Here is a 230,686-nt window from a genome sequence, read left to right on the forward strand (position 1 = left end):
GTTGCGCCCAAGCTCCGCCGGGTCGATATCGATGTGAATCAGCCTGGTCGGTGGCATGTTGAACGTGAACTCACCCTCCCACGAGCTGCAGTCGGCTTCGCAGAAGCGGGTGCCGAGTGCGAGCACATAGTCGGCGTTGCGACAGCTGTCGTTGATGTACTTCGTGCCCCAGAAGCCCGTCATGCCCAACGTCAGCGGATGATCGTCGGGCAGCGCGCCCTTACCCATCAATGAATGCGCGACCGGAATGCCCAGATGATCGGCGAGATCCCGCAGCTCTTTCGCCGCATCCGCCAGCAGAATGCCGCCACCGACATACATGACGGGTTGCCGGGCGCTCAGCAGCGTCTTCACGATAGTGCGAGCGGTAGCGTCATCGATCGATGGCTTTTGATACGCCGGCGCGTTCACACTCACCCGATCGAACAACGTCGAACGAGCTTCCGCGGAGAAGATGTCCATGGGCACGGAGATGAGCACCGGCCCCGGCCGCCCGCTCTCGGCGAGATGAAACGCCTTGTCGACAATCTCCGGCAGCAGATCCGGACGCTCCACACGCCACGCGCGTTTCACGAACGGACGATAGATCTCGAACTGCGACGCGTCGGCATGCATGTTCACCTCTTGATGAGGATGCTTGCCGTAGTAATGACTCGGCACGTCGCCCGCGATCACCACCATCGGAATCGAATCGAGCGCCGCGTTTGCCACACCGGTCGCCGCATTGGTGAGACCCGGGCCCAGATGACTCAGCACGACGCCGGTCTTCCGGCTCGCCCTCGCGTAACCATCGGCCGCATGAGCCGCGATCTGCTCATGGCGCGTATTCACGAAACAAATCGAGCTTTTCTCCAGTGCCGCGAGCACCGCGATGTTGGTGTGGCCGCACAGGCCAAAGATGTGCTCGACGCCGCGCGCTTCGAGATATTCGACCAGCAACTGGGCTACGGTGTGTGTCATACGGACCTCGACCTTCAATGGGCTCATCGATCCGGATCGAGCGAGCGTCGCTCCGGGCCGCTGTAGGTATATGGAATCTCTTTGGGCATGGGACCTTTGATGCGCTCGTTCCGCTGCGATTGTTCCCAGGCATGCGACAGGATTCCCACGGAGCGCGACAGGATGAACAAGCCGCGCCCCATGGGCGGGGGGAAACCCAATTCGGAAAAGATCACCGCGGTGATGCCATCGATGTTCATCGGGATGGCTCTACCGGTGCGTCGACGCAGCGCTGCTTCAACCTCGACACCGATGCGCGCATAGTTTCCCGAGACCGTGCCATCGCGCGCCGCCTCCTCCACCAACGCAAGCAACGGAGCGACGCGCGGGTCGACGGGATGAAAGCGATGACCGAAGCCGGGAATGATCTTGCCGTTCCGCGCGACAAAGCTGTCGAGCGCACGATCGGTCGACGCCGCGAGATCGTCACCGCTGGCAGCACGAACCTCTTCGTACAATTCCATGCACTGCTGGCCCGGGCCCCCATGGATGTCGCCGAGCACGTTCACGCCGGAGGCGACTGCGTTGTTGAGATCGACGCCGCAGGTGATCGCCATGCGCGCGATGGCAATCGACGGCGCGTGCGGGCCGTGATCGACCGACGCCACCAGTGCCGCCTCGAGCAACTTGCTCTGTCCCTTCGATGGCAGCTCACCGCGGGTCATGAGCCAGATCATGTCGGGGAACGAGATGCGCCCGATCAGCTCCTGAATGGGATAGCCACGCACCTCGATCGTGCCCGGATGGATGTCGATGATCCGTGTGTCCCACCAGGCATGTGCCTTATCGACCAAGGTCCGCGAGTCGTCGCTCATATCGCACCGCTGGAACGAAAGCCCTGGATCTCTTCTGAGCCATAGCCGAGTTCGCGGAGCATTTCCTCGGTGTGCTGGCCCAGTGTCGGCGGCCGGAGATCGGCCGGAGCATCAGCATCGGAATAGCGATAGCCGCCTTGCACGACGCTCACGTCCTTGCCGATACCGGCGACGTTCGGAACCTTTCGAATCAACTGCCGATGCGCAATCTGCGGCAGATCCAATGCTTGCGGGACGCTCAACACGCGCCCCGCGGGCACGCCCGCTTTGTTGAGCTGATCTTCCCAATACACGGCTGGCTGCTGACGCAATTCCGTCTCGATCAGCAACGTCAGCACTTCACGATTCCGCTTGCGCGATTCGCGAGTCAGAAAGCGGGGATCGCCCACCAGATCCGGCCGCTCGATGAGCCTGGCCAGCGATGCAAACTGATCGTCCGTGTTCGCCGCGATGTTCAACAGCCCGGCGCCTGTTTTGAACGTGCCCGACGGCGCGGCGGTGAAGTTGTCGTTGCCGATGGCTTCGGGCTCGACGCCGGCGAGCAGATAGTTCGACACCACCCAGCCCATGGTCGCGATGGTCGAGTCGAGCATCGAGACATCGATGAATCTTCCTTCGCCAGTGCGCTCCCGCCCGACCAGCGCGCTGGAGATAGCGAAGGCCGCGGTCAATCCGCCAATGCTGTCGCTCACCGGATAGCCGACGCGGTAAGGCGCGTTGTGACGATCGCCGGTGATACTCATCACGCCCGACAGGCCCTGCACGATCTGGTCATACGCCGGCGCCTCGCGCATCGGCCCTTCCTGACCGAAGCCGCTGATCGCACAGTAAATGAGTCGCGGATTGATGCCGGCGAGCGCGTGGTAGCCCAACCCCAGCCGATCCATCACGCCAGGGCGAAAGTTCTCCACCAGCACATCGGCACTGCGCACCAGTCGACGGAATATTTCCTTGCCGCCCTCGAGCTTCAGATTCAACGTCAGGGATTTCTTGCCGCCGTTCTGCGCGATGAACGACGCCCCCATGAGCTGCTGATTGAGCTCCGGGTTCGCGCCCAGCTGTCGCGCGAGGTCGCCGGTTTCGGGGACCTCGACCTTGATGACCTGCGCGCCGGAGAGCGTCAGCTGATAGGAACAGAACGGCCCTGCCAGCACATTGGTGATATCGATGACTCGAATGCCGGACAGCACTGCCGTCATGAGGACTTCCTCGCTGGTGCATTGGCGATCCAGACGCACTTGGTGTCCAGATACTCGCGAATCGCATCGAGCCCGGACTCACGGCCGATGCCTGAGCGCTTCATGCCGCCAAATGGAGCGGTGAAACTCGTTGCGCGATAATTGTTCACCCACACGGTGCCGGCTTTGAGCTTCGCGGTCATGGACATCGCTCGATGCAGATCCTTGGTCCACACCGCCGCGGCCAGGCCGAACGCCACATCGTTGCCGATCCGCACCGCATCTGCCTCGTCCTCGAACGGAATCACACACAGCACGGGACCGAACACTTCCTCGCGCGCGATCCGCATCCGCATGTCGACGTCGGTGAAGATGGTCGGTTCGATGAACTGCCCCGCGCCCAGGTCGGGACGCGCATTGCCGCCTGCCACACAGCGAGCCCCCTCCGCTTTGGCAATGTCGATGTACTTCAGGATCTTTTCGAATTGCGGGCGCGTGGCGATCGGACCGACCTGAGTCTCCGCCAGCGTCGGATCGCCCAGCTTCAAGCCCTTGGTGAATGCCACCAGACGTGCGACGAATTCATCGTGGATGGATCGCTGTAACAACAACCGCGAGCCGGCCTGACAACTCTGCCCGGACGCTGCGAAGATGCCGGCGAACACGCCGTTCAACGCCAGGTCGAAATCGGCATCGTCGAAGATGATGTTCGGCGATTTCCCGCCCAACTCCAGTGTGACTGTCTTCAAGCCCCGCGCCGCCAGCTCATAGACGCGGATGCCGGCCGCCTCGCCACCGGTAAAGCCGATGTGAGCAACGTCGGGATGCGACACCAGCGGCGCGCCAACTTCATCGCCGAAGCCCGTGACCACGTTCACGACACCATCCGGGAAGCCGGCGCGCCGGAACAGATCTGCGAATTCGACGATGGCGCAGGAGGTGAACTCGGAAGGCTTGATGACGGCCGTGCAGCCCGCCGCCAATGCCGGAGCCAACTTCCAACTCGTCAATGTCAGAGGCGAATTCCACGGGGTGATGATGCCAATCACACCCTTCGGTTCGTAGCGAATGTAGGTGAGCGCGCCGCCTTTGTCGTTCGGCACGACGTGGCCCTGCACTTTGTCGGCAAGGCCCGCGTAGTAATGAAAATATTCGCCGACGTAACGAACCTGCGAAGTGACCTCGGAGGCCAGTTTGCCGTTGTCGCGTTGCTCGATCTGCGCCAGGCGCGGCGCCTCTTCGATGATCAGATCGGCCACCTTGCGCAGTAACGCGGCCCGCTTCGACGCTGAGATTTCGGACCACGCTGGATTGGTGGATGCAGCTCTCGCCGCGCTTACCGCCGCAGCCACATCGTCGGCATTGCCCCGCGCGATCTCGGCCCAGGCTTCGCCGCTGTACGGATTTTCACTCGCGAGATAACTCCCGCCGCGCGGCGCCGTCTCCTTGCCGCCGATGTAGTGCCCATAGCGTTTCATTTATCTGGCCCGCAACCGTCCGCACTCATCGAGACGATGAGAATCCCCGCGGCGGCGCGGACGCTAGAGTAGCCCTTTGTGGACTAACTAGTCCATACGTGTGTACTATTTGGTTCATTGATGAGCCACGGGCCGCGCATGCATCCTGAATATTCCCTCGCCCACCTCACCGTGCTCGGCCTGGCGCCGCCCGGGATGATCGCCGCGGCAGCCAAGGCTGGTTATTCCTACGTGGGCTTGCGGCTCAACGCTGTCACGGCCGACGAGCCGCAGTACGCGTTACATCGGGATCGCGCGCTTCTGCTGGAAACGAAGAGACAGCTCGCGGCGACCGGTTTGCGAGTCCTGGATGTGGAGCTCATTCGCCTCACACCGGACTTCGATATCCACGAGCACGATGCCCTGCTGGATGTGAGCGCCGAGCTCGGTGCCCGGCATCTCATCGCTCAGGGCGCCGACTCGAACCTGGAACGCGTCATCGAGCATTTCGCTCAGCTCTGTGACGCCGCCGGGACGCGCAATCTCACCGCCGACATCGAGTTCGTGACATGGACCGAGACAGCGGACCTCGCCCGTGCCGCTGCAATCGTTCGAGGCGCCGCGCGAAACAATGCCGGGCTACTCATCGATACGTTGCATTTCTCGCGATCCCATGAAGATGTCGCCGAGCTGGCCAGGCTGCCACGCTCGTGGTTCCACTACGCCCAAGTCTGCGACGCACCGAGCGAACCGCCCCCGACCCTCGATGGTTTGATCTTCGCTGCCCGCAACGACCGAATGTTTCTCGGCACGGGCGGGCTGGACCTGCAAGGAATTCTGGGCGCGCTGCCAGCCGGCATTCCCTACTCGCTCGAGATTCCGACCGCCGCGCTGGCAAAGAGAGTTGGACTTGAGGAGTGCGCGCGGCTCGCATTGGAGAGCGCCAAGGATTTCTTTGCCGCCAGCTCGTCGCGCCCGCTCGATTCGACGCCGCCGTCCTCGCGTCGCCTGCACCCCTAGAAAACGCGGGCACCGAGGAGCATTCCCCCTCGGCGCCCGACTGAACATCAGAAGTTCAGCTGCAGACCCGCGTAGTAGTAGCGACCAAGAATGTCGTAAGTGCCCGGCTGCGTCTGACCGATCGTGCCACCGACGATCGGCGGCTCTTCGTCGGCAAGGTTGTTGACGCCGCCGCGAAGCAGAATGGCGTCGTTCAGCCGATACGCCAGCGTCAGATCAAACAAATCGTAGGCCGGCACGCCCGCCGCCGGGCTTGCCGGTCGCGTCACTGCCGTCACATCGTCCATCGAGGGCAGATGACGCCAACGCACGCCCGCCTCGAAGTTCGGCAGACGGTATGTCAGAGACATCAGCGTCTTCCAATCCGGCAGCGGAATGCCGCCGTTCTGGGTGCCATCGATGGTGCCTGCAAACTCCTGCCACCGCGAGCCTTGCAACAGCTGCACTTCGTACGAGTTGGTAAAGTTCGCCACCAGATTCACATCCAGGCTGCCCGGGCCGAGCGGAAACTGCCAATCGACCTGCGCATCGATACCACTGGTCCGCAGGCCGCCGAGGTTGAAGTACGGCGTGGCGATGATGTCCACACCACCTGTCGTAGCGTTGCGCTGAATGATCTGGCAGTAGACGTTGGCCGCGTCGTACGAAGGATTGCTGCCATCGAGGTTGTAGCACTTGCTCAGCGCCGTGCCACCACTCACCGGCCCGATCACATCGCTGATGTCGATGTCGTAGTAGTCGACTGAGATCGACACATCCGAGAACAGCGCAGAGTCGAACGATGGACGCCACACCGCGCCGAACGTGATCGTCTCCGCCTCTTCGGGCGTCAGATCCTTATTGCCGCTGTTGATGACGCCGATGGCCACCGTCGTGTACTGATAGGTGTCCGCGATCTGCGATGGCACGCCAGTGGCCACGCAAAGAGCTCGAACCGCCGCGCCACTCGCACCGGTGCGAGCCGATGAACGCACATCGCAAGGATCGCCCTGCCCCGGCGGTGAACCGATCTGTGCCTGTGCGCCGAGTCGGTTGTACAGCTCACCAATGTTCGGCGCCCGAATTGCATGTTCGAAGCCACCTCGGAACGAGAAGCCCTTGAACGGCTCCCACATGCCGTCGGCCTTGTAGGTTTCAACTCGCCCCGACACGTCGTAATCGGACACGCGGAAGCCCAGGTTCAGATCCAGCCGACGCGCGAACGCCTTGTCCTTGAGCAGCGGCACGAGCAACTCGAGGGCCGCCTCTTTCACATCGCTCGAGCCCTGCGCGGGATAGGTCTGCAAGGTACCGATGATGTCCAGGTTCTCCCGCGACGGGTCCGGGTCGAACTCGAACTTGTTCTCGCGCGTGTCCAGCGTGAACGCGAACTTCAAGTCGCCGGCGGGCATCGCAAACAGCGAGCCTTTGACGCTGGCTTCGAAGATGGTCTGCGTGAGCTGCGTGTAGTCGTGAGTCTCCGCTTCGAGATAGTCCCGGCACTGCTGCGAAACCGCCGTCGAATTTGCATAGCCGAACGGATTGAACCCGCCCGCACAGATCGACGCGCCACCGTCCGCCGCATACAGCAGCGTGCGCATACGGGAGTTCAGAATGGCCTTGTCCTGCGTCTCGACCAGATCGGTCGAGTCATACGAGCCGTAGATGTCCCACTGCCAGTCCTTGAACGGCAGATCGCCACGCACGCCGAAGATGTATTGGCCGACCGTGAAGTCGGACGGGAACGCGCGTGCTTCCAACCCCATGAAGCGCTGGTTGATTGTGAAGTCCGCGGTGGGATTCGGGCGCGACGCCAGAATCGTGCGCAGATCATTCGGAATGAATGGATTCGTCACGGGCACCGTGGGCACGACATACAGCGTCGGGGTCCAGCCCACCTGCCCTGTCGCCGTCGTGCGGTTGTAGAGGAACTGACCGTACACCTCGATGTTCTCGCTCACGTCATAGTCGAACTTGCCGAAGAACGACTTACGTTCCATCGGATTGACGATGTACTCCTGGTACGTGACCGGCTGGCGAACATTGTTGCCAGTGGTGCTGAAGTAACCCGTGGTCGGGCCCTGATAGTTGAACACGCCAATCTGACCGAACAGCGTGCCGTTGTCGTTCACGCCCAGACTGCGGGAATTCAGCACCGAGCCTGGCGCCACGCCGTATTGAGCAAACACCGTGTTGACCGCGGCCTGCGTCGGCAGATTCGTCGGCGACGGCACATAGGTGCCGTTGGCAACGAACGACGACAGGACGCCGAGCTGATAGAAGTCGCGATCCCTGCCGAACAGCACGTCGCGATCGGTGTAGCCCGCGGACAGCAGCACATTGCCGCGGCCCTCGCTGATTTCGAAACCCGCAGTGATGCCAACGTCCGTCGTATTCGCGTCGCCGCGATCGCTGATGCCCGAGCGAAGATCGATCTGCACGCCATCGACGCGTCGCTTGCTCTTGAAGTTGACGACGCCCGACATCGCGTCCGAACCGTACACCGCCGATGCGCCGCCGGTGATCGTCTCCACGCCTTCGAGAATGAACTGCGGAATCAAGTTGACGTCGACGATCGCATTGGCATTCGACAACGGCAGGCGCCGGCCGTCGAGCAATACCAGGTTGCGCTGTTCGCCGAGCCCTCGCAGATTCAACGATGCACGCCCCGCCAACGCGACCGCGCCGATCGTGCTCTGCGTCTGGCCCTGCACGAACTGCGGCAGCTGATTCAGCGCGTTCTCGATGTTGACCGTGCCGGTCTGGGTGATGGCGTCCTCGCCGAAAGTGACGATCGGACTGCTCGAGGAATAATCCGGCCGTGAGATACGCGAGCCGGTGACGACCAGCTCTTCGACTTCCTGCGTGCTGGCGGTGCTGGCCGGTGCGGCGGCCTGGCCGAACGCCACCCCATGGCTGAAGACGGCCAGGAAAGACGCGGCCTGTGCAATGGCCCCTGTTCTGGTACGCATCGATTGCCCCCTGTCTTGACGATGTTCTGTGGCGCTCGCGCGTTTCCATTGCCCTGAAACGAAACCGGTACGGGCAAGCCCATACCGGCCCAGGGGCGAGCGTATGATCTGAGTGTACGAACCAGTACGTTTGTGTCAAGCGCGTTGACATGTACCAAACGGTTAATTTACTTTCGCCGCGACCGATAGCTAACAAGCGACGATTTCAGGGGGCGTGCGAATGGAACATTTGCATGAAGCGCATGCGCGCGCCCGCGGGCCATGCGAACACGCGTCACGGAGACGACCATGAAGCTCAGACTCGCCTTGTCTCTCGCTGTCTTATCGCTCTCTCCTCTTGCCGCTGATGCCGGTGACGATCATCGTCACCGCCCGCGCGCGGCCGATCTCAAAGACTGTTGCACTGCTGGCGATGAAGATTTCCCGAAAGTCGGCGGCAATCTCGGCAATCAGAACTACAGCCGGCTGAAACAAATCGATCGGGCCAGGCTGCGCAAGCTCGGCGCGGTGTGGTTGAACAAGATCGAAGGCGGCCTGACCACCGGCAACAACCAGAGCACGCCGGTGGTCGTCGACGGTGTGATTTATCTGGAATCGGCGCTCGGCAACGTGATTGCCGTCGATGGGCGGACCGGCGTGACCCGGTGGAAGTATCTGCAGACCCGAGGAAATCTCACCCGTCGCGGTGTCGCTGTGGGCCAGGGATTGGTCTACACGCTATCCGGCGACAACTACGTGGTCGCGCTCGACAAAGACACCGGTGAAGTCGTATGGGAACGGCAGCACGAAGGCTGGGGCAATGTCGAGAAAGTCGCGGTCGTTTATTACGGCGGTCGTCTGTTCATCGGCACCAACGACGCCGACCGAAACGCCGCCTTGGCCCTGGATGCGACGAGCGGCGACAAGCTCTGGCATTTCTGGGGCGCACCCGGCCCCGGCGAGTTCGGCAACGACACCTGGGAAGGCGATACCTGGCAAGAAGCCGGCGCCGCGCCCTGGATTCATCCGGCCATCGATCCGGAATTGAAGACCGTCTACTTCACGTTCGGCAATATTCGCGCCGGGTCTTCGCAGAACGGCGCCACGCGCGGCGGCGACAACTTGTTCGGCAATTCCATCGTCGCGCTCGACCTGGATACCGGCGCCTACAAATGGCACTTCCAGTCCGTTCATCACGACATCTGGGACATGGACAACGTCATGGCCCCGGTGATCGTCGATGCCAGAATCCGCGGCCGCGAGCGCAAGCTCATCGTCTACGGCAGCAAATCCGGCATGTATTACGTTCTCGATCGCCGCGACGGCAGCGCGCCGCTCGGCATCGATGAGATTCCCGTGGCGCAGGAGCCGCGACAGAAAACATCGCCGACGCAACCGTTCCCGCGACAAGGCGCCTGGACTGAAACATGCGTCGTCGATCAACCGCTCGGTACTGCGATTCCAGGCAACCCCAATCGCGCGGTACCGAACTATGAGCGCGGCTGCATCTATCCGGCGCATTGGGATGTTCCGATCCTCTCAGTGCCGGGCCACGGCGGCGGCGCGGACTGGAATCATCACTCGTTCAGTCAAAGCACCGGCTTGATGTACACCGGCTTCGGCTACGTGGCCGCGGCCCACTCTCTCACCGAATCGAGCAATGGTTTGCGGCCGCCGGGCGAATATCAGACAGGTGGCATCGTCGCGGTCGACCCAAGCACCAATCGCATTCGCTGGAAGAAACGGATGCCGTACTCGCTGGCACACGGCAACGGCATTCTCACGACCGCATCGGATCTGCTTTTCATCGGCCAGCCCGACGGTAATCTGCTCGCGCTCGATGCGCGCAGTGGCGAAGAGTTGTGGCGCTTCCAGACTGGCGCTGCGATCAGCGCGAGCCCCATCAGCTATGAGATCAATGGCGAGCAGTACATCGCCATCTATGCCGGCGGCACCGGCATTCCCTACGGCAACTCGGCGCCGCGCGGTGACAATCTGTGGGCGTTCAGACTTGGCGGCAAACTCGCGCAAGCCGTCACGCCGCCCGCTCCTGTCGTTCGTCGGCCTGTGTCGGGTGGTCCGGTCGAAGGCAGCGTCGTCGCCAATACCGTCGTTCTCGCTCGCACTTACAACGCCGCGAGCAACACGGTTGGCGCGACGGAATCGACTGCGGTCAACGGCATGGCACCGACTCATCTTCGCGTCGCGCCGGGCTCGACAGTGACGTTCACCAATCCAGCCACGAACCTCAATACGCACTGCGCGACCCAGTTCTTCGAAGGCTTGTTCAACTTCCGCCTCGCGCCGGGCGAATCGGCGACGTACCGGTTCGATCAGCCCGGGGAATACTTCTTCAACGACTGTTTCAGCCCGCGACCGACCGGCAAGGTGGAAGTCATTCAGCCGACTCAATAACCAGCAGGGGGATAGAAAATGACGAACCAACCAGCTCTCGCGCGAGCCGCGTGGCTTGCCTGCGCGACACTAGGACTCTCATTGAGCGCGGCCGCCGGCGATCGCGGCTACGACGATGACGATCACTACGATCGCAACGATCGTGGTGACAAGAGCAGCAGCTACGATCCGGCGTACAACGTTTGCCGGGGCGTCGATCCTCGTTGCTATCACGACTGGGCGGCCGGCGAGCGCGAAGGCAATCGCGTGCTCATTTATTCGCGCACCGCCGGGCCGAGACACGCGAACCTCGGTCCTCGCCTCGCGGCCGGATTGAATCCTGCGCTGGGCTCGGGCAACGTGATGCAGAACGCGCTCAAGAGCTGGCTGGAGCAGGAGGGCATCGAGGTCGACTGGACTGAGGATGTGACGCGTCTCTCCAATCTGCATCGCTACAAGGCCGTGATTTTCGCCAGCACCACTCGCGATACGTTGCAGGCTCACGGGCGTGCTATCGATCCGACGCTGGCAATCAACACTTCGACCAGCGCGCATCTGGATGCGGCCAAGACCGCGCTTCGACAATACATTCGCGCTGGCGGCGGATTCGTCGGGATCCACAACGCGTTCGGAACGGAATACAACTGGCCCTGGTACGAAGGGCTGCTCGGCAATGCCAACTACTACGATCATGGCGCGAATCAGGACGGCATGGTGAAAATCGTCTCGCGCGGCGACTCCTCCACGACAGGGTTGCCGAAGAGCTGGCCGTTCCGGGATGAGTGGTACAACCTCGAGCCGTTTCCGACCCGGGTGAAATTTCTTGCCACCGTGGATGAGAACACGCTCGCCACCCGGCGCACGGTGCATCCAGGGCATGGCGACTTTCATCCGGTGACGTGGTGCCAGTATTACGACGGCGGTCGCTCGTGGGTCACGACGCTGGGTCACGACGGCGCGGCATTCACGGATGGCTCGGGATTCCCCGGCCAGCCGCAGTTCAAACAGATGGTGGTGAATGGCATCAAGTCGGCGATGGGACTGGTGCCGTTCTGCACGGGTGGGCGCTAGCGCACGTCCGATGCCCGGCAAGTGCCTGCCAGCTCGGGCGACCCTCCGGCGTCATCGATCCGACCGGTGGGGCATGCCGTCGCATGCCCTGCTGGCGATGATAATGATCGGTGGCGGATACAGCTCGCCAGGCGCGGCGGATCAGCCGTCCCGCGTTTCTTTCACGGCGCCAGCGGGATTGATAGCGCACGTAAGTAACGGGGGTTCGAATCCCCGTGGGGACGCCAACTCCGACGCCCGTCTGTTCTTCGGCGCCTCTCACCCAGACACCGGCTTCGAACTCTGGACCTCCGACGGCACGGACGCCGGCACTCGCCCCGTCAAAGATATCCGCCCTGGCTTCCGCGGTTCCTATCCCGCATCCATTACTTCATTTCACAATCGCGTCTTCTTCGCAGCAGACGATGGCACGCACGGCCTCGAACTCTGGTCCAGCGACGGAACCGCGGACGGCACGACACTTATAAAGGATATCCAGCGCGGCGCCGCCGCTTCGACGCCCAACGCGCCAACCGTCGCCGGCGAATATTTGTATTTCGTCGCTGACGACGGCGAACACGGCCACGAACTCTGGCGCACCGGCGGCACCCCTGATTCAACCTCGCTCGTCGCCGATATCTCACCGGGCCCACCCGGCTCCGTGCCGCGACATCTCACCGCAGCCGGCAATCTCGTCTTCTTCGTCGCCAACGATCCCACCGCCGGAGCGGAGATCTGGGTCACCGACGGCACTCGGTCCGGCACGCGCCGGGTGACAGACATCAATCCCGGCGCGTTGGATACGAACGTGCTGTCCCTGCGGGCCCTTGGTGACTTTGTCGTGGCGGTCGCGGCCGACGAGGAACACGGCATCGAGCCATGGCGAACAGATGCCCGGGCCAACACGCGGCTGATCAGAGACATTCGACCCGGTTCGGCCGCCTCGCAGCCCCGCTACCTGCAACGCCTCAACGACCACATCTACTTTCAAGCCAACGACGGCAAGCACGGCTTCGAACTGTGGCGGACCGACGGTACGGAGCGAGGCACACAGCTCGTGAAGGACATCCGCCCCGGCATCGAGAGCTCGCTCCCGAGTCATCTCGTTACGGTCAACGGCATGATCTTCTTCGCCGCCATGGATGGGAAACACGGAGTCGAACTCTGGCAGAGCGACGGCTCAGCGGCCGGCACGCGCATGACGGCCGATATCAATCCAGGCCAGGACAGCTCGTCACCCGGCCAACTCACCGCCATCGGCAACTCGCTCTACTTTGCCGCCGGCACGCCGGCACACGGCTGGGAACCCTGGCGCGTCAAAGGTGGAACTCAGTCGCCTGCGATGCTGAAGGACCTCCGCGCCGGCAAGGACAGCTCCTATCCAAATCAATTCGTTGCGTTCGGCAAACAGCTCGCCTTCGTCGGCGACGACGATCAGGGTCAGGCGCGACTATGGATAGTCGATTCCGGTGGGCAAGCGCTCAAGCCGAGTGCCCCAGAAATGTCGCCACTCCATCCAGGAACATCTGGACACTGATCATCACCAGCACCATGCCCATCAAGCGCTCCATCGCAATCAAGCCCCGCTCGCCGAGCGCCTTATAAAAGAACGGAGCGGCAATCAGAATGACCGCGGTGGCCGCCCAGGCGACGGTGGTCGCCAGCCACAGCTGAAACGTGCTCTCGGTCGTGCCCCGGAGCAGCAGCAGGGTCGCGAGCGTCGACGGGCCGGCGATCAAGGGAATCGCAAGGGGCACCACCAGCGGCTCGCCCTCGGAGTTATCGTCGAGCCCGCCGGCGGCGGGAAAGACCATGCGCAGGGCGATCAGAAACAGCACGATGCCGCCCGCGATACTGATGGTCCCCTGCTGAATTCTCAGCAGCGACAGCGCGCGATCGCCGAGGAGCATGAAAAAGATCAATACGACATACGCGATCAATACCTCGCGCACCAGCACTTTCCGCCGCCGCTCCGGCGGCACCCGCTTGAGCACCGCGAGGAACACGGGCACATTGCCCAGCGGATCCATGATCAACCACAGTGTGATGACGGCGGAGAGGATGTCCATCCGCACAGAATCGCACAACTGAATGCGACGCGTCACTCAGAACTGCTTTTCCAGCCGCATGAACCAGAAGCGCTGCCTGGGATCGCTCAACGACGGATCGAATCCGACATCCAGCCCCGACGCAGAATACTGTGGCGGAGTATCCAAAACGTTCAGAGCACCCACCGTCACTCTCACACCACGAGACAGCCCGGTGTCCGGCCACAGTGCCTCGACACTCATCGATGCCTGCAGATCGACAAAAGCCTGCGGATGCAGCTGCCGCCCTGTGCGCCGGTTCGCAACCATGTCGTCGTACGAGCCGATGAGCCGCGTTTGCAGGGCCGCGCTCGCAAGCTCGCTTTGCCATTTGAGCGACAACGCACCTCGCCACCGCGGAACGGTGCCACGAGGATTGGCGACGCCGAGGCGAGTCGTCGGCGCGGTCCCGGGAACATCGACCGTGGCGAACTGATCCATCCACGTGGCGGCCAACGTCGCGTCGATGTCCCAAAGGAAGCGATAGGAAACACTCGCATCGATGCCGCTTGCCTCGAGCCCACCGACATGAGTCATCGAGATATCGACTGATCGAATGACGCCAGGCCGCCCAGCCGCCAGGTCCGCGGCGGAAGGAGCTTCACGTTGGATCAGTCCCGCGAACTCCGCTTCATGCTCCAGCACCAGACTCAGCGGCGGCGTCATGATACGACTGTCGATTTGTTTCAACCAATAGTCGGCCTGCAACGTCAGCTTCGGCAGAGCGCTCGGCGACACAGTAAATCCGAACGACGTGGAATCGCCGCGCGCCAGCGGCAACTCGGGGTTGTTGCCGCCTCGGACGATGACCGGCACCACTTCGCCGCCTCTGCGTCGGTCCGGAACCGCGGTTACGACTTCATAGCCCGGGCCGAACATTTCGAACAGAGACGGCGCTCGAAACTGACTGGCCAACGATGCATGCAGCTCGAGCCCTGGCAGCGGCCGCCACCGCAGCGCGTAACTGGAGGTGGCGATATCGCCGATATCGCTGAAGCGATCCCAGCGCGTGCTCAGATGCGCTTCGAGAACCCATAAAGGAATATCCAGCCCCGCCTGCGCCGTCGCGACGGTTCGCGCCCCGACACTGCGTTCATCGCGCCATTGCGCATCGAACGACCCGATGGCATCGCCGCCGACCGATGCGAACAACGGTCCCCTCAAGGTCGCCGCGGCGGCTGTCCCGAACGAGCGAATGTTGAATGCGCTGGGCGGCAATTGCAGCGAGTCCATCAGCTCGGGACTGCCGGCGGCACCGGCCTGAAACATATTGAGGGCGGTCGCCGGATCGGTCGAGGCCAGCGCGGCGGCGACGCGACGATCATCGAGCGCATGGTTTGCCCAGCGCGTAGCGAATTCTTCACTGCGCGAACCCGTGACCGACCACTGCCACGCTCCCAGCTGCCCCCGCAGCCCGCTGGCGAGACGCCACCACCGCGACTCGGTCTCGACCTGTCGCGGCTCGATCTCCAGAAACAAGCGCGACACGTACACCGGCGCGCCGAAAGGATTGTAGGGATTGTCAGCCGGCACTAGAGCATCCAGCACGGTAGGTGGCGTGTACCGGTAATCGCAATCGCGCCACACGCCCATGAGCTCGGCGAAGGGCGCGATCGAGCGAGACTTGCCTTGCACGGTCGCCAGCACACTGCGCCGGTTCGTGGCGGGCAGGATCGACGAGAAGCGACGCAGGCTGTCGAGCCGATACTCGCCGGCGGTGTCCTGAAAATCGCCGATGCTGGCGACGCGGTCCGGCGTCCCATCGGGCACCGCCGCGAACGAAGCAGATAGTCCTGGCAAAGGCGCGCCCGTGGTCGAGCGAACGTTGCCGGGCCAGGTGGCGCGCGAGCGATAGTCCGGCCCGCCGTATTCACTGTAATTTTGATCGCGCGAGAAGTCGCGCGACTGCCCGGGCAGCTCTTTGCGGTCGAAATAATCCACCCACAGACCGGCGGACCACCGCGCCCGATCGGTCCCGACACTGGCAGCCACCTGACGTTGCATGCCGCCGCCGGCCGCGCCGCCGATGGCATACCACGCCAGCGGCGCGCCGGGTTTCTTGAGCTCGATATCGATCGTGCCGCCGAGCGCACGCAGCCCGAGCTCGGCGGCACGCATCTCGTCCACTGCTTCGACCCGTTCGACGAAACTCAGCGGGATCGCATTCAAGTCGAACGCGACTCCGGAAATGGCGGTGGGTGCGAGCCAACCCCGGTTGATTCTCACCGCCGTGAAGTTGATGCCCAGCCCTCGCAGGTCCGCGAACTGCGCGCCGTCGCCCCAAACGAATTCAGAAGACATCTGTCCGGCCGCATGTACGACAGCGTCTCCTACCGTCGCAAAGCCGACCTGATCGTAATCGTTGGCCGAGAAGATCACGTCGGCAGGACTGATGCGCGAGGCGCCGATTCGAGTGCCTTGCACAGTCAGCGTGCCCGCGTCGTTGGTTGCCTCAACCCCTGTGGGTACACGCACAGTTGTCGCCGGTCTCTGATTGACGGGAGCGCTGCGCAAGTCGTACGCGAGAGTGCCGGTCCGCAGGGCCGTCAGCCCAGTGCCCGCGAGCATCTGTTCCAACGCCGCGCCGATCTCCAGTTCAGCGCCGATGTGACAGACCTTCACTTGAGGCAATGAGTCGGAGTCGTAAGTGATGGTGGCGCCGGTGCGCTGCCCGAGTGCGAACAACGCCTCCGTGATCGGCTCGGTCGCGGTGCAGGTCCGATGACTCCGATCGCTCGCGAGCACGGGCGCGGTCAACGACAGGCAGATGAGCAACGTGCAGTGAATCGCGACATCGCCACCGGTCCGCGGCGCAAAAGCATACGTAGAACGGCAAGCCATTTTCGCTAGATCGTCTGGCGCGTTTCGGTTACCCCGCCTTTCAGCCGCCGTTGACGATATTTTTGATGCGAGCCCCGATTGGCTGTCAAAACTCATGGCCTCGTGCAACTTCGCTCTAACAAAGCGAGATTTCACGTGACCGACCGAGAAGCCCCACCCAATCCCCCGCCGCTCGACCGGCAGGATCCTTTCGACCGGCGCTGGTTCCAGATCGAGGGCGCCGTGCATCGGATTCTGCGCGTTCGACTGAAATATCCGGACGCCGCGCTCGAGATGTTGAACGAGATCTACGTGCGGATGCGCAACAGCCCCGACATCACGACCATCCTGGACATGAAGAGCTATGCGTTGGGCATGGCCAGAAATATCCAGAGAGAGCAGCTTCGCGACCAGTGGCTGCACCTGCGCCTGAACCGGCGCTTCGTGGATGACCAGGCGGTATCGCGAGGCGACGCCGACGAGCTCACGCCGGAACGCATCTGCGACGGGCAACAGCAATGGGCGCGAACCGATCGGGTGCTCGAGCAACTGCCCGCCGAAGACCGAAACATTTATGAAGCCCGCGCCAGCGGCGAAACGCCGAAGGCGATCGCCGAGAGCCTGGGCCTCGACCGCGACACGGTGTACCGCAAACTTCGTTCCACCCGCCAATGGCTCCGCGACAAGCTGGGCCTAGCCAAAGGCAACAACCCATGAACCACCCGGATTTCATCGACGAACCGAGCAGTCGGCAGCGTGCAGCGGAATTCTGGTATGGACGCCTCGACGCTCCCGACCTGCAGGACCAGGAATGGCAGTCGTTCATCGACTGGCAATCCAACCCCGAGAATCAGGAAGCTTTCGATGCCGCGGCGACCGAGCACGAGCGGATGTTCATGGTCCGTCAGCGCTCGGCCTCGCATCGTGAGGAGGCGCCCCGTGCTCTGCCATTGAAACTGGCGGCCGTCGCTCTGGCGATCTGCCTGCACCTCGGCGTCATCGTGACGACGATCCGCTACGAAAACCGCCCGGACACCATGGTTTTCGTGACCGCCGACAAAGCCGCCGGCTGGCCGCTCGAGGATGGCAGTTATCTGCGCGCAGAGCCCAACACCCGCGTGGAAGTCGAGTTCGATAGAAGGCAACGGTCGATGCGACTGCGCTACGGCAACGCCTTCTTTCAGGTCGCCCGGGCGCCGGGCCGGCCCTTCTTCGTGCACACGCAGCTCGCAGTCGTCGAAGCCCGAGGCACCGCGTTTGGCGTCGCCCTCGACGATCGGGATGCCAAGGTGACCGTGGAGGAAGGAACAGTCGCCGTCTCTCCCGCCGCCGGCTTCGCGCCCTTCTATCTGCACCCGAACGAACAGGCCCAGGTGTCCTCCAACAGCATCGAGCGCGTGCGCCTGGGCAAGGACACGCCGGCATTGCGATGGGCGACGACCATTCAGTTCGATCGCCGGCCCGCCATCGAAGCCGTGGCGGATTTCTCCGCGCGCAGCGGCATCAAGATTGCGCTCGATGGCTCATCGCCCGCGCTCGCCTCGCCCGTGTCGGGCGTTTTCCAATTCAAATCGCCGGTCGAGTTCGCGCAGCACGTCGCCAACAAGACCGGCAGTCCGGTGCTGGTGTATCGACCGGGCCTGGCGACGATCAGAGTTTGGCCGCCGCAGGCGCCCTCGACGCGATGACGAAACATGCGACGCGGCGACGACCCATTAGGGTCATCGTCGCGCGCTAACGTTCCTTCTTATAGATCCCGCGCGCTACAAACAACCATCCGGTTGCAACTAGCTGCTCCGTAACGCAAGCTGTTTTTCGATTCGTGCGCGAGTCGAAAAACGTGATCTCGCGCGCAAGCAACTAAATTCGGCATTTGCCCGCTCGCCATCTCGTCGTGATGTTGAGATATATCTAACATCAACAACGATCGAGATCGACTCCATCGAGGGCGAACTGTTGAAGACCGAGGCTCGCGGAGCCGATCGAAGCTCACTGGATCGTGCTGCCAGAACATTCGCTGCCACTCTGTGCACTCTGAGATGGCAGCACACGCGATCGCTGCAGGACATGGCGTCGTGCACCGGCACTCCTCGATGGCGCATCGATCAATTGGTCACGGGACAGGCGCTGCCATCTTGGGACGAAGCGCAAGCACTGGCGTGGCACTTCAAAGTGCCCCTGTCCCAGTTGATTCTGCCGCTGCAACGAGCAAGCGCCACTCCGCGTGCCCTCGGTACATACATTCACCCGCGGACCACGCCGTCCGCGAGCATCCATAGAACGCGTTCATTGCAAATCCTCGCGGCGGCGTATCCCCATCTCTTCGATGTGACGTTGGCGCAATGGCCCGCGTGGCTCGCGCCCGATCTGAACGAATGCTTGGCCGCGGAAGTGGCGAGCTTACGCATCACCGCGGAATTGCTCTCGGAACGCGACGCGTTGGACGCAACCGTTGGCGTCCAGAACCGGCTTCGCGCACTGACGATTCGACACCGACTGCGGCTCCGCGCTCCTCATGCCATCGACGTGCATCGGCTGGCGCTTGGACTCGATGCGGCGCTGGCGGCGCTGGATCATCCGGTCGGTCTGCTTGGAAACGTTCGATGGGACGATGCCATCGCCGCATTGAACGACACCGCGAGCGCGCTACGCGCCGAGTTCCTCGCACGATGATACGAGAACCCGTCGGGGAAACTCGTGAGGTCCGAGAGGAGCTCACGAAGCGCGCACTTGCCGACGCCGTGCGCAAACGCATGTCGGCTCGCCGACTGCGCCAGACCGATCTGGCGCGATGGAGTGGGGTCAGTCGATCGTTCGTCCAGTCGGTATTGCGAGCGGAGCGGGACGGCTCGCTCTTCATGTTCCTGGAGCTGAGCCGCGGCCTGGGCGTCGACGACGCCTGCGATCTGTTACGAGAAGTTCTCGATCGCCGTGACGCGCTCCGCGCCGCCCGGACCTTGCGCGCTAAATGAAGTTGGCGTTCCTAGGACGGGCGCCGTGGGCGCTTTCCGACAACCGGGCGATGAAAATTCAGCCGAAGCGGCGGAACAGTCGAGCGAGGGAGCCGGCCTTGGGCTGCGCCTTGGCGACCGGCTTGAACGCCTGCATGCGAATCGTCTGCTCACGCCACTCGAAGTACGACGGGCTGGACGACTTATCGTCTTCGTCGATCAAGGTCAGCCGACCGATTCGAGAGCGGGCACGAAGCTGATTCTGCATGGGCGCATCCGGGCACAAGTTGACTGAGCATCAACTTAGGCCAGCACGCGCCCCATCTGAATAGGGCGTCCGCTGAACGGAATCTGCGGCGCCCACGCCGGGAAGATTTTGCAACCCTTAGCGCGCCCGGCTTGACTTGCAGATGAATCTGAATCGCGGCGAGTTGCAAGGGCAACGTTTCCTGCGGGAAGAGACGGTCCGGGAGCCGGCATGCAGTCATTCATCGCTCCGACCGGGCGAGTAAAGATCTCGCCCGGCTGCTCAGCTGCCTCGAGCCGGAGAAGCTTCCGCGCGGCGGCCGGCGGCGCTAGCTCACTCGAAGCCGTGATATTCCGACTTCCGGGCCGACTGCGCCGGCGCGGCGGCCGCGTGTCCGGATTCCGCGGCAAACCAGCGGCGATACAGCTCCTCCATCCCCTTGAATTTCAGATCGTCGGCATTCGGCAGCGCGTTCATCGGCGCCTGCTCGGCATCGGCGAAGGAAAAGGACAGTGCGGTAACGATGGGCCTGATGCGTCGGTAACCCTCCGCCATGTCGCTGGCGGTAAAAGAAACAGTCTCATTTTCATAGCTCACGCCGGGCATGCCCTTCAGCCACCGCATATTTGCTGGCGCCACCGCGCGCACGGCGATCCGCAACGGCCCCTCCGGGCGCATGACCACCGCCGAACTCAATCGCTGTACCGCCAGCTTTGCCTGCTTGCGCATGGCTGCGTGCACCTGCTCCACGGGATAGAGCTCAGCGTCCGAAGCGCTCTTGGCCTTCTTGGTGGTCACATACTGCAGCCAGGGCATGGTTTTCAGATCGGCCGCGAGTCGATCGTCGCCGGACGCAAAAATCACTGGAATGCCCGCTCGCCCGTACAGCAATCCGACCAGCTCGGTTTCAGTGATCGAGTGACCGTTCACCAGCAATTCCATGCCGATCGTATAGGTGTGAGCCGCGAATCCACCGCTACCGCTCTTGCAATGCATGCCCACCACCGCGACGGCATCGAACTCGCTTTTTTGCGCGAGATCGAGATAGGCGTCGAAAGGCTCCGCGCGCGATATCAGCCGGGCGCGCTTATCCAGCTGGTCCACCAGAATGTCGGGCCCGGGATTGCCGCTGCCATGACCGTCGGCGACGACCACGGAAGCGGCACCGCCAGCAAACAAGCCTTCGATCACCGCATTGACGTCCGCGATCAACAGCGCCTGCCCTCGCGGATACGCCGGGTGGCCATATAAAAATGTATAGGGATCGTTTTGACCGGACAGCCCTTCCATGTCATGGATCAGCAGAACGCGTGGCCCTGGCCGGTCCGCAGCGTTGGCAAACTCAGTAGATAAAACACCGGTGAGCAGCACCAGCACCATGGCCAGCGCTCGCCCACGGAACGCTCCCCCCACGATTGAGAACACTTTCATTAATCACTCCTCGACTTGAATGTATTTATAGTCACTCTCGCGCAACAATCGACGCAGCGGCTCCATCTGCTCTTCATAGTTGCGCCAGCGACCGACCGAACGCTGATAGATGGGCTGCCGGACCTGCCAGCGACTCGGTGTGCGGACGGTGCGGCCGGTTTGTTGGAAATCGAGACAGGCGGGATCCCATTCGAGCCCGCAGTAGTCGACCAGTGCGCGAGCGTGTGTCTCAGGATCCTTCACCAGCGCTTCGTAGCGCAGTTCGAACATCGGCAACGGCAACGACGCGCGCCAATGCGCCATGAGGCGGTCGTACTGCAGGAAGTACTGGCCGAAATGTTCCAGACTGGTGGTGAAATCGCTGTCCATGTCGAACAGCTCGATCAGGCAGGACAATCCCACGTCCATGGGGTCGCGTCGGCAATGGACGATGCGGGCATGCGGGAACATCGTGGCAATCATGCCCAGGTGCATGAAGTTCACCGGCAGTTTATCGGTGACGCGCAATGCCTCCCCGGCATTCGCTTCGAGGCCGCGCAGATACTCCTGTGCCAGCGCGGCCAGCCTCGACGCGTCGAGCGTCGCAACGTTGGCCGGATAGCCCGGACGCAGTCCCTTGAGGATGCGCGGCATATCCTGCAATTCACCGGCACCGGACACTGAGCGATGACTGGCCAGGATCTGTTCGGTGAGCGTGGTGCCGGAGCGCGGCATGCCCACGATGAAGACCGGCCGCGCGGAATCGCCGCCATGCGCAGTCGCCCGATCGAAGAAGGATCGTGAGAACGCGGCAATCGTTCGATCGATCTGCTCGGCGACGCGCCGTATTTCGAAACCTGCTCCGCGCTCCTGGACGATGCGTTTGGCGGCAATGAAATGTTCGAACGCGCGTGGGTACTGTCGCTCGCGATCGTAGTACTTGCCGATGCCGCTATGTAACCTGATACGTGCCCGCTCATCGATGTCGTCATCGGTCAGCAGTTGCTCGGCATCCCGGACAATCTCGGCGCTCGGCTCATAGGAGCGGACCGCGATCAAATTTGCCAGCGCGCCGGGGTGCCGGGGTCTGATCTCGAGGACGCGCTGATAATGCTCGGCAGCCTCGGTGAAGCGACCTTTCTGCTCCAGCAGCAAGCCGAGATTGATATGAGCGCGCACGAACCGGGGATCGATCTCCAACGCACGTTCATGCATGGCGACGGCACCGTCCGAATCGCGCTCTTCGTTCAAGGCGTTCGCAAGGTTATAGGCCGCGAGCGCCGAGAGCGGGTTCAGCTCCAGAGCCCGCCGATACAATTCGATCGCCCGCACCGGATCGCGAACCCGGAGGGCGTTTGCAAGATTGTTGATGGAGTCCGCATGCGTGGGATCGACCTGCACGGCCCGCTCGAAACAGTCGAGCGCGGCTTCCTTGTCTTTCAGCCCCACCCACACCTGGCCGAGGTGGTTGTGAGCACGCGCATCGCCCGGCTCGATCTGGATTGCACGCTGTAGCAAGCGCAGAGCCTCCTGCGGATGGCCGGTCTGTTGCGCAATCAATCCCAGATAGTGAAGCGCGCGCGAATGATCCGGAAACTCCGCGAGCACTTCCTTGTAGACCGCGTAAGCAAAAGGAACATCGCCTTGCTTGTGTCTCAGGAAGGCCGCCTCGACTCTGCTGTCGGCGGCGGCGCGAGCGGCTGTGACGTTCATGCTAGAGTGCTCCCATGCTGATCGGCGAACCCACCAGCCCGCTGGGCGAATACGACTGCACCGAGCTCACCCGGCGCGTATTGAGCGTCGAGGAACCGCAGTGGCACCAGGATGCCCGCCGTCAGCAGTCGTACGATGTTCATGCACAAACCCAATCGCTCATCCTGTTGTTCTGTTCGGGCTGGCCGAAGATTTCCATCGCACGCGCCAACGGCTGGGATCTGCTCGCCGACGTGGCCGTGCCGGTGATGGACCGGATCATCGCCGACCACTATGCGCCCGGCGGTCAAGTACTGCGCGCCATGATGACGCGCTTGCCGCCCGGCGGCCGCATCGCCCGCCACCGCGACTCGCATCCATCGTTCGCCATCGCGCATCGAATCCACGTGCCACTGCAAACGAATCCGCAAGTGGAGTTCGTCGTCGGCAATGAAATTGTTCCGCCTCGCGCTCATTTCGCCTTCGAACTGAATAACCGGGTCGAGCATCAAGTCATCAATCGCGGCACCGAGCCGCGCATCCACTTCATCTTCGACTACGCGCCTCCTCAGACTCAGTCATGAACCACGTTCCGCGGTTGTTGGCATCGTCGGTGGTTCGTGGCAGTCGACTCGGCCAGAGTCACGGCGGACTGTTCCTGGTCGATATGGTCGAAGGCACGATCGAGCAAAAGCTCGACTGGAACCGGACCGACATCGATATCAGCGGACGCGGCGGCGATCGCGGCTTGCGCGGCATCGCCTTTCATCGGGACAACATCATCGTCGCGGCCAATGCCGAGATCCTGTTTCTCGATCGGGCGTTCAATTGGACCGACACGTACACCTGCCGCTTCCTGCGTCATTGCCACGAGATTGCCGTGCATGGCGAGCTGCTGTTCGTCACTTCCACCGGCTTCGACAGCATCCTGACGTTCGATCTGCGCTCGCGAACGTTCGTGCAGGGACTGCAGTTGCGCTATGAGGCGGGTACTGCCAAGGCGCTCGCTTACGATCCGCAAGCGGCGCAGGGCCCCGCCCCGAGTCAGGCACTGCACATCAACAGCGTCACCGCCACATCCACGGGAATCCATGTCAGCGGCTTGCGCATGCAACAGTTGCTGCGCCTTCGGGGCGAAGAGGTGGTCGCCGTGGCGAGCCTGCCCACGGGAACTCACAACGCTCAGTTGCTGGCCGGCGGACTGATCTACAACGATACCGCCGCCGACCGGGTCTGCTTCCATAGCGGGGGACGAATCGTGACGATGAGCGTGCCTGGCTACCCGCATGAGCAAATACTCAATTCAGAACGCGTCGATGCGGGCGTCGCGCGGCCAGGCTTCGCGCGCGGTCTGTGCGAAGTCGCTCCGGGCATGATCGCGGTCGGTTCATCTCCCTCGACGCTATCCATCCACGACCTGAGGAGCGGCACCCGAGTGCTGAGCAGAAATCTGTCCATGGACGTTCGCAATGCCATCCATGGCCTGGCAGTCTGGCCGTACGAAGAGTGATGCGATCAGTCATGGTTCGCCCCTCGAGAAAGGAGACTCGCTGGCATCGCCGAGCACCGGTAAGCGCAACATGGAGCGAGTCGCCTCGCCCAGATGAACCGCCAGTGCCGGCGCGGGATCGCGTTCCTGGCCGAGTGTGTTGCCTCGATCCGCGCCGGCAATCGTCAGTCGCAATCGGTCCCCCTGTCGAAACACGCGCCCCACTGCGAGCATCGTGAATTCCAGTGCTGCCGGCGTTGCCGACAGCGGCGGCGTCGCAGCGATGTCGACGGACTGCGAGCTGGGAAAGGGCAATCCGAAATTCCGATACGGCGGCTGCCCCAAGGTTCGATGCGAGGCACGGAGCAGACCGTCGGAGATCAACCTCGACGTCCCGTCCTCCGAAACGACAGTCAGATACGCATGCACGTCGGCATCGGCGGCGTTCTGCGACGACAGCCAGAGTTTCACCACGGGAATCCCGGCCACATACAGGTCGCGCGCCAGCGGTGGCGACGTGTAAGTGAGCGATCTCATGTCGTTGCTGGTGACGGCGACGTCATAAACATTGCCACCCCAGCGCGTTCCGAGACTCCCGACTGTCGCGTCATAGCTGACGGTCCACGACTGACTCGACGACGCCTCGTCCGGCGACACCCCCAACGAGCCGTCGTACTGAGATAGCACCGTGTTGGAAACCTTTCCGGAAAGATACAGATCCCGGTACTGCGCCTGGCGCGATGGCCAACCATCGGCGCTGAACCATTCCGTGTGCCGCGGATCTCGCTGCAGACCGAACTGAACGGCCGGGCGTCGCTCAGCGTCGTTGGGCACCTTGCGCAGCCAATGATCGAACCATCGCAAGGTCTCGCGTGTTACCAGCCGATCACGCTCGATATCGCGCGGATCGTTCGGCGCCGGACCGGACCTGCCATGCGGATACGGCCCGTAAATCAATTTCCTCGGCACGCTCAGATTGGCGTACCAGAGCAGCATGTCGTTGGCATAGATGTCATGCCAGCCGCCCGACAGCAGCGTCGGAATGCCACTGGCGTTGACTCGATCCAGCACGGTGTAGAGGTTGTTCTGCCCCTGCAGCTGATAGCGATCGATGAACGGCAGCGCGTCCCGGACCACGCCGACGGTCGCGAAGCTGTCCAGATGTTTGAAATATTCGTCGTCGACGCCGGCGCGATGCTCCTCGATCGCTCGCCGTAACAGCACCTGCTTGGGGTCCGCGTCGACCGCCGAGATGTTGGTGATCGGCGCGTTGGGATCCGTCGAACGATTGTCGAGCTTCGCAACGTTCTGTACCCAACCGCCCTGCCAGCCGCTACGAAAAATGCCGCCCATCGCGTAAGCGGAGTTCGGTCCGTCGAAGAAGGCATACACCATCGACAACGCCTTCAACGCGGGAGGATTCTCCGCCGCCACTCTCGGCTGCACTTCACCGAGATAGGACGAGCCCAGCATCCCGACTGTGCCATCGCTCCAACGCTGCCGGGCAATCCAGCCAATGAGATCGAAACCGTCCTTGCCCTCGATGTCGTCTCCCTCGGCGTGCGACGGTCCGAACGACGCACCCGAGCCGCGCACATCCGCGACGACCAGCGCATAGCCGTATGCCAGCAGCAACTCGGACCGCACGGCATTATCGGAGATCGTCATCAAGCCACGCGCATCGGTGGGCGAGTATTTGTCGTTCTTGGTGCCGCCCTCTGGCAACGGTCGCGATCGACCGTAGCGCGTGTACTCCAGCACCACAGGAAAGCGACCGCGGACCACTTTGCCGTCGCGTGCCGGCAAGTAGTAGTCGACTGCCAGCTGCACGCCGTCCCGCATCGTCACATAGACGGAGCGCCGGATCGCTTGTCGATAGATAAACGGCTCATCGCGTCGATACTCGCCGACACCGGCTGCCACGGTGGACAGCCCCGCCACGGATTGCACCGGCGCGGCGTGCGCAACGACCGATACAAACAGCGCCACGAAGATCGACAGCGATTGGATGACTCGACTCAAGTGAACACCTCACTGCATCTGAAGCCGCAGCACGAACTCTCTCGGCGGCGTGACGCCCATCAGGTTCTGCACGAAATAATCCCACCGTCGGCGCAGGAAGTAAGGATCGTAGCTGGCCGAGGGCGCCTTGGGATTGCCCAGATCGACCAGGCCGTGATTGCGGTTGGGCAGAATCAGCATGTCGAAGTCCTTGTTCGCGGCAATCAGCGCGTCAGCCAGCTGCAGCATGTTGCTGACGTGGACGTTGTCGTCCAGGTCGCCGTGGACCAACAGCAACCGTCCCCGCAGTTGCGAGGCGAGCGCCGCGTTGGCTTGATTCAGATAGTTGTCGCCGACCGGATAGCCCTGGAACCGTTCGCCCCATTCCGCCCAGTAGCTGCGCTGATCGTGATTGCCGGCGGACGACACCGCTACTTTATAGAACTCCGGATACTTCAACATGGCTCGAGCCGATGCATAGCCGCCGCCGGAGTGACCGTAAATGCCGACGCGCTCCAGATCGATGAACGAGTAGCGCCCGGCCAATGTCTCGATCGCGGCGACGTGATCCTCCAGCGCGCCGGCCGCGCCCATGTTGCCGTAGGCGTACTCACGAAAAGCTCGCGACCGCCAGGGTGTGCCTCTGCCATCGACCGTGATGACGATGAAGCCCAACTCCGCGAGTGCCAGGTCGTCTTCACGATGAGCGCTGCCTTCCAGACTGAAGGTTTTCGGGGTGCGAATGTGCTGCGGCCCGGGATAGATCGCATCCAGCACCGGATAGCGACGTTTCGGATCGAAGTTGGACGGACGCAGGATCATGCCGTACAGATCCGTTCGACCGTCGCTGGCCTTGACCGTGAAAGGCTCCGGAAAACGCCAGCCTGTGGCCAGCAACGGCGCAAGATCCGCTTTTTGAAGTGTCCGCACCGCCCGTCCATCCGCGGCACGCAACACCGTCACCGGCGCCAGATCGATTCGGGAATACGTGTCGACGAAGTATCGTCCGTTAGGCGAGAACACGATGCTGTGATCGGCCGGCTCGGGGGTCAGCAACTTCGGCCTGGCACCCTCCAATCCGACGCGATACAGAAATCTCAGGTAGGGATCCTGGCCCGTCTCCGCGCCGCCCGCGGTGAAATAAATCTGTCCCCGTTCTGCATCGATGTAGTGAATGTCGCGCACCGCCCAGTTGCCGCGAGTCAATTGCTTTTTGATGGCACCGGTCCGCCCATCGACCAGGTAAAGGTGGTTCCAGCCATCGCGCTCAGAGGTCCACAGCAGATCGTTGCCTATCATCCGCAGCTGCGAGTTGCGATTGATGTATGTATCGGTAAGCTCCTCCAGCGCAGTCCGCACTTGCGCAGTGCTCGCATCGGCGACGTGCAGCCTGGCGCTCTTGAATCCTCTCGTCTCCTCCAGAAAAAACACTTGCGTGCCGCGCTCGTTCCAGCCCATCTGCAATGGGAAGCTGGTCATGCGTACGAACGGAGCAAGATCGAGCGGCTGCACCTGCGCGCTGCGCAGATCCACGAGCACCATCTTCACCTTTGGCACCCCGGCATCCCCGGGCATCGGATACGGGAATCGGTGCATCCGTGGGCGCGCTTCAGGCACCGTTTGCAACATGCCGATCTCCGTCACCTCTCGCGCATCGATGCGGTATGTCAGCAGCCGCGTCGAATCCGGTGAGAAAACGACTTCGATCTCGGGTGGATTCTTGCGCAGAGCGTCGGTGACCGGCGTCAAGCTGATGCCGCTGTCGCTGGCGTAGTCGTTGCGTGGTTCGCCATCGTGGGTCAGCGCACGCTCCTGGTTGGTCTGTGTATCGCGCGACCAGAGATTGTGGTCGCGAATGAAAACCGCCCAGCGCCGGTCCGGAGACAACACTTCTCCGGGCTTCGCACCCACCGGTTGTTGCTGGACCGAGCAGCGATAAGCGCTGAGCTCACAACGCCAGCTCACATCGTCCAGCATGAAGGCAATGGACTCGTCGTTGTCACCAAACTCGATCGAGTCGAACGGCAGGTCCCGCGCGCTGTACACCTTGCTCGCAGTGGAGATGCCAGCGGCCAGCCGCGCGTGATCGAACGCAGGTTGCTGCGTACCGCGCGCCGGATCGACGCGCAGGAACGTTTTCACGCCGGCATGCTCATCGAGGTACCAGAACTGATCGCCCTGACCGATCCAATGCGGATCGAGACTGGTGCGAGAAACCAGCGTGTGCGCGCTCTGCATGCGAGCCGCCCGTTCGTAGTCCGATATCGTGCCCTGCGCGAACACCGCAGAGCTCAATCCGCACAAGCACAGAACTGACCAGGCACATTTCATTTCGAGCGCTCACTGGACGGCACCGGCTCCGGGCGCGGCACATGCGGAATGCTGACGATGCGGCCCTCTTGCAGGACCACGTGACCGTCGCGGATCGCCACGGACAGCTTCTTCAGATCTTCCAGGCGTTCATCCGGCCGGCCATCGAGCACGATCACATCGGCCAGCTTGCCCGGTTGCAACGTGCCGAGCTTGTCATCCATGCCCAGGATCTGTGCATTGGTGCGCGTGGCAGCGACCAACGCCTGTGACACTGTGTAGCCACCGGCCACGAACTGCTGCAGCTCGGTGATGTACGACTGCGGCAGGTAGCGAAACCAGTCGGTCACCAGATCCGTCCCCACACCCATGCGGATACCGGCCTGCTTCATCTGGCGGAACAGGGCCAGGTTCGCCGCCTTGGAGAAACTGAAGCGCCGCGACGTGGAATCGAAATAGCCGCCGTCCAGATCGAAGATATAAATGTAGGGAACCAGCGTCGGCACCGAATCGACCTTCCGGCTCGCCATCAAACGAATGGTCTCCGGCGTGCGCGGTAGCGGATGCTCCACCGAATCCACGCCAGCCTCCACGGCCCACTGGATGTATTGAGTCTCGGCGTCGACGGTCACTTTCAATCCAAGCGAATGAGCTTCGTCGATCGCGGCCCTCACTTCCTCACGTGAGTAGTGACTGGCGAGCTTGATCAGATCCGCGCCGCGTTTGAACTGCTCTCTCACCGCCTCGCGCCAATCGTCCGGCCCGGAAGCTTCGCGGGTTCTGCCGTTGGACGCTCCGTGACAGGAAGGTCGCAGTCCTTCGGCACCGTGACCACCCGTGCCCGTGATCAACTGACCGGCCGCGAAAATGCGTGGACCGGCAATTCGATTCTGCGCGACCCATCGCTTCAGAACGAACGGCACCGCGCCCTGACCGCCGACATCGCGCACCGTTGTAACACCGGACTCCAGGAAATAGCGCAGACGCTCAGCGCCGCGTAGCGCGGCGGCGGCATCGTCATCCGCTTCTTCAGACGGCGTCTCCGGCTCTGAATAGCTCAGATGGGTATGCAGATCGATCAGGCCCGGCATGACGGTCCGGCCCGACACATCGATCACTCGCGCCTGCGACGGCCATTGCGTCGAACTCGCGGGCAGCACCGCGCTGATGCGATTGCCTTCGATGACGACATTCGCATCGACAGCAGCGGCACCCGTGCCATCGAATACGCGCCCGCCTTTGAGGACCAGCCAGCCCTCGGGGCCGCGTGGCCCCGGTGCGGCAGGAACCTGGCGCGGATCGTCCGACACGACGGTCGTCGGATCCAGCCATTGCTTGCGATCGTACAATCGCTCCTGAGCGGCGCAGAGGCTGGCGCTCAACAGCGCCAGCGCCAGCAGACATCTCGAGCCCGTCACCATCGATACGACACGCTGCCGATCACCTGGCGAGGCGGATTGACCTGCAATCCGAACCACATCGCCTCGGAGTACGAGCGGTAGTACTTCGTATCGAGCAAATTGGTCGCTGCAATCTCATAGCGCCAGCGATCCCGATCGTAGAACAGGCGCAGGTCCACTTCGGTGAATCCGCCAAGATCGAAGGCGACCGGCCGCGCATAGTTGGCTGCGTCGAATGTTTCCATACCCGACTTGCGTACCACGCCGGCACCGACGCCGGCGCCACGCAACACGCCTTCCTGGAACTGATAGCTGGTGAACAGCGACAAGCCGAAATCCGGCGCATTCGCGGATTGGAACCCGGCGTACTGCCCCTCGATGAACTCAGCCTCCAGCCAGGCGACCGAGCCGAACACTTCCCAGCCGGGCAGCACGGTTCCCTGGAACTCCACTTCCACGCCACGACTGCGTTGCGTGCCGAGCGGCAACACGAAGCCCGGATGAGCCGGATCGCGTTGCTGAATATTGGTCCGGCGCATGTCGAATACGGCGGCGCTATAGAACATTCGACCATTGAGCGCATCGCCCTTCACCCCCACTTCGTACGCTTTGCCTTCCTCCGGCCCAGCCAGGCCGCCGCTGAACAGCAGCCCCCCGCGCGGCTCGAAGGTTTCGCCATAGCTGCCATAAATATTCAGTTGCGGCGTCAGTGCGTACGTCACACCGCCCTGCATCGTCACTTCCGACGCTTTCAGCTCACTCCATGCGCCATACGGTATCCCGGAATAATCTTGCAGGTCCGGGATATCCCCGCCGCGACGATGGTTGCGCGTCACGTCGCGCGAATAACGTGCGCCGACGGATAGGGTGAGATCATCTATCGGCCGCACCAGTACCTGCGCAGTGACGCCGGATATCTCACGGCGATTCTCCGAGTCATTGAAGAAGTCATAGTCCGCCGCCGAGCGATGCGCCGGGATGTTGGACCAGTCGGGATGCAGGATGCTGAAGCCCGCCGGACCAGACTGGCCGAAATCCAATGTATCGGTATTCAGCTCGGCATAGTCGGCGCCGAAGAACAACGTGTGCCGATGGCCGAAGGCTTCCACGTCGCCGAACAGATTGACTTCCGCCGCATACACTTCGTTCTCTTGTTCGCGACCGTAGAGGTAAGCGAACGTGTCGCCGGCTTGATCCGTGTTCCAGGTCTGGAAGGCGTCCGCCTCGCCGGTGACCTTCTGATACTGCACGTTGCCGCGCAGTTGCCAGCGGTTCTCGAAGCTGTGCTCCAGCACGGTCTGCGCGAAGGTCGCTTCCTTCTCCGTATGATTCCACGGCGCTCCGCCAGAACGGTCGCGCGGCGTGCGCGGCACGACGAAATTGCTCGGAATCAGCTGATCTGGATCGCTCTCGTCGGTGCCGATGAACTGCGCACCGAAACCGAATGATGGCGAGTAGACGTATTTCTGGTAGATCACGCGCGCCGTAACAGACGTAGCATCATCGATTTGATACTTCAGCGTCGGTGCGAGTGCCGTGACCCGTGAGCCGTCGACGTCGAGATAGCTATCGTCGTCCTGCGCGGCACCCACCAATCGATAGCTGAAGCGTCCCGCATCGTCGATCGGGCCGTGCACATCGGCTTGAACGCGACGGTGCTCATAGCTGCCGTACTCCAGATCGAGCTCGGCGCCAAAGCTGTCGGTGGGCGCCTTGGAAATGGCGTTGAGGGTTCCGGAAATGGAGTTCTGGCCATACAGCGTCGAGGTCGCGCCCTTCACCACCTCGAAGCGCTCGAACGGCGACAGATCCATGTCGATGTTGGCCGTCATCCGGAAGCCGTCGACCTTGATGGCATTGATGCCCTGCTGCAGGAAGCCGCGATAGTAGTTGCGGGGGAATCCGTCGCGCGCGTGCGAGACGCCGCCGGAGGCGTCGACTTTGTAGATGTCCTCGAAACTGGTGATGCTGGCGAAGTCGAGCAGATCCTGCGTGATCACCTTGACGCTCTGGGGCGTGTCCTTGAGCGACAACGGCATCTTGAGCGCACTCTGCGCGTCCGCAAATTTGAATTGCGTCGCGCGGACCACCACCTCCTCCAATTCGGTTTTTTCGCCGTCGGCGGCGGCGTTTGCCAGACCGGCACCGACGCATAACGACATGCCGACCGCACCGAGTGCGGAATGCTTCTTGATCATTGAGCTCCCCTTACATTTTTTGTCGGTTGACCGTCGAGGAGCGGCGCCTGCTCCCTCAGGTGTTGCATCAGGCTCAGCAGCGTGCGATCGCGCCGCTGCTGATGCCGCACGATGTCGTCGCTCTTCATGGTCGCTATCAGGTACTCGTGGATGCGCTCGATCAACGCGTGATCCCAGCGATAGTCGGCGCGAATGTCCGCCATCAGACGGCGGGCCCCCGCTTCGTCCGTCAACATGTATTCGTGGTAACCGCGCGTCGCATTCAGATGGCTGGTTTCGAACGGGCCGAGAAACGCCCAGCGCAATCCCAGCCCGTGCTTGATCGCGGCATCGATATCTTTCGGCTCGCAATAGCCCTCGCCGACCAGATGCAGCGCCTCGCCGATCAGCGCGTACTGCAGCCGGTTGATGACATAGCCGTTGATCTCGCGCTTCAGATCGATCGGCACCATGCCCAGCGACATCACCAGCGTGCGACATGCAGTGACGGCCCACTCCTGCGTCCACGGCGTCGGGCAAATCTCCACGGCACGCAGGATGTGCGGAGGATTCACCGGATGAACCAGCAAACAGCGGCTGGCTCCCGGCAGCCCTTCGGTGAATTTCGAGACCGGCAGTTCGCCGGAAGAACTCCCGATCGTGATCGATGGCGCGGTGAGCGCGTCGAGCTCGACGAAGACCCGGCGCTTCACCGCCGGATCGTCGGAGACGCTCTCTTGCACGTGCTGTACGCCATCGAGCGCGCTGGTGAGCGACGTGGCGCCATGAATGCGTTCCCGGAGAAGCTCCTTTCGTGCCAGCAGGCCAGCGGCCACGAAGTCATCCGCCGCCGCATCGATGAAAGTCCAGGCGCGCGACAGCGCCGCCTCGGAGATGTCGAAGAGCCGCACCTGCGCGCCTCCCATCGCGTAGGCGATGGCCCAGCTGCGTCCGATATTTCCAGCGCCGACGCAGGCGACCCGCGGTGATTTGAATTCTGTTGTCTCAGCCATGGCCCCGAAGCATCCCCGATGGCGACAGCGCGACTGTCGCCGGTGAGGTCATCTTGCGGTAATCCTGGCTCAGCAACAGGCCCAGCACGGGCGATGCTCACAGACCCAGAGCACGCGTGCGGCTACTCGCCCTGCAATACGCGCAGCTTCCGTTCCTCGACGTCCAGAGAATTCCGGTGGCTCGCCGCGAGGTGCCAGAACAGAGCACCGGCGAACGCCCACAACAGCATCAATATCCACTGCAGCAGGCCGCCGCCGGCCAGCGCGGTCACGATACCGGCAGCGATGAGCCCGATTGAAAGCGCCACGGCGAGCCAGGGCAGCAGCGTTCCCTCGCTCACCCGATAGGGTCGAGCGTCGTTCGGGCGCAAGCGTCGCAGCTTGATCAAGCCGGTGCACACCAAAGCGAACACCACGAGCAAGGGCACCGCCGCCATGTCGACGATCGGTCCCAAGGCGTTGCGGCCGAGCAACCCCATCGCCACCGCCAATGCGGAGATGAAGAGTGTCGCGCGCAACGGCACCGGGGGCTCACCGGCGCGAGGCGGGCGCTCGTGCGCGAAGAACGGCAGCGTCACTCCCGCCCGCGCCATTCCCTGCAGCACGCGAGCACCGGACATCAGATTCGCATTCCAGCCAGTCAGGATGCCACTGATGCCGGCGAGGATGGCGAGATAGGCCAGCCAGGGTTGGCCCAGTCCCTCTTTGAACGCCGAGAAAATCGGCAGCGTCGATGCCTGCAGTGCCGAGCGCTCCATCGAGACCGCGGCCGCGAGAATCGCGCCTCCATAAAAGACGAAAGCACCGGCAGTGGCGAGCCCGACGATGGCTCCCAGCGATTGCAGTCGTACACCTGGGCGCCGATCGCGAACTGCCTGGGGCAGCACATCGAAGCCGGCGAAAAAAAACGGCGTCATGACCGCCACCGACAACACGCCGATCCAGGCCGGCGCGGTTTCCTGAACGGCGAACAGAGGGTTGAGATATTCGCTCCGCCCCAACAGCAGCGCGCAGCCGAACAAGGTGATGCCGATGACGATCTTCATGACGACCAGCGCGTCCTGAAAAACCGCGCGCGGCCCGACGCCGCGCAGATTCACGATCGTTATCGCCACCACGCCGCCCAACCCAAGCAACACATCGCCCAACCGCACCTGGCCCGCGAACGCCTCGTAGACCACCGGCCCACCCAACGCGGGCAGCACGGTTTCCAGCAGCCACGCGATGGTCACGAAGTACCAGCCGCAAGTGGCGGCATACATCAGCACCAGAAACCATCCAGCCGCCGCCGCCGCGCGTTCGCCGAACGCTTCGAAGACGTAGGCCATCGAGCCATTGGCATCGGGAAACATCGCCATCATCTCGGCGAAGCACAGGCCGATCAGCCACATGATCAGCGCACCGACGCCGAACGCGAGCAACGCGCCGGCCGGGCCCGCTTCATTGATCCACAGGCCCGTGGCTACGATCCAGGCGACGCCTATGATCGTGCCGAACAGCACCGTGAACAGCTGAAACGGTCCCAGTCCGGGGCTGCGCTTCACTGCCAGGCCGCCTCGCATACGCGCAACCAGTTGCGCCCGAGAATGTCCTCGATCTCCTCGTTGGTGAAGCCGCCGGCCAACAGGCCAGCGACGATCTCGGGCAGTTGCTCGGGCAACACATAGGAGAAGCCGGGCCAATGCGGGTCGGCGGCCACCGGCCATTCATCCGGACGCGACCGAATCCAGGCCGAGATCGCCGCGCCGTCGAAGACGACGTCCAATCCCAGCCCCACGTGCTTCGGCCCGACCAGCTGACAAACGTGCTCGATATGACGCACCACTGCCGACGCGAGATCGTCGTGGCTGCCCAGATAGCCGCTGCAGCCGGAGATGCCGACGAGGCCGCCCGTTGCCGCGACGGCGCGGATCTGTTCGTCGCTGATGTTTCGAAAGCTAGGCGCCAACGCAGCGGCGTTCGAATGACTGAATACCATCGGCCGCCGCGCCCTCGCCAGCGCGTCGAGCGAGGTGCGCGGGCCGCAATGACTCAGATCGACCAGCACGCCCACGCGCTGCATCTCCTCGACGACGCGTGCGCCGAATCGCGTCAGCCCGCCATCGTTCGCATCCGCGCACCCGCCGCCAGCGCTGTTGGCGGAGTTGAATGCAAGCAGGTTGTGACGAATGCCCAGATCTCTGAACGCCTCGATCAGATCCAGATTGCGCTCCAGGCAGCGCGTGCCTTCGAAATGCAGAGCGACCGCAAGTTTGCCGGCGCGGCGCGCCGCCTCGATATCGCCGATCCGGTGCACGATCTGCACCTCCGGCAGCGCTGCGAGACGCCGTCGCGCGTCGGCCACGATGGCCAGGGCTTGCGCACTGTTGTGACGATCGCCGGCGAGCGTCACCGACAACAGATTCACGCCGGCGTGCTTGAAGCGGAGCAGCTTGCTGTAGTCATTGCCCACGGTGTCGGCGGGGTCGAAGTCCAACGGCCACACCATGTCGCAGATCAGCGCGTCGCGACAGAGCTGCTCGGCGCGCTCGGCAAAGACATCCGACTGCATCATCTTTCCCCCTCCCCCTCACTTTGGATTCTCTAGCCTAGAGGGCGATGGTGGCGCTCGGACAGACCCAAACATCGGTAACACCCCAGGCCCAGCCCAGGGCATTGCGACGCTATGACGTTCCGTTCGCCGCGGCCGGAGCGTTGACCAGGGCCGCCAGGGTCTCGACCGCGTCTCGAATGACCTCGAGCGGCAACGACGAGAAGCCGAACACCAGGCCGGCGCTGTCGCGGCCGTCGCGATAGAAATTCTTCAGCGGCACCAGGATGATCCCGGCCTTGGCCGCCTTCGCCACCAGAGCATCCAGCGACATCCGGTTCAACAGGCGCGGCGTCATGAAGCCCAGCAGATGCAGCCCGGTCACGTCGGGTTGGATCTCGATCAGACCCGTCAGATGCTCGCGCATCGACGCGAGGAGCGCCGACTGTCGCTCGCGATACACCTGACGCATGCGCCTCAAGTGCGTCGCGAAGTGCCCACGGCCGATGAAGCTCGCCATCACCGGCTGCTCCAGGATCGATGGATGGTTGTCGATGGCGTCGCGCGCGCTGCTGAAATCGTTCACCAGCCCCGGGTGCATCACCATGTAGCCCATCCGCAGCGACGGAAAGATCGATTTCGAAAACGTGCCGATGTAGATCACGCGGCCATCGCGATCGAGGCTCTTGAGCGTCGCCAGCGGCGTGCCGGTGTAACGAAACTCGCCGTCGTAATCGTCTTCCAGCACCCACGCGTTGGCAGCGGCGGCCCAATCGAGCAATTCCCGACGTCGTTGCAGACTCATCGTCATGCCGAGAGGATGCTGATGTGCGGGCGTCACGATTGCCATGCGAGCGTGCGGCGCGCGGCGGATGCCTTCGCTGACGATCATGCCCTGCTCATCGATCGGCACATCGACCGGCACCAGTCCATTCGCCTCCACCATGGCGTAGACCTCACGCGCAGTCGCCTCCTCGATCCAGATGGCATCGCCGGGCTGCATCGCCAGGCGCATGCATAGATCCATGGCATGAAAGCCACCGCCCGTGACGATCACATCCTCGGCATCGCACGTCAGGCCGCGCATCGTGCTGAGATACTGTGCGATCGCCGAGCGCAGTGGCAGATAACCCCGGGGGTCGGCACTGTCGATCACCACCCGCCGCGGCTTCGACCAGTGACTGCGATAAAGATCCACCCAGACGTCGAATGGAAACTCCTCGCTCTCCGGGTGACCAAGCTCGAATGGCCGGGCGGACTGCGCGCAGCGCGCTCGTCGATGCGTCGATATGCGAACGCCGCGGCTGGAGAGAATGCTCGATGCGGGAGTCGGCACTTCGGCCGGCAAGATCGGCCGCTCGGCGAAGAAATAACTGTCAGGCGCCCGCTCCGCGACCACCGTGTTCATGCGCGCGACGCCGACCAGATAGCCTTCGGCGATCAACTTCTCGAACGCCGCCTTGACGGTATTGCGCGAACAGTCCAGCTCATCCGCCAGGATGCGAGTCGATGGCATCGGCGTGCCCGCGGCTAGCCGGCCGCCGGCAATCGCCGAGGCAATCTGTTCACTCAGTTGATCGCTCAGCGGCTGCGCACTGGCCCGGTCGAGCGACAGCCCGAGCAGAATGAACAGCGACGCCCCTGCGTCGCTCTTCGCGCGACCGGTCATGTCAGCACTCCGCAACGGCTCAATGCCAGCGATACTGCAACCCGACGCCGAGAAAATCTATGGATTCGTTTTCGACCCTATAGCGGGTCCAGCCGCCCGTGAACGCCAGGCCGCTGTCGAACCCGTATTCGAGCCCGGCGCCGTACGTGAGATCGAAGCCACTGTCTTCACGCTTCAGGAAGTCGCCGCCGGAGTTGCGCAGGGTGTAGTCGGCATTCCACGCGAAGGCGCCGAGCTGCGCCACCATCTCGAACCTCTTGCCCAACGGATAGCGTCCTGCGACGTTGAAATCGAAGCCGCTGGCGAGGGTGACAGATGCTTTTCTATTCCCACTCGATCGTGGCCGGCGGCTTGCCCGAAATGTCATACGTCACGCGCGAAATCCCGTTGACCTCGTTACAAATCCGCCGGGCCACGAGATCCAGGAACTCATAAGGCAGACGCGACCAGCGAGCCGTCATGAAGTCGATGGTTTCCACGGCACGCAGCGCGATGACATAGTCATAACGACGGCCATCGCCCATCACGGCCACCGAACGTACTGGCAGAAACACAGCGAACGCCTGGCTGGTGCGATCGTAGAGATCGTGTTTGCGCAGCTCGTCGAGGAAGATCGCATCGGCCTTGCGGAGCAGATCGGCGTACTGCTTCGTCACTTCACCAAGGATGCGAACGCCGAGGCCCGGGCCCGGGAACGGATGGCGATACACCATCTCGCGCGGCAGGCCGAGTTCGACACCGAGCTTGCGCACTTCGTCTTTGAACAGCTCACGCAGTGGCTCGCACAGCTTGAGGTTCATCTTCTCCGGCAGACCGCCGACGTTGTGATGACTCTTGATCACATGCGCCTTGCCCGTGCGGGCACCGGCGGACTCGATGACGTCCGGATAGATCGTGCCCTGCGCGAGGTAGCGGATGCCCTGCAGCTTGCCGGCCTCTTCTTCGAACACTTCGACGAACAGACGACCGATGATCTTGCGCTTGCGCTCCGGGTCCGTCTCGCCCTTCAGCGCCGTGAGGAAACGTTCCTCGGCGTTGACCCGAATGACGCGCACGCCCATGTGCTTGCCAAACGTTTCCATGACCTGATCGCCTTCTCCTTCCCGGAGCAGGCCGTGATCGACGAACACGCAGGTGAGCTGATCGCCAACCGCGCGATGTAACAATGCGCCGACGACGGATGAATCGACGCCGCCCGACAGGCCGAGCAGCACGTTGTCACGGCCGACCTGCTCGCGAACGCGAGCGATGGAATCGCTGATGATATTGCCCGGGCTCCAACGCGCTTCGCAGCCGCAGATCTCACGCACGAAGCGTTCGAGGATCTTTTCGCCCTGGAGCGTGTGAGTCACTTCCGGATGGAACTGCACCGCGTAGTAGTGACGCGACTCATCGGCCATCGCCGCCAGCGGCACGCTGTTGGTGAAACCGACTGCGACGAAGCCCGGCGGCAGTTCATCGACTTTGTCACCGTGGCTCATCCACACATCGAGCAACGGCCTGCCCTGCTCGTCCTTGTGATCGAACAAACCCTCGAGGAGTTTGCACGGCACCGATGACGTCACCTGCGCGTAGCCGAATTCACGATGTTTGCCGGCAGTGACGCGACCGCCGAGCTGCGCGGCCATTGTCTGCATGCCGTAGCAAATGCCCAGCACCGGCACCCCACTTTGGAACACTGCTTGCGGCGCCGTCGGACCTTTGGTGTCCGTGACCGACTCCGGGCCGCCCGAGAGAATGATGCCTTTGGCACCAAACTCGCGAACCTCGGCGTCTGTGACATCCCAAGGCAGGATCTCGCAGTACACGCCGCTTTCGCGCACGCGCCGGGCAATCAGCTGAGTGTATTGCGCGCCGAAATCGAGGATCAGAATGCGGTGCGCGTGGATGTCGGAGCGAGGCAAGGTATCAGCTGACACGGTAGTTGGGTGCTTCTTTTGTGATCGTCACATCATGCACATGGCTTTCGCGCACACCGGCGTTCGTGATGCGCACGAACTGCGGCCGCGTCCGCATTTCTTCAATGGTGCGGCAACCGGTGTAACCCATCGCTGCCCGCAAGCCGCCGGCCAGCTGGTGCAGGATGGTGACAACAGAACCCTTGTACGGCACGCGGCCTTCGACGCCTTCCGGCACCAGCTTTTCCAGCTCCGCGGTCGCATCCTGGAAATAGCGGTCCTTGGAACCGTGGGTCTGAGCCATGGCACCGAGCGAGCCCATGCCGCGATACGACTTATAGGAGGCGCCTTGATACAGCTCCACTTCGCCCGGCGACTCTTCGGTGCCGGCGAACATGCCGCCGCACATCACCGAATTCGCACCGGCGACCAGCGCCTTGGCGATATCGCCGGAGAAGCGAATGCCGCCGTCCGCGATCAGCGGCACGCCGGAATCCTTCAACGCAGCGGCCACGTTGGCCACCGCCGTGATCTGCGGAACGCCGACGCCGGCGACGACGCGAGTGGTGCAGATCGAGCCGGGACCGATGCCGACCTTCACGCCGTCCGCGCCCGCCTCGACCAACGCCAGAGCCGCGTCGGCGGTAACAATATTGCCGCCGATGACTTGCTGATCGCGCCAGGTCTGCTTGATCTCGCGGACCATCTGAATCACGCCGCTCGAATGGCCGTGCGCGGTGTCGACGATGATCACGTCGACGCCGACTTCACGCAGGGCGGCGACCCGCTTCAGCGTGTCCGCCCCGGTACCGACAGCGGCACCGACGCGCAGCGCACCTCGATCGTCCTTGGCGGCACGCGGGAATTCGGTGGCTTTCTGGAAGTCCTTGACCGTGATCATGCCCTTCAAGTTGAAGTTGGCATCCACGACCAGCACCTTCTCGATGCGATGCTTGTGGAGCAATGCCAGCACTTCGTCCTTCGGCGCGTTCTCGCGCACTGTAACGAGGCGTTCTTGCGGGGTCATGACGGTGGAGACCGGGGCGTCGAGCTTGGTCTCGAACCGCAGGTCGCGGTGAGTCACGATGCCGACCGCCTTCGAGCCGACCACGACCGGCACGCCGGAAATGTTCTTGGAGCGGGTCAGCTCCAGCACTTCGCGAATGGTCTTGTCGGGGGAGATGGTGAATGGGTCGTGGATCACGCCGCTTTCGAACTTCTTCACCTTGCCCACTTCGCGGGCCTGAGCCTCGATACTCATGTTCTTGTGAATGATGCCGATGCCGCCTTCCTGCGCGATGGTGATCGCCAGGCGCGCCTCGGTCACGGTGTCCATGGCGGCGGACAGAATGGGTAGATTGAGACGGATCGAGCGCGTGAGTTGCGTGCTTAGGTCAGCGTCGCGCGGCAAGAAATTGGAATAAGCCGGGACTAGAAGCACGTCGTCGAAGGTGAGTGCTTCCTCGAGAATACGCATGGTGGAGGCCTGCGGGATATCGATGAAAGCACGCCATTGTACGCGGCGGAGCCCCTCCGGTAAATGCACGTACCCGATGTCGGGCATCGGACGCGCCGGGCAACGCCGGACGTGCGCACCCGAGACGTAGGCTGTAGCCTTCCGGCCCATGAATCGTGAGCTGGAATTCGACTTCTCGGCGCCGCCGGCCGCCCCCAAGGCGGCCGATGAGCCTGCGCCCGCCCCGCGCCCCGCCGAGCCGGTGACCAAAAAGGCCGCTCCGCCGGGGCGCAAGACTGCCCGGACGCCCGTTCGCGCGCCGATAGAAGATGTCGATGACGACCAGCCCGCCGCGCCGACCGAGCCTGAACGCGACGTCTACACCCCCGGCCGCCTGAACAAGGAGGCTCGCATGCTCCTGGAGCGCGGGCTGCCGTCGCTGTGGCTGGAAGGCGAGATTTCCAACCTGTCGCGGCCCTCGTCCGGGCATTGGTACTTCTCGCTCAAGGACGAGTCCGCCCAACTGCGTTGCGCCATGTTCCGTCAAAAGAACCTGGGCGCCCGCTTCACCCCGAAGGACGGCATGCATGTGCTGACCCGCGGGCGCGTGAGCCTGTACGAGCCTCGCGGCGACTACCAGTTCATCGCGGATCACATGGAAGAAGCCGGCGAAGGCGTGCTCCGTCGTCGGTTCGAGTTGCTCAAGACCAAGCTCGCCGCTGAAGGCCTGTTCGATGCGAGCCGGAAGAAAGCTCTGCCTCGCCTGCCCCGACGGATCGGCGTTGTGACTTCTCCCACCGGCGCGGCCGTGCGCGACGTGCTCAACATTCTGCGTCGCCGGTTCTGCACGATTCCGGTGTTGATCTATCCGGTTCAGGTGCAGGGTGAGAGCGCGGCCGGTCAGATCGCCCGGACCATTCGCATGGCCTCGGCTCGCGCTGAGTGCGATGTGCTCATCGTTGCCCGCGGTGGCGGCTCGCTCGAGGATCTGTGGGCGTTCAACGAGGAAGTGGTCGCGCGCGCCATTTTCGATTGCCAGATTCCGATCGTGTCCGGGGTCGGCCACGAGGTCGATTTCACGATCGCCGATTTCGTGGCCGACGTGCGTGCGCCGACGCCGTCCGGTGCGGCCGAGATCGTCGCGCCCGATTGCAACGAGTGGACCCGCAGCGTCGACCTGCTCGGTCGTCGTGCGCGAAACGCTATGGTTCGAAGCATGGCCGCCCGACAGCAACGACTCGTGTGGCTGGAACGGCGGCTCGCGCAGGTTCATCCCGGCGTGGAGCTGCGACAGAAGGCGCAGCGTCTCGATGATTTGGAACAGCGCCTGACTCGTTGCATGCGACACGGATTGTTTCAGCGCCGACATACGCTCGTGGAGCTTGCCGCGCATTTGCGGCAGCGCTCGCCTGCCCTGCGCGTTTCCGCTGCTCGCGGCAGATTGGAGATTGCTCGCAAGACGCTGGGCACTTCATTGCAACGGCGCGTGAGTGTGGCCGAGAGCCGGCTGCGTCACGCTGCCAGCAATCTGCGCCAACAGTCGCCCGCTCCTCGCATCGTGGCCTTGCGCCGCCGAGTTGAGATTGCCGATCGGAGCATGGAGACGTCGCTGCAACGTCAGCTGCGCAATCTGGAAGCACGCTTCAAACTCGCCGCCGGCAAGTTGAATACGGTGAGTCCGCTGGCCACATTGCAACGAGGCTATGCCATCGTCACGGACGCCCAGGGCACGGTCGTTACGGATGCAACGTCGGTGAGCAAAGGCGACATGATTCAGACCCGTTTGTCCCGCGGCACGGTACAAGCTCGCGTCGAGCAAATCACGCCGCATCGAGATGACGAGAACCAATGACTTCGACGACTCGGGCCTTGACGCTACGCCTCGCCACTTCCCTGCTGCTGCTCGCCGGCGTCGCCGCCGGCGCCACTGAGCTACCGACAGAAAGCCGCGTTCCCGGCGGCATCGCGTTCATCCCCGTGCCGGGCGCCGATCTGGCGCCGACGGTCCTGTTCAATACGCATCGGGTCGCTGTGGTTCGGCGTGACGAACAATGGCTCGCGGTGGTTGGCATTCCCCTGGCTGAGAAACCCGGCGAGTTGAAAATCAAAGTCAGCACGCCGAACGGCACGACCGAGGTGCCCTTCACCATCACCGACAAGAAATATAAGACCCAGTATCTGACCATCAAGGATCAGCGCAAGGTCGAGCCCAATCCGGACGATCTCAAGCGCATCGGCGCGGAAACGAAGCGCTCGGACGTCGCGCTGTCGAAATTCACCGCGCTACCGACGCCATCGCTGCAATTGCTCGCGCCCATCGAAGGCGTGCGCTCCGATTCCTACGGCTCACGCCGCGTCTTCAACGGCCAACCGCGCAGCCCTCACTCCGGCATGGATATCGCCGCCGCCAAAGGCACCCCGATCAAATCCCCCGCCGCTGGCACGATCGTCGAAGCCGGCGAGTTCTTCTTCAACGGCAACACGCTGTACATCGATCACGGCGACGGCCTGGTGACCATGTACTGCCACCTCGACACGATCAAAGTGAAACTCGGCGACCGCGTCACCCAAGGCGAAGTCATCGGCACGGTCGGCGCGACCGGGCGCGTGACCGGGCCTCATCTGCATTGGGGGGTGGCGTTGAATCGGGCGATGGTGGATCCGGCCTTGTTTATCGGCAGCAAGTAGCTACTCGACATTCAGCGAGTAGCTGGTACTCCGCCCACCGCCGGGATCTTTTTTCAGCGCCTCTCTGTCGACCAGGTCGAGGATGTCGCGATAAGCGGTGTCTTGGGAGCACTTGGCGAGCGCGGCCCACTTCGACGTTGTGAGTTTGCCCTCAAAGCCGTCGAGCAGGCGGTTCAATACCTTGATCTGCCGTTCATTCAACGGCTCCTTGGCAAATCGCTCCCAGAAACGCGCCTTGTTCAGCACGCCACCGAGCAGTTGCTGTGAGCCTTCCATCGCACGCAACAGACAGCTCAGAAACCATTCGTGCCACGCGGTTACGTCGAGTCCGCCTTTTTGAGTGCGCTCCAGCGTCAGATAGTAGTCGTCGCGCTCGCGACGTATCTGGGCCGACATGCTGTAGAAGCGCTGGTGCGACCCTTCCGAACGCGCCAGCGCCATATCGGCTATCGCACGCGCGATCCTGCCGTTGCCGTCGTCGAATGGATGGATGGTCACAAACCACAGGTGCGCAAGACTCGCGATCAGCAGCTCATCCATCTCGCCAGGCTTGTTGAACCAGGTCAGGAATTTCTTCACCTCGCCACGCAGCCGTTTCGCGGGCGGCGCCTGGTAATGAACTTTTTGTTTGCCGACCGGGCCGGAGACCACTTGCATCGGCCCGTCGTGATCGTCACGCCATTTGCCGACCAGGATGTCGCGCATCGCGCTGCGTGCCGTCGGAAACAACGAGGCATGCCATGCAAACAGCCGCCGGTCGGTCAGCGGCTGCACAAAATGGCCGGTGGCATCGAGCATCATTTCAACGACGCCGTCGACGCTGCGGTCCGAGCGGACCAGCCCGCCGATATCCAGGCCGAGCTGGCGCGCTATGGAGGATCGGACCTGATCGCCGTCGAGCTTCTCGCCTTCGATCTCGCTCGACTTGAGCACCTCCTGGGTCATAGCCCGCAAGTGCGCTTCGCCACGCAGATCGAAGCCCAACGCCTGCATCTTGCCCAGCAGTCGCCCCTGCTCCCTGGTGACGCGGGTGAGCAGCGGCGCGAGCCTGGGCCCGTCCCAGCTCAGCCTCGGCCAGTCCTGCATCTGCCAGATGTACACGCGCCATTCTCCGCGGAATGTGCGGAGATTATGCGGCCGGCGGGTCCCCCAGGCAAGCTAATCTCCGCATAAGATGCGGAGATTAGCCTCCCTATTCTCCGCACGACCCCGCTACGACCTAGGAATTCGCCAGCTTCAGATCCGCCAGGAAGTCGCTGATCACCGGCCGGAAGCGGTCCATGTCGACCAGGAAGGAATCGTGGCCCTGGATCGAGGCGAGGCGGGCGAATTGCACGGTGCGGGTGCCGTTGCTCAGGCCGTCGGCGAGCTCCTGTTGTTGTTCGATGGGGAACAGCAGGTCGGTCTCGACGCCGATGATCAACGCGCGTTCGACGGTGAACCGGCGCAGCGCTTCGGCGACCGAGCCGCCGTGGTCGGCGAGGTCGAACAGGTCCATGGCACGTGAGATGTAGAGATAGCAGTTCGGGTCGAACTGGCCGATGAATTTGACGGCGTGATTCTCCAGATACGACTCGACTTCGAAGTCGATGCCGAACGGGTCGCCCGGCTTGCGCTCGGCATTGGCGCGCTCACGGCCGAAACGCTGCAGCCATTCCTTCGCGGAACGATAAGTGATCATGCCGAGCTTGCGAGCGAGGCGCATGCCTTGCACGGGGATCGCATCGTTCGCGTAGTTGCCGTCCAGCCAGGCCGGATCTTTGCGAATCATCTCTCGCTGCAGAGAGCGCAGAGCAATGGCGAATGGCGTGGAGCGGGCGGCGGAGGAAATGGACACGAGCGCCCGGGCGCCTTCAGGAAACAATGCGCAGTAAGCCAGAACCGTCATGCCACCGAGCGAGGGGCCGACGACGGCGGCGAGTTTCTTGATCCCCAAGGACGCGACGACTTCATGGCCGGCGCGGGCGATGTCTTCGACGGTGAGCACGGGGAACGTCAGTCGATAGCACTGACCGGTGGACGGATTGATCGATGCGGGCGAGGTCGAGCCGAACGGGCTGCCGAGCGAGTTCACGCAGATCACGAAGAAGCGACGCGTGTCGATGGGACGGCCCGGGCCGATCATGTCTTCCCACCAGCCCGGCGCGGGATCCTCGGTGGAGGATGCTGCGTGGGCCGACGGGGACAGGCCGGTGAAGATCAGGATGGCGTTGTCGTTGCAGAAACTCAGGTCGCCCCAGGTCTCGTAGGCGATCTGCACGTCCGGCAAGGCGCCGCCGCGCCGCATGGGAAACGGCCGGTCGAGCTTGAGAATTTTGCGGGCTGAAGCCATGAGTCAGTCCAGAACCGGATTGTTACCGGCAGTGTAAACCCGTGCCCGACAACCGGACATCGCGGCCCGCTATATGCAGATGCCGCCCGGTCAGTGCTTCTTCGGAGCGCGCTTCGCCCTGCGTTGCTCGGTCCGGCGCTGGCGCGGTGTCAGCGGATTTCTCTTGCCCTTGAACGGATTGTCATCGGTACGGAATTGCACACGCACCGGCGTGCCTTCCAGGCGGAAGTTCTTGCGAAACACGTTCGCCAGATAGCGCTTGTATGCATCCGGGACGTGCTGGATCTGGTTGCCGTGGACGACGATGATCGGCGGGTTGCGTCCGCCCTGGTGGGCGTAGCGCAGTTTGATGCGACGGCCGCGAACGAGAGGCGGCTGGTGCTGTTCCATGGCCGTCTCGAGCACACGCGTCAACTCCGGCGTCGCCATCTCTCGCATCGACGCGTCGTACGCGTGCTTCACAGCTCGCATCAACTCGCCGACGCCGGTGCCGTGCAGGGCTGAAATGAAATGTACCGGGGCGAAATCCAGGAACGGCAGGCGCAGATCCAGGCCCGCGCGAATCTCGTCTCGCTTGTCCGAAGGAATGCCGTCCCACTTGTTGACGGCGATCAACAACGCGCGCCCGCGCTCCGCGACCATGCCGAACAAGCTCGCATCCTGTTCGGTCACCGCATCGTGAGCATCGATCACGCCGATCACGACGTTTGCCGAATCGACCGCCTGCAGCGCCTTGATGACACTGAACTTCTCGATCGCCTCTTCGACACGGGCGCGGCGACGCACGCCGGCGGTATCGATCAATGTATACGTTTGACCATCACGCTCGAACGGCACGAACACCGCGTCGCGCGTGGTGCCTGGTTGATCGAAGGAGATCAGCCGCTCTTCGCCCAGCAGACGATTGATGAGCGTCGACTTGCCGACGTTGGGCCGGCCGATGACCGCGACTCGAACGTCGTCCTGTCCACCGGCAGCGGCAGCGCCTTCCGGCAGCTCGATGCCTTCGAGCGCCTCATCCATCACCGTCCGCACATTGTCGCCGTGCTGGGCGGAGATCGCGCGAGGTTCGCCCAAACCAAGGCCATAAAAATCCGCGCCGGCGGTGGCGGAATCGACGCCTTCCGCTTTATTCGCAACCAGGAACACTTTCTTGTTCAGCTTGCGAAGCGTCTGCGCGATGTAATGATCGTCCGGCGTCACACCGCTGCGGGAGTCGACCAGAAACAAAACTCGATCGGCCTCCTCCACCGCGCGCAGCGCCTGCTTGACCATGTGTTGCTCGACGCCTTGCGCGTCGATGACCAGGCCGCCGGTATCGACGACCACATACGGGATCGAGCCGACTTTGCCGTAACCGTAATTGCGGTCGCGCGTCAGGCCGGGCATGTCCGCGACCAGAGCGTCGCGGGTGCGCGTGAGGAAGTTGAATAACGTCGACTTACCGACGTTGGGGCGACCGACTAGAGCAACGACAGGCAGCATGATGAGTAACTGGAAATAACGAATGAGTGCGTGCTGCCCGAGAGCAGCGGCCGATTATTGGCCGCTGTCTGCCGTTTTGACTTCGCGGGACTTGCTGCGAAATGCGAGCAGCTTGCCCGAGTCGGTCTGCACGAACACGCGTTCGGCGTCGGCGACCGCGGCATTGGTGATGCGCTCGCCGTCGGTCTTCTGCCGAGCGACCAGAGCACCCGTGGCCTTGTCGAGCCAGTGCATGTAACCCTCGAAGTCGCCGACCACCAGCGCGTCGCCATCGATGGCCGGCGCGGTCAGGCCGCGACGTCTCATCGCGTTCTGTTCCCACTGCACGGCGCCGTCACTGCGACGCATGGCGATCACCACGCTGTCCGAGTTGGTGAGATACAGATTCTGCTCGTCCATGGCGAAGCCGCGATAGCTCGAAGCATCGCGCGCCCACCAGATCTGGCCGGAATCGCGCGCCAGCATCGCGACCCGTCCCTGGAAGCCGACGACGAAAATGTCGTCGCCCGAAACACGTGCCGGCGAATCGATGTCGGCGAGACGCTCCAGCTCGGTACGGCCGCGCGGCGAGTTCACGATCGTGTCCCACATCACTTCGCCGTTACGCGGATCGATGGCGAGCACCTTGCCATTGTCGAAGCCGGCGATGATGCGATCGCCCGCCAGCACCGGCGGCGCCGTGCCACGCAGAGTGAGTCGGGGCACCTGCTCGTCGACCGCCCACTTGGTCGAGCCATCGGCAACCGACAGGCCTTCGACGTGACCATCGACGGTGCGGATCACGACGATGTCGTTCACGACCAGCGGTTGGGCGAGGATCTCGCTCGCGATCGCCCTCTTCCAGCGTTGCGCGCCGTTGCTTGCATCCAGCCCGATGATGTCGCCGTCGCTCGAGCCGAGCACGACCAGCCCGCCGCCGACTTCCGGCCCCGCCGACAGCGCCAGCTTGGTCTTCACGATCCAGTTGCGCTTGCCCGTAGCGGCGGCCACGGAGATCACCTCACCGTCGTGAGAGGCCGCGTACACATTGCCTTCGACGACGTTCGGCTTCAGCGCCAGGCGCAGCCGCTCGGAATCGCCGCCCAGGCCCGCCGACCACACGCGATGCACGTCGCGGGTTGCCTTGAGCTCGGTCAGCTCCGCCGGCGGATCGACCTCCTTGTCATTGTCGCAGCCGAGCATGACGAGCAAGGCTGTCGCGGCGGCGGCGATGCGCGCACCACGATACAAACGGTTCAAGGAAGTCTTCTTGTCGATCATGGCTGACCCTCGGCCTTCGCCTCCGGCTTGGTCTCGGGCGTGGCGGCTTTCTTGTCGCCCCCCACGTCCTGCAGTTTCATTTCGAGCAACGTGCGATCGATCGAACGATCGGCGCTCGGATCGATGTTAGCCGTCAGCGCCGCCGCATACTCGGCCCGCGCGCCTTCGGGGTTGCCTTTCGCAACCTGAGCATCGCCCCGGATCTCGCGAACCTGCGGCCCGAATGCCCCCGCCTTCTCCGGATTCAGCAAGCTCAGCACTTCGTCGTGCTTACCTTGCTGAAGCAGCACACGAGCGACCCGCAAGCGCGCCACCCAGGCGAGCTCGGTATCGGCGGACTCATCGGCCACGGCCCGCAGCAGCGGCAGAGCTTCGTCGTACTTGCCGTCCTCGACGTGCTGCTTGGCCAGCAACAGCCGGCTCTGCTGCGTGTAGGGTGACTTCTTGTGATCGGCCACGAGCGTGCCCAGCGTGCGATTCGCCGCGTCCAGGTCCTTCTTGTCGATCGCGCCATGGAACTCGTCGTAGAGCTTGGCCGCCTCGGCCGACTGATTCGCGGTGTGCACCTTCCAGTACTGCCAGCCGCCCAGCAGCGCCAGACCCAGCACGATGCCGCCCAGGATCCAGGACCAGTTCTCCCGCCACCAGTTGCGGAGCGCCTCTTCCTGATCGCGATCGGTCAGATAATCTTCGACCATGACTTCGTCTTGCTTTGTAGTAAGGAGTTGGAGACTTCGGGTCCGGATCAACGCTTCAGGCGCGCGCCCAATTCGTCGACCAGTCGCTCCCAGGCGACTTCCACCTGCGGCGCCTCCACCCGCAGAGACTTCAGACCAGCGACCCGCTTTTCAGTTTCCGAATCGCCAAGAATCAATGCCCAGGCCGCGCCGCTCTTGTCGGAGCGCTTGAGCTGCGAATTGAAACTGCCACCGCCGCAGTTCATCTCGATGCGCAGGCCGGGGATTTGGTCGCGCAGGGTTTCAGCGAGGCGCAGCCCTTCCGCCTCGGCCCGCTCGCCGGCGATCACGAAGTACACATCGGGGGCCTGAGCCGGCACCGCACCGTTCTGCACCTTGATCAGGTCGATGACTCGTTCCTGACCCAGTGCCCAGCCGATGGCCGGCGTGGGCTTGCCGCCCAACTGCTCGACCAGACCGTCGTAACGGCCGCCGGAGCACACCGCGCCCTGTGAACCCAGCTCGGTCGTCACCCACTCGAACACCGTGTGCGAGTAGTAATCGAGGCCGCGGACCAGCAGCGGATTCAAAACATATTTCACGCCCAGCGCATCGAGGTGGCGGCACAGCCCGTTGAAGTGCGTGCGCGATTCCTCATCGAGATGCTCGGTCAGCATCGGCGCGTTCTTGATGATGTCCTGCAGCTCCGGATTCTTGCTGTCGAGAATGCGCAGCGGGTTGCCGTCCAGACGCTTCAGGCTGTCGGCATCCAGCTTGGACTTGTGAGCGGTGAAATATTCCACCAGCTTTTCGCGATACACGCGGCGCGACGCCGGCGTGCCCAGCGAGTTCAGATTCAATTCCAGACGCTTCACGCCGGCCTGCGTGAGCAGTCGCGAGCTGACCAGAATCACTTCCGCGTCGATGTCCGGGCCGGGATAACCGAAGGCCTCGACGTCCAGCTGATGAAACTGACGGAAGCGGCCCCGCTGCGGCTTCTCGTGACGAAACATCGGGCCGGACATCCACACGCGCTGCTTCTGATTGTGCAGAAGGCCGTTGCTGATCATGGCGCGCACGACGCCGGCGGTGCCTTCCGGACGCAGGGTGAGCGAGTCGCCGCTCGGATCCTGGAAGGTGAACATCTCCTTCGACACGACATCGGTGAACTCACCGATCGAACGCTTGAACAGGCCGGTGTGCTCGACCAGCGGCAAGCGGATTTCCTGATACGCGTAGGACGCGAAGATCTCGCGCGCCAATGTTTCCAGGCGCTGCCAGGCCGCCGTTTCGGCCGGCAAGATATCGTTCATGCCGCGCGGCGGCTGGATCTGCTGCTGACTCACTCGACCGGAACCTCACCACTCGCCATCTGCACCGTGCCGCCCGGCACGACCACGAATTTGGCCGCGTCTTTACCCGCTCTGCGGGGCACGACGATTTGACGATCGTTCACTTGAACCGTCACCGCGGACGCCTTGCCGAGCGTGACTCGCAACGGCGGCGGCCCTGAAACGGTGCTCACCTTGCCGCTCTCACCCATACCGAACATCAGACGCTTGCCATTCGCGTCGTAGATCTCGGTCCACGAGGCGTCGTTGAACTCGAGCCGCATCCGAATGTCCGCTGTTTCCGCCACCGTTGCCGGTGCAGCCACAGGTGCCGCCGCAGCGGGCACGGCATTCGACACCGTCGGCGGCGACTGAGCGTCGGGCTCACCCGGCTCCGCCGGCAATGCCGATGGCAGAGCACCGGACTGTGTGACCGCTTCATCCGGCGTCGCCGACTGCATCGGGTCGTGCGTCGACACGGTCGACCAGATCCACCATCCCATCAACAGCGCGACCAAGCCGACGGCGGACCACAACGGCCCGGCCAGCGAGCGATGCTCGAAATCCACCGGCCCCGAGACGACCCCGGGCGCGGGAATATGAACCGGCACTTCCCGCTGACCGGTCACCGCCTCGTAGCGCTCGATGATGAACTGCGGAGACAGCCCCAACAGCGCTGCGTACTGGCGCAGGTGACCGCGCGCATACACCGACGGCCCCAACTCTTCGAATCGATTGTCCTCGATGGCCGCCACGATGCGCGCGTCCAGGTGCAGCTCTTCGGCGATATGCAGCGCAGTGATCGAGCGACGCTCGCGCTCCCGCCGCAGCAGTTCGCCAGGCGTCAACGACTCGGGGGCCGGCTCCGGTGAGTTGGCCCGCGCGGTCTCGACGGCCGTGCTGTCACTGCTGTCGCCAGCTGCATTCATCCAGGATTCCGCTCGGACTCGATCAACTCCTTGGTCTGAGCGGCCCTCGGGTATTCCAGTTTCAAACGCTCCGCGTAGTTTTTCGCGGCAGCTTCGTTACCCAGGCCTCGCTCGATACGCACACCCAGCCACAGCGAGGCGGCATTGGTGCGGCCCACTTCCTGGTAGCGTTCGAGGAAGCCGCGAGCGGACAGATAATCGGTTTGTTTGTATTGCAGGTCGGCCATCTGAATCAGCGCCTCGCCGAACTTCGGCCGCACCTTCAGTGCGCTGCGTAGATTCGCCTCGGCGGCCTTCATGTCGCCGCCGTTGCGGGCGCAGTTGGCCGCGTTCAGATACGCGACTTCAGGCGTGCGATACAACGGATTGCTCGCGGCATCGATCATCAGCTTGGCGCCGCGCTCGTACTTGCCCTTCTGGCACAGAAACGCGCCGTAGTTGTTCTGCAGCTCCGGATTCTTCGGATCGAGCGACAGGCCCTTGGCGAAGTACGCTTCAGCTTTGTTACTTTCGCCGAGCCGCTCGTACAGCATGCCGGCGGTGGTCTGCGCCTGCGCGTTGCGCGGATTCTGCTCGACCGCGCGGTCGATCTTTTCCTTGGCCTGGACCAGGTTGTTCTTGCGCAGATAGTCGGTGCCGATCTGCAGATTGATCTCGGCGGCGCGCTCGTTGTCGGGCTTGCCGAGCGTCTTCCTATTGCTGGTGCTCACGTTGTTGCTGCTGACGCAACCGGCGAGCGCAGCAGTCACCACCAGCAAAGCAACCGCCGCGCGTTTCATCACTGCACCGCCACTGAGATCAGCTTCGAACCCAGACGCACTGTCGTACGGTCGTGCACGCGTCCCACCAACTGTCCGCAGGCGGCATCGATATCGTCGCCGCGCGTCCGGCGCGTCGTTGCGATCACTCCGTTCGTATTCAGAATGTCACGGAAGCGTTCGATGGCGGCGGCGCTGGAACGTTTGTAACGCGTGCCCGGAAATGGATTGAACGGGATCAGATTCAGCTTGGCGGGCCGGCCCTTGAGCAGGCTGACCAGCTCGTACGCATGCTCGGGATGATCGTTCACGCCATCGAGCATGACGTATTCGAACGTGATGCTGCGGGCGTTCTGTTTGTTGACGTACACCCAGCACGCGTCCAGCAGCTCGGCAATCTTGTGCTTGCGATTGATGGGCACCAGCTCGTCACGCAACGTGTCGTTCGGCGCGTGCAGCGACACGGCAAGCGCGCAGTTGGTTTCTTCGGCGAGCTTCAACATCTGGGGCACCAGCCCCGAGGTGCTCACCGTGACCCGGCGACGCGAAATGTCGAAGCCCAGATCGTCCATCAGAATTTCGGTGGCGGGCACCACGTTGCGATAGTTCGCGAGCGGCTCGCCCATGCCCATGAACACGATGTTGGTGACGACCCGATCGCCACCGTGCTGGTAGCCCAGCTCCTTGTTCGCCAGCCACACCTGACCGACGATCTCGGCGGCATTCAGATTGCGATTGAAGCCCTGCTGCGCGGTGGAGCAGAAGGTGCAATCCATCGCGCACCCGACCTGGCTCGAAATGCACAGCGTGCCGCGGCCGGGCTCGGGAATGAACACCATCTCGATGCCCTGCTTCACACCCTCACTCGTGTTCATCGCCAGCAACCACTTGCGGGTGCCGTCGGCGGACACTTGAGTCAGGGTGATCTCGGGCACCGCGACTTCGGCGACTTCGACGAGCTTGGCGCGGAAGCTCTTCGCCAGGTCGGTCATCTGATCGAAATCGGCGACGTGGCGCTTGTACAGCCACTTCATCAATTGCCGGGCGCGAAACGGCTTCTCGCCCATGTTCGCGACGAACGCCTCCAGCTCGGTCCGAGTCAGACCCAGCAGGTTCGTCTTGACGGTCGTCGCGTTCATGAAATGCCTGCAGTCGCGATCAGCGCGTGCGCGGGCAGAGTTCGGTCGCCGCGAAGAAGTATGCGATCTCGATTTTCGCGTTGTCGAGGCTGTCCGAGCCGTGCACGGTGTTCTCGTCGATGCTGTTGGCCAGATCGGCGCGGATCGTGCCTTTGTCGGCCTTCTTCGGGTCGGTGGCGCCCATCAGCTCGCGGTTCTTGGCCACCGCGTTTTCGCCTTCCAGCACCTGGAGCATCACCGGGCCGGAGATCATGAACTTGACCAGGTCCTTGAAGAACGGACGCTCTTTGTGGACCGCATAGAAACCCTCGGCCTGGGCCTGGGTCAGCTGCACCATCTTGGCGGCCACGATCTTGAGGCCGGCCTGCTCGAAGCGGCGGTACACCTCACCGATCACGTTCTTCTGCACGCCGTCGGGTTTGACAATGGAAAAAGTGCGTTCGACCGCCATGAGGAATCGTCCCGTTAATCAATGAATTGGAAAGGGTTTGCCGAGCCGGACCGAGGCTGATGTCGGCGAGCGGCGGCAATTGCGCGCGCGCAGTCTACCCGGCATGGCCGGGAGCAGCAAGAAATTGAATAGGGACGCGGAGTTAGGCTGCTAGCTTAAGCACTTACACGCTAAAGCTCTCACCACAGCCGCACTCGCCCTTGGCCTGTGGATTGCGGAAGCGGAACGCCTCGTTCAGGCCCTGCTTCACGAAGTCCACCTCGGTACCGTTGATGTAGTCCAGATGGTCGCGGTCGACGATGACTTTCACGCCGCGGTCCTCGAACACCACGTCGTTGGAGCCGATGTCGTCCGCATAGTTCACGACGTACGCGAACCCTGAACAGCCCGTCTTCTTGACCGCGAGGCGTAGGCCCACGCCGTGGCCCCTGCGTGTGAGGAAAGACTGGACACGATCGGCAGCGGCGGAAGTCAGTGAGATGCTCATAGCGGGTACAAGCGTGATGGCGGTGGCCTGGCGAATCAAGTGCGAAGGTTATGCCAATTAGGCACTCACGGACCTGATTATGGAATGAACGGCGGCCAGGCTTCACCCAGCGAATGTACGGCATCTTCCAGAATGAGAAGCCGGCCACGCTTTTCCAGAGGAAATCCCAGCGCCTGGTCGGCATCGCGCCAGCGCCAGGCCCGCAGCTGATCCCGGTCGAGGCCCACCAGCCGCTCGCTCAACCAGGAGCCGGCGGCGATGCAATGAGGACAGCCATAGGCTTCGAAACGCACCGCTTCGATTCGATGGTCCGAAATGCGCGCACTGAGAACGAACATCGTGCCCTGCGCGACGCTGCCTGCGGTGCCCCGGACGACGCCCTCGCCCGCTTCGAAATGCCCGCCGTTGCGCGGATGCTCGAAGTGGTCGACGACGGTCGCGGAATATTCAGGTTCCATGCGACTGAGCGACGACCGGCGACAGCGCGCGCAGCCGTTCGACCTCGCGTCTGACGATGGCGATGGCGCGACCGATGTCATCCTCGGTCGTGAAACGGCCCAGGCTGAACCGGATCGAGCTTTGCGCCAGTTGGTCGGTGCGGCCGAGCGCTCGAAGGACGTATGACGCCTCGTCCGAGCCCGACGAGCAGGCCGAGCCCGACGACACCGCCAGCTCACGCAGCCCGAAGCGCAGGCTCTCGCCTTCGACGTTGTGGAAACAAACATTGAGCACGCCGGCGACGCGCTCGGTGGGATGACCGTTGAGCTCGACGCCGCCGATGGCGTTCAAGCCCTGCCAAAGCCGTTCCCGAAGCGCCGTCACGCGAGCGACATCCGCTTCGCGGTCGCGCTCACCGATCTCGAACGCCGCGCCCATGCCGACGATTTGATGCGTCGGCAACGTACCCGAGCGCAATCCGGTTTCCTGACCGCCGCCATACGACAGCGGCCGCAATCCCAGCGGCGGCCGGCGACGGATATACAGCGCGCCGATGCCCTTGGGCCCGTAGGTCTTGTGTGCGGTGATGGACATCAGGTCGATGTTCATCGCCTCGACGTTGATCGGCAATTTGCCCGCGCTCTGGGCCGCATCGACATGGAACGCGACCCCTCGCTCGCGACAGATCGCGCCAATCGCAGCCACGTCCTGAATCACGCCGGTTTCGTTGTTGACGTGCATGAGCGAGACCAGCTGCGTGTCCGGGCGCAGCGCTTCGCGAACCTGCTCGGGCCGCACGATGCCGTCGGCGCCCGGTTTCAGCCAGGTCACTTCAAAGCCTTCCTTCTCGAGCTGCTTGAACGCATCGATCACGGCTTTGTGCTCGGTGCGGGAGGTCACAACATGACGGCCGCGATCCGCGTGAAAGCGCGCTACGCCGAGAATCGCGAGGTTGTCCGACTCCGTCGCTCCCGACGTCCAGATGATGCATTCGGGACGCGCGCCGATCGCGGCAGCAACCTGCTGTCGCGCCTTCTCGACCATCGCGCGGGCGCGAGTACCGAATGAGTGGCCCGACGAAGGATTGCCGTGCGCGCCCTCGGGGCGCAGGCATTCGATCATCAGCTCGGCGACGCGAGGGTCGACCGGATTGGTGGCCGCGTAATCGAGATAAATCGTCTTTGCAGGAGTCATGAGGAAACGGTCTTCCCGGCGGTGCGCCGACGCGATTGCACGGCGGTGAGAATGCCACGAAGGATGTTCATTTCATTCTGGTCGAGCCGCGCGCGGTTGAACAAGCGACGAATCCGAGCCATCAGGTGACCTCCTCCGGTGCGGTCGCGAAAATCGATCTCTTCCAGAACGCGTTCGACGTGCTCATACAGCAATTCCATTTCACGAGCGGTCGCAAACGGCACATCGGGCGGCGGCTGCGTGGGCGCGTCGGCACGCGTCGCCAGCATGATTTCGTACGCGATCACCTGAACCGCCATGCCCAGATTCAGCGATGAGTAGTCGCCTGCGGTGGGAATGGTGACCAGGCGCTGGCAGCGAGACAGCTCGTCGTTGCTCAGCCCGAACTTTTCCGAGCCGAACACGATCGCGACATTGCCCACCTGCGCCGCTTCGGCGACCAGTTGCGCGCATTCGCGGGGCTCGACCAGATCGAAGCTCAGGTAGCGTTTGCGGGCACTGGTGCCGACCACGAAGCCGCAGTCGGCGATCGCGTCATCGAATTCCTCATGGACCCGGGCGCCCTCCAGCACGTCGTCCGCGCCCGAGGCGCGCGCCGTGGCCTCCTCATGAGGAAAAGCCTTGGGCCGCACCAGGTGCAGCTCGCTCAGCCCCATGTTTTTCATGGCGCGGGCCACCGCGCCGATATTGCCGGGGTGGTTGGGATCGACCAGGACGACACGAATACTCATCGTAATGCGCTATTCTAGCGCCCCTCACCGGTGGCTGGGTCCCGCCTGTATTGAATCTGGGGCCCGCTGCCACGCTCTTTACCATCCCCTGCCCCTGGCCCTGATCCGTGATTGGATCGGGGGCGCATCGTTCGAGGTCGTTTTCCATGCAGCCTTTGCTCAATATTGCCGTCCGCGCCGCCCGTCGTGCCGGTGAAGTCATCGTCCGTGGCATGAACCGCGTGCATCGCCTCGATATCCGCCAGAAGGGGCAGAACGATTTCGTCTCGGAGATCGATACCCAGGCCGAGATGGAAATCATCGAGATCGTGCGCAAGAGCTATCCGGACCACGCCTTCCTCGCCGAGGAAAGCGGCTCGCACGGCGGGTCGATCGACAGCGAGTTCGTGTGGATCATCGATCCGCTCGACGGCACCACCAACTACCTCCATGGCTTCCCGCAGTTCGCCGTTTCCATCGGCGTGCAGCGCCGTGGGCGCATGGAACACGCGGTCGTCTACGACCCGCTGCGGCAGGAGCTGTTCACGGCGTCGCGCGGTGAAGGAGCGCAGCTGGATGGGCGCCGGATTCGAGTCAGCCCGCATGTGGGGCTGGAGCGGGCACTGATCGGGACGGGCTTCCCTTATCGGACCAATCTGCATTGGATCGACCAGTACATGGCCATGTTCAAGGCCGTGACGATGGCCACTGCCGGCATTCGCCGGCCGGGCGCGGCGGCGCTGGATCTGGCTTACGTGGCGGCGGGCCGGCTCGATGCGTTCTGGGAGTTCGGCTTGTCGCCGTGGGATACGGCGGCGGGGACTTTGTTGATTACTGAAGCGGGCGGATTGGTGAGCTCGCTCCAGGGGACGGAGTACAAGCAGGGCGGGAATATTCTGGCGGGGACGCCGAAGGTGCATGCACCGCTGCTGGAGCTGCTGGCTCCGCACGTTCCTTCGGAACTGACCTGAGTCGCTTGCCGCGCCCTGCGGGGCGGCCGCGAAGAAGAGATAGATAAGTTTATTTTTGCCCCTGCGGGGCGGCCCGGAGGTCGCAGCCGCCCTTGCCGGCGCACAGAGCGACGGAAAGCGCGACTTGATCGCGCCCATCGAGCGCAATTGAAGCCCGACGAGGTCGTCGACTACGGGCGAATTGAAAGCCGCCGCTCTGGCTTCGATAAAGCCTGGCCCGATTCCCCCTCAGGGAGGAGCCGCCTCTTCTCGTCACGGTTCCTCCCCCGAAGGGGGAGGAACCAATCATCCTCAAATCCGGCGCTCTGCCGAAGGCAGAGTCGCCGGCCGCGAAGCGTCTTCAGTCCTGAGCCGGGGCCGGCTGCTTGACGCTGCCGTTGCCGTTCTGGCCCAGCGGGCTCTTGCCGTAGCCGTACACCGCGTACACCAGCAGGCCGATACCGGCCCACACGAAGAACGTCAGCTGCGTGCGCAGCGGCAGCGAGAACATCAGGAACGCGCAGCCCGCCATCGCCAGCGGCGCGACGACCCACACGCCGGGGGCGCGGAACGGACGGTGACGCTCCGGCTCGCGCTTGCGAAGAATCATCACACCGGCCGCCACGGTCAGGAACGCGAACAGCGTGCCGCTATTCGACAAGTCGGCCAGCACACCGACCGGGAAGAAGGCCGCGAACACCGTCACCGCCAGGCCGGTGACGATGGTCACCACGTGCGGCGTATGGAATTTCGGATGGATCTTGGTGAGCGACTCGTTGAACGGCAATAGTTTGTCGCGCGCCATCGCGAAGAAGATGCGGGTCTGGCCGAACAACATCATCAGGATCACCGACGGCAACGCCAGGAACGCCGCCAGGCCGATCAGCTTCGACATCGACTTCCAGCCGATCTGATCGAGCACGTGCGCCAGCGGCTCGCCGCTGCACACTAGCTTGTCGGCATTGTCGGGCTGGCGGCATGCGATGGCCATGTCGGCGCTGCCCGGCTCGTAAGCGAGGTTGGTGACGGGATCGATCACCGGCTGCGAACCGATCGTCCCGACCGCGCCAGCGGCAACCAGGATGTAGAAGATCGTGCAGATGACCAGCGAACCGATCAGGCCGATCGGCATGTTGCGTTGTGGGTTCTTGGTTTCTTCCGCCGCGGTCGAGACCGCGTCGAAACCGACGTAAGCGAAGAAGATGGACGCCGCCGCGCCGGCGATGCCCATGCCGGAAATCTCGCCGATGAAGCCGTTGGGAGAGAACGGCTCGAAGTTGTCCATGTTCATCACCGGCACCGCCAGGATGATGAACAGCGTCAGCGCGACGATCTTGATGCCGACCAGAATGGCGTTCACGGTCGCGCTCTCACGCGTGCCGAGCGTCAGCAGCCCCGTCACCAGCAACGCGATGACCGCGGCCGGAACGTTCATGATGCCGCCGACGTGCAGGCCGCTGGTGAATGCCGCGGGTATGTCTACGTCGAAGGATCGCTCCACCAGGCCGACGAAATAATTCGACCATCCCACCGAGACCGCGCTGGCGGCGACGGCGTATTCGAGAATCAGCGCCCAGCCCACCATCCAGGCGATCACTTCGCCGAGCACGGCGTAGGAATACGTGTAGGCGGAGCCCGAGACCGGCACCATGGCGGCCAGCTCGGCGTAGCACAGCGCCGTGACGGCGCAGACGAAGCCCGCGATCACGAACGACATCATCATGCCGGGCCCCGCCTTTTGCGCGGCTTCGGCGGTCAACACGAAAATACCGGTGCCGATCACGGCGCCGATGCCGAGCATGGTCAGCTGAAACGCGCCCAGGGTGCGCGTCAGCGATTTCTTCTCCGCGCTTTCGAGGATTTGCGCGAGAGGTTTGATACGCCAATTCATTATGTCGGTTTCCTCGGGAATTTAAGTTTGAGCTGCCGCTGGCCAGCGTCCCGACCCTGTTATCGGGCGCTCGGCGGAGCGGATCATAGGCACATCAGGCCCTGGAAATCACCCGTGCTCCATCGTAGGCGGGCAAGACATTCCCCGGCACCACAATGGGGACAATATCTGTAAAGTCGCGTCCCGAGTGCTTTCCTTTCGGGTTCAAGAGACTGCCGGCCGCCATGAACGAAGCCTTGCTCGTAATCTTCGGAATCAAAGTAACCGCGTGGAAGCTCATCGGCTACTCCGGTGTGTTCCTGTTCGCCGGCCGCTGGTTCGTACAGCTGGCCGCGTCCAAGGCCTCCGGCAAACCGGTCATGCCCACTCTGTTCTGGTACATGAGCGCCATCGGCAGCGTACTGCTGCTGGCCTATTTCATCTTCGGCAAGAACGACTCGGTCGGCGTCATGTCGAATCTGTTCCCGCTGTTCGTCGCACTCTACAACCTGTATCTGGATAGCAAGAATAAAAAAAGACTGGCGGCACTCGGTTAGTAAGACGAGCGAGCGGCACCGATCCGCCACGTGTCTTACTCTTCCTCCAGCCTCTTGCGCAGCTGAACCGGTTCTTCCTTGGGCCGGTTCATGCGCTTGCGCAGCTGCATGTTGAGCAGTTCCACCGCCACCGAAAACGCCATGGCGAAGTAGATATAGCCCTTCGGGATGTGGAAGCCGACACCCTCGCCGATCAGCGCCATGCCGATCAGGATCAGGAATGACAGCGCCAGCATCTTGATGGTCGGATGACGATCGACGAAGTCGCCGATCGGCCCGGCCAGGAACATCATCATCAGCACCGCGACGATCACCGCCGCGATCATCACTTCGACGTGGTCGGCCATACCCACTGCCGTAATAACCGAGTCGAGCGAGAACACAATGTCGATAATTGCGATCTGCACGATCGTCGACATGAACGTGGCGCTGCCCTTGGCCTCGTGCTGCTCGCTCTCGCCTTCCAGGCTGCCATGGATCTCGAGCGTGCTCTTCGCGAGCAGGAACAGACCGCCGCCAAACAGGATCAGGTCCCGCCCCGACACACCGCGACCGAAGAGCGAGAACAACTCCGCCGACAGGCCCATCACCCAGGTGATCGACAGCAGCAGCAGGATGCGCGTGATCATGGCCAGCGCCAGGCCGAAGGTCCGGCCCCGAGCGCGCTGCTCCGGCGGCAGGCGGCCCACCAAAATGGAAATGAAAATGATGTTGTCGATGCCGAGGACGATCTCCAGGGCCGTCAGCGTCAGGAACGCCAGCCATACTTGGGGATCGGTCAGGAATTCCACGTGCCAGCCCTCAATCGTTACGCAGATCGACGTCGCTCGACGCCTCGCGGCGTGACACCCACAGCGAGGCGAGGATGCCGATCGCCAGGAACCCGATGATCACGCCGAGCGAGATGGCGTGCGGAATCTCGACATGATGATGCAACATCATCTTCACGCCGACGAAGGCCAGGATGAACACCAGGCTGAATTTGATGTATTTGAACATCACCATCAGGCCGGCGATCGCGAAGTACAGGGAACGCAGACCGAGGATGGCGAACGCGTTCGAGGTGAACACGATGAACGACTCCTGGGTCACCGCGAAGATCGCCGGAATGGAGTCGACCGCGAACACCACGTCGGCGAAATCGACCAGCAACAAAGTGACGAACAGCGGCGTGGCGGCACGCGCGCCGTTGACGGTCGTGAAGAAACGTTCGCCGTCGAGCTGATCGGTGACCGGATAGATGCGACGCGCGACCCGCACCATCACGCTCTTGCCGGGATCGAACTGCTCCTCGTCGCTCTTCAGCATGCGCGCCGCGGAGAACAGCAGGATTCCGCCGAACACATAGAACATCCAGTCGAACGAGTGGATCAGCGCCGAGCCGGCCGCGATCATCGCGCCCCGTAGCAGGATGGCGGCGGCGATGCCCCAGAACAGCACGCGATACTGGTACTGCGCCGGAATCTTCATGTAGGTGAAGATCACGGCGATCACGAAGATGTTGTCGACCGACAGCGACCACTCGAGCAGATAGCCGGTGATGTACTGGATCATTGCCTCGCTGCCGCTCGGCGCGTCGGGCGAGACGCGCCAGCCGAACCAATGATGTTCGTAGACGCCGTACACCAGGCCCGAGAACGACAGTGCCACCAGGATCCAGACGACGGTCCAGCCGAGCGCCTGGCGGACGCTCATTTCCCTGGCCTCCCGATGCAGCACCACCAGATCCAGCGCCAGCACGCTCAGATACAGGGCGAAGAACACCACCCAGACCATCCAGCTCATGACGTTGCCGCTGTGCAGGTCTGGGAACGCACTTCGCTACGGCAAGGCGTCGATTTCGGAGGTGTCTTTCTTTTGTTCGATGAGATCCGCGGCGGACAGCTTCATGTCCAGCGCGAGCGCGCCGGCAACGTAGATGGACGAGTACGTGCCGACCAGGATGCCGATGGTCAACGCCCACGAGAAGCCGCGCAGGGTCTCGCCGCCTTCGATGAGCAACACCACCACGACCAGCAACGTGGCGCCGGAGGTGATGATGGTTCGTGACAGCGTCTGGTTGATCGACGCGTCCATGATTTCCTCGGGCGACGCCCGGCGCATCGATTGGAAATTTTCACGCACCCGATCGAACACCACGACCGTGTCGTTCAGCGAGTAGCCGATGACCGCCAGGATGGCCGCCAGCACCGCGAGGTCGAACGGAATGTCGCTGACCGCGAAGAAGCCGAGAATGAGCAACGGATCGTGCAGGGTCGCGATCACCGCGCTGACACCCATCTTCCATTGGAAGCGGAACCAGGTGTAGATGCCGATCAGCACGAACGTGAACAGAATCGCCAGGCCGCCCTGATTGGTCAGCTCCTCGCCGACCTGCGGACCGACCACTTCGGCACGCCGCAACTCGACCTCCGGATCGATCTTCTTCAACGCATCGGTCACCGACTTGCTGACCTGATTCACGTCCTGCCCTTCGGTCGGCAGCAGGCGCACGGCGACGGTGCGCTCGTCGCCGAAGTTCTGCACCTGAGCTTCGTGGAAGCCCGCTTCCGCCAGCGCATTACGCGTGCGCTCGATGTTCGCGGCCTTCGGATAGGCGAACTCCAGCACCACGCCGCCGGTGAAGTCGATGCCCAGATTCAAGCCGTGCACGAACAGCAGCACGATGGACGCGATGATGGCGACGCCCGACACCCCGTACCACACCTTGCGGGTGTGCATGAACGGGTATTTCGTAACCTTGTGAAAGAACTCCATGGCGGGGCTCTCTTAAATGGACAAGTGATCGAGCTTGCGGCGGGTACCCCAGATCGCATGGACCAGGGCGCGGCTGCCGACAACCGACGTGAACAGCGAAGTGATGATGCCGAGCGTCATCACGATGGCGAAGCTGCGGATCGTGCCGGTGCCGAAGGCGAACAGCACCACGCCGGCGATCAGCGTCGTGACGTTCGAGTCGGCAATGGTCGCGAAGGCTTTTTCGAAGCCGACGTTGATCGATTGCAGCGGTGAGTTGCCGTTACGCAGCTCCTCACGAATACGTTCGTAGATCAGGATGTTCGCGTCGACGGCAATACCCATGTGGAACACCACGGCGGCGATACCGGGCAACGACAACGACGCCTGCAGCATCGACAGCAGACCGACGGTGAGGATCAGGTTCGACGCCAGCACCAGGTTGGCGATCCAGCCGAACGCGCGGTAGTAGATCGCCATGAAGATGAACGTCAGCACCAGGCCGATGGCCATGGCGCGAATGCCGCGATCGATGTTGTCCTGACCCAGGCTCGGACCGACCGAACGCTGCTCGACGATGGTCTGCGGAGCGGCCAGCGCGCCGGAACGAAGCAACAGCGCGAGCTCGCGGGCTTCAGTCGCCTGCAAACCGGTGATACGGAAGCGCGACGACAGCACGCTTTGAATGGTCGCGTCGCTGATGACTTCCTCTTCAGTACACAACGCGCCGTTACGCGTGCCCTCGCAGCGCTCGCCTTCGGCCAGTTGTTTCTTTTCGATGTAGACGACGGCCATGCGCTTGCCGACGTTGTCGCGGGTAGCTTCCATCATCGACTGACCGCCACGCGAATCGAGCGTGACGTTCACTTGCGGGGAGCCTTCGGCAAAGCCCGACGACGCGTCGGACAGCTGCTCGCCGGTCGCGATGATTTCGCGCTTCACCAGGATCGGACGGCCGTCGCGGGACTTCAGCAGCTTCGAGCCGATCGGCACGCGCTTGGTCTGCTCGGCTTCGTAAGGATTGTTGCTCTCGTCGACGAGACGGAACTCGAGGGTCGCGGTGGCACCCAGCACGCGGATCGCTTCGTTCGGATCCTGCACGCCCGGCAGCTGCACGACGATGCGGTTCACCGCCTGGCGGGTCACGATGGGCTCGGAAATGCCCAGCTCGTCGACGCGATTGCGCAGCGTGGTGATGTTCTGCTGAACGGCGATGTCCTGACGGCGCTTCACTTCGGCCGGCGTCATGGTCATGACGATGACCGGACCTTCGGCGCTCGTCGAGGTGTTCAAGAGCACGCCGCCGTCCGGCGAGCGCAAGGCATCCTGCGCCTTGGTCAGATCGTCCTGACTGCGCAGCGTGACCCGAACTTCCTCGTTCACCCGCGTCACCGCGCCATAGGGAATTCGCTTGTCACGCAGGGTCGCGCGGGCATCGCGTTCCATGCGGTCGAAGGCCTGATCGATCGCGCCCTGCACGTCCACTTCATAAACGAAGTGCACGCCGCCGCGCAGATCGAGGCCGAGGCTCATCGGCTTCAGGCCGATGTTGCGCATCCAGTCCGGGGCGCGAGAGGCGGTCGACAGCGCGACCAGGAATTCGCCCTCGCCGCGCTTGGCGACGGTCTCGCGCGCCTTGGCCTGCGCGTCCGCGTCGGGGAAACGCAGCACCAGCCGGTCCTTTTCGGACCAGTGGGCTTCCACCGGTACGCTGTCGGCCTTGAGCAAACCCAGCACCTTATCCGTGCTGGCCTGATCCATGGCCACGCGGTCGTTACGCGACAGCTGCAGCGCTGGCCCTTCGCCGAACACGTTGGGTAACGCGAACAGCGTGCCGACCACCATCACGATGATGACCAGCCAGTATTTCCACTTGGCGAAATGATACATGGGTAGTTCTTATCGCGGCGGCGTCCGGGCTGGGAGCCGGGCGCCACCCATGCTGGTTAGGCGCTTTTCAGCGTGCCCTTCGGAAGCTCTTGGGACACGGCGGAACGCTGTATCTTGATGTTGACGCCCGGCGCGATCTCCAGGGTCACGAACTGTTCGCTCACCTCGACGATCTTGCCCAGGATGCCGCCGTTGGTGACCACCTCGGCGCCGACGCCGAGGGCGGCAACCATGGCGCGATGTTCCTTGGCGCGCTTGGTCTGCGGACGGATCAGCAGGAAGTAGAAAACCACGAAAATCAGCACCAGCGGCAAAAACTGCATGAGCGCGCTGGGCTGGCCCGGGGCGCCAGCCGCCTGAGCGGCAGCGGTAGAAATCAACCAGTCCATCTTGCAATGCCCCCGAAACTGAGGAAAACAACCGGAAAAGAATGAGAAAACCCTGTCTGCCGGCGCGATGGGCGCGCACCCCGAAACCGCCGGGGTCGGCAAAGAGCGGCGCATTATACACACCGCCCTTCCGGCCACTATCCGGCGCTTTCCAGCCCGCTCCCGACCCCTGCCGCCCGGGCGAGTGCCGTACACTGTCGGCCCTCGAGCTATGAGGCTGATTCGACTGCATGCTTTCCCGCGATGTCCTGATTCTGCTGTTGCTGACCCTGTTGAACGGATTCTTCGCGCTGTCGGAAATGGCGCTGGTCGCCGCCAAGAAGGTGCGGCTGCAGGCAGCGGTCGAACAGGGGCGGTCGGGGGCCAAGTGGGCATTGTCGCTGATGGAAGATCCGACCGCGTTGCTGTCGGCGATTCAGATCGGCATCACCATCATCGGCATCGTCAACGGCGTCTACAGCACCAATGTCTTCGCCGCGCCGCTGGCCGCGCAGCTCATTGAGCTGGGCCTGAATCCCCAATTCGCCGACGACGTCGCGACTGGCGTGGTGGTCTTGGTGGTCACCTTCGTGACGCTGGTTATCGGCGAGCTGATCCCCAAACGCGTCGCCCTGCTGCACGCGGAATCTCTGGCGATCTTCGTCGCGCCCCCCATGCGTTTGTTCGCCACGCTGATGGTGCCGTTCGTATGGTTGTTGCGCGTGACGGTGAACCGGCTGCTCCGACTGCTGCCCATCTCGTCCGCCCCGCAGGCGGCGGTGACTGAAGACGACGTGCGCGCCCTGGTCGCCGAAGGCACGACTGCCGGCGTCTTCCTGGCGTCGGAGCGGCGCCTGCTCGAAGGTGTGCTGGCGCTAGCCGACCGCAAAGTCGGCTCCATCATGGTTCCGCGTCAGGACGTGATCTGGCTGGATATCGAAGAGAAGATCGAAGTGCTGTGGCAACGGGCCAAGGAAAGCGGTCACGCGCGCTTCCTGGTGGCACGCGAGAAGTTCGACAACCTGCTCGGCATGATCACCCTCGCCGACCTGAGCGAAGCCCTGCACCGGGGCGAGCTGGATCCGGAGCGGGATCTGGATCCGCCGCTGCACATTCCCGATTCGATCTCGGTCCTGCAATTGCTGGATCAATTTCAGCGCTCCAGCACGCACCTGGCCGTGGTCACCGACGAATACGGCGAGATCGAAGGCATCACCACGCCCATCGATATTCTCAAGGCGATAGCCGGGGAGCTGCCGGACCTGGGCAGTCGCGAACGCGCCGAGTATGTTCAGCGCGAGGACGGCTCGTGGCTGGTCGACGGCCACATGCCCATCGAAGAGTTACAGCAGCGCCTGGGCCGCCGCGACATGGGTGGCCGCGACTATCACACCGTCGCGGGCTTCGTGCTGGCGCGCCTCGGCCGCATTCCCAAGGCCGGCGATACGCTGACCTGGCGCGATCTGAAGATCGAGATCATGGACATGGACGGCGTGCGCATCGACAAGATCCTGCTGCGCAAGCAGAACGCGGCGACTTGAGGCTCAAGGCGTCCCGGTCTTCTTGACCGAGATCTTGGTCGAGCCGTCGGCCGCGACGATCGCCAGGTCTTCCTTGGTCGAGTGCTCTTCCAGCCATTCGCGCCAGATCGCCAGCGACACCGCCAGCAGCACCGGACCGATGAACAGGCCGACCAGGCCGAACGCCAGCACACCGCCGAGCACACCGAACACCACCAGCAGGAACGGCATGCGGGTCGCGTTGGAAATCACCAGCGGCCGCACGATGTTGTCCACCCAGCTGACCAGGATCAGACCCCACAGAATCAGGCCGATACCGTCGACCATCTCCCCTCGCACCAGAGCCCAGGTCGCGAGGCTGCCCCACACCATGGGCGCGCCGAATGGAATCAACGCGATAATCACGGTGACCGCGCCCATCAGCACCGGCGCTTCGACACCGAAAATCCAGTAGCCGATACCCGCCGCCACACCCTGGGCGAGCGCGCCCAGCATCAGTGCGTACACGACGGCTTGGGTCGTGGCACCCGCCGCGTCGATGTAGTCATGCACGCGAGGACCCAATATTCCTTCCAGCACGGCGCGCGCTTCACGCATCAGCCGCGGACCGTCGCGTAACAGGAAGTACATGGAAAACACGGCGAAGAACAACTTGGCGATGTTACGTCCCGCGCCACCGATGAGCTTGGTCACCTCGACCGACGACTGTTCGAACATCAACATCAACTGACCGCGCAACGCCTTGGGCTCGGCGGCGATCTGATTCAGGATTTCCTGCGCCTGTGCGCCGACATAAGGCAGATCGCGAATGGCCTGCGGCAATTGCGGGTTGGTCGCCAGGAACTCCTGGATCCGCGTATAGGCCGCCACGCCTTCCACTCGCAGCATCAGGATCAGCCACACCAGCGGCACGACGATGATGAGCGTCACCAGAATCGTCGAAATCAACGAGGCCGCCGAGTTGCGACTGCCGCACATCTGCAGCACCCGCAAGTGCAACGGCCAGGCGACATACGCCAGGATGGCGCCCCAGATCAGCGGCACGATGAACGGCTGCAGCACCGTGAAGGTCAGCAGCAGAATGCCCAGGATCAGGCCTGAAACCAGCAGGCGACGGAACCAGGGCGCGGTAGGCAGATCGGCGAGCATGAATGGAGATCGGCTAACTCAAGCGTGTTTGTCGCATTAGTCGCTGGCGTCGCCCCGTGACCGACGCGCATAGAAGCCCGCGACGAAGGCCTCGAATCGATGCTCCTCGATGGCAGTGCGTATGGACTGCATCAGGGACAGATAGAAGTGCAGATTATGAATGCTGCCGAGGCGCGCGGCCAGAATTTCGCCGCAGCGGTCCAGGTGTCGCAAATACGCACGGCTGTAATTCATGCAGGTGTAACACGGGCATGCTTCATCCAGCGGCCCGGTATCCGTCTCGTACCTGGCGTTACGGATGCGCACCACGCCGGTACTAGTAAACAAGTGTCCATTGCGCGCATTCCGCGTCGGCATGACGCAATCGAACATGTCGACGCCCCGGCGCACCGCCTCGACCAGGTCTTCCGGCGTGCCGACGCCCATCAGATAGCGGGGTCGATCCTTCGGCAGATGCGGAACGATGCCGTCGAGCATCCGCTCGCGCTCTTCCTTCGGCTCGCCGACCGCGAGACCGCCGACGGCATAACCATCGAAACCGATCTGCTGCAATCCCGCCGCGGATTCCTGGCGCAACGCTGTATACATGCCGCCCTGGACGATGCCGAACAGCGCGTTGGGATTCTCCAGCCGATTGAACTCGGCGCGACTGCGCAACGCCCAACGCAACGACAGCTCCATCGACCGTCGCGCTTCCTGTTCCGTCGCCGGATACGGCGTGCATTCATCGAAAATCATCACCACATCGGCGTCGAGATCCTTCTGCACCTGCATGGATCGCTCGGGCGTCAGCATCACCGCGTCGCCGTTGATGGGCGAGCGGAAATTCACGCCCTCTTCGGTGATCTTGCGCATGGTCGCGAGACTGAACACCTGAAAACCGCCCGAGTCCGTGAGGATGGGCTTTTCCCAATGCATGAAACGATGCAGACCGTCGTGAGCGCGAATGACCGGCATGCCCGGCCGGAGCATCAGATGAAATGTATTGCCGAGCACGATCTGCGCGCCCATGCCGACGAGCTCTTCCGGCGTCATCGCCTTCACGGTGCCGTAAGTGCCCACGGGCATGAAGATGGGCGTCTCGACCACACCGCGAGGAAACGTCAATCGACCGCGACGGGCGAGGCCCTCGGTCGTGAGCAATTCGAACTGCATTCCCATTTCTTACCCAACCGCTAACCGCGAACCGCCAACCGCTGTTCTAGAAACATCGCGTCACCGTAACTGAAGAAACGATAGCGCTGCGCGACCGCGTGCCGATACGCCGACATCACTGCGTCGAAACCGCCGAAGGCACTGACCAGCATCAGTAAGGTCGATTCCGGCAAATGAAAGTTGGTGAGCAGCGCATCGATCACGTTGAACCGATAGCCCGGCGTAATAAACAATCGGGTTTCGCCCTCGTAGGGCTGCAACTTGCCCGATTGCGCCGCCGACTCGAGCGTACGCACGACGGTGGTTCCCACCGCGACCACTCGCCCGCCTCGCGCTTTCGTTGCTTCGATGGCGGCGCAAGCAGCGGCGCTCACACTGATTCGCTCGGCGTGCATGCGATGTTGCTGCAAATCCTCGACGCGGACGTTCTGAAACGTGCCGGCGCCGACATGCAATGTCACAAACGTCGACTCGACGCCTTTGGCTTTGCACCGGGCCAGAATTTCAGCATCGAAATGCAGCCCCGCCGTCGGCGCCGCCACCGCCCCCGGCTCGCGCGCGTATACCGTCTGATAGCGAGTTGCGTCGTCGAGCTCGGCGGTGCGCTCTATATAAGGAGGCAGCGGCATCGCGCCGTATTGCTGAAAGAACGCCAGCGGCTCGGCACTCAACTCCAATTCGAACAGATCGTCGTGTCGCTGGATGAAACGCGCCTGGACGCCGCCGGCCAGCGCGACGGGCGCTTCGGTACGGAGCGGCTTGCTCGCATTCACGTGCGCCAGAATCCGATTTCCGTCCAGCACGCGCTCGAGCAGGATTTCCACCTGCCCACCGGTCGGCTTCACGCCGTGTACGCGGGCCGGGATGACCCGCGTGTCGTTGAAAACCAGCAGGTCGCCGGCCCTCAGCAAGCCCGGAAAGTCGGTAAAACGCAGGTCCTGCAAGGGGCTAGCCACGTGCAGCAGCCGCCCTCCCGCCCGGTCTTGGGGAGGATGCTGGGCAATCAGGTCGACCGGCAGGTCATAGGCGAAGTCGGTGCGCCGCATGGGGCGCGCACGGTAACAGAAATTGCCGCCTGCGCCGAAAAGTGCGCCGGCGGCGACCAAGCCAGGGGGCGCAGCACCGCCCCCTTGGCTCAGGTGAAATCGTTTACGCGGGCTCGTCCCCGATGGTGATCAAGCCGCGCTCCGGCCCGCCCGGCCCAGGCGGCGGTAGCGGCACCGCGCCCGGTCCACCCGGCCCGGGGCCGATCATGATGTCCTCGCGCGGCCCGCCTTCCGGCCCTTCAAACTGCTGATGGAAGATGAAGGGCCCGGTGCGCGCGGCCGCCGGCTCGTCCGGGATGGTGATGTCGAACGACATCTTCTTTTTCTGGCGCAACACATTGAGTGTCAGCTTCTCGCCCGCCTGATAGGAGCCGAGGATCCGGAACGCATGCGCCGGATTCGAGGGTGTGCGTCCGTCGATATCGACGATGACATCGCCATCCTCCAACTTCAGGCGACTGTCCGCAGGCGCGCGCACCACGAGCAGGCCCTTGTCCGTGCCGAAGTACTGACCGAGCTTAGGCGTCAGCGGCACCAACTCCGCCGAACCGAACACGCCGACCGCGCGCATCGCGCCGAGCGGCCCCATCGGAAACGTCGGCCCCCCCACCGTCCCGAACTTCCCGCGGACCGCCACCGGCGGCATCGCGAACAAACGATCCGGCGTCTGCGCCGTCACGGTCGCTGTCGCGACTTTGTTCTCCCGGCGATAGCGGAGTTGCACCTTCTCGCCGGGCTTCACGTCGCTCAGTGCCTTGAGCAACACCTCGCGCGCGGACGAGTCATCCGTGCGCTTGAGCTGCGTGTCGCCGATCGCGACCAGCACGTCGCCCGCCTTCAGCCCCGCGCTCTCGGCAGCACCACCCGGGCTCACGCTCACAACGCGCACGCCTTCGGCCTGATCGTCACCGCGCGGTCCGAGATTGATCCCGAGCATGGCACGCGGCGGACCGAACCCGGTGAACGCCCGCATCGACGGCACCGAGTAGTCCGACATCGACATGCTCAGCTCAGCAACTTCGCGAGCCGCCGTGTCGAGCCGACGCCGCGCATCCTCGAGCTTCTTCTCGATCTGCGCCTGCGACTCCTCGGACTTCTTCTCAACTTCCGCCGCAGTAACCGACACCGTCGCAACGGCCGCGGCAATGGCCAGTAACGCGACGCGAACCTTCGTATTCATAGCCTTACTCCGTGCAACGTAGCCCATTGGTAGAGCAGCTGACTCTTAATCAGTCGGTTCCAGGCTCGTGCACTACTGCCTAGAACCAGAGCGCGCCGGCCTCGGCGTAGCGCACCTTCACCAGCGAATCCATCAATTCCACGCGCTCGCGCCACAGCTGGCGCGATTGCTCTTCGTTCAAATCCGCCTCGGGCGCATTCGAGAGCTGGAAATCCAGCCATTGAATACGCTGCTCGATCGTGTCGATGGTGGCCGCCGTGGACACGCGCTCGATGCGCGGACGGTCCGGCAGCTTCTGCAGCATCTGCTCGAGTTGCTGAGACTGCGCGACCAACTCGTCGACATGCGGGATGATCTGCGGCAGCGTTGCTTCCGCCGTCGCGCTCTCGCTGCGCCGATCGAAATGACCGGCGAGCAACGTAATCACAGTTAACGTAACTATCGCCGCGGCCGCCGCCGCGAGCCCGACCTTACGGAGACGCGGACCGAGGTTGCGTTCAGGAATCGTCTGGCGGATTCGATCCCACGCCATGTCCGGCGCCTGGAACTGCGGCAATGCCTGCATCTCCGCGCGAATCGCCGACAGCCGCTGCAACTCGCCGCTGCAGATCGGGCACACCCTGACGTGTTCGGCAACGTCGGCCGCGACCGGCTCGCCATCGCGAAGACTCAACAAGTGCTCGATACGTGCGTGCATGACGTTGCTCTCGCCGGTTGCTCCAACAGCTCCCGCAAGCGGGCATGTGCCCGCGACAGCTGCGACTTCGAAAAACTCGCCGTGCGTCCCAGCAGGCGTCCAATCTCCGCGTGTGTATAACCCTCAACGTCGTGCAGCCACACCACACTGCGCGTGAGCGCAGGCAACGTCGCCAGAGCACGCTCCACATCGGCACTCGCCGACGCCTGCGCATCCGGGTGCGAGGCCCCATCCAGCAGCACCACCGGCGCCGCGGACTCATCGTCGTTATCCAGGTACAGCAGGCTGCGATGCCACGGCGAACGCAGGTACATCAAGCACTTGCTCACCGCGATACTGCGCACCCACCCGCCAAACGCCCCCTCTCCGGAATACGCGCCGACGTTCCGCAGGACCTCGACAAAGGTCTCCTGGAACAGCTCGTCCGCGATCGCCGCGCGGACCACCAGGCGCCGAATCAGGGTATAGATGGGCCGCCGACACGCCCGATAAATGGTCTCGTGGGCCCGCGGATCGCCCCCCTGGGCTGCCCGGACCACTTCAGCGGCGACCTCGATACCCTGAAAGTGCGACATCGGCTGGTTTGATGCGGCCGCCGGCAAAAAGGTCGCAAAAAAGTGGTTGTAGCCGGGCAACGTCCTTCCGCTATAATCGCCGCCCTTCGCTTCCCGTAGCCGGCGTGGCGGAACTGGTAGACGCAGCGGACTCAAAATCCGCCGCCCTTAAAAGCGTGTGGGTTCGATTCCCTCCGCCGGCACCATCTTCTTCGTCCGAGAGAGCGGCCAGTCAGGTCCTCTCATGCCCGTTGCGGCCTAGTTTCTAGACGTTTTTGCTCCACCACGTTCTTCGGTTGTCCAAGGACCGCCTAGCACGTACGGGTAACTCTAGGACTCGCCGCCCAACTAGGGGTAACCGGACGATGCTGACCGAAGTCGAGATTCGCGCGGCGAAAGCCGTTGAAGTTGCTCGACGGCGGCGGGCTGTATTTGCTTGTTACCCCGGTGGTGGGCAGTGGTGGCGGCTCAAGTATCGGGCACGACGGGAAGGAGCGCGGGATTTCGCTTGGGGTGTAGCCGGATGTCTCGCTGAAGCGAGCAAGGATCTGCCGCGACGATGCTCGGCGCATGGAACGCCGACCAAGATGGGTTGGCTGCGGCGCGCGAACAGCACCTCAAGGCATTTCAGTGGCACGTCGAAAAGGAACTCGCCCAGCAAGGCGAGAGACTTTACGAGGTGAAAGGGAAAAAGATGTTGGTTCGTGGCCCTCTTCCGAATTAGGAACCGCGCGTAGACGCTCGCGATATATAGCCCAGGCCCATCGCCGTGCCCCAGATCCAGCGAGGTCGCTACTCGCGCCTCTCGCTCACTGAAGCCTTCATCGCGATAAGCCTGCATGCGTTCGGCTGCGGAGGCGTAGCGGGCACTGTGACGCTGAGTGTCGGCGCGATGGCAGACATTTCAATAAACACCAATCGCCAGTTCCAGATCCGGACTGACTGAGACATCGGCGCGCGTCAAGAGGCGTCGGTTGCAGACGCGGTGTCACTTGCCCGGCGTCGGTGAAATGTGTTGCGGTGACAACAGGTTGCGGCAGTGGGCCGTGTGCGTCACCTTCTCGGCTTCGCCCAAGACAGTGACGCACGCGTGGAGGAACACTGCGTTTGGCGCAGCTTTATATGTTTACGTCGTTAGAAGACTGGTTGCCGCAGGATGCGACCGCTGGACAGCGGATTGGAGAAGAATGGCGTCAGCGCCCGAGTGATGAGTCAGGACCACAGCCTGGTTGGCTGCGTAGCTCTGCTTGGTCTAAAGCTGCTTTTGGGGTTGCCTGCAAATGCAGGCGGGGTTACGACGATGCCCTCGTCGTCAGGGAATAATCGCCGAGGTCGAGAATGCGCCAGCGGCTAGCGATCTGCAAACTATCATCGTGAGTCCGCGCGCCCTACGTCTGCCGAGGTCCACCGAGAACTGCAAACCAAGCAGTGATCGACCAAGCTCGCCAGACTTTGCGCTGGCGCTGCGCTCGGCTGCCGACGCGTCGGACCACATCGCGACGCTCTATCCCTTGGAGAACCTTCTTGGACGATGCGGCGGAATCCAATGCTCAAATTGCGAGCCAACCGCGCATGCTGAACTGGGCACGTTTGTTTTTTGACACCTACTTAGCAGGTAGATAGCTTATCGGACATCGAGCTACCACCCGCCCCGTCTCATCTGTTACGTTCCGCGGCATCAAGCATGTCGCCAACCTTCCTTCGGAAATTTCCGAGCGATGCGAGGCCGCCTTACATAGATCCCGCGCCTCTCGCATCCGACCTGGAGGAGCAGCGATATGGACGGCGAGCGCTGGGAAGGACTCAACGAGTTGCCGAACGAGAGGAATTTGATCGCTGTCGGCGGTGACTAAGATGGCTCTATCCATCACTCCGAGATGCGCGTCGGTCAGGACGCGCACAGCAAATGCCACGTCCGTCTGCTTCTCTTCATAGAAGTCGCAGTATCGCGCGAACCCGTTACAGTATTTCTTGCTCTTGAGAAACCGAGATTCGACTACCGCGACTCGCTGCGCGACAAGGGCGGTGATGTACTCACGATGGCGCTGGTACTTGTCGGCGTTCCATACCATTGGCGCCGTGAAATACGTCACGCCAACCAATGTGTCCTGTTTCTCAAGAAACGATGCAGCGAGCACCCGGAGGTTGAGCCACTTGAGCTCCGGGCGCTGTAACTTGCTGATGGCATGGTACAAATTGAATCCGTCGACATAGAACGAAACTTTGGCCATGGTCTAGCAATTTCCTTTTCGATCCTTATAATCTTCGCATCTCCCCGCCGGGCTGCGGACGGCGGAAAAAGGGGCTAAACCTTCGGGTTGGCCCCTTTCTCTTTTCTGGGGTTCTGCTACTCCGATGCGAGCGGCCCCGACAGAACGTCGGAGCCGCTTGGTCATTGACCGCCTTCAATGCGGCCCTTTGCCCTCGATCTCCGCTTTTTCATCCTTGAGTAAGCTCGCGTCGATACGCGCGCTCGCCGCGGAGACAAACGCGTGGACGACCGCCACGGCATCAGCTAAGTCAGCGTCACATTCGTTGTCGTACTCAGCCGCGCATTGAATGCATGCGAGTACCGCTGATGCCTTCTGAAGCTCTCTGACTTCCGCGCGAATGCGCTCAGCGTCTACCGTGGCCGTCATGGAGCACCGCCTTGCGCGGAGAAGTACGCGGTGAGCGCTTCGAGCACCTCTTCCACGAGTGTCCGAGCCGACCTAATGACCGAGGCAATTGCACCTGGGTAACGCTCGATGTTTTCGGGTTACACCAGCAGGGTTCAACCCCGTATCGAGTTGGCTGCCGAGGCTTAGGCGGCGCCGGTTGCTCTAGGTCGCGGAAGTCATCATCGCGGGAGAGATACTCCAGCAGAGGCAACGGATCATCGCCGACCCGGCGAACGATCCACATGAACTCCCTAACCTCCACCAGCCGCGCACCGCTCTCAATCTTCGAAATATACGACCGGCACCGGTCCAGCCGATCCGCGAGCCGCGTTTGGCTCAGACCCGCCCACCTTCTGGCCCTGGCTATGATCACCCCGACACGCTTCGCCGGGTCGGCCCGTTTCTCAGCTTTGGCGCCGCCGTCCGCGCCATCGGCGAATGACCTCATACCTCACTGAAGCGTGCCCGTGAGCGGTTGAGTGAGGCGCGCCATCTGCTCGCCGATGGCATCAACCCGGCCGCGAAGAAGAAGGCCGAGCGCGAAGCCGACGGTATCGAAAGCCCAATGGCTGCTCGATGATTGGCTGAACAAGTCTGCGGGCAAGATCCCGCTCCGCCAGCTAAGGGCCGCCGACTCGTACCGCGACACCGTGCGTCCGCATCTAGGGCAGATGCGCTTCGAACCATTGCACCAGGCGCGCGGTGTAATCGATGGCCGCCGGCAGCTTGCGAATCCCATGCCCCTCCTCCGGATAAGTCACGAGGACGGAACTCACGCCATGCTCCAGCAGCGCATTGTGAAACTGCACGGCCTCCTGAGGCGGCGTACAGCGATCGAGAGCACCGCAGATGCTGAGCGTGGGAGTTGTAACTTTTTTCGCATGCATGACGGGGCTGCGGTCGAAGTACTTGCCCGTGGAGTTGTGATAGGTGTCGTCGAGAAACAGCGCGACGAAATGCGGGATGTTGGAGATGAGGTGTTGCGTGACATGGTTGGAGACGGGCGCGACGGGCACGGCGGCGGCGAAACGTTGATCCTGCGTGATCAACCAGTAGCTCATGAAGCCGCCGTAGCTCACGCCGGTGACGCCGAGGCGATCAGGATCCGCGACGCCCATGGCGACGAGGTGGTCCAAGCCTGAGAGATAGTCATAAGTATCAGCGCCGCCCATGTCACCCACCACGGCGCGCGCGAACTCCTGCCCGTACCCGGCGCTGCCTCGAGGATTCGGAAGAAACACGGCGTAGCCGCGCTGAATCAACACCAGGGCATACATCGTGCCGCGCGCGAGCCAGCGAGGGCGCCAGTGGCCGACGGGTCCACCGTGGATGGCCATGACCGTCGGGTGAGGCCCTTCACCCTTCGGTGTGAGTAACCATCCCTCGATGTCCAGGCCGTCCGGTGCTTTCCAGGTGAGTCGCTCGATGTCACGGATGGCTTGCGTAGCGTGACCGTAGCCAAGATCAAATGACTTCACTGTTCGATATCTGCCGCTCTCGATCACAGCGATCTGCGGCGCGCATTTGAACCCTTCGCCGACCAGCACGCAGTCGCCGGTCTCTCCAAATCCTGAAGCGGATGCAAACAACCCTGGCGTAGTCAGTTCGTCGCTCGCCCAGAGCTCCGTGAACGTTCCCACTCTCGCATCGCATACTCCGATCACAGTCTGGAAGCGGCGATGTCCGACGAGCACGAGCTGATGTTCGGAACGCCATTCGGTGTGAGTGACGTCGACGCGGTTCGTGTCGATGGCGCGGGCGGTGCCTGACACCACGTCGAGCAACTTCAAATCACCCGCGACGAACCAGCGATCGCTGCACACGGCCTCGACGATGGCGACGCAGGCGCCCGAGGGCGATGCCGACGGCCATCCCAATTGGTCTTTCGGGGTGAAGATCTCGCGACCGTTGCCGGTCTCGATATCGATGATCTTCAGCCGCGCGCTGTACCAAAGCCCTTCTCCGGGTCCTGCTGAAACGATGGCGGCCACGGATGAATTCCCGCACCAGGCCGATTCCCAGATGTTGCAAGCCGCGGGCCCGATGGGGCGAACGCTAACGTCGGCGAGCTCATGGATCCACGCGCGCCGCCACTGAAAGCTCTCATCGCCGGTATCGACGGCGGGAACCCATGCGGGCAACGGTTCAGCCGTGCGCTTGCTCGAAATTGCGCCCTGCCCTCCGGCGATATCGGCACCGTGTCCGGCGACACCGAGCAGGATGCGTTGGCCATCCGGCGACCAATGCAGATACTCGACCCAACCGTCGACGCGTGGCGTGCTTTGCACGGCACCCGTCTCGGGATTCAGCAGGTACAGCTGAAAATCACCGGATGCGTGGCGATCCGACAGAAATGCGATGCGCCGACCATCGGGAGAAAACCTGGGCAGACGATCCGTGTTCGGCCCGAACGTGAGCACCCGGGTGTCGCCCGTTGCAAGCGTCGTCAAACAGATGCGGGTGGCAGGCAGGCCCTCGAGCTTGTCCATGATCGCGCCTGCGAACACGGCTCTCGTGCCATCCGGCGAAGCATTCACCTCGGCCGCATCGCTGATCTGGCCGGTGCCCGGCTGCCTGAATGTGTTGAACAGCGTTGCGATTTCGCCGTACAACGCGGTGGTTCGCAGGTCTCTTTCCACACGCACTCCTGAACACTAAACGGCCTGGGCTTTTTCGATATCGCCGGTGACCGACACGCTGCCTCGCCAGACATGCAAAGCAGCCCACAGGTAGCCGGGACACAGGGCGAGCAGCGCATAACGAAGCGACTCTTCACCGGCCCAGCTGCGAAACTGATCGCTCAAGAATCCCGCGGCCAGGGGTCCCAGCCCCATGCCAATGAGATTGGCGAAGAGATAGACGATCGCGATGGACGTGGCGCGCATGTGCTGCGGCACCACGGTTTGAACGGTGGCAAACAAAGGGCCGGTGGCGGTGGCGCCGCCGAGCGTCGCGAGCGCAACCAGCGCAAACGCAATTCGATAATCGGAGGTCAGATAAACACCGGCCGAGATGACACCGAAGGCTGCGAAGCCCACAGCCATGAGCTTCAACTGCAGACCTTCATTTCGCGCCGCATAGCGTGAAGCAATTTCTCCGCCGGCAATGGCACCGACAACCCCGGCGAGTCCTGCCGTCAGCGCAAACCAGGTGCCGAGCTCTCCGGTCTGCAATCCAAAGCTGCGCACGAAATAGCTCGGCTGCCATTGCCAGATCCCGGTGCCAAAAAAAAACGTAATGGAGAAACAAATGTGCAGATGACGAAACGTTCGGTTGGACCAAAGGGTCGAGATCACCCGCTTCAGGTCCGGTGGCGGGCCCGCGTCGGCATGCCGGCGGGGCGGCTCTTTCAAGGTGAAATGAGCCAGTAAGGCCAGTAGCAGGCCGGGTGCGCCGAGGATCACGAACGTTGCCCGCCAGCCGTAGAGCTCGTTCAGCCACCCTGCCAGGAAGTAACCCACGACGATACTCAACGGACCACCGAGCATATAGATCGAAACCGCTCGCGGCCGCTGCGCTCGGGAGAACGTGTCGGCGATCAGCGAATGCGCTGGCGGCACACATCCGGCCTCACCCACGGCGACGCCGACCCGTATCAGCAGCAGCTGCGCAAAACTGCCAGCCATCCCGCACAGCGCGACCAAGCCACTCCAGAGCGCGGTCGTGATGGCAATGATCGAGACGCGATTACCGCGATCAGCCCAGCGTGCGATCGGAATGCCGGCGACGGAATAGAACAGCGCAAAGGCGATGCCGCTCAGGAACCCCAGCTGCGTGTCGCTCAAGGCAAGGTCGGCCTTGATGTCCTGCAGGGCAATCGCCAGGATCGAGCGATCCAGAAAGTTGAACGTCAAGATGACGAGCAGGATCGCGAGCAAATAGTGCGGGCGCGACGGGCTCATCATTCGCAGGGAGCGAACGGCAGTGCGCGCGTGCGGAGCGTCGTGTACTGAAGTCCGCTCGCATCCTCGCTGAAAACCAGGAACCCGCCCCAACTCATCGAAGTCGTCGAGCGAGCGCGCCAGATGTTCTCGGCGAGGCATTCGAGCGTGAAGTCTGCAGAGCCGAAGCGTCCCTCCGTGTGCATTCTTACTCCTTCCGCCGCTGCGAAGATCGTGAGCTCGGTCCGGGTGGCGTCGTGGCGATAGCGCCCGACAAAGTGTCCGGCACTTTTTCTCTCAGGCACGACGCGATGCAGTTCGTCACGATTGCCGAAGTCGTCGAAGAGAACTGTCACCGGCTCGAGCGAGTCTCCGACGGGCGTCACGCTCATCTTCATATATGACAGAAGCGCCGTGGGATGGAGCGTCCCGCGGTCCTCGCGCCCCTCATTGCGCTCCACGGGGATGTCGTATCCGTCCATCACCAGGATCGGATCGCCTTTATTGATCCAGGGATGATCCTGCTCGGACGCAGTCAGCTGGAGCACACGCCCAGTCGTCGGCGAGCGGAATACACCACGCGCAAAAGGTCCTTGGACGGCAGACGCGTGCGGGGCGAGCTCCGGAAGACACGTGTCCAGAATTTCCAAAGCCAGCATCACGGCCGACACATCGTGACGATTGGTCATGACGATGAGGTCGAGCCCGGCCGCGGGCACCTTCAGCATCTGCGAATTGGCGCCCTGTCCGCCGCCGGCGTGATGGAGAATCGAGAAGCCGCGATAGTCGCCACTCATCAAACCCATGCCGTAGCCGGTCGACGAACCGTTCGCCAGGTACTGCGGTTCTTTCAACAGCCGCCACGTTGCAGCGCTGCCGACGATCGGAGCATCCATGTGCGCCATCCAGCGCAGCATGTCATCGACCGTGGAGACCATGCCGGCTTCACCCGCCAGTGCCGTGCCAACGTAGCAACGGTCGAAACCGCCCTTGCCGTCGATCATGTGCATGGTGGCGCTGTTAGGAACGAAATCGTTATCCGTTCGCCGCAGCAGCGTGTCGTGCATGCCGATCGGCGCAAAGATGCGCTCGCGCAGTACGGCTTCGAGCGACTGCCCCGAGATTTTTTCGATGACGGCACTCAGCAGCAGAAACCCGCCATTCTGATAGGACCATGCCGTCCCGGGTGCCGAGTTCACATCGTCCAGGTCCCGGTAGTACGACAGCAGATCGTCGCTCGACATGGGGCGGCCCGTGCCGCTGAACTGCCAGGTGAGATCGTGCGGATCGCGTAAACCGCCGAGGTTACCCATGAGCTGCCGCATCGTCACACCGTGCGTGATCGAATGCAGCGCTGGCAGATATGAGCCGAGTGTGTCGTCGACACCTGCCAGCCCCTGTTCACAAAGCAACAGATACGCGAGGCAGGTGAACTGCTTGGAGGTCGAATAGATCCGCATGCGCATCGATGGCGACAGCATCACGGGCAGCTCCATGCTCGCGAGCCCGAACCCCTTGCGATAGACGACTCTGCCCTGCAAGCGGATGCCGACTGCTGCACCCGGCAGTTGGCACTGATCCAGGGCCGCGAAGATCGAATCGATGCGGCGCGAATCGAAGCTGACCTCGGTCATCTAGAAATTCCGTGTCAACGAAACACCGTAGGTCCTCGGCTGGATATAAGTAATGGTGTTGGGGCTCGCCGAGCCCACGCCGATCACGCCGCGCTTGTCGGCGAGGTTGTTGACGAACAGCGTGGCGCTCCAGGAGTCATCGCGCAGGCCGGCTCTCAAATCGGTCTTCGTATACGACGGCATCTGCTCACGCGGAACCGCCGCGCTCACGGCGAAGGCTTCCTCGCGGTCACCGACATAACTGAGCGATGCGCCCAGCGAACCGGTCCAGGCACCCAGTGGGAAATCCTGATCGAGCGACAAGCTGCCGGAGAAACGACTGCTGTAGGGCAAGCGATCACCCGCCAGTGCGAAGGCACCGGAGGCTGTCGACGGCAGATCTTCCTTCAGCTCCGCATCGCTGTAGGTCGCCCACGCGGACAACGTCAGGCCATCGGTCGGTCGCGATTCCAGCGACAGCTCGATTCCCTGACTCTTGGCGCGGCTGCCGTTGTCGTTATAGCCCACGGCTGAACTGGTCAGTGCAATCTGAATGTCCTTCCAATCGATGTAGTACACCGAGGCATCGAAGGCCAGCAGCCCGTCGAACGTCTTGCCCTTCACGCCAACTTCATAGTTCAGAGTCTTGTCGGGTCCGTACTCGGTCGGGATGCCGAGCCCGATGCTCGTGTTGGGGCCGCCCGGCCGATAGCCCGAAGCGAGCCGCGCATACATCATGAGATCGGATGAGAGTTTGAAACGCGGGGTCACCAGATACGTGAACGCGCTGTCCTCGGAATCGAACACATCGCCTCCGCCCTGAGCACCGCCATTGACCCACGCCAGGCTTGCAGTCTGCGCGTACGTCGCCTGGTCGCGAACGAACCGACCGCCGACCTGAACATCGAATCGATCGGTCACATCGAAGGTGAGATTGGTGAACGCCGCGTATTCCTCGAATGAGGCGATCGTCCTGAACCGCGCCAGCTCGCCGACAATCGCGGCGGTATCGAAATCGGCAGCGTAGGCCAGCTGGCTGCCGTCCGTGTCTTCATCCGCGTAATAGACTCCGACCAACCACTCGACCCGATCGCTCAAAGGCACCACGGCGCGGACCTCCTGCGTGAACCGCGTGGTCTTGCTGGGTTGAATGACTGATACGCCCGACACGCCGAAGCCGTTGAATCCCACCATCGGGATACCGTCGCGGGCAATCCCGCCCAACCCAGGGCTGAGATCGAACAGGAACGTCGTATCAACGTCGGCATAGGCACTGATCGACGTGAGCTCGACCCCACCGATCCTGGCGGAAAGATTGGCGCTGTAGATCCGGAGCTTCTTGTCATAGCCGCCCGAATCAGGAACGACGCTTTGCTCGAGATCGCCCCGATCCGCAGCCGCTGAGACGTAGTTGTTTCCGGAGGAATCGCCGTTCTGTACCAGCGCGCCGAGTTTCAACGTCACATTGTCCGAGATGCGCCAGAGCGCCGATGCGCGCCCGCCTTGCACGTCCTGTTCGTTGACGCCTGTCGCGCCATGATCCGGATCGTCGATATAACCGGCCTCGCGCCGTTTGAATCCGCTCACACGGATCGCCCAGCGGTCACTCAACGGAATGTTGACGTTACCGCGGACGCTGTAGCCGGCATCGTCTGCGTTTTCGACCCCGCTCAATCCCAGTTGCACCGAGCCTTCGAGCGCATCGGTGGACGGGTCGATGGTGACGTACTTCAGCAAGCCGCCAATGCTGCTCGCGCCGTACAGCGTACCCTGGGGTCCGCGCAGCACTTCGACGTGCGACAGATCGCTCGGGTCGACCTCGGCGACGACATTGCCGAAGCCGGAGGATGAAGGCGAGTTATAGGAAACATCGTCGATGACCGTGCCGACGGTGGGATTCGAATATAGACCAGAGACCAGGCCGCGAATGGCGATCGTCGCGCCACCGTAGGAGCCGGGCGGAGTGAGACTCAAGCCGGGTATCCGCGTGTAGTAGTCCTGCAGTTGATTCTGGCTGCTGTTGACGAGCATCCGGGCGCCGATCACGGAAACGGGCACGGGGACGTCTTGCAGGCGCTCTTGTTTCTTTTGTGCGGTGACAATGATCTCTTCAACGTTGAGTTCGCCGACGGCGGACGCCGAATTGCCGGAGACCGTGTCGTCCGGGCTCGATGTCGCTTGCGCCAGCCTCACTCGACCGGTCTGCTCCACCACCATCGCCGTGGGCTTGCCGATCAGGATGGCGCCATTCTTGGTCGTGCTGAAAGTGAGCCCGGTATCGCGCAGCAGCTGCGAGAGGGCGGCGAACGCATCGAGCTTCCCCTGAACCCCAGCGGTGGACTTTTCGCTGACCAGTTCGGGAGCGAACAACAATTGCTGCTGACTCTGGCGCGCAAACTCCGTCAGCGCGCTCGCCAGATTCTGTGCACCGATGCTGAAGGCGACCGGTGCAGACTCCTCGGCATGGATTGTCATGGCACCCATCGCCAGGACCGAACACGCCACGCCAAGCAGGGCTCGTTTCACGGCCGAATGGATCAGCGACATCGATTCTCCCCTCCTCGGCGCTGGCATGCGCTCGTTCGGGGAATAAAACGCAGCGGGCTGAAAAACCCGAACCGGTCTCGCTACCGGCGCGCTTCGAGGACGATGCGCTTGCCGCCCGCCTGATGCGATTCGATCGGAAAATAGCCGGTGAGCGCTTCGACGAAGAGCTCGGGACGGCCGGTGGCGAAAGCACCACTGATCTTGAGATCCGCCAGTTTCGGGTCGAGCAACTCGATCTGAACGTCCGAGTACCGATTGATTTCGGCGATCGCCTCGGCCAGGCGCGTGCCTTCGAAGATCACCTGCCCGCGCCGCCAGCTCGTGACTTTCTCGGCGTCGGTGGTGCGGACGGTCGCGACCTCGCCGCCGTCGATTCGCAGTTGCTCTCCAGCCGTCAACGGCGCGAGAGCAACTTGCTTCGAAGGCATGCGAGGCTCCACACGCACCGAGCCCTCGAGCATGGTGAGCAGCACCTGATGCCCATCGATACGAACATCGAACACCGTCCCGAGCGCCACGAATCGTCGTCCGGTCGCTTCCACCACAAACGGCCGGGTGGGGTCCTTGGCGACCTCGAACAATGCCTGACCTCGCATCAGCCGAACTCGCCGCTCCGACTCTTGGAATGCGAGGCGCAGTTCACTGCCACTGTTGAGCGTGACGTGCGAGCCGTCAGGAAGCGTTGCCGTGAGTCGCTCTCCGACCGCCGTGGCATAGTGCTCAGGACTGCGCCCAAAGGGTCTGAGGGAAAGCTGGGTGACGGCCAGAAGCCCCGCCATGGCCAAGACGAACCCCGCTGCCCAGGCGAGCGGCCTGGCCGCAGTCCGGTTTCGCCGCGTGAGCATCAACGCCGTCTCGTGCCGAAGGGCGAGCAGCGGTGCCGCCGTGGCATGGGCTTGTAGCGCACGCCAGGTCTCGCTCACCCGATCGAAGGCCTTCTGATGAGCTGCGCTAGCCATTCGCCAGGCATCGAATTCTTTTCGGAGTGCCTCAGTAACGTTCTCGTCGCGCAGCCGCTCATGCCATCGCGCTGCCGCCTCGCGCACCGGATCGTCCTCATGAGGTTGCAGGCTTTCCATGATTCTACTCATCCTGCGCGTCGCTCATCTGCTCCAGCGCAAGGCTCACCTGCGCCAGCGCTCTAGCCGAATGCTTTTCGACCGCGCGAACGGAAATACCGTAGAGCCGTGCGATCTCAGCATGCTTCAAGCCTTCGAAGCAGCGGAGCATGAAGACATCGCGCGTGCGTCCCGGCAACTTGCGCAAGGCGGCGACGACCTGCGCCATCGCCTCCTGACCCAGTAAGACGCGCTCCGGCGAAAAATCCGAACCCGTCCCGCCAGTCTCTTCGACGATTTCCACCTCAACGCCTCGAACCACTCGACGGCGCAAGTGATCGCGCCAGGCATTCGAGGCGGTTTGGAAGATGTAGGCTTCGGGGTTCTGGAGGGCGGTGACTCGAGGGTTGCGGGACAAGCTCAAGAAAACCTGCTGCACGAGATCCTGCACATCCGCGGAGCGCCGTGCCCGCTTTCTGAAAAAGCTCAGCAACGGAGCGTAGTAGCGCTCGGCCACCTCATCCAGGCGGGTACGAGCAGGCGAGTGAGCGGATTTTGCGGTAGGTGTACCCAATGGGGATCTGTATCCGAAGATCGGCATACGTTGACCCAGCGCGATACCCGATGCAACCGGGAAAATAAATTTCGGCCAGGCGTTCGGGATTCGGAAGATCGTGCGTTTTACTTTGGATCGGAGCGGTCGCTCATGCCTCTAAATCGGCCCGAATCGTTTCGCCCGTTTTCCAGAAATGCACGGCGCCCCAGAAGGCGACCCCTGAGACCATGAGCATCGAGTAACGTAAAGCGTCGGCTCCCAGACTGGGTCGCAGCACATCGCTGAGGATGCCGACGATTTGCGGCCCGAGGCCCATCCCGATCAGGTTCGCGAACAGCATCACCACCGCGAGCGTTGTAGCTCGCATATCCTCCGGCACGAGCCGCTGCAACAACGCGAACACGGGGCCGAAAAAGAAGTTGAATGCCACGGCGATCGGTACCAGCGCCATGAGCGCCTGATGCTTGTGAGGCAACAGCAGGAATGCAGCAAGGCACGGCACCAATGAGGCAATCCCGAACGCAATGGCTCGCAGTTGACCACGCTCATCATGAGCATAGAAGCGACTCGCCCCGTAGCCCCCCAGAAGAATACCGGCGGTGCCCCCTACGCCGACGATGAGTCCCAGCCAGATGCCGAGCTCCGCGGTGCCCATGCCGTGGCTACGCATCAGGAAGGCGGCGTACCAGGGGCTCAGGCCCAGGCTCATCATATAAAGAACGATCAGCGCGATGCTCAGGTGCCGGCACGAGCGCTGGTTCCACAGCAAACTCAAAACGTCTCGAAAAAAAGGCGCGGGCTTGATGCTCTTCGTGACGGCGTGGACGTTGACTCGCGGCTCACGCACGGTGAGCTTCACCAGAATCGCAAGCAGCAAGCCCGGGATGCCAAGCAGGAAGAAAGTCATCCGCCAGCCGTACTGCTCGTTGAGCCAGCCGCCGAGCATGAAACTCAGCAACGCCGATAGGGTGCTGCCCGAGACGTAGACCGACAGGGCCCGGCTGCGCTCGCCCGCCTCAGGAAAATAATCGCCCACCAAAGAGTAGGTCGGTGGATTGCTTCCCGACTCGCCGACAGCAGCGGCGATACGCGCGAGTACCAGTTGCGCATAATTCGTGACGAGCATGCAGCTCATCACCGTAACAGCCCAGAGCGCAACGGCCAGCGAGGCGATCGTGACGCGATTGCCCCGATCGGCCCAACGTGCCATGGGCAAGCCCAAGGTGGCATAGAACAGTGCGAACGCAATGCCCGTCAGGAAGCCGAGCTGCGTGTCACTGAGACCCAGATCCTCCTTGATCGGCTCCAGCAGCAGCATCATGAGGCCACGGTCGACGAGATTGAACAGGTAAACCGCCGCCATCACGCCCAGCACGTATCGCTTGTAGGCTGTGCTGAACACTACAGAAAGCGCTCAAACCAATCGATGAGTGCAGCGTTCTGACCGACGCGCGCCGCGGGCGGCCCCATGGAATCGCCCATGTGATCCGCATCGCGCAGACGTACCATCTCGGTCGTGCAGCCGGCATCCAGCAGCGCGCGGTAGAACTGCTCGGCTTGCGAGATCGGACAGCGAAAATCCTTCTCACCGTGGATCAACAGCGTCGGCGTAGTCACCCGATGCGCGTATGTGATGGGCGAGCGAGATCGGTAAACGTCGGGAATCTCGTGCGGCCTGCCACCGAGATCGCGGCTGAAAAAATCCGGCGCGTCCGAGAGATAGTAGGCCGTCGTCAGATCGGTAATCGAAGCCTCGGCGACAGCGGCGCGAAAGCGGTGGGTGTGCCCCACGACCCAGGCCGTGGCAAACCCGCCATGTGAAGCGCCCCACACGGCGAGCCGATCGCGATCGGCGAGGCCGAGCTCGATGGCCCGCTCCACCGCCGCCATGTGATCGGGAAAGCCGCGGGCACCCCAGTCGCCCATGATGGCGCGCGCGAAGGATTCGCCATAGCCGAACGAGCCGCGGAAATTGGCAAACAGCACACCGAAGCCGCGGGCGGCTAGCAGGTGAAAATCGAATCTGAATGCATGTCCCGCGGCCATGAAGGGACCGCCGTGAATGAACGAGACGGTGGGCAGCGGGCCACGCGAGTCTTCACGCGCTATGAACCAACCTTCGAGATCGGTGCCATCCTCGCTACGAAATTGCAGCGACTGCAGACGCAGCCGCGGCCACGTGGCTAATACGTCGTCGTTCGCTCGAGTGATGCGACGCTCAGTCGTGCTTTCGAGCAGATGGAGATCCGGCGGGCATCGCATGTCCGTTGCGAGGAACAGCATCCTGTCGGTGCCCGCATGGGCATCGAGCAGCAGACATGCGCGCTCGCCACCCACGATGCGTTCACTGCTACGAAGCTCGCCAGACAGCGAGACTCTCCAGATCTCAGCCTGGCCGCCGTACTGGATATTGACCCACGCGCTCTCGGCATCCCTCACGATCAAGCCATTGAACGAACCGACATCCCAGATCGGCATGTCGTGATGCAGGCGAAACCCCACCCGCCCCGGGTGCTCGTTGGATCGACAGCTCGCAGTACCGTCATTCAGATCCAAAACCCACAGATCGGTGGTCGGAATAGTCACGGTACTGCGGTAAGCGCCGATGAATGCTATTCCCATCCCGTTCGGCAGCCATCTCGCCTGGCCGATGAACCAGCCATCGCTCAGCGGTTGCCGCAAGCTGTGCCGACTCACATCGACGATGTATAGAGTCGGTGAGTAGCCTGCGCCCGGAATCGGACTGCGAGTGCCGAGGAACAGGATGCGCCGACCCGCATCGTCCCATTCCATTTGGGTATAGAAGCCCAGCTCATCGACCAGCGTCGCTACAGTGCCCTGGGTCACATCGATCAGGCAGAGTCGTTGCGAACCTCCATCGACGAGGCCGATCCCATCCGCACGAAAGTCTCGGGACGTGATGCGTCGAACCGGGGAGCTCTCCTGATGGAGCGTCGCGAGGACCACTGCGATTTGTTGGCCACTCGGCGAGCAGGCAGGAGGTCCTTGAACCGCCGCGTCGGTCAGGGGAATCTCGCGTCGCTGACGAGTTCCGACGTCGGTCAAGACGAGGCCGACGCCCTCTTCGCCCGACTCCACATGAACCAGCCAGCGACCGTCGGGCGACCACCGCGGGTACCGGCCATCGCCCTGGCCGGAAATACACTGCTGCGCTCCGGATTCGAGATCGAGAAGATAGACCTCGAATCGATCCGCGCACGCACTCGCCCGCGTCATCTCGTACGCAACCCATTGGCCATCGGGCGACAGGCGTCCGTCGCGGATGAACTGCAACCGCAATACGTCCTCCGCGTCCATGCCGTCAAAAAGTCTTTTCGACTGAAAGACCAATGATTCTCGGCTGAATATAGGTGACACCGGTCAGGCCGTAGGTGTTGAGCACGCCGCGCTCGTCGGTCACGTTGTTGGCAAACAAGTTCGTCGTCCACGTGTCGAACCGCAAACCCGCTCGCAGGTCGCTCTTGGTATAGGAGGCATAGGCGGGGGCGCCACCGGACCCGATTGCACTCAGTCGCTTGCCGACGTAACTGACCGAGCCGCCAACGAAGCCCAGCATGCTTCCCAGCGGAAACTCCTGGTCGATCGACAGATTGCCGGCGAATCGGCTGCTGAACGGCAATCGATCGCCCTTCCGAGCGGTACCGGCGGTGGACGGAAAATCTTCCGTGAGTTCGGCATCGGTCCAGGTCGCGGAAGCCGCAAGCGTCAAGCCAGTCACCGGACGCGATTCCAGCGTGAGCTCGAGACCCTGACTGCGTGCTTCACCGGCGTTGTCGTAATAAGTCAGGAACGTCGCTGGATCTTGCAACTGCAGCTGAATGTCGCGCCAGTCGATGTGATACAGCGAGACATCGAACGACAGTGCCGAGTCGAGCAGATCGCCCTTCAAACCGACTTCGCTACTGCGAGTCTTGTCGGGATCGTATTCACGGGGCAGATTGGAGATCACGCTGATGCCGCCGTTCGGCCCGCCCGGGCGATAGCCGGAGGCGAGACGTGCGTAGAACATGAGGTCGTCCGACACCCTGAAACGGGGCGTCAACAGATAGGTGAACGCGCTGTCCTTCGAATGGGCTTCGGGTTGCATCGAGTCCGGGCCGCCGAACAATGGACCGCCCACGATGTTTTGAAAATCCGATTCGTTGCGGCTCTGGCGTCCGCCAACCTGCACGTCGAAGCGGTCGGTTACATGCCACGTCACATCGGTAAAGGCTGCGTACTCCTCGAAAGTGTTCAGATAGGTGAGGTGCGCGATCTCGCCTGCCGAGGCGCTGGTGGTGAAATCCACGGCAGCCACCGTCTGATAATTTCGTGGCGTCTTTTCGCGTGCGTAGAACGCGCCGAACAGCCAATCGATACGTTCTCCCAGCGGCATCGCGACTCGCAGCTCTTGCGTGAACTTGTGCGTGCTCACGTCCTGCACGGAATTGGCGCCCGCGACTCCGAACTGAGAAGCAGCATACCCGCCGAGCAACCATGAAAAATCCCACCGGAACGTATTCTCGCTTTGCGTGTAAGCGCTGATGGAGGTGAGATCGGCAATGCCGGCTTTCGCCGTGAGCTGCGCGCTGTAGACCTCGAATCGCTTGCGATAGCCGCCGGAGTTCGGCGTGCGGTTCTGTTCGAGATCGCCCAGCTCGCCTGGTCCGGTCACTACATCCGCCTCCGCGCTGCCGTGAACGTTGGTGTCCTGCATGAGCGCGCCGAGCTTCAGCGAAACATCGTTGGAGAGCTTCCATAGAGCAGTCAGTCGCCCTCCCGAGACACGGCCCCAGTTGACCGCCTTTTCATCGCTTCCCGGATTGTCGATGAAGCCCGGGTCTTCGCGGGTGAAGGCACTGGCGCGCAGCGCCAGCGTGTCGCTGAAGGGAATATTGGCCGCCGCCCGCACGTTGTAGCCCGGCTCGTCGCCATTCTGGATGCTGCTGATTCCGCCCTGCACGCGTCCCTTGAATGTGTCGGTGGTCGGATCCACGGTGACGTATTTGATGAGCCCCCCGATGCTACTCGCGCCGTAGAGCGTTCCCTGTGGCCCGCGCAACACCTCGACTCGCGCGAGGTCGCTGGGATCGAAGTCCGATACCACGTTGCCGAATCCCACCGTGTTGGACGAGGTATGAGGTACGTCATCGACGACGATCCCCACCGTGGGGCTTTGGAAGAATCCCGTGACCACGCCGCGAATCGCGACGGTCGAACTCCCGAAGGGTTGCGAGGTGGTCAGACTCAGCCCCGGAATGCGGGTGTAGTAGTCCTCGAGCCGCAACTGATTCGACTGAGTGAGCAATTGGCCACTCACCGCAGTGACCGGAACGGGAACGTCCTGCAGGCGCTCCACACGCTTCTGGGCGGTGACCACGACCTCGTTGACGCTCAGAACCGCGATGGCATCCGCATCGGACCGGGCGTCGGCCCCATTGAAGGACGCGGCTGCGGCTTGCGCGAACCGCATGGGCGCCGGCGTCGAACGAAGGTTCACACCCACTTCTGTGCTGCTTGAAGTCGTCTCCCCCGCGACTGCCCTGAAGACCTTTACTGTTCGTTCGTTCACGAACTCATACTTCAAGCCAGTATTGGCCAAGAGCTCATCGAGCGCGCCCGCGACGGTACGCTCCCCGCTCACTGGAGGGGTCTTGAGTCCATTGAGAGAAACGTTATCGACCCGCACCAGCACCTGGATCCCGGCCTGGCGACCCAGTTCTTTCAGCGCCGCCCGGATCGGCTGCGATTCGATATTCAGCGGCACCCGAGCAGCTTCCTCTGCTTTCCCCGGCGCGACACAGCAGATCCCCAACGCAACGGCAGTGCAAAGACGTGCGGCAATTTTGTTCATCGTTTCCCCTTCGGCCTACGCGGTCACCCTACCGTTCATGTCGGTTCGGCCGGTCGAAACGTTAGTTGAAAAATCTCACTAACGAACGCCTCCTGAAACCCGATATAGCTTGTAGAGGGCCCATACACCGTGGCTTACGAGAACCTGGCCGAGCCGTCAGGCGCCTTGAAGCGCCTCGAGGAGGTATTTCGCCTCTGCTCGCCGCAATTGCATCGCTATATCCGGCGTCGGCTCCGCCGACCCGCGGACGCGCAGGATCTGACGCAGGAAGTATTCGAACGCTTCCTGCGCGGCGACTGGCGGGCAAAAATCCGCGACCCGCAGGCTTACCTGTTCGGTATCGCCTCGCACGTCGTCGCGGATGCGCGGATCGCCGAACACCGCAGCCCGATAACCTATGACTCCGAGACATTCGGCGAGGTCAGCGAGAGCGTCGCGGCGTTGGACAAGGCCGATAGTCTGGTCTTCGTGGAGGAGCTCGAGCACGCGATGGCACACCTGCCGGCCGCCCACCGGGTCGCATTGCTGCTGACGAAGCGGGATGGCCTGACGTGCAAGGAAGCTGCACTGAAGATGAGCAGTACCGAAGGCACTGTCCGTCTGTATGTGTGTGAAGCGAGGGCGCAGCTTCGGGCGCTGCTCAGGAAACGGTAAGGACGACGAGATGGAAGTCCAAGAGAAGATCGACGAGTTGATCGCGCTACGAGCCTCGCAATGGCTCGATCGCCTGCCTGCGGCCACCGAATCCGAGCGTGAGGAATTCGTGCGCTGGCTCGAGGAAAGCCGCGCGAATCTGCAGGCGTTCCTCGAAGTCTCGGAGATCGAGCTGGGCTTGCATCAGGTCGACGCCGGCCGACGTGAGAATATAGATGCGCTATTGAAACAGCTCGCCGGGAATGTCGTTCCATTGAATCGCGGCACTCCTCGGCCGCGCCTTCGTCACCGTGGTCGATTGATTGCAGCACTGGCGGCCGGCGTGGGATTCATTGCGATCGCCGTGCCGATCGCTTTCAGGTCGTTCAGCCCACCCCAGTTCACGACGGCGATCGGTGAGCAACGGACGGTGGAGCTGGACGATCGATCCGTGGTGACCCTGAATGCCGCGTCCCGAATGAGAGTGGATCTCCGCGCGACCGAGCGCGACGTCGAACTGCGCGAGGGCGAAGCCATCTTCATCGTGGCGCATGATCCGAAACGCCCGTTTCGGGTGTACACAATGAATGCCCAGGTCGAGGCCGTCGGCACACAGTTCAATGTCTATGCCAAGGCCAACGGCAGCACACGTGTCTCGGTACTGGAAGGCCGGGTGCGGCTGCTGCCGAGGGCAGGCGGCAGCGCGCAGGCTGGCACCCTCTTCCTTGATGGCGGAGAGGAAGCCGAGATTCGGATTGACGGCTCGGTGCATCGGATTCCGGATGCCGTCGTGGCAAATGCAGTGGCCTGGCGGCAGCGGCGTCTGGTCTTCAACGATGCCTGGCTCGAGGACATGGTGACGGAATTCAACCGTTACAATCGGAACCTGCAGTTGAAACTCGAGGGCGTACCGGAACACTCTTACCAATATGACGGCATTTTCGATGCCGCCGATCCACAGTCGTTCGTGGACCTGCTCTCCAAAGAACCGGATCTGCAGATTGAGCGCGAGGGCGCCGACGTGTTCGTGCGGCGAAGGACGCCCTAGGACTTGAATCCTCGCCACGAGGCGAGCGCACCTCGCATCAGTTACTGCCCCTTTCAACACAGCGAGAGCACGTAGGACTAACATTGCGGTCAGCAATGCACTCACTCGTTATGGGCTAGATTTGACCCTGTAACGGATGACTGAGCATGTGCGCGCGAATACTCCCTGTCTTTGTTGCCTCTTTGGCGCTCCTGAGTTCGATTACCTCGGCTGCGGCGCGTGAGCCGCAAGTTGAGGCCCGTGAACCTCAGCAATCGGAAATCGAAGAAGCACTGCTGCTGGCAGAGGGTGAACTTGAACCATACCTCGATGATTACACTCGGCGAAGGTTGTACAACAGAGGCATGGAACGCTCTGCGTTTGACAATCTAGCGTGGCAGTCATTTTGTAGCGATGTGTACGCCGCACTCGCCAACCCCACACCAATACTTACGCCAGTACCTGTAGTAGTACTTGGCGGCACCTATTCCAGTTGCATGGACATCGCTTCGTCTAACTCTCAGACCAAACAGAACTGGCTACGGAATGCATTTGGTGAATTTTAAAGGACAGCACGTATGTTGAATCGTACTTTTTCATACATTGACATGAACAACGATTGTCACAACGTTGTCGCCATTATCGATGCCCCGAAAAAGCTGGAGCTCCCCCTCAATGCCCCGCCGGGGCAGCCAGGCGCATACGCATGTGATTTCCGAGTCAATGGTGCCGACTTAGATATCAAAGGCAGTGCGTTCGGAGTCGATGAGTTTCACGCCGTTCTGGGGGCGTTCCGCGATTTGCGACTTCAGCTTGATGCCTTGGGGGACAGGATTAAGTTCCTGGACATTGCAGGATGGACCGGTATACCAAGAATGGTGACACTGGGAGATTCGATTGAGGTTCAACGGCGCATCGAAGCCGTATTGGACAACGAACATAAGAAGCGCCAGGACGAACTTACCGCCAGGCGTTTGGCCGCTGAGTCCAAGGAAAAGCGCTAGTCGTTATCGATTGCAGCTCATGCGCTGCTCGGGAACGCGCGCGGGCGACATGTCGGACCCGCGCGGGTTCGTAAGTCATGGTTCCCGGCTCATGACGATCAATTCGCCAGGGGCTGGTACGGCATTGCTGCGCCGGCCAGTCGCCCTCTTCTCATATTTAAGTATGTTCAAGCGGCCGGCAGTCAGCTCGCGCCCGGCGATCGCATGAACTCGCAATAGGGCGCTTGCACCCGAGCGCGCTTCAAACAAAAACACCGGCCGGTCTTCACGCCGTAAATCGCGGCGAGGTCACGGTCCAAAATAACTCGACAACCTCGCACGAGCAGGATCGACGAGCTGATCTGCTCGATCGGCACGAGCGCGGTTGCTTCGTTCTTGGTCATTCGCTGCTCCTGGACTTCTCAAAGCGCACTCGTACAATTTCAGCATCTCCCCGCCGGTCGGCGGACGGCGAAAAAAGGAGGCTAAACCCTACGGTTGGCCCCTTTCTTTTTTCTGCGGTTGTGCTACGGCGAGAAGTACGCGGTGAGTGCCGTTCCGGCGCAGCGAAGCCGCGGAGGCTGAGGTACAAATCGCGCACGGTCGACGCGAAACAGAGCCTGCACCCATGAAACATTCCATCAAAGTGTTTCCGATTCTCCTCGCTGTGTTTGGAACGGCATCTGGCGCAGTCGATGGGGAAGTCCCTGCGTGGGCCTATGCGCTGAATCCACCGACCGCGCAGCCGGTCATGAAGGAGGACGAGCCGCAGCGCGTTCCTGGAAGTTCCGCGAGCTTCACTCGAGGTGAGATCGCGGCAATTGCAGTTCGGCCACCCGATTGGCACCCGGATGAGCATCCGACGATGCCTGGAATCGTCGGGCGCAGCAGGGAGCCGCGGGTATATGCCTGCGCCTACTGTCATTTGCCCAATGGCGCGGGACGCCCGGAAAACGCCAGCCTTGCCGGGCTGAGCGCCAGCTACATCAAAGCTCAGATAGCGGCTTTTCGCGAGGACCGGCGCTTGGGCTCGGAGCCAGGACGCGCGCCTCAAACGAATATGATTGCGCTCGCGAAGCAGCTGACGGAGATCGAAATTGAAGAGTCGGCAAATTACTTTGCGGCGCTGAGTCCGGTGTCCTTCGTCAAGGTCATAGAGTCTCCGACCGCGCCGCGCACGGTGGTGGCCGGCTGGATGCTCAGGAAGGCGCCCGGCACGAGTACTGAACCCATCGGCAACCGGATTGTCGAGCTGGCCGAAGAAACGGAGCGGTTCGAGAACCGGGATTCACGCACGCCCTACGTTGCATACGTGCCGACAGGAAGCCTCGCGCGAGGCGCTGATCTGGTCGCCACGGGTAGTTCCGGACTCACCCTGCCCTGCGCGTCCTGTCACGGCGCAGATTTGAACGGGCTGGCTGACGTACCGCGAATTGCGGGCCGCTCGCCGAGCTATCTGTTTCGCCAGCTATACGATCTGCGCGGAGGCACACGCACGGGCGCTGCATCGGAGTCGATGAAGCCAGTCGTTGCCAGCCTGACGGACGCAGATATGGTGGCAATAGCAGCGTACCTGGCGAGTCGAACCCATTGATCGATGCTGAAGTCACATTCGCATCAGCGCATGCTTTAAACTTCCCCACTCATCCTCTGACCGATCGAAGGCAACGCGTTGGCGCAGAAATTCTATGTAGTGTGGGCGGGACGGCAGACCGGCGTGTTCACGGACTGGCCTACCACGCATCGACAGGTCGATGGGTTCGCGGGTGCGCGCTACAAGTCATTCCCAACTCGCGGGGAAGCTGAGCGGGCTTTTGCGAGCGGTGCGCCGAAGGCCGCCTTCGTGCGCCGGACGCCAGCGAAGACGAGCGCGCAGGCGGCGGTACCCATCGATCCAACGGCGTTCGATTTACAGATCTACTGCGATGGCGCCTGCGATCCCAATCCTGGCCGGTCGGGTTCCGGGCTCGCGGTCTATCATCAAGGCAAGCTGGCGCAGCTGTGGTTCGGTCTTCACAACCCAACTGGCACCAACAACACCGCCGAGCTCAACGCTCTGCATCGCGCGTTGCTGATGGCGGAAGCCGCGCTCGTCAATGGCTCGACGGTGCAGATCCTTTGCGATTCGACCTACGCGATCAATTGCATTTCCAAATGGGCCGCCGGTTGGGAGAAAAAAGGCTGGCGCAAGACCGGCGGTGAGATCAAGAACCTCGCGATCATCCAAGCCGCGCACGCGGTCTTCAGCCGCATTCAATCCAAGGTGCACCTGACTCACGTCAAAGCGCACGTGGGCACACAAGGCAACGAGCTGGCGGATCGCATGGCGATGTACGCGGTCGAGACCGGCAACGTGGAGCTGAGCGAGTACGGCGGCGACATCGATGTCGCCGCGATTCTGCGCATGCGCGCAGGGTGAACGGCTTCGACAGCTGGAGCAGGGTTGGTTGATCGAACAACCGCCCTCGCTGCAGGCTGCACTCGGGCATCGTGCTCAATTCGTCAACACTGACGAATCAGCATTCGCCACAGCCCATGCAGTATTCGCCCCATGTACCATTACCTGTGATCGGTTCCGCCCCGGCGGGTCGGTACATTTTTCAGTCGACTATTTTTTTCAGCCTTGGCGTTCAATCCGTATTTCAAACCTCTCGTCGTCAGTCTGCTGCTGGCATTCCTGTTCGGCGCATCGGCCTCCGCCGACGACCTGGTGACCTCGCGTGCCGTGCTGGTGGACGGCACCGGCAACCTGGACATCGAGGACGTAGTGAAGAGTGAATTCAAGCGCACCGGGCCAATCTTGGTCGGCGGCTTCACCGATGCAACCCAATGGCTGCGCATCACGGTGCGTGCGCCGACGGACGGCGGAACGTTCGAATTGCGCATCCGGCCGACCTTCCTCGATGAAGTCGTGCTCTACGAACCGAACCCGGCAGAGCCAGGCGCCTGGCGACAGCGCGTGACGGGCGACCGCCACGCCAACCCGGACCGTCCGGCCACCACGCTGGGCTTTCTCATGGCACCGGTGCAGGAACAGACGACCTATTATCTGCGGCTCAAAACAACGAGCAGTTCACTGCTCGTCGTGGAAGCGCTCACGCCCGTCGATGCGCGGACCGACGATCTCTTCCGGCAGTTGATCCACGTCATCTACCTCGGTGTCATGCTCTCGATGGCCGTGCTCGCGCTGCTCGGCATGATCAACCTGAGCTCACGTCTGGCAGCAGTGTTCCTGCTTTACCTCACGACACAGACGGCGGCATTCGTCGCGCTCAACGGCTATCTGGCCTACTTCACTACCGCCGCGCATGCCCATTGGGGCGACACGATCACCAGCATCCTCGTGCTGGGGAGCGTCGCCACCGGCGTACTCTTCTACAGCCACGTGTTTCGCGACTACGAGGCATCCTCTGCCGGTCTGCGTTTTCTCTACGCTCTGCTGCTCGTCTTCATCGTCGAGCTCTGCCTCATGAGCGTGGGCCAGGCCCGACTCGCGCTACAGATCAACAGTTACGTCGTTCTGATACTCGGTGCGCTCACACCGTTCGTTGCGCTGTCGATGCGTGCAGGCCCCGAGCGCGAACGTCGCATCATCTGCGGGCTCGTCTGGCTGCAGGCTGGCGCCCTCACATTCATGATGATGCCGATGTTGGGATTGCTTTCGTCCGGCGTAGAGTGGATCGTCGACGCGCCATTGAGCCAGGGCCTGGTCGCCGCCGCGGTGATGTGCGCGATTCTTCACCAGCGCACGCGCGGCTTGGTCGAAGCCCGGCGCCGGGCCGAAATTGAAATGAAGATGACTCACACTCTGCTAGACGCCGAGCGCCAGCGCGCCGCCGAGCAGGCGCGCTTCATGGACATGCTCACTCACGAACTGAAGACGCCGATCGCCGCGGTCAAGATGATGTTTGAGTTGCCCGACGCCTCCGAGAGAACGCGGCGTCACGCACTGAGTACGCTCGAGGATATGGATGCCGTCGTCGAGCGCTGCCGGCAACTGGATCTTCTTCAGCAAGGCCGTTTCACACCACGCCGCGAGCTGTGCCAGGTTGATGCTCTGTTGGAGGAGATCTTCGCATCCAGCCGCGCTCCGGATCGGCTGCATCTGGCCAGCGAACCGGCGCCCGACGTCGAAAGCGATCGGCACCTGCTGAAGATCATTCTGGGCAATCTCGTCGATAATGCGCTCAAATATTCCGCGCCCGGCTCCGATATCGATTGCCGCATCGAGCGACAGGAGAGCGATGGACAGGCGCATGTCCGCGTTTCCATCGAAAACCAACCCGGCCCGGCCGGGTTGCCGGATCCGGACAAATTATTCGACAAGTATTACCGCAGCCCGCTCGCTCACCGTTACACCGGCTCGGGCCTCGGCCTCTATCTCGTCCGGCATCTGGCGGAGCTGCTGGAGGTTCGCTTGAGTTACGACCAGATTCACCAGCGCGCACGGTTCACCCTATGGATCCCCACCTGAACATCGCCGTGGTCGAAGACCACGAGGCACTGCGCATCGTCACTGTCGAAGCGCTGCAGAGCCGGGGACATCGCGTCACTGGAGTCGAAAGCGCCGAAAGCCTGCAGGAGATGCTCGGCAATCAGCCGCTCGAACTGGTGGTGGTCGACGTCAACCTGCCGGGCGAGGACGGTGTCAGCCTGGCGCGCCGGCTCAAGCAGAGCCATCCGGATCTGGGTGTGATCGTGGTCAGTGCGGGTACGCGGCTCGACGACAAGCTCGACGCTTATGAATGCGGGGCGGATATCTATTTGACCAAGCCGATCGCGGTGGAAGAGCTCTGCGCGGCGGCAGGCGCGCTGGGGAAACGAATTCAACGCACGAGTCATCCGCCGCCCTCGGGCTTCAGCCTGGATCTCAAACGGATGCGGTTGCGCGGTCCCGCCGGCGAAATATCACTCACATCGCAGGATGCGACTCTGCTCGCCGCGCTGGTGCGTGCCCCCGGTCGTCGTCTCGAAACCTGGCAACTCCTCGAACAGCTCGGTTGGCTCGAAACCGGCAAGATCGCGCTCGAAGTTCCCGTCAGCCGTCTGCGACGCAAGTTCAGCGTTGTCGGCGCAACAGCGAATCCCCTCATCGCCATCCGCAAGCAGGGCTATCAGCTCAGCTGTGACGTCGTAATCGCGTAAGGCGCCTCGGTAGGCCGCAGTGCGGATAAACCCCGACGGGGATCGCGACAAAACCGGATCCGCGCGCCATACCGACCCCGTAAATGGCGCCGTTACTCGCTGTCGAATCACGCCGGACTTTTTTCCGCAATGTTTCGCAAGGATCTTGATGTCCGGCTTCATAGATTCCGGTCGCACAGGCACGGACGCGGCGAAAATGTGAGTTAAATCACACTGCTGCGCGATTATTTACATGGTCGCGACAGCACCCTGGCGCCGCTCCGCCCGCACTCTAGGAGCCGTCAATGCGATATCCCTCAATGAATCATGTGTACCGTCTCGTCTGGAGCACGGCGAAGAATGCTTGGGTTGCCGTGGCCGAAACCACGCGAGGACGCGGCAAATCATCGCGCTCCAAGACCCTCCGACGAACAGTGCTGGCGACGTTGCTCGCAGCGAGCGGCGCGCACGCTCAGACCACAGTGGTCGACGGCGGTGGCAATTCGGGCTGCATGATTGGCGTCTCCACCTGCAATCTGCAGCGAAGCGACGCCACCTATACCAACTTCTACACCCAGGGCGGCGCCGGTAGCGGTGGCGGCGCGGGTTTGGGCGGCGTGTTCTTCGTCAACAGCGGTGCCAGCCTGTCACTGAACAATGTCAGCTTCCTGCACAACGTCGTCAAAGGCGGTGAAGGCGGCAGCTCTCCCGACGTGAACGTCTCCGGTCTGACGCTGAACCTGCTCGACAAGACCGCCGACGTAACATCGGTCAGCGCGCTGCAGGTCAGACCCACGCTAGCGGACGACGGCAATGGCAACCTCAGTGTGTCCGGGGCGATCCTGAGCTCCGCGAACCCGCTGATCAAATCCGGCGCGGTGGTCAACGTGACCGGTACCACGGGCGCCACCACGATCAGTAACATCAATGGCAGCACCGTCACCTTCGGCTCGGCGCTCGCGGTCGATAACAGCGCGATCAAGAATCTGGGCGGCGCCACCCTCAACGCCGGCACCGACACGATAAGCGTCGCCAGCTTCGGCTCGCTGCAGCCCTCGGACATCGTGGCCGGCTTGTCGGTAGTCGGCGCGGGGATCCCGAGTGGCACCACCATCCTCGATGTCACGCGCGACAACACCAACGCGGTGACCGGCATCAAGCTCAGCAACAACATCACAGTCGGTGGCACCAACGCCAGTTTGAGACTGGTCGACGTCCGCAGCTTCAACGCCTCCCAATTCGCAGTATCGAACGGAGGCACGCAGCTCACGCTGCCGGCCACAGGCCTGGGCCTCGCGGTCGGCATGACCCTCACCGGCACCGGCGTTCCGGCCGGCACCAGGATCACTGCCATCAACGGCGACGAAGTCACATTGTCGCAGGCGATCTCGTCCACCGCCGTCGGCTTCTCCGGCAGCCTGCCGGCGACGGTAGTCGGCCAGAACACCATCCAATTGACTGCTCTCGACAGTCGCCTGCAGGTGGGCGCGGCAATCAGCGGCACCGGTATTCCCGCCGGCACCACGATCACCAATATCGACCCGGCGACCGGCGTGCTCACGCTGAGCCAGAGCCTCACGGCCAATCCCACGCAGTTCACCTCCAAGCGCATCACCGCGCAAAGCGGTACTCAGTTGACCCTGCTCAGCGCCACCGGTCTGGTGGTCGGCATGCAGGTCGAGGGCACGGGAATCCCGGCGGGCACCACGATTACCGGCATCAATGGCAACGTCGTCACCCTCTCGAGCACTCCGACAGGGACGGTCAACGGTTTCATCGCCAGCTCTCCCTATCGCGTCGGCGGCTCCCTCAACGGGATGTCTGTCACAGGAGCCAATGGCTCGAACGGCGGTGGCGGCGTCAATGCGCCCTCCGCCATCGTCTACATCACGGACGGCGAAGGCCGCGACGGCACCCGAGGCGGCAGCGCCGGCAACGGCAGCGGCGGAGTCGGTGGTAACGGCGGTAACGGCGGTAACGGCAGCGGCGGCGTTCCGTTCAACTACGAGTTCACCAGGGACACGATTGAAAAGACGGCGGCGGCTGTTTCCGAAACGGCCGCCGCGGCTGGCGCACTAGCGACATTTCCTCCTAACGCAGTGCTGTCGGCCGCCCATATCGCATCAGCTACCGTGGCCTACGCGCAGCTCGCTGTCGCTATCGCCAACCTCACGCAATGGGGTATTGACCTGAGCAATGGCACTGCTGGACGAGGCGGTGACGGCGGCGGCGGCGGCAATGGCGGCAACGGCTCTCCGTTCTTCGGCGGCGGCGCGGGTGGCGCGGGCGGCGACGGCGGTAGCGGTGCGCTCAGCTTCACCGACGGCGGCGAAGGCGGTAGTGGTGGCGGAGGCGGTGCTGGCGGCTTTGGCGCGGGCGGCGGCTCGGGCGGTGCCGGCGGTTCGAGCGGAGGCACCGGCAACTCCACCGACGGCGACTCCGGCGCCGGTGGCCTCGCCGGCTTCGGCGGCGGCGTTGGCAGTAATGGCGACGGCTTGTTTGGCGGCGGCGGCTCCGGCTTCGGCGGCGCCATCTTCGTACGTAACGGCGGCACCTTGAGCTTGACCGGCAACGTGCTGTTTCGAGAGAACACCGTGCTCGCCGGTTCCAGCAACAACGGCGGCGCGCCCGGCCAGGCGGCGGGCTCCGATATCTTCATCATGCGAGGTGCCGATGTGCTGCTGGCACCTGGCAACGGCAGGACCATTCGCATCGAAGGGCAGATCGCCGACGACAGCGCCGCGAGCATCGCCAACGGCAGCTATGCCGCGGGTGCCGGCGCCGATCTGCGCATCGGCGGCGGCGGCTTGGTGCAATTGGCGGGCACCAATACCTATTCGGGCCGAACCATCCTCGAAGGCGCCACGCTTGAAACCACGCTGGGCCGGGGTATTCATTCGGCCAGCTCCGTCGTATTCCGAGGTCAGGGCAGCCTGGGCGGACTGAATACCGGCAACGCCGGTGTGCTGTTACTCAGCGAGAACGTGACCCAGCGCGCCGGGTCGGTGGTGCCGGGGCAATTCAGCTGGAACGGCGCGGGCGGGTTCGCCTCAGGCACCGCGAGCGGCATCACGATCAATTTCGGCCAGACCGCGGGAGGCACCGGGCAGGTGCTCGACTGGGGCAGCTCCTATCTCGCCAACAACTCGACGCTGGTGTTCGGCTCGGAGTACAGCCAGGGCTCGGTCGATCTGCGCAATGACATCAATCTCAACGGCAACACCGGCAGGGTCGCGGTTTACGGCAGCCTGTCCGCCAGCACAGCGGTACCCGCGCAGACCGCATATCTGAGCGGCAGACTCACCAACGGCAGCTTGCAAGTCGGCAGCGCCGGCTACGCTGGCACGCTGTATCTGACTGGCCAGAACGAGCTCGGCGCCTTCACTCTCAACACCGGAGTGGTGTCCACGCTTGGCACTGCCGGCGCCAACGGTCGCTTGATGCGCACCAGTGGCGGTAGCGTCGCCATCAACGGCGGCACCCTGGTGCTGGCCGGCGACGAAAACCTCACCTCGCTGTCCGTCGCAACCGGCGGCCACTTGCTATCGGTCGGAACTCTCACTGGTGGCACCGCCGTCAACGACGGGATGCTCTCCTATCTCGGCAGTACCACACTCACCAACCTGACCAACAACGCCGACGGTATTCTGAATATCGCTGGCACCTTGACGGCGAGCGGCGTACTCGACAATCACGCCCAGGGCATGCTGGTCCAGATCGGTCAGATCACTGCGGGCAGCGCCGTGAACGACGGCCTGTGGACGGTGAGCGGCCAGCGCACTCTGACGACACCCTCGCTGACCGGCAGTGGCGCGTTCGACCTCGCCACGGCGCCGGACCTCCTGACCATCGACCAAAGCGGCAACAGCACCTTCGCCGGCAGCTTCGGCGGTGCAGGTGCCATCATCAAGACAGGCACAGGCACGCTGACACTGACTGGCGCCAGCAGCCACGCAGGTGGCACGACGGTCGCGGCCGGTACGCTGGACACCACCGGCGGCGGCACGCTGGTGGACAACGGTGCAATCACAGTCAACACGGGCGCCACGTTCAGAGCGGGTACCGTCGATACGGTCGGCGCGGTCGTCAACGGCGGCACCCTCATCGTTGCAGCGGATCAGCACGTCGCCTCCCTGGCGAATGCTGGCACCACCCAGCTCGCCGCCGACCTGACGAGCGCCGGCAACGTTGCGAACGACGGCGTCTGGGCAGTGAGCGGCCAGCGCACCCTCTCGACGGCTGCACTGACCGGTAGCGGAACGTTCGACCTCACCACGGCACCGGAGCTGCTGACCATCGACCAGAGTGGCAACAGCACCTTCGCCGGCGCCTTTGGCGGCGCAGGTGCCTTGATCAAGACAGGCGCGGGCACGCTGGCACTGACTGGTGCCAGCAGCCACCTCGGTGGCACCACGGTTGCGGCCGGTACGCTGGACACCACGGGCGGCGGCACGCTGGCCGACGGCGGCACAATCGCGATCAGCACTGGCGCGACCTTCACGGCGGGCACCGTCGACACAGTCGGCGCTGTGATCAACGACGGCAATTTCATCGTGGCAGCGGACCAGTACGTCGCCTCTCTGGCGAATACCGGCACCACCCAACTCGCCGCCAACCTGACTAGCGCGGGCGGCGTCGTGAACGACGGCCTCTGGGCAGTGAGCGGTCAGCGTACTCTCGTGACACCGACGCTGACCGGCAGCGGCGCGTTCGATCTCACGACGGCACAGGATCTGCTGACCATCGATCAAGCCAGCGACAGCACTTTCGCCGGCAGCTTCGGCGGCTTGGGTGCTCTGATCAAGGCCGGTGCCAGCACGCTGACACTCACCGGCGCCAGCAGCCACCGGGGTGGCACTGCGGTTGCGGCCGGCACGCTGGACACCACCGGCGGCGGTACGCTGGCCGACGATGGCGCGATCGCAATCGTCACTGGCGCCACCTTCAGGGCGGGCACCGCCGACACCATCGGCGCGGTGATCAACGGCGGCAATTTCATCGTGGCAGCGGATCAGCACGTCGCCTCCCTGACGAACGCGGGAACGACCCAGCTCGCCGCCAACCTGACGAGCGCCGGAACCGTGACCAACGAGGGCGCCCTCAATGTGTCCGCCAGCCACACAATGACGACCACCGGACTGGCCGGCGGTTTGACGGGTGTGGTTCAGCTCGATCAGGCAACCGATGTGCTGACTCTGAATCAATCGCAGAACAGCGCGTACAGTGGCCGGATCTCGGGCGCAGGCTCGCTGATCAAGACCGGCGCAGGCACGCTCACGCTCGACAACAGCAACGTGAGCTCGATAAACATCGGCGGCGAGCTGGTCATCAATCAAGGCACGGTGGCCCTGGATGGCGACTACATCCTCGATCAGGGCATGGACGTGGTGGTCAACAGCGGCACCGTCGACAATCAGCAGGTCGTCGGTACGCTGCAACTGATCAACGGCGATCAGAGCATCTTCTCGCTGAGCGGCGCGGGCCAGATCGATCTCGGCGCGACCAATCGCCTGACGGTGCGCAACGGCGGCAACTTCACCGGCTCGGTGCTGGGCTCCGGCGCGCTCGACATTCGCAGCGGTTCGTTCCAGCTCGACAACGATCTGATCTCGCTCGATCCGACCAGCGTGTTCGAGTTGGGCGGTGAGGATTCCCAGGCATCGACGACGGTGGGCAGCGGCGCCACGCTGCAATTCCCGGCCGTGGATCTGCTGCAGAACTCGACGCTCGCGGTCGCGACGGGCGGCTCCGTTGTTTCCAACCGCATCGGCCTCGGCGGCAATTCGCTGCTCGAGATCGCGGCGGGCGGCACGGCGCAGTCGAGCACCGTCCGGGTGACCGACATCGCGAAGCTCGACGTGCAAGGCACGCTGAACGCGAGCGAGATCGTCGTCAGCTCCACCGCCACGAGCCCGGACACGGCGGCGGTCCTGCATCTGGGCAATCCGTTCGATCCCACCACTCGGGGCAGCGTCACTGCGACTCGCACCGAGATCACCGGCGGTGTTCTCTCCGGCAACGGCTCGATATCCGGCCAGGTGATGATGGGCTCGAGCTCGTGGCTCAGGCCCGGCAATTCACCGGGCAGCCTGCAGTTCGTCGATCTGACCTTGGGCAACCAGTCCACCGCGCAAATGGAAATCGGCGGCACCGCCGGCAGCCGGGTCGCGGGCGTCGACCACGATGTCATTCAGGTCACGGGCAGCCTGCGCATCGAGAATGGCGCCACGCTGGTCATCGATCAGTTCGGCAACGGCGACGACCTCGCCCGCGGCGAGGCGATCAAGCTGTTCGATTTCCGAGACGGCCAGGTTTCCGGCCAGTTCGCGAGCGTGCAGAAGACCTACGGTGAGGAGGCCTTGCTCAACGTCAGCACCGGTACCGTCATCGGCCTGGGTAGCGGCGGCTATGGCGATTTCCATAGCCAGGTCGCACACGGTCGCAACAACAGCGCGATGCTGGATGCCCTGATGGTCGAAGAGGCGGGCGGCGTTCGTCAGTTCTACGGCGGCAAACTGGTCGAACGGCTGGTCGCTGCCTACGCCAACGGCGCCGACAGCACATCGATCTTCGCTCAAGCCTCGCCCGAGGCTTACACCAGCTTGATCGAACAAGGCCGGCAGGCGTTGTTCTTCACGCCGGACGCCGATATCGGCAGCGATCTCGGCGAGGCACGCGGCGCCTTCGCGACCGTCTACACCCGTAGCGGCAAAGCGAGGAACGGCGGTTACGCCAAGTACGATCTGGATGCCGACGGCGTACAGGTCGGTTACAGCATGGGCGAGAGCCTGATCGGCAAGGCGAGCCTGGGCATGGAGGACGGCCGGAACCACAGCAACACGTTGCGTGGCAGCTCGGACGGACTGATCGGATCGCTGGCGGCAGCGAAGACGTTGCCAGTGAAAGGTCTGTATCTGTCGGGCCGCGTGTCTTACGCGGAGTACAAGACGGATGCCTCGCGTCAGACCAGCGCCGGTACCGCCAAGGCTGACCGTATCGACTCGAGCGCGTGGCTCGCCGGCGTCGGCGTGATGCATCTGGCCCACTTCGAGCGGCTGAGCTTGCGCTCGTCGTTTGAAGTTGCCAGCTACAGTGTCACGGTCGATGGCTTCAGCGAGACCAACTCACTGTCGGTCACCGATGCTCTGTCCGTGCGCGAACTGAAGCAGGACGGAACTGCGCTGGTCGCCGGCATGGAACTGAGCGGCAATCTGTCCGACAGCTGGTTGTTACGTGCTGGCGCCAACGTCGTGCACGACTTGAGTGGCGACGACCAGGAAGTGAGTGCCAGCGTGAACGGCGAGAATGCGGCGTTCACCGTGCGCAATCCGGGCCTGGGCAAGACGCAGTTCAGCGTTTTGGGCAGCGTGGGTTATCGCATGGGCGATGCCGGCAACCTCGACCTGTCGCTGCAGACCTTCGGCAGCAAGGGTTCGCAGGCCAGCCTCTCGTACAGCAAGCAGTTCTAAGGTGATTGGGGGATTCGGCCCGGCCGGATCCCCCTGTTCTACCGCCACTGCGCGCGCTTTGACGTCCGACCGATCCCCGGGTTGAACTGGTTGCGGGGATCGAGCGTTCGATAGAACTCGGCCAGCGCCGGCTTCGCTGGATACAAATGGCCGACATTGTGTTCAGCGGGATACTCCGCACCTCGCTCATCGAGCCAATGCAACAGTCGATGTTCGAGCGCCTGGGCATCCACTCCCTGGCGAACCAGATAGTCCAGGTGAAAGACGTGACAGAAGAAATGTCCGTAGTTCAGCGCCAGATGAATGTCGTCGCGAACATCGTCCGGCGGCGCATCGGACCATCTCATATCGTTGCGTCGCAGAGCGACATCGAGTGCGACGATGTCCGCCACTTGCTGGCGATGCATGGTCCGATACCGGATGGCCGCGCCAGCCGCCACGAACCGGTGTAGAAGGGCTTTCTCAGCTTCCTGCTCGGTACATTCGAAAACGTCTCCGCTGCCGGAAGGAAACATGGCGCCGAAATAGCCGGCGGCTTCCTCGATGCCCTCACCCGCCATTTTCAGAATCAGATGATGCTCGAAGCGGTCACGCCAGGCTCTCATTCGGGTCGGCAGATGATTCGGGAACAGGCCGCTCAACCTCTGTAATAAAACATCGCTGGCCCCTCGACCTCCCAGCCCGAGGCGCAACACCCAGTCATCGAATCTTCGCTTCAGACTCATCAGGGCCGGCAGTCGCCTCGTGCCCAGATGATGAATGATCAGGAAGGCATCTTTGCCGTACCGGTCGGCGACATCGAACATGTCACGATGCATGTACTCACCGGCCACGGGCAGGTTCTCGAAGCGCGAGAGTATGTGCCGCCGTATCTCGGTGAGTTCTGCCGGATCCCGGGTGCCAACGTAGAAGACACGCGTCCGTACATCTTTTGGAAACGTATCGAGGCGAGCAGCGAACACCACAACCTTACCCGCACAGCCCGACGCTTCGAACAGCCGCTCGGGGTTGGCATTGAAACGTGCTGGCACATCGGAGTCGATCTCTCGCAGGCGCCGCGCGTAGTCGCGATCGGAGCCCCAGCGATCTGGATCGTATTCGATATCCCCGGCGGCGAACTCGCCCCGGTCGAGCCGCGCCAGCATTTGCTCGCTGTCCTGGCCCAGCTTCACGCCGAGATGATTGACGAGCTGCAGCTCGCCACTCGCACTCACTCGTGCAAACAACGCCATCTGCGTAAACGCCGGACCGCGTCTGATCAACGCCCCGCCGGAGTTGTTACTCACTCCTCCGAGCACCGATGCGCCGATACAGGACGAACCGATCACTGAGTGCGGCTCGCGGCCGAACGGTTCGAGCGCCTGTTCCAGTTGATGTAGCGTGGCACCGGGCAGACAAATCACCTGTCGACCCTGGTCGATCACGTACAGCTTTGTCATGGACATCGTGTTGACGATCACGACATCGCGATCGTAGTCATCGCCCGCTGGCGTGGATCCACCCGTGAGCCCGGTGTTGGCGGCTTGCACGATGACGACCTTGTCAGCCGCGACGCAAGCCTGCAGGACCCGCCACAGCTCGACTAACGAGCGCGGGCTGACAACTGCGAGCACAACACCGGCGCCGTAGCGGAATCCTGTGCGATAGGGTCGCGTGGCGTTGCTATCAGTCAGTACGCGCGCATTGCCGACGATCAGCTTCAAAGCAGCAACGAAACCACTCATCTTGCGCCGAAGGCCGCGATGCCGCTGCCCCGTACATCCGTTTCCACGGCGAACAAGCCGCCCGCGAGCGGTTCCTCGGCCAACTGTTGCGCACTCAGATTCTTGCGCGCAGTAGTGATAAACAGTGTCGTCCCTCGCGGACCGCCAAAGGCACATTTGGTCGGATTGCTGACTGGCATGCCCATGCTGGAAAGCACCTCTCCGGTTGCGGAGAGTCTGACGATCTTTCTTCCCCCCCATAGCGCGCACCAGACACCGCCGTGCTCGTCGATCGTCATGCCGTCCGGGTAGCCCTCGCGCTCATCGAATTGATGAAAGAGCTGCGCCCGCGCGGCGAATCCCTTTTCATCTACGGGCGCGCGATAGATGCGCCGGGCAAGCGTATCGGTGAAGAACACGATGCGCCGCTCGAGGTCGAACGCGGGACCATTGGTGATCGCACACGCTCCCCACATCTCGGCGGTCGAGCGCTCGGCGGTGAGTCGATAGAACCGGCCGCTCGGATTGCGCTCGAGCAGGTCCAGCGTGCCGTACCAAAAATTCCCCCACGGGTCGCACGCGCCGTCGTTAGTACGCAGGCCCGGACCGGTCCCCGAAGCGATGCGCGAGCCAACGGTGCGAGCATTCGTGTCGAGCTCATAAAATCCCGAGGCGGACGCCGCAACGAGACGACCGGCGCCCGCTGGCACCAGACACGTTGCAGCGAACGGCAAACACCATTGCCACCGCTCCTGCGTCTCGGGATCGAACCTATGCAACAGAGCGCGCGCGATATCTACCCAGTAGATCGAACGATCTTCGTCGTGCCACAGGCAGCTTTCGCCAAGCTCGGCCTTGGCATCCCAGACGCAGACGGGGGATTCAGTGCGAGTGTCGTGGAGGACCTTCGCTCGCGGCGATTCGTTGATAGTTCTTTTCTGTTGCAAGACCGGCTCCTTCGTCCAGCGGACGAACATAGGCTCGATAGATCTCCTGCCAGGGCGTCTGGTGTTGCGGATGGCGCGGCACCGATCGCGACCGCCGCCGGGACAATTCCGCGTCGTCGACCAGCAGATCGACGCGGCGCTGAACCAGATCGATACGGATGCGATCGTCGGTTTCGACCAGTGCCAGGCCCTCGCCGGTCGCTGACTCCGGCGTGACATGCAGGATGGAAGGACTCGCCGACGTGCCGCTCTGGCGGCCATCGCCGATGCAGGGAAGGATGTCGACGCCGCGTCGAATCAGATAATCCGGAGGAGACATGTTGACGACTTCCGCCGACCCCGGATAACCGACAGGACCGCAGCCGCGCATCACCAGAATGCAATCTTCGTCGATCGCCAGCGACGGCTGGTCGATTCGCTGGTGATAATCTTCCGGACCTTCGAAGACGATGGCCCGCCCGACGAACGCGCCGCGCCGCTCCGGCCCCTGGAAATAACGTTGTGAGAACGCTTCAGTGAGCACCGATGTCTTGAACACGGCGGAGCGAAAGATGTTGCTCTCCAGGATCAGAAAGCCGGCGTCGGCGCGAATCGGATTGGCGACCGATCGGATGACGCGCTCGTCAGTGCTTCTGTAATCCGCGTAGACCTGGCCCACGCTCGGGCCGGCAACACTCAGAGTCTGTGTTTCGATCAGCCCTGCCCGAATGAGCTCGCCGAGCACGGCGGGCACACCGCCGGCACGATAGAAATCCTCGCCCAGATATTCACCAGCGGGCTGACAGTTCACCAGCAGCGGCACCTCGGCTCCGCACCTGCCCCACTCTTCGAGCTTGAACGGCAATCCGATGGAGTCGGCGATCGCTTGAACATGGACGGTCGCGTTGGTCGAACCGCCAAGCGCCGCACAGACGCGAATGGCGTTACGGAACGCGGCGGCGGTCAAGATCGCGGAAGGCCGAAGGTCTTCATGCACCATCTCAACGATGCGGCGACCGGTGGCGTAAGCCATCTGAGCTCGCTCTCGGTAGGGAGCGGGAATGGCCGCGCAACCGGGTAACGACATGCCGAGCGCTTCGGCAAGACTGTTCATGGTCAGCGCGGTGCCCATGGTGTTGCAGTGACCGATGCTCGGCGAGGACGCGAGCACTTCTCGCATGAACCCTTCGAAATCGATCTCGCCCGTTTTCAGTCGATCACGAGCACGCCAGATGATGGAGCCCGAACCGACGCGCGCATCGCCAGCCCAGCCGTTCAACATCGGGCCGCCGGACAGAACGATTGCGGGAATATCGACGGCCGCCGCGGCCATCAGGCTCGCTGGCGTCGTCTTGTCGCAGCCCGTCGTCAGCACGACCGCATCGAGCGGATAGCCGTACAGAATTTCGATGAGCCCGAGGTAGGCCAGATTCCGGTCGAGCGCCGCCGTCGGACGCTTGCCCATTTCATGAATGGCGTGCACCGGAAACTCGAACGGCACACCGCCAGCGTCGCGAATTCCGTCGCGCACGCGCGCGGCCAGGGCGATGTGATGTCGATTGCAGGGAGCGAGGTCGCTGCCGGTCTGTGCGATGCCGATGATCGGGCGTCCCGATCTCAGCTCATCGCCAGTCAATCCGTAGTTGAGATACCGCTCCAGATAGATGGCGGTTTCGACCGGATGCCCGGGATCGTCGAACCACGCACGGCTGCGAAGTTGCCGGGACGGTTTGCTCATGTCTTCCCTTGTGCCCACTGAATGGACTGGGAAGGTGCGCTTCGGAGCCTGCGCCCACTACCTCGGAGTTTTCGTGCGTGTGGGCTTTTTTTGCCCGCCGTTGGTCACACGGCTTTCAGGGGCGGATATTCGATGGCGCGCTCGTTGAGGACGCGGGTGCGCTCACGATATTCACTGGGGTTCATGTGCTTGAGCGCGCGGAACTGACGATTGAAGTTCGACAGGTTCCGATAGCCGCATTCCATCGCGATCTCGGTGATGCTGGCGTTACTGTTGCTGCCGAGCAGCCGACAGGCTTTGTGGACGCGCAGGATGTTGACGAAGTCGACGAAGTTGCGCCCGGTCGCGGCCCGGAAGAAACGACTGAACGACGAAGCCGTCATGCCCAGACGCTCGGCCACCTCGGCCTGACTGATTTCCAGATCCAGATTCTCGCGCACATAACGATGCACGATCTCGATCCGGTGCCGGTTCACCGGCGTGATGTCGTTGTGGAGATGGTAATCCTTCGCCGCGAGCTGCCTGCGGTCCGTCGACTTGGACAGCAGATTCAAGATATCCAGCAAGCGAAGCAGCCGATCCAGCCCTTTCTGGGCCACCAGCGCGTGAAGCAAGGGACCGACCGCCTGAACCGTCGGGCCAAAAAAATGCAAACCGCAGGCCGCATCCTCGCACAGCTGCATGATCCCTTTGCTCTCCGGAAGCCTGCTGAGCAGGTCGCCGAGATAGTTCTCCCAGAACTGAACCACGACCAGCTCCGCCGTCTCGTGATTGGGCGCGTGCCGGTCGTTCTGCCAGCAATGCGGCAGGTTCGGACCCACCAGCACCAGGTCGCCGGGCGAGTAGCGTTCGATGCTATCGCCGACGAAGCGCGTGCCCTGGCTGTGAATCAGCCAGGTCAGTTCGAATTCCGGGTGATAGTGCCAGGTGTGATCGGTCGACAGGTCTTCGGATAGAAAGTGCAGGCAGCGAAAGCTGCTTTCGGTATCGGCCTGCACCGCTTCGAACTGCGGATCCAACGTGTGGACGGCGGCACGCTTGCCTGGTTTCGCTTCCGATGCGCGCCCGTCGCTGACTGGCGAAGTACGCACTCTCATATTGCATCGTCCGATCGAGATGGCGCCAAAGTAGCACTCCCTCGTAGACAGAGCAACGCCGGCTAAGCGGAACCCAGATCGACCCACGCCGAGTTGGCACGGCTCGACGCGATGACCGCCGCGATGAAGCGCATGCCACGCAAGCCATCTTCCGCATCGGGCAACGGATGATCCATCTTGCCGCCGGCCGCGCCGTTGGCCGCTTCGATGAGGCCCGCAAAATCTTTATACAGCTGGGCAAAAGCCTCGATGTAGCCTTCGGGTGCCCGCTGGGGATGCGGGTCGCTTGCGATGCCGCCGCGCCGATTTCATGCCCGCCGCGAGAGAGCACTTGTGGAGCCTTGCCGAACTCGGCGAAGCGCAATTGATTGGGATGTTCCTGTTCCCATTCGAGGGACGCGCGCTCGCCATAGACACGCAGGCGCAATCCGTTCTCGCGCCCGATGGCGACCTGACTCGCCCACAACATGCCGCGCGCGCCGTTGGTGAATCGCATCATCACCTGCACATCGTCATCGAGCCTGCGGCCAGGCACGAACGTCGACAGTTGTGCGGCGACCGCCTCGCAGCGCTCGCCGGTGACGAACTCCGCAATCTGGTAGGCGTGTGTTCCGATATCGCCAACACATCCGCCGGCACCGCTTCGCGTCGGATCGGTCCGCCACAAGGCTTGCTTCTGACCGGATTGCTCCAGCGCGGTGGCGAGCCACTCCTGCGGATATTCCACTTGCACGACTCGAATCCCGCCGAGCTTTCCCGCGCGAGCCATGGCTCGTGCCTGACGCACCATCGGATAACCGGTGTAAGTGTGAGCAAGCCCGAAGACGCACTTCGATCTGGCCGCGGCCGCAACCAGATCCTCGGCTTCGGCGACGCTGGTGGTCATCGGCTTCTCGCAGAAGACGTGGATGCCGGCATCGAGAAACGCGCGCGCTGGCCCGTGATGTAAATGGTTGGGCGTCACGATCGCCACGGCATCGATGCGGTCGGCACGCGCCACCTCGCGCTCCACCATGGACTTGTAGTCCGCATAGCTGCGTTCTCGCGAGACGTGACACTCGGCGGCGCTTGCGTGCGCACGATCCGGGTCTGAGGAGAACGCGCCGGCGACCAGCTCGAACCGATCGTCGAGCCGCGCCGCCATCCGGTGGACCGCACCGATGAAGGCGCCCTGGCCACCGCCCACCATTCCGAGTCGCAGTCGTCTACGCATGTGAGCTCAACCCCAGTACCGAGTCGATCAGACTTCGATCCACTTTCGAGTCGGCGAAATCGTCGAAGCTCCGCTCCGCAACCTTGATCAGATGCCGCTGGATGAACGGCGCTCCTTCAGTCGCGCCCACCACCGCATCCTTGATGGCGCATTCCCATTCGAGCACCGCCCAGCCCGCATAGTCGTGCCGCGTCAGCCGCGAGAATATGCCGCCGAAATCGATCTGACCGTCACCGAGCGAGCGAAAGCGCCCGGCTCGCGCCGGCCAGGACTGATAGCCGCCGTAGACCCCCTGCCTCGCCGACACGTTGAATTCCGCGTCCTTGACGTGAAACGCCTTGATCCGTTCGTGGTAGACGTCGATGTAGCCGAGGTAGTCGATGTTCTGCAGCAGCAGATGACTTGGATCGTACAGCATGTTGCAGCGAGGATGATTGTCGACCTGCTCCAGGAACATCTCGAAAGTCACGCCATCGTGTAGGTCTTCGCCCGGATGGATTTCGAAACACAGATCGACACCGGCCGCGTCGAACGCATCCAGGATGGGGCGCCAGCGCCGCGCCAGCTCCTTGAACGCCGTTTCGATCAGCCCGGGAGGGCGCGGCGGCCAGGGATAAAAATAGGGCCAGGCCAGCGCGCCTGAAAAAGTTGCATGCGCCGTCAGGCCGAAATTCCTGGATGCCCTGGCGGCCAGCAATAATTGTTCGACGGCCCATTGCTGACGAGCGACCGGATCGCGTTGCTGAGCCGGCGGCGCGAACGCATCGAACACCAGATCATAGGCCGGATGGGTGGCGACCAGTTGGCCCTGCAAATGCGTGGACAGCTCAGTCACCGCGATGCCGAGCTCCGCCAGCATCCCCTGAATGTCCTCGCAGTAACTTTTGCTGGCCGCCGCCTTCGCCAGATCGAACAGCCGTCCATCCCAGGTCGGAATCTGAACCCCGATAAACCCCAGTCCCGCCGCCCATCGCGCGATCGACTCCAGCGTATTGAACGGCGCTGCGTCGCCGGCGAACTGGGCCAGAAATATCCCCGGACCTTTGATCGTTCTCATTTGAAATCTCCTAGCGCGCGCGCCGCGACTCAGGCGCCGGGCTTTTCATAGGGCCAATTGGCCTGCGTAAACACTCCGCCATCCACCCAAAGAGTTTGACCGGTGACGAAAGACGCGCCCGGCGATGCCAGGTACAGCACGACGTCCGCCACGTCTTTCGTCTGGCCGATCCGTCGCAGCGGCGTAATCGCCGACCAGGTACCGGCGTAGTCGCCTGCTTCCGCTTGCGTGCGTTCGATCTCGATCGCGCCCGGCGCGACACAATTCACTCGGATCGCATGCGGACCGAGCTCGATGGCTGCAACCTTGGTGAGCTGCTCGATGCCGCCCTTGGACGCGGTGTAGTCGACCAGCTTCGGGAACGCGAGCTTGTTACATCCCGAGCCGATGTTCACGATGGCACCGGGCTTACCTGCCGCGACCAGACGACGCGCCACGTTCTGTGTATTCAGAAAACAGCCCTTCAGATTGGTGCGGATGACCCGATCCCAGCTCTCTTCCTCCAGATCGAGCAACGACGCCCAGGTTTGCACGCCGGCGTTGTTGACCAGCAGGTCCGGAACGCCCCGCCAGGCGGCGACCCGGTCATAAAACGCGTCCACGTCCGACTTGATACCGACATCGCATTGGACACAGAGCACATCCGCTCCGGCGGCACGCGCGCTGGCCGATGTTTGCTCAGCCTCGTGCGGGCGGCTGACATAACTGAATGCAACGTCCCAGCCTTCGCGTGCCAGCGCATTCACAATCGCACGACCGATGCCGGTACTGCCGCCGGTGACAACCGCCAGACGCCGTGACACTGCGCTCACTGGTTCGCACTCCCGATGTGAGCGCGCACGCGTTGACGCTGCTGGCCCAATCCTGAAATTCCCAATCTCATCTCGTCGCCCGCTTTCAGCCACACGGGCGGCTTGCGCCCCATGCCGACGCCAGGAGGCGTGCCGGTGCTGATGATGTCTCCGGGCTGCAGGCTCATGAACTGGCTGACGTAATGCACCAGGAACGGCACATTGAAAATCATGTGGCGCGTGTTGCCGGTCTGTACCCGTTGGCCGTTCACGTCGCACCACAATTCGAGATCGGCAAGATCGGCGATCTCATCCAATGTCACCAGATACGGCCCCATCGGCGCGAACGTGTCGCAGCTCTTGCCTTTGTCCCATTGACCGCCACGCTCCAGCTGAAACGTGCGCTCCGACAGATCGTTGATCACGCACAGGCCCGCGACGTGGCTCAGCGCTTGCTCGACAGTCACGTTGCGCGCCTCGCGGCCGATCACGACGCCGAGCTCGACTTCCCAGTCGCTCTTGATCGAATCTTTCGGCAACTGCACGTCGTCGTTGGGACCGCAGATCGATGACGTCGCCTTCATGAATACGACCGGCTCCGCCGGAATCTCCATGTTGGCCTCGCGAGCATGATCTACATAGTTGAGGCCGATACAGATGATCTTGCCGACCGCCGCGACCGGCGGTCCGATGCGGATCGTCTCATTCAAGAGCGGCAGTTTGTCCGGATCGATGGCGGCGAACGACGCGAAATGGCTGGCCAGATGGCGCGTCTCGAAATCGGAGAGCAGCGCGGACAGATCGCGATGGCCGCCGCGAGCGTCCACCATTCCCGCACGCTCGTGCCCCCGGGGTCCGTGTCGAAAAAATCTCATAGTGATAAAAAAGGTACTGGTGCCGACTGCTGATCGATAGGCCGCAGTTGCTTGCGCTTGCATATTCTTTTGCCACCGACGGTCATCGGGAGCCGAAGCGATAGGCGACCTCGAAATGAAACACGCCGCCCGCCTCCAGGAGGGTGCAGGGAAAATCCGGGCGATTGGGTGCGTCCGGAAACTGCTCGGGCTCCAGACATAACCCTCGATAGGCACGCCACGGCTGGTTCAGCCATTGACCGGTGTAGAACTGCAGCGCCGGCTGATTCGTGAAGAGCTGCATCGACATCCTGCCCCGCGGGCAGCTGAGTTCCGCGGCGGGTTGGGTCCCATCGAGGATGAAGGCATGGTCGAAGCCGCGAGCGCTCCGAATCTGTGGATCGGGAGCGAGCAGACGATCTCCAATTCGGGTCCGCTGCCGGAGATCGAAGGGAGTGCCCGCCACCTGGCGCGGCGCGCCTTCTGGAATACCGCTCGGGTCGATGGGCAGGAAGCGATCGGCGTTGATGGCGACCTGATGATCCTCGACGTTGCTGGAGGGATCGCCGGTCAAGTTGAAATACGGATGCACCGTGAAGCTCACGGGCGTCGGCCGGTCGGTCGTGGCATCGACTGTCACGCTCAGCGCGTCTGGCGTGAGCTCATAAGTTGCCGTGACTGCCAGCGTGCCCGGATATCCACCCTCGCCGTCGGGTGAGATGTAACGGAGCACGATACGCCGCGCCCCGGTTTCTTCCACGCTCAGCACCGTCCAGTCCCTGGAGTGCAAACCGGCAGAACCGCCGTGCAAATGATTCGGACCGTCGTTCGGGTCAACTCGATATCTCTGGCCCGCGACAGAGAACGTCGAGTTGGCCAACCGATTCGCGTAGCGGCCGATCATTCGTCCCATGTACGCGGAATCGAAACGGCGCGTCGAGGTGGAGGGAAGGATCAAGTCGATGTATTCGTCCGGCCCCGGTGCCCGCAATGACAACAAGGCCGCACCGAAGGGATCTATCCGTGCCTGCAAACCATCCTTCCACGCCAGTGTCAGCGGCTCCATCACAAACTCATCCCGCCATCCACGATGATGTCGCTGCCGGTCATGAACTTGGCTGCGTCGCTGGCCAGCATCACGGCGATCTCGGCAATCTCCTCGCTGCGCCCGAACCTGCCCATCGGCTGGCGCGCCAGGAAGGCGTCGAGCGCCGAGTCGCCTTGTTGAGCAATCCGTTCCTGCAACGACGGTGTCATCACAGTTCCCGGAGATATCGAGTTGCAGCGAACGCCGCGATCGATGAAATCGCGCGCCACGGATTTAGTCAGTCCGATGACCGCGGCCTTGGTCGTCGCATAGGCAAAGCGGTTCACCACCGCCTTCGTCGAAGAAACGACCGAAGCGATGTTGACGATCGAGCCCTCTTTCGCAGCGAGCATCGAGGGCAACAGCGCGGAGATGGTGTTGAACATCGACATCACGTTCACGTCGAATGTTTTACTGAGGACCGCCGGGCTCGTGTCCAGCACGCTGCCGGCCGGAACGATGCCCACGCAATTGACGAGAACGCCAATATCACGGTGCTGGTCCGCGATCTGGCGCATCGCGTTTGGATCGGTCACATCCAGCTGCAGCCACTCGATGCCTTGGCTGACAGGTTGATCGGGCGCCACGGGCTGCAAGTCCGCAGCGACGACGGTCGCCCCTTCTCTCGCGAAGGCTGCCGCGATGCTGCGCCCGATGCCCTGCGCAGCGCCCGTGACAAACGCCGTCTTTCCAGCCAATTTCCCCACCGTGGCACTGCTCATGTGTCGAGGGTCTGGAGATATTTGTAGCTGATCCTGGCCGACTCCAGCGCGGGGCGAACGAACGGCGGCTCCTGCTCCACGTAGCCCGCTTTGACGCCGGTGGCTTTGGCGGCCTTGAACACGCTCGGCCAATCGACGGCGCCCTGGCCGATCTCCACCGAGGTCATTTCCATCGACGTGTTGCCGGCGACCGGTTTCAGATCCTTGATATGCAGCAGCTGGAATCGCCCCGGATACCGGGTCAGATAGCCCGCGGGATCCTGACCCGCGGCTTTCACCCAACCAACGTCCATTTCCATCGCGACCAGCTTCGGATCGGTCACCCGCAACAGCTCGTCGTAGCCCGGCACGCCGTTGAACTTTTTGAACTCGGCGTTGTGATTGTGATACGCCAGCTGAATGCCCGCCTTGCGCGTCTGCTCGCCGATACGATTGAGCAGCTCGCCATCGCGCTTGAAATCATCCAGCGTCAATGAATCGAACGCTTCGCGCAGCTTGCTCAACTCGAATCCAGGCTTGCCGAAGCCGGGAATGCGCACGTTCGGAACGACCAGATACTTCCAGCCGATGGCTTGCGCGAACTCGATGCACTGTGCAAGGTTGTCGATCAGCGTCGGCGTGTTCGGCTCGAGCGCCTGCAACGGGAACATGCCGCTCTCGCAGACCAGGCCGGCCGCATCGAGCGACTTGCGCAGGGCGCGGGCGCTGCGGCCGTAGGTGCCCGGCAGCTCGACATATTTGTAGCCGATGGCGGCAATCTTCCGGAGCGTGCCGTCCAGGTCCTGGGTCATCTCGGCGTTGACCGTGTAGAGCTGGATGCCGATCTTGAGCTGCGACGCCGACGCGCCGGCCGCCAGAGCATGAGTCGAGATGACGCTGCCGGCCAGCATGGCCGCGGCACTTTGTTGTAAGAACAGACGACGCGACATTTCCATCACTGATCCTCTCGATTACTGCTTCACTTCGGCAATGCAAAGGCGATGTAGACATCGCCGCGCGGGCCGCTCAGCTTGCCACCGCCAGTCGCCGCGATCACGACGTACTGACGCCCATCGACCTCATAGGTTGCCGGCGTCGCCAGCCCCATGAACGGCAGCTTGTGTTCCCACAGCTCTTTACCGTTGCTCTTGTCGAACGCTCTGATCTTGCTGTCCCGGGCGCCGGCCGCGAACACGAGGCCGCCGGCTGTGACGATGGTTCCGGCATAGTTCTCGGTGCCGGTTTTCGGAATCCCCTTGGCGGTCAGTTCTTCGTACTCGCCCAGCGGCACTTTCCATACGATCTTGCCGGTGCTCAGATCGATGGCATTGAGCGTGCCCCACGGCGGTGTGCTGGCCGGATAACCCTCATCGTCGATGAAGCGGCTGAACTTGGTGAGGGAATATTCGCCCGGCTGGTCCGACGGCTTGACGCCATCCATTTGCGGCACATCGCGCTCATACAGGAAATCCGCGACCGCCGTGAATTCATCGCCGCTCAATGCCTGCGGCGGCATGCCGCCCTGCCCGTTTCTGACGATGTCGGGGAAGTACTGTTCATGCACTCGTTCCTTCAGATTGACCAGCGACGGCGCGGTCCCCTTGCCCTCCCGCTGTTGTCCGTGACAGGCCGCGCAGTGAGATAGAAACACTTTCTCGCCCGGCGTCGGCGGCGCATTCGGGTCGCGAACCGCCGCCTTGTGGCCGCTCTTGAGCGTCAGGATCCAGGGAATCTCGTTGGCATTGACGAACAGCCAGCCACTGGTTGGATCGAACGACGCGCCGGTCCACTCGGCGCCGCCTTCGATGCCGAACAGGATCAGCGGACGCCCATCGCTGAACGGCTTGAACCAGCCGAAGTCGGCTTTATCCGCCTGTTCCCGCACGAATGCGTGCGCCTTGGGGGTGCGCTGAGTGATGTCGGCCAGCGTGAACTCCTGGCGCGAGAACGGTTGCGGCAATTCCAGATCCGGTTGATACGGCCAGGTGCGCTCGCCGGGAAGCGTCGACGTCGGCGCGCGCCGCATGCGGTAAGGAAACAGCGGCTTGCCGGTGAGCCGATCCAACAGCAGCGTGTTGCCCATCTTGGTCAGCTGCGCCACTGCATCCACTTTCTTGCCGTTGCGGGTGACCGTCACCAGATTGGGTGGCGAGGCGATGTCCAGGTCCCAGATGTTGTGCGCGATGTCCTGGAAGTACCAGAGCAACTTGCCGGTGCGGGCATCGAGGGCGACGATGCTGTTGGAGTAGAGATTGCGTTCTTCGCGATTGTTGGGCTGCGGAATCAGCAGGTGCGGATCGCCCACCTGGAAGAAGGCAATGCCACGCTTGGCATCGAGCACCATCCCGGCCCAACAGTTGTATTTGAACTTCGAATCATCGGCGTTGAGGCTGAAGCCCCACACACGAGCGCCCGTGACGACGTTGAACGCATCCACGACGTTGGATTTGGGCGCGACCAGAATGTCTTCGAACACCGCGGGCGCTACCGGCGGACCGTCGTCGCCTCCGGTCGACGGCACTCTGCCCCGATCGCCGAATGTTTCAATCGGTTTGCCCGTCTTTGGATCCAGCGCGTACACCCACGTGCCGGATGCGAAGAACAATCGTGGCCCCACCGAGCCACTCTTGCCCGGCCAGTACAACAAACCGCGATAAGCGGGCCCCCAATAGCCACTCGTCTCGGGTTTGAAGCGCCACAGCTCCACACCGGTTGCGGCGTTGACGGCGGCAATGTGCTTGCCCGTGGTGGGCGCATACATCACGCCATTCGCAATCACCGGATTGGCGGCGACATCCGCCAGACCGTCACCGGAACGATAAGTCCACGCCACCTGCAGCTTCGAAACGTTGTCGCGCCGGATCTGATCCAACGCCGAATAGCGCGTGCCCCCGGCATCGGCATGTGAGCGCATCCAAGAACGATGCGACTCGGTATCCGGCGCGGCGGGCGTCAGCTCCGAATCCTTGGCGGCTGGAATGACTTTATACAAAGGGAGAGCCGCCCTCGCGGCAGCGCTCTCCACGGTCAAAGGTTGAACCGGGGCGTCGGCATTGACGACGCCCGCGGCCATGCACGAGAGAAAAACGAGCCCGAATCGAACCATGGATTTCTCTCCCCGTCTCAGAACTTGAAGCGCATGCCGAGGTAGTAACGCCGCCCGGTGAGCTGATACAGGCGGTTGAACCCATACTTGTTGACCTCGACCTCGGCCTCTTCGGTCAGGTTCACGACCGAGGCATTGAAGGCCAGCGACTCGTTCAAGTTGTAGTTGGCGGACAGATCCAGCTGGCCGTAGCCCTTCACGTAGCGGCCATCGCCGAAGTTGGACACGGCATCGCCCACCCACTGGCTGCGATAGTTATAAACGGCGTGCACGTCGACCGCGCCGTTGTCGTAGTACAGGCCGAGGTTGTACGAATCATCCGAGACACCGGTGAGCGGCAGCGGCCCCTGACGTTCATTCAAGGTCACTTTGCCCGACCAGATGTGGGTGTAGTTGGCCTGCATGCCCAGGCCGCTCAGCACGCCGGGAAGAAACGCGAACGGCTGCTGGTAACCGATCTCGACCCCCTTGAGCGTGGTCGCCTGCGCATTCACCGGCTGCGCCACCGACAACGTGATGGGGATGACGTCGCCGATCTGATAGCCCGAGCCCAGCAGGTTGCCGCCCAACAGGATCTGATGAATCTCGTCGGTGTAGCGCGTGACCACCAGATTTTTCACATCCTTATAGAAGCCCGCGATGGCCAGCAGGCTGCGATCGCCGAAATACCATTCCAGCGACAGATCGACCTGATCGGCCCGATACGGTTTGAGGTTGGGATTGCCCTTGGCCAACGTGCCGCGCCAGGTGCCTGCCGGCGGCGGCTGAGTCGGCGCGCTTGGATTGCTGGCTGCCGCCAGCAGGTTCATGTCCGGTCGTTGCATGACGCGAGCCGCCGCGAAGCGCAGCACGACGTCGTCGCTCAGCTGATAACTCAAATTGAAGTTGGGCAACACGTCGTCGTACGTCGAGTCCTGTCCCAACAAGTCCGCGGCGCTGTAGCTCAGCGAGTTGTTCAACCCATAGATGAGATACGCATCGGAAGGCGGAACGAAGCCCGAAGACAGCGTCTCGGTGCGCACGGCGCGCACGCCCACGTTGCCGGTCAATCGATCGTCCGCCATCGCAAAGTCGAGCCGCGCATACAACGAGGTCGACTTCTCCTCCACTTCCGTCGTGCTCGTCAGCTGCTGCGCGGCTGGATGAGCCGCCATGTACGCCGCCATCGGATAGTCGTGGAAGAACTTGTCCAGATTCACGGTCAGCCAGTTGCGCGGCGGCTGTGCTCCACCGCTGTACGAATCGAAGAACGTCGGATTGCGATTGATCATCGCGTACGGGCTCATGTCGGCCGCGAACCCGTCGGCGGTGTTGTTCAGCCAGTTCGGCGTGTTGGCCAACGTCCGGTTGGCATGATCGGCGCCGACTTTCAGCGTCTTCAACCAACCGGTGTCGAGCTGCCTGGCGGCGTCGAGCCTGAAATTCCAGATTTTGTCCGTGGTCGGCGCCTGATACGAACCTTGAATGCCGCTGAAGGTGTAGTTGTTGATGTCGTTCGGATCGAAACCGTTGTAGAAGCTCACGGTGAGCGGCCCGCCTGGATCCCGGGAGGCGTCGTACGTCAGTGCCGCTCCGGGAGCTCGGGTGGCAAAGGACACGTATAGCTGGGTCGATTCGGTGCGCGCGTGCCCGTACGAAGCCTGGCCGTCGAGCGTCCAGGAGCCCAGCGACAGAGTGGCGCCGAGCGCGGTCGACGTAAGATTCTGTTCGTACTCGAACCGATTCGCCTGCATCCAGGCAAACACATTCCGGCCCGACCAGGCGGTCTCGACATTGTTGCCGTCGAGGGTGACCGAGTCCGTCGGCGAGACGCCCAAGGCGCCCGCGCCCGGGTAGAAATTCTGTCCCTGGTAGAAGTTGTAGCGCTGTTCGAATCGCGAGACCAACGTATCCGCGCGCAGCTCGAGCATGTCGTTGACCTTGAACTGAAGTGCGCTCACCGCGCTCCAGCGCTTGTCCGTGCCGACGTTGTCATTGGCGCGCAGACCGAACACACGATACGCAGTGCCCGGACCGGTGTAGCTCGCATCTTCAATGACGCCGTCCGTTCCGGTGTTCTGCACGTCGAAGTCGCGCTCGTTGTAGTCCACTCCGACCATCCAGCCGAGCCGGTCATCCATGAAGGTGTCCGTGTAGAGCGCGGATGCGCGCGGCGTGATGCTCGTGCTCGCCTGTTCGTCGTATGCGCCCTCGACGTTGAGTACACCGCGCGTCTGCCCGTAGGTCAGCGGTTGAATGGTCTGCATGTTCACGGTGGCGGCGAGGCCGCTTTCCGGCATGTCGGCGGTCGGCGTCTTGTAGACGTCGACTCGCTGCGCGAAATTCGTGGGCAATACCTGGAAGTCGAAGGCGCGCGAGCCCGAACCCGACGGCACCTGGCGTCCGTTGTACAGCGTGTTGGTGAACTTCGGATCGAGACCGCGCACGCTGATGAATGCGCCATTGCCCAGCCGGCGGGTGATCTGCACACCGGTGATTCTTTGCAGGGACTCGGCCAGATTCTGTTCGGGAAACTTGCCGATGTCCTCGGCCGAGATGCCGTCGCTGATCACGTCCGCCACGCGCTTGTTCTCGATCGCACGCTCGAGACTGCCCGCGTAGCCGGTGACGACCACCTCCTCCAGCGCCGCCTGCGATTCGGCCTGCGGCTCGGCAGCCCAAGCCATGGCGCCCGGAATGCCCGCTGAAACCAGCAGCACGCCACGCACGGCCGCTGCGATCGTTCGCTCACTCATCACTTCCCCCCGCCTGGCCTCTTGAGAGCCAATGTCATGCCAACTTCGGACCGCGATACTTGCCGGCCCGAGCGTCCGTGGTACGGACGTTCAAACCGGCGCTGTTTGACTTTGCGGGATCAGCATAGGGGGCGGGCGCTCGGCCGAGCTACCCGTCATTTTCAGTGGGATCGCGCTTTTTTTGCCCGTGGTGACGCTACCACGGTCGGCGCGTTATTCGGGCGAACCGGTGCGAGCGACGACGCGCCCCTCCTTCATCACGAACGACACCTCGGCCAGCACACGCGCGTCGTCGAGCGGATTGGCCGGCGTCGCAATCAGATCGGCATACTGTCCTTTGGCAATGGCACCGCGCTCGCCATCGATGCGCATGAGCCTGGCACCGTGAGTGGTCATCGCCTTGACGATGTAAGGCGAGCCAATGCCGGCCTCCAGCCACACATCGATGAAGTCCAGCGACATCCGGCCGCGATCGCGACCTGGCAAGTCGTGCGTCACATCGGTGCCGAACGCGATCAGGACGCCGAGGTCATACGCACGACGCAACCTCGCCAGCTTCGCACGAGCTCGTTCGCGCGCCACCGCGGGGTTGGCAGGATTGCCCGCCAGCACGTGGCTCAGCGGGATATCGGTGTTCACCAGATAGGTGCCCTTCTGCTTCATCAACTTCAGCACTGGATCGGTTACCGCGTATGCATGCTCGATGCTGTCCGCGCCGCCGAGCACGGCGGCCTTTGCAGTCAGATCATCCTTGGCGTGCACGGCCAAAGTCACTCCCGCGCGATGCGCCTCCTCCGCCGCGACCCGAATCTCCTCTTCTGTGTAGACGCCATGCGTGCCACCGCGAGCATCGGACACGAGCTTGATCACCCGCGCGCCGTAAAACAAATTGGTGCGCACTGCTTTGCGTACCTCCTCGACACCGTCGGCGTCGATGTACTCGTAGTTCCAGCACGGCCCGACATCGTGTGAAACGGCGTCCTGCTGCCCGCCGAACGGCGCGATGATCTTGCCCGCGTTGACGATGGTCGGTCCCACGAACAACCCGGCCTCGATCGCACGCCGCAGATCGGTATCGGCGTACTGACCGGCATTGCCGACATCACGAACCGTGGTAAAGCCGGCCCTCAGCATGTCCTGCGCGTTGCGCAGCCCCATCAGCGTCCGATAGCCATTGCCATGAGCGAGATAGTTCGTGCACAACGCGGCCGTGTAGTCGTAGCTCAGATGCGTGTGCAGATCCATCAGCCCGGGCAACACCCAGCTGGCCGACAGGTCGATCACACGCGCCGGCGCCGGGACCGGCATGCGGTCCACGACATCGACGATCTTCGCGCCTTCGATCAGCACGATCTTGTTCTGAGACACGGTGGCCGTGGCCGGATCGATCAGATGCCCCGCCTTGAGAGCGATGATCTCGGCGAGCGCCGGCTCGATCAGCAGAGTGCTCGCGAGCGCAACGATCGCACACACGCCGCTGCGCTTCATCGCTTCGCTCCTTCGTTGACGCGTGTTGCCTCGAACGAGTAAGAACGTCGCTGCGTCGAATGCCACGCGGCTGGCCTTGGTTCGATTGAATCCCGCCAGGCTGAATTTCATTGAGCCGATCCCTTGAATGTGCCGCACGACTCGCATCGATACACGACCCGTCCCCCGAGCATGGTCCACTGCACTTGGGTCTGCGCGATCTGCGCAGGCGTCAGTGCCGCCACGTTGCGATCAAGCAGAATCAGATCCGCCTCTTTGCCAACGACGATGGATCCGACCTTGTCTTCCAGGCGCGCAGCGGTTGCGGCACCGATGGTGTAGGCGTCGAGCATCGTGGGAAGCGTCACGCGTTCACGCTCATTGAGTACACCGAACGGTCCCGCTCGCGTCATCGCCTGCGCGATGGCTTCCCACGGATTGCCGCTGCTCACCGGCCAGTCGCTGCCGCCAGCGATGATTGCCCCTGCATCGGCCAGCGAACGCGCGGCGTATTGTTCCTCCCAGACCTCGGGCGTGAGATAAGGCTTGATCAGTTGCTGCTCAGTCTCATCGAGCGTCGCCCACAGCAACTGGAAAGAAGCGACCGCACCCAGTTGCCTGAATCGGGGAACATCCGCCGGCGCGATCAAATGAAGATGTGCGAGCGAATGATGAATCGTGCTGGAAGGATTCTGCTTGCGCGCCGCTTCGATCGAGTCGAGCGCGACTCGCACCGCGCGATCGCCGATCGCATGAATATGAACCAGCATGTCGTGGCGCTCCGCATCGGTGACGATGCGCGCCATCTCGGCGGGTTCGATCTTGAGCGCGCCGGTGCCGCCGGTGCCGACGTAAGGAGTCAGCACCGCCGCGGTCTGCGCGGGATAGTCGACCACGCCGTCCGCAAACAGTTTGACGCCGACGACCGAGAAATTCGGCAGCCCCGAATATTTGTCGCGCAACCGGTAGATCTCCGGCAGCTCCTGCGAGCTTTGCGCTTCCAGCAACGCCGACACTCGCACCGTGAGATCGCCGGACCGCGCCAGGTCCTGATACAAATTCAGGATCGCCTCGCCATCGGAAGACGGATGACCGGCATTCGCTTCGAGTAGCGCAGTGACGCCATGCTCGTTGAGATAACGAACCGCGGTTGTACCCCAAGCGCGGTCGTAGCGACCATCGCGACCGGGTAAGCCGCGAAACAGATTGGACGCGCCGGCTTCCACCGCGAAGCCGGTCGGTTCACCGGCGCTGTCGACCGAGTAGTCCTTGCGCTTCTCCGCCGGCATGGCCGCAAGCGACTCGCGGCTGATGCCGAGAACCTTCAGCATCGCGCGGTTCGCCCACGCCGTATGCGAGTCCGAACCAGCAAACAACATCGGCCGTGCCGCGTACGGCGGCTGATTGAAGATCGCGCCGAGATTCTCCGACCACAACGCAGGATGCACGCCAACGATGACCGCACGCCCCTCGTGCAATGCCTTGCCGCTGGCAATCGACTCGTCGACGAAGGCCTTGAACTGCGGCAATGTCACGTGACCGCCGCCGAGATCCGCGAGCGTCATCTGTCGCCCGCCGGCGAGCGGATGAACGTGACTGTCGATGAGACCGGGCATCAACATCCCGCCCTGTAGATCGACCACTCGCGTGGCGGGGCCGGTCCATGAACTCATCGCTGCATCGTCGCCGACGGCAATGATCTTGCCGCCGCGAATTGCCACCGCCTGTGCCCACGGGTGAGCCGAATCGGCGGTGTAGACCTTGCCGTTCTTCAACACCTCGTCGGCGGGCGGAGGCGATGCGGGCCGCGTGCACGCAACGAGCACTACGCTCGCGAAAATCGTGAGAGTGAATTTGAACACGTGGGCTCCCGAGCCAGTGGACGGCGGCCGGAGAGATGCCTCCAGCCGCCGCGAATCCGCTTCAGTACGTGACGGTCAGTAGCTCGCGCTGAGCGACATCCGGAACGTGCGCGGCTCGCCGTACATCAGGAATCCCTGTTGCGTGCCGCTGAAGTAGTTCTTGTCGGTGAGGTTCTCCACGATCAGGCGCAACTTGGCCTGGGTCTGACCGAGCGGGAAGCCGTAGATCAAACCGGCGTCGAAGCGCACATAGTCATCGATAGCGAAAGTATTGGCGGTATCGACGAAACGTTTGCCCGAATAGAAGGCACCGGCGTTGACCGACACCTCGGCCGGAATCGGCAGACGCCAGTTCGCGTACACGCTCGCCTTGAACCTCGGCACGTTGAACGGCTGCTTGCCATCCAGCGCGCCGCCCGCCGTCTTCTTCAGTTCAGCATCGATGTAGAGCGCGCTGGAAACGAGGCGCAGATCCGGAGTCAGCTGACCGGACAGCATCGCCTCGACGCCCCGGTGCACTTGACGGCCGTCCTGAACGTAATAGTTGTTGGCGTCGACCAACTCCAGGCCTTTGTCGATTTCGAACACGGCGGCCGAGAACGTGGCGCCGTCCACCAGATCCGCCTTCACGCCCACCTCATATTGATGGCTCTTGAGCGGCGACATGACCTGACCGACATTCTCCGTACCGACCGGTGCCTGCCCGCCTACCTCGAGCCCTTCGGCATAGCTGGCGTAGATAGAGACATTCGAGCGCGGCTTGAAGATGATGCCGCCGCTCGGCGTGATCGCCGACTCGTCATAGAGCCAGTCGCGCGTGTGGTCGTCGCCGTAGAAGGTTTCGAACTTCGGCTTGCTATAGCGCACGCCGGCGAACAGATTCAGCCAGTCGGTCAAGTGCATGTAGTCGGTGGCATAGACCGCGAACTGATTCAGGCGCTCCATGAGCATGGAATCGCCCACCGCCGGGTTCGGATTCTCGATGTGCACGGACCGGTCGAAGATGTTCTTCGTGCCCGCCAGCACGAAACCGCTGGCCGCCGGGTAGTAGTTGGGATGTTCCATCTGCATCGCGCCCACCACCAGTTCGTGCTTGACCGACCCGGTCATCAACGTTCCGGTCAGTGACGCTTCCAGCGTCAGCGGCGAGAACTCCTGATCGGGCGCGCGCCACAGATAGACGTCGTAGTCACCATTGGTCTGCATGGAGCCGCCCACCCAGTAGAACTGCGAATGGTTGCGCCACACCTGCGCCTTCTGCGCGCCCAAGCGCAACTTCCAGTCCGGGCTCAGCTCATACGTCATCCGCACCGAGCCCATGAAGGTGCGCGTCGGATACCGCGTGTATTCCTCACCCACGTAGACGCGACGATCGATGCGCTTCAGAAAAGCGCGAATCTGTTCGTGACTGAACTGGTTCGGATCGAAGGCATCGAAATCGATGTTCTGGCCGAGCTCGGTGTCGCGATACTGATATTCGGCGTCCGCCTCGACCAGCAACCGGTCGGTGGGCGTCCAGGTCAGGAACATGCTGACCATCTCACGCTTGCCGTCCACGCCGCGAATGAACTGCTCCTCATGCGCGCGCACGGCGTTGAAACGAATGCCGATGTCGTCGCTGATCTTGCCGCCCAGATCCAGGTGCACGCCGTAGCCGCCATTGCTGTCGCCGAAGACGTCCATGAAGCGATACGGCGTTTCAGTCGGACGTTTCAACACATAGTTGACGATGCCGCCCGGCGCGGTGAAACCGTAGCGCAAGGCTGTGAGCCCTTTGACGATCTCCACCGCGGCCTTGTTCTCGAAAGGCATCTGCGCATTGTTGGGGAACAAGCTGCCTTCGCGGTAGTAACCGCTTTCGTTCGCGAGCGTGAAGCCGCGAATCGACACTGAATCGTAGAAGCCGACGCCGCCGCTGTTGTTACCCGTGCCGGTGGAGGCATCGTTCTTGGCGACATGAAACAGGGTACGGACCTGCTGGTCCTGCAACAGTTCGATCGGGAACGCCGTCACCTGGAACGGCGTGTCGAGGATGCTTTGCTCGCCGAACAGTGCCGACGACTGGGTACGAGAGTTGTAGCCCAGCTCACGCACGCCCACGACCGTCACTTCTTCCAGACGCGAACTGTTTGTCTCTTCCTTGGCGGCCGCCGGGGCCGGCACGCGTGCCTGACTCTCGGTCTGTGCCACTCGCAGGAAGCCTTCCGACGGCCGCACGTACGCGCCCTTCTCCGCGACAGCCTCGCGAGGCGTGGAGATTCTGATGGTGCGGGCATTGACGAATTCATAGCGCAGCTCGGTGCCCATCAGCAGTTGCTGCAAGGCCTGTTGGGCGGACAACGCACCGACCACGCGTGGTGTCATCACTGCACCAGCCGGCAGGTCCTCATCGCGCAAGACCACCTGCAACCCGGTTTGATCGGCGAACTTCTCCAGCGCCGCCCGGATCGGCTGCGGCTCGATGTTGAAGGCGACCCGTGCCGCTTCGTCGTCGGCGACCGCCATGCCACTCAACAACAGCGCGGTTCCGGTGGCCAGCCAGCGTTTCGGAATTCTCATCGGTGCTCCCCAGATCGTTTTAGTGTGGTCATTGGGGTAGTGGGACGCGAGCGGCAAAACCTTGATTGTCGATCTGGAAATCAAGGAATTTGCCCGAACGCCCCACTAAGGTGTACTAGAGGGGTCCATCTGCGAAGGCCATGACACAGGCGAAAGCGAAACATCTCGATGCGGCGGCCCGGCTGGCGGCGGTCGCATTCCAGAAGTACGAGGGAGCCCTGCACCGCTATGTACTGCGCCGGCTGCGGCGACCGCAATCGGCGCCCGACATCACTCAGGACATCTTCGAGCGCTTTCTGAAAGTCAATCGCGCCGACGCCATTCGCAATCCCCAGGCCTACCTGTTCGGGATCGCCGCCCATGTCCTGAGCGAAGCCCACTATCACCAGGAGCACGACCCGGTGACCTACGACTCGGAGCTGCTCGAGAAGCGCACCGAGGTCGCGGGCTGCGGCAGTCCGGATGAATTGACCGACACACTGGCTATGCAAAGGGATCTGCTGGAGGCACTCAGGGCGCTCCCCGACAACCATCTGGTCGCGGTGCTGCTGGTGAAAGGCGAAGGCCTGTCCTACGAGGAGGCGGCCCGTGCCGCCGGCTTCACCGAAAGCACCATCGGCACCTATCTCACGCATGCTCGGGCCAAATTGAAGCTGATGCTCGAGGAGTACTACAGCGGCACGGAGTCACCGCCATGACCCTGGTCCAGAAACAGATCGATCGGTTGCTGGCGCAGCGGGCTTCCGAATGGGTGGAAATACTGAAGACGGCCGGGCCCGCCGAGCACGAGGCCTTCGTGGACTGGCTACGCGAGTCGCGACGGCACGTCGAGGAATTCCTGACCGTCGTCGCGCTCGACCGTGAGCTGGACGGCCTCGACATGCAAGGCCGTTTCGACAAGGACGCATTACTGAGCCGCGTCTCTGCCACCGTCGCTCCGCTGCCATTGCCCGTGATGGAACCCGCGAGCCGCGTGACGAAAGCACAACGTTTCACTCGCCGCCGCTGGGCAGCCGCGCTGGTTGCCGGCCTGGCCGTTGCACTCGTCGGCCTGCTGTTCGCGGCCGACTTCATCGTGCCCGCGCAGAATTTCGTCACAGCGCCCGGCGTGCGTCAGTCCATCGAGTTACAGGACGGCTCGGTCGTGCAACTGAATGCGGACTCTCATGTGCGGGTACGCATGTATCGATCGGCGCGAGAGCTGGAGCTGCTGAGAGGCGAAGCGCTGTTCAAGGTGGCGCACGACACGAATCGCCCGTTCCGCGTTCACGCCGGCAATGCAGTGGTTCAGGCGTTGGGCACGCAGTTCAACGTCAGCACCCAATCCTCCGGCACGGTCGTCTCGGTGGTCGAAGGCAAAGTGCGGGTATCGAATGAAACATCCGACAGCCCCGCGCCACCGGTCGACGCGCTGATCGCCGGCCAACAAGCGGTGATTGCGCCAACCGGAACCATTACGCGCAATGAAACGGTCGACGTGAAGCAGGCGCTGACCTGGCAGCCGCAACGCCTGGTATTCCGGAAGACGCCGCTGGAAGAGATCGCGCAACAGTTCAACAGTCACAACGTGACGCCGAAGCTGCGCCTGATCGGTATCGAGCGCGACTCGCACCACTACTCGGCAACCTTCGATGCCGACGATCCGCAGTCCTTCGGCGCTCTGTTGGAGAAGGAGCCGGACCTGGCTGTCGAGTGGCGTCCGGGCGAGATCCTGATCCGCCGGCGGTAGCTGCTACCCCTCGACCTGTTGCGTTTCCTGACGGCCACCTGACGCAATCAGCCGGCGGGCTGTCAGGCGACGCTGGGCACACTGCCGACTCACGTCGACAGTACTGCTCCCCATGCCCCGATTCTCGTCTCTCTTATTACTCGGCCTGCTCGCACTGACCCCCATGGTCCGTGGCGACGACCTGATGACGTCCTGGCAGGCGGCGCGCGAGTACGACGCCAACTTCGCCGCCGCCCAGGACACGCTGGCGGCGGGCATCGAACAAGCGAACCTGGCGACCGCAGCCGTGCTGCCCCAACTCGACCTCATCGGCTCGGGCGAGCACCGCGACGAAGACTACCGCTCGGGCAATCCCGAGCCGAAGGCCAGCGAGCGCACTTCGGGTCGTATAGGCGGGTGGTCGGTGTCGCTGTCGCAGCCCCTCTACGACGCCAATGCCTTCGCCGACCGGGCGCAGCTGCTCAAAGGAGCCGACAGAGCGCGAATCGCGTTCCGTGTCGCCGAGCAGGACCTGATCCTGCGCACGACGCAGGCCTGCTTCGATGTGCTGCTCGCGCAGAACAATCTGACCCTGGTGCGTGCCCAGAAGGATGCGATCAGTCAGCAGCTCGCGCAGGCGAAGAAAACGTTTGCGCTCGGGCTTGCGACGATCACCGACACCGATGAAGCGCAGGCCCGCTACGACACGATCATCGCAGCCGAGATCGCCGCCCGCAGCGACCTTCAGGTCAAAGCCGCTGCCTACACCAACTTGACCGGCCTCGATCCCGCTCAGCTGCGAACCATCGGCGACACCACGCCGGCCATCGATCCGCCGCGCGACACACTCGCCACCTTCCTGGAACAAGCCGAGCGCAACAACCTGACGCTGCGGTCCGAACAACTGGGCCTGGACATCGCCCGGGCCGAGATCGATCGCTATCGCCTGTCGCACTCCCCGGTGGTCGCGCTGGTCGCCAGTTATGGTCACGACATCGAAGACGGCAGCATCTCCTCTTCGGGTTGGCGCGATCGCACTGACACCGGCGTGGTCGGCGTACAAGTGACCGTTCCTTTATTCAGTGGCGGCGCGCGACAGTCCCGGCTGCGTCAGGCCAAGGCGACCGCCAGTGCAAGTGCCAACACGCTCGAAGCTCTGCGACGCGACGTGAAACTGCAGACTCAGCAGTTCTATCTCGATGTCGTCAGCGGCGCCGCCCGGCTGCGCGCCCTGGATCAAGCACGCATCTCTGGCGCGTCGGCGCTACAGTCGAGCAAGACCGGCCGAGATGTCGGCGTGCGCACCACCCTCGATGTGCTCAACGCCGAGCAGGCGTACTACCAGACGCTCTACGACCGCACCTCGGCCCGCTATCAATATCTGTTCAGCCGTCTGCAACTCGCCGCCTCGCTCGGCGAGCTCACCGAGCGGCAGCTGGCTATGGTCAATACCTGGCTCGACTCCCCTCCTTTCACCGCTCCCGCCGAGATGCTGCCGTGATGTCGCTCAGGAAACATTGGTTTTGGGGGGCCGCCGCGCTCGTGATCCTCGGCGCGGGACTGGCCACACAACAGGGCAATCAAGCGGCCGCCAAGAGCGATCGTCCCAAACTGCTGCCGGCAGTGCGTGTCGGTACGGCACAGACGCTCGACCTGCCGGTGCAAATCCAGGGTCAGGGCCATCTGGTCGCGCTGAACCGGGTCGACGTGCGCCCGCAGATCACCGGAATCATTCGCACCGTGCACTTTCGCGAAGGCGACGATATCCGGGCCGGGCAACTGCTGTTCGAAATCGATCCGTCGGAGGCCAAGGCGCAGCTCAGCCGCACGCAAGCGCAGGCAGCGCAGATCAAAGCGCAACTGGACGACGCCGATCGCGACTATCACCGTTCCACCGAACTGGTGAAAGCCGGTTTCATTTCACCGAGCGCCGCCGACACCAGCGCGAGCAAAGTGGCATCGTTGCGTGCCCAATATGAAGCGGCGCTCGCCGAGGCCGAAACCGCCAAAGTGCAGCTCGGTCATACGCGCATCCTCTCGCCGATCGCGGCACGCGCCGGTGCGGTCGATGTTCATCCCGGCAGCCTCGCCGAGATCGGCGGCTCGTTGCCGCTCGTCACGCTGCTGCAGTTCGATCCAATCGGCGTGGAATTCAGTCTGCCCGAATCCCAACTCAACTCGATCCTCAAGGGACGCAGCGAACGGGCCCTGCACATCCAGTTGAACACTCCCGACGGCCAGCAGGTCGAAGGCAAGCTCACATTCATCGACAACACCGTCAATCGCAATACCGGCACCATCAACCTCAAAGCCAGTTTCCCCAATGCCACGGGCACGCTGTGGCCCGGCGCGTTCGTGCGGGTGGACTTGCAGGCCGGCCTCGACCGCAACGCCACCGTGTTGCCGCCACAAGCATTGCTGCAGGGACCGGCGGGTCATTTCGTCTACGTGCTCAACGACGCCAACGAAGTGAACGCGCAACCCGTCACGCTGTTACGAATTCAGGATGAACGAGCCGTCGTCGAAGGGTTGTCCGGCACACCGCGCGTGGTGATCGAAGGCAACCGCAATCTTCGTGCCGGCATGAAAGTTCAGGTGCGCTCATGAATCTCTCCCGCCTGTGCCTGCGCCGTCCAGTGGCAACCTCGCTGCTGTGGCTGGCAGTCGTCGTCGCTGGCCTCGCCAGCTGGACACAGCTGCCGATCGCGGCGCTGCCTAAATATGAAACGCCCAACATTCAAGTGAAGGCGGTGCTGTCCGGCGCCAGTCCCGAAACCATGGCGAGCTCGATCGCGACCCCGCTGGAGAAACAGTTCTCGGCGATCGCCGGCCTGGTGCGCACCTCGTCCACGAGCATTCAAGGAGAAACCAAGATCCAGCTCGAATTCGATTCTTCACGCAGCATCGATTCGGCGGCCACGGAAGTGCAGGCCGCGCTGTCGAATGCGACTCGTCAGCTGCCGCCCGAAATGAAAACGCCGCCGAGCTATTCGCGTGTGAATCCCGGCGACGCGCCGATCCTCACCTTGGGCCTGAGCTCGCCCACCATGACGTTGGGCCAGTTGAACGCCTATATCGACAATCTGGTCGTCCCGGCGATGTCCGCGGTGAGCGGCGTGGCACAAGTGAACATCAAAGGTCACAAACGATTCGCGGTACGTGCCGAGATCGATCCGGAGCGATTGACCGCACTGAATCTCACGCTGGATGAAGTCAGCGCGGCGTTGCAGTCCGCAAACTCCAATACGCCGCTCGGCCAGTTGGACAACGCACGGCAAATGTTGTCCCTGCAGATGCCCAACCAGCTCAAAGTCGCCGACGACTTCGCGCGAGTGGTCGTTGCCACGCGCGATGGTCAGATCATCCGGCTCAGCGATGTGGCCACGGTCCGCGACAGCATCGAGAACACTCAGAGCACCAGCGACGTGAACGGCGAGGACGCGGTGCTGGTCGAAATCAACCGCCTGCCGGAAGCGAACACGGTCGCCACCGTTCAGGCGATTCGCGAGCTGCTGCCCCGGCTGCAACAGCAATTGCCCGCCTCCATCAAGATCGTCGAGTTGAACGACCGCTCGCGGTCCATTCGCGAAGCGATCCACGACGTTTATCTGACGATGTTGCTGACGGTCGCGCTGGTGGTACTGGTGATCCTGCTGTTCCTGCGTCACGGCCGCGCGACGTTGATTCCCGCGCTCAGCCTGCCCATCTCCTTGCTCGGCACGTTCGGACTGATGCATCTGCTGGAACTGAGCCTGAACAGCATCTCGTTGATGGGCCTGACCATTGCCGTCGGCCTGGTGGTCGACGACGCCATCGTGGTGCTGGAGAACATCATGCGGCACATCGAAGAAGGCATGCCGGTGCGAGAAGCGACGCTGCGGGGTGCCGGCGAAGTCGGCTTCACCGTGCTCTCGATCTCACTGTCGCTGGTCGCCGCGTTCATTCCCATCTTCTTCCTGCCGGGCACCGTGGGCGCCCTGTTTCATGAGTTCGCCGTCGTGGTCTCGTTGTCGATTCTGGTCTCCGCGGCGGTGGCGCTCACCTTGATTCCGGTGCTCGTGCCGGCCCTGCTGAAACATCGGACAGCCAAGGTGCACGAGCCGCGATGGGCGCGATATACGGAACAGGCGATCCAGGCGACCACGCGTGCCTATGGCCGACTGCTCGACGTCGCGCTTGCTCGCCGCGGGTTCGTACTCGCTCTGGGCGCGTCCACCATTGCACTCACCGTCTGGCTGTACATGATCGCCCCCAAAGGCTTCTTCCCTCAGGAAGACACGGGACAGATCGAAACCAAAGTGATCACGTCCCAGGACATGTCGTATGAAGGCCGGCTCGCCATCATTCGCCAGCTGCAAGCGGTGTTGCGGAAGGAGCCCGCGATCGCCACGCTGGCGTCCAAAGTCGACCACGACACCACGCGCCTCACCATCGGCCTGAAAGCTCGCAATCAGCGCCCTGCGATGGCGGACGTTCTGCAGAGCCTGCGTGAGCATTCGAATTTCCTGCCGGGCGTGCGCGTCACCTTCAGCCCGGTGCAGAACCTCAAGGTTGGCTCGGGCAGCTCGGCGAGCGCCAACCAATACATCCTGCAATCGGTGGGCAGCGATGAGCTGAACCGCTGGGGCGATGCTCTGCTGGACGAGTTGCGCAAGTCGCCGGTATTCGCGGAACTGCAGAACGATCTGGAACGCGAAGGATTGCAGATCACGCTCGACATCGATTATCCGCGAGCCGCGCAGCTCGGCGTGGACATGAGCAACATTCGCAGCACGCTCTACTCCGCTTTCGGCACGCGCCAGGTGTCGTCGATCTATGCACCCGCCGATACGTATCAGGTCATCCTCGAAGTCGCGCCCGAACGCCGGCGCGATGAAACCGACCTGTCGCGTCTGTACGTTCGCAACGGCACCGGCGGACTGGTGCCGCTGAGCTCTTTCGCTCGCATGGTCCGCGAGCGTGGCGTGCTGGCGGTCGAGCACGAATCGCAACTGCCCGCCATCACGTTCTCGTTCGAGCTCGCACCCGGCAAGTCGCTGTCCGATGCTTCCGTGGCGATCGATCACGCGCGTGAAGCGATCGACATGCCGACCACGATCTTCGGCAAGTTCGGCGGCCAGGCTGCGTTGTTCGCCCAGTCCCAGCATACCAACCTGTGGCTGATCCTGATCGCCGTGGGTGTCGTCTACGTGGTGCTCGGCATGCTGTATGAAAGCTGGATCCATCCGGCGACCATTCTGCTCGGCATTCCCTCCGCCGCGCTCGGTGCCCTGCTCTGCTTGCGGCTGGTCGGCATGGAACTGACGGTGACGGCGATGATCGGCGTGCTGCTACTCATCGGCATCGTCAAGAAGAACGCCATCATGATGATCGACTTCGCCATCGAGCTGCGACGGAGCAACTCGATGGGCGCCGCGCAGGCCATCCGTCAGGCCTGCTTGCTGCGCTTCCGTCCCATCATGATGACGACGCTGTGCGCGCTCATGGGTGCCTTGCCGATGGCTCTGGGGATCGGCGCCGGCGCCGAGATTCGTCAACCTCTCGGCGTCGTGGTGGTCGGTGGCCTGTTGATGTCGCAGCTGATCACGCTGTTCATCACGCCGGTGCTGTACGTCACCTTCGACCGACGCAACAAATCGACGGTGCGTGAGCTCGATTACTCGAAACCACCCTGGCCTGGATCTGAGCCGCGACCAACGGCTCCCATAACTTGGGATTGACGACCGCCACGGCCTCGGCCTGTTCATTCCAATGGGGCACGAACTCACTGATGCCCTCGATCCAGTGCTGGCGCTGCGGATCGAAACGTTAGACGACAAGCCCTTCGATATCAGTCGGCAGTCGCGCTTACGTCACCAAGCTGCAACAATCGCGATTCGCCACGTTACGCGGCGCTCGAGGAGACTTCCGATGGGATTACAAATGAACTGGCTGCACTGGGCTCTGGCGTCCGCAGTGTTCGCGGCACTCACCGCGATCTTTGCCAAGGTCGGCCTGGAAGGCATCAACTCGGATATCGCGACGATGATCCGCGCCATCATCATTGCGCTGTTGCTGGCGGCGTTCGTTCGATATAGCGGCCAGTGGGTGAACCCACTCACCTTCTCCGCGCGCAACTGGACCTTCCTGGTGTTGTCGGCGTTGGCGACCGGCGCGTCCTGGGTCTGCTACTTTCGAGCCCTGCAGTTGGGCGAGGCGTCCAAGGTCGCGCCCATCGACAAGCTCAGCGTGATCCTGGTGGCGATCTTTGCAGTCACGTTTCTTGGCGAGCGTCCGGCACTCAAGGACTGGGCCGGCATCTCGCTGGTCGGTGCGGGCGTGTTGTTACTTGCGATCAAGCGCTGAGAAGGTTCTAGCAGGCGGTCCGCGGCCACAGGCGGGCTTTGAAGCCCACCGTGTACAGTGTGAGCGAGATCGCCCACACCAGGAACGCACTCCAGATATCGTGAGACACGAAGTGCGCACCACGCGATTGTTGCGCGATTCCGAAGATCAGCCCGCCCAGGATTCCGGTCGCCAAACCAAGACGTGCCCAGCGGCGGTTGCGCTCACGAAAGACGAACCAGAATGCGAGCAGCGCGTATCCCGAACTTGCATGCGCCGCCGGGAAACACTGGCCGTGCTTCATGCCCTCCGGGCGGGGCGAGAACAGGTGGACATACGGCATCTCGCCACCGAACTCGCTCAACGCTCGCGGACAGTGCACATTGGTTGCGGTCTTCAGCAGCCCCACCGTGCCAATCGACAACAGCAGCGCAAGTACCAGGTAGCCCGCCGGACGCCGCCACTCCCGCCAGCGAGGCTTGTAGAAGCTCAGCCCCCACACGATCAGCGCCGCCAGCGCGATCAGCCGTAACAACCATTGCCCGCCGGTGTGGACGATCTCATTTGTGAGCAGGCTGCGCGCGCCAATCCACCGTCCGCTCGCCCCGTCGAAGAACAGTGCGTGCGCGATATCCACATCCAACAGGGAAAAACTGAACAGCGCAGCCGACAGCACGAACAGGATCAAGGGGACCCGCAGCAGCCGCCACCACAACTGCCTCGGTCCTTCAGCGTCGTTCATCGTCATCTGCAAGGCCGCCCTCTAGAATTGCTGTTTTGTTTCGACGATCAGCTGCATGTTGCTGATCGAGTTGTCGCCGTCCAGCGGGAATGCCAGATCGACGTGAATCACGTTGCCCAGGCCCGAGCGAGTATTGCCGATCCGCAGCCCGACGCCCACATCCTTCAACAACCCCAGGTTCGAATCACCCACCGGATTGTTGCCCCAGGTACGTCCGACGTCGAAAAACGCGGCGCCGCCGATACGAAACAGACGAAATGGATACCAGTCCGTGAAATAACGCTGTTCCAGCGTGAGCAGCGCCGAAGACGTTCCGGCCTGATAACGCAACGGATAGCCGCGCAGACCATTGTCCCCGCCCAACAGGTTCTGATGATCCAGATCCAGATTGCGCGCGGCAACGCCCTCGATGCTGGCGAAGAACAACGCCTTTTTCGATTGCGGGACGTAGTAGCGTGCAGTCACGTCCATGATCGTGTCGTGCAACGCTCCCTCTTCCAGTCGTCCCGCCAGCGCGCCGTTGAGCAACAGCGTCGAAGCTTCGCCTACCCGAAATCCCCGACCCGCCTTGGTCGCGAACATCAGCGCTTCGCGATCCGAGCCCAGCGCACGATCGGCCCAGCCCAGCATCGCGCTCCAGCTGGCGCCGAGATGAAAATCTTCGGTACGCCCGATCTGGTCACGATTGTGCTCCTTGACGAAATCGTCCTGCACCAGCTCGAAGCCGATCCACGGATAGACCAGCCGGCGATCCTCGGGAATCAATTGCGAGGGTGTCGAGCCGGGCACGGGGGAAAAGGATTCGTCGTCGTAAGTGATGCCGCTGGTCCAGCGCCGCGTCCAGCCGTTGACCAGTCCCGCCGACCAGCCTCCGTAGGCCGTGGCCACCTGCTTGGAGTTGCGAAACTCATCGACGACGTGCCCGCGATCGTACAGGGATTCGATACGGTCATCGTCCATGGCCGCCACGCCAAAGGCATTGCGCGTCGTCAGCGAATAAAACGGCCGGTCCAGCTTGAAGCCGCGCGTCGAACCATCGCTGTTGTTCGAGTAATTCGCGGTCAGCGATGCCCAGGTGCCGGCCAGATGAGGATCCTTGTACTCCAGCTCGTCGGAACTGCGATCGATGCCCGACTTGTGAGACAGGGAAATCGACGTGCCCGTCCCCAGGATGTTCAGCTCCTCGAGCTCGAACCCCGAAGTATTCTTGCCGCCGTGACGACCGAAGGAAACGCCGGGGCTGAGCGTCCAGACATCGCGCGTGGTCACGCGCAGATCGACCACTCCATCGTGATAGGCAATCGGGCGGATGGAGGCGTCGTAGAGATAGCGGGCCGAGCGCAGGATCCGCTCCGACTCATCGACACTCTGCTGCGAATAGCGCTCGCCCGGATGAAACAGCAGCTGCCGGCGAATCACCTGATCGCGCGTCTTGATCCGCAAGTTGTTGGCCAGCCGATAGAGCGCCTTGTCCTCCCGCGGGTCGGTGGTGTCGAAAACGTTCTGAGCATCGATGACGATCTGCCCGATGACGGCGCCACTACGTTCCAGCTCATCCGTCGACGGCACGGTATCCGCCGATTCCGCACTCGCGAGTGCAGCAGCAAGCAAGCCACTGACTGCCGCGAGCAGCAGAATGCGTCGAAACTGGGCCATGACACCGCCATCAGGTCGCCTTTCAGTTGGACGCCGCCGCGGCTCAGAATCATTCGCTGGCTTTTTAGTAGCGCCACAGCACGCCGATCGACGGAATGAGCGGCAGCCACGAATCCACTGCTTGCGAGTATTGCAGTGTGCCGTCCGCGTTGCGCTCGACCTCATATTCCATGCAGCACGGATTGTTCCGGCTCAGGGCATTGTTGACTTCGACAAAGACATCCAGCGCACCGCGGCTCAGCGCAAACGTCCGGGTCAGACGCGCATCCAGCGTATTGTAAAAATCGAAACGCTCGCCATTGCGGTGGGCCACCGAGATCGCCGGCGTGCCCGAAACCGAGCTCACGGTCAGCCCCGTCGTCGGCCAGCCGGTGTGATAGGAATTTGCAAGCGTCGCGCTCCACGGCCCTCGCGACCACGAGATGCCGACGTTGATGGCATGCGTTTGATCCCAGCTGCGCAGTACATTGACGCCAACGACCCGGTCCTCGACCCGCGACCATGCGTAGCTGAACCAACCACTCCATGAGCCATGCGGGCGCAGCCGTAACAGTAACTCGACGCCACGCGCCCGCGCGCTGTGCGCATCCACGAGAACACGATCGAATTCAGCCTCCGGAAACAGCACCAGAGGATCGAACAGATTCTCGAAGTGCGGTTGAATGTCTCGATAATATTTTCGGTACAGCTCCAGCCGCAGATCGACGCCGTTCTCGAACGAATGATCCAGGCCGAGGATGGCATGGTCCGCATGCTGCACCGGATAGAAACGGTCGATCCCATCCTCGACCTGCAGCTCGTTGACCCCCTGTGACTGAAAGAACCGTCCCCAACTCGCTCGAACGCGCGTGCTCGCGCCGAGCGTGTACATGACACTCAGGCGTGGGCTCCACTGCTCACCGTCGTCCGAGTCATCGTAGGTCTGGGTGTCGACACGCATTCCGCCTTGAAGCATCCAACGTCGGCTGAGCGTGGCACGCACATCCCAGTAGGCCGACGTTTCATAACCCTCCGGCGCCGGCGACAGAACCCGCTGCAATGCCCGGGCGGGCGAGCCCGGAAAGGGATAGTCCGGCTCGAAACGCATCTGGCTGCGATAGTCGTAACGCCCGGTGAGATAGCGGCCCTCGACACCGAAGCGATGATCTAGCGTTGCACCCGTCCACCGGTTCTCGAGTCGCAACCCCAGAATGCGAAAGTTACGTTCGTCGGCCACGCCACCGGCGCGGCGCCCCGGCTCCTCGACGCTCGCTTCACGCTCATTGAACAGCTCGGTATAGGAAGCAATCAGTCGACTGCTGGCCGCGTCCGACCATTCATGCTCCACCGTGCCCCACCCATATACGTTGTTGTATTCGGCGCTCGCCGATTGAGTGCCTGCGGCATTGGTCGCCGTGATGCCGTCGTGCGACAGCAAGGTATTGAAGGCGACGCGCGTGGCATCGCTGACTTGGTACTCCACGCGGGCAAATGCGTCGGAATAGTCCGGCCTGCCGAACTCGTTGCCGGCGACTCGCGCGAGGTCGCCGACATTGCCGCGCCGGGCGGACACCAGAAAGCGTCCGCGGTCGTCGTCGAACTGTAGTGCGGCCAGCGCGCTGGTGTGAAACACGTTGAGGCCCACCTCGTAGTAGCGCGGCCGGTCCGGTTGAATCGTGCTCGCGTCCACGATGGCGCTCATGCGGTCGCCATAGATCGCGGGAAAGCCGCCCGAGTAGAACTCCATGCCGGCGATGACGCGTGAGTCGAGCAGACTGACGGGGCTCAGGAAGTTCTTCAGATGAAATGGCTCATACAGCCGCAGACCATTCAAAATGATCGCCGTCTCGCCGGGCGCGCCGCCGCGCACCGAGGCCAGGCTGGAGAATCCATTGCTCGCCGACCCGGGCAAGCGCTCGATGGCTCGCAGAGTCTCATCCGCGAGCCTGGGGATGTTTTTCAGCTGTTCCTGGGTCAGGAACGTATTCGCAGCCACATCGGACGGGGTCAGCGTGTAACGGCTGGTCTGCACCACCACTTCTTCGGGCCTGATGAAACGCGCCGGACTCTCCTGCGTCGTCACCGCCCGCTTCACGGCCGTTGGATCGGCAACCACCGCGTATACCCGCTGAACTACAGGGGACAGACTCAATCCGTGCGGGCCGAGGATTGCGCGGGCCAACTCGACACCGCTGCTCACGGCGGGCTCTTGCTCGACGCGTAGCTCTCGCGGCACGAGTTGGGAGCTGTAGATGAAGGTCAGCCCCTCGCCGCGCAGCTCGTCCAGGATCTGCGCCACCGGACGTCCCTGGTACTCCGCGAATGCCGCATCGCCCATCAGAAGACCAGCCACGCCACAGAGCGTCATCCAAGGCGCAGCTGGCCACGAACACATGCCTCATCGATTCCTTGGTGGTATTGGGGTGAGACGACAGCCGGCCTAATAGCATGCGGCATGTCGGAAAAAAATCGTTTTGGCGATTCGCCATCGATCTCGATGAAGCACGATTGATTGTTGCGACGGCGTCGTCTAACGCCAATGCCGATTGAAAACTCGAAGAAGGGGCATGTCCCGGCCCGCCGTATGATTCGCGCACGTCGTGTCGTCCCACGGCACGATGAATAGCACCACGTCCCCCGAAAGCATCGATCAATTGTCGGTGGCGTTGTGCTCATCGCAGGACCGGGCGCTCGTGGCCGGGGTATTGCAGGGCGACCAGCGTGCCTTCAATGAGTTCTTCAACACCTACTTCGCGCGGGTCTACCGCTTTGCCCTGCCTCGCCTGAATCGCGACCACGATGCCGCGCGCGAGGTCGTGCAGGCGACGCTCGTGAAAGGGCTCCGGGCGCTGCCCGGCTTTCGTTTCGACGCCACGCTGTTCACCTGGCTGTGTCAGATCTGCAGACGCCAGATCGCGGACTACGTGAAGGTCAACAGCCGTCTCCGAAACAACATCGTGCTGATCGAAGACAACCCCGAGATTCGCGACGCGCTCGAGGATGCAGAGGGAGCAGCGGAATCGGATCCGCAGCATGCGTATAGCGCCGAGGAACGACGCCACCTGGTTCGCAACATCCTCGATCACTTGCCGGCACGCTATGGCGACGTGCTGGAGTGGAAGTACATCGATGGACACAGCGTCGAGGAAATCGGCGCCCGTCTGGGCCTGGGCCACGGCGCGGCTCAGTCGCTGCTGGCGCGCGCCCGCGTAGCCTTTCGCCAGGCCGTCGAGACCGTATTCGGCTCAACCGCGGACGACATTCTCGCGGGCATGCAATGAGATCCATCCTATGAACATCATTCCTGACTCCTCACCGGATGATGACCGCACCATCGGTGCGCTGTTGCGGCGGGCTGGGGCACGCGATCTGCCACCGGCACACGTACAAAAGATTGTCTGGACCGCCGTCCACGCCGATTGGCAAGATATGATGGACGGACGCAAGCAACGTCGACGCCGCATCCTCGGCTGGAGCGTCGCTGCGGGCGTCGCCATCGTCGCATGCATCACAATGTTCGTAGTGGAACCCGCACCGATGACGGTCGCCACCATCGAACATATCGACGGACGATTGATCGCTTCGAGCAGCAAGGGTGCCTTGCCTGCTATCGCGCCGGGCGGACTCGTGGTGCCGGGCGAATCGCTGCGGACCGATGCTCACAGTCGTGCCGCGCTACGCTGGCCGGGCGGGCTATCGCTCCGTCTCGATCACGAGACCGCAATCACACTGCAATCTCCCACCCGCCTCGCACTCGTTCACGGCACCGTGTATGTCGATGCGCCCGATCACGACGACGCGCTGTCGATCGCAACGTCGTTCGGCACCGTGCATCACATCGGAACCCAGTACATGGTGGTCGCGCGACCCGGTCTGCTCGATGTGAGTATTCGCGAAGGCCGAGTCTCGATCGACAGCAACGAATCGTCATTGATCGCCTCGGCGGGCGAACGCATCCGCGTGAACGCGGAAGGAACCGTCGAGCGCACGACCATCAGCGCCACCGATGATTCCTGGCAATGGACCGTCTCGGCCACGCCGGCATTTACAATCGACAATCAGCCTCTGGCTGCTTTTCTCGCGTGGATTTCCCGACAGACCGGGCGCCCGGTGGTGTTCGCTTCCCCGCAGGCCAGGACCGCGGCCTCCCAGGTCATTCTCAAAGGATCGATCGAAGGCCTGGACCTGGACACAGCGCTGTCCGTGGTGCTCTCCACGACGCGACTGCACCGCTATCCCACCAAAGACGATTCGATAGGCATCGCATTGACCAAGCCGTAGCTGTCAGATTCCTATCAGCACCGCGCCGGCCAGCATGGGTAGCCCGCATCGATGACGGCTCAGAGGCGCGACTCCCGCTGCGGCTCCCTCATGAACAGATAGACCAGCAGAGAACACAAGACGCAGGCGGTCACGTACCAATAGAACCAGGTTTCGTGGCCGATGTGCTTGCACCACAGAGCAATGCTTTCAGCACTGCCGCCGAACACCGAGACCGTGATGGAGTACGGAAGGCCGACACCGAGTGCACGAATCTCCACCGGAAACAGCTCCGCTTTCACGACTGCGCTGATGGAGCTGTACAGCGATGAGATCGCCAGCGCGATCATGATCAGATAGAACGCTGTCCACGCATCATCAGCGCGCGACAGCGCGCTGAGCAACGGCACGGTCGAGAAGAGTGCCAGCACGCCGAATGCGATCAGGATGGGACGACGGCCGACCCGATCCGACAGAGCCCCCATCGGCGGCTGCAACAGCATGAACACGAACAGACTGGCCGCGGACACCAGTGTCGACTCGCCCTTGCTGAGGCCGACGGTGTTCACCAGGAACTTCTGCATGTACGTGGTGAAGGTGTAGAAGAACAGCGTGCCGCCGACGGTGAGGCCGACGACGATCGCCACCTCCTTCGGATGTTTCAGCAGCATCGACAACTGCCCCGCCCCGGCCGCGGCATTCTTGTCCTTGCTCCGATAAGCCTCGGTCTCCTCCAGATTGCGACGCAGATACAAAGCAGCCACGGCGGCCACGGCGCCGATAGCGAACGGAATGCGCCAACCCCACGTTTCCAGCTCGTGTGCGTCGAGCACGAAGAATTGCAGCACCATGAGCACAGCCAAGGCGAGCAGCTGCCCCATGATCAATGTCACATAGAGAATGCCGGAATAGAACCCCCGACGGCCGGCCGTGGCGATTTCGCTCATGTACGTGGCACTGGTGCCGTACTCGCCACCCACGCTGAAACCTTGCAGCAGACGGGCGAACAGCAACGACGCAGGCGCTGCGATACCGATGGAGTCATAGGTCGGCGTGACCGCGATGATCAACGACCCCAGGCACATCAACAGCACCGACATCGTGAGCGCCGCCTTGCGGCCGTGCCGGTCCGCATAGCGCCCCATCACCCAACCGCCGATCGGACGCATCAGGAACCCCACGGCGAAGATCGCCGCGGTGTTCATCAGCTGCAGGGTGCTGTTACTCGCAGGGAAAAAGCTCGGCGCGAAATAGATGGCGAATGCCGCGTACGTATACCAGTCGTACCACTCGATGAGATTGCCGACCGAGCCGCCCACGATGGAACGCAGGCGGCTCGCCTCCCCGGCCGCTCGACCAGCAGGCATCAAGCCAGGCCGAACAGCTGCGCGGTCTGGTCGAGGCTGCGCTTCATCTTGTCGACCAGCTCATCCACCTGCGGCCGTGTGATCACCAGCGGCGGCGCGACGACCAGCGTCTGCGGACCCGCCGGCCGCATGATCAAGTTGTTCTGAATCGCGAATTCGCGCGCCTTCACCGGCGCTTCGTGAGTCGGCGGCAGCACCTTGCGGTTGGCCTTGTCGCTGACCAGTTGCACGGCGCCGATCAGACCGACACCGCGCAGCTCGCCGACGATGGGATGCGCATCGGCCATCTGCTGCAGCGTCGAGCGGAAGTACGGCGCGATGTCCGATTTCACGCGCTCGACCAGCTCTTCCTTCTTCATCAGCGCGATGTTTGCAAGCGCCACCGCGCATGCCGCCGGATGACCCGAGTAAGTGAAGCCGTGATGAATCATCTTGCCGCCTTCGCTCAGCACCTCGAAGATGCGATCGTGAATGGCGACGGCGCCGATCGGCAGATAGCCCGACGACAGGCCCTTCGCCATCGGCATGAAATCCGGCTCGATGCCGTAGGTCTGGGAGCCGAACCATTCGCCGGTACGACCGAAGCCGCAGATCACTTCGTCCGCGACCACCAGCACGTCGTACTTCTTGCAGATGCGCTGAATTTCCGGCCAATAGGTCGACGGTGGATCGATGCCGCCGCCGGCGCCCTGGCACGGCTCGCCGATGAAGGCCGCGACATTGTCGGCACCGAGCTCGAGAATCTTTTTCTCCAGCTCGCGCGCCGCCTGCAAGCCGAACTCTTCCTTCGACAGGTCGCCGCCCTGCGTGTACCAGTGCGGATGAATGATGTGCGCGAAGTGCGGCAACATCTCGTGATCCTGATCGTGCATGGGCGGCATGCCGCCGAGGCTCGAGGTGGCGACCGTGCTGCCGTGATAGCCCCATTGCCGACCGATGAAGGTGCGCTTGGTCGGCTTGCCTCGCAGCTTCCAGTAGTAGCGCGCGAGACGAATCACCGTGTCGTTGGCTTCCGAACCGGAGTTGGTGAAAAAGAACCGGTTCAGGCCGGGCGGCGTGAGCTCCGACAGCACATGGCTCAGCTCGATCTGGCTCGGTGTCGACGTCTGGAAGAAGCTGTTGTAGTACGGCAGCGTCTTCAGCTGTTCGTTGGCGGCGTCGATCAGCTCCTGACGGCCGTAACCCACGGCCACGCACCACAGACCGGCCATGCCGTCGAGGATCTTGTTGCCCTCACTGTCCCAGATGTAAACGCCTTCGGCGCGCGTGATGACGCGAGTGCCCTTCTTGTTCAGGTCCCTCGGGTCGGTGAACGGGTGCATGTGATGCGCCCGGTCCAGGCCCTGCCATTGCTGAGTGGTTCGCACGATCTGTGACATGATGAAATCCTCTTACCGTGCGGGGAGGATATGTCGATGTCATGCGCTTCAAGGGTGCAAAGGTAGCAGGGTCGTGGTGTTGATCCAGCACCGCTGAGCTGACACGGTGACCTATCCACACCGCACTGATCGATGCCGCACCGGCCTGCCTCGGGAGCAGGCCGCATACTGCGCGCTGGTCCCGAATCAGACATCGGCTCATGAGCAGGCTCGCCCGCAAAACCGCCATCATCACTGGAGCCACCTCGGGCATCGGTGCCGCAACCGCCGTGCTATTCGCCGAACACGGTGCCAATCTCGTGCTCACCGGCCGGCGCGCCAGGCTCGGTGAAGATGTTGCCAGACAATGTCGGGATGTCGGCGCCGAGTGCGTCTTCGTCGAGACGGACCACACGCAGCTGGGCGATTGTGAAGAGGTCGTTCAGACCGCGCTCGACGCGTTCGGCGGCATCGACATTCTGTTCAACAACGCGGGCATCGTTCCTCGCGGCACCGCCGAGACTACGGAACTATCGATGTGGCAAGCGACATTCGATACCAATGTGACGGCGGTGTGGCAGATGTGCCGGCTGGTGTTGCCCCACATGCGCGCTCGCGGCGGCGGAGCCATCGTCAACCACGGTTCAGACTGGTCGGTGGTCGGTGGCACCAACGCCCTCGCCTACGTCGCGAGCAAGGGCGCCTTGGCCATGATGACCAAAGCCATGGCGCTCGACCATGCGGCCGACAACATCCGCGTCAACGCAGTCTGCCCCGGCGACACGTTCGTCGAACGCTTCCAGAAGAAATTGACCACCGCGCAGGCCATCGCTCAGGCAAGCGCCCACATTCCCTTGAAACGTTTTGCCTCGCCCGCCGAAATCGCATACGCAGTGCTGTACCTCGCCTCGCCCGAGTCTTCGTATGTCACTGGCCATCTGCTGCTGGTCGACGGTGGCCACACTGCGCAATAAGCGGGGACCCCGACCTCTACTTGCATAGCGCCGAGTGTTCGCCTCGCTCGCCTCCAGAGGCCATTGGAGCGCCACTCATATATGAGTCCAGAACAGCGATGTCGCGAGTAGTGACCAGTGCACCGATGTACCCATCCGGCCTATCTGGAGAAACCCTATGCCGCCGGCCAAACGAGTGCAAGCTGCACATATTTCGTCTCAGCAGCTCAAGGACTTGCATCGATCGCTCATCGACATCATCGGCGAATTCAACCGTCCGCAACGGGACGAGTACATGGTGCGGGCGGCGGGAGTGTCGCTCGAAGGCGTCCTGTTTCCGCTGCTGGTCGGGATCGAAAGAGTCGGCCCGATCGGACTGGTCGAGCTCGCCGACCGGGCCGGACGCGACTACACCACCGTGAGTCGACAGGTCGCAAAACTCGAAGCGCTGGGGCTGGTGAGGCGCGAGGAAAACTCGGTGGACCGTCGCGTGCGCAAAGTCGCCATCACGCCACAAGGAAAAGCGATGACCAACCGGATTGACACCGCCCGCGAGCGTTTCGCTCGCGCGATTTTCGATACCTGGGAACCTGGCGACGTGGCAGCGCTGGTACGGCTCAGTCGCAAGTTCGCGGATGCTTTGAAGAGCTGAGGTAGAATCGGCCCGCGTCTGCTCTCCTCCGAGGCCTACCGCCATGGCAACTCAATCCACGATGCTCGAGCTCGGCACCGCCGCGCCGGACTTTCGGCTGCCCAGCTTCGACGGCAAGGTAACGGCGCTCGCCGATTTCCAAGACGCGCGCGGGCTGGTGGTCGCGTTCATTTGCAACCACTGCCCTTTCGTCAAACACATCCGCAATGAGTTCGGCCGCTTTGCGCGGGAGTATCAGTCACGAGGCATCGCGGTCGTGGCCATCAACTCGAACGACATACAGGCCTATCCCGACGACGGCCCGGAAGGCATGGCAGCCGAAGCGAGCAGCGCCGGCTACACGTTTCCCTATCTGCTCGATGAAACCCAGGCGGTCGCCAAAGCCTATCGAGCAGTCTGCACCCCCGACCTGTTTCTTTTCGACGCGCAACGCCGGCTGGTCTATCGCGGCCAGTTCGATGACAGCCGCCCCAACAAGGGCACAGCGACCGGCGCCGATCTGCGCGCCGCATGCGACGCTCTCCTCGCCGGCACTCAGGTGACGAAGGATCAAAAGCCGAGCATCGGCTGCAGTATCAAATGGAAGAAATAGCGCGGCGATCCCGCCTCAGTCATTTCTTGACCTCATGAAACGTGGCCATGATGTGCTGGCTGCCTGACAACGGCACGGCCGCGGTCGCATTGATCCGCTTGGCCGTCACTTCCTTACAATCGCCGGGCTGCACCGTCGCTTCCTGATCGTCGTAACGCAGCTTCATGGCGGCGGACTCGTCGCTGGCTTTGACGCACACCTTGTAGTCCTTGGCGGTCTGGCTGTCGTGAATGGTCTTGACCTCCTTGCCGGTCAGGTCGATTTCGCCCGGCGTGACCGCGGCCTTCATCTTGTCCATGGTCGCCTCGGTCTTCTCTTCGGCAAACGCGGACGAGAAGCCCAGTACGGCCAGCATCGTCGCGAGTAACAACTTCCTATTCATCGTCGTACACCTCGTGATCGGGTTCGTATCGGCCCGATCACGGTGGACGCCCCGGATCTCACTTGCAATCGGAACATCGTGCAGCGCCTGGGACTATTCTGTAAGCGGATGTCTGCCGGAAAGAATCACAATGGGGCCGTCATGAGCGCAAGCATCGCCCGCCTGCCAGCCACCTGGCCCTCCTGGATCGCACCGGCGCTGACGCTGCTGCTTCTGTGCGTCGTGCTCCTGGTCGTGCATCGAGAGCTCGAACATTTTCATCTGCACGAGATGCTCGGGTACCTGCGCGGGATCCCCGCGTCGCATCTCGTCGCTGCGGCGATCTGCACCGTCGTGAGTTATGCGCTGCTCGGGCTGTTCGACCTCACCGGCCTGCGTTACCTGGGCAAGCGACTGCCGTACCCGCGCGTCGCGCTCAGTTCATTCATCGCCTACGCCATTGCAAACAACGCTGGAGCAAGCGCGTTGACCGGCACGGCGATGCGCCTGCGCCTGTACACACCCCAAGGGCTCACAGGCACTGAAATCGTGACGCTGCAGGGCTATTGCAGCCTGACGACCGCGCTCGGGCTCGGCACTTTGACCGCGCTGTCGCTGCTGTTCGCCCACGACCGAAGCGTCGCGATGTTTCATTTGCTCGGCGCCTGGACCTGGGTCTGCGGTCTGCTCCTATTCGGGGCGATCGCCGCGTACGTCGGCTGGGGCAGCATGGCCACTCGCGGGATCGGGTTTCGCGGCTGGTCGCTGCGACCACCCGGCCCCGTGCTCGCACCTCTGCAAGTCGTGCTCGCTTCCCTCGAGCTGTCGATGGATTGCGCCGTGCTGTGGTTGTTGCTGCCGCCGGACGCGCACATCGGATTGCCGGGTTTTATCGGTGTATTCGCACTCGCTGTCGCCGCGGGAATCATCAGTCACGTGCCGGGCGGGCTGGGCGTGTTCGAGTCGGTCGTGCTACTGGCGGTGCCGAACGTGCCACGCAATGAGTTGCTCGGCGCGCTGCTCGCCTATCGCGCCATCTATTACGTGGCACCGCTCATCGTTGCCGGAGCGTTATTCGCAGTGGTGGAGTTATACGGTTATCGACATCGTGTTGAACGGGTGAGCTCGCTCGTCTCCGCCTACGTGGCCCAAGTGTCGCCACAGATCGCCGGAACCCTGGTGCTGCTCGCCGGCATCGTCCTGCTGATTTCCGGTGCGACGCCGGCCACGGCCTCGCGCCTGGTGATACTGCGATCGCTATTGCCGTTGCCCGTCCTGGAGATGTCGCATCTCATCGGCAGCATCAGCGGGTTGGGTCTGCTGGTGCTCGCACGCGCGCTGTATCGCCGCGTCCGCGAAGCTTATCGAGTGGCGGTCGCACTGCTGATCGCGGGAATCGTGGTGTCGCTGCTGAAAGGGCTCGACTACGAAGAAGCCGCGATCCTTGCGATCGCCCTCGCCGTTCTGTATCTCGGACGCGATGCGTTCCATCGTCCCGCGTCGCTCATGGAAGAGCGCTTCACGCCGATGTGGATCGTCGGCATCGCCGCCGTGCTCGGCGCCGTTGCCTGGGTTGGCTACTTCGCTCACCGACACGTCCAATATTCCAGTGAGCTGTGGTGGACGTTCGCCTTCTCAGCCGACGCCCCGCGCACGCTGCGGGCACTGTTGATTACAGTGCTGACTGCAGCGACGTTCTTTGCGATGAACCTGCTGCGTCCGGCGCGTCCACCGCCGGTGGCACCGAGTTCCAAAGAACTGGAACGCGCACGCGCCATCATCGATCGCTCCGATGAAACGCTCGCCAATGCCGCCCTCTGCGCAGACAAACGTCTGTTGTTCGCACCGAACGATGAGGCGTTCATCATGTATCAAGTCGCTCGGCGCAGTTGGGTGGCGCTTGGTGATCCCGTCGGTGCGCCAGAGCACTACGAGGAGCTGGTCTGGCGGTTCACCGAGCTCACCCACAGATATGGCGGCTGGACCGTGTTCTATCAGGCCGGTCCCGATCACCTCCCGCTCTACATCGACTGCGGCCTGTCGCCGGTGAAAATCGGCGAAGAGGCGCGGGTGTCACTGTCGGAATTCAGTCTGAGCGGCAGCGAGCGCCGTGACATTCGCCAATCGCACGCACACGCCGCGCGTGACGACGCGACATTCGAGGTTGTCCCGGTCGAATCGGTACCCGCACTGCTGCCTGAGCTGCATGCGATCTCCGATGCCTGGTTGCAAGAGAAGAGCGCTGGCGAGAAAGGCTTCTCCATCGGCAGGTTCGATGAAACATACATTCGGCAGTTTCCTGTCGCCGTGGTCCGGCGCGGCGAGACCCCGGTGGCCTTCGCCAACCTGTGGACCACTCGCAGTAGAGCGGAGCTGTCGGTGGATCTGATGCGCTTTGGCGCCGGCGCACCGCACGGCGTCATGGACTTTCTGTTCGCCGAGTTGATGTCATGGGGACGCGCGCAGGGTTATCGCTGGTTCAATCTCGGCATGGCGCCGCTCGCCGGGCTGGACCAGGGATCGTTCACGCCCGCCTGGCATCGTATCGGCAGTTTCGTATTCCGCCACGGCGAACATTTTTATAACTTCGAGGGTCTCAGGAGCTACAAGGCGAAATTCGCCCCGGTCTGGATCGCCCGATACCTGGCCGCGCCACCCGGCATCCTGGTGCTGCCGGGCGTGCTCGCGGACATCTCGACTTTGATCGCCGGCGGCTTGAAGGAACTGGTGAAGAAATGAATTCGCAGTGGCGACGATTGCTATGGCTGGCTCTGTTCGCATGGACCGGCCTCGTCGATGCAGCCCCTTCGGCACTGGCCGATCTGTCCTTGATCGAGGTTCCCGCCGGCAAGTCAGGGACCTCGGAGCCGAAGCCGCTCGCCATTCTGATTACCGGGGATGGCGGCTGGGCACGCATCGACCGTTCGCTGAGCGCCGATCTGGCCGCCAACGGCATTCCCGTGGTCGGCTTCGACTCGCTTCACTACTTCTGGAAACTGCGCACACCGGAAGAAACCGCACGAGATGTCGCCCGGACCATGAAACATTACCGGGAGGCGTGGTCGCGCGAACGGGTCATGCTCATCGGCTATTCGCTCGGCGCCGACGTCATGCCGTTCATCGTCAACCGCTTGCCGGCGGAGTTACGCGAGCACGTCTGTTCCGTCGTGCTGATCGGCCTGAGCGATACCGTGGCCTTCGAGGTTCATATGAAACAATGGCTGCCGGGCACCAAACCCGAGGGCAAGCCGGTCGCTCCGGAGCTCGCGAAACTGACGCCGTCCAGGTTACTGTGCCTCTACGGCTCGGACGAACAGGATTCGCTGTGTCCAAGCCTGTCCCGAACGGACGCACGGGTCGAACAGATCGGCAGCGGACATCATCTGGGCGGTCAATATGGCGAGATCGCCCAGCGAATCATCGCGGCGTCACGCTGCTGACGTCACTCCAGCGACTGATCCCGCACCATCAGCACCGGCACCGGTGCGTGACGTAGCACGAGCTCGGCATCGCTGCCCAGGATCAGCCGCTTCAACCCTCGCCGGCCATGCGTGCCGAGGACGATCAGCTCGGCGCCCGAGTCACTGGCCTGCGCGACGATTTCTTTCCACGCGTGCGCGCCGATCTTCTCGACCATCTGCTGCTCGAACGGCACACCGGCATCGCGAGCGACCATGGCGGCGTGCTCGAGAATCTTCAAACCCGAGCTGCGTATTTCTTCCGCCAATGCCTGGTAGTAGGCCGTGGATGCGATCTCCGTCTCCAGGATCAGCGTATTCAACACATGCACCAGCAACAGGCGCGAACCGGTCGCCTTTGCCAAGCGGATTGCCTCATTCAGGCCGCTCAGGGAGGTCACGCTTCCGTCGACGGCAACGAGAATCTTCTTATACACGGCGGTTCACCTGTCAGAGGACCAGCAATTCGGCGAAGTTCGGAGTCTTCACGACCAACAGATCACAAGGTAATTGTTCCAGCACCAATTCGGCGGTGCTGCCGATCAAGAGTCGTTTCAGGCCCCGGCGTGAGATCGCGCCCATCGCCATGATGTCGATCTCATATTCCTGCGCGACCCGACACAACGCTTCGGTCACGCCGCCAACTTCCAGATGAACCTGCTGCGCCGGCAGCCGATATTCCGACGTGACCGCGGTCAGATCGTCGAGCTTCGCTTTGCGTTCGGCCTCCAAGGTCTCCGGCGGGATGTCGATCACCAGCGCTGGCACAGCCACCGCCGATGCAATCATGGCCGCCGGGATATAGGTGTGGATGGCATGCAGCTCGCCGCCGAGCGCCTGAGCAAGCCGGGTCGCCTCATCCAGGATGCAATGATCCAGCAACCTCGGCTTGTCATCCGCATGACCTGGATCGAGCGCCGCACCGAGGCGGGGATGCGCCGACCAGGGCGTCGGCTTCACCAGCAACAACGGCACCGGACATCCTCGAATCAGCTCCCAGTCGGTATTCGTCAGGAACGAGCGCTGCGCAATCGTATGATGATGCGTGTCCTTGATCACCAGCCCCGCGCAGGTGTGTTTGACCCGCTCCAGCAATGCGGTGTGCAGTGGGTCCGCGGACAGGATCTCAGTCGTGACATCGAGGCCCCGATCTCGCAACGGCGCGGCGATGGACTCGAGCCACGGGCCGAGTGGTTGCAGCGGCTTTTGGGGCGACTCCTTCATGTGCTGCGCGAATCGTGTATTGCGCGCCGCTTGAGTGTCGCAGATGAACAGATCGAGTCGCGCCGAAAGCTGCTTCGCCAGCAACGCCCCCTTGGCAACCGCGGAGCGTTGTTTGGACGTCGGATCGACGATCACCAGAATGTTTTGGATCGGATTCATGGCCCCGCCTCGCTGGATGGGAGCGATTCATCGGCGTGTACTCAGTCTCATCCCACAGGCGCCAGTGCGGGAACCGGTGAATTCCCCTAACCTACCCGCACAACCCCAGGGTGATGGCTGCGCTCGCTTGCGAGGAGACTACGCTCATGCCCGCTGAACACTCCCTGTGCCTGCGCTTGCATGGCCCAGGACAACCTTTGGTGCTGGAGCAACGACCGGTGCCGGTGCCCGGTCCGGGCCAGGTGCTGCTCAAAGTCGGTGCATGCGGGGTGTGTCGCACCGATTTGCATCTCATCGATGGCGAGTTGCCGGACCCCAAGCTGCCCATCGTGCCCGGCCATGAGATCGTCGGCACCGTCGTTACCGGCGGTGCAGGAACCCACTACCCATCCGGCACCCGCTTGGGCGTGCCGTGGCTGGGTTACACCTGCGGCATTTGTGAGTTCTGTTTGAGCGGCCAGGAGAATCTCTGCGACCGGGCCGCGTTCACCGGCTATCAACTCGATGGGGGTTATGCAGAGCACGTGGTCGCCGATGCGCGCTACTGTTTCGAGCTGCCCGCCTCGCTCGACGATGCACACGCCGCGCCACTGCTTTGCGCGGGGCTGATCGGCTACCGCACGTGGCGGATGGCTTGGAACGCGAAGCGCCTGGGGATTTACGGCTTCGGCGCAGCCGCGCATCTGATTGCCCAAGTCGCGACTCACAAGGGGCAAGAGGTTTACGCCTTTACTCGCGCCGGCGACGTCATTGCCCAGCAATTCGCGTTGCAATTGGGCGCGCGCTGGGCCGGGGCCAGTGAGGAACAACCGCCCGTGCTGCTGGATGCTGCCCTCATCTTTGCACCGGTCGGGCAATTGGTGCCGTTGGCACTGCGAGCCGTGCGCAAAGGCGGCAGCGTAATCTGCGGTGGCATTCACATGAGCGATATTCCATCGTTACCCTACTCATTGATTTGGGGTGAGCGCTGCATTCGCTCGGTCGCCAACCTGACCCGTCGCGACGGCACCGAATTTCTGGCGCTGGCCGGCGAGATCGGCATTCAGCCCAGCATAGAAACCCTGCCTCTGAGTCGAGCCAACGAGGCACTGGAGCGTGTGCGTGCGGGCGCGCTCAGCGGCGCGGCAGTTTTGATTCCGGAGTGACATGAAGTCTCAGCTACGATTGGCTTGCGTTGCCCTCGGCGTACTACTGACGACAGCTGCACATGCTGACGCAGGTCTGCGTTGGCTGCAAAACGGCAGACCGACGGCGCAAGCGGTGGAGATGGCTCAGGCTTTCAATCGAGCCGAGTACTACGGACTTTCCTCCGCCTCTTATCGAACTCGCCTGTCAGCCGCTCAGCTGGAACGTATCGCCAATGGCATGGCGGACTCGGAATTACAGCATCGCTACGATCAGGAACTTTCAGAGTTGGCGGGACGCTTCGCCTCTCACCTGCATCACGGGCGCATCGCTCCGCGCGCTGCCGGGTTCGATCTGCCGGCGGCGGGTACTGACACCGACGGGCAGTTCGTCGAGCAACTCGCAGGCAGCAACGATCTGCAGGCAACGTTCGCGTCGATCGAGCCGCAAATGCTTCCCTATCAACTGCTCAAACAAGCGCTCGTGCGCTATCGGCAGCTTGCTTCGGAACGAACAGTTGCACCGCTGCCTGCTCTGCCGGGCCGCACGCTGAAACCAGGCGATGTCTACGAGGGCGCCGCGCAGTTACGCCGACAGCTCATCCTGCTCGGCGACCTGCCGGAAGCAACCAGGACCGCGGCCAGCGAGTCGAACATCATCGACCCGGAACTGGCGCAGGCACTGGAGCAGTTTCAAGCACGGCATGGCCTCGGAGTGGATGGCGCACTGGGACGACAGACGCTGGCTGCGCTGAACGTTCCGATTCAACAGCGAGTGCGTCAGATCGAGCTGTCGATGGAGCGCTGGCGCTGGCTGAACGCCGGGTCGCGCCCCGACATCGTCATCAACGTTCCTCAGTTCATGCTGTACGCCCTGCCTCGTCCCCATCGGGCCGAAGAGCAGTTGCTCGAAATGCCCGTCATCGTCGGTCGAACCGGAGATCGCACGCCGGTCTTCAGCGCGCCCATCGAAGAGGTCGTGTTCAACCCGTACTGGGACGTGCCGGCCAGCATCCTGCAAAAGGAACTCTTGCCAAAGATTCGCAAGGACGTGAGCTATCTCGAACGTCATCACTTCGAAATCGTGCGTGGGCCGGGCGACGACGCCAGGGTCCAGCAACCGACGCCTGCCGTCATATCCGCCCTGGCCGCTGGAGAACTGCGGCTGCGACAGCGGCCGGGCGCCGACAACGCGCTCGGGCCGGTGAAGTTCATATTGCCCAATCGATACTCGATCCGTCTGCATGGCACTTCGGAACCTCGCCTGTTCAACTCCGTGCAACGCGCGCTCAGTCACGGCTGCATCCGGGTCAGCGACCCCGCCGCGCTGGCGGAATACGTGCTCGCCAATGCACGCGGCGAATGGGATTCGGCGACGATTCAAACTGCCCTGTGCGGCGAGACACCGAGACGCGTGCGCCTGGAGAAGCCAGTTCAAGTCCTGGTCTTCTATGCCACGGCAGCGGCTACGAGATCTCGTGGCGTCCTGTTCACCCCGGACTTGTATGGCCACGATGCTCGTCTGGAGAAGTTGCTGGCGGACCTCGAGCCGTCGTGAGCAGGCCGCTACCTGGCCCGCTTGCCCAACTCCCGCATCTTCTTCAGATATCCCTGCCGCGCTTCGCCGGCCAGGCCGGCGACGTTACCGATCAAGGTCGCACGGACACGGCGAAAGCCGATGAAATGCAGAATGTTCCTCTGCAGACTGCGCACGCTGTGCGCGCGAAAATACCATCGATACAGCCATCCAGGCATGCCCATCGTTACGACGATTCTCGCGCTCTTGCCGGACTGCAACTTCACGGGCCAGCGACCTAATTTACGCGCGCTGAATGCAAAGCCCGGTCGCAATACCTGTTCGAGCAGCGCCTTCAGCATCGCCGGCATCGATCCCAGCCAGAGCGGATACAGGATGACGACGTGCGTGGCCCAATCGACCAGGCCCTGACAGCGTCGAATCGTCTGCGACGGATCCCCATTCTGATAGTCCGCCTGCGTACGCAGCAACGGAAACTCCAGGTCCGCCAGTCGCAGCATCATGACCTCATGCTGGCCTGACGCCGCACCATCCCGATACGCATCGGCCAACGCGTGCACGAAACGCTCGGGAGCCGGGTCCGGATGTCCGTCGATGATCAGGATCTGTTCAGTCATGGGTGCTATCGACCATCGGCAAGCGCGAGGCGTAGTCGGCAATCGCCGCGAACTGGTCATAGGTGAGTTGCTGGAGCATCTCGACAATCTCCGGGCTCACGCTGTAGCGATGGTCCGCCGACAGTTCGCGCATCTGCATGAGTAAATAGGAGTAGTGCTGTCGGCGCAGCGCTGGCGTCGCATGGGCTTCATTTCCTCCGCCCTGCGCCCCGTGACAGAACGCGCACAGCCCTTGGTAATGACGCTTGCCCATCGCCAGCTGAGTACCATCGCCCACTTCCGGCTTCGGGTTCGGATCCAGGCTGCCCAGATAGCGCGCGAGATCGCCGATGGCTTGCGGCGCGGTTAACGACTTGCGGGCCGCGATCCGGTGCATGTCGGTCGAGGCACGCTCGCCTTCGGCCATGTCGACGAATTGTTTGATGAGATAGATCGGCAGCTGTGACGCGAGCGATGGCACCACGTCGTTTGCGTTGCCATAGGCCTCCTTGCCGTGACACCTGGCGCATTGCTGCGCGAAGAGCTTCTTGCCCGCACTGATATCCGGCGTTACGCGTAGCGCCTGCTCGACGAGCTCATCGCGACGGAACTCCTGAGCCTCCGCCGGAGCGCAGATCAGCGACGCCCATAGCAACAGTCCCGGAAGGCATCCAGCGCCAAGGCGTCGGTACTCATGGAACATACGCGCATGCAATCGCGTCTCTCGAATCGAGACCCCCTTATCGTCGGCGCGCTCCGGTGCGCTCACCATGCGGGGTTGACCGTAGAAGTTACGTGATCCCTACGGTGCCGCTGTGCCCGCCACTGGCTTAGCTTGAGACCGTCATGACCGAAACTGCCCCGCCGTTGCGCATCGAGGACCTGCTGCTGCCAGCGGCGTTCGAGCATGACACTACCCATCCGCGCCTGGTCGAAACCCATATTTCCTGGGTCATTCTTACCGGGTCGTTCGCGTACAAGATCAAGAAGCCGGTGAAGCTCGACTTCATCGACACCTCCACACTCGAACGCCGACGGCACTACTGTAACGAGGAATTGCGGCTGAATCGGCGCCTGGCGCCGAAGCTCTACCTCGACGTCGTTCCGATCACGTGTCAGGCCGGCCGCACTCGCATGGGCGGCAATGGCCCTGCGATCGAGTACGCCGTTCGTTTGAGACAGTTCTCTCCGGACGCGGAATTGCCGGCACTCCTCGACCGCGGCGAGGTCTCACTGCCAGAGATACTGCGCCTCGGCGAAACGCTCGCCGATTTCCACCTGCGGACTGACGAGATCTCCGCTTCGAATGCGCCCCAAGCCACGCAGCGCATGTACGACACGGTGCTCGGCAATCTGGAACAACTGCTCGAGTACACGGAGCACCGTCGCGACATTCAGGAGCTTCGACCGCTATGGGACTGGACACACGCCGAGATCGAAACGTACGAAGCGGCGTTCGAAGGACGTGCCCGGGAACATCGGATCCGCGATTGTCATGGCGATCTGCACGCCGCGAACATCGTACGATTCGAAGGCCGACTGGTGCCGTTCGACTGTATCGACTTCGATCCGCAGCTGCGATGTATCGATGTCATGAACGACATCGCCTTTCTGATCATGGATCTGCACAGTCACGACCGCGAAGATCTCGCGGCCGCGCTGTTGAGCCGCTATCTGGAAATCACGGGCGACTATGAGGGCGTTCGCCTGCTGCCGTTCTATGCGGTATATCGGGCTCTGGTGCGAGCGAAAGTCGACGCGATCGCTGCCGAACAGTCCCCTCACCTCGTGGCTCAGTACACGCAGCGAATGCAACGACGCGTGCGGACGGCCGTGCAGCTCACCGAACGTCCCCGCCCCATGCTGCTGTTGATGCACGGCATGTCCGGCTCCGGCAAGTCCTGGCTGAGCGAACAGTTGGTCGCTCCGTTACATGCGTTGCGCATTCGGTCGGATCTGGAAAGGAAACGCTTGCTTGGCGCTTCCCCATCAACGGCCGGCTTCAGACAAGGCAACTACTCGCCTGAGATGAGCCACCGCGTTTATGCGAGGCTCGTGGAGTGCGCGGAGAGCTGCCTGCAGGCCGGTTTCAACGTGATCGTCGACGCTGCCTTTCTCGATGCCGCCGACCGTGAGCTGTTCACGTCGCTGGCGGAGCGCATGAATGTGGAGTGTGTTTTCATTTCCTGCCAGGCCGATCCGGCAACTCTGCTGAATCGGGTAGCAACGCGGGCCCAGCGCGGCGATGATGCGTCCGAAGCCGATCAGTCCGTGGTCAACGCGCAGTTGCGTGACTTCGAACCGCTCGAGTCAGAGCGCCACCGCATCGTCCAAGTCGATACTCGCGATGCCGATGCTGTCGAGAACGCGGTCAGTTCTCTGCAGACGGCTTCTGTAGCAGCCAGACGTAATCGGCCAGCCGCCCGATAATCACGCGAGTGGCTCGCTCCGCGTCCGGGTTGCCGATCTCCAGACGACTCAAGTCCTCGCCCCACACAGGCATCGTGCGACTGCCGTGCGCGCCAACGACGAAACGGCCATCGATGATCCTTTCGATCCGATCGCGCGGATACGATCCTTGCGCCCGACGCGCAATCAGCGTCAGATCCGGCACTTCCACTTTGAACGAGCTGGCGACGGGCCCATCGCCACGCCCCGTCATGCCATGACAGCTGGCACAGAAGCGGCCGTAAAGCTCTTGCCCCGACATTGCCACATAGTCGGCGGCGCTCGCCGTCGCATTCCAACTCAGCAGAGCCGCCGTGCAGATGAGTGACGCGGTACGCATTGTTCTTAACTCTTCTGGATGGTGCGCAGATAGTCGACCAGGCGATCGATCAGCGCGTCCACACGGGCGCGCTCGGCCGGATCGTTCATCGTCTCGCTGCGATAGAACTGCCAGCCCCAGACCGGCATGTCCCGCGGCCCATGCGCCGGATGTTCGAATCGTCCATCGATGGTCCGATGCACATCCTCAGCCGGAAACTCGCCACCCTGGCGATGCGCGATCCGAGTGAGATCCGGCACATGAATCTTCACCAGCGGCGCCACCGGCCCATCGCCCTCGCCGCCCACGCCATGACAGCTGGCACAGAACGATTGATACATTTCCAGCCCCGACATGTTCGTGACTTCCCGCTGCGTCGGCTGCGAGGCGCACGCTGCGAGAACCAGGGGCAACGCCAGGAATGGAATCGACCAGAACTTCATGCTCCGCTCCTTCACATCATCCAGCGCGTGTCCGCCGCTCCAACCGTTGCTCGTGCTTGATCGAGCCGGTGATGTCGCACATGAACGTCGTAATGAGGTCGAAAGCGTCGTCGATGGCGATGACCCCCGTCAAGGCCCCGCGACTGTCGACCACCGGCACGCGACGGACGCCGTTCAGGCGCATGGCCTGCAACAGGTCGCTCACGTCTTCGTCTTCTCTTGCGACCAGAGGGTCCCGCGTCATGACGTCATCGACCCTGAGCGCCTCCGGATCGATCTTCTTGGCGAGCACCTCGACCACCATGTCACGATCGGTGAGCACGCCGATGGGACGTCGCAAGTCGTCGCCCAGCCGGTGCACGATCAGGAATCCGACGTGATGCTCCCGCATCAGGCGCGCCGCATCCGTGATGCCTTCAGTATTGGCTATGGAGATAGCCCCGTGTCGACAAACGTCGGCAATTTTCATGACGCCCTCCAGAACACCCCACGCGAAGCAAGTGTTCTCCGCCGCGGAGGGCTCAACTATGCGGGGATGGCCGTAACGGCTACGTGGCAGCGGCTAACCGTGGGCTCGAGTGATCAACTCATCGAGGGCATCGATGATCTGCTGACCTTCCTCGGCCAGGGAGTGCACGACCTTTCCCAACTTGTCCGTGGCAACGGAAACAAGCTCCAGGGGATGCAGAACGACGAGTGTCCCCTCGACGGTGAATGTCGGATTGAAACGCGGCAGGGCAATCTTGTCGAGGTTCGACTTCTTCACCAGCGGCACGACGACGCGACGCCGGTACTTATCGAAGACGGCCGATTGCACCACGACGACGTAAGGAATCGCGTCGCGATTCGCGCCTCGATTGCGATGGACGTCGAACTGAGCCATCTACAGGGTCGAATGCTCATCGGCGCATGAGCCGTGCTTTTCGCCAAAAGCATTCCAATCATTGACCGCCTCCTGGAGCGCCTGGGCATGAGCTTCCCTGCGCTCCTTCTCCTTGGTCACGAAGTCGGCAAGCAAGGACTCAACCACCTCGGAAAGGTTGTTGGTCACTTCGCGAACCTTGGCGATCAAATCCTCGTTCAAGGACAGATTCACCGGCCGCTTCGGCGATTTCAGGTTATAGGCAGGGCGCATTCGGAGTGGCTGCAGCATTCATGCGCATACTATGCGCATGAACCCCCGGAAAGCAATACCGGCACCTCCGATCAGCGAGCCGAACGCCCCGAGGGACGCAAGCTCGCCGCGACCGACCGCAGACCCGCGAGGGCGAATGTGACCATGTGGTCCACCAGCGCGTCGGTGTCGGTGAGCAGCGTAGGAAATATTTTCTTTTGCCAGTCGGGATTCGCGACCAGTAGAAACATGCAGGGACCGACGATGCTGACGGTCGAGCGGCTCACCGCCGGATGAGTGGGCGGGACGCCGAGGATGTCGCCGATCAGTCCGGTCACCATTTTCGCCTTGGGCACGACTTGATTCTTCATCATGCCATCCATGAGCGACGACGGCGCCATGAGCTCGCGACTCAGCACACGCAGCTCCCATGCACCCGAGTCGCGCTTCGCCACTTCGCCGACGATCTTTCGCAACAGCAAGCGCAGCTTGTCCGCCCCACTCGCGTCGCTCTGAGTGATCTCGGTGACGATGTCTATGCTGATCAGGCGCGCGTGCGCCTCCTCCAGCACCGCTGCATACAAACCATCCTTGCCGCCAAAGTGATAATTGACGGCCGCGATGTTGGCATTCGCGAGCTCGCAGATCTCCTTGCTGGTGGCCCGCTCATAGCCGTGTTCAGCGAACACGCGACCCGCGACCTCCAGCAATTGTTGCTTCGTCTGCGCCCCATTTTCGCGGATTGCCACGCGCGGCGGCGGGCGCCTGGTTGCCTGCCGTTGCTTCATGGCGGGGCTGTCAGTCTTGCGGGGACGGGCCATTCACGACTCGAACAAATAAAGTTGAAATTCAAATTTGATTTTGAATAGACTGGCGGCAGATTGCAACCCTGCCCTCGGACGGACCCCGTGCCGAAAAGAATCATTCCAATCGTAGTGATCGCGCTGGCGGCGCTCGCTTTGCTGGGCTACTGGCTGCTCCATCGCGGCAGCGACAGCTCGCAGATCGTCTTACAAGGCAACGTCGATCTGCGGCAGGTCGAGCTGCCTTTCAACGACAGCGAACGCATCGCCGAAGTGCTGGTCGAGGAAGGCACGACCGTGAAGGCGGGCCAGGTGCTGGCGCGGCTCGATACCGGTCGCCTGCTCCCGCGCGTAGCTCAGGCGGAAGCGCGCGCCGCGGCCCAACGCGAGGCTCTGCGCAAGCTTCAAAATGGCGCACGCCCCGAGGAAAAAGCCCAAGCCCGTGCGGCACTCGCTGCCGCGCAAGCCGAAGCGACAAATGCAACGAGTCAGTTGCAACGCTTACGAAGCATCAACGATGAATCCAAGGGCCGAGCCATCAGTCCGCAGGATCTCGAAGCCGCTGTCGCAGCGGCGCGCATGAGCGAAGCGCAAGCCGAGAGCCAGCGCAAGGCGCTCGATCTGACCCTCGCCGGCCCGCGCGTGGAAGAAATCGATCAAGCGAAGGCGCAACTCGATGCAGCCGAGGCTGACCTGGCCCTCCTCAAACGACAGCTGGCGGATGCAGATCTGGTCGCGCCCACGGATGGAGTCATTCGCAATCGCCTCATGGAGCCGGGCGAGCTTGCGACTCCGCAGCGCCCCGTGTTCGCCTTGGCGATCACCACACCGAAGTGGGTCCGCGCGTATCTTTCTGAAATGGAACTGAGCCGCATAGCACTGGGCGCTCCGGCACGCGTCACGATGGACAGTGCGCCAGAAGATCCGCTGACCGGCAAAGTCGGCTTCATCTCCTCGACGGCAGAATTCACGCCAAAGACCGTTCAAACCGAGGAGTTGCGCACCAGCCTGGTCTATGAAGTCCGAGTCTTCGTCGACGACCCACAGGACCGGCTGCGCCTCGGCATGCCGGCGACCGTAACGATCACGCCCACCGAGCAGACCGCCAATGCGCGCGAGTCCGAAAAATGAACGGCGGCGCTGGCGACCTCATCGTCCAAGGTGAGGCCCTCACCAAACGATTCGCGCGACAGAAGAACGACACGATCACCGCGCTCGACCATGTTTCCTTCGGCGCGCGGCATGGTACGTTGACTGCGCTCGTCGGCCCGGATGGCGCGGGCAAGACGACACTGCTGCGACTTGCGGCGGGTCTCATGAAGCCCGACGAAGGCACACTGACGGTGATCGGCCTCGACGCGGCCAGGCAGCCGCAGGCCATTCAAGACCGCATCAGTTACATGCCTCAGCGCTTCGGCCTCTACGAAGACCTGAGCGTCCAGGAAAATCTGGACCTGTACGCGGATCTGCACGGAGTCAGCCATGAGCAGCGCGCCGAGCGTTATCCGCGCCTGATGGAGATGACGGCCCTTGCGCCGTTTCTCGACCGGCTCGCCGGCCAACTCTCCGGCGGCATGAAACAAAAGCTCGGCCTCGCCTGCACGCTGGTGCGCTCGCCGGAATTGTTACTGCTCGATGAGCCCACCGTCGGTGTCGATCCGTTATCCCGACGCGAGCTGTGGGACATCGTGAGCGGTCTGGTCGAAAATGAAGGCTTGTCCGTCCTCGTCAGCACCTCCTATATGGACGAAGCCGAGCGTTGCGCTCACGTGGTCGTGCTCCACGAAGGCAAGGTGCTGGCAAGCGGCCCACCCGACGAGTTGCGATCACGCGCAGACGGCCACTCCTTCTTTGTAATCTCACAGCGGCAAGAACCCGCACGCAAACTGCAGGCGGAGCTCATCGACCGCCCCGACGTCATCGACGCGGTACCTCAAGGCGGCCAGGTGCGCGTAGTACTGCGCGAGCGCGAGCCGTTGTCGCTCGAGGGCGCAACGCTCGAAGCGACGCCTCCCAATCTCGAAGACAGTCTGATGATGTTGCTGCGGCAGGAAACGCACGTGCGGCCCGCCGCGAACGCCGCGCTCGAGCTCGTCAAGAAAGAGGCGCAGGGTCACGACGTCGTCATCGAAGTGCACGATCTGGTCCGCAAGTTCGGCGACTTCACCGCCGTGAATCGCACCAGCTTCGAAGTAAAGCGGGGCGAAGTGTTCGGACTGCTCGGCCCGAATGGCGCCGGCAAGACCACCACGTTTCGAATGCTGTGCGGCCTGCTGCCCGCCACGTCCGGAACGCTACGAGTCGCCGGCGCGGACCTGCGACGGGCACGCGCCGAAGCCCGACAGAACATCGGCTACGTGGCACAGAAATTCTCGCTCTACGGCGACATCAGCGTGCTCGAGAACCTGCAATTCTTCGCGGGCGCCTACGGCCTGCGCAATTCGCGCGCCGAGCAACGCATCGAATGGGCCATGGAGAACTTCGAGCTCAAGCAGCGCGCGACGTCCACCGCCGGCTCGCTCCCGGGCGGCTTCCAGCGCCGTCTGGCGATGGCCGCCGCGCTGTTGCACGAGCCCGCCATCGTCTTTCTCGACGAGCCGACCAGCGGCGCGGATCCGTTGGCCAGGCGCGAATTCTGGCGACGGATCGGCTCGCTCGCCGATCACGGCACGACCATCGTGGTCACCACCCACTTCATGGAAGAAGCCGAGTACTGCGATCGGATCATGATCCAGGACGCGGGCACGATGCTGGCGATCGGCACGCCCGAAGAAGTGCGCAAACAGGCGGGCGAAGCCGACCGGCCGGCGCGCTCCATGGAAGAAGCATTCATCGGCATCGTCGAACACGCCCGCGAACGAGCCCAACGTCAGGAGCACGCCGCATGAGCGACCCACCCGCTCAATCGCAGCGACTTTCCTGGCGCCGGTTGCGCGCGCTGACCGTGAAAGAAACCCGTCAGCTGCTCCGGGACAAGAGCAACCTGATGGTCGGCCTGTTCCTGCCGGTCGTGCTGATTTTGATTTTCGGCTACGGCCTGTCGTTCGACGTGAGAAACGCCCCCGTCGGCATCGTCTCGCAGGACACGTCGCCCACGGCCCGGGACGTCGTCGCAGGTTTTTACCTGTCGCCCTACTTCACCGTGACCGAGTTGCACTCCATGAGTGAGGCGCAGCGCTTGATGCGCGCGGGCAGGATCGAGGCGATCGTGTACATGCAGACCGATTTCTCGCGCAGGCTGGCAGCGGGCAACGCGACCATTCAAGTGCTGGTTAACGGCGTGGATGCAAATCGCGCACGTGTACTGGAGGGATTCGCGCAAGGAGCGATTGGACAGTGGAGCGTCAAGCGCGCGGCAGCCGGCGCAGGGGGCGCCATGCCCGCACCAGCGGTGCGACTGGAAACACGCCTGTGGTTCAACGAGGCGAACACGAGTACGCACTTTCTGGTTCCGGGGCTCATCGTTCTGATCATGACGTTGAACGGTGCACTGCTCACCTCGCTGGTGATGGCGCGTGAATGGGAGCGCGGCACGCTGGAATCTCTGTTCGTTACGCCGATCAACACCGGCGAGCTGATCGCCTCCAAGCTCATTCCCTACTTCGGCGTCGGCCTGTGCGGTCTCGCGATGTGCCTGCTGGCTGGGAAATTTCTGTTCTTCGTGCCCATCCGCGGCTCGTTGCTGCTGATCATCTTGATCTCGATGCTCTATCTGTTGGTGTCGCTGAGCCTGGGCCTGCTGATCTCCGCCGCCACCAAGAATCAGTTCCTGGCCTCGCAGATCGCTTTGATCACCAGCTTCCTGCCGGCGCTGATGCTGTCGGGGTTCATTTTCGACCTGCGCAGCGTGCCCGCCATCGTGCGCGCCATCAGCACGGTGCTGCCGCCCACGTACTACGTCGAAGCGCTGCAGACGCTGTTTCTCGCCGGCAATGTGCCCGGACTGATCATCAAGGACGTCGCCGTGCTCATCGTCGCCGCAGTCGTCCTGCTCGTCCTCATCCGGATCAACACGCGGAAGCAACTGGTATGAACGCGACGCTCCACCGCATCGCCATTCTGATCCGCAAGGAGCTGATCGCGATCTTGAAGGACCCGCGCAGCCGGCTGGTGCTGGTATTGCCAGTGGTTCTGCAGTCGTTGCTGTTCGGCTATGCAGCCACGTTCGATCTGAACGAAGTGCCCTATGCGCTGCTGGACACCGACCGAAGCAACGCTTCGACTCAGTTCATGGCACAAGTCGACGGTTCGGGTGTGTTCACGCGAGTGGCGAATCTGACCAGTGCCTCGCAGATCGGCGAGACCATCGGCAAGAAGCGCGCGATCCTGGTCATCCATGTGCCCTTCAACTTCGAACGCGACATCGAGTCGGGACGCGGCGGCGTCGTGCAAGTCATTGCCGACGGCCGTAACTCGAATACGGGCAATGTCGCCGCCTCCTATGTCACCGCCGCGGTCGATCGCTTCAACACCCAGTGGAATGAACTGCGGGGCGGTCCGACGCCGGCACTCACCATTCAAACCCGCGCCTGGTACAACCCGAACATGGAGACACGCTGGGCCATGATTCCCGCCCTCATTGGCGCGCTGAGCATGCTCCAGGTGTTGATGCTGTCCGCGCTGTCGGTGGCACGCGAACGCGAACAAGGCACGTTCGATCAGTTGCTCGTCACCCCGTTGCGCCCGACGGAAATCATGTTCGGCAAGGCGGTGCCGCCCATTCTGATCGGGCTGACGCAGTCCTCCATCATTTTCCTGGTGGCGCGTTTCTGGTTCGGCATTCCCTTTCAAGGCTCGCTGATCACGCTCTATTCCGGGTTGCTGTTGTTCACCACCGCCGCGGTCGGCATCGGACTCGCGCTCTCGGCGTTTTCGAAGACCATGCAACAGGCCATGCTGTACACGTTCGTTCTGCTGATGCCGATGATGCTGCTCTCCGGCCTGACCTCGGCGATCAGCAACATGCCGCCGGCCATGCAGTACCTGACCTATGCCAATCCGCTGCGCTATGCGATCGACCTGGTGCGGCGTGTATATCTCGAAGGAGCGAGCTTCGGTTATCTCTACCACGACATGTGGCCGCTGGTGATCATCGCGCTGGTGACCCTGCCCATGGCTAGGTGGCTATTCCGACACCGGCTCGTGTAGGTGCATCATGAGAAACAAGATCATCTGGATTGCGATCGGTTCGGCGCTGCTCGGCGGTTGTGCCGTCGGCCCGGATTTCAAAGCGCCGCAGCCCGCTCTGCCGGAGCACTGGCGCGACTCCACGGTTGCCAACGACGCGATCGAGCAGATGTGGTGGAAACAATTCCACGACGCGACGCTCGACGACCTCGTCGCCCGCGCACTCTCGAACAACGCCAACGTGCAGCTCGCCATGCTACGGGTCGCGCAGAGTCGAGTGCTTCGCAATGCCGATTCGGGCGCGTTCTGGCCGAACGTGAATGCCAAGGGCGCCTATCAACGCGAACGACAGAGCGAGCTCGGCACGGCCACCCGAATGATCGATTTGATCGCGCCCGCGGGTGAACGCGAGCAGATCGTCCAGGTGCTCAGCGAACCGTTCGACGTGTTTCAGGCCGGCTTCGACGTTGGCTGGGAACTGGACCTGTGGGGCCGGCTTCGTCGCACGGTCGAAGCGTCCGACGCCAACGTGCGCTCGAGCGAACAGGACCTGCGCGACGCTCAACTCTCTCTCATTGGCGAAGTCGTGCGCGGCTATCTGGAACTGCGCGGCGCTCAGGATCAATTGCGAATTGCGACCGCCGATGCCGCCGCCGGCCAGGATCTGGTGGAGCTCACTGAGTATCGGGTCAAAGGCGGCCTGGTCGATCAACTCGATCTGGCCACCCAGCGCGCCCGTCTCGCCGACACGCGATCGACGTTGCCGCAATTGAAACAGCAGGAAACCCAGTTGCTGAGCGCACTGGCGGTGCTGCTCAATGAGCCGCCCGGCTCACTCGACACTCAACTCACCGCCGCGCCGCCGACGTTCACGTTGCCACCCGCCGTTGCCGGCGGCGTGCCTTCGGAAGTCGCGCGACGCCGTCCCGATATTCAGCGAGCCGAAGCGCAGTTGCATGCGGCAACAGCGGAGATCGGCATTGCCGTCGCCGATTTATATCCACGTATCACGCTGACGGGTAGCTTCGTGCAGGAATCGCTGCGCGCATCGGACCTTGGCGACTGGGGTGCGCGACAGTGGTCCGTCGGCCCGAGCATCAGTCTGCCGATCTTCGATGGCGGTCGCCGGCGCGCAGTTGTCGAAGTTCGCAAACTCGACCAACAGCAGGCCGCCGTGTCGTATCAACAAACGGTGTTACGCGCGTGGCATGAAATCGAAACCGCGTTGAGCGGCTATAGCGCCGAGCAGGAACACAATCGGGAGCTGTCAACCGCCCTCACCGCGAGCCGCGACGCCTATGACATCGCTCGCGTCCGCTACAACCACGGCATGATCAACTATCTCGGCGAGCTCGAAGCGCGGCGCACGTTACTGCAGACGGAACGCGCCTACAGTCAGAGCAACATTCAGCTGGGGACGCAGTTGGTCGCGGTCTACAAGGCGCTGGGTGGCGGCTGGCCGCAGTGAGGGACGATAGCGGCTCTCGGCAATCTGGAGGTGCGGCTGGGAGATAGCCACTAACACGCGGAATACTGCAGGTTATTTGCGCTTATCGTCTTTAATTTGCATCATGACGCATGTTAGGCGGCTCGCTCTGCATCTCGACACCTCCCGAGGACAAAGCCGAATGAAGGACTCACGCAGGCTCCCCTCCATCTCCATCCTGCTCGCCTCGATTCTGCTGATGACCCAGGGTCTCGCAGCGGCGGCCACAAAACCGATTGACCGCGACAAGACTCTCCCCCTCCTCGAACGCGCCGCCGACTGGCAGCTCGCGCACCTCGAACCCGTCGACACGCTCAAAGTCATGCGCGAGGAAACGCGCAGTCCGCGAAGCTGGCAGCAAGCTGCCTTCTATATCGGGCTGACGGCGCTCGCTGAACGAAGCAAATCGGAGCGCTTCAAGGAAGCCATCCTGAGTCAGGGGCGAAATCAGAGATGGCGGCTTGGGGACAGGACGTATCACGCCGACGATCAGGCGATCGGGCAGAGTTATCTTTGGGCTTCTGCCCACGGCGCGGGACAGGAAGCGCTCGTGCCCACGCGAAGGAGGCTCGAGGCGATCATGGCGGCGCCGCCGACGAACGATCTCGACGCGCGTGGAGGGGCGCAGTGTTGGGATCGGTGGTGTTGGTGTGATGCGTTGTTCATGGCGCCGCCGCTGTGGGTCGAGTTGTCGCGGGTCACGAAGGATCCGCGCTACGCCGAGTTCGCGCACAAGGAATGGAAGGCGACGCAGGCTTACCTCTACGACCGCGAGCAACATCTGTTCTATCGCGACAGCCGCTTCTTCGACCGACGAGATTCGAAGGGGCGCAAGTTGTTCTGGAGTCGTGGCAACGGCTGGGTATTCGCGGGCGTGGCGCGGGTGCTCACAGCACTGCCGAAGGACGATCCAACGCGGCCCGCCTACGAAACGCTGTTCAAGGAAATGGCGGCGAAAATACTGACATTACAGAAGCCGGACGGGTATTGGCCCACCTCGCTGCTGGCGCCGGAGAACGCGCCGCCTGAATCGAGTGGCACGGGCTTCTTCGTTTACGGCCTGGCATGGGGCATCGACATCGGCCTGCTCGATCGCGCCACCTACGAACCGGCGGCGCTTCGAGGTTGGCAGGCGCTGGAGAAAGCAGTGGACGCGGACGGCCGGCTCGGATGGGTACAGCAAGTGAGCGACAGGCCAGAGCAAGTTGAGCAGTCGGACACCCAGTTCTATGGTGTCGGTGCGCTGTTGCTGGCGGGCTCGGCGCTGCTCGATCTCTATAAATAGCGCTCAAGCATCGAGCAGACGGCGCACGCGTGCCGCCAGTTGCGTGCGATTGAAAGGTTTGGTCAACAGCTCGACGTTGCTCTCGAGCTTGCCCTGTTGAAACATCGCGTCCTGCGCATAACCCGTAGTGAACAGCACGGGTAGCTCGGGGCGCAGCCGACGCGCCTCCTCGGCGAGCTCGCGGCCGCTCATATGCGGCAGCCCTACATCGGTGAACAGCAATCGAATTTCGGGATGATCGGCAATCATCCGCAACGCCGACGGGCCGTCGGACGCGTGCAGAACCGAGAAGCCCAGCTCTTCCAGACATTCGATGCTGTAAGCCCGCACATCCTTCTCGTCCTCGACGACCAGCACGGTCTCGGTCTTGTCGCCACGGGGCAGTTCATCGCCGTTTCGTTCGGACCGAGGCTCAGCCGACGCGTCGACGCGAGGCAGATACACTTTCACGGTCGTGCCTTGACCCGGCTCACTCTGCAACTTCACCGTGCCGCCGGATTGCTTCACGAAGCCGAACACCTGACTCAACCCCAGCCCGGTGCCCTGCCCCAGCGGCTTGGTGGTAAAGAATGGATCGAAGGCGCGGGCGACCACTTCAGCGGACATGCCGACACCTGTATCGACCACGCTGATCACCGCATGCGGACCGGGCTTCAGATCTCCCAGACGCAGCGCCTCGTCCTCGCTGACATCCACCAGCTCGGTCATGATCGTCAGCGTGCCTTTGCCGGACATCGCGTCGCGCGCGTTCACTGCCAGATTCAACAGCGCGCTTTCCATCTGATTCGGATCCACGCTGACCTGACCGACGCCGGCGCTCAAGCGTGATTGCACGGCGATGGCTTCGGGCAGCGTGCGACGGATCAGTTCGAGCAGCGTCGTCACCAACTGATTCACAGCGGTGGGCTTCGGATTGAGCGGTTGCCGGCGGGCGAAGGCGAGCAACTGATGTGTCAAAGCAGCCGCACGCTCGGCACCGCGCGTAGCATGCTCGATCGCACGCTGCAATTTCTCGTCATCCGCCGCCGCGCGCCGCTGCACGACATCCAGATTTCCCAGGATCACGGTGAGCAGATTGTTGAAGTCGTGCGCGACGCCGCCGGTGAGCTGGCCGATCGCTTCCATCTTCTGCGCCTGATTGAGCTGCTCCTGAATCAAACGCCGCTCGGTCATGTCACGCGTGATCTTGGCGTAGCCGACGACTCGATGATCCGGCCCGTAGATCGGATCGATCAGCACGCTGGCCCAGAAGCGCGAGCCGTCCTTGCGCATGCGCCAGCCCTCGCCTTCGAACTTGCCTTTGGTCGCGACCAGGCTGAGCGAGCGATCCGGCAGCCCGATGGCACGATCCTCGACGGTGTAGAACTGCGAGAAATGGCGACCGATGATTTCCTCCGCGCTGTAGCCCTTGATACGCTCGGCACCTGGATTCCACGAGGAAACGAATCCGTCGGCGTCGAGCATATAGATCGCGCAATCCGTCACGCCCGCGACCAGCTGCGCGAACTGCCGTTCGGAGCGGGTCATTTCCTCGGTGCGCGATCGCACTTCACGTTTGAGAGAGTCGTTGAGCTCGCGCAGCTCGCGGGAAACCCGGGCACGCTCGATCGAATCCCAGCAACGGCTCGCGACCAGCTGCAACAGATCGACCTCTTCCGCCCGCCAGCGTCGCGGCTTGTCGTGATGAACGGCCATGAGCGCGCACAAGTGGCCCGCCTTGATCAGCGGCACGGAAATCATCGAGCGGATCTGTGCCTGGCGATAATTGCCGAGAACACTCTGCGTGCGCGGATCGGTCTCGGCATCCTCGATGACGCAGGCCTGCCCCGATTCGATCAGCCGCACGAACTCGGCGCCGAACTCGCTGGAGCGATACCGGCCGACGAATGGCCGCACGCCGTTGCTGTAATCGCAGGTTATTTCAAAGGAATCCTGGTCGCGCGCCACATCCGCATACGCGCAGCGACTGACTTTCAGGTACTCGCAGACGAGACGGGCCGCTGTCAGCGTGATCTCGGCGGCATCCACCAGGGGGTGAATGGCTTGATTCAACGCCAGCAGGAACTCGTAAGGTGCAGTCTGGGGCGGCACTTCTCTCATTGCCGTCCCATATGCCATTTACATGCCAGCCATGCAAGTACACCCGGCATGGAAAGGGGGCGGAGTCGGCTCAGCGGCCAGCTCCGCCCCCTGGCGTCGGCAAGTCGCCGTCAGATCAGAACTTCACTGTGGCGCTCACGTGCAGGAAGCGGCCCAACATGTCGTAGTAGCCGTCGACAGTGTTGAAGTAGTTGGTCGACAGATTGAGGCTGACCAGTGGCGGCTCCTTGTCCAGAATGTTGTTTACGCCGGTGACGATGCTGATGTTGTCGCCCACCGAGAACGTCCCCGACAGGTCGAAGAAACTCTGGGCGTTGATGCCGGCGTCGATACCCGACGTGACCGCCGGATTGTCGACCTCACCGTAGTAGCGCCAGTTCAGCGTCGCCGACCAGAAGCTGTCCGAGGCGTAGGTCGCGCCGAACGTGTGGCGCCACTTCGGCGTCGGGAAGTTGCAGTTGCTGCTGTACAAGCCTTCGCACGAGAAGCGCGAGCCCGGCACGCCCTTGACGTTCTCTTGGAATTTTTTCAAGAAACGGCTGCCATTGAGTGAGAACCTTACATCGCCCGCGCCGACCGGCACGGCGTAGTCGAGGTTCAGATCCACACCGCGGTAATGCCAGGCACCGAGATTGGCGTTGGTAGCTGCGATGTAGCCGCCCGAACCGCTCAGCAAGTCCAGCCACAGATTGCCGTCCGCCGCGCGATGAATGAGGCTGCACAGCGACGCATCGCCGGTCAAAGCGCACTGGTTGAGCGCCGTCGACGCGCCCACCGTCCCGATCACGTCATCGATCTTGATATCCCAATAGTCGATGGCGATGTTCATCCGGTCCAGCGGCGAGAGCACCAGACCGATGGTGACGGTGTCGGCCTGCTCCGGATCCAGGTTGGGATTGCCGCCGGTCAGCTGGTTGAACTGGCCGACCGGATTGGCGGTGACTGAGCCATAGCGGCCCGGATCGACACCGGTGCGCGCGCACTGCTCAGCGGAATACAACGGAGTGGCGCCGGCGCAAGGATCGGAACCGTTCCACAGACCGTTCGATTGCGGCTCGAACAACTCGGCCACGTTCGGAGCACGCACTGCGCGGTTGAAACCGCCGCGCAGTTTCAGTTGCTGAATCGGCCGATAGTTCAGACCGGCCTTCCAGGTGCTCTGCGTGCCGGACAGGTTGTAATCGGAGTAGCGATAGCCGAGCTCCGCCGACAGGTTCTGCACCCACGGCAGATTCTCGACCAAGGGCACCGCGGCTTCGACGAAGAACTCGGTCACATCGTACGAGCCCTTGGTGTCCTGCTGCTGCGTGCGACCGAGGATGTCGCCCTGTTTCTGCGGATCGTCGAAGTACGTGCCGAATGTTTCCTTGCGATACTCGGTGCCGAGCACCAGCGCGATCGGATTGGCCGCGGACGGAATCGTCAATGGCAGATCGCCGGAAACGAAGGCATTGGCCACATACGTACTGGCGTCGCCATCGATGTAATGATCGCTGGTCATGTAGTCCAGCGCGTCCTGCGTGACGCCGCCCGGCGTGAACACCATGTACGGGCGGCAAGAGCCGCCCGAGACGCACACGATCTCACCGTTGCCGTTACGAGTCAGGTTGACGGCATTCAACACCCGGCTGCGCACGAACACATTCGTGCCCTGCTCGGAGCTGGTGGTGTTGCCGTACATGAACGATACGTCGTAACGCCAGTTGGAGGTGATGTCGCCCTTCAAGCCGGTGACGGTGCGGAACGAGTTGTACACCTTGTCCCAATAACGGGCCTGGCCTTCCACGTTGCGCTTGTACAGGTTGACGGTGAACGAATCGGTGGGCGCAAGATTCAAACCGCTCGCGCCGCAAATCTCCGCCGCCTGCGCCGTGCTCAAAATCGGGCTGTCGCAGCGAATCGTCGCCGGCATGCCGAACGTGGCGGTTTCATCGTAGTAGTTGCGGCTCTCGGCGCGCATGAAGTTCGCTTCAAAATACGCCGTGGCGTGCTCGTTGATTTCGTAGTTGACGAATGCACCGGCGCGCAGCCGCTTGGCCGGGTGGCGCATCGACAGATTGTTGCCCCAGTTGGCGAGATTGTCGTCGTAAGGCACCAGGCTGCCGTCGTTCGCCAGCATCATCTCGGCATCGAGCTCAGGAAAATAATAGTTCGGCCGGCCGGCTTCGAACGAACCGCTGCAGGTCGCATCCGAACCGAGTGCGCAGGAGGTGTAATCGCGCGCGCTCATTCGCAACAGCGCGCTCTTGTCGGCGCCGAGGTAGGCGCTGATGTGCCCGGCGCCGTCCGCGAATTTTCCGCCGGCGGCGATATCGATCTTGTACTGCTCGCCATCGAAGGAATTGCCTTTCGCGTACCACTCCTCGCCACGTGCATCCATCGCACGCGACACCATCGTGTTGTCGTTGTCGTGCTGGAAGGCGGAAGCGCCGGTGGAAATCTTGAAGCCTTCGAACTCCGTATCCATGACGAAGTTGACGACACCGGCAACCGCGTCGGCGCCATACACCGAGGAAGCGCCGCCAGTGAGGATTTCAACATTCTTGATCAAGCCCGGCGGCACCAGGCTCGGATCGGGCGCGGCGTCACCGTAACCGCCCGCTTGCAAACGACGGCCGTTGACCAGCACGAGGGTACGCTCAGAACCGAGAGCACGCAGATTGACGAAGGTTCGGCCGGACTCGCTCTGCTCGGTGCGCAGCTGTGGCATGTGCATCAGCATTTCTTCAGTGCGGATGTAACCGCGCTGCGCGATCTCGACTTCACCGAGCACCGACACCGGACTGACCGCCTCGATGTCTTTACGCGTCAGTCGCGAGCCGGTGACCACAACTTCAGCGACATTCTCGGACGTCGACGATAGTGGCTCGGCCGCCGGAGCGGTCTGCTCCATGGCGCCGCCGGCGATGGCCGCCGATGTATTGAAATGAGCCAGCGTCGCGGCGATTGCGACAGCCAGCAAACGATTCCGACCGGTAAACGATTTCAGCATGTTCAACCCCTGATCCGGTCGTCTTCGACCGATACGACATTCAGTCGATCAGGAGCCGGCTTTCCAGCAAGTCGATTTGCACCTCGGAATAAAAAGGCCGAGGCAGCATGTACCGCCCCGGCCTCGTATCGTCGTTGCTTCAGAACTTCACAGTCGCGGTCAGGTGCACGAAACGACCCAGCATGTCGTAGTACCCGTCGACGGTGTTGTAGTAGTTGGTCGAGATGTTGAGGCTGACCAGCGGCGGTTCCTTGTCGAGGATGTTGTTCACGCCGGTCACGATGCTGACGTTGTCCGCCACCTTGAACGTGCCCGACAGGTCGAAGAAGCTCTGCGCGTTGATGCCCGAGTCGATACCGGTCGTGACCGCCGGGTTGTCGACCGCACCGAAGTAACGCCAGGAGACCGTCGTCGACCAGAAGCTGTCCGAGGCGTAGGTCGCACCGAACGTATGGCGCCACTTCGGCGTCGGGAAGTTGCAGTTGGCGCTGTACAACCCTTCGCAAGAGAAGCGCGAACCCGCCAGCCCCTTGACGTTCTCACGGAACTTCTTGAGGAAGCGGCTGCCATTCAACGAGAACGTCACATCGCCGGCGCCCACGGGCAGGCTGTAATCCATGCTCAGGTCCACGCCGCGATAGTGCCAGGAACCCAGGTTGGCGTTGGTGGCCAGGATGTAGCCGCCCGAGCCGCTCAGCATATCCAGCCACAGATTGCCGTCCGGAGCGCGGCGAATCAGGTTGCACAGCGACGCTTCGCCGGTCAGGGCGCACTGGTTGAGGGCCGTCGAAGCGCCCACCGTGCCGATCACGTCGTCGATCTTGATGTCCCAATAGTCCAGCGTGACGTTCATTCCACTCAGCGGCGAGAGCACCAGGCCCACGGTGATGGTGTCGGCCGTTTCCGGATCGAGGAGCGGATTGCCGCCGGTGATCTGGTTGAACTGACCCACCGGGTTGGCGCTCACCGAACCATACTGACTCGCCGACACGCCAGTGCGTGCGCACTGTGCCGCGCTGTACAGCGGATTGGCGCCGGCACAGGGGTCCGAACCGTTCCACAGACCGTTGGCCTGCGGACGGAACAACTCGACCACGTTCGCAGCGCGGACCGCGCGGTTGAAACCGCCGCGCAACTTCAGCTGACTCGTCGGGCGATAGTTGAGACCGACCTTCCACGTCTCCTGCTCGCCGGACAGGTTGTAGTCGGAGAAGCGGAAGCCGAGCTCCGCCGACAGGTTCTGCACCCACGGCAGGTCTTCGATCAACGGCACCGCCGCCTCGACGAAATATTCCTTCACGTCGTAACTGCCGCTGGTGTCCTGCTGACGCGTGCGGCCGAGGATGTCGCCCTGCTTCTGCGGATCGTCGTAGAACGCACCGAAGGTTTCCTTGCGATACTCGGCGCCGAGCACCAGGGCGACGGGGTTGCGAGCGGTCGGCATCGTCAGTGGCAAGTCGCCGGAAACGAAGGCGTTGGTCACATAGGTGCTCGCGTCGCCGTCGATGTAATGATCCGAAGTCAGATAATCGAGCGCGGCCTGCGTGATGCCGCCCGGCGTGAACAACATGTATGGCACGCACGCACCGCCCGACACGCACACGATGTCGCCGTTGCCGTTGCGAGTGACGTTCACTGCGTTCAACAGGCGGCTGCGCACGAACACATTCGTGCCCTGCTCCGCGCTCGTGGTGTTGCCGTACAGGAACGACACGTCGTAGCGCCAGTTCGCATTGATATCGCCCTTCACACCCGTGACCGCGCGGAACGAGTTGTACGTCTTGTCCCAATAACGCGCATCGCCTTCGACGTTGCGCTTGTACAGGTTGACGCTGAAGCTCTGCGTCGGCAGCAGATTCAGGCCGCCGGGACCGCAGATCTGCGCTTGCTGGGCCGGGCTCAACAGCGGGCTGTCGCAGCGGATCGAGGCCGGCACGCCGAACGTCGCCGTCTCGTCGTAGTAGTTACGAGATTCGGCGCGCATGAAATTCAACTCGAAATACGGCTTGGCGTGCTCGTTGATTTCGTAGTTGATGAAGGCGCCGCCGCGCAGACGCTTGGCGGGATGGCGCATCGACAGGTTGTTGCCCCAGTTGGCGAGGTTGTTGGTGTAGGCCGCCAGCGAGCCGTCGTCCTGCAGGGTCTGCCGGCCCAGGGGATTGGCGAAAATGAAGTTCGGATCGCCGGCTTCCAGCGAGCCACTGCAAGTCGCGTCGGCAGCGAGCGCGCAGGAGGTATAGTCGCGTGCGCTCATGCGCAACAACGAGCTCTTGTCGATGCCGAGGTAGGCACTGATGTGGCCGGCACCGTCCATGAATCTGCCGCCCGCCATGATATCCAGCTTGTACTGTTCGCCATCGAAGGAGTTGCCCTTCGCGTACCAGTTCTCGCCGCGTGCATCCATGGCTCTGGACACCATGGTGTTGTCGTTGTCGTGCTGGAAACCGGACACGCTGCCGGTCATCTTGAACCCTTCGAAATCGGTATCCATCACGAAGTTGACGACACCCGCGACGGCGTCCGCACCGTACACCGAGGAGGCGCCGCCGGTGAGGATCTCGACGTTCTTGATCAGGCCCGGAGGCACGATGCTCGCATCGGCGGCCGCGTCACTGTAACCGCCCGATTGCAGACGTCGGCCGTTGACCAGCACGAGGGTACGCTGCGAACCCAGACCGCGCAGATCGACGAACGTGCGGCCGGACGTGCTCTGGAAAGTCTGCAGCTGCGGCATGTGCATCAGAATTTCTTCCGTGCGAATGTAGCCGCGCTGTGCGATTTCCACTTCGCCCAGCATGGTGACAGGGCTCACTGCCTCGATGTCACGACGCTGCAGTCGAGAACCCGTAACGACGATCTCGGCGAGATTGTCGCTGCTGCTCGCCGAGCCCGGCGCAGTCGACTCGGCCGGTGCCGGTGCCGGCGCCGGCGCCGCACCGCTGGAATCCTGCAGATAAGCGGCATTCACGATAGTCGCCTGAGCCAGCCGGATAGGCCGCGCACCCGACGCCGAAGAGTCATGCGCAGCGGCCCGCGGTGTCGTCGTGACCAGCAGCGCATCGCCCTGCTCTTTGATGATGAGCTGTGTGCCTTCGATGAGCTTTTCGAATGCCGCGCGCGGCTCCATCACGCCGCTGACGCCGGAGGTTCGCAGACCCTGCAGCGCTCTGCTCGGATACACGACATCGACATTGCATTGCTTGCCGAGCGACTCCAACGCGTCCTGCAGAGTTCCTGCGGAAACATTGATGGCTCTCGGTGCACCGGCGGCGACTTGATCGGCGATCGCCGCCGATGCATTGAAATGTGTCAGCGCCGCGGTAATAGCGACGGCGATCAACGTGTTTCTACTGGACGTCTTCAGCATGCCTCAACCCCATGACTCGGTTCTTATCGACCGGATACAAAATCAGTCGATCAGGAATCGGGTTTCCGGCAAGTCAATTTGCGCGCAGCACGATTCGTTCGTCTTCCATGACGACCTGAATCGGAAAACCTTCCGAGAGCAAACGAACGAAAGCTTCCGGCTGAGTCGCGCGGAAGATGCCACCGATCTGCAAGGCTGCGACCCGATCGTCTTCGATGACGATGGGCCGCGTGTTGTAACGATTGAACTCGGTAACCGCGTTCGACAGCGGCGTATCGCGGAACGTCAGCACGCCGTTGCGCCAGCTGAGCGAGCGCTCGATATCCGCCAATGCTTCCTTTTGGACCAGCATGTCGTCGTGACGCGCGCGCAGGACCGAGCCAGCGCTCAACGGGCCCGGCGGCTTGACTTGCTTGCTCGGCGTTTCCATGCGCACCGTGCCTTCGGAAACGATCAATCGCATTTCGTCGCCTTCGCGACGCACCGAGAATGCGGTACCGACGGCAATGATGCGTTTGTCGCCGGCCACGACCACGAAAGGCCGGTTGGGATCCTTGGCGACTTCGAAGAACGCCTCGCCATGTTTCAACTCGACGCGCCGCTCGTGCTCATTCAGCGCGATCGACACCTGACTGTTGGTATTCAGCAGGACGCGCGAGCCGTCGACCATCGGCACGCTCTGCATGCCGCCCACCACCGTGACATGCGTGCCACGCGGAACGTTCGTCGCCTTGAACACGACCAGACTGACACCGACGGCGAGCACCAGCGCCGCCGCGAGCGCTCGCCAACGCAACTGTCGTTCGCTGATCTGCGGCCGCTTCGGCACGGGCTGCGGCTGGGGCTGAGCATTGGCGTTGGTGGTGCTGGTGTTGCCCACCAGCGCCTGCAAGCGCCCGGTCTCCTGCCACGCCGCGTTCAATCGGTAGTAGGCGACGCGATGGCCCGGCGATGCCGCCAACCACTCATTGAAGGCAGTCGCATCCGCCTCGCTCCATTCCCCGGAGTCACGGCGTGCAATCCAGGCAGCGGCGGCGCGTTCGCTTTGTTCTCTACTCTCCATGTCGGGACTCGACAGCAATCAGCGGCTCATCGTTGACTCGCTTGGCGGATGAATGCCCGGTGCTGCCATACAGGGCATTTGCAAGCAGGGCGATGCCGCGGACCAGATGGCGTTCCACCGTGGCCTCGGCGATCCCCAACCGTTCGGCGATCTGTTTCTGGGACAGGCCTTCGACCCGCTTCATCCACACCACTTCCCGGCAACGCGGCGGCAGGCGGTCGAACAACTTCGACAGCCGCTGCACCTGTTCCCGGCCGGTGGCGCGACGCTCCGGCGAGACCTCGTCTATTAGGACGTTTAACGAATCCACATCCTCCAACAGATCGATCGCGACGATGCGTTCGCGACGGACACGGTCGATGAGCAGGTGGCGCGCCACTCCGAACAGGAACGCGCGCGGCGAGTGCGGGAGCTGCCGCTCCGCGCCTTCCAGGACCCGCACATAGATGTCGTGACGGATGTCCTGCACGTCGTTCTGATTGAACCAGTTGCGCGATAGAAACCGCACCAGCGCGGGCTCGTGAATCAGGATCTCGCGACGAAACCAGTCCTCAATCGACGCTTGCACGGCTCACGTCCCGTTGAGTTTGTGCAGGCGGCGGGCATTGTCCGCGAGGATCATGCGCGCATAGCGCACGGCGTCGTCCTTGGTCAGCACGCCGTCGTCCACCAGCACCGCCAGTGCCTTGGCCACGTGCTTCTTCGCCCACTTCGCGCCCAGATAAAAGAACTCGGGCACGTGATACGCGTCGCTGCCGTACATGACTTTCGACAGCGGCGCGGTCTCGAACGTTTCCAACAGGCGCTGATACAAGCCCCGGTTCACGAACGGCGCCATCACCGACATGTCGTACCAGACGTTCGGGAAGATGTGCGACATGTACGCCGCTTCAGTGTGATGCGGGAAGCCGGCGTGCAACAGCACGATCTGCACCGGCTTCTGCGGCAAGTCGACCGGATAGCGCACGACGTTTTCCAGCTTGTATGGATAGTGCGTGCTGATCTTGTCTTGCCCTTCGCCATTGCCGGCGTGGATGTGCAAAGGGATATCGAGCTCGTATGCGACCGCGCAGGTCTCCCATACGATGAAATCCTGCAGTGTCTTCCAGAACGCCGGACGCCATTCGCGATTCCAGACGCGCTTCTTGTCGGCTGCCGGCAGCTTGCGCCATTGTTCCCACGCCTGCTCGGCCTGGGCCGCGGTGACTACCTCAACGTCAGCTCCCGTCTGTTTCACGATGCCGGACTTGAACGCAACCGCGCCCTGCTCTTTCGCCCGACGCCGCAGCTGCTCCCGATTCCCGGAAACGAGGTCCGAGAACGGAATGTCCTTGTCGATGATGCCGTACGCGCCAGCGGTTGCAACGTCGTACACCTTCATGCGCAGACTGCGTTTGAAGTCCGCCTGCTTGGGCTCCGGCAGGGTCCACGCGCCCAACGAGCCTTGCACCAACGCGCCTTCCAGCTTCGCCGAGCCGAACAGGTCGTTCACGTAACGCCAGAAGTCGCCCCGGGTGTACTCGTTGCGAGCCGCGATCACGTCCTTCAACGTCGGCTTGCAACGGAAGAAGGTCGCCATCTCCTTGGTGAGCGCCTCGACGAACGTGGTACTGCGCATTTGCGAGACCACTTCGTCGAAACGCTTCTGGATGCCGTACTTGTGATCCAGACGCGCGCGCTCTTCCGGCCCCGCCGCACGCCATTGCTCGTAAACCGTCTGCTCCTGACCGGGCTCGGCCGGGAAGTACGCGTCCAGCATCCACGCGCTCAACGCCAGCGTTTCGAGAAAAATCTCTTCAGTGACCGGCGCCAGTGCAGGGAAACCATGAGAGTGCACATCGAGCACGGGCATTGCCTCGATGGCCTCGGCCAGCTCGTGCGCCGTGTTGCCGGTCGCACTTTGCGACGCGTGGGCAGACTTGCTGGCGACGACGCCGGCCGCACTCGCCAGTCCCAACAGAGACATGATGTGTCTGCGATTGAACAACGCGCGATCCCCGATTCATTCTTGTACTCGCGGGGGACAATACGTCGCCAGGATCGCGGCGCCAAGCGCTGTTACAAAGGAACAACTCGCTTGCAGGAAGTGCGCGGGCCGTTCGTCTCAATTAGATTGAGCAGCGCGTAAAGTCGGGACGCGACCCCGGCGGTTTTCAGTATTTATACCGAAAAGCCAGCTGGAGCAGGCGCTCCGTGGCGCTGGCCGGCAAACCGACTTCCGCACGCTGGCGGAGCGAGCCACTGAGCTGAATGGCTTCGGCGGCCAGCTGACAGTGATCGTTCAGATCGAACAGGTACGCGGCAGTCCACGCATCCGCGTCCTGGTTGCTGTCGAAAAACCGCGCATTACGCACAGTTTCGGTCTCCATGCGGTCGTAGCGTGCAGTAATTCGGTGCGGCCCGTACTGCTGACTCAACAACACGAACCACGAGTCGAAATCGACGATGATCAGGCCGCGACCGTCGACGCTCGGCCCGACCGCGGTATCGCCTCGCATGTACTGCGAAATCGCCGTGATCGCGTGCGGCAGCTCGAGCCGGGCCCCCAGCGCGTCGAACCGGGTCAGCCAGGTCGGTTCGCGCGCGTGCCGCTTCGACGTGTCGCCCCGGTTGTCGTAATGCAGAGCCCGGAGCACGTGCCGGCCGGAAATTTTCGCCTCCAGGCCCGCGTAATAACCCATCCGGTGGTCGACCTCGTCGAAGAACTCGATGTTGGGAATGCTCGGGTTCATGACGATGGGTCGCGGCAGTTCCCCGAATAGCGCGGTCTGCCGGTCGTGAATCCCCCAGCCGCGCTGGAACAGCAGAATGCCGGCCGGATCGTTCCAGGCATAGACCGAGCCAACCACGCTCACATCGAAATTGCGTCCGGCGGTCGCGCCGAGCGCGGTCAGCGACGTTTCCAGGCCGATGGTCCGCAATTCTTCGCCGAGCCATGTGTTGATGGCTGACGAGCTGATGCTGTACAGGCTGTCCCAGCCGACGGTGCGATTCTCCAGAGAGATCGGCGCGTAGAATGCCCCCACTCGCGTCTTCCAACGCAACCAGTTCGATGGATATGGCCGCCACTCGAGATATGCCTCGGTGAGATCGATAGGATTTTGATCGCCGTCGCCCGTGGCTCTCGCGGTGACGTTGTAACGAACGGTCTCGATGAGCTCACCGGCGGCGTCGATCATCACGCTGCCGAGCCTGATCCCGTCATCGTCGCGACCGAAGCGCAACTGACCGGTGCCACCCTCGGCAAAGGAATCCAACGGCGAATCGACGGCGACGGCGCGCACGTCGATCTGAGCGGTGAGTTCGTGCGATCCCGCGTCCTGAGCGAGCGCGGACTGACTCAATGTCCACGCGGAGATCGCCAGTGCAAAACAAGAGAGGCGCATCAGTAGTCTCGCACGCGCTTGTCTTTGATCGGCACCGGCTCGGGCCGCAAGCCGCGTTTCAATTTGAACGACGCGCGAGCCGATGTCTCACCGACGACGACGCTCTGAGTCTGCAACCACTCATGCGGTGGCAGTAGCGGCGTCCACACCTGCAGCTCGTACTCGCCTGCCGGGATATCCCGCGCCTTCCACACGCCGTCGCTTGCCGTCGTGCCGAACCAGGGTGATTCCGTGATGTAGAGATAACCGATCATGTTGTCGTGGATGTTGCAGCCGACGGTCACGATGCCCGGCTTGTCGAACAACACGGGCTCACGCGGCTTGCCGTGATACAGGGCCAGCTCGAAACGCTTGGGCGGCGAGAACGAATACACCTGATGCGCCACCGAATCGTTATTGGAGAACAGCACGCGCGTGCCGGTCTGGATGGCGAGCACATAGGGCGCGAATTGTCGGTCGACCTGGTCCATCTCGACCATTGTGGGCGACCGCGCCGGCGCGCTGACCGGAGCTTTCGGCGTTGCGACGACAACCACATTGCGGGCCGGCTGCCCCTGGTTATCGCTCACATTGACGGTCAGCTCATTGGCCGACGCCGCCGGGCCTGCAAGGGCCAACCCCAGCAGCACGACCGAGACTCGATGCGGCGGCGGATTCACGCGGCGGATTCTGCCTCCGGCGTTGCGCCGGGAGCATGCCCTGGCGCACAGAATTGCAGGAATATCCTGGGATAAGGCTCGGCCCAGGCGCGCGTGTTCCGATACATATAATGCTCGCCGAACCAGTTGCGAAGCCCGCAACACCGGTGTCAGCGTCTCACCACCAGCGACGCATACCGCACCTTGCGCGAGAGGTGACAAATCGGCACCATGCAACGGACGGACACGCAGCTGCCAGCCACGCTCCGCAAATCCTTCCATGGAGGTTTCAATGCCCCCGACGGGGTGAGGTGATTCGTGCGTACCGTTTCCAGTATCAGCACCGCAGCTTCGATGAACGACGAAGAACTCCGGGTGCGTGCACCGACCACGCAGTTGTTGTCGCGTCGCGCTCTGCCCCCTTTCGAGACGTTGCGAGCCTTCGATGCCATTGCGCGCCTGGGCGGCGTGCGTAAGGCAGCTCAGTACTTATGTCGTGACCACGCGGTGGTCAGCCGCCATTTGCGTGCCATCGAGGACTGGACCGGCACCAAATTGATTCAACGAACCGCCGCCGGCAGCGTGTTGACCGAAGACGGCATTCGTTATCACCGCGACATCGCCAGCGCGCTCGACATCATCGCGCGCGCCACCGTCGACTTGATCAAGCGCGGCGACCATCGTTGCCTGCATATCCGTTGCATGCCGGGCTTCGCCCTGCACTGGCTATCGGGGCATCTCGGCGATTTCGAGAAGGCCAATCCAGGACTCGACGTGGAATTGCAGCCGGCCAATCGCAGCCCCGAGTTCCTTTCCGCCGATACCGACATCGAGATCCGCTTCGTCGGCTCCTACCGGGCGCCTCTGCAGGTGCCGCCGCATTTGAAGAGCATCGAGATCGCGCGCGCGCCGATCATCCCGGTCGCCAGCCGGGCCTATCTGTCCAGCGCACCGCCGGTGCGCCACCCGCGCGATTTATTGAAACATCAGCTTCTGCATGAACAGGATACGGACGGCTGGCTGCGTTGGCTCGCCGCCCATGGCGTGTCCGAAGAAGGCGAGCTGCCCGGCCCTCGCCTGTGGCAAGGGCATTTGACACTCGAAGGCGCGCGCTTCGGACGAGGGATCGCGCTGACCAATTCGCTGATTGCCGCCGACGACATCGCCGCCGGCCGGCTGGTGGACATTACCCATCAGCGTCCGGCGTTCGTCACGCAGCTGGGTATCTACCATTTCATCGCACGCGCCGATCGCTGGCAGTCGCGCGTGATCGAGAAGTTCCGCCACTGGCTCACCGCGACCATCGCCAAGGAGCACCCGGAACTGGCGCCCCCGAGCAACTAGGCGCCAGCATCTCTCTTAGCTGCCGGCGCTGAACTGGTAACGCCGATATCACCGCGCTATGCGCCGTCGGAACCGGACGTTCGGACAAAGCCTTTTCCAACAGCTGGTCGCGGCTCCATCAATGAGTGATAGCAGGCTGGCCGAGCTGGTGGCTGCACGACCATGATTCGTCTCGCGGCGTGAAGCTCGACATTCAGGGTCAGTTCGCCGGAGCTGCCGCGACCGGCGGATCCTGTCGAATGTGACTCTCCGCCAGCGCGTTCACGTCACCCAGTTTGTTGCCGGCAACTTTCGTGTTGCTCGCGAAGACCGCCGCCTGCTGATTCGCATACAGGCCATATCGTGCGTTGCCTTCCACCGTTGAGCCGGAGATGTGTGCGACCGAGCTGTCGTAGGCCGTGATCGCGCTCGAGTCGTTGCCTCGAACCAGTGCATTACGCAGGCGCAGATAAGCGGTTTCGTGCAGCCACACGCCGACGTGCCCGTCGAGCACTCGCAGGTTCGATACGTCGAGCTGCGTGTCGCCGCGGCCGCTCAAGCCCATCTTCTGGAACTTGCTGATGGTGACGTCGTCGATGCGGGCCTTGCTGTCGATGACGAAGATGCCATGGCCGTCGTAGATCTTGTCTTCCTCGATCTCGTAGTTGAAGCCGGTGATCTCGAGATGACCGATGTTCACGTCGGCATTGCGAACGACGATGGCGGACATGGGCATCTTGTCGTTGCCGGCGATCACCACGCCTCGTTCGCCGACCAGCGAGATGTCCTTGTCATCGATGACCACGAACGCACGCACCACTAAATCGCGAAACGGCACGTCAAGATAGGCGCGAGGCGTGTAGCGGCCCGCACGGAGTTGAATCGTGTCGCCGTTGTTGGCACGAGCGACCGCGTCGGGAATGCTTTGGTCGCCCTTGAAGTCGCAATCGCTCGCTGTCGCCGACGCCGGGCACACCGTCCAGGTACGCGCCTCGCGCTGTCGCGCGGCGCTTCCTTTAGCTGCGCTGGAGCCTCCGCCGCCAACGGCTCCGGCCTTGGGGGCGACAGTGCTCGCGACTGCCGTGCCGGCGGTTGTGATGCTAGCGGCTGCTGTGCCGACGACTGCGGCGCTGGCAGTTGCGATGCTAGCGGCAGCGGCGAGCGTGGCCGCAATGGCCGCCATGAGCGTGCAAACGGCTTGGAGGCCTGAGCGCTGCCGCGGCGAGCGAACGACATTGGCACCGTGACGCTGATGTTGCTCGCTGCGGGACACAGGCTCGTGGAGGTGGCAGCCGCTCCTATCGGTCATTGCTCGGCCCATGACTTCTCCCAATCGATGTTGTTCGGGGCTCGATGGGCTTCCCAGAAGAACTTGCCTCGGGGTTTGTTGTAGTTGCCAATCTCGTTCATGGTGTTCGCGTCGTACAGACGGCCGTTCACCATCGTGTAACGCACGCTGTTGCTGTTCTGGATATCTTCGAGCGGGTTCCTGTCGAGCACGATGATGTCGGCCAGCTTGCCCGGCTCCAGCGAGCCCATCTGCTTATCCAAGCCATGTGTTCGCGCGCCGTTCAACGTCGCCGTGCGCAGCACGTTCATGTTGCTCATGCCGCCTTGGGAAAGCAGCCACATCTCCCAATGCAACGACAACCCGATGACGTGCCCATGCGAGCCGGCATTCACGATCACACCCGCGTCATCGAGCTTCTTCACGGAGCGCGACACCGAACGGAACCCCACATCCCACAGCTCGTCGGCGACATTGATCGTCGTCATGCCGCGCACGTAAGGCGGCGCGTAGTGCGGCGTTGGCACCGGGCTGTAGCCGCTGGTGACCACCTGCACGAACTGACGCACCTTCGGATCTTCCCAAACGCGCTGTTTCTGATAGATGAAGTTGTCACCCAGCAGTTCGCCATTCAGCACGATCAGCGTCGGCGTGTGCGGCGTCTGGCCGTGCTTGAACAGCTGTACGACGTCGTCGTAGTAGGTCGCGACCGGCAGGTTGTGCTGTTGATTGGTGTTGCCGTCGATGACCGCAGTGAGATCGAGATAGAAATTGCTCTCGCCCTCCACGTCCACCATGACGCCCGCCTCGCGGCCCGCCTTGATCAGCATCTGCCGCTGACTGCGCATCGGCTGACGATAGCTCTTCACGATGGTGCCGCCGAGCGCCTTCTTGCGCGCCATGAAATCCTGCGCGTCCTGATAGCTGAAGATGGGCACGTAACCGCCATCGACCTTGGCGATGCGACCGAACGCGATCAGGCCCGACTCGATGGAGCGCGGACCGACCATATCGCCGGTGAGCGTCATTTCGGTCTGCGTGTAAGCCGGCAGCTCGAGGCTGTACGGGTCGTAGTTGGTGGTGACGCCGAACGCGAGATCGGCGTAACGAGCCGACTGACGCTGCGGCATCAAGCCCGAGGACGTGTAGTAACAATTGTTGATGTGACCATGCATGTCGAACAGGCCGGGCATCACCGTCTTGCCAGTCGCATCGATCACCTTCGCGCCCGACGGCACGGTCACTTGATCGGCCGCGCCAACAGCGACGATGCGATTGCCACGCACGACAACCGTGCCGCGCTCGATGACCTGATCGCCCGCCATCGTGATGAGACGTGCGTTGGTGAAGGCGATCTCGCCCGCAGGCGAGTCAACCGGCGCTTCCAGACCTGCTGCCAATCGTTGCAGCTGCGGCTTCGCGTTCGCAGGCGCATTCTCATCGATCGCGGCGGTCACGAACTGATCGCCCACCGCCCAATGCAACCGCTTCGAGTCGCCCGCCCACGTCAGCGCATAACCGCCGATATCGCTGACCTGAGTGACCGGATTCGCGCCGTCGCCCGGCGCCAGCGTCACTGGTACGCCAGTCTGGCGATAGCGGGTCACGTAGTACTGCTGACGATGACGGAACGCGATCCATTTCAGATCCGGACTGATGCGCGGCTCCGACGTGTCCGCATCGAGCGTCTTGGCATGCACGCGCCGGTCGAAGCCGTCGAGATTCACGCTCTCCAACGCAGCGATGACCGCGTGATCGATATAACTCTTGGTGGCGAAGTAGATGCGCTTACCGTCGGGCGAGAATATGGGCGCATCGCCCGGGTCGCCGGCGTAGTGAGGTTCGCCGCCATTGGCGTCGATCCAATACAAGCCGACTTTGGCTTCGCGGCCGCCGAGGCAGCGATCGCCCTCGTCGATCTTGAATACGATGCGGCTGCCATCCGGCGAGAACGACGGAGTGCGCAACACGCCAGCGGTGCTGTAGATGGTTTTGGGCGCGCCACCTTGCGAGCCGACCACCATCAAACGACTGCCGCTCTCATCATTCCAGTCGACATACGCGACTTTCCGACCGTCGTGCGAGAACGCCGGCTCGAACTCGAACGTGCCGGCACGAGTCAGACGCGTGGGCTTGGCATCGTCCTGCTTGCGCCACAATCGTCCGAGCGCGTTGAACACCACGACCCGATCGTCCGGCGAATAGGCGAGCTGACGAATCGCCTTCACCTTGATCGACTTCGGCGCCAGGTCCTGCGTGAAGCGCGGCGGCACGGTCATCTTGTGACGCGAGCGGACGCTGAACGGAATCTCCTGCGCCTGCCCCGTGTCCATGTCGACGTTCATGAGCTTGCCTTTGCCCCAGATCGCGACATGGCGGTTATCCGGGAACCAGCCGTACTGCGGGTAATAGCCGTCGATCCAGCTGTAGTCAGCCTGCTCGTCTCGATCCAGGCCTTCGTACACGGGCAGCTCCTTGCCCGAGGCGATGTCGTAAACGAATAACACCGTCTTCTCTCGCACACGGCGAACGAACGCGATGCGCTTGTCGTCCGGCGACAGCTGCGGAGCGATGGCGCTGCCGAAGCCGCGAATCAGTTGCTGTGCCTCGCCGCTCGCCAGATCCCGACGCATCACCGCCAGGTTGCTATGGTTGGCGTCGACATAGACGCGCGACTTGCTCGGCTTGGTGACCTTCTCCGTGTAGTAAACATAGCGGCCGTCACGTGAGAACTGCGGCTCGTTGACCGGCTCGTCATTGGCCGGCCCGGGGACCAGCAGTCGCCCACTGCCGCCGCGCAAGTCATAGATGCGAAGCTCGGCGCCGTGATGTTTGTCTTCGGTCGCGAACTGCAACGCGCCCGCGACGGACTTGCCGTCGCCGGTCCAGGCAGGCGTGCTCAGCAGACGAACGGTTTCTTTGGTCACTTGCCGCGCATTGGAACCATCGGCGTTGGCGATCCAGAAGTTGTCGCTGCCACCGCCGTCGCTGATGTACAGCAGTTGGCTACCATCCGGGCTGAAGCGCGGATTGCGCTGCATGGCCGCCCCACCGAACAGCAGCTTGGCTTCGCCACCGGCCGCGGGCAGCGAATAAATATCGCCCAGCAGATCGAACACGAGCGTCTTGCCGTCGGGACTGACGGTGACGCTCATCCAGGTGCCTTCGTCGACCTGGAATTCAACGTCGTAAGAGGGCTGACCGGTGTCTTCGACATTCCAATTGGACTGAGCGAACGCCGGCACCGCGAGCAGGGACGACAACAGCAGCTTGAAACAAGTATTCATGGTGTTCATCGTCCGCTCACTGCCCCGACCACGCCGAGTTCCAATCGATGCCCTTGTAGTCATCCATCTCCCAATAGAATCGAGTGCGCACTCGTGGATGGTTGCCGATCTCGTTCATGGTCGCCGAGTCGTAGAGCCGGCCGTTGAGCACGGTGTAACGGACCGAGTTGCTGTTACGAATGTCCTCCAGCGGATTGCGGTCGAGCACGATCAGGTCGGCGAGCTTGCCGACTTCGAGCGAGCCCAGCTGTTTGTCGAAACCGAGGGTCTTCGCACCGTTCAACGTTGCCGCGCGCAAGATGTGATGATTGCTCATGCCGCCTTGCGCGAGCAGCTGCATCTCCCAGTGCATCGCCAGCCCGGCGATCTCGCCGTGCGAACCGACATTGATACGCACGCCGGCGTCATCCAGCTTCTTGACGGAGCGCGACACCGAGCGGAAGCCGATATCCCACAGCTCGTCGGCCAGGTGAATGCTGGTCATGTTTCGAGCGTAAGCAGGCGCGCCGCTCGGCACCTCGAGCGCCCCGTAAGTCGCGGTGACTTCCTGCGCGAAGGCTTTCACCTTGGGATCTTCCCAAGCGCGCTCCCGCGCATAGAGGAAGTTCTCGCCGTACAGCTCGCCGAACGCAACGATCAGCGTCGGGGTGTTCGAGCTGGTGCCGTGACTCATCAGCTGAATCACGTCGTCGTAATAGTTCGCGACCGGCATGTTGTGTTCGACGTTGCTATGACCGTCGAGCACCATGGAAAGGCTGTTATAGAAATGGCCCTCGCCTTCCACGTCGACCATGATGCCGGTCTCGCGCCCCGCCTTGACCAGCATCTGCCGTTGCTGACGGCCCGGCTGCTTGTAACTCTTGATGAACATGTCGCCGAGCGCCTGCTTGCGTAGCAACGCCTTGTGCGCGTCGTCGTACTTGCGCAGCGGTACATAGTTGAAGTCGGTTTTCTTCGCGCGCCCATAGATCGGGCTGCCCGAACCGATCCAGCGCGGACCGACAGTGATGCCGGCGAGATCCGTTTCGCGCGTCTCGTAGTTCGGCAGTTCGCTCGAATAGGGATCGAAGTTGGTCGTCACACCGAACGACATCGCGGCATAGCGCGCCGCCTGCTTTTGCGGCATCACGCCGGTTCGATAACAACAGTCGATGTGACCATGCATGTCGACCAAGCCCGGCATGATGGTCTTGCCGGCGGCATCGACCACTTTCGCATCGCTGGGAACCGTGACCGAACCGCTCGCGCCGAGGGCAACGATACGATTGCCGTCGACGACCACGGTGCCCTGCTCGATCACCTCATCGCCCTTCATCGTGATGATGCGTGCGTTGGTGAACGCGAGCTTGCCCGTGGGCACATCGGCCGGCACTTTCAGATCGACCTTGGCGTACGGCTGCGGCAAAGCCGTGGAGCTAGCATCTCCGACACGCGCCCGGTACAACGAAGCGCCGAGCGTCCAGTACAGCGTCGACGAATCGCTCGACCAGGTCAGCGAATGCCCACCGAGATCGGTCAACGTCCGCACCGGCACCTCGCCGTTGCGAGCGCTGACGGTCAACGGCGCGCCGATTTCCTGAAATGGCATCACGTAGAACTGCTGCGTCTCGCGGAATGCGATCCACCGCAGATCCGGGCTGACGTGCAGATCCAGCGTATCGGCATTGAGTGTGTGTGCGTGCTCTCGCTTGTCCGTGCCATCGGCCGTCACACTGACCAGGGAGTGCAACAGCTCCCCTTTCACTTTCGATGCCTCGATGTAGTAGATGCGCTGCCCGTCCGGAGAGAACATCGGCAGATCGTCGCCCTCGACAACGAAGCGGCTCTCGCCACCGGCCGCCGGCACGATGTAGATGCCCGGATGCGTGCCATAGCCGCCCATGTTCTTGTCGGCTTCGTCGATGCGGTACACGACGCGCTTGCCATCAGGCGAGAAGGATGGATTACGAATGACGCCGCGGCTGGTCGCGATCGCGCGTCCGTTTCGGCCGGCGCTATTGGCGACCTTCAGCGTGCTGCCGCGCTCGTCGTCCCACTCGACGTAGGCGAATGAACGGCCATCGCGCGAGAACGCCGGATCGAATTCGAACCCGGTGCTCTTGGTCAACCGGGCCGGTGCCGCCGACTCCGATTGAGTCCACAGCCGATCGAGCGCGGTGAACACCAGACGCGTGCCGTCATTCGACGGCGCGAGTTGTCGCAATGATCGAACCGACACCGAGTCCGGCGCCGGGTTCTGTTCGAAATGCGGTGCTTGAACGATGCGATGCCTGGCGTGCACGCGAAACGGAATTTCGCTTGCCGTACTGGTCTGTGTGTCGACGTTGTACAGCTTGCCCTTGCCCCAGATGGCAATGTGACGATTGTCCGGAAACCAGTCGAAGCGCGGGTAATACGCGTTCTGCTGCACGAAGTCGGCGTGCAGGTCGCGATCCAGATCGTCGAACACCGGGGTTTGCGTGCGGGTCGCGACGTCATAGATGAACAGTACGGTCTTTTCCTTGACGCGCCGGATGAACGCAACCTTCTTGCCGTCGTGCGAGACTTCCGGCGTGGTGGCACTGCCCCAACCACCCATCAACTCCTCGGTCGCGCCCGATTCGAGCTCGCGCCGCTTGATGACGTAGTTGGGATTCATCGCGTTGACGTAGATATTCGGCTCGATGATCCGCTGCGTGTAGTAGACGAACTTGCCATCGGGCGTGAAGCTCGGCTCCTGCACATCGCGGCGATTGCCGGGCATCTCCACCAGCACGGCACCCTTGCCGCCGCGCATATCGAACAGCCGGATCTCCGAGGCCTTCATCAACTGGAAGGTCGAGTAGGCCTGCACGACGGCGACCGACTCGTCGTTCGGCCCCCACGTCGGTGCGCCCAGCATGTTGACGGCGTCGTGAGTGATCTGCCGCGCATTCGAGCCATCGACGTTGGAGATCCAGGCGTTGTCGTAGCCGCTCTCATCGCTCTGATACAGCAGCTTGCTGCCATCGGCGCTGAAGCTTGGGAAAATCTGCATGGCCGGTCCTCCATGGACCAGCCGTGCATCGCCACCTTTGACGGGCAACACATAGATGTCGCCGAGCAGATCGAAGGCGAGCGTCGCGCCGTCCGGGCTCACGTCGACGCTCATCCAGGTCCCTTCGTTGACAGTGAACTCGGCGTCGACATACGGCTGCCCCGTATCGTTGACGTTCCAGGTTTGCTCACCGGCCAGCGCCGCCGTGCTCAGTAACGCAAAACCGACGGCCAGCCACAGCCGCTCGAGTCGCCGCTTCTCTGTCATTCACTCGCCCCCAAAAAAATCGTGCTTCACTCAGCCTGCCTACCAGCGATAACGGAACGAGCCCCGGATCGACCGTGTCTCACCCACCGTGCACAGCACGGAGAAGCGGGTGAAGCAGGACGAGGCGTATTCCTTGTCGGCCAGGTTCTGGATATTCAACGCGACGCGCATGTTATTCCATTCGTAGTGAACCGCCGCGTCGTACAGCGTGTAGCTCGGGCTCTCCACCGTGTTCAAGTCATCCGAGAATGTCGAGGACTGATAGCGCGCGCCGAAGCCCACGCCGAGCGCATCGAGCCCGATGCTCTTGAAGTTGTAGTCCAGCCAGAGCGCCGCCTTGTGCTTGGGAATCTGCGGGAACTGTTTGCCGATCAGCTCGGGCAGCATGTTCTCCTTCTGCTCCGTGTCCAGGTAGCTGTAGCTGGCGATGTAGCTCAAGCCGTTGTCCATGGCGGTGAACGCTTCGAGCTCCACGCCGCGCGACGACGCCTTGCCGGTCTGGAACAGATTGAAGTCGTCGTCGCGATCCACGAAGTTGGTGCGTTCCAGATCGAACAGCGCCAGGGTGAACAGGCCGTTGAAGCTCTTGGGCTGATACTTCACGCCCACCTCGTACTGCCGGCCGGTTTCTGGATCGAACGGATTGCCTGCCGCATCCACGCCCGAGGACGGCAGGAACGACTCGGCGTAGCTCGCGTACGGCGCGAAGCCGCTATCGAATACGTACACCACACCGCCGCGCAGTGACAGCTCGTCGTCGGTCTGATCCTGAGTCTTGCTCTGGCTCAGTCGCGAGTAGGTGCTGCTGGTCGCACGATCGTAGCGCGCGCCCAGATTGAAGATCAGTTTCTCCTGGATCTTGATCTCATCCTGCAAATAGACGCCGAGCTGATCCAGCTCGATATCATCGTCACCCCACGGCGCCGGCCGCGTGATGTTCGCCACGCCGTACACGGGCGCGAAGATGTCGATCGGCGTCAGCGTGGCGTTGTGATGCTGACGATGCCAGGCGCTCACGTCCTGGTAGTCGACACCTGCCAGCACCTTGTGTTTTACCGCATCGGAGCCGAGTGCCACGTGCAGCTGGTTGTCGATGGTCAACCCCTCCAGCGTGCCGTAGCTGAAGGCCGCGCGACGGAACACGATACGATCGGCATCGGCCGGATTCTGACTGATGCCCATGCTGTACACGGCGATCTCGGTCAGCTTCACATCGTTGTAGCGCGTGTTCTGGAAGAAGCGCACCGAATCGTTGAATCGATGCTCGAACTGATAGCCCACCGAGAATTCGCTGCGATCGTAGTCGTCCAGCCCCGGCTCGCCGCTGAAGCGGCTGACCGGAATGCGGCCGTTCGGATTCGGCTCGAGCATGCCCAGCGCCGGCAACGACTGCGACGGCTTGGTCTTGTCCTGCTGATAGGTGCCGAGGAAGGTGAACGAAGTGTCGTCGGAGAGCCGCCAGCGCAGGGATCCGGCGAGGAACTGGCGGTCGTCCGGAACGTAATCGATCTGCGTGTCGCTCTCGCGAATCAAGCCGGTCAGCCGGCCGCTCCAGGTGCCCGCGTCATCGAACGAGCTGCCAACGTCGAACTGCGCCTGCTTGCGATCGTTGTTGCCGAACTCCAGACCCACTTCGCCGAAGGCCTGGTCCTTGGGCAGCTTGGAAACAAAGTTGATCAGACCACCGGGGCTGCCCTGACCGTAAAGCACCGACGCCGGACCGCGCGGCACTTCGACGCGCTCGGCGCCGTACGGCTCGAGGTTGTAGCTCACCGCCCAGCCTGGATTGATCAGCGCCAGCCCATCGCGAAAGATGCCGGCGGCCGCAGCCGTGAAGCCGCGCATGTTGACGCTGGTAAAGCGTGGCTCGACACCGAACGGCTCGGCATTCACGCCCGGCGTGTAACGCAAAGCTTCGGTGAGCTTGCTCGCGCCCCACGAATCCAGCAGGTCGCGCGAGATCACCGACAACGATGCCGGCGTTTCGATCGGCGGCGTATCGCTCTTGGTGCCCGAGCTGTTCACCGGCGGCACGAAGTCCTTGCCGAACACCACCACTTCCTCGACCGTCTCGCTCTGCGCTAGACAAACCATCGGCTGCGCCAGTGCAGCCAGGGTCAACAACAACGAGCCATGTGATTTTTTAATCATGATTCACTCCCCAATCTGCAATGACACAAGCGAACTATCCGCCGAGCGCTTCCACCGCACTGTTGAAGAAATCGTTGTCGGCGATGACTTCGGATCCCTTGGGCTTGGCCCGTGCGCTCAACACCACAATCACGAGCTGTCGCGTCGGATTGATATAGATGTACTGACCGAAGATGCCGCGGGCGCTGAACGCACCGTCGGCGAATGAACCGTCGCGCGCGGCGACCGGCCACCACATGTAGCCGTAGTCGAGGCGCTTGCCGGCGATGTCGCGGGGCTGAGTGGCTTCGCGCACCCAGCCTTCGGGCAACACGCGGCTCGAGCCGATCATCCCGTCGTTCAACATGAACTGACCGAAGCGCGCGTAATCGCGCAACGAAGCGTTGATGCCGCTGCCCGCGACTTCCAGGCCCTGCGGCGATTCGAGCCACCACGTGGCATCGAGCTCCATGCCGAGCGGCTGCCACAGCTTCTCGGACAGATAATCGGCGCACCAACGACCGACCGCCGCGCGAATCAGCGCGCCGACCACGTGCGTCTCACCGGTGCTGTAATTCCAGATCGTGCCGGGCTCGGCGACGCGCGGCTGCCCGGACAGGAAATTCAGAATCGTCCCCGGCTGCTGGGCAATCTGCAGATCCAGCATGACGCGACGTTCCGAGGTCGGATCGGTGTGAGTGTCGTCCCAGCGCACGCCCGACGTCATCTGTAACAAGTGACGAATCGACACGCCGCCGTAGCCGCCATTCTTCAGCTGCGGCAGATAGCGGGTCAGCGGATCGTCGACGCTGTGGATCAGGCCATCCTGAATCGCCGCGCCCACCAGCGTAGTGGCAATGGACTTTGCCATGGACATGGAAATCCAACGCGTGCGCGCGTCGTTGCCGAACTCGTAGTGCTCCAGGCAGATCTCGCCCCGATGCATTATCAACAGGCCGGCGATGCGATTGCGGGAAATGTAGTCGACCAGGTCGTAGCGGGACGCGTTGGCATGCACGGCCAGGTCTTCGATCTGGCGTTTGGCCCGAGGCAAGGGTTGGACGTGGCTGCCGCGCTTGATCAACCGGGTGGAGAACACCCAGCTGTCGTCGCGGAACAGGCGCAATTGCCGGTCGGGACGCAACTTGCCCGCATAGGCATTGCGAGCGTCTTCGTCCTCGAAGCCGTTCTCGAGTGCTTCGAGTGTCGCCGTCATCGTTGTGCTGTCACGCTGCAAGCCCGTCTCTCCCCACGCTCATCGTCGCGAGGGTTTTTATAGGCCATTCATGCGCCGGGCTGGGTTGCCTAGCGTGCGCCGGCGGTGAGACCGGGTCACCACTGCCCCCTGGCGGTGTGCTCTCAACACCACGCTGGTCGCGATATCACCCGGGGTGCCGCGCCCACCCTGCAATAATCCGCGGAAGTTCCAGGAGATCCACGAGTGGCAGCACGTCCCGAGACGAACCCGGTCGATGCATCGGCGCCGGCGATCGCCGCTCCCACTGCGACCTTCGAGGCCAGCAACGGCTATCGACACTATGTGGTGTGGCTGCTGTTCCTGGTCTACACCTGCAATTTCGTCGACCGGCAGATCCTGTCCATCGTCATCGAGCCCATCAAGCGGGAATTCGGCCTGCATGACTGGCAGCTCGGCCTGTTGAGCGGGCTGGCGTTCGCGGCGTTCTACTCGACCTTGGGCATCCCGATCGCGCGCCTCGCCGACCGGCGCAGCCGCGTGAACATCATCTCGATCTCCATCGTGATCTGGAGCGCCTTCACTGCGGTGACCGGCGTCGCGAAGAACTTCTGGCACCTGTTGATCGCGCGCATCGGCGTCGGTGTCGGCGAAGCGGGCTGCAGTCCGCCGGCCTACTCGCTCATCAGCGATTACTTCGATCAGAGCAAGCGGGCGACGGCGCTGTCGATCTATTCCATGGGCGTCTACGCCGGCGGCGCATTGGGCTTCGTCGTGGGCGGACAAATTGCGCACGTTTATGGCTGGCGCGCGGCGTTCTTCGCCGTCGGCTTGCCGGGGCTGATCGTGGCGTTGCTGGTGAAGCTGACGCTTCGCGAACCGCCTCGAGGTTTCTCGGAGCAGCGGGCCGCCACTACCCATGAACCGGTGGCGTTCAAGAAGCTCGTGACAGAACTGTGGTCGCGGCGCTCGTTCCGGCATCTATCGCTTGCGGCCGGCCTGCATTCCTTTGCCGCGTATGGCGTGAACAACTTCTATTCGCCGTTCTTCATGCGCACGCATGGCATGACGATCGCGGAATTGAGCGCTTGGCTGGCGTTCGTGGTGGCGCTCGGCGGACTGACCGGCACCTATCTCGCCGGCCGGCTATGCGACCGCTGTTACAATCGCACCGACGATCCACGCTGGTATTTGTGGATTCCAGCCGGCTCGCTGCTGTTCAACACCGCGTTCGGCCAGCTCGCGTACTCGCTCGACGATCGTTATCACGCGCTGTATGCGCTCATTCCTTTCGTCGCGATGAGCGCCGCCTATCTCGCGCCCAGCATCGCGGCGACTCATCGGCTGGTGGGATTGCACGAGCGTGCCCAGGCCAGCGCGGTGCTGTTGCTGATCCTGAACTTCATCGGCCTCGGCCTGGGGCCGATGTTCACTGGCGTGGTCAGCGACGCGATCAACAGTTATCTGGCGAGCCACGGCGTGGCCGAGCAACAGGCTCAGGCGGATGGCCTGCGTTGGGCCATCCGCGTCACCATCATGATCAACCTCTGGTCAGCGCTGCATTACTTCCTGGCGGCACGCACGCTGCGCGAAGACATCAAGGCGTCGGCGCGGGCTTGACGTCATAAACGACCACGCGCTCCCACAGGTGCTCGCAGTCGGCGACGAACTTCTTGTGGATGGGATGCACCTGGTAGGCGTTCTGGCCGGCCACGTCGTCGAAGAACAGGATTTCCGACGCGCTGTAGCTGGAGTCGACCACGCCACGCTGCTCGGTCTCGGCCGGCACGCCGATGTGAATGGCCTTGACGGTCTCGATGCCGCCCAGCGTCCGCAGGCCGGTCAGCAATCGCGCCAGGTCGTCCTTGGACTTGGGATTCTTGAGCCAGAAGAACACATGATGGACCACCGGCGGAATCGTGGCCTTGCCGGCGGTTCCGGCGTTGCCTGAGGTCGCGGCTTGCGCCGAGGCACCGACGCCCGCCAGGGCGGCAGCGGCGGTGATGACTTCTCGTCGGCTATGGGTCGTCATGCTGAGTCCTTTTGCCTGAGTTAATCCGGGCCGAGTATAAGCCGACACTGACAGGACCCCGAATGCGGCGGGCATATGAAGGTGCGGGAGCTGCCGGGCGGCGGACCCGCCAGTCCTTTATGATTCGCGCCATGGATAGCGCCACGCCCGCCCCTTCGTCGCCCGCCGAGCGCTCGTTGCCCGTGGATGCGATCCGCCAGCGCAGCCTGGTCGCGGCATTACGCGCGTTTCTGCCGGAAGACGCGGTGCTGTTTCGTGAAGAAGATACGCGCCCTTACGAGTGCGACGGCCTGACGCTGTTCCGCCAGTTGCCCATGATCGTGGCGCTGCCGGAGACCGAAGACCAGATCCGGCGCATTCTGCGGCTCTGTCACGAGCACAAGGTGCCCGTCGTCCCGCGGGGCGCCGGCACCGGCCTGTCTGGCAGCGCTCTGCCCCATCACGCGGGACTGTTGCTGTCGCTGGCGAAACTCAATCGGATCCTGTCCATCGATGCCCGCGCGCGAACGGCCACCGTTCAGCCCGGGGTGCGCAATCTCGCGATCAGCGAAGCGGCGGCACGTCATCGTCTTTATTACGCCCCCGACCCGTCGAGCCAGATCGCCTGCACCATCGGCGGCAACGTCGCCGAGAACTCCGGCGGCGTGCACTGTTTGAAGTACGGGCTGACGGTTCACAACGTCTTGCGCGTACGCGGCCTCACCAGCGATGGCGAGCCGGTGGAATTTGGGGGCCTGGCGCCGGACGCACCCGGTCTCGACTTGTTGGCGCTGGTCGTCGGTTCGGAAGGCATGCTTGCGGTAGTCACGGAAGTTACGGTGCGACTCGTGCCGGTCGCGCAGACCGCCCGATGCATCATGGCCAGCTTCGCGGACATCGGCGAAGCCGGCGATGCGGTCGCCGCGTTGATTGCCGACGGCATCATTCCTGCCGGCCTGGAGATGCTCGATCAAGCAGCGAGCCGGCTGGTCGAGCCGTTCGCCAACGCCGGTTACGATCTGGATGCGGCCGCGGTGTTGTTATGCGAGTCCGACGGCACGCCCGAAGAGGTCGCCGAAGAAATCGAACGCATGTCGGCGGTACTGCTTGCCGCGCGCGCCACGCGCATTCAAGTGTCGAACAGTGAAGCCGAACGCCTGCGCTTCTGGGCTGGACGAAAGAACGCGTTCCCCGCTGCCGGCAGAGCCTCGCCTGCTTATTACTGCATGGACGGCACGATCCCGAGGCGTCGGCTCGGCGAAGTATTGAAAGCGATTCAAGCGCTGGAGCCGAAGTACCGACTGCGCTGCCCGAACGTGTTTCATGCAGGCGATGGCAATTTACATCCGTTGATTCTGTTCGACGACGCCGATCCGGATTCGGTCGCGCGCGCAGAAGCGTTCGGTGCCGAGATCCTGGAGCTGTGTGTGCAAATGGGCGGCACGGTGACCGGCGAGCACGGCGTCGGCGTCGAGAAGCTGGATCAAATGTGCTCGCAATTCGGCCGCCCCACGCTCGATGCGTTCCTCGCCGTGAAGGGCGCGTTCGATCCGGCGGGCTTGCTGAACCCCGGCAAGGTCATTCCGACGCTGCATCGCTGCGCCGAGTATGGTCGCATGCGGGTTCACGGGGGCAAGATTCGATTCCCTGAGTTGCCGCGCTTCTGATGGATCAGGCACTGAGCCAACTGTGCGAGACCGTGCGCGCCGCATCCGAGTCGCGGACACCGCTGCTCATTCGAGCCGGTGGCACCAAGGACTTCTACGGCAACACCGCCGAGGGCACATTGCTCGATCCGCGCAGGGTCGCGGGCATTGTTGATTACGAACCCACGGAGCTCGTTGTGACGGCGCGCGCCGGCACTTCACTTTCCGAGCTGGAGCAGTTGCTTACCGAGAACGGACAGATGCTCGCCTTCGAGCCACCGCACTTCGGCGCGAACGCGACCATCGGCGGCTGCATTGCTGCCGGCTTGTCGGGCCCGCGACGCGTCTCTTTCGGCCCGACGTATGGCGGCGTTCGTGACTTCGTGCTCGGTGCCAGGCTGGTCGATGGTCGCGGCGAGTTGCTGAGCTTTGGCGGCACGGTCATGAAGAACGTCGCCGGCTACGATGTATCGCGATTGCTCGCCGGCTCGATGGGCATTCTCGGCGTGATCGCCGAAGTGTCCATCAAAGTGCTGCCGCGCCCGATCTCACATCACACGCTGTGCTTCGAAATGCCTGAAGTCGCGGCCGTGTACAAGCTCAATGAGTGGGCGGGACGACCGCTGCCCCTGTCGGCGTCGGTTTGGTACGACGGCGCGCTCTATCTGAGACTGGCCGGCGCGTCGGCGGCTGTGAGCGCCGCACGCCTTCAGCTTGGCGGCGAGGACTTCGACAACCGCCAGGCCGACGCTTTCTGGACCAGCATTCGCGAGCAGACGCATCCGTTCTTCGATGGCGACGCGCCACTGTGGCGCATCTCGGTGCCGTCGACTGCTCCTGTCCTGTCGATCGACGAACCCTCGTTGATCGAGTGGAATGGATCGCTCCGCTGGTTGCGTACGAATCGGAGCGCCGAACAGGTGCGCGAATGCGCGCGACAAGCTGGCGGCCATGCGACATTGTTTCGAGGCGGCGATCGATCGGCGGGCGCGTTCACGCCGTTGACGCCGCCGATCGCCGCCATTCATCGTCGACTGAAAACGCAGTTCGATCCCGCGAACATTTTCAATCGCGGCCGGCTGTATCCGGATCTTTGAGCAAGGCGCCATGAGAACGCAGCTCGCCGACTTCATCAAAGACGCGCCCGAAGGCAAGGAAGCCGAGGAGATCGTGCGCCGCTGCGTGCACTGTGGCTTCTGCACGGCGACCTGCCCTACCTATCAGTTGCTGGGCGACGAGTTGGACGGCCCGCGCGGGCGGATTTATCTGATGAAGCAGGTGCTCGAAGGCGTCGAGCCGACACGAAGCACGCAGGTTCATCTGGATCGATGCCTCACCTGCCGCGCCTGTGAGACGACCTGTCCTTCGGGGGTGCAGTATGGCCGGCTGCTGGATATAGGCCGCGGCATCGTCGAGCAGAAAATCGAACGGCCGTTCAGCGAACAGGTGGCGCGGTCGGCATTGAAACATGGCTTGACCAGCAAGCTGTTCGGCCCGGCCATGCGCACGGGCCAGGTCATGCGCTCGTTGCTGCCCGAATCGATTCGCGCGAAGGTTCCGGAACGACGCGATGCCGGCGCGTGGCCGCGGCGATTGCACGCTCGCAAGATGTTACTGCCGCTTGGCTGTGTGCAGCCGTCGATGTCCCCTGGGATCGACACCGCGACGGCGCGCGTGTTGGATGCGCTCGAGATCGAGGTGATCACACCGGCCGCGAACTGCTGTGGCGCCATCAAGCATCACTTAAATGACCACGATGCCGCGCTGGCCGAAATCAAAGACAACATCGACGCCTGGTGGCCGCACGTCGAGGCGGGCGTCGAAGCGATCGTGATGAACGCGTCGGGCTGTGGCGCGATGGTGAAGGAATACGCGCATCTGCTGCGCGACGATCCGCGCTATGCAGAGAAGGCCCGTCGGATCGTCGAGCTCACGAAGGATCTGGCCGAGCTGTTGCCGCCGCATGCGGCAACGCTGGCGAGCAAGGTTCGCCAGCAACCCGAACGCGTGGTGTTTCATCCACCCTGCACCCTTCAGCACGGCCAGAAAATCCGTGGCGCTGTCGAGCAACTGCTCCGCACGCTCGGCGCAGAAGTGCTGCCGCTGGCCGAGAGTCACTTATGCTGTGGTTCGGCCGGCACCTATTCCGTTTTGCAGCCGGAGCTGAGCAAACAACTGCGCGACCGCAAGCTCGAGGCGTTACAGGCTCAGCAGCCGGCGGTGATTCTCTCGGCCAATATTGGCTGCATCACCCATCTTGCGAATGGCGCGCAGGCGCCGGTGCGCCACTGGATCGAGTGGCTCGACGCCCGCCTCGCCTGATTGCTCAGCCCGCTGCCTTCAGCTCGCGGCGGCGCTTGTGCAGAATGTGCTCCGTGTAGCCGTTCGGTTGCTCGCGACCGAGGAAGATCAAATCACTCGCGGCCCTGAACGCGATACTGCCATTCAAGTTGCTGGCCATCGGCCGATACGCCGGATCGCCGGCGTTCTGCGCATCGACCACTGCAGCCATGCGCTTCAATGTCTCTTTGACACGATCTTCCGTGCACACGCCATGGAGCAGCCAGTTCGCGACATGCTGACTCGAAATGCGCAGCGTGGCGCGGTCTTCCATCAAGCCCACATCGTGAATGTCCGGCACCTTCGAACAGCCGACGCCTTGATCGATCCAACGCACCACGTAACCGAGAATGCCCTGAATGTTGTTGTCCAGCTCGCTCTGAATCTCTTCGGACGTGAAGCCCGACGCCGCGAGCGGCGAGCGCAACAGATCGTCGATGCCGGTCGCTTGGCCTGACTGAAGCTGACGCTGCAATTCATTCTGAACCGCACGCACATCCACCTGATGATAGTGAAGCGCGTGCAATGTGGCCGCCGTCGGCGACGGCACCCATGCAGTGTTCGCACCGGCGCGCGGATGACCCGCCTTCGCCGCCAGCATGCCGGCCATCTTGTCCGGCATCGCCCACATGCCTTTGCCGATCTGCGCGCGGCCGCGCAGGCCGTCGTTCAAACCGATTTCGACGTTGCGCTTCTCATAGGCGACCAGCCAAGGCTGGGTCTTGATGGCGTCCTTGCGCAGCACCGGCCCGCCCTGCATGGCGGTGTGAATCTCGTCGCCGGTGCGATCCAGGAAGCCCGTGTTGATGAACACGATGCGATGTTTGACCTTCTCGATGCAGGCACTCAGGTTCAAGCTGGTGCGACGCTCTTCGTCCATCACACCGATCTTCACCGTGTGTTGCGGCAACCCGAGCGCCTCTTCGACCCAACCAAACAAATCGTTGGCCAGCGCAGCTTCGTCCGGACCATGCATCTTCGGCTTCACGACGTACACCGAGCCGGTGCGGCTGTTACGGCCGCCGCCACGCAGGTCGTGCAAGGCGATGGCAACAGTGACCAGCGCGTCGAGCACCGTCTCGAAAATCTCCTTGCCCTCGTGCAGCACGGCGTCGGTGCGCATGTGATGACCGACGTTACGCACCAGCATCAGACTGCGGCCGGGCAATGTGAGCTCTTTGTGACCCGGCGCGGTGTAGACGCGGTCCGTGTTGAGCTGGCGGGTCGTCGTGCCCTTGCCCTTCGCGAAGGTCGCTTGCAGATCGCCTTTCATCAGGCCGAGCCAATTGCTGTAAACGGCGACTTTTTCTTCCGCATCGACAGCGGCAACCGAATCCTCGCAGTCTTGAATGGTCGTGATCGCGGACTCCAGCACCACATCCGACACGCCAGCCGCGTCCGTCGCACCGATCGGATGTTTGCGATCGATACAGATTTCCACATGCAGGCCGTGATGACGCAGCAGGATGCCTTGCGGCTCGGCGCCACTGCCGCGCCAGCCTTCGAGCGTCGCAGGAACAGCCAGTGTCGCGCGCGATCCGTCCTTGAGCGTCACGACCAACTTATCGCTTTCGATGGCGTACTTGGTCGCATCTTCGTGCTTGCCGTGCGTGAGCGCGGCGACGTCATCCAGAAGCTTGCGCGCATACGCGATGACTTTCGCGCCACGCTCAGCGCTGTAGGGCGAGCCGGCGGGCAATGGCGCTTCCAACGCGTCGGTGCCATAGAGTGCATCGTAGAGACTGCCCCAGCGCGCATTCGCCGCGTTCAATGCATAGCGAGCGTTGCTCAAGGGCACGACGAGCTGCGGCCCGGCGAGATGCGCAATCTCCTTGTCGACGTGCTCGGTGTCGACCTGAAACGCGGCGGGCTCGGGAACGAGGTAACCGATGGATTCGAGGAACTGGCGCTGCCTGGCTACGTCGACGGGTTGACCACGCTGCTGTTGCCACCAGCCATCGATGCGCGCCTGCAGATCGTCACGTTTGGCCAGCAGCGGCTCGTTACGAGCCGAGAATTCTCCGACAATACGTTCCAGGCTGTTCCAGAACGCCGGTTCCTGCACCCCGGTCCCGGCCAGGGCCCGCTTGACGAAATCGTGCAGCACCGGCGCGATCTCCAGGGACCCCACTTTCACTCTTGCGCTCATCGTTATGTCACTCACAGCTTCCGACTGCCGTGACTATAAACCGGCTCACCAGTCCGGTGCGACCAGCCGCCGTTTGCCGTCGGCCGAGCGCGCGATACCTGGCTGGTCGAGGCCTGCACGATCCCACAGCTCGCACGTGACTTCGCGATGGCGCTGGTCGAGCGCTTCGCAGTAGTTCGTGTACATACACAGCCGCACATCGGCGCCTCGCCCGCTCAACACTTTCACGAACCAGTCCGGATCGGCCAGCGCCTGCCGGGCGAAACCCACCACGTCGGCCTGCTCGGAGGCGAGCACTGCTTCGGCGTGCTGGAAATTATGAATGCCGCCAGCCGTGACCAGCGGTGTCAGGCAACCGTGCGACCGGATCGCGGCCCGGATCAGCTTTGAGGGCGGCAGATTTCGCCCGAACGGGCCGATGGCGTCGGAATAGTAGGAAGGCATGCACTCGTAGCCGCTCGGGCCCGTGTATGGATAGGCGGCCTCGCCCACTTTGGGCTGTTTGGCATCGTCGAACTTGCCGCCGCGCGAGACCGAAATGAAATCCATGCCGGCGGCGGCAAACTGAGTCGCGTACCACACCGCGTCCTCGACGCTGCTGCCACCCTCGACGCACTCCTGCGCGAGAAACCGGCAACCGACCGCGAAGTTCTTACTCACTGCCTGGCGGACGACGGCATGAACCTCGAGCGGCAATCGCACTCGTGCTTCGCGCGAGCCGCCGTAGCCGTCCTTACGACCGTTGGTTGCCGATAGGAACGAAGCCATCGTGTATGCGTGCGCGTAGTGAAGCTCGACGCCATCGAGTCCGGCGGCTTCGGCACGGGCGGCGGCGGCCGCGAATAGTTTGGGCAAGGTGCCGGGCAGGTTGGCAATGTGCTCCAGCTCCATGTCGGTCACTCGTTCGCGATAGCCATGATCGAGCGATTCGAGCTCGCGCGCGGAGAGAACTGATCGCAGTGATTCTTGGTCGAGTGATGCCAATCGTGTGCGGATGTCCGACTCCGATGCGTCCGGCATCGCCAGCGCTCGTCGATGTGCGTCGGTGATTCGGAGCAAGCGCTCAAAGTACTTCGCTCGCTCGGGGCGGCGGCGCATGGCGAGGAAGTCGATGAGTTGAATCAGCAGTCGCGTGTGACCGCCACTCGCACGGCGCACGACTTCAACCAGCTGTCGGATGCCCGGCAGGAATCGATCGTCGCCCAGCCGAAGCAAGGGGCCGCTGGGCACATCGCGAATACCGGTCGCTTCAATGACGATTGCGCCCGGACGGCCGCGGGCGAAACGCTCGTACCACGCCAGCACGTTCGGTGAGACGAATCCATCCTCGGTGGCACGCCAGGGCACCATCGCGGGCACCCACGTGCGCTGTTCGAGGCTCAATGGACCGAGCTGGATCGGACTGAACAGACGAGATCGCGCGGCCCGCTCGGCGCTCGGCCAGGGACCCGAAGCCGGTTGATAGCGGATGCGCTCCGGCGGCCGCCACATCGACATCAGCGGTTGGCGGTTAGCGGTTGGCGGTTCGCGGGCACGACCGCAGTGGCTTCGATTTCCACCTTGGCCTTCGTTTCCATCAGCGCGACCACCTGCACTACCGCCATCACAGGAAAATGACGTCCCATGACCTCGCGATACGCCGCGCCGATCTGCGGCAGCTCAGCGTAATACTCGTCGCGGCTCGTGACGTACCACGTGAAACGAACGATGTGTTCCGGGCCGGCGTCGGCTTCCTTCAACACGGCGACGATGTTCGTCAACGTCTGGCGAACTTGCTCACCCAGCGTTGCTGGAAACTGCTGCCGTTCGTCCCAGCCAACCTGTCCTGCCACGAACACTTGACGGCCTTCCGCCACCACGCCGTTTGAATAGCCCTTGGGACGCGGCCAGCCCGCCGGCTGAAGCACTTGCATGGTCATTTCAGAACCTCACGCGCGATGATCAGTTTCTGCACTTCTGTCGCGCCCTCATAGATCCGCAACGCTCGAATGTCGCGATACAGGCGTTCGACAACTTCGCCATGCACGACGCCTCGCCCGCCAAACATCTGCACGGCGCGATCGATGACTGTCTGCGCGCTTTCGGTGGCCGTCATCTTCGCCATCGCGGCGCTCTTGGTCACGGGCTGTCCGGTGTCTCGTTGCCACGCTGCTCGATAAGTGAGCAACGCGGCGGCATCGATGGCCGTCGCCATCTCGGCGATTGCGGCCTGGGTGAGCTGGAAATCGGCGAGCGTCTTGCCGAACATCGCTCGTTGCCGCGAGTAAGCGACCGCCTCATCCAGCGCTCGTCTCGCGAAGCCCAGCGCGGCGGCGGCCACTGATGCGCGAAAGATGTCGAGCGTACGCATCGCAATCTTGAACCCGTCGCCTTCGACACCGATGCGCCGGCTCGCAGGAACACGGCAGTTTGCAAATCGCAACGTTCCGAGCGGATGAGGCGCGATGACGTCGATCCGATCTTCGATGCTGAAGCCTGGATCGCTCGGCTCCACCAGAAATGCAGTGATGCCTTGCGCGCCGACCGTTCCGTCCGACCGCGTCTGGCCGGGTGTCGTGCGTGCGAATACGCAATACATATCGGCGATACCGCCGTTCGAGATCCAGGTCTTGGTGCCGTTCAGCACGTAGTGGTCGCCGTCGAGCCGTGCCGATGTTTGCATGGCTGCGACGTCCGAGCCCGCCTCTGGCTCCGACAGAGCAAATGCAGAGATTGCCGAGCCGTTCGCGACACGCGGCAGGTACTGCTGCTGCAGCGCTGCGTCGCCGGCGAGCGATAGGGAACCACTACCGAGTCCTTGCATGGCGAATGCGAAGTCGGCGAGACCATCGTGATAGGCCAGAGTCTCGCGAATCAAACAGATGGCGCGGGAGTCGAATTCTTCTAGCGCCCCGCCATGCTCCGCTCGAACGCAGTAACGAGCGATACCCGCCTTGCCGAGCGCCGCAACCAGCCTGCGCGCTTGGGCGTCGACCTCAGGTCGCGACTCTCCATGCGCGTGACCCGTGAGATGCTCCACGCTCCACGACGCCACCAAGTCCGCAAGCGCGCGATGTTCCGAGGCAAAGAATGGCCAGCTCAGCCGTTCGCCGAGATCGAACCGCACGCTCATCGGCCGACGAACTCCGGCTTGCGCTTGTGCGCGAACGCTTCGAACGCGCGGCGGAAATCCTCGCTCTGCATACAGATGGCCTGCGCCTGAGCTTCCGCTTCCAGCGCCTGCTCGATGCTCATGTTCCATTCCTGATTGAGCATGGTCTTGGTCATGCTGTGCGCGAACGTCGGCCCTGCCACGATACCGCGAGCCAGACGCGTCGCTTCCGCCAGCAGTTGATCGGCAGCGACCAACTGGTTGAAGAAGCCCCAACGCTCACCTTCTTCCGCCGTCATCGCACGACCGGTAAACATGAGCTCGGCGGCGCGGCCTTGACCGATCAGCCGCGGCAGAATGGCGCACGCCCCCATGTCACAACCTGCCAGACCGACCCGCGTAAACAGGAATGCCGTCTTCGCCGCCGGCGTGCCGACCCGCATGTCGGACACCATCGCGATGATGGCCCCGGCGCCGGCGCAGATGCCGTCGACTGCCGAGATCACGACTTGAGGGCAGCCGCGAATCGCTTTCACCAGATCGCCCGTCATGCGGGTGAACGTCAGCAACTCCGGCATGGTCATGCGCGTGAGCGGACCGATGATGTCGTGCACGTCGCCACCGGACGAAAAATTGCCCGCGGCGCCATCGATCACGATGGCTTTGATATCTTTGTCATAGACCAGATTGCGAAACAGATCGCGCAGCTCGGCATAGGACGCGAACGTCAGCGGGTTCTTGCGCTCGGGCACGTTGAGCGTCACGTGACCGACGCCCTCCTCGACCCGCCACAGGAAGTGCTGCGCCTGCCAGGTCGACAGCTGCAATTGAGTGAATGACATGCGTCCCCCGATCTACATGACTTCGCCACCGGCGATGGCGATGCTCTGGCCGGTGATGCTCTCGGTGCCCGGTAAGCACAGCCACGCGACGGCGTTGGCCACTTCCTCACAGCGAATCAAGCGACGCTGCGGATTGTTGGCGACGAGCACCGCGAGCGCCTCGCTCTCCGAGCGCTGCGTCTTGGCTTGAATGTTACTGATGGTCTCGCGAACCATGTCGGTATCGGTATAGCCGGGACACACCGCATTCACGGTGATGTTCCGACCGGCCACTTCCAACGCCAGCGACCGGGTGAGACCGATCACACCGTGTTTCGCGGCGCTGTACGCGGCCACGTACGGATAACCTTTCAACCCTGCGGTACTCGCGACGTTCACGATGCGTCCGAAATTCCGCTGCAGCATCGACGGCAAAGCGTGGCGTATTCCGTAGTAGGTGCCGGTGAGATTGACCGCCAGCATCGTCTGCCACAGCGCATCGTCCATCTTATGCACGGGTGCGCTCAGCGCCTGCCCGGCGTTGTTCACGAGAATATCGATCGGACCGAAGCGGTTGCCGGCGTCTTCCATAGCCGACCGCATTTGATCGCTGTTGCCGACGTCGGCGGCCACGCCGTGGGCGTTCTGCGTACTCAGCTTTATCGCCGCTTCGACCACGGTCTCGAGCTTTCGCCCGAGCAACGTCACTCTGGCGCCCTCCTCGAGCAGACGTTGAGCGATGGCGACGCCGATTCCCCGGCTCGCGCCGGTCACCAGCGCGTGCTTGCCCGAGAGCGATGGCGAGTTCGTGCTCAAACGGCACCGATCATTTGTGAGGCCCGCGCGAGATTGCGCTCCAGCTGACTCTTACCGGAGAGATATGCTTTGGGCCAATGCTGCTCGGTCCAGTTCTGAGCCGCGGCGGCATGCAATGTCCACGACGGGTCCGCCAGATGCGGACGAGCCAGCGCGCACAGATCGGCACGACCGGCCGCGATGATGGAATTCACATGATCCGCTTCGAAGATGTTGCCGACCGCGATGGTCGCGATATCCACGCTATTGCGAAGCAGATCGGAGAACGGCGTTTGATACATGCGACCGTAGACTGGCTTCTGCCAGGGCACGGTTTGACCGGACGACACGTCGATCAGATCCGCCCCCGCCTCGCGCAGCGCTCGCGCGAACGCCACCAAATCGTCCTCGCTGAGTCCACCCTCCGCCCAATCGCACGCAGAGACGCGCACTGACATTGGCTTGTCGGCCGGCCACACTGCGCGACACGCTTTGAAGACGGCGAGCGGGAAACGCATGCGGTTTTCGATGGGACCGCCGAATTCGTCCTCGCGACGGTTCGTCAGCGGCGACAGGAAGCTCGCCAGCAAGTAGCCGTGCGCCATGTGCAACTCGAGCATGTCGAACCCCGCCTGCACGCCCAACCGTGCCGCGTGGACGAATTGCTGAGTGACTTGCTCCACGTCTTCCAGCGTCATGGCACGCGGCGTTTGACTGATGCCGTCGAGATACGGCAGCGGCGACGCGGAGATCAGCTCCCAGTTTCCTTCACGCAACGGATGATCCGCTCGCTCCCAGCCCAACTGCGTCGAGCCCTTGCGACCGGAATGGCCCAGCTGCAAGGAGAACTTTGCCGCGGAGTGCGAGTGAACGAATTCGACGATGCGTTGCCAAGCATCGCGTTGCGCATCGTTCCACAGGCCCGTGCAGCCCGGGCTGATGCGACCGCTCGGCGAGACGCAGGTCATCTCCGTTACAACCAAGCCCGCACCGCCGGCGGCACGCGAGCCGTAATGCATCAGGTGCCAATCGTTAGGCACACCGTCGACCGCCTGGTATTGCGCCATCGGCGACACGACGACCCGATTCACAAGCTCCATGCCGCGCAACCTGAATGGCAGAAACATCGGCGGCCGCGGCCCACTGACTCCGGCGCGCCGCGCGAGATCGCGCTCGACGCCTTCGACAAACGCGCCATCGCGCACACGCAAGTTGTCATGACCGATGCGCTGGCTGCCGGTCAGCAAGCTATAGGCGAACTGCATCGGCTCGAGATGGACGTAGCGGTCGACGTTCTCGAACCATTCCATCCGATTCCGCGCGGCGCTCTGTAACTTCAACGCTTCGAGGCTGCGTTCCGCCTGATAGGACTCGAGCCCGGCCGTTACGTCAGTCGCATGTGCGACATGCTTGACGAGTGAAGCGGCGTCTTCCATCGCCAACTTGGTGCCGGAGCCAATGCTGAAGTGCGCGGTGTGCGCAGCGTCGCCGATCAGCACGATGTTGCCGGTGTGCCAGCGCTTGCAGAGCACGCGACTGAAGTTGAGCCACGCCGAACCGCGCAGATGGTTCGCGTTGCTCATCAGGCTGTGTCCATCGAGATAGCGACCGAACAGCCGCTCGCAGAACTCGATGCTCTGCTGCGTGTTGAACTGATCCATCCCGTGCGCTTGCCAGGTTTCCTCGCGGGTTTCGACGATGACGGTCGACAGCTCGTCGCTGAATTGATAGGCATGGATCTGGAACCAGCCGTGCCCGGTCCGTTCGAACGCGAACGTGAACGCCGGAAAACGCTGACGTGTGCCGAGCCAGATGTATCGGCACTTGCGCACGTCGATGTCGGGCTCGAACACGGCGGCAAACTGCTTGCGGGTACGGCTGTTGACGCCGTCCGCGGCGACGATCAGATCGGCGTCGGCGAACTGCGCGGGATCGTCGATGTCGTGCTGGAAGCTTTGCTTTACACCTAAAGCAGTGGCCCGCTCCTGCAATTTGTTGAGCAGCAGCTTACGGGAGATGCCGCAGAACCCGTGCCCTCCGGAGCGCACCCGCTCGTCCTTGAAGTGCACGTCGATGTCGTCCCAATGATGGAAGTTGCTGACGATGGCGTCGTGAGATTCGGGATCGGTGGCGCGGAATCCCTGCAGGGTCTGATCGGAGAAAACCACGCCCCAGCCGAAGGTATCGTCCGGGCGATTGCGCTCGACCACCTCGACGCTGGCGCCGGGCAGCGCCTTCTTGAACAGAATTCCGGCATACAGGCCGGCCGGCCCGCCGCCCAGACAAACGATGCGCTTCATGGCACTGTGCCGGTCATCCCAAGATGGCATCCATGGTACGGTTGAGATATTTTAAGTGTCAACTATCTCCACGGACCTGAGCCGATGCCCACCGCGACCCGCGCCTTCGCCGAGAAACTCGGCGGCTCTCCGCACAGCAAGACTTCGCTGCGGCTGTGGCTGCGGCTGCTCAGCTGCTCCATGATCATCGAGCGGCGCATCCGGGCTCGGCTCGAGGAGCAGTTCGAGACCACCCTGCCCCGGTTCGATGTGATGGCGGCGCTCGAACGGGAGCCGGATGGATTGACGATGAGTCAGCTGTCGGCGGCGCTGCTGGTGTCCAATGGCAATGTCACTGGGATCGTGAACCGGCTGATCGAAGAGCTGCTGGTCGTGCGAACCTCGGAGTCGGACGATCGGCGGATCGCGACGGTGCGGCTGACCAGAAAGGGGCGCGAGTCGTTTCAGAAGATGGCGCGGGGGCACGAAGCCTGGGTCGATGAGATGTTTGCTGGGCTGACCGAGGCGCAGATGGAACAGTTGATGAAATTGCTCGCGTCGGTGCGGCATTCCGTGGACGCCGATCGGGACTAAAACCGTTGCGCCGGGCGCAGCGAAAGGGGACCATGCCGTGTCCTCGCACCCGCCGCGACCCTCATGAAGTTCTGCTCCAATTGTGCCCACCCGGTCAGTCTCAGTGTCCCGCCGGGCGACCATCTGCCCCGCTTCGTGTGCGCCAACTGCGGCACCATCCATTACGAGAATCCGCGCATCATCGCGGGCTGTGTGATCGAACACGACGGCAAGCTCCTGTTGTGCAAACGGGCCATCGAGCCGCGGCACGGCTTCTGGACCACGCCCGCCGGCTTCATGGAGAACGGCGAGTCGGTGCAGCAGGCGGCAGCCCGGGAGGCGATGGAGGAGGCGTTGGCGCACGTGCGGATCGGCTCGATGCTGTCCGTCGTCAACGTGCTGCGCGCCCATCAGGTGCACATCACCTTTCGCGCCACGCTGACGCAGCCTTCGTTTGGCATTGGGCCCGAGAGCCTGGAGTCACAGCTGTACGCCGAGGAAGAGATTCCGTGGCCCGAGATCGCCTTCCTGAGCGTGGAATTTGCCCTGCGGCGCTACCTGGACGACCGGGCCAAGGGCCGGGAGCTGCTGCATTTCCGCGATATCGACTGGGTGGACGGCAAAGCGGTCATGACCGACGGCCATTCCCAATAAACAGGGCTCCATAACGTACTTGCCTCGCATCCCCGCGCCCCCTTTGGCACAATGCGCGGCCTCGAACGGCGTAATCACCTTGTCCACGACGCCGTTGTAGAGCGATTTTTCGGAGTTCTAGCCGATGACCTTCGTCGTCACTGAAAACTGCATCAAGTGCAAGTACACCGATTGCGTCGAGGTGTGCCCGGTCGACTGTTTCCATGAAGGTCCGAACTTCCTGGTGATCGACCCGGATGAATGCATCGACTGCACCCTGTGCGAGCCGGAGTGCCCGGCCGAGGCGATTTTCTCCGAGGAGGAACTGCCCGACGGTCAGCAGCACTTCAAGCAGCTCAATGCCGAGCTGACCAAGTCCTGGCCGGTGATCACGGAAAAGAAGGCGATGCCCGCCGACGCCAAGGAATGGGACGGCAAGCCGGATAAGTTGAAGCTTTTGGAGCGCTGAAACAGCGCTCGGGCTCGATCGCTCACCCGCCTTGCGCGGGTGAGCTTAAACCGCCCTTAATTGACGGCGGTACCGTCCAGCTTGCTGACCATCTGGTCCGGCGCCAGGTAGCCGCCGATGTACTCGCCGCTGTCGGTGAAGATGGCCGGCGTGCCACGCACACCGAGCTGCTCGCCCAACTTGAACTGCTTGGCGATCGGGGTAGCGCATTGCGCGGCCTTGACCGCCTTGCCCGCCTTCGCCTCGGTGATCGCTTTCTTACGGTCGGTCGAGCACCACACCGCTTCCATCTTGGCCCAGTCGTCGGTGCCCGGGCCGGCCCGCGGATAGGCCAGGTAGCGCACCTGCACGCCACGATCGTTCAACTGCGCGATCTCGCTATGGAGCTTGCGGCAATAACCGCATTCCACGTCGGTGAACACGGTGATCGTGTACTTCACCTTCTGCGGCTTGAACACGATCATGTCCTTCTCATCGAGCCTGGACAGCGCCGACATGCGGGCCTTCTGCCGGCCGGTCTCGGTGAGATTGGTACGGGAGTCGATTTCGTACATGTCGCCCGCGATCAGGAAGCGCCCGTCGCCGCTGACATAGGCCACTTCGCCACCCATCTGGACTTCGTAGATGTCCTTCATGGGCGAAGGACGCACTTCGTCGACCTTCATGTCGGGGAATTTCTTGGCGATCACCGCGCGAATGGTCGCGTCGGCGGATTTCTGGTCGCCCGCCTTGGCCGGCGCGGCCGTTTCGGCGGCGGCCGCGGAAGTGGCCAGCAAGGTCGCCAGCGACAAGTTGGCGAACAGACACAACAACAGCTTTTTCATGGGAACTCTCGTGACCCTCGCCCGATTCGACGCCGCCCGGACGGCGCAGTTCAATGGAATTCGGCTAGAGGAAGCGAACGGAGTCTACCAGGAGCTCCGTCTTGAACGAGAGTACGTTGGGTCAAGGCGCCAGGACCAGAGGCCCCCAACCGCCGTGCGGCTCGAACACGGCGTCCTGACGACCAGTCGCCGGCTCTGTTGCGAACCGTACGGCTCAGACAAAGGGCATCGTCGCAATCAGCCGCAGGCTCGGATTCGAGCCGTACGGCGATTGAGGGCTTCTTTATCCGCGCGGGTGATGAAGGGCATGCAGCTCCTTCATGCGTTCCCGGGCGACGTGGGTGTAGATCTGCGTGGTCGACAGGTCGCTATGGCCCAGCAGCATCTGCACGACGCGCAGGTCCGCGCCATGATTCAGCAGATGGGTCGCAAATGCATGACGCAATGTGTGCGGCGACAACGCCTTCTGCACACCGGCCTTCTGCGCGTAGCGCTTGATGATGTGCCAGAAGGCCTGGCGCGTCATGCGGTCGCCACGGCGCGTGGGGAACAGATAGTCGGTCTGGCGCTCCAGCAGGATTTCCAGACGCGGGCCATTCATGAACTTCTGCAGCCAGGACACCGCCTCGTCGCCGAGCGGGATCAGGCGTTCGCGATCGCCCTTGCCGACGATGCGCAACACGCCCTGATTCATGTTGACCTGACTGGACTTCAGATTCACCAGCTCGGACACGCGCAGGCCCGTGGCGTACAGCACTTCGAGCATGCAACGGTCGCGATGACCCAGCGGATCTTCGATCGCCGGCGCCTTCAGTAGCGACTCGACCTCTTCCTCGGTCAGCGACTTCGGCAGCGAGCGGCCGATCTTGGGCATCGCGATCTGCGCGGTCGGATCTTCTTTGATCGCACCGTCGCGAATCAGGTAACGGTAGAATCTGCGAAAGCTGGACAGCTGGCGGGCAGTCGAACGCGGCCGTGCGCCGGCTTCGACCCGATGCGCGATGAACGCGAGCAGGTCGGCCCGCTTGGCGGCGACACTCGAGGTGCCTCGCGACTGCAGCCAACGATCTAGCGCAGTCAGATCGGCGCGGTAGGCGGACAGTGTGTTGGGCGACAGACCGCGCTCCATCCACACTGCGTCGAGAAAGCGGTCGATGGCCGCCAATGACGGCGTCTCGGGCATATCCTCGCCTGACCTCGAGTAAACTGATGCTTTGGTTACGGTGCTCATCGCCTTTAGGTTTGCGTCGTGATCGCTCACGACAGACCGTTGAATCGATGGCGGTCAGTATGGAGAGCGGGTTTGGCGCCGGGCGTGATTACAATCACAGAACCCCGGCAGGGTTTACATAAAGAGACTCAGTTCACAGAATTCGTGTGACCATGCCGGCGCTACATAAAACCCTGGGTGACTTCTGTGTCGAGTTATGACTGACGCGTGGCTGCGCGCGCCCTGGAACATTGTCCGGACCGCGCTGGAAATCGTTTATGGATTGTATGTACTGGTGGTGTTTCTGGCATTCGGCCTGACCGCCTTCGTCGCAGTCCTGCTGCCTTTCGGGATCAAGACGCGTCGGCATATCGCCCACTTCGCGGGGCGGGCCTTCTTCGCCGTCGCGGGCCTGAGGCTGCGAGTGATCGACGAGCACTTGTTGCCCGGTGGCCCGTGCGTGGTGGTCGCCAATCATGCCAGCTACCTGGACGGCATCGTGCTCAAGGCTGCCCTGCCCGCCCGCTTCTCGTTCGTCATCAAGAAAGAGTTCAGCCGCGTGCCGCTCGCCGGCCTGCTGTTGAGGCGCATCGGCTCGGAGTTCGTGGATCGCTTCAACCGGCATGCCGGCGGCATGGATGCGAGACGTCTGTTGAAAGCCGCCGATGCCGGTCAGGCGCTCGCCTTCTTTCCGGAGGGCACGTTCCTGGCGGAACCGGGGCTCGGCAAATTTCACAGCGGCGCATTCACCATCGCGGCACGCGTCGACCTGCCGGTGGTGCCGCTCGCGATCAAAGGCACGCGGCATGTCTTACCGTCCGGACGGTTCCTGCCCCGCCCCGGTCGCATCGATATCCACGTGCTGCCGTCGATCGGCCCGATGAGCGACATGAAGGCGTCCGACGCTGTCATCCATACCCGCGATCAGGCGCACGCGCGCATCCTCGCCGAATTGGGCGAACCGGACCTGTCGTCCAACGACGGCATCGCCGCCTTGCAGTCGAAACGAACCCTGGACACATAACCCCGCCTATAATCGTCGCCTGCGGTTTTCGAGGGACGGCGATGAACCTGTTCGAAGCGGTCGGCCGGCTCGGTCACGAGCAAGTAGTGTTCTTTCATCATCGCGAAAGCGGCCTGCGCTGCGTAATCGCGATTCACAACACCGCGCTGGGCCCGGGGCTCGGCGGTCTGCGCATGTGGCCGTACGCGAATGAAGCGGACGCCGTGCGCGACGTGCTCAAGCACTCCGCCGACATGACTCACAAAGCCGCCATCGCCGGCCTCAATCTCGGCGGCGCCAAAGGCGTGCTGATCGGCAATCCCGAAACCGACAAGAGCGAAGCGCTGTTTCGCGCGCTGGGCCGCTTCATTCAATCGCTCGGCGGACGCTACATCACGACCGAAGATGTCGGCACCAATGCCGACGACATGGAGCTCATTCGCCAGGAAACGAAACACGTGGTCGGTGTGCCCCAATTGCTGGGCGGCAGTGGCGAGCCTTCCCGCTTCACCGCGCTGGGCACCTTGCATGGCATTCGCGCTTGTATGGAATTCAAGCTCGGTCACTCGGACCTGCGCCGCACCAGCTTCGCCGTGCAAGGCGCCGGTCAGGTCGGATATCACCTGGCGAAGTCGCTGCGCGCGGCCGGCGCGAAAGTATTCATCACCGATATCAACGAAGAACGCATCGAGCACGCCGTCGCTGAGTTCGGCGCCGAAGCGGTGCCGATGTCACATATCTACGATGTGGACGCGGATGTGTTCTCGCCTTGCGCGCTCAGTGCGGTGATCAACGAAGACACCTTGCCTCGACTGCGTTGTCGCATCGTCGCCGGTGGCGCCAACAATCAACTCGAATCCGAAGAGCTGGGCACGGAGCTGGATCGTCGCGGCATTCTTTACGCGCCCGACTACGCCATCAATGCCGGCGGTCTGATGAACAGCGCGATCGAGCTCGAGGGCTACAACGAGGATCGCGCCTTGCGCAGCGTGGCGCGCATTCACAATATCATCAGCCGAATACTCACCCTCGCCGCCCGCAGCAACATTCCCACCTGGCAAGCGGCCCGACGCCTGGCGGAAGAGCGGATTGCCGCGCTCAGCCGCATAAAAATGCCTTACACCGGCCATTAGAGATAACAGATTGCCAACTGCAAGGCGCTGTGTTGCACTGCATACAAACTCGGCGTAGGCTGGGTACTTGCAAGTAAGTTAAGGCGCCGCCATAACTGGCCGGAGCCTGCTTGCGTGGCGTCCGGGGGTTTTGTACAAGGCCGCCCTTCACTGAATCGAATCACCAGTCGAGCATTGCCATGAGCGAACCGGTTTATATCGTTGCCGCCCGCCGTACTCCCATCGGCGCCTTCCAGGGGGCGCTCAGCCCGTTGACCGCTCCCCAGCTCGGCGCCGCCGCCGTGCAGGCCGCGATCAAGGATTCGGGCCTGTCGGCCGAACAGATCGACGAAACCATTCTGGGTTGCGTGCTGATGGCCGGCATCGGTCAGGCGCCTGGCCGTCAGGCCGCGCTGGCCGGCGGCGTGCCGCAGAAAGTGCCGGCCACGACCATCAACAAGATGTGCGGCTCCGGCTTGAAGGCCGTGATGATGGCCGCCGATCAGATTCGCGCCGGTTCGGCGAATGTGGTGCTCGCCGGTGGCATCGAGTCGATGACCAACGCGCCGTATCTGATTCCGAAAGCGCGTGGCGGCCTGCGCATGGGTCATTCGGAAATTCTGGATCACATGTTCTTCGACGGTCTGCAGAGCCCGTTCGACGGCAAGATGATGGGCACGTTCGCCGAAGCGACTGCCGCCAAGTATGGTTTCACTCGTCAGCAGCAGGATGAGTTCGCCGCCGAGTCGGTGCGTCGCGCGCTCGCCGCTGTCGAAGGCAATCACTTCAACAACGAAGTGGCGCCAGTCACCGTGAAGGATCGCAAGGGCGAGCGCGTCGTCGCGAAAGACGAAACGCCGTTCACTTGTGACATCAGCAAGATTCCGAGCCTGAAGCCCGCTTTCGCGAAAGACGGCACCGTCACCGCGGCGAGCTCTTCTTCGATCTCCGACGGCGCCTCGGCCCTGCTCATCGCCAGTGCCGCCGCCGTTCGTCAGCACAACCTGAAGCCGCTGGCCCGCATCGTCGGTTACACCAGCCACGCGCAGGCGCCGGAGTGGTTCACGACTGCGCCGGTCGGTGCGATTCAGTCGTTGCTCACCAAGACCGGCTGGTCCGCGGGCGATGTCGACTTGTATGAAATCAACGAAGCGTTCGCTGTCGTGACCATGGCCGCGATCAAGGATGTCGGCCTCGATCATGCGAAGGTCAACATCAACGGCGGCGCTTGCGCGCTCGGCCATCCGATCGGCGCCACCGGCGCTCGCATCCTGACCACGCTGGTCCACGCGCTGCGCAATCGCAATCTGAAGCGCGGTGTCGCGTCGCTGTGCATCGGCGGCGGCGAAGCGACGGCGCTGGCGGTCGAAATCGTCTGATTCGAGTGTGTGTACGGGGCAACGAGTCGCAAGGCTCGTTGCCCCGTTTTTTTTGGACTATTGACCAGGCAACCAGCCAAGCCTCCGACGACTCGAATCTCTCCGGGCCCTACACCGAGATCGGCGTATCCGGCGAAATCCCCGCGACCTCATAACCGCGCTTGAAGTCACGCACGTGCTTCGACATCCACTTCCTCGCCTCCTCCGCGTTCTTGTCGCGCACGGCATTGATGATGCGCTTCTGTGCGTCTGTGATACGGGCGCGGGCTTGAGGCACGGTATCGATCATTCGAGCGAGTGACGGGGCCAGCGCCTGGGCGAGCGATTGTTTCGCGAGCACCAGCACCTGATTGCGGGAAGCCGCGCCGAGTTGCTCGAAGAACAGCGCGACGATGTTCACGGAGTCCGGGTCGCCTTCCGGCGAATCGCGAAAGGCTTCGCTGGTCTGAGTCAGCGTGACCAGATCCGCCTGAGTCCGGCGCATGGCGGCCAGTGCCGCGACTTCGGGCTCGATCACCATCATCGCTTCCCAAACATCGACGAACGACACCTCGTGCAGCACCAGCGCGTGACGCATTCCGGAAGCAACCTTCGCCGCTTCAGGCCGGCTGACGATCATCCGCTTGGCCCCAGGCGGCCGCGTCACCAAGCCGGCACTTTCCAGCTGCCTCAGCGCTTCCCGCACCGTGGAGCGATGCACGCGGAATTGCTGTGCGAGCTCCAGCTCGGCCGGCAGGACATCGCCGCCGCGCAGGGCCCGCGACATGATTTTATGTTCGATCGCGGAGGACACTTTGGTGTACGCGGGCGCGCGCTCGACCGGGTCGAACATCGAGGCGCTGTCGGTGGATTCAGGAATGGCCGTCGTGGCAGCGCCCGCACGACGCGGCCTGGCGGCGGATATCGTCTTTTTTTTCATGACCATGGTGGCGGGAAGCGAAAGCGGTTATTGACTAAAAGACGGACTGTCGGACAATAGGGCAATTCGAGGTCGGGCGCCATCCGCCTGACCGGCACACATGACCGGGGGCCGCCGTGGAAGATTTCGATTTCGGGTTGGGTGAAGATCTGGACGCATTGCGTGCCACGGTAGCGAAGTTTGCGAGCGAACGCATCGCTCCCATCGCCGCCGACGTGGACCGCCAGAACAAGTTCCCGCGCGAGCTGTGGCCCGAGCTGGGCGACCTGGGCCTGCTGGGCATCACCGTCGAGGACGAATACGGCGGCAGCGGCCTGGGCTACCTGGCGCACGTTCTCGCCATGGAAGAGATCAGCCGCGCCTCGGCGTCGGTGGGCCTGTCGTACGGGGCGCATTCGAATCTGTGCGTCAACCAGCTGCGTCGCTGGGGCACGCCGGCACAGAAGGAGAAGTACCTGCCCCGCCTGATCACCGGCGAGCACCTGGGCGCGCTGGCGATGAGCGAGCCGGGCGCCGGCTCCGACGTGGTCGGCATGGGCACGCGCGCCGTGAAGAAGGGCGACAAGTACGTCCTGAACGGCAACAAGATGTGGATCACCAACGGCCCCACCGCCGACACCCTGGTGGTGTACGCGACGCTCGATCCGGAGCTCAGCGCCCGAGGCATCACGGCGTTCATCATCGAACGCGGCATGAAAGGTTTCTCCAGCGCCCAGAAGCTCGACAAGCTCGGCATGCGCGGCTCCGACACGTGCGAATTGGTGTTCCAGGACTGCGAAGTGCCCGCCGAAAACGTGCTGCATCAGGAAGGTAAAGGCGTGCAGGTGTTGATGAGCGGTCTGGATTACGAGCGGGTGGTGCTGGCCGGCGGTCCGCTCGGCATCATGCGGGCTTGCCTGGATGTTGTCATTCCCTATGTGCACGAGCGTCGTCAGTTCGGACGGGCCATCGGCACGTTCCAGCTCATGCAGGGCAAGATCGCCGACATGTACACCACCATGAACGCCTGCCGCGCTTATGTTTATTCCGTGGCCGCCGCCTGCGATCGCGGCAAGGTCACGCGTTTCGACGCGGCGGGCTGCATTCTGCAGGCCTCCGAGAAGGCGACGTGGATGGCGCTGGAAGCGATTCAATCGCTCGGCGGCAACGGCTACATCAACGACTACACCACCGGTCGCCTGCTGCGCGACGCGAAGCTGTACGAGATCGGCGCCGGCACCAGTGAAATCCGCCGCATGTTGATCGGCCGCGAGATCTTCGAAGCGACCGCCTGATGCCAGACGAGTGTCGCATGCAGTCATGCATTGCATGCGACCTCTGCCCTAACGTATTTAAGTCAGTCATGAACACCGTCACCACCAGCATCGATTCTCGCGGCGTCGCGACGCTGACACTCAACCGCCCGGAAAAGCACAACGCGCTCGACGGCGCGACCATGGGCGAAATGTATGAGGCGCTGACCCGGCTCGGCAGCGATCCCAACGTGCGCGTCGTCGTGCTCACGGGCGCGGGCGCCAGCTTCTGCGCCGGCGCGGACATCGGCCACATGCGCTCGATGTTGAACTTTACCGAAGAGCAGAACGTCGCCGACGCACAGGTGCTTGCGAAACTGCTGCGCAAACTCGATGAATTCGAGCTGCCGCTGATCGTACGCGTGAATGGCAACACGTTCGGCGGCGGCGTCGGCCTGGTCGCCTGCGCGGACATCGCGATCGGTGCAGCCTCGGCGAAATTCGCGCTGACCGAAGTGCGGCTCGGCATCGTGCCCGCGGCGATCTCGCCTTATGTCGTCGAGGCGATCGGTAGTCGTCAGGCGCGACGTTTGTTTCTCACGGCGGCACCGTTCACCGCTGACGAAGCCCAAAGCCTGGGATTACTGCATTTCACGACGGCGCCGGAGCAGCTCGATCAACTCGTCAACGAGCAGGTCGATCATTTGCTACGCGGCGGGCCGCAGGCCGTGCGTGCGGCGAAACAGCTGGTGAAGCGGGTCGCGCACTTCCATGATCGAGATGTGCTCGGCGATGAGACCGCCCGGCTCCTGGCACGGTTGCGCGTGAGCCCGGAAGGGAAGGAAGGCCTATCGGCGTTCCTGGAACGGCGTAAGGCGGGCTGGGTCCCGCAGGACTAGTTGACCACCGTTGTCGTTATGAAACCGGGCTTGGGCACGGATGCCTGGGGCGCCGGACTTGCCCACCGTTGTCGCGAAATACCCCCTTCTTGCAACGCAAAATACCGGGTAACATCCGACGCCTTCGTAGCGCCTGGGGAGCCCAATGCAGCTGGACGGAAAGCTTGTCACCATCACTGGCAGCGGCCGCGGCATTGGCCGTGCAATGGCGTTGGCATTCGCGCAGAAGCGCGCCAACCTCGCCCTCATCGATCTGAGCGCCGAACACCTCGCGCAGACCAAAGCGCTCTGCGAAGCAGAAGGCGTTCGCGCTGTCACCTATCTTTGTAACGTCACGAGCGAGCAGGAAGTCGAACGCACGCTCGACCAGGTGGTCGGCGATTTCGGCCGCCTCGATGTGATGATCAACAATGCCGGCATCACCAAAGATGCGCTGCTGGTCAAAGTCCAGGACGGCAAGGTGGTCAACAAGATGTCCATGGATCAATGGCGCGCCGTCGTCGATGTAAATCTAACAGGCGTGTTTCTTGGCGCGCGCGAAGCTGCCGCCCGCATGATTGCGTTGGGCAATGGCGGCGTGATCATCAGCACTTCGAGCATTTCCCGCGCGGGCAACATGGGCCAGTCGAACTACTCCGCCACCAAGGCCGGCGTGGTATCGATGTCCGTCGTGTGGGCGAAAGAGCTCGCGCGGTACGGAATTCGCACCGGCGCGATCGCTCCGGGCTTTACGCGCACCGAAATTCTCGACACGATGAAACCCGAGATGATCGAGCGCGCCGTCAGCGCAGTGCCACTGCGTCGCATGGCGGAACCGGCTGAAATGGCGCACGCCGCCCTCTTCATCGCCGAGAACGATTACTTTTCAGGCCGCGTCATCGAAGTGGACGGCGGTCAGCGACTATGACGTCAGAATCGCCGCCGGGCGTATCGACTACCCTGAGCGCAATGAACTGATGGTCGCGAGACCCAGTGGATTCGAAGATCTGAGATTGAGGGGTACAACACCATGAAGTTGAATGAAGTGCGGGCCGTCATCACGGGCGGCGCCTCGGGCCTCGGTCATGCAGTTGCGCAGCGGCTGATCGCCGCCGGCGCCAAAGTCACATTGCTGGATTTGAACGAAGCCGCCGGCCAGGAAGCCGCCAAAGCTCTGGGCGGCAGCGCGTTCTTCGCGAAAGTGGATGTGAGCGACGAAGCCGCCGTCGACGCCGCCATCGCCAAAGCCAAGAGCGACATGGGTGGCTTGAACCTCGCCGTGAATTGCGCCGGCGTCGCGACGCCCCGTCGTCTGGTCAACAAGGAAGGCGCCATGCCCGGCGACTACTTCCGCAAGATCGTCGGCATCAACCTGGTCGGCACGCTGCTGGTCTCCAAGGCCGCCGCCGCCGCCATGAGCCTCAACACGCCGAATGAAGAAGGCGAGCGGGGCGCGATCATCATGACCGCGTCGGTCGCCGCGTTCGACGGCCAGATCGGCCAGGTCGCCTACTCCGCTTCCAAGGCCGGCGTGGTCGGCATGACGCTGCCGATGGCGCGCGATCTTTCGACCGCCGGCATCCGCGTCATGACCATCGCCCCGGGCATCTTCAAGACGCCGATGATGGCGTCGTTGCCGCAGGAAGCGCAGGATTCGCTCGGCCGGCAGGTTCCGTTCCCGCCGCGCCTGGGTCGCCCCGAGGAATACGCCGCGCTGGTCACGCACATTTGCGAGAACACGATGTTGAACGGTGAAGTCATCCGTTTGGACGGTGCGATCCGCATGTCGCCGAAGTAATACCCTTCGACAGACAACGATTAAGAATCGACAAGACGCGAGCGGACACAGCCAACGAGACTGCAAGCCATGACCGAACGTGAAGTGATGGAATATGACGTCGTGATCGTCGGCGCCGGCCCTGCTGGGCTGGCGTGCGCGATCCGACTCAAACAGCTCAAGCCCGATCTGAACATCTGCGTGCTGGAAAAGGCTTCGGCCGTGGGCGCGCACTCGCTGTCGGGCGCTGTGCTCGAATCCGGCCCGCTCGAGCAGTTGCTGCCGAACTGGCGCACCGACTACACCGGCATGAAAGTGCCGGCGGTGGAAGACGACGTGCGCCTGATGACGCGCACCGGCTCGTTCAAGCTGCCGAACTGGGCGGTGAATCTGTCGCCCATGAACAATCATGGCAACTTCATCATTTCGCTCGGCCAGCTGACGCCGTGGATGGCCTCGCAGGCCGAAGCGCTCGGCATCGACATCTTCCCGGGCTTCTCCGCCGCTGAAGCCGTGTTCGACGAGAACGGCGCCGTCAAAGGCGTGCGCATCGGCGACATGGGGCTCGAGAAGAACGGCGAGCCCGGCCCGAACTACACACCGGGCGTGGAGATTCACGCCGCCACGACCGTGCTGGCCGAAGGCTCGCGTGGCTCGATCTCCAAACAACTCATCGCCAAATACAATTTGCGCGACGGCATCGATCCGCCGACGTTCGGCTTGGGCTTCAAGGAACTGTGGCAATTGCCACCGGGCCGCGTTAAGCCGGGCCGCATCGAGCACGCATTCGGCTGGCCGCTCGATACCGCGACGTATGGCGGCAGCTTCCTGTATCACCTCGACAACGATCGCGTGTATGTCGGCTACGTCGTCGGCCTGAACTACAAGGATCCGCGGCTGAAGCCGTTCGAAGCGTTCCAGCAGTTCAAGAATCATCCGCGCATCAAGCCGTTGCTGGAAGGCGGCGAGATCCTCGCGGCCGGTGCCCGCACGATCGCGGCCGGTGGCTATCAGTCGTTGCCGCGACTCGACATGCCGGGCGCGATGCTGATCGGCGATGCCGGCGGCACCCTCAACGTCTTCAAGATCAAAGGCATCCATCAGGCCATCCGTTCGGGCGCACTGGCAGCCGAGCACCTGGCCGAGCAAGGCAAGAGTGCGGGTTTCGATACACGCTGGCGGAACTCGCCCGGCCACCAGGAATTGCACTCGGTGCGCAACTTCAAGCCGGCGTTCAAACGCGGCCTGTATTTTGCGATGGCCAATGCCGGCATCGAATCGCTGCTGAAAGGCAAAGTGCCCTGGACCCTGCGCAATACCGCGGACTGGTCGGCACTGGAGAAGCTGGGCGACTACGCTTCCCCCGATCGCGGTTGGAGCGATCGCAGCTTGCCGCCGCGCGATCGCCTGGCGTCGGTGTTTTTCGCCGGCAACGTGCATGACGAAGCGCAACCGGTGCACCTGAAGGTGCTGGACACATCGATCTGCGTGACCCGCTGTACCAAGGAATATGGCAACCCTTGTCAGAACTTCTGCCCGGCCGGCGTGTATGAAATGGTCGATGACGGCCAGGGCAGCAAGCGCCTGCAGATCAACGCCGCCAACTGCGTTCATTGCAAAGCGTGCGACATCAAGGATCCGTACGAGATCATCAACTGGACCACGCCGGAAGGCGGCTCGGGTCCGAACTACCAGAATATGTAGTCTCGAGTGGCTTGGGCACGGACGCCCTGATGCAGCGGGCACATGGAGGTGCAGGAGCTGCCCGAAGGGCCGCTGACATGGAGCCCGCCGCGCAACCGATCTGGACTCCCTCCCCCGAGCGCGCCCGCAACGCTGCGCTCACCCGCTTCTCTCATTACGTGCAAGAGCGCTACAAGGCGCCGGTGCACGACTACGCCTCGCTGCATCGCTGGTCGGTCGAGTTTCCCGAGCACTTCTGGAATGCGGTATGGGACTTCTGTGAGATCCGCAGCTCGCAGAACGCACAGCTGACGATCGAAGACGGCGCGCGCATGCCCGGCGCCAAATGGTTCGTCGGCGCGCTGCTGAACTACGCCGAGAATTTGATTCCGGTCAGTGACGATTCGATTGCCATCATCTTTCGCAACGAGGCGGGCCAGCGCCGCGAACTGACCCGCCGCGAGCTACGCAGCGAGGTCGCGCGCGTCGCGGACGGTTTGAAGCAGGCCGGCGTGAAGATGGGCGACCGCGTCGCCGGTTATCTACCAAACATTCCAGAAGCCGTCATTGCGATGCTGGCCACCACCAGTATCGGCGCCATCTGGTCTTCGTGCCCGGCGGAATTCGACGTCAGCGCGGTGACGGATCGGTTCGGCCAGATCGAGCCGCGCGTATTGTTTGCTACTGACTCCCTGCCGAGCGTCGCGGCCATGTGCAAACAAATCTCCAGCATCGAGCGTGTCGTGCTCGTGCCTTATCTGAATACCGATGCGAAGGCGGATCAGGTCCCACACGGCGTGCTGTTCAGTGAGTTCGGCAGGCCCGACCAGCCATTGACCTTCACGCAACTGCCGTTCGAACAGCCGGCATTCATCGTGTATTCGTCCGGCAAGACCGGCGCGCCCAAGTGCATCGTGCACAGCGCTGGCGGCGCACTGATTCAGCAGAAGAAAGAAAACATGCTGCATTCGGACCTGGGCGCCGAAGACCGATATTTGCATGTCACGACCTGCGGCTCGGCGATGTGGAATACGCTTGCGAGCGGACTGGCGACCGGCGCCACCATCGTGCTGTTCGATGGCACGCCATCGCAGTCGGATCCCAAGATTCTGTGGCGCATGGCGGCCGAAGAGCGCGTGACCATTTTCGGCACGGACCCGGAATTTCTCACGACCTGCGAGCAGCTGGGTTTGCGACCGCGCGAAGAGTTCGACTTGAGCGCGCTGCGGACGGTGCTATTGACCGGCGCGCCGCCGGGCCCGACTCACTATCGATACGTTTACCGGGACGTGCATCCGGACATCCACCTCGCATCCCTGTCGGACAGCACAGACCTCATGACCTGCCTGGGCACGGGCTGCCCGACCCTGCCGGTGTACGAAGGCGAGATGCAGGCACTCGGCCTGGGAATGAAAGTGCAAGTGTTCGACGCTGCGGGTAAAGCGCTGATCGGCCAGCAGGGCGAATTGGTGTGCAGCCAGCCGTTCCCGTCCCTGCCGGAAGGCTTCTGGGGCGATGCGCCGACCGACGCTCTGGTGACCACTTATTTCTCGCGCTACCCGAATGTCTGGTGGCACGGCGAGCTGGCCACCATCACGCCCCGGGGTGGCCTGATCGTGCATGATCGCCCGGAATCGCCCGGCCGGAACTGAAGCTCGGTTACTATGGGCGCCGACAGGATCTCGCGAAAGCTTCAGCAGTGCCCGACCACCTTACGCCCGCCACCACCGTCGCCGCCCTCTACCAACGCGAATGCGCCCGCCTCGGGTATCAACGTGATCCCGTGCAGGAGCGCGTCGTCGCCTTGCTGGACAATCTGCGGGAGCGGCTGATCGCTCCACAGCCCAAGGGAGGCCTGCTCAAAGGCCTGTTGTCGCGCAAGGAACATCGGCTGCAAAAGGGTCTGTACCTCTGGGGCGGCGTCGGTCGCGGCAAGACCTGGCTGATGGACCTGTTCTATCAGAGCCTGCCGTTCAAGGAGCGCCAGCGCAGCCATTTCCACCGTTTCATGCAGTCGGTGCACGACGAGCTGAAGAAACATCAGGACCGCGCCGATCCGCTGGAACTGATCGCCGAGAAGATCGCGAAGAAGACTCGCATCATCTGTTTCGATGAGTTCTTTGTCTCCGACATCGCGGACGCGATGTTGCTCGGCACGTTGTTTGGCGCGCTGTTCCAGCGCGGTGTCACGTTGGTGGCAACGTCGAACGTGGAGCCCGACAATCTCTACAAGGAAGGTCTGCAGCGCGCCCGCTTCGTGCCAGCGATCAAGTTGTTGAAAGAGCACACCCAGGTCGTGCACGTCGACAGCAAGACCGACTATCGCCTGCGCCTGCTGGAACGAGCGACGACGTGGTTCGATTCGCAGGATGCGAAAACCACCCCGGCACTGGTGAACCTGTTCGAAGCGATGGCAGGTGAACCCGGAGCGGCCGATGCGACGCTGACGTTGAATCATCGCCGCCTGCACGCCCGGCGCCATGCGGGCGATGTCATCTGGTTCACGTTCAAGGAACTCTGTGACGGCCCGCGCGGCCAGGCGGACTACATCGAGATCGCCCGTTGTTATCACACGGTGTTCGTCAGCGACATTCCGGCGCTCGGCGTGGAATCGGAGAATCAGACGCGACGGTTCATCACGATGGTCGATGAGTTCTACGACCGCGCCGTCAAACTGATCATCTCAGCCGAGAAGCCGGTGATCGATCTGTATCACGGCGCGAAGCTGAAGTTTGAATTCGAGCGTACGCAGAGCCGGCTGATCGAGATGCAGTCGCAGGAATACCTGGCGCGGCCGCATCAGCCCTGAGCCTCCAAACCACGCCGCCGGCCCAAGCGCCAACGGCTGCTCAAAGACCGAATTATCTCGAACCTGAAGGCCCGATCCTTCAGAGCGCCCCTGAGTCAAAGCGCTTCGCGAGGATAATCAGCCCGACAGCGCCATCGTCCGCTGCGGCATGAACTGCGCCTTGCGACGAGTCTCCGCGCTCTCCATCGCGCGGGTCGCGGCACTCGTATCGCCACCCAACTGCATCACTCGCGCGGTCAGCTGCCAATTCGACGGGCTCGACGGCTTCAACTGAGTCCGCTCGGCGATCAGCGCACGCGCCAGCCGGATCTGATCCGACCGCAGCGCCGCCTCGACCAACGTGAGATGAATCAGATCGCGTTGCGCATTGCTGCCCCCGAAGCGGTTCGCAATGGTTCGAATCGCCAGCAGTCGGCGTACCACATCGGAATATCGGCGATCCGAGAATGACACCAGCGCCTTGGCAAGCGGCAAGCCCACCTCGCGAGTCATCATGGCGTTGGTATCCGTACCCGTGCACTTCTGCTCCATCGCCGCGATCGTCCGTTGCGCCAGATCCGTTCGCTCCGCTCCGACGAATGCCATGACGGCATGCGCGTCATTGAACGCGTAATACGCATGATCGACGAACGGCTCCCAGGTACTGGCCAGGGCGCCCCAGCGATTGCCTACGTCGACCCCGCGCAACTGCAGCCGCCAGAGCATCGCCGACGCGTCGATCATTTCCAGCGGCACCTGCGACGGCGCCGGACGAATGCGACGGTCATAGAGATCCAGCACCTGAGCGACGTTGCCCGCGTCGAGATGAAACAACCCGAGATGCCACCAGTTGTGGAACGCCAGGCCGTTGTTGTCCGCCCAGTCCCGCTCACGCGAGGTGAGGAAATCGATGCCTTCGCGAATGCGGCCTTGCATCTCCATCACATGAGTGACGGCGTGCACGCCCCACGCATCGACCGGATTGATCTCCAGGGCACGGCGACCGATGTCTTCGGCGCGCGAATACAACCCGGTTTCCTCCAGTCCAAACGCATACATTCCGAGTACATAGTTATAACCCGGCGCGCTCGTGTCCCATTCGGGCAACACTTGAGCCACGCGATCGCGCAGCATGGTGCTGGAGCCCATAAAGAAATCGCCGACGTGCGCTACCTGTAGTGCCAGCAGGTCCCGCGGATATTCCAACAGGATGTCGCCGTACCGACGGATCGAGCCGGCGAAATCGCCATGCAGCCAGGAGCGTGCCGCGGCGGCGTGGGCCCGCTCACGATCGTTAGCTCGCCGGCCCAACGATTCGATGGCTTCGATACTTTCCGTCAGCAGTGGCACCCCCATGCGATCGGTGGCCATGATCATCAGCCCGGCCCGCAGACAATGTCCCATGGCGAAGCCCGGATCGGCCTCGAGCGCGGCCTGGATGCTGGCCAGCGGGTCGAGCCGGTAGCTCACCGACAGCCCCAGCGCCTGCTCGAACTGTTGCAGCGATGCAGTACTGCGGGTCGAAACCGGGCAACCGCGTGAATCTCGAAGCGACATGACCTTCCTCCTGGGGTAAGTACTTGGGGGCGCCCCTTCATGGGGCCTATTTGTACCGAGCCCTCGTGAGTCGAAGGTCTCGACAGCCGTGAAAAAAGCGTGAAAATGTCGCCCCCGGCCCGCCGATTCCGATTGGTACAGCGTCACAACCAGAATTCAGCGCCAGATCCGTCGTGAGTGAACTAACGTTACAAGTGCTCGGGTCATTTCACGTCCGCGACGCGAGCGGCGGCGAAGTCCGCATTGCCTCCCGCAAAGGTCGCGCCCTGCTCGCCTATCTGGCCCTGCGTCCCGGTGAATCTCACAGCCGCGACCGCCTGGCCACGTTGCTTTGGGAAGATGCCGACGAGGAGCTGGCACGCACCAGCTTGCGTCAGGCACTGGCCGCGCTTCGAAAATCACTGCCGTCCGGGGCGCAGGCGGCGTTGCTGGCCGATACTGAGACCGTAGGCGTCGATGCCGGATTGCTACAAAGTGACATCGGCGCCTTCCGCGACTCCCTGCTCGCCGGCACGCGCACTTCGTTACAAGACGCGATCAATCACTATCGCGGCGATTTGTTGGATGGCTTCGACGCGCGCTCCACTGCCTTCGATGAATGGCTGAGCAGCGAGCGCAGCGCTCTGCGCAAACAGATGAGTGAGGCCCTGCAGCGGCTCACCGATCTGTGCGTGGCATCGGAAGACAACGACGGCGCGCTGACCGCATCCATCAAGCTCGTCTCTCTGGAGCCCCTGAACGAAGCCGCTCACCGGCGCATCATGGAGCTGCAGGCAAGGCGCAACTCCTACGCTGAAGCGCTCCGACAGTACCGCGTGTGCCGCGATGTGCTGCGCCGGGAACTGGATGTTTCTCCCGAGGCGGCCACCGACCAGTTGTATCGAGAACTGATGCGTAAACGTCGCGCGGCGGTTTCTGAGCCCGTGGACGGCGAGTCGTTCATCGATGAGCCGGCTGAAGCAGCGCCGGCACCGGCAGCGCGCCAGGAACTCCGCCCCAGCCTGCGTGACGCGACGATCTTCGTCGCCCGCCTCGAAGGCTTACTGGAAACAGAGGCTCGACTCGATCCCGAAGAAGCGCATTTGCTGTCGAATGAGTTTCAGTGCCGAGTGCAGAGTGCGGTCCGGGAATTCGGCGGGCTGGCGGATCGACGCGTCGGCTCGAACGTCATGGCGGCCTTCGGCATTCCTCATTCCTACGGAAACGAAGCTGAACGCGCCGCACGAGCCGCGCTGATGTTACGTGACATGGTGAACGCGAAGCCGTGGCCTGTGCCCGGCTCGATGGCACTGCGCATCGGCATCGCTCAGGGACAAATCCTCTGCGGCACCGAAGTGTTTCCTCTGAGCGGACGGCCCACGCACGAAGCGCACATTCTTGCCGCTCAAGCCCAGGACGGCGAAGTACTGATTTCGGAGGACATTCGCCAGTCGCTGGGTGAGCGCGTCAGCACTCAACGCGTCGGAGCGGCGATGCAAGCCCATTCCGAACCGGTGAATGCCTGGGCATTGAATGCCATCGGCGCCGAAAGCGGCACGACTGCAC

At 62.7% G+C, this 230,686-nt stretch carries 182 protein-coding genes, 2 tRNA genes and 3 pseudogenes (2 of these 187 running past the window's edge); 69 read left to right on the plus strand and 118 right to left on the minus strand.

What is annotated here, in order from left to right; all coding sequences use genetic code 11:
* The 4 genes in view from EKO19_RS02285 to EKO19_RS02300 are tightly spaced (at most 23 nt apart) and all read right to left on the minus strand, a layout consistent with a single transcriptional unit that may run on beyond the window.
* Positions 1–960: the 5' portion of a thiamine pyrophosphate-binding protein gene (locus tag EKO19_RS02285; protein ID WP_129774783.1), read on the minus strand. 798 nt of this gene lie to the left of the window's left edge; the window shows 960 of its 1,758 coding nt (coding positions 1–960); the start codon lies at positions 958–960; its stop codon lies beyond the left edge, outside the window.
* 23 nt (positions 961–983) lie between these two features.
* Positions 984–1,814 carry a citryl-CoA lyase gene (locus EKO19_RS02290; protein WP_129774784.1) on the minus strand — a complete coding sequence of 277 codons (831 nt, stop codon included), beginning with the start codon at positions 1,812–1,814 and terminating at the stop codon, positions 984–986.
* Positions 1,811–3,013, minus strand: a complete 1,203-nt coding sequence (locus tag EKO19_RS02295; protein WP_129774785.1) for a CaiB/BaiF CoA transferase family protein — start codon at positions 3,011–3,013, stop codon at positions 1,811–1,813. The genes EKO19_RS02290 and EKO19_RS02295 overlap by 4 nt, the downstream gene beginning before the upstream one ends.
* Entirely contained in the window at positions 3,010–4,470 is a 1,461-nt protein-coding gene (locus EKO19_RS02300) for an aldehyde dehydrogenase (RefSeq protein WP_129774786.1), read from the minus strand. The genes EKO19_RS02295 and EKO19_RS02300 overlap by 4 nt, the downstream gene beginning before the upstream one ends.
* Before the next feature lie 120 nt (positions 4,471–4,590).
* Between EKO19_RS02300 and EKO19_RS02305 the strand changes: the two genes are divergently transcribed.
* The gene (locus tag EKO19_RS02305) at positions 4,591–5,469 is read left to right on the plus strand and encodes a sugar phosphate isomerase/epimerase family protein (protein WP_217705087.1); all 879 of its coding nucleotides are present in this window, start codon (positions 4,591–4,593) and stop codon (positions 5,467–5,469) included.
* Between the two features lie 47 nt (positions 5,470–5,516).
* Here EKO19_RS02305 and EKO19_RS02310 read toward each other — a convergent pair whose 3' ends face one another.
* Positions 5,517–8,420: a TonB-dependent receptor domain-containing protein gene (locus EKO19_RS02310; protein ID WP_129774787.1), complete on the minus strand. Its 2,904-nt coding sequence runs from the start codon at positions 8,418–8,420 to the stop codon at positions 5,517–5,519.
* A gap of 288 nt (positions 8,421–8,708) precedes the next feature.
* Between EKO19_RS02310 and EKO19_RS02315 the strand changes: the two genes are divergently transcribed.
* From EKO19_RS02315 to EKO19_RS02325, 3 genes are all read left to right on the plus strand, one after another.
* Complete coding sequence (locus tag EKO19_RS02315; RefSeq protein ID WP_217705088.1) at positions 8,709–10,814, plus strand: outer membrane protein assembly factor BamB family protein; 2,106 nt, start codon at positions 8,709–8,711, stop codon at positions 10,812–10,814.
* An 18-nt stretch (positions 10,815–10,832) separates the two neighbouring features.
* Positions 10,833–11,864 carry a ThuA domain-containing protein gene (locus EKO19_RS02320; protein ID WP_129774789.1) on the plus strand — a complete coding sequence of 344 codons (1,032 nt, stop codon included), beginning with the start codon at positions 10,833–10,835 and terminating at the stop codon, positions 11,862–11,864.
* A 73-nt stretch (positions 11,865–11,937) separates the two neighbouring features.
* Positions 11,938–13,380 carry an ELWxxDGT repeat protein gene (locus EKO19_RS02325; RefSeq protein ID WP_175596932.1) on the plus strand — a complete coding sequence of 481 codons (1,443 nt, stop codon included), beginning with the start codon at positions 11,938–11,940 and terminating at the stop codon, positions 13,378–13,380.
* Here EKO19_RS02325 and EKO19_RS02330 read toward each other — a convergent pair.
* Both EKO19_RS02330 and EKO19_RS02335 read right to left on the minus strand, forming a co-directional pair.
* Positions 13,325–13,912 carry a YhgN family NAAT transporter gene (locus EKO19_RS02330; protein WP_129774791.1) on the minus strand — a complete coding sequence of 196 codons (588 nt, stop codon included), beginning with the start codon at positions 13,910–13,912 and terminating at the stop codon, positions 13,325–13,327. The two genes, EKO19_RS02325 and EKO19_RS02330, sit on opposite strands and share 56 nt — an antisense overlap.
* A 36-nt stretch (positions 13,913–13,948) precedes the next feature.
* Complete coding sequence (locus EKO19_RS02335) at positions 13,949–16,771, minus strand: TonB-dependent receptor domain-containing protein (RefSeq protein ID WP_157995083.1); 2,823 nt, start codon at positions 16,769–16,771, stop codon at positions 13,949–13,951.
* Between the two features lie 135 nt (positions 16,772–16,906).
* Here EKO19_RS02335 and EKO19_RS02340 point away from each other — a divergent pair, with 135 nt between their 5' ends.
* The 4 genes from EKO19_RS02340 (at position 16,907) to EKO19_RS38135 (ending at position 19,722) form a co-directional block, all read left to right on the plus strand.
* On the plus strand, positions 16,907–17,467 hold the full coding sequence (locus EKO19_RS02340; RefSeq protein ID WP_157995084.1) for an RNA polymerase sigma factor: 561 nt from the start codon (positions 16,907–16,909) through the stop codon (positions 17,465–17,467).
* On the plus strand, positions 17,464–18,438 hold the full coding sequence (locus EKO19_RS02345) for a FecR family protein (RefSeq protein WP_157995085.1): 975 nt from the start codon (positions 17,464–17,466) through the stop codon (positions 18,436–18,438). Before EKO19_RS02340 ends, EKO19_RS02345 begins: the two co-directional genes overlap by 4 nt.
* A gap of 379 nt (positions 18,439–18,817) precedes the next feature.
* Positions 18,818–19,423, plus strand: a complete 606-nt coding sequence (locus EKO19_RS38130) for a hypothetical protein (RefSeq protein WP_157995086.1) — start codon at positions 18,818–18,820, stop codon at positions 19,421–19,423.
* A gap of 80 nt (positions 19,424–19,503) precedes the next feature.
* The gene (locus EKO19_RS38135) at positions 19,504–19,722 is read left to right on the plus strand and encodes a hypothetical protein (protein WP_157995087.1); all 219 of its coding nucleotides are present in this window, start codon (positions 19,504–19,506) and stop codon (positions 19,720–19,722) included.
* Between the two features lie 58 nt (positions 19,723–19,780).
* On the opposite strand, the gene EKO19_RS02355 is transcribed toward EKO19_RS38135, so the two are convergent.
* The 3 genes from EKO19_RS02355 to EKO19_RS02365 form a co-directional block, all read right to left on the minus strand.
* A complete protein-coding gene (locus EKO19_RS02355) occupies positions 19,781–19,969 on the minus strand; it encodes a hypothetical protein (RefSeq protein ID WP_129774796.1) in 189 nt (62 codons plus the stop codon).
* 312 nt (positions 19,970–20,281) lie between these two features.
* Positions 20,282–21,379: a M55 family metallopeptidase gene (locus tag EKO19_RS02360; protein ID WP_129774797.1), complete on the minus strand. Its 1,098-nt coding sequence runs from the start codon at positions 21,377–21,379 to the stop codon at positions 20,282–20,284.
* A 3-nt stretch (positions 21,380–21,382) separates the two neighbouring features.
* Positions 21,383–23,071 (minus strand): tetratricopeptide repeat-containing sulfotransferase family protein, encoded by a 1,689-nt coding sequence (locus tag EKO19_RS02365; RefSeq protein WP_129774798.1) that lies wholly within the window; start codon positions 23,069–23,071, stop codon positions 21,383–21,385.
* Between the two features lie 14 nt (positions 23,072–23,085).
* Between EKO19_RS02365 and EKO19_RS02370 the strand changes: the two genes are divergently transcribed.
* Together EKO19_RS02370 and EKO19_RS02375 are read left to right on the plus strand one after the other, a co-directional pair.
* The gene (locus tag EKO19_RS02370; RefSeq protein WP_129774799.1) at positions 23,086–23,634 is read left to right on the plus strand and encodes an aspartyl/asparaginyl beta-hydroxylase domain-containing protein; all 549 of its coding nucleotides are present in this window, start codon (positions 23,086–23,088) and stop codon (positions 23,632–23,634) included.
* The gene (locus tag EKO19_RS02375) at positions 23,631–24,560 is read left to right on the plus strand and encodes a hypothetical protein (protein WP_129774800.1); all 930 of its coding nucleotides are present in this window, start codon (positions 23,631–23,633) and stop codon (positions 24,558–24,560) included. The genes EKO19_RS02370 and EKO19_RS02375 overlap by 4 nt, the downstream gene beginning before the upstream one ends.
* Before the next feature lie 9 nt (positions 24,561–24,569).
* Here EKO19_RS02375 and EKO19_RS02380 read toward each other — a convergent pair whose 3' ends face one another.
* From EKO19_RS02380 to guaB, 11 genes are all read right to left on the minus strand, one after another.
* The gene (locus EKO19_RS02380; RefSeq protein WP_129774801.1) at positions 24,570–26,561 is read right to left on the minus strand and encodes a CocE/NonD family hydrolase; all 1,992 of its coding nucleotides are present in this window, start codon (positions 26,559–26,561) and stop codon (positions 24,570–24,572) included.
* A 9-nt stretch (positions 26,562–26,570) separates the two neighbouring features.
* Positions 26,571–28,778 (minus strand): S9 family peptidase, encoded by a 2,208-nt coding sequence (locus EKO19_RS02385; protein WP_217705089.1) that lies wholly within the window; start codon positions 28,776–28,778, stop codon positions 26,571–26,573.
* 89 nt (positions 28,779–28,867) lie between these two features.
* Positions 28,868–30,271, minus strand: a complete 1,404-nt coding sequence (locus tag EKO19_RS02390; RefSeq protein ID WP_129774803.1) for an amidohydrolase family protein — start codon at positions 30,269–30,271, stop codon at positions 28,868–28,870.
* Positions 30,265–32,448 carry a TonB-dependent siderophore receptor gene (locus EKO19_RS02395; protein WP_129774804.1) on the minus strand — a complete coding sequence of 728 codons (2,184 nt, stop codon included), beginning with the start codon at positions 32,446–32,448 and terminating at the stop codon, positions 30,265–30,267. Before EKO19_RS02395 ends, EKO19_RS02390 begins: the two co-directional genes overlap by 7 nt.
* The gene (locus EKO19_RS02400) at positions 32,445–33,440 is read right to left on the minus strand and encodes a 3-hydroxyacyl-CoA dehydrogenase NAD-binding domain-containing protein (protein ID WP_129774805.1); all 996 of its coding nucleotides are present in this window, start codon (positions 33,438–33,440) and stop codon (positions 32,445–32,447) included. The genes EKO19_RS02395 and EKO19_RS02400 overlap by 4 nt, the downstream gene beginning before the upstream one ends.
* A 122-nt stretch (positions 33,441–33,562) precedes the next feature.
* Positions 33,563–34,984: an APC family permease gene (locus tag EKO19_RS02405; RefSeq protein ID WP_157995088.1), complete on the minus strand. Its 1,422-nt coding sequence runs from the start codon at positions 34,982–34,984 to the stop codon at positions 33,563–33,565.
* Positions 34,981–35,994 carry a dipeptidase gene (locus EKO19_RS02410; RefSeq protein WP_129774807.1) on the minus strand — a complete coding sequence of 338 codons (1,014 nt, stop codon included), beginning with the start codon at positions 35,992–35,994 and terminating at the stop codon, positions 34,981–34,983. Before EKO19_RS02410 ends, EKO19_RS02405 begins: the two co-directional genes overlap by 4 nt.
* A gap of 109 nt (positions 35,995–36,103) precedes the next feature.
* Complete coding sequence (gene pdxR, locus EKO19_RS02415; protein WP_129774808.1) at positions 36,104–37,639, minus strand: MocR-like pyridoxine biosynthesis transcription factor PdxR; 1,536 nt, start codon at positions 37,637–37,639, stop codon at positions 36,104–36,106.
* A 19-nt stretch (positions 37,640–37,658) separates the two neighbouring features.
* A complete protein-coding gene (locus EKO19_RS02420) occupies positions 37,659–38,006 on the minus strand; it encodes an outer membrane beta-barrel protein (RefSeq protein ID WP_129774809.1) in 348 nt (115 codons plus the stop codon).
* Positions 37,963–39,558 carry a glutamine-hydrolyzing GMP synthase gene (guaA, locus tag EKO19_RS02425; RefSeq protein WP_246038811.1) on the minus strand — a complete coding sequence of 532 codons (1,596 nt, stop codon included), beginning with the start codon at positions 39,556–39,558 and terminating at the stop codon, positions 37,963–37,965. The genes EKO19_RS02420 and guaA overlap by 44 nt, the downstream gene beginning before the upstream one ends.
* Positions 39,548–41,014 (minus strand): IMP dehydrogenase, encoded by a 1,467-nt coding sequence (gene guaB, locus EKO19_RS02430; protein WP_129774810.1) that lies wholly within the window; start codon positions 41,012–41,014, stop codon positions 39,548–39,550. Before guaB ends, guaA begins: the two co-directional genes overlap by 11 nt.
* A 148-nt stretch (positions 41,015–41,162) precedes the next feature.
* Between guaB and xseA the strand changes: the two genes are divergently transcribed.
* Together xseA and EKO19_RS02440 are read left to right on the plus strand one after the other, a co-directional pair.
* Entirely contained in the window at positions 41,163–42,845 is a 1,683-nt protein-coding gene (xseA, locus tag EKO19_RS02435) for an exodeoxyribonuclease VII large subunit (protein WP_129774811.1), read from the plus strand.
* Complete coding sequence (locus EKO19_RS02440; RefSeq protein WP_129774812.1) at positions 42,842–43,681, plus strand: peptidoglycan DD-metalloendopeptidase family protein; 840 nt, start codon at positions 42,842–42,844, stop codon at positions 43,679–43,681. The genes xseA and EKO19_RS02440 overlap by 4 nt, the downstream gene beginning before the upstream one ends.
* On the opposite strand, the gene EKO19_RS02445 is transcribed toward EKO19_RS02440, so the two are convergent.
* The 14 genes from EKO19_RS02445 to EKO19_RS02510 form a co-directional block, all read right to left on the minus strand.
* Positions 43,682–44,767 carry a Fic family protein gene (locus EKO19_RS02445; protein ID WP_129775965.1) on the minus strand — a complete coding sequence of 362 codons (1,086 nt, stop codon included), beginning with the start codon at positions 44,765–44,767 and terminating at the stop codon, positions 43,682–43,684.
* A 133-nt stretch (positions 44,768–44,900) separates the two neighbouring features.
* The gene (metX, locus tag EKO19_RS02450) at positions 44,901–46,013 is read right to left on the minus strand and encodes a homoserine O-acetyltransferase MetX (RefSeq protein ID WP_129774813.1); all 1,113 of its coding nucleotides are present in this window, start codon (positions 46,011–46,013) and stop codon (positions 44,901–44,903) included.
* Between the two features lie 90 nt (positions 46,014–46,103).
* A complete protein-coding gene (gene der / locus EKO19_RS02455) occupies positions 46,104–47,498 on the minus strand; it encodes a ribosome biogenesis GTPase Der (protein WP_129774814.1) in 1,395 nt (464 codons plus the stop codon).
* A 54-nt stretch (positions 47,499–47,552) separates the two neighbouring features.
* A complete protein-coding gene (gene bamB / locus EKO19_RS02460) occupies positions 47,553–48,758 on the minus strand; it encodes an outer membrane protein assembly factor BamB (protein WP_129774815.1) in 1,206 nt (401 codons plus the stop codon).
* Positions 48,755–49,456, minus strand: a complete 702-nt coding sequence (locus tag EKO19_RS02465; RefSeq protein ID WP_129774816.1) for a YfgM family protein — start codon at positions 49,454–49,456, stop codon at positions 48,755–48,757. Before EKO19_RS02465 ends, bamB begins: the two co-directional genes overlap by 4 nt.
* Positions 49,457–49,503: 47 nt before the next feature.
* Entirely contained in the window at positions 49,504–50,781 is a 1,278-nt protein-coding gene (gene hisS / locus EKO19_RS02470; RefSeq protein ID WP_246038813.1) for a histidine--tRNA ligase, read from the minus strand.
* The gene (locus tag EKO19_RS02475) at positions 50,778–51,695 is read right to left on the minus strand and encodes a RodZ domain-containing protein (RefSeq protein WP_129774817.1); all 918 of its coding nucleotides are present in this window, start codon (positions 51,693–51,695) and stop codon (positions 50,778–50,780) included. The genes hisS and EKO19_RS02475 overlap by 4 nt, the downstream gene beginning before the upstream one ends.
* A complete protein-coding gene (pilW, locus tag EKO19_RS02480; RefSeq protein WP_129774818.1) occupies positions 51,692–52,474 on the minus strand; it encodes a type IV pilus biogenesis/stability protein PilW in 783 nt (260 codons plus the stop codon). Before pilW ends, EKO19_RS02475 begins: the two co-directional genes overlap by 4 nt.
* Complete coding sequence (gene rlmN / locus EKO19_RS02485) at positions 52,474–53,592, minus strand: dual-specificity RNA methyltransferase RlmN (protein ID WP_129774819.1); 1,119 nt, start codon at positions 53,590–53,592, stop codon at positions 52,474–52,476. Before rlmN ends, pilW begins: the two co-directional genes overlap by 1 nt.
* A 19-nt stretch (positions 53,593–53,611) precedes the next feature.
* The gene (gene ndk, locus EKO19_RS02490; protein WP_129774820.1) at positions 53,612–54,043 is read right to left on the minus strand and encodes a nucleoside-diphosphate kinase; all 432 of its coding nucleotides are present in this window, start codon (positions 54,041–54,043) and stop codon (positions 53,612–53,614) included.
* A 163-nt stretch (positions 54,044–54,206) separates the two neighbouring features.
* Entirely contained in the window at positions 54,207–54,530 is a 324-nt protein-coding gene (locus EKO19_RS02495; protein ID WP_129774821.1) for a HesB/IscA family protein, read from the minus strand.
* A 77-nt stretch (positions 54,531–54,607) separates the two neighbouring features.
* A complete protein-coding gene (locus tag EKO19_RS02500; RefSeq protein WP_157995090.1) occupies positions 54,608–54,988 on the minus strand; it encodes an iron-sulfur cluster assembly scaffold protein in 381 nt (126 codons plus the stop codon).
* Positions 54,978–56,162 (minus strand): IscS subfamily cysteine desulfurase, encoded by a 1,185-nt coding sequence (locus tag EKO19_RS02505; protein ID WP_129774823.1) that lies wholly within the window; start codon positions 56,160–56,162, stop codon positions 54,978–54,980. The genes EKO19_RS02500 and EKO19_RS02505 overlap by 11 nt, the downstream gene beginning before the upstream one ends.
* Complete coding sequence (locus EKO19_RS02510; RefSeq protein WP_217705090.1) at positions 56,159–56,893, minus strand: RNA methyltransferase; 735 nt, start codon at positions 56,891–56,893, stop codon at positions 56,159–56,161. The genes EKO19_RS02505 and EKO19_RS02510 overlap by 4 nt, the downstream gene beginning before the upstream one ends.
* A gap of 146 nt (positions 56,894–57,039) precedes the next feature.
* Here EKO19_RS02510 and EKO19_RS02515 point away from each other — a divergent pair, with 146 nt between their 5' ends.
* The gene (locus tag EKO19_RS02515; RefSeq protein WP_129774825.1) at positions 57,040–57,843 is read left to right on the plus strand and encodes an inositol monophosphatase family protein; all 804 of its coding nucleotides are present in this window, start codon (positions 57,040–57,042) and stop codon (positions 57,841–57,843) included.
* Positions 57,844–58,183: 340 nt separating this feature from the next.
* Here EKO19_RS02515 and EKO19_RS02520 read toward each other — a convergent pair whose 3' ends face one another.
* Entirely contained in the window at positions 58,184–59,713 is a 1,530-nt protein-coding gene (locus EKO19_RS02520; protein WP_217705091.1) for an amino acid permease, read from the minus strand.
* A 224-nt stretch (positions 59,714–59,937) separates the two neighbouring features.
* Between EKO19_RS02520 and EKO19_RS02525 the strand changes: the two genes are divergently transcribed.
* Entirely contained in the window at positions 59,938–60,249 is a 312-nt protein-coding gene (locus EKO19_RS02525) for a lipid-A-disaccharide synthase N-terminal domain-containing protein (protein WP_129774827.1), read from the plus strand.
* Between the two features lie 35 nt (positions 60,250–60,284).
* Here the strand turns inward: EKO19_RS02525 and EKO19_RS02530 are convergent, their stop codons facing one another.
* From EKO19_RS02530 to yajC, 5 genes are read right to left on the minus strand one after another with little or no spacing between them, the layout of a single operon-like run.
* A complete protein-coding gene (locus EKO19_RS02530; protein ID WP_129774828.1) occupies positions 60,285–61,040 on the minus strand; it encodes a TerC family protein in 756 nt (251 codons plus the stop codon).
* Between the two features lie 10 nt (positions 61,041–61,050).
* Entirely contained in the window at positions 61,051–62,034 is a 984-nt protein-coding gene (locus EKO19_RS02535) for a TerC family protein (protein ID WP_217705092.1), read from the minus strand.
* A gap of 36 nt (positions 62,035–62,070) precedes the next feature.
* Positions 62,071–63,006 (minus strand): protein translocase subunit SecF, encoded by a 936-nt coding sequence (secF, locus tag EKO19_RS02540; protein WP_129774829.1) that lies wholly within the window; start codon positions 63,004–63,006, stop codon positions 62,071–62,073.
* 12 nt (positions 63,007–63,018) lie between these two features.
* Positions 63,019–64,875, minus strand: coding sequence for a protein translocase subunit SecD (gene secD, locus EKO19_RS02545; RefSeq protein WP_129774830.1), 1,857 nt, complete (start codon positions 64,873–64,875; stop codon positions 63,019–63,021).
* Between the two features lie 56 nt (positions 64,876–64,931).
* Positions 64,932–65,264 carry a preprotein translocase subunit YajC gene (yajC, locus tag EKO19_RS02550; protein ID WP_129774831.1) on the minus strand — a complete coding sequence of 111 codons (333 nt, stop codon included), beginning with the start codon at positions 65,262–65,264 and terminating at the stop codon, positions 64,932–64,934.
* Positions 65,265–65,494: 230 nt separating this feature from the next.
* On the opposite strand from yajC, the gene EKO19_RS02555 reads away from it, so the two are divergent.
* Entirely contained in the window at positions 65,495–66,784 is a 1,290-nt protein-coding gene (locus EKO19_RS02555; protein WP_129774832.1) for a hemolysin family protein, read from the plus strand.
* Positions 66,785–66,787: 3 nt separating this feature from the next.
* Here EKO19_RS02555 and EKO19_RS02560 read toward each other — a convergent pair whose 3' ends face one another.
* The 4 genes from EKO19_RS02560 to EKO19_RS02575 form a co-directional block, all read right to left on the minus strand.
* Positions 66,788–67,912, minus strand: coding sequence for an AI-2E family transporter (locus tag EKO19_RS02560; protein WP_129774833.1), 1,125 nt, complete (start codon positions 67,910–67,912; stop codon positions 66,788–66,790).
* Between the two features lie 36 nt (positions 67,913–67,948).
* Positions 67,949–69,067 carry a tRNA guanosine(34) transglycosylase Tgt gene (tgt, locus tag EKO19_RS02565; protein WP_129774834.1) on the minus strand — a complete coding sequence of 373 codons (1,119 nt, stop codon included), beginning with the start codon at positions 69,065–69,067 and terminating at the stop codon, positions 67,949–67,951.
* Positions 69,068–69,087: 20 nt separating this feature from the next.
* Entirely contained in the window at positions 69,088–70,113 is a 1,026-nt protein-coding gene (gene queA, locus EKO19_RS02570; protein ID WP_129774835.1) for a tRNA preQ1(34) S-adenosylmethionine ribosyltransferase-isomerase QueA, read from the minus strand.
* A 103-nt stretch (positions 70,114–70,216) separates the two neighbouring features.
* The gene (locus EKO19_RS02575) at positions 70,217–71,293 is read right to left on the minus strand and encodes a PDZ domain-containing protein (RefSeq protein ID WP_217705093.1); all 1,077 of its coding nucleotides are present in this window, start codon (positions 71,291–71,293) and stop codon (positions 70,217–70,219) included.
* Positions 71,294–71,304: 11 nt separating this feature from the next.
* Here EKO19_RS02575 and EKO19_RS38140 point away from each other — a divergent pair.
* Positions 71,305–71,407 (plus strand) — tRNA-Lys (locus tag EKO19_RS38140).
* Here the strand turns inward: EKO19_RS38140 and EKO19_RS02580 are convergent.
* The gene (locus EKO19_RS02580) at positions 71,373–71,990 is read right to left on the minus strand and encodes a hypothetical protein (protein ID WP_129774837.1); all 618 of its coding nucleotides are present in this window, start codon (positions 71,988–71,990) and stop codon (positions 71,373–71,375) included. The two genes, EKO19_RS38140 and EKO19_RS02580, sit on opposite strands and share 35 nt — an antisense overlap.
* Positions 71,963–72,565 (minus strand): RNA polymerase sigma factor, encoded by a 603-nt coding sequence (locus EKO19_RS02585; RefSeq protein WP_129774838.1) that lies wholly within the window; start codon positions 72,563–72,565, stop codon positions 71,963–71,965. Before EKO19_RS02585 ends, EKO19_RS02580 begins: the two co-directional genes overlap by 28 nt.
* 98 nt (positions 72,566–72,663) lie before the next feature.
* Here EKO19_RS02585 and EKO19_RS02590 point away from each other — a divergent pair.
* A tRNA-Leu gene (locus EKO19_RS02590) sits at positions 72,664–72,750 on the plus strand.
* A 353-nt stretch (positions 72,751–73,103) separates the two neighbouring features.
* Positions 73,104–73,268 (plus strand): hypothetical protein, encoded by a 165-nt coding sequence (locus tag EKO19_RS38145; RefSeq protein WP_157995091.1) that lies wholly within the window; start codon positions 73,104–73,106, stop codon positions 73,266–73,268.
* Between the two features lie 880 nt (positions 73,269–74,148).
* On the opposite strand, the gene EKO19_RS02595 is transcribed toward EKO19_RS38145, so the two are convergent.
* The 3 genes from EKO19_RS02595 to EKO19_RS39695 form a co-directional block, all read right to left on the minus strand.
* Entirely contained in the window at positions 74,149–74,775 is a 627-nt protein-coding gene (locus tag EKO19_RS02595; RefSeq protein ID WP_129774839.1) for an NYN domain-containing protein, read from the minus strand.
* Positions 74,776–74,949: 174 nt separating this feature from the next.
* A complete protein-coding gene (locus tag EKO19_RS02600) occupies positions 74,950–75,183 on the minus strand; it encodes a hypothetical protein (RefSeq protein WP_129774840.1) in 234 nt (77 codons plus the stop codon).
* Positions 75,161–75,652: a helix-turn-helix domain-containing protein gene (locus tag EKO19_RS39695; RefSeq protein WP_129774841.1), complete on the minus strand. Its 492-nt coding sequence runs from the start codon at positions 75,650–75,652 to the stop codon at positions 75,161–75,163. Before EKO19_RS39695 ends, EKO19_RS02600 begins: the two co-directional genes overlap by 23 nt.
* Before the next feature lie 6 nt (positions 75,653–75,658).
* On the opposite strand from EKO19_RS39695, the gene EKO19_RS39700 reads away from it, so the two are divergent.
* The gene (locus tag EKO19_RS39700) at positions 75,659–75,784 is read left to right on the plus strand and encodes a hypothetical protein (RefSeq protein WP_407676632.1); all 126 of its coding nucleotides are present in this window, start codon (positions 75,659–75,661) and stop codon (positions 75,782–75,784) included.
* Between the two features lie 82 nt (positions 75,785–75,866).
* Here EKO19_RS39700 and EKO19_RS02610 read toward each other — a convergent pair whose 3' ends face one another.
* The 9 genes from EKO19_RS02610 to EKO19_RS02650 all read right to left on the minus strand — a co-directional run bounded on the left by EKO19_RS02610 (position 75,867) and on the right by EKO19_RS02650 (position 90,713).
* A complete protein-coding gene (locus EKO19_RS02610) occupies positions 75,867–77,843 on the minus strand; it encodes a S9 family peptidase (RefSeq protein WP_129774842.1) in 1,977 nt (658 codons plus the stop codon).
* A 15-nt stretch (positions 77,844–77,858) separates the two neighbouring features.
* On the minus strand, positions 77,859–79,109 hold the full coding sequence (locus EKO19_RS02615; protein ID WP_217705094.1) for a spinster family MFS transporter: 1,251 nt from the start codon (positions 79,107–79,109) through the stop codon (positions 77,859–77,861).
* Complete coding sequence (locus EKO19_RS02620; protein ID WP_129774844.1) at positions 79,106–80,719, minus strand: serine hydrolase domain-containing protein; 1,614 nt, start codon at positions 80,717–80,719, stop codon at positions 79,106–79,108. The genes EKO19_RS02615 and EKO19_RS02620 overlap by 4 nt, the downstream gene beginning before the upstream one ends.
* The gene (locus tag EKO19_RS02625; protein ID WP_175596936.1) at positions 80,720–83,245 is read right to left on the minus strand and encodes a TonB-dependent receptor; all 2,526 of its coding nucleotides are present in this window, start codon (positions 83,243–83,245) and stop codon (positions 80,720–80,722) included. It abuts the gene before it with no gap.
* Between the two features lie 80 nt (positions 83,246–83,325).
* Complete coding sequence (locus tag EKO19_RS02630) at positions 83,326–84,324, minus strand: FecR family protein (protein WP_175596937.1); 999 nt, start codon at positions 84,322–84,324, stop codon at positions 83,326–83,328.
* A gap of 4 nt (positions 84,325–84,328) precedes the next feature.
* Positions 84,329–84,877, minus strand: coding sequence for an RNA polymerase sigma factor (locus EKO19_RS02635; RefSeq protein WP_217705095.1), 549 nt, complete (start codon positions 84,875–84,877; stop codon positions 84,329–84,331).
* Positions 84,878–85,007: 130 nt separating this feature from the next.
* Positions 85,008–86,234 (minus strand): spinster family MFS transporter, encoded by a 1,227-nt coding sequence (locus EKO19_RS02640; RefSeq protein ID WP_129774848.1) that lies wholly within the window; start codon positions 86,232–86,234, stop codon positions 85,008–85,010.
* Between the two features lie 26 nt (positions 86,235–86,260).
* Positions 86,261–88,177, minus strand: a complete 1,917-nt coding sequence (locus tag EKO19_RS02645) for a S9 family peptidase (RefSeq protein WP_129774849.1) — start codon at positions 88,175–88,177, stop codon at positions 86,261–86,263.
* 4 nt (positions 88,178–88,181) lie between these two features.
* Positions 88,182–90,713 (minus strand): TonB-dependent receptor, encoded by a 2,532-nt coding sequence (locus tag EKO19_RS02650; RefSeq protein ID WP_129774850.1) that lies wholly within the window; start codon positions 90,711–90,713, stop codon positions 88,182–88,184.
* A gap of 129 nt (positions 90,714–90,842) precedes the next feature.
* Between EKO19_RS02650 and EKO19_RS02655 the strand changes: the two genes are divergently transcribed.
* The 3 genes from EKO19_RS02655 (at position 90,843) to EKO19_RS02665 (ending at position 93,377) form a co-directional block, all read left to right on the plus strand.
* Positions 90,843–91,367, plus strand: coding sequence for an RNA polymerase sigma factor (locus EKO19_RS02655; RefSeq protein ID WP_129774851.1), 525 nt, complete (start codon positions 90,843–90,845; stop codon positions 91,365–91,367).
* Between the two features lie 10 nt (positions 91,368–91,377).
* Positions 91,378–92,394, plus strand: a complete 1,017-nt coding sequence (locus tag EKO19_RS02660; RefSeq protein ID WP_157995093.1) for a FecR family protein — start codon at positions 91,378–91,380, stop codon at positions 92,392–92,394.
* Between the two features lie 557 nt (positions 92,395–92,951).
* A complete protein-coding gene (locus EKO19_RS02665; protein ID WP_129774853.1) occupies positions 92,952–93,377 on the plus strand; it encodes a DUF6968 family protein in 426 nt (141 codons plus the stop codon).
* Between the two features lie 182 nt (positions 93,378–93,559).
* On the opposite strand, the gene EKO19_RS02670 is transcribed toward EKO19_RS02665, so the two are convergent.
* A complete protein-coding gene (locus EKO19_RS02670; protein ID WP_129774854.1) occupies positions 93,560–93,760 on the minus strand; it encodes an ORF6N domain-containing protein in 201 nt (66 codons plus the stop codon).
* Between the two features lie 461 nt (positions 93,761–94,221).
* On the opposite strand from EKO19_RS02670, the gene EKO19_RS02675 reads away from it, so the two are divergent.
* The 5 genes from EKO19_RS02675 to EKO19_RS39415 all read left to right on the plus strand — a co-directional run bounded on the left by EKO19_RS02675 (position 94,222) and on the right by EKO19_RS39415 (position 105,949).
* Positions 94,222–94,950 carry a c-type cytochrome gene (locus EKO19_RS02675; RefSeq protein ID WP_217705096.1) on the plus strand — a complete coding sequence of 243 codons (729 nt, stop codon included), beginning with the start codon at positions 94,222–94,224 and terminating at the stop codon, positions 94,948–94,950.
* Positions 94,951–95,028: 78 nt separating this feature from the next.
* Positions 95,029–95,775 carry a ribonuclease H family protein gene (locus EKO19_RS02680; RefSeq protein WP_129774856.1) on the plus strand — a complete coding sequence of 249 codons (747 nt, stop codon included), beginning with the start codon at positions 95,029–95,031 and terminating at the stop codon, positions 95,773–95,775.
* Between the two features lie 204 nt (positions 95,776–95,979).
* Positions 95,980–97,830: a sensor histidine kinase gene (locus tag EKO19_RS02685; protein WP_129774857.1), complete on the plus strand. Its 1,851-nt coding sequence runs from the start codon at positions 95,980–95,982 to the stop codon at positions 97,828–97,830.
* Positions 97,815–98,501, plus strand: coding sequence for a response regulator transcription factor (locus EKO19_RS02690; protein ID WP_129774858.1), 687 nt, complete (start codon positions 97,815–97,817; stop codon positions 98,499–98,501). The genes EKO19_RS02685 and EKO19_RS02690 overlap by 16 nt, the downstream gene beginning before the upstream one ends.
* A gap of 284 nt (positions 98,502–98,785) precedes the next feature.
* Complete coding sequence (locus EKO19_RS39415) at positions 98,786–105,949, plus strand: autotransporter-associated beta strand repeat-containing protein (protein ID WP_129774859.1); 7,164 nt, start codon at positions 98,786–98,788, stop codon at positions 105,947–105,949.
* A 38-nt stretch (positions 105,950–105,987) separates the two neighbouring features.
* Here EKO19_RS39415 and dld read toward each other — a convergent pair whose 3' ends face one another.
* From dld to EKO19_RS02775, 16 genes and pseudogenes are all read right to left on the minus strand, one after another.
* Positions 105,988–107,673: a D-lactate dehydrogenase gene (dld, locus tag EKO19_RS02700; protein WP_129774860.1), complete on the minus strand. Its 1,686-nt coding sequence runs from the start codon at positions 107,671–107,673 to the stop codon at positions 105,988–105,990.
* Entirely contained in the window at positions 107,670–108,599 is a 930-nt protein-coding gene (locus EKO19_RS02705) for an SMP-30/gluconolactonase/LRE family protein (protein WP_157995094.1), read from the minus strand. Before EKO19_RS02705 ends, dld begins: the two co-directional genes overlap by 4 nt.
* Complete coding sequence (locus EKO19_RS02710; RefSeq protein WP_129774862.1) at positions 108,535–110,316, minus strand: IlvD/Edd family dehydratase; 1,782 nt, start codon at positions 110,314–110,316, stop codon at positions 108,535–108,537. Before EKO19_RS02710 ends, EKO19_RS02705 begins: the two co-directional genes overlap by 65 nt.
* A 104-nt stretch (positions 110,317–110,420) precedes the next feature.
* Complete coding sequence (locus EKO19_RS39020) at positions 110,421–111,413, minus strand: AraC family transcriptional regulator (RefSeq protein WP_129774863.1); 993 nt, start codon at positions 111,411–111,413, stop codon at positions 110,421–110,423.
* 418 nt (positions 111,414–111,831) lie between these two features.
* Positions 111,832–112,626, minus strand: a pseudogene (locus EKO19_RS39705) (Gfo/Idh/MocA family protein); the annotation flags it as partial.
* A complete protein-coding gene (locus tag EKO19_RS02725) occupies positions 112,619–113,683 on the minus strand; it encodes a sugar phosphate isomerase/epimerase family protein (RefSeq protein WP_129774864.1) in 1,065 nt (354 codons plus the stop codon). The gene EKO19_RS02725 and the pseudogene EKO19_RS39705, both read right to left, overlap by 8 nt.
* Before the next feature lie 29 nt (positions 113,684–113,712).
* Entirely contained in the window at positions 113,713–114,486 is a 774-nt protein-coding gene (locus EKO19_RS02730; RefSeq protein WP_407676633.1) for an SDR family NAD(P)-dependent oxidoreductase, read from the minus strand.
* A 5-nt stretch (positions 114,487–114,491) separates the two neighbouring features.
* Positions 114,492–115,349: a fumarylacetoacetate hydrolase family protein gene (locus EKO19_RS02735; protein WP_129774865.1), complete on the minus strand. Its 858-nt coding sequence runs from the start codon at positions 115,347–115,349 to the stop codon at positions 114,492–114,494.
* An 82-nt stretch (positions 115,350–115,431) separates the two neighbouring features.
* Positions 115,432–116,394: an aldose epimerase family protein gene (locus tag EKO19_RS02740; RefSeq protein WP_129774866.1), complete on the minus strand. Its 963-nt coding sequence runs from the start codon at positions 116,392–116,394 to the stop codon at positions 115,432–115,434.
* Positions 116,394–117,137: an SDR family oxidoreductase gene (locus EKO19_RS02745; RefSeq protein ID WP_129774867.1), complete on the minus strand. Its 744-nt coding sequence runs from the start codon at positions 117,135–117,137 to the stop codon at positions 116,394–116,396. Before EKO19_RS02745 ends, EKO19_RS02740 begins: the two co-directional genes overlap by 1 nt.
* On the minus strand, positions 117,134–118,072 hold the full coding sequence (locus tag EKO19_RS02750; protein WP_129774868.1) for a sugar phosphate isomerase/epimerase family protein: 939 nt from the start codon (positions 118,070–118,072) through the stop codon (positions 117,134–117,136). Before EKO19_RS02750 ends, EKO19_RS02745 begins: the two co-directional genes overlap by 4 nt.
* Before the next feature lie 23 nt (positions 118,073–118,095).
* The gene (locus EKO19_RS02755) at positions 118,096–120,222 is read right to left on the minus strand and encodes an outer membrane protein assembly factor BamB family protein (protein WP_129774869.1); all 2,127 of its coding nucleotides are present in this window, start codon (positions 120,220–120,222) and stop codon (positions 118,096–118,098) included.
* 17 nt (positions 120,223–120,239) lie between these two features.
* Positions 120,240–122,957, minus strand: a complete 2,718-nt coding sequence (locus tag EKO19_RS02760; protein WP_129774870.1) for a TonB-dependent receptor — start codon at positions 122,955–122,957, stop codon at positions 120,240–120,242.
* Positions 122,958–123,170: 213 nt separating this feature from the next.
* The gene (locus tag EKO19_RS02765) at positions 123,171–124,556 is read right to left on the minus strand and encodes an amidohydrolase family protein (RefSeq protein ID WP_157995095.1); all 1,386 of its coding nucleotides are present in this window, start codon (positions 124,554–124,556) and stop codon (positions 123,171–123,173) included.
* Positions 124,553–126,286 carry an amidohydrolase gene (locus EKO19_RS02770; RefSeq protein WP_129774872.1) on the minus strand — a complete coding sequence of 578 codons (1,734 nt, stop codon included), beginning with the start codon at positions 126,284–126,286 and terminating at the stop codon, positions 124,553–124,555. The genes EKO19_RS02765 and EKO19_RS02770 overlap by 4 nt, the downstream gene beginning before the upstream one ends.
* A 75-nt stretch (positions 126,287–126,361) precedes the next feature.
* A complete protein-coding gene (locus EKO19_RS02775; protein WP_129774873.1) occupies positions 126,362–128,845 on the minus strand; it encodes a TonB-dependent siderophore receptor in 2,484 nt (827 codons plus the stop codon).
* 140 nt (positions 128,846–128,985) lie between these two features.
* Here EKO19_RS02775 and EKO19_RS02780 point away from each other — a divergent pair, with 140 nt between their 5' ends.
* From EKO19_RS02780 to EKO19_RS02800, 5 genes are all read left to right on the plus strand, one after another.
* Positions 128,986–129,543, plus strand: coding sequence for an RNA polymerase sigma factor (locus tag EKO19_RS02780; RefSeq protein ID WP_129774874.1), 558 nt, complete (start codon positions 128,986–128,988; stop codon positions 129,541–129,543).
* A complete protein-coding gene (locus EKO19_RS02785; RefSeq protein WP_129774875.1) occupies positions 129,540–130,574 on the plus strand; it encodes a FecR family protein in 1,035 nt (344 codons plus the stop codon). Before EKO19_RS02780 ends, EKO19_RS02785 begins: the two co-directional genes overlap by 4 nt.
* A 112-nt stretch (positions 130,575–130,686) precedes the next feature.
* Positions 130,687–132,054 carry a TolC family outer membrane protein gene (locus EKO19_RS02790; RefSeq protein WP_129774876.1) on the plus strand — a complete coding sequence of 456 codons (1,368 nt, stop codon included), beginning with the start codon at positions 130,687–130,689 and terminating at the stop codon, positions 132,052–132,054.
* Positions 132,054–133,160 (plus strand): efflux RND transporter periplasmic adaptor subunit, encoded by a 1,107-nt coding sequence (locus EKO19_RS02795; RefSeq protein WP_246038845.1) that lies wholly within the window; start codon positions 132,054–132,056, stop codon positions 133,158–133,160. The genes EKO19_RS02790 and EKO19_RS02795 overlap by 1 nt, the downstream gene beginning before the upstream one ends.
* Positions 133,157–136,273 carry an efflux RND transporter permease subunit gene (locus tag EKO19_RS02800; RefSeq protein ID WP_129774878.1) on the plus strand — a complete coding sequence of 1,039 codons (3,117 nt, stop codon included), beginning with the start codon at positions 133,157–133,159 and terminating at the stop codon, positions 136,271–136,273. The genes EKO19_RS02795 and EKO19_RS02800 overlap by 4 nt, the downstream gene beginning before the upstream one ends.
* Here EKO19_RS02800 and EKO19_RS39710 read toward each other — a convergent pair.
* Positions 136,266–136,313, minus strand: a pseudogene (locus EKO19_RS39710) (hypothetical protein); the annotation flags it as partial. The gene EKO19_RS02800 and the pseudogene EKO19_RS39710 sit on opposite strands and share 8 nt — an antisense overlap.
* 162 nt (positions 136,314–136,475) lie before the next feature.
* Here EKO19_RS39710 and EKO19_RS02805 point away from each other — a divergent pair.
* A complete protein-coding gene (locus EKO19_RS02805; protein WP_246038815.1) occupies positions 136,476–136,898 on the plus strand; it encodes an EamA family transporter in 423 nt (140 codons plus the stop codon).
* A gap of 7 nt (positions 136,899–136,905) precedes the next feature.
* On the opposite strand, the gene EKO19_RS02810 is transcribed toward EKO19_RS02805, so the two are convergent.
* The 3 genes from EKO19_RS02810 to EKO19_RS02820 all read right to left on the minus strand — a co-directional run bounded on the left by EKO19_RS02810 (position 136,906) and on the right by EKO19_RS02820 (position 141,607).
* Positions 136,906–137,619 carry a phosphatase PAP2 family protein gene (locus EKO19_RS02810; RefSeq protein ID WP_157995097.1) on the minus strand — a complete coding sequence of 238 codons (714 nt, stop codon included), beginning with the start codon at positions 137,617–137,619 and terminating at the stop codon, positions 136,906–136,908.
* Between the two features lie 21 nt (positions 137,620–137,640).
* Entirely contained in the window at positions 137,641–139,275 is a 1,635-nt protein-coding gene (locus EKO19_RS02815; protein WP_157995098.1) for a BamA/TamA family outer membrane protein, read from the minus strand.
* Between the two features lie 64 nt (positions 139,276–139,339).
* Positions 139,340–141,607, minus strand: a complete 2,268-nt coding sequence (locus EKO19_RS02820; RefSeq protein WP_175596939.1) for a TonB-dependent receptor plug domain-containing protein — start codon at positions 141,605–141,607, stop codon at positions 139,340–139,342.
* Between the two features lie 265 nt (positions 141,608–141,872).
* Between EKO19_RS02820 and EKO19_RS02825 the strand changes: the two genes are divergently transcribed.
* Both EKO19_RS02825 and EKO19_RS02830 read left to right on the plus strand, forming a co-directional pair.
* Complete coding sequence (locus tag EKO19_RS02825) at positions 141,873–142,535, plus strand: RNA polymerase sigma factor (protein ID WP_129774883.1); 663 nt, start codon at positions 141,873–141,875, stop codon at positions 142,533–142,535.
* Between the two features lie 10 nt (positions 142,536–142,545).
* The gene (locus EKO19_RS02830; RefSeq protein ID WP_129774884.1) at positions 142,546–143,535 is read left to right on the plus strand and encodes a FecR domain-containing protein; all 990 of its coding nucleotides are present in this window, start codon (positions 142,546–142,548) and stop codon (positions 143,533–143,535) included.
* 59 nt (positions 143,536–143,594) lie between these two features.
* Here the strand turns inward: EKO19_RS02830 and EKO19_RS02835 are convergent, their stop codons facing one another.
* Both EKO19_RS02835 and EKO19_RS02840 read right to left on the minus strand, forming a co-directional pair.
* Entirely contained in the window at positions 143,595–144,881 is a 1,287-nt protein-coding gene (locus tag EKO19_RS02835; RefSeq protein WP_129774885.1) for an MFS transporter, read from the minus strand.
* Positions 144,881–146,260 (minus strand): aspartate aminotransferase family protein, encoded by a 1,380-nt coding sequence (locus EKO19_RS02840; RefSeq protein WP_129774886.1) that lies wholly within the window; start codon positions 146,258–146,260, stop codon positions 144,881–144,883. Before EKO19_RS02840 ends, EKO19_RS02835 begins: the two co-directional genes overlap by 1 nt.
* Positions 146,261–146,460: 200 nt before the next feature.
* On the opposite strand from EKO19_RS02840, the gene EKO19_RS02845 reads away from it, so the two are divergent.
* The 3 genes from EKO19_RS02845 to EKO19_RS02855 all read left to right on the plus strand — a co-directional run bounded on the left by EKO19_RS02845 (position 146,461) and on the right by EKO19_RS02855 (position 148,436).
* Complete coding sequence (locus EKO19_RS02845; protein ID WP_129774887.1) at positions 146,461–147,213, plus strand: SDR family NAD(P)-dependent oxidoreductase; 753 nt, start codon at positions 146,461–146,463, stop codon at positions 147,211–147,213.
* Between the two features lie 157 nt (positions 147,214–147,370).
* Positions 147,371–147,844, plus strand: a complete 474-nt coding sequence (locus EKO19_RS02850) for a MarR family winged helix-turn-helix transcriptional regulator (RefSeq protein WP_129774888.1) — start codon at positions 147,371–147,373, stop codon at positions 147,842–147,844.
* 43 nt (positions 147,845–147,887) lie between these two features.
* Complete coding sequence (locus EKO19_RS02855; protein ID WP_129774889.1) at positions 147,888–148,436, plus strand: thioredoxin family protein; 549 nt, start codon at positions 147,888–147,890, stop codon at positions 148,434–148,436.
* A gap of 19 nt (positions 148,437–148,455) precedes the next feature.
* Here EKO19_RS02855 and EKO19_RS02860 read toward each other — a convergent pair whose 3' ends face one another.
* Positions 148,456–148,818, minus strand: coding sequence for a hypothetical protein (locus EKO19_RS02860; protein ID WP_129774890.1), 363 nt, complete (start codon positions 148,816–148,818; stop codon positions 148,456–148,458).
* 141 nt (positions 148,819–148,959) lie between these two features.
* Between EKO19_RS02860 and mprF the strand changes: the two genes are divergently transcribed.
* Positions 148,960–151,536, plus strand: a complete 2,577-nt coding sequence (gene mprF, locus EKO19_RS02865) for a bifunctional lysylphosphatidylglycerol flippase/synthetase MprF (protein WP_157995099.1) — start codon at positions 148,960–148,962, stop codon at positions 151,534–151,536.
* Entirely contained in the window at positions 151,533–152,237 is a 705-nt protein-coding gene (locus tag EKO19_RS02870) for a virulence factor family protein (RefSeq protein WP_129774892.1), read from the plus strand. Before mprF ends, EKO19_RS02870 begins: the two co-directional genes overlap by 4 nt.
* 2 nt (positions 152,238–152,239) lie before the next feature.
* Here the strand turns inward: EKO19_RS02870 and EKO19_RS02875 are convergent, their stop codons facing one another.
* Both EKO19_RS02875 and EKO19_RS02880 read right to left on the minus strand, forming a co-directional pair.
* Entirely contained in the window at positions 152,240–152,692 is a 453-nt protein-coding gene (locus EKO19_RS02875) for a universal stress protein (protein WP_129774893.1), read from the minus strand.
* 13 nt (positions 152,693–152,705) lie between these two features.
* Entirely contained in the window at positions 152,706–153,638 is a 933-nt protein-coding gene (locus EKO19_RS02880) for a universal stress protein (RefSeq protein WP_129774894.1), read from the minus strand.
* A gap of 146 nt (positions 153,639–153,784) precedes the next feature.
* On the opposite strand from EKO19_RS02880, the gene EKO19_RS02885 reads away from it, so the two are divergent.
* Together EKO19_RS02885 and EKO19_RS02890 are read left to right on the plus strand one after the other, a co-directional pair.
* The gene (locus EKO19_RS02885; protein ID WP_129774895.1) at positions 153,785–154,783 is read left to right on the plus strand and encodes a zinc-dependent alcohol dehydrogenase family protein; all 999 of its coding nucleotides are present in this window, start codon (positions 153,785–153,787) and stop codon (positions 154,781–154,783) included.
* A gap of 1 nt (position 154,784) precedes the next feature.
* On the plus strand, positions 154,785–156,320 hold the full coding sequence (locus tag EKO19_RS02890) for a L,D-transpeptidase family protein (protein WP_129774896.1): 1,536 nt from the start codon (positions 154,785–154,787) through the stop codon (positions 156,318–156,320).
* Positions 156,321–156,328: 8 nt separating this feature from the next.
* On the opposite strand, the gene EKO19_RS02895 is transcribed toward EKO19_RS02890, so the two are convergent.
* Entirely contained in the window at positions 156,329–156,916 is a 588-nt protein-coding gene (locus EKO19_RS02895; protein WP_129774897.1) for an NAD(P)H-dependent oxidoreductase, read from the minus strand.
* Entirely contained in the window at positions 156,909–157,667 is a 759-nt protein-coding gene (locus EKO19_RS02900) for a c-type cytochrome (protein ID WP_129774898.1), read from the minus strand. The genes EKO19_RS02895 and EKO19_RS02900 overlap by 8 nt, the downstream gene beginning before the upstream one ends.
* A 74-nt stretch (positions 157,668–157,741) precedes the next feature.
* Between EKO19_RS02900 and EKO19_RS02905 the strand changes: the two genes are divergently transcribed.
* The gene (locus EKO19_RS02905) at positions 157,742–159,325 is read left to right on the plus strand and encodes a bifunctional aminoglycoside phosphotransferase/ATP-binding protein (RefSeq protein ID WP_129774899.1); all 1,584 of its coding nucleotides are present in this window, start codon (positions 157,742–157,744) and stop codon (positions 159,323–159,325) included.
* Here EKO19_RS02905 and EKO19_RS02910 read toward each other — a convergent pair.
* The 6 genes from EKO19_RS02910 to EKO19_RS02935 all read right to left on the minus strand — a co-directional run bounded on the left by EKO19_RS02910 (position 159,267) and on the right by EKO19_RS02935 (position 162,040).
* Entirely contained in the window at positions 159,267–159,683 is a 417-nt protein-coding gene (locus EKO19_RS02910) for a c-type cytochrome (protein ID WP_129774900.1), read from the minus strand. The two genes, EKO19_RS02905 and EKO19_RS02910, sit on opposite strands and share 59 nt — an antisense overlap.
* Positions 159,684–159,688: 5 nt before the next feature.
* Positions 159,689–160,105 (minus strand): c-type cytochrome, encoded by a 417-nt coding sequence (locus EKO19_RS02915; RefSeq protein ID WP_129774901.1) that lies wholly within the window; start codon positions 160,103–160,105, stop codon positions 159,689–159,691.
* 16 nt (positions 160,106–160,121) lie between these two features.
* Complete coding sequence (locus EKO19_RS02920; protein ID WP_129774902.1) at positions 160,122–160,574, minus strand: CBS domain-containing protein; 453 nt, start codon at positions 160,572–160,574, stop codon at positions 160,122–160,124.
* Positions 160,575–160,667: 93 nt separating this feature from the next.
* On the minus strand, positions 160,668–160,988 hold the full coding sequence (locus EKO19_RS02925; protein WP_129774903.1) for a CcdB family protein: 321 nt from the start codon (positions 160,986–160,988) through the stop codon (positions 160,668–160,670).
* The gene (locus EKO19_RS02930) at positions 160,989–161,240 is read right to left on the minus strand and encodes a type II toxin-antitoxin system CcdA family antitoxin (RefSeq protein ID WP_129774904.1); all 252 of its coding nucleotides are present in this window, start codon (positions 161,238–161,240) and stop codon (positions 160,989–160,991) included.
* 71 nt (positions 161,241–161,311) lie between these two features.
* Positions 161,312–162,040, minus strand: coding sequence for a CerR family C-terminal domain-containing protein (locus EKO19_RS02935; RefSeq protein WP_129774905.1), 729 nt, complete (start codon positions 162,038–162,040; stop codon positions 161,312–161,314).
* Positions 162,041–162,127: 87 nt separating this feature from the next.
* Between EKO19_RS02935 and EKO19_RS02940 the strand changes: the two genes are divergently transcribed.
* The 7 genes and pseudogenes from EKO19_RS02940 (at position 162,128) to EKO19_RS02965 (ending at position 169,920) form a co-directional block, all read left to right on the plus strand.
* Complete coding sequence (locus tag EKO19_RS02940) at positions 162,128–163,153, plus strand: efflux RND transporter periplasmic adaptor subunit (protein ID WP_129774906.1); 1,026 nt, start codon at positions 162,128–162,130, stop codon at positions 163,151–163,153.
* Between the two features lie 104 nt (positions 163,154–163,257).
* Positions 163,258–163,608, plus strand: a pseudogene (locus EKO19_RS39715) (ATP-binding cassette domain-containing protein); the annotation flags it as partial.
* A 450-nt stretch (positions 163,609–164,058) separates the two neighbouring features.
* Entirely contained in the window at positions 164,059–164,910 is an 852-nt protein-coding gene (locus EKO19_RS39720; protein WP_407676634.1) for an ABC transporter ATP-binding protein, read from the plus strand.
* On the plus strand, positions 164,907–166,055 hold the full coding sequence (locus EKO19_RS02950) for an ABC transporter permease (RefSeq protein ID WP_129774908.1): 1,149 nt from the start codon (positions 164,907–164,909) through the stop codon (positions 166,053–166,055). Before EKO19_RS39720 ends, EKO19_RS02950 begins: the two co-directional genes overlap by 4 nt.
* On the plus strand, positions 166,052–167,170 hold the full coding sequence (locus EKO19_RS02955) for an ABC transporter permease (protein ID WP_129774909.1): 1,119 nt from the start codon (positions 166,052–166,054) through the stop codon (positions 167,168–167,170). Before EKO19_RS02950 ends, EKO19_RS02955 begins: the two co-directional genes overlap by 4 nt.
* Before the next feature lie 7 nt (positions 167,171–167,177).
* Positions 167,178–168,617, plus strand: coding sequence for an efflux transporter outer membrane subunit (locus EKO19_RS02960; protein WP_129774910.1), 1,440 nt, complete (start codon positions 167,178–167,180; stop codon positions 168,615–168,617).
* Between the two features lie 160 nt (positions 168,618–168,777).
* Entirely contained in the window at positions 168,778–169,920 is a 1,143-nt protein-coding gene (locus EKO19_RS02965) for a glycoside hydrolase family 88/105 protein (RefSeq protein ID WP_217705099.1), read from the plus strand.
* Between the two features lie 3 nt (positions 169,921–169,923).
* On the opposite strand, the gene EKO19_RS02970 is transcribed toward EKO19_RS02965, so the two are convergent.
* From EKO19_RS02970 to EKO19_RS03005, 8 genes are all read right to left on the minus strand, one after another.
* The gene (locus EKO19_RS02970) at positions 169,924–172,020 is read right to left on the minus strand and encodes an ATP-binding protein (RefSeq protein ID WP_175596941.1); all 2,097 of its coding nucleotides are present in this window, start codon (positions 172,018–172,020) and stop codon (positions 169,924–169,926) included.
* Positions 172,021–172,135: 115 nt separating this feature from the next.
* Positions 172,136–175,012: a TonB-dependent receptor plug domain-containing protein gene (locus tag EKO19_RS02975; RefSeq protein WP_129774912.1), complete on the minus strand. Its 2,877-nt coding sequence runs from the start codon at positions 175,010–175,012 to the stop codon at positions 172,136–172,138.
* 139 nt (positions 175,013–175,151) lie between these two features.
* Positions 175,152–178,379 carry a TonB-dependent receptor gene (locus tag EKO19_RS02980; RefSeq protein WP_129774913.1) on the minus strand — a complete coding sequence of 1,076 codons (3,228 nt, stop codon included), beginning with the start codon at positions 178,377–178,379 and terminating at the stop codon, positions 175,152–175,154.
* A gap of 73 nt (positions 178,380–178,452) precedes the next feature.
* Positions 178,453–179,442: a FecR family protein gene (locus EKO19_RS02985; RefSeq protein WP_129774914.1), complete on the minus strand. Its 990-nt coding sequence runs from the start codon at positions 179,440–179,442 to the stop codon at positions 178,453–178,455.
* Positions 179,432–180,010, minus strand: coding sequence for an RNA polymerase sigma factor (locus EKO19_RS02990; protein ID WP_129774915.1), 579 nt, complete (start codon positions 180,008–180,010; stop codon positions 179,432–179,434). Before EKO19_RS02990 ends, EKO19_RS02985 begins: the two co-directional genes overlap by 11 nt.
* Positions 180,011–180,013: 3 nt before the next feature.
* Positions 180,014–181,429 (minus strand): amidohydrolase family protein, encoded by a 1,416-nt coding sequence (locus EKO19_RS02995; RefSeq protein WP_129774916.1) that lies wholly within the window; start codon positions 181,427–181,429, stop codon positions 180,014–180,016.
* Between the two features lie 166 nt (positions 181,430–181,595).
* A complete protein-coding gene (locus EKO19_RS03000) occupies positions 181,596–182,828 on the minus strand; it encodes a hypothetical protein (RefSeq protein WP_129774917.1) in 1,233 nt (410 codons plus the stop codon).
* Positions 182,828–183,487: a methylamine utilization protein gene (locus EKO19_RS03005; protein ID WP_129774918.1), complete on the minus strand. Its 660-nt coding sequence runs from the start codon at positions 183,485–183,487 to the stop codon at positions 182,828–182,830. The genes EKO19_RS03000 and EKO19_RS03005 overlap by 1 nt, the downstream gene beginning before the upstream one ends.
* Positions 183,488–183,820: 333 nt before the next feature.
* On the opposite strand from EKO19_RS03005, the gene EKO19_RS03010 reads away from it, so the two are divergent.
* Positions 183,821–184,810 carry a LysR substrate-binding domain-containing protein gene (locus EKO19_RS03010; RefSeq protein WP_129774919.1) on the plus strand — a complete coding sequence of 330 codons (990 nt, stop codon included), beginning with the start codon at positions 183,821–183,823 and terminating at the stop codon, positions 184,808–184,810.
* A 199-nt stretch (positions 184,811–185,009) separates the two neighbouring features.
* On the opposite strand, the gene EKO19_RS03015 is transcribed toward EKO19_RS03010, so the two are convergent.
* The 5 genes from EKO19_RS03015 to EKO19_RS03035 all read right to left on the minus strand — a co-directional run bounded on the left by EKO19_RS03015 (position 185,010) and on the right by EKO19_RS03035 (position 195,993).
* Positions 185,010–185,972: a right-handed parallel beta-helix repeat-containing protein gene (locus EKO19_RS03015; RefSeq protein ID WP_157995100.1), complete on the minus strand. Its 963-nt coding sequence runs from the start codon at positions 185,970–185,972 to the stop codon at positions 185,010–185,012.
* A 122-nt stretch (positions 185,973–186,094) separates the two neighbouring features.
* Positions 186,095–189,373 carry an amidohydrolase family protein gene (locus EKO19_RS03020; protein WP_175596942.1) on the minus strand — a complete coding sequence of 1,093 codons (3,279 nt, stop codon included), beginning with the start codon at positions 189,371–189,373 and terminating at the stop codon, positions 186,095–186,097.
* A gap of 7 nt (positions 189,374–189,380) precedes the next feature.
* On the minus strand, positions 189,381–192,647 hold the full coding sequence (locus EKO19_RS03025) for an amidohydrolase family protein (RefSeq protein WP_129774922.1): 3,267 nt from the start codon (positions 192,645–192,647) through the stop codon (positions 189,381–189,383).
* Between the two features lie 39 nt (positions 192,648–192,686).
* Positions 192,687–194,798: a TonB-dependent siderophore receptor gene (locus EKO19_RS03030; RefSeq protein WP_129774923.1), complete on the minus strand. Its 2,112-nt coding sequence runs from the start codon at positions 194,796–194,798 to the stop codon at positions 192,687–192,689.
* A 34-nt stretch (positions 194,799–194,832) separates the two neighbouring features.
* Positions 194,833–195,993, minus strand: a complete 1,161-nt coding sequence (locus EKO19_RS03035; RefSeq protein WP_129774924.1) for a serine hydrolase domain-containing protein — start codon at positions 195,991–195,993, stop codon at positions 194,833–194,835.
* Between the two features lie 225 nt (positions 195,994–196,218).
* On the opposite strand from EKO19_RS03035, the gene EKO19_RS03040 reads away from it, so the two are divergent.
* A complete protein-coding gene (locus EKO19_RS03040) occupies positions 196,219–197,592 on the plus strand; it encodes a spinster family MFS transporter (protein ID WP_129774925.1) in 1,374 nt (457 codons plus the stop codon).
* Here the strand turns inward: EKO19_RS03040 and EKO19_RS03045 are convergent.
* The gene (locus EKO19_RS03045) at positions 197,570–198,004 is read right to left on the minus strand and encodes a Dabb family protein (protein ID WP_129774926.1); all 435 of its coding nucleotides are present in this window, start codon (positions 198,002–198,004) and stop codon (positions 197,570–197,572) included. The two genes, EKO19_RS03040 and EKO19_RS03045, sit on opposite strands and share 23 nt — an antisense overlap.
* Before the next feature lie 131 nt (positions 198,005–198,135).
* On the opposite strand from EKO19_RS03045, the gene EKO19_RS03050 reads away from it, so the two are divergent.
* From EKO19_RS03050 to glcF, 3 genes are read left to right on the plus strand one after another with little or no spacing between them, the layout of a single operon-like run.
* Positions 198,136–199,650 carry an FAD-linked oxidase C-terminal domain-containing protein gene (locus tag EKO19_RS03050; RefSeq protein ID WP_129774927.1) on the plus strand — a complete coding sequence of 505 codons (1,515 nt, stop codon included), beginning with the start codon at positions 198,136–198,138 and terminating at the stop codon, positions 199,648–199,650.
* Positions 199,650–200,726 (plus strand): glycolate oxidase subunit GlcE, encoded by a 1,077-nt coding sequence (gene glcE, locus EKO19_RS03055; RefSeq protein ID WP_129774928.1) that lies wholly within the window; start codon positions 199,650–199,652, stop codon positions 200,724–200,726. The genes EKO19_RS03050 and glcE overlap by 1 nt, the downstream gene beginning before the upstream one ends.
* 10 nt (positions 200,727–200,736) lie before the next feature.
* The gene (gene glcF, locus EKO19_RS03060; RefSeq protein WP_129774929.1) at positions 200,737–201,951 is read left to right on the plus strand and encodes a glycolate oxidase subunit GlcF; all 1,215 of its coding nucleotides are present in this window, start codon (positions 200,737–200,739) and stop codon (positions 201,949–201,951) included.
* Between the two features lie 4 nt (positions 201,952–201,955).
* Here the strand turns inward: glcF and EKO19_RS03065 are convergent, their stop codons facing one another.
* Genes EKO19_RS03065 through EKO19_RS03095 form a run of 7 tightly spaced genes read right to left on the minus strand, consistent with a single transcriptional unit; the run spans position 201,956 to position 211,125 of the window.
* A complete protein-coding gene (locus EKO19_RS03065) occupies positions 201,956–204,118 on the minus strand; it encodes a malate synthase G (RefSeq protein WP_129774930.1) in 2,163 nt (720 codons plus the stop codon).
* A gap of 45 nt (positions 204,119–204,163) precedes the next feature.
* Positions 204,164–205,615 carry an oxidoreductase gene (locus EKO19_RS03070; protein WP_217705100.1) on the minus strand — a complete coding sequence of 484 codons (1,452 nt, stop codon included), beginning with the start codon at positions 205,613–205,615 and terminating at the stop codon, positions 204,164–204,166.
* Positions 205,615–206,031: a RidA family protein gene (locus EKO19_RS03075; RefSeq protein WP_129775971.1), complete on the minus strand. Its 417-nt coding sequence runs from the start codon at positions 206,029–206,031 to the stop codon at positions 205,615–205,617. Before EKO19_RS03075 ends, EKO19_RS03070 begins: the two co-directional genes overlap by 1 nt.
* 2 nt (positions 206,032–206,033) lie before the next feature.
* Positions 206,034–207,230 carry an acyl-CoA dehydrogenase family protein gene (locus EKO19_RS03080; RefSeq protein WP_129774931.1) on the minus strand — a complete coding sequence of 399 codons (1,197 nt, stop codon included), beginning with the start codon at positions 207,228–207,230 and terminating at the stop codon, positions 206,034–206,036.
* Positions 207,227–208,051 (minus strand): enoyl-CoA hydratase family protein, encoded by an 825-nt coding sequence (locus EKO19_RS03085; RefSeq protein ID WP_129774932.1) that lies wholly within the window; start codon positions 208,049–208,051, stop codon positions 207,227–207,229. Before EKO19_RS03085 ends, EKO19_RS03080 begins: the two co-directional genes overlap by 4 nt.
* Before the next feature lie 12 nt (positions 208,052–208,063).
* A complete protein-coding gene (locus EKO19_RS03090; protein ID WP_129774933.1) occupies positions 208,064–208,846 on the minus strand; it encodes an SDR family NAD(P)-dependent oxidoreductase in 783 nt (260 codons plus the stop codon).
* Positions 208,843–211,125 (minus strand): bifunctional salicylyl-CoA 5-hydroxylase/oxidoreductase, encoded by a 2,283-nt coding sequence (locus EKO19_RS03095; RefSeq protein WP_129774934.1) that lies wholly within the window; start codon positions 211,123–211,125, stop codon positions 208,843–208,845. Before EKO19_RS03095 ends, EKO19_RS03090 begins: the two co-directional genes overlap by 4 nt.
* A gap of 84 nt (positions 211,126–211,209) precedes the next feature.
* Here EKO19_RS03095 and EKO19_RS03100 point away from each other — a divergent pair, with 84 nt between their 5' ends.
* The 3 genes from EKO19_RS03100 to fdxA all read left to right on the plus strand — a co-directional run bounded on the left by EKO19_RS03100 (position 211,210) and on the right by fdxA (position 212,779).
* On the plus strand, positions 211,210–211,698 hold the full coding sequence (locus EKO19_RS03100) for a MarR family winged helix-turn-helix transcriptional regulator (protein ID WP_129774935.1): 489 nt from the start codon (positions 211,210–211,212) through the stop codon (positions 211,696–211,698).
* A 63-nt stretch (positions 211,699–211,761) separates the two neighbouring features.
* The gene (locus EKO19_RS03105) at positions 211,762–212,331 is read left to right on the plus strand and encodes an NUDIX hydrolase (RefSeq protein WP_129774936.1); all 570 of its coding nucleotides are present in this window, start codon (positions 211,762–211,764) and stop codon (positions 212,329–212,331) included.
* 124 nt (positions 212,332–212,455) lie between these two features.
* Positions 212,456–212,779 (plus strand): ferredoxin FdxA, encoded by a 324-nt coding sequence (gene fdxA, locus EKO19_RS03110; protein WP_116811286.1) that lies wholly within the window; start codon positions 212,456–212,458, stop codon positions 212,777–212,779.
* A gap of 56 nt (positions 212,780–212,835) precedes the next feature.
* Here the strand turns inward: fdxA and EKO19_RS03115 are convergent, their stop codons facing one another.
* The gene (locus tag EKO19_RS03115) at positions 212,836–213,603 is read right to left on the minus strand and encodes a DsbC family protein (RefSeq protein ID WP_129774937.1); all 768 of its coding nucleotides are present in this window, start codon (positions 213,601–213,603) and stop codon (positions 212,836–212,838) included.
* 283 nt (positions 213,604–213,886) lie between these two features.
* Positions 213,887–214,786 carry a site-specific tyrosine recombinase XerD gene (gene xerD, locus EKO19_RS03120; RefSeq protein WP_129774938.1) on the minus strand — a complete coding sequence of 300 codons (900 nt, stop codon included), beginning with the start codon at positions 214,784–214,786 and terminating at the stop codon, positions 213,887–213,889.
* A gap of 244 nt (positions 214,787–215,030) precedes the next feature.
* Between xerD and EKO19_RS03125 the strand changes: the two genes are divergently transcribed.
* The 3 genes from EKO19_RS03125 to EKO19_RS03135 all read left to right on the plus strand — a co-directional run bounded on the left by EKO19_RS03125 (position 215,031) and on the right by EKO19_RS03135 (position 218,307).
* Positions 215,031–215,837, plus strand: coding sequence for a lysophospholipid acyltransferase family protein (locus tag EKO19_RS03125; RefSeq protein ID WP_129774939.1), 807 nt, complete (start codon positions 215,031–215,033; stop codon positions 215,835–215,837).
* Between the two features lie 41 nt (positions 215,838–215,878).
* Positions 215,879–216,949 carry a Glu/Leu/Phe/Val dehydrogenase dimerization domain-containing protein gene (locus EKO19_RS03130; protein WP_129774940.1) on the plus strand — a complete coding sequence of 357 codons (1,071 nt, stop codon included), beginning with the start codon at positions 215,879–215,881 and terminating at the stop codon, positions 216,947–216,949.
* Positions 216,950–217,128: 179 nt separating this feature from the next.
* Entirely contained in the window at positions 217,129–218,307 is a 1,179-nt protein-coding gene (locus tag EKO19_RS03135; RefSeq protein WP_129774941.1) for an acetyl-CoA C-acyltransferase, read from the plus strand.
* Positions 218,308–218,416: 109 nt separating this feature from the next.
* Here EKO19_RS03135 and EKO19_RS39420 read toward each other — a convergent pair whose 3' ends face one another.
* Positions 218,417–219,226: a FadR/GntR family transcriptional regulator gene (locus EKO19_RS39420; protein WP_175596943.1), complete on the minus strand. Its 810-nt coding sequence runs from the start codon at positions 219,224–219,226 to the stop codon at positions 218,417–218,419.
* Positions 219,227–219,342: 116 nt separating this feature from the next.
* On the opposite strand from EKO19_RS39420, the gene EKO19_RS03145 reads away from it, so the two are divergent.
* The 7 genes from EKO19_RS03145 to zapE all read left to right on the plus strand — a co-directional run bounded on the left by EKO19_RS03145 (position 219,343) and on the right by zapE (position 227,605).
* The gene (locus EKO19_RS03145; RefSeq protein WP_129774943.1) at positions 219,343–220,500 is read left to right on the plus strand and encodes an isovaleryl-CoA dehydrogenase; all 1,158 of its coding nucleotides are present in this window, start codon (positions 219,343–219,345) and stop codon (positions 220,498–220,500) included.
* A 68-nt stretch (positions 220,501–220,568) separates the two neighbouring features.
* Entirely contained in the window at positions 220,569–221,357 is a 789-nt protein-coding gene (locus EKO19_RS03150) for an enoyl-CoA hydratase-related protein (protein ID WP_129774944.1), read from the plus strand.
* Between the two features lie 145 nt (positions 221,358–221,502).
* The gene (locus tag EKO19_RS03155) at positions 221,503–222,264 is read left to right on the plus strand and encodes an SDR family oxidoreductase (protein ID WP_129774945.1); all 762 of its coding nucleotides are present in this window, start codon (positions 221,503–221,505) and stop codon (positions 222,262–222,264) included.
* A 102-nt stretch (positions 222,265–222,366) separates the two neighbouring features.
* Positions 222,367–223,134 carry an SDR family NAD(P)-dependent oxidoreductase gene (locus EKO19_RS03160; RefSeq protein WP_129774946.1) on the plus strand — a complete coding sequence of 256 codons (768 nt, stop codon included), beginning with the start codon at positions 222,367–222,369 and terminating at the stop codon, positions 223,132–223,134.
* Between the two features lie 69 nt (positions 223,135–223,203).
* A complete protein-coding gene (locus tag EKO19_RS03165) occupies positions 223,204–224,817 on the plus strand; it encodes an electron transfer flavoprotein-ubiquinone oxidoreductase (RefSeq protein ID WP_129774947.1) in 1,614 nt (537 codons plus the stop codon).
* 77 nt (positions 224,818–224,894) lie between these two features.
* Positions 224,895–226,448 (plus strand): acetoacetate--CoA ligase, encoded by a 1,554-nt coding sequence (locus EKO19_RS03170; RefSeq protein WP_157995101.1) that lies wholly within the window; start codon positions 224,895–224,897, stop codon positions 226,446–226,448.
* Between the two features lie 47 nt (positions 226,449–226,495).
* A complete protein-coding gene (gene zapE / locus EKO19_RS03175) occupies positions 226,496–227,605 on the plus strand; it encodes a cell division protein ZapE (protein WP_129774949.1) in 1,110 nt (369 codons plus the stop codon).
* A gap of 117 nt (positions 227,606–227,722) precedes the next feature.
* On the opposite strand, the gene EKO19_RS03180 is transcribed toward zapE, so the two are convergent.
* Positions 227,723–229,141 carry a tetratricopeptide repeat protein gene (locus tag EKO19_RS03180; protein WP_217705102.1) on the minus strand — a complete coding sequence of 473 codons (1,419 nt, stop codon included), beginning with the start codon at positions 229,139–229,141 and terminating at the stop codon, positions 227,723–227,725.
* A 173-nt stretch (positions 229,142–229,314) separates the two neighbouring features.
* Between EKO19_RS03180 and EKO19_RS03185 the strand changes: the two genes are divergently transcribed.
* Positions 229,315–230,686, plus strand: the beginning of a protein-coding gene (locus EKO19_RS03185; protein WP_129774950.1) for a BTAD domain-containing putative transcriptional regulator. The gene runs 2,507 nt beyond the window's last position; the window shows 1,372 of its 3,879 coding nt (coding positions 1–1,372); it begins with the start codon at positions 229,315–229,317; the stop codon falls past the right edge of the window.

The organism is Peristeroidobacter soli, from assembly GCF_004138485.1.
Lineage (GTDB): Bacteria > Pseudomonadota > Gammaproteobacteria > Steroidobacterales > Steroidobacteraceae > Steroidobacter > Steroidobacter soli.

Bases quoted from the DNA above. Each gene is read 5' to 3' on its own strand.
- EKO19_RS02740 (WP_129774866.1), bottom strand. From the start codon at position 116,394: ATGGAGCCGCTGACACTGGCGTGGAAGGATGGTTTGCAGGCACGGATA.
- ndk (WP_129774820.1), bottom strand. From the start codon at position 54,043: ATGGCGGTCGAACGCACTTTTTCCATTGTCAAACCCGACGGCGTGCAG.
- EKO19_RS02300 (WP_129774786.1), bottom strand. From the start codon at position 4,470: ATGAAACGCTATGGGCACTACATCGGCGGCAAGGAGACGGCGCCGCGC.
- queA (WP_129774835.1), bottom strand. From the start codon at position 70,113: ATGCGGCGCACCGACTTCGCCTATGACCTGCCGGTCGACCTGATTGCC.
- EKO19_RS02525 (WP_129774827.1), top strand. From the start codon at position 59,938: ATGAACGAAGCCTTGCTCGTAATCTTCGGAATCAAAGTAACCGCGTGG.
- EKO19_RS02710 (WP_129774862.1), bottom strand. From the start codon at position 110,316: ATGAGCAAACCGTCCCGGCAACTTCGCAGCCGTGCGTGGTTCGACGAT.
- guaB (WP_129774810.1), bottom strand. From the start codon at position 41,014: ATGCGTATTCTCGAGGAAGCACTCACCTTCGACGACGTGCTTCTAGTC.
- EKO19_RS02840 (WP_129774886.1), bottom strand. From the start codon at position 146,260: ATGTCACAGATCGTGCGAACCACTCAGCAATGGCAGGGCCTGGACCGG.
- EKO19_RS02775 (WP_129774873.1), bottom strand. From the start codon at position 128,845: ATGAGAATTCCGAAACGCTGGCTGGCCACCGGAACCGCGCTGTTGTTG.
- EKO19_RS02670 (WP_129774854.1), bottom strand. From the start codon at position 93,760: ATGACCAAGAACGAAGCAACCGCGCTCGTGCCGATCGAGCAGATCAGC.
- EKO19_RS02735 (WP_129774865.1), bottom strand. From the start codon at position 115,349: ATGAGATTTTTTCGACACGGACCCCGGGGGCACGAGCGTGCGGGAATG.
- EKO19_RS03100 (WP_129774935.1), top strand. From the start codon at position 211,210: ATGCCCACCGCGACCCGCGCCTTCGCCGAGAAACTCGGCGGCTCTCCG.
- EKO19_RS03015 (WP_157995100.1), bottom strand. From the start codon at position 185,972: ATGGCGGCCATTGCGGCCACGCTCGCCGCTGCCGCTAGCATCGCAACT.
- EKO19_RS02795 (WP_246038845.1), top strand. From the start codon at position 132,054: ATGTCGCTCAGGAAACATTGGTTTTGGGGGGCCGCCGCGCTCGTGATC.
- EKO19_RS03050 (WP_129774927.1), top strand. From the start codon at position 198,136: ATGGATAGCGCCACGCCCGCCCCTTCGTCGCCCGCCGAGCGCTCGTTG.
- EKO19_RS02905 (WP_129774899.1), top strand. From the start codon at position 157,742: ATGACCGAAACTGCCCCGCCGTTGCGCATCGAGGACCTGCTGCTGCCA.
- EKO19_RS02835 (WP_129774885.1), bottom strand. From the start codon at position 144,881: ATGCCTGCTGGTCGAGCGGCCGGGGAGGCGAGCCGCCTGCGTTCCATC.
- EKO19_RS02985 (WP_129774914.1), bottom strand. From the start codon at position 179,442: ATGGAGAGTAGAGAACAAAGCGAACGCGCCGCCGCTGCCTGGATTGCA.
- EKO19_RS02630 (WP_175596937.1), bottom strand. From the start codon at position 84,324: ATGGAAAGCCTGCAACCTCATGAGGACGATCCGGTGCGCGAGGCGGCA.
- EKO19_RS02980 (WP_129774913.1), bottom strand. From the start codon at position 178,379: ATGCTGAAGACGTCCAGTAGAAACACGTTGATCGCCGTCGCTATTACC.
- tgt (WP_129774834.1), bottom strand. From the start codon at position 69,067: ATGCAGTTCGAATTGCTCACGACCGAGGGCCTCGCCCGTCGCGGTCGA.
- EKO19_RS02390 (WP_129774803.1), bottom strand. From the start codon at position 30,271: ATGGTGACGGGCTCGAGATGTCTGCTGGCGCTGGCGCTGTTGAGCGCC.
- EKO19_RS02310 (WP_129774787.1), bottom strand. From the start codon at position 8,420: ATGCGTACCAGAACAGGGGCCATTGCACAGGCCGCGTCTTTCCTGGCC.
- EKO19_RS02805 (WP_246038815.1), top strand. From the start codon at position 136,476: ATGAACTGGCTGCACTGGGCTCTGGCGTCCGCAGTGTTCGCGGCACTC.
- EKO19_RS03020 (WP_175596942.1), bottom strand. From the start codon at position 189,373: ATGAACACCATGAATACTTGTTTCAAGCTGCTGTTGTCGTCCCTGCTC.
- EKO19_RS02815 (WP_157995098.1), bottom strand. From the start codon at position 139,275: ATGGCCCAGTTTCGACGCATTCTGCTGCTCGCGGCAGTCAGTGGCTTG.
- EKO19_RS02800 (WP_129774878.1), top strand. From the start codon at position 133,157: ATGAATCTCTCCCGCCTGTGCCTGCGCCGTCCAGTGGCAACCTCGCTG.
- EKO19_RS03105 (WP_129774936.1), top strand. From the start codon at position 211,762: ATGAAGTTCTGCTCCAATTGTGCCCACCCGGTCAGTCTCAGTGTCCCG.
- EKO19_RS02315 (WP_217705088.1), top strand. From the start codon at position 8,709: ATGAAGCTCAGACTCGCCTTGTCTCTCGCTGTCTTATCGCTCTCTCCT.
- EKO19_RS03180 (WP_217705102.1), bottom strand. From the start codon at position 229,141: ATGTCGCTTCGAGATTCACGCGGTTGCCCGGTTTCGACCCGCAGTACT.
- EKO19_RS39415 (WP_129774859.1), top strand. From the start codon at position 98,786: ATGCGATATCCCTCAATGAATCATGTGTACCGTCTCGTCTGGAGCACG.
- EKO19_RS02535 (WP_217705092.1), bottom strand. From the start codon at position 62,034: ATGAGCTGGATGGTCTGGGTGGTGTTCTTCGCCCTGTATCTGAGCGTG.
- xseA (WP_129774811.1), top strand. From the start codon at position 41,163: ATGAATCGTGAGCTGGAATTCGACTTCTCGGCGCCGCCGGCCGCCCCC.
- EKO19_RS02930 (WP_129774904.1), bottom strand. From the start codon at position 161,240: ATGCGCCCTGCCTATAACCTGAAATCGCCGAAGCGGCCGGTGAATCTG.
- EKO19_RS02855 (WP_129774889.1), top strand. From the start codon at position 147,888: ATGGCAACTCAATCCACGATGCTCGAGCTCGGCACCGCCGCGCCGGAC.
- EKO19_RS02910 (WP_129774900.1), bottom strand. From the start codon at position 159,683: ATGCGTACCGCGTCACTCATCTGCACGGCGGCTCTGCTGAGTTGGAAT.
- EKO19_RS02365 (WP_129774798.1), bottom strand. From the start codon at position 23,071: ATGAACGTCACAGCCGCTCGCGCCGCCGCCGACAGCAGAGTCGAGGCG.
- EKO19_RS02760 (WP_129774870.1), bottom strand. From the start codon at position 122,957: ATGAGTGAGCGAACGATCGCAGCGGCCGTGCGTGGCGTGCTGCTGGTT.
- EKO19_RS02890 (WP_129774896.1), top strand. From the start codon at position 154,785: ATGAAGTCTCAGCTACGATTGGCTTGCGTTGCCCTCGGCGTACTACTG.
- secD (WP_129774830.1), bottom strand. From the start codon at position 64,875: ATGTATCATTTCGCCAAGTGGAAATACTGGCTGGTCATCATCGTGATG.
- dld (WP_129774860.1), bottom strand. From the start codon at position 107,673: ATGAGTGGTTTCGTTGCTGCTTTGAAGCTGATCGTCGGCAATGCGCGC.
- EKO19_RS02500 (WP_157995090.1), bottom strand. From the start codon at position 54,988: ATGGAACCTGAATATTCCGCGACCGTCGTCGACCACTTCGAGCATCCG.
- EKO19_RS39420 (WP_175596943.1), bottom strand. From the start codon at position 219,226: ATGAAAAAAAAGACGATATCCGCCGCCAGGCCGCGTCGTGCGGGCGCT.
- EKO19_RS02325 (WP_175596932.1), top strand. From the start codon at position 11,938: ATGCCGTCGCATGCCCTGCTGGCGATGATAATGATCGGTGGCGGATAC.
- EKO19_RS02305 (WP_217705087.1), top strand. From the start codon at position 4,591: ATGAGCCACGGGCCGCGCATGCATCCTGAATATTCCCTCGCCCACCTC.
- mprF (WP_157995099.1), top strand. From the start codon at position 148,960: ATGAGCGCAAGCATCGCCCGCCTGCCAGCCACCTGGCCCTCCTGGATC.
- EKO19_RS02355 (WP_129774796.1), bottom strand. From the start codon at position 19,969: ATGCAGAATCAGCTTCGTGCCCGCTCTCGAATCGGTCGGCTGACCTTG.
- EKO19_RS03160 (WP_129774946.1), top strand. From the start codon at position 222,367: ATGAAGTTGAATGAAGTGCGGGCCGTCATCACGGGCGGCGCCTCGGGC.
- EKO19_RS02520 (WP_217705091.1), bottom strand. From the start codon at position 59,713: ATGAATTGGCGTATCAAACCTCTCGCGCAAATCCTCGAAAGCGCGGAG.
- EKO19_RS02615 (WP_217705094.1), bottom strand. From the start codon at position 79,109: ATGATGAGCCCGTCGCGCCCGCACTATTTGCTCGCGATCCTGCTCGTC.
- EKO19_RS02420 (WP_129774809.1), bottom strand. From the start codon at position 38,006: ATGACATTTCGGGCAAGCCGCCGGCCACGATCGAGTGGGAATAGAAAA.
- EKO19_RS02920 (WP_129774902.1), bottom strand. From the start codon at position 160,574: ATGAAAATTGCCGACGTTTGTCGACACGGGGCTATCTCCATAGCCAAT.
- EKO19_RS39695 (WP_129774841.1), bottom strand. From the start codon at position 75,652: ATGAGGTCATTCGCCGATGGCGCGGACGGCGGCGCCAAAGCTGAGAAA.
- EKO19_RS03000 (WP_129774917.1), bottom strand. From the start codon at position 182,828: ATGCGCCTCTCTTGTTTTGCACTGGCGATCTCCGCGTGGACATTGAGT.
- EKO19_RS03150 (WP_129774944.1), top strand. From the start codon at position 220,569: ATGAACACCGTCACCACCAGCATCGATTCTCGCGGCGTCGCGACGCTG.
- EKO19_RS02595 (WP_129774839.1), bottom strand. From the start codon at position 74,775: ATGGCCAAAGTTTCGTTCTATGTCGACGGATTCAATTTGTACCATGCC.
- EKO19_RS02650 (WP_129774850.1), bottom strand. From the start codon at position 90,713: ATGAACAAAATTGCCGCACGTCTTTGCACTGCCGTTGCGTTGGGGATC.
- EKO19_RS03025 (WP_129774922.1), bottom strand. From the start codon at position 192,647: ATGACAGAGAAGCGGCGACTCGAGCGGCTGTGGCTGGCCGTCGGTTTT.
- EKO19_RS02585 (WP_129774838.1), bottom strand. From the start codon at position 72,565: ATGTCGCACTTTCAGGGTATCGAGGTCGCCGCTGAAGTGGTCCGGGCA.
- EKO19_RS03155 (WP_129774945.1), top strand. From the start codon at position 221,503: ATGCAGCTGGACGGAAAGCTTGTCACCATCACTGGCAGCGGCCGCGGC.
- EKO19_RS02400 (WP_129774805.1), bottom strand. From the start codon at position 33,440: ATGGCTGAGACAACAGAATTCAAATCACCGCGGGTCGCCTGCGTCGGC.
- EKO19_RS02845 (WP_129774887.1), top strand. From the start codon at position 146,461: ATGAGCAGGCTCGCCCGCAAAACCGCCATCATCACTGGAGCCACCTCG.
- yajC (WP_129774831.1), bottom strand. From the start codon at position 65,264: ATGGACTGGTTGATTTCTACCGCTGCCGCTCAGGCGGCTGGCGCCCCG.
- EKO19_RS02555 (WP_129774832.1), top strand. From the start codon at position 65,495: ATGCTTTCCCGCGATGTCCTGATTCTGCTGTTGCTGACCCTGTTGAAC.
- EKO19_RS02900 (WP_129774898.1), bottom strand. From the start codon at position 157,667: ATGGTGAGCGCACCGGAGCGCGCCGACGATAAGGGGGTCTCGATTCGA.
- EKO19_RS02495 (WP_129774821.1), bottom strand. From the start codon at position 54,530: ATGAGCATCTCACTGACTTCCGCCGCTGCCGATCGTGTCCAGTCTTTC.
- EKO19_RS02960 (WP_129774910.1), top strand. From the start codon at position 167,178: ATGAGAAACAAGATCATCTGGATTGCGATCGGTTCGGCGCTGCTCGGC.
- EKO19_RS02850 (WP_129774888.1), top strand. From the start codon at position 147,371: ATGCCGCCGGCCAAACGAGTGCAAGCTGCACATATTTCGTCTCAGCAG.
- EKO19_RS02600 (WP_129774840.1), bottom strand. From the start codon at position 75,183: ATGACGGCCACGGTAGACGCTGAGCGCATTCGCGCGGAAGTCAGAGAG.
- EKO19_RS02780 (WP_129774874.1), top strand. From the start codon at position 128,986: ATGACACAGGCGAAAGCGAAACATCTCGATGCGGCGGCCCGGCTGGCG.
- EKO19_RS03115 (WP_129774937.1), bottom strand. From the start codon at position 213,603: ATGAAAAAGCTGTTGTTGTGTCTGTTCGCCAACTTGTCGCTGGCGACC.
- EKO19_RS02360 (WP_129774797.1), bottom strand. From the start codon at position 21,379: ATGAAAGTGTTCTCAATCGTGGGGGGAGCGTTCCGTGGGCGAGCGCTG.
- EKO19_RS02330 (WP_129774791.1), bottom strand. From the start codon at position 13,912: ATGGACATCCTCTCCGCCGTCATCACACTGTGGTTGATCATGGATCCG.
- EKO19_RS38135 (WP_157995087.1), top strand. From the start codon at position 19,504: ATGTCGGCTCGCCGACTGCGCCAGACCGATCTGGCGCGATGGAGTGGG.
- EKO19_RS02880 (WP_129774894.1), bottom strand. From the start codon at position 153,638: ATGAATCCGATCCAAAACATTCTGGTGATCGTCGATCCGACGTCCAAA.
- EKO19_RS02440 (WP_129774812.1), top strand. From the start codon at position 42,842: ATGACTTCGACGACTCGGGCCTTGACGCTACGCCTCGCCACTTCCCTG.
- EKO19_RS03170 (WP_157995101.1), top strand. From the start codon at position 224,895: ATGGAGCCCGCCGCGCAACCGATCTGGACTCCCTCCCCCGAGCGCGCC.
- EKO19_RS02465 (WP_129774816.1), bottom strand. From the start codon at position 49,456: ATGGTCGAAGATTATCTGACCGATCGCGATCAGGAAGAGGCGCTCCGC.
- EKO19_RS02345 (WP_157995085.1), top strand. From the start codon at position 17,464: ATGAACCACCCGGATTTCATCGACGAACCGAGCAGTCGGCAGCGTGCA.
- EKO19_RS02925 (WP_129774903.1), bottom strand. From the start codon at position 160,988: ATGGCTCAGTTCGACGTCCATCGCAATCGAGGCGCGAATCGCGACGCG.
- EKO19_RS03075 (WP_129775971.1), bottom strand. From the start codon at position 206,031: ATGCAAGTGCTTCAGCCGGCGGGCTGGCCGCGTCCCAAGGGCTATTCA.
- EKO19_RS02660 (WP_157995093.1), top strand. From the start codon at position 91,378: ATGGAAGTCCAAGAGAAGATCGACGAGTTGATCGCGCTACGAGCCTCG.
- rlmN (WP_129774819.1), bottom strand. From the start codon at position 53,592: ATGAACGCGACGACCGTCAAGACGAACCTGCTGGGTCTGACTCGGACC.
- EKO19_RS02335 (WP_157995083.1), bottom strand. From the start codon at position 16,771: ATGGCTTGCCGTTCTACGTATGCTTTTGCGCCGCGGACCGGTGGCGAT.
- EKO19_RS02475 (WP_129774817.1), bottom strand. From the start codon at position 51,695: ATGAATGCAGCTGGCGACAGCAGTGACAGCACGGCCGTCGAGACCGCG.
- EKO19_RS03035 (WP_129774924.1), bottom strand. From the start codon at position 195,993: ATGACGGCGACACTCGAAGCACTCGAGAACGGCTTCGAGGACGAAGAC.
- EKO19_RS02785 (WP_129774875.1), top strand. From the start codon at position 129,540: ATGACCCTGGTCCAGAAACAGATCGATCGGTTGCTGGCGCAGCGGGCT.
- der (WP_129774814.1), bottom strand. From the start codon at position 47,498: ATGCTGCCTGTCGTTGCTCTAGTCGGTCGCCCCAACGTCGGTAAGTCG.
- EKO19_RS02575 (WP_217705093.1), bottom strand. From the start codon at position 71,293: ATGAATACGAAGGTTCGCGTCGCGTTACTGGCCATTGCCGCGGCCGTT.
- EKO19_RS02580 (WP_129774837.1), bottom strand. From the start codon at position 71,990: ATGCACGCACGTATCGAGCACTTGTTGAGTCTTCGCGATGGCGAGCCG.
- EKO19_RS03135 (WP_129774941.1), top strand. From the start codon at position 217,129: ATGAGCGAACCGGTTTATATCGTTGCCGCCCGCCGTACTCCCATCGGC.
- EKO19_RS02750 (WP_129774868.1), bottom strand. From the start codon at position 118,072: ATGGAAATGTCGCGTCGTCTGTTCTTACAACAAAGTGCCGCGGCCATG.
- bamB (WP_129774815.1), bottom strand. From the start codon at position 48,758: ATGATCGACAAGAAGACTTCCTTGAACCGTTTGTATCGTGGTGCGCGC.
- EKO19_RS03130 (WP_129774940.1), top strand. From the start codon at position 215,879: ATGAACCTGTTCGAAGCGGTCGGCCGGCTCGGTCACGAGCAAGTAGTG.
- metX (WP_129774813.1), bottom strand. From the start codon at position 46,013: ATGGCTTCAGCCCGCAAAATTCTCAAGCTCGACCGGCCGTTTCCCATG.
- glcE (WP_129774928.1), top strand. From the start codon at position 199,650: ATGGATCAGGCACTGAGCCAACTGTGCGAGACCGTGCGCGCCGCATCC.
- EKO19_RS02445 (WP_129775965.1), bottom strand. From the start codon at position 44,767: ATGCAGGACTGGCCGAGGCTGAGCTGGGACGGGCCCAGGCTCGCGCCG.
- EKO19_RS03125 (WP_129774939.1), top strand. From the start codon at position 215,031: ATGACTGACGCGTGGCTGCGCGCGCCCTGGAACATTGTCCGGACCGCG.
- EKO19_RS02505 (WP_129774823.1), bottom strand. From the start codon at position 56,162: ATGACTCCTGCAAAGACGATTTATCTCGATTACGCGGCCACCAATCCG.
- EKO19_RS02970 (WP_175596941.1), bottom strand. From the start codon at position 172,020: ATGAGAGAAGTGCCGCCCCAGACTGCACCTTACGAGTTCCTGCTGGCG.
- EKO19_RS02515 (WP_129774825.1), top strand. From the start codon at position 57,040: ATGCAGCCTTTGCTCAATATTGCCGTCCGCGCCGCCCGTCGTGCCGGT.
- EKO19_RS02370 (WP_129774799.1), top strand. From the start codon at position 23,086: ATGCTGATCGGCGAACCCACCAGCCCGCTGGGCGAATACGACTGCACC.
- fdxA (WP_116811286.1), top strand. From the start codon at position 212,456: ATGACCTTCGTCGTCACTGAAAACTGCATCAAGTGCAAGTACACCGAT.
- glcF (WP_129774929.1), top strand. From the start codon at position 200,737: ATGAGAACGCAGCTCGCCGACTTCATCAAAGACGCGCCCGAAGGCAAG.
- EKO19_RS03010 (WP_129774919.1), top strand. From the start codon at position 183,821: ATGAACGACGAAGAACTCCGGGTGCGTGCACCGACCACGCAGTTGTTG.
- EKO19_RS03065 (WP_129774930.1), bottom strand. From the start codon at position 204,118: ATGAGCGCAAGAGTGAAAGTGGGGTCCCTGGAGATCGCGCCGGTGCTG.
- EKO19_RS02510 (WP_217705090.1), bottom strand. From the start codon at position 56,893: ATGAGTATTCGTGTCGTCCTGGTCGATCCCAACCACCCCGGCAATATC.
- EKO19_RS02955 (WP_129774909.1), top strand. From the start codon at position 166,052: ATGAACGCGACGCTCCACCGCATCGCCATTCTGATCCGCAAGGAGCTG.
- EKO19_RS38130 (WP_157995086.1), top strand. From the start codon at position 18,818: ATGGCGTCGTGCACCGGCACTCCTCGATGGCGCATCGATCAATTGGTC.
- xerD (WP_129774938.1), bottom strand. From the start codon at position 214,786: ATGCCCGAGACGCCGTCATTGGCGGCCATCGACCGCTTTCTCGACGCA.
- EKO19_RS02825 (WP_129774883.1), top strand. From the start codon at position 141,873: ATGAATAGCACCACGTCCCCCGAAAGCATCGATCAATTGTCGGTGGCG.
- EKO19_RS03030 (WP_129774923.1), bottom strand. From the start codon at position 194,798: ATGATTAAAAAATCACATGGCTCGTTGTTGTTGACCCTGGCTGCACTG.
- EKO19_RS02765 (WP_157995095.1), bottom strand. From the start codon at position 124,556: ATGAAATTCAGCCTGGCGGGATTCAATCGAACCAAGGCCAGCCGCGTG.
- EKO19_RS02385 (WP_217705089.1), bottom strand. From the start codon at position 28,778: ATGCAGAGCGCGCACACGCTGGTTTCTCGCACCAGTCTCGATCCGCAT.
- secF (WP_129774829.1), bottom strand. From the start codon at position 63,006: ATGGAGTTCTTTCACAAGGTTACGAAATACCCGTTCATGCACACCCGC.
- EKO19_RS03095 (WP_129774934.1), bottom strand. From the start codon at position 211,125: ATGAAGCGCATCGTTTGTCTGGGCGGCGGGCCGGCCGGCCTGTATGCC.
- EKO19_RS02410 (WP_129774807.1), bottom strand. From the start codon at position 35,994: ATGATGCAGTCGGATGTCTTTGCCGAGCGCGCCGAGCAGCTCTGTCGC.
- EKO19_RS02860 (WP_129774890.1), bottom strand. From the start codon at position 148,818: ATGAATAGGAAGTTGTTACTCGCGACGATGCTGGCCGTACTGGGCTTC.
- EKO19_RS02725 (WP_129774864.1), bottom strand. From the start codon at position 113,683: ATGAGAACGATCAAAGGTCCGGGGATATTTCTGGCCCAGTTCGCCGGC.
- EKO19_RS39720 (WP_407676634.1), top strand. From the start codon at position 164,059: ATGTTGCTGCGGCAGGAAACGCACGTGCGGCCCGCCGCGAACGCCGCG.
- EKO19_RS02885 (WP_129774895.1), top strand. From the start codon at position 153,785: ATGCCCGCTGAACACTCCCTGTGCCTGCGCTTGCATGGCCCAGGACAA.
- EKO19_RS02810 (WP_157995097.1), bottom strand. From the start codon at position 137,619: ATGAACGACGCTGAAGGACCGAGGCAGTTGTGGTGGCGGCTGCTGCGG.
- EKO19_RS38145 (WP_157995091.1), top strand. From the start codon at position 73,104: ATGCTCGGCGCATGGAACGCCGACCAAGATGGGTTGGCTGCGGCGCGC.
- EKO19_RS02290 (WP_129774784.1), bottom strand. From the start codon at position 1,814: ATGAGCGACGACTCGCGGACCTTGGTCGATAAGGCACATGCCTGGTGG.
- pdxR (WP_129774808.1), bottom strand. From the start codon at position 37,639: ATGACCGGTCGCGCGAAGAGCGACGCAGGGGCGTCGCTGTTCATTCTG.
- EKO19_RS03070 (WP_217705100.1), bottom strand. From the start codon at position 205,615: ATGTCGATGTGGCGGCCGCCGGAGCGCATCCGCTATCAACCGGCTTCG.
- EKO19_RS02620 (WP_129774844.1), bottom strand. From the start codon at position 80,719: ATGACCGAGGTCAGCTTCGATTCGCGCCGCATCGATTCGATCTTCGCG.
- EKO19_RS02745 (WP_129774867.1), bottom strand. From the start codon at position 117,137: ATGAGCAGTGCCACGGTGGGGAAATTGGCTGGAAAGACGGCGTTTGTC.
- EKO19_RS02935 (WP_129774905.1), bottom strand. From the start codon at position 162,040: ATGGCCCGTCCCCGCAAGACTGACAGCCCCGCCATGAAGCAACGGCAG.
- EKO19_RS39020 (WP_129774863.1), bottom strand. From the start codon at position 111,413: ATGAGAGTGCGTACTTCGCCAGTCAGCGACGGGCGCGCATCGGAAGCG.
- EKO19_RS02675 (WP_217705096.1), top strand. From the start codon at position 94,222: ATGCCTGGAATCGTCGGGCGCAGCAGGGAGCCGCGGGTATATGCCTGC.
- EKO19_RS03085 (WP_129774932.1), bottom strand. From the start codon at position 208,051: ATGTCATTCACTCAATTGCAGCTGTCGACCTGGCAGGCGCAGCACTTC.
- EKO19_RS02560 (WP_129774833.1), bottom strand. From the start codon at position 67,912: ATGCTCGCCGATCTGCCTACCGCGCCCTGGTTCCGTCGCCTGCTGGTT.
- EKO19_RS02790 (WP_129774876.1), top strand. From the start codon at position 130,687: ATGCCCCGATTCTCGTCTCTCTTATTACTCGGCCTGCTCGCACTGACC.
- EKO19_RS02915 (WP_129774901.1), bottom strand. From the start codon at position 160,105: ATGAAGTTCTGGTCGATTCCATTCCTGGCGTTGCCCCTGGTTCTCGCA.
- EKO19_RS02625 (WP_175596936.1), bottom strand. From the start codon at position 83,245: ATGTCGCTGATCCATTCGGCCGTGAAACGAGCCCTGCTTGGCGTGGCG.
- EKO19_RS03080 (WP_129774931.1), bottom strand. From the start codon at position 207,230: ATGAGCGTGCGGTTCGATCTCGGCGAACGGCTGAGCTGGCCATTCTTT.
- EKO19_RS02975 (WP_129774912.1), bottom strand. From the start codon at position 175,012: ATGCTGAAATCGTTTACCGGTCGGAATCGTTTGCTGGCTGTCGCAATC.
- EKO19_RS02395 (WP_129774804.1), bottom strand. From the start codon at position 32,448: ATGATCAAGAAGCATTCCGCACTCGGTGCGGTCGGCATGTCGTTATGC.
- EKO19_RS03165 (WP_129774947.1), top strand. From the start codon at position 223,204: ATGACCGAACGTGAAGTGATGGAATATGACGTCGTGATCGTCGGCGCC.
- EKO19_RS02830 (WP_129774884.1), top strand. From the start codon at position 142,546: ATGAACATCATTCCTGACTCCTCACCGGATGATGACCGCACCATCGGT.
- EKO19_RS02375 (WP_129774800.1), top strand. From the start codon at position 23,631: ATGAACCACGTTCCGCGGTTGTTGGCATCGTCGGTGGTTCGTGGCAGT.
- EKO19_RS03045 (WP_129774926.1), bottom strand. From the start codon at position 198,004: ATGACGACCCATAGCCGACGAGAAGTCATCACCGCCGCTGCCGCCCTG.
- EKO19_RS02870 (WP_129774892.1), top strand. From the start codon at position 151,533: ATGAATTCGCAGTGGCGACGATTGCTATGGCTGGCTCTGTTCGCATGG.
- EKO19_RS02665 (WP_129774853.1), top strand. From the start codon at position 92,952: ATGTTGAATCGTACTTTTTCATACATTGACATGAACAACGATTGTCAC.
- EKO19_RS02645 (WP_129774849.1), bottom strand. From the start codon at position 88,177: ATGGACGCGGAGGACGTATTGCGGTTGCAGTTCATCCGCGACGGACGC.
- EKO19_RS02965 (WP_217705099.1), top strand. From the start codon at position 168,778: ATGAAGGACTCACGCAGGCTCCCCTCCATCTCCATCCTGCTCGCCTCG.
- EKO19_RS02295 (WP_129774785.1), bottom strand. From the start codon at position 3,013: ATGACGGCAGTGCTGTCCGGCATTCGAGTCATCGATATCACCAATGTG.
- EKO19_RS02895 (WP_129774897.1), bottom strand. From the start codon at position 156,916: ATGACTGAACAGATCCTGATCATCGACGGACATCCGGACCCGGCTCCC.
- pilW (WP_129774818.1), bottom strand. From the start codon at position 52,474: ATGAAACGCGCGGCGGTTGCTTTGCTGGTGGTGACTGCTGCGCTCGCC.
- EKO19_RS02690 (WP_129774858.1), top strand. From the start codon at position 97,815: ATGGATCCCCACCTGAACATCGCCGTGGTCGAAGACCACGAGGCACTG.
- EKO19_RS02755 (WP_129774869.1), bottom strand. From the start codon at position 120,222: ATGGTTCGATTCGGGCTCGTTTTTCTCTCGTGCATGGCCGCGGGCGTC.
- EKO19_RS02320 (WP_129774789.1), top strand. From the start codon at position 10,833: ATGACGAACCAACCAGCTCTCGCGCGAGCCGCGTGGCTTGCCTGCGCG.
- EKO19_RS02950 (WP_129774908.1), top strand. From the start codon at position 164,907: ATGAGCGACCCACCCGCTCAATCGCAGCGACTTTCCTGGCGCCGGTTG.